This window comes from Kitasatospora sp. NPDC088779 (assembly GCF_040685395.1).
Classification (GTDB): domain Bacteria; phylum Actinomycetota; class Actinomycetes; order Streptomycetales; family Streptomycetaceae; genus Kitasatospora.
On the sequence record NZ_JBFBHW010000010.1, the window covers coordinates 1 to 230,686 of the forward strand.

Sequence of the window (230,686 nt, forward strand, 5' to 3'; positions counted from 1 at the left end):
GGGTCGCGGGGGGCCGTCAGACCCCGGCGGGGATCGTTGCGGGTCCCGGGGGGGGGATCGAACTGGGGGGGGGGGGGCCCCGCGCCCCCCCCCCCCTCTTCGCGTTTCACCTCAGCTGGTCAGCCGGCGGGCCCGTGCCACCAGGTCCCGCACCGAGTGGTCGGTCAACTCCGGCAGCCAGTCGTAGTCGAACCAGCGCAGGTCCAGCGACTCCTCGCTGATCAGCGCCTGCGCACCGGCCGGTGCCACCGCGATGTACTGGACGTCCAGGTGGGTGTTCTCCGGCCGGTCCTTGCCGGTGCAGCGGACCCGGTGCCGGTCCAGCTTGGCCGGCACCGGGACGCCGTCCAGCTCCAGCAGGGCCAGGTCGGGGATGCCGGACTCCTCGACGGCCTCCCGCAGCGCCGCCGACGCGAGGTCCCGGTCGTCGGGCTCGCAGTGCCCGCCCATCTGCAGCCAGATGCCGACCTTGGGGTGCAGGGTGAGCAGCACCCGCCCGGCCGCCGGGTCGACGACCGCCGCGCTCGCGGTGATGTGCGCGGGCAGGCAGGACCGGTACAGGCCCTCGGGCTGCTCGGCCAGGTGCGCCAGGTAGTCGAGCCGCAGCCGGTCCTGCTCCTCGTCGGCGGGGCGCCACCCGGTCAGGGTGCGCACGGCGTCCGCGTGCAGGGACATCGCCCCGGTGTCGGTGGCCGTCATGCGGTGGGCTCGCCCTTTCCGTCGGTGCCGTCGCCGTCGCCGTCGCCGTCGCCGTCCCGCTTCGGCTCCTCGCTCTTCGCCGGCCCGTCGTTCTTGGTGAGGTCCGGCTTGGCGGCGGTGCCGCCCGCGGCGGCCTCGCCGAGCAGCTTGTCGATCGCGTCGAAGTCGAGGCCGCCCTCCAGGTCGCCGGTGCCCCGGTGCACGAAGGCGTCCGGGTCGTCCAGGTCGGCGGCGGTGGGCAGCATGTCCGGGTGCTGCCAGAGCGCGTCGCGGCCCTCGATGCCGCGCGCGTCGGCGAGCAGCGCCCACAGCCGGGCGGCGTCGCGCAGCCGGCGCGGGCGCAGCTCCAGGCCGACCAGGGTGGCGAAGGTCTGCTCGGCGGGCCCGCCGGCGGCGCGGCGGCGGCGGACGGTCTCGCGCAGCGCGCCGGCCTGCGGCAGGTGCGGTTCGGCGGCGGCGTGCACGACCGCGTCGACCCAGCCTTCGAGCAGCGCGAGCGCGGTCTCCAGGCGGGCGAGCGCGGCCTTCTGCTCGGGGGTGTCCTCGGGCTGGAGCAGCCCGCCGGCCAGCGCCTCCTGGAGCGCCTCCGGGTTGTTCGGGTCGAGCTGGCCGACGAGCTCCTCCATCCGGGAGGTGTCGACCTTGATGCCGCGGGCGTAGGCCTCGACGGCGCCGAGCAGGTGGGCCCGCAGCCACGGCACGTGGGCGAAGAGCCGCTGGTGGGCGGCCTCGCGCAGGGCGAGGTAGAGCCGGACTTCGTCGGCGGGCACGTTGAGGCCCTCGCCGAACTCGGCGACGTTCTGCGGCAGCAGTGCGGCCTTGCCGGCCGGGGCGAGCGGCAGGCCGACGTCGGCGGAGCCGACCACCTCGGCGGCGAGGGCGCCGAGCGCCTGGCCGATCTGGGTGCCGAACATGGCACCGCCCATGGAGCGCATCATGCCCATCAGCGGGCCGGCCATGGCCTGCATCTCCTCGGGCAGGACGCCGCCCATGGCGTTGCCGACCCGCTCGGCGACCGGGTCGACGAGGTCCTTCCAGACCGGGAGGGTGGCCTCGATCCACTCGGCGCGGCTCCAGGCGACGGCGGTGCCGGCGCCGGAGGGGAACTCGGTGGCGCCGTCGAGCCACAGGTCGGCGAGCCGGACGGCCTCGGCGACGGCGGAGTGCTCGGCGGCGCTGACCGAGCGGTCCTTGCTCTTGCCCTCGGCGGGTTCGGCGACGACGCTCTGGCGGGCGATGTTCTTGGCGAGGTCCCAGTTCACCGGGCCGCCCTCGAACGAGAGCATCTGCCCGAGCTGCTGGAACGCGCTGCCGAGGTCGTTGGGGTTGAGGCCGCCGAACATCGCGGCGAACGGGTTGTCGGCCCCGCCGGGGCCGCCCGGGGCTCCGCCGCCGGGCATGCCGAACAGCGCGCCGAACGGGTTGCCGGCGCCGAAGCCGAACGGCTGCGCGCCGCTCTGGTCGGAGCCTGCGGAGCCCTGGTCCTTCTTCTGCTGCTCGTTGTCGGGCTTGGCCTTGCCGTCCTCGGGCTCCTCGGGCGGAACGCCGAATCCGAAGGGAAGGTCGCTCACGGGGTCCTCGATCCGGTCGGCCGTCATACGGGTGTGGCGGGAAGTGCTGCCCGCCCGGGGCACCAGCGGAGTGGGGGACTCGTGGGCGGCTCCAGTGCGGCAGGCCCGCGCCGGGTGCACCGCCGGGCCTTCGCCTCGGGCAGGATGGACGTACGTGACACACGTCCGTACGCACATAAGCTAACCGTGGAGGATGGTCGGTGAGTTCCCCGCCTTCGGACGTTCGCTCTGGGCTGACCGGAGACGAGGACGCCCCGGACATCACGGCGTCGCCGCCTCCAGCCTACGGCGGACGGCCGCTGACCGTGGCCGTCACCGGTGCCGCCGGCGTGATCGGCGAACGGGTCGCGGCCCGTCTGGTCGCCTCGCCGCACGTGCGCAGGGTGCTGGCGGTGGACGACCGGCGCGGTGAGGTGCCGGGTGTGCAGTGGCGGGTGCTGGACGTGCGCGACCCCGCGGTGGCCGAGCGGCTGTCCGGGGTGGACGTGGTGGTGCACCTGGCGATGGACTTCGGCATGGAGTCGGATCCGCGCGCCCGCAGCGCCTACAACGTGCGCGGCGCGCAGACCGTGCTGACGGCGGCCGCGGCCGCCGGGGTGCACCGGGTGGTGCTCTGCACCTCCGCGATGGTCTACGGCGCGCTGGCCGACAACGAGGTGCCGCTGGCCGAGGACTCCGAGCTGCGGGCGACCGAGGAGGCCTCGCTGGTCGGGGACCTGCTGGAGATCGAGCGCCTGGCCCGCAGGGCGCCGCGCGCCCACCCGGGGCTGCAGGTGACGGTGCTGCGTCCGGCGGTGGTGGTCGGCCCCGGCGTGGACACCGTGCTGACCCGGCACTTCGAGGCGCCGAGGCTGCTGGTGGTGGCCGGTTCCCGCCCGTGCTGGCAGTTCTGCCACGTGGACGACCTGGCGGCGGCGCTGGAGTACGCGGCGCTGGGCCTGGTGGAGGGCGAGGTGACGGTCGGCTGTGACGGCTGGCTGGAGCAGGAGGACGTGGAGCGGCTGTCGGGGATCCGGCGGATGGAGTTGCCGGCCTCGCTGGCGCTGGGCACCGCGGCCCGGCTGCATCGGCTGGGCCTGACCCCGGCCCCGGCGGGGGACCTGGCCTACACGATGTACCCGTGGGTGGTGTCCGGCAGCCGGCTGCACGAGGCGGGCTGGCGTCCGGAGCACAGCAACGAGCAGGTGCTGGCCGAGCTGCTGGGCCAGGTCGCCGGGAAGCACGCGGTGGCCGGGCGCCGGCTGGGCGGCAAGGAGGCCGCGACCAGCCTGGGGGCGGCCGGGGCGACGGTGGCGCTGGTCGGTACGGCCGCGCTGGTGCGCCGGGCCCGAAAGCGGCGCCGCTTCTGAGACCGGCGGCCCCGAGGGACGGGCAGGTTTTCTCACGATGCGGAATCCCGCCATCGTGATGCGGAACCTGCTTGCCTCGAACCACCCGGGATGGGGAATCATGGGGGCATGTCCGAGAACCACGACCCCATCCGCCTGCTCGCCATCCGCGACACCCCGCTCTCGCTGGACGAGGTGTACGAGGCGGTCGGCGACGACGCGGCCGGCGGGACGACCGTCTTCGTCGGGACGGTCCGCGACCACGACGGCGGCAAGTCGGTCACCGCGCTGGAATACAGCTGCCACCCCACCGCCGAGCAGGAGATGCGCCGGATCGCCGAGAAGGTCGTCGCCGACTTCCCGGTGCGGGCGCTGGCCGCGGTGCACCGGGTCGGCCGGCTGGAGATCACCGACAAGGCGGTGATCGTCGCCGTGTCCTGCGCCCACCGGGGCGAGGCCTTCGCGGCCGCCCGGCGGCTGATCGACGACCTCAAGCACGAGGTGCCGATCTGGAAGCACCAGGTCTTCACCGACGGCGAGGAGGAGTGGGTCGGCGCCGGCAGTTGCTGACCCGGGTGCCCCTGTGGATCGGACCGGATCGGACCGGGGCGGACCCGAAAAGGGCGATTGGCTGCGGAGAGTGGCCACCTGCGCACGGAATGCGACGAACATGCCGGGCGGGCCGGGCTCTCACTCGAACGGGTCTGGGTCAGTGGGCCGAATACTCCCTGGCAGTGAGCCGATCGGCCGTCCCGTAACCCGGACGGCGCCGGCCGCGTTGTCCGCCGGAGTGGTTAATCTGCTCATAGACACGACGAGCTGGGAGTACTGATATGGGTGCGCTCGCCTGGTTGATCATTCCGGTCATCGCCGTCCTGCTCGCCGCCCTGTGGGCGGGCTGGGCCCAGCGTGCCCCGAGAGCCACGGGGGACCCGGCCTCGCTCGCCGAGCACCGGCGCTTCATGGCCGCGATGGAACGCACCACCGCCGGAAGCGCCGCCTCCGAGGACGGTTCCGGCCGCTAGCCCGGGGGGCGCCCGCTCATCCGCGTCCCGTACTGTCGAGGCATGCCACGCCGCTCCGCGACGATGCTCGCTGCCACCCTGCTGCTCATAGCGCTGCTCTGCGTCTCGGTGCTGATGAAGGTGCCGTACACGGAGATGAGTCCGGGGCCGACGTACAACACGCTCGGCAACCAGGGGGGCAAGTCGGTGATCACCATCACCGGGCGCGACTCGTACCCGACCACCGGGCACCTCAACATGACCACCGTCCAGGTCACCGGGGCCAAGTACGAGCCCAGCCTGGTCAACGCGGTGGTCGGGTGGCTGCGCGACGACGTGATGGTCGTGCCGCACGACAACGTCTACCCGAAGGGGCAGACGGACGCCGACGCCAAGAAGCAGAACGCCGAGGAGTTCGCCTCCTCCGAGGACAGCGCCCGCACCGCCGCGCTCAACCAGATGGGCATCCCGGTCGGCACCGAGCTGATCATCAAATCGGTCACGGCGGGGGCTCCGGCGGAGGGCCGGCTGCACGCGGGCGACCAGATCGTGGCCGTCGACGGCACGCCGGTCAGCACGGCCGAGCAGGTGGTGGCCGCGGTCACCAGGCACAAGCCGGGTGAGTCGGTGGTCTTCACCGTGGTCCCGCGGGTCAAGGACGCGACCGGCAACGGCGGCGCCAACCCGGGGGACCGGACCGACGTCACCGTCCCCACCGTGCGGGCCAAGGACCTCGACCCGAAGGCCCCGGCCGAGCGGGCGGAACTCGCGGTGGTCGGCATCGGCACCACGATCCGGCACACCTACCCGTTCCAGATCGACATCGGCCTCCAGGACGTCGGCGGGCCGAGCGCCGGACTGATGTTCTCGCTCGGCATCATCGACAAGCTCACCCCCGGCGGCGACCTCACCGGCGGCCGGTTCGTGGCGGGTACCGGCACCATCGACGACGACGGCAAGGTCGGCCCGATCGGCGGGATATCGATGAAGCTGATCGCCGCCCGGGACGCCGGCGCCGAGTACTTCTTCACCCCGTCCTCGAACTGCGCCGAGGCGACCAAGAACGTCCCGTCCGGGCTGAACCTGATCAAGACGGACACGCTGGACGGCGCGCTGAAGTCGCTGGAGCAGATCCGCTCCGGGCAGACCTCCGCGCTGCCGTCCTGCGCCGTGAAGTAATGCCGTGACGTAGTGCGGTGAACGTGAAGGGGTGCCGCCGGGGCGGCCGGGGGCTACGAGAAGGTCGCCAGCAGCGCCGCGGTCAGGCCGGGCACCAGGTCCGGGCCGGTCAGCACCTCGCGGGCGACGTCCTTGGAGCGCAGCCGCAGCGCGATCTCCTTCTTGCCGTTGCGCAGCACGGCGGCGGTGATCCGCACCTCCTCGCGCTTGGGGTGGTTGGCCACCCACTCGGCGAGCTGGGCGTCGCTGGCGTTGCGCGGGCGGGTCTGCTCGGAGCCCGGAGGCAGCATCAGGCGCTCGACGACCAGGGCGCAGCCGACCACCGCGTCGGGCCAGGCGATGGTGCCGAGGAACTTGTCCAGCTCCATGCCGGCCGGCAGCTCGTCCTGCTCGACCGGGGTGAGGCCGGCCGTGTCGTCGTCGCCGAGGCCGAGCTGGGCGGCGATCTTCGGGTCGGCCTTGCGCAGGGCGGTGCTGTCCACCAGGGCGAACAGCCGGGCCGGGAGGTCCCAGCCGAGCGTGGCGGCGTACTCGTCGATCTCCAGCGCGGCCCGGGTGAGCGGGGTGGCGGCGGGGAGCTTGGAGACGTCGTCGGGGGAGCCGGGGGTGTTGAGTGCATTGGACGCGTCGGACATGCCTCAATCCTCACACGCCGGGCGGGGGCCCGGGCGCCGGGCGCCGCCGGTGGGCCGGGGAGCGGCCGGGACGGGGAACGGCGTCGTAACCGTCTGCTAACGGTGGGAACTCGGCCAAAGCCTGGTTAAGTTTCCCTGAAGACCGACTGACTCCAGACGACACAGCTGAGGTGCCACCGTGGTATTCCAGATGCCGGAACGCTCAGGGCCGGGTTTCCGGCGCAGGGTAGGGCCGCCCTCCCGGCGGGCGCGGGTGGCCCTGCTGACCCTGGGCGTGCTCGCGGTGCTGTTCCTGCTGTTCGTCATGTTCGCCGGGTTCTGGACGGACTGGCTGTGGTTCAGATCCGTCCGTTACTCCTCGGTGTTCACCACGCAGCTGTGGACGAAGATCGGCCTGTTCGCGGTGTTCGGCCTGCTGATGGCGGTGATCGTCGGCTTCAACGTCTGGCTGGCGCACCGGCTGAGGCCGCCGCTGTCGGCGATGTCGGTCGAGCAGCAGAGCCTGGACCGCTACAGGTCGGGCCTGGCGCCGTTCAAGCGCTGGGCGCTGATCGGGGTCTCGCTGGTGATCGGCCTGGTGGCGGGCGCCGCGGCGTCCGGCCAGTGGCGGACCTGGCTGATGTGGACGAACGCGACGCCCTTCGGCGAGAAGGACGCCCAGTTCGGCATGGACGTCTCGTTCTACGCCTTCGACCTCCCGTTCTACGAGTTCGTGCTGGGCTTCGCGTTCAGCGCGGTGATCGTCTCGCTGCTGACCTCGGCGCTGGTGCACTACCTGTACGGGGGGCTGCGGCTGCAGGGCCCGGGCCGTCGGGCGAGCGCGGGCGCGCAGGGGCACCTGGCGGTGCTGCTGGGCGTGTTCGTGCTGCTGAAGGCGGTGGCGTACTGGCTGGACCGGTACGCGCTGGCGGTGAAGACCGGCTCCTACAAGGGGGTCTCCGGCTGGACCGGCCTGCGCTACGTGGACGCCAACGCGTTCCTGCCGGCCAAGACGATCCTGTTCTTCGTGGCGATCATCTGCGCGCTGCTGTTCTTCCTGACGCCGGTGCGCCGCACCTGGGCGCCGGCCCTGATCGGGCTGGGGCTGATGGTGCTGTCGGCGGTGCTGATCGGCGGGCTGTACCCGGCGATCGTGCAGCAGTTCCAGGTCAAGCCGAACGAGCAGGCCAAGGAAACGCCGTACATCCAGAAGAACATCGACGCGACGCGGCAGGCGTACGGGATCGCGGACGCGCAGACCACCCAGTACAGCCCGCAGGGGTCGACGACGGCCGAGGCGCTCAAGCCGGACGCGCAGACCATCTCCGACATCCGGCTGCTGGACCCGAACGTCGTCTCGCCGACCTTCCAGTCGATCGAGCAGCAGCGCAACTACTACGCCTTCCCGAACACCCTGGACGTGGACCGCTACGGCTCCGGCACGGACAAGCAGGACACCGTGATCGGCCTGCGCGAGCTGGACCTCAACGGCGTGCAGCGCAACTGGATCAACGACCACTTCAAGTACACCCACGGCTACGGCGCGGTCGTCGCCAAGGGCAACCAGGTCAGCGACAAGGGCGAGCCGGTGTTCACCGAGTCCGGCCTGCCGGCCACCGGCGCGCTGGGCGACTACCAGCAGCGGATCTACTACGGCGAGAAGACGACGTCGTACTCGATCGTCGGCGGCTCGAACAAGGAGATCGACTACACCACCAAGACCGGCGAGAACAAGGAGTACACCTACACCGGCAACAGCGGTGTCTCGCTGGACAACCCGATCACCCGGGCCGCGTACGCGGTGCGCTTCGCCGAGCCGCAGATCCTGTACGCGGGGGCGATCACCGACGGCGCGAAGGTGATCTACAACCGGACGCCGAAGGAGCGGGTGGAGAAGGTCGCCCCGTGGCTGTCGATCGACGCCGACGCGTACCCGGTGGTGCAGGACGGCCGGGTGGTCTGGGTGCTGGACGGCTACACCACCTCGGACGGCTACCCGTTCTCGTCGAAGACGACGCTGGGCACCGCGACCAAGGACTCGCTGACCAACCAGCGCGGTGAGCTGCTGACCGTCGCCAACCAGGTCAACTACATCCGCAACTCGGTCAAGGCCACGGTGGACGCCTACACCGGCGAGGTGAAGCTCTACCAGTGGGACGACCAGGACCCGGTGCTGAAGACCTGGATGAAGGCGTTCCCCGGCACCGTCGAGCCGAAGGCGGACATCCCGGGCACGCTGCTGCCGCACCTGCGCTACCCGCAGGACATGTTCAAGGTGCAGCGCGACCTGCTCGGCCAGTACCACGTGACCGACGCCAACTCCTTCTTCAACGGCAGCGACATCTGGCAGATCCCGGTCGACCCGACCAGCGACACCAAGCAGGTCCAGCCGCCGTACTACGTGACGGTGCGGATGCCGGACCCGCAGGTCACCTCGGCGAGCTTCTCGCTGACCACGACCTTCGTGCCCAACGGCCGCCCGAACCTGGCCGCGTTCATGGCCGTCAACGCCGATCCGGGGCCGGACTACGGGAAGATCCGCATCCTGAAGATCTCGGGGGACAACAGCGCCCCCGGCCCGGGCCTGGTGCAGTCGACGTTCAACTCCCGGCAGGAGGTGGCCTCGCAGATCTTCGCGCTGAAGAGCGGCGGTGACACCGAGCTGGAGTACGGCAACCTGCTGACCCTGCCGGTCGGCGGCGGGCTGCTCAACGTCGAGCCGGTGTACGTGCGCGGACGCGGCGCCAAGTACCCGACGCTGCAGAAGGTGCTGGCGGTGTACGGGAACGACAACGTGGCGTTCGAGAACACCCTGGAGGACGCGCTGAAGAAGGTGTTCGCCGGGGCGGCCCCGGGGACCACGCCGACCGCGCCGTCCACGCCGAACAACCCGGGGACGCCCACCAATCCGGGGACGTCGACCGGTCCGGGGACGGCGACGCCGGGCGGGACGATCTCGCCGGAGCTGCAGAAGGCGCTCGGGGACGCGGAGAAGGCGTACAACGACAGCCAGACCGCGTTCAAGAACGGCGACTGGGTGGCCTACGGCAACGCCCAGAAGGCGCTGGGCGATGCGCTGAAGGCGGCCGAGGCGGCCCGAGGCGGGAGCCCGGTGCAGGCCCCGACGCCGGGTGCGACCCCGGGTGCGACGCCGACCGGATCGCCGTCCGGGCAGCCGCAGCCGTAGCCCGCTGAGCTGCGGCAACCGATTCCTGTTCCACCCCGCACCCGTGCTATGGTTCAACTACCGACGCGGGGTGGAGCAGCTCGGTAGCTCGCTGGGCTCATAACCCAGAGGTCGCAGGTTCAAATCCTGTCCCCGCTACTCAGTGGCCAGAGGCCCGGAGGATTCTTCCTCCGGGCCTCTGGCGTTTTTCCCCCGAAGCGGCGGGAACCGCTCCGGTACCATCAACCGTCGCCAACGACGACGGCACGGGGTTTGTGGGGCCCGAGTGTCGGGAAATCGACAAAGCGCCGAAGCAATTTCGTCGGCTTCGGGTCGGCCCCGCCCGAATTCGGCCGGGGCAGGTGTACGCGGGTTGCGGGTGGTGCGACGATGGGACACATGGGGGACGGTGCGCGGCTGCTGACCGGCCGTCGGTTCCGGTACCTCCCCTGGGGGTCCCCCCGGCCGCGGGCCGGGGCACGATGCCGCGACACTCTGGGGGAGCGGGAGTCGGCATGAGGCTGATCGGCAAGAACGGGTCAGGCACCAAGTCCGCGGCGGCCACCGAGGCGGACACCGACGCCTGGGCGGAGAGCCCCGAGAGCCGCCCCGGAGCCCTGCCCGCCCAGCGCACCAGCGGCCTGTCCGAGCGCCCCCCGGTCGCCGGCTACGGCCCCGACAGCCTGGTCCGCGTGCCCACCCGTCAGTTCGCCGACGCCGTCCGCCCGTACGGGCCCGACGGCGCCGCCGCCGACGGCCCGAACGCCGCCGCACTCGACCCGGCCGGCCTGGACACCACCAGCTTCGAGACCGCGCTGGCCGCCCGCGAGAGCGCCGCGCTGGAGGCCCGCCACCGGCAGGCCGCCGACGACGGCGACCCGGACGCCGCCAGCCGGCTCGGCACCCTGCTGCTGCGCCGCGGCGACCTGGAGGACGCCGAGCCCTACCTGCGCGCCGCCGCGGCCGCCGGGACGCGCGCCGCCGCCAACAACCTCGGCGTGCTGCTGCACCAGCAGGGCCACCGCGCCGAGGCCGCCCAGTGGTGGCGCCAGGCCGCGGTGGCCGGCAGCGCCCCCGCCGCGCACGCGCTCGGGCTCCAACTGCGCGACCAGGGCGAGGAGGAGGCCGCCGAGTACTGGCTGCACTTCGCCGCCGACCACGGCCACCCGCTCGGCGCCTACGCGCTGGGCGACCTGATGGAGCACCGGCGCGACGTGCGCGCCGAGCGCTGGTTCAAGGTCTCCGCCGACGCCGGGCACCGGGAGGCCGCCTACCGGCTGGCCCGGATGCGCGAGGCCGCCGGGGACAAGGAGATCGCCGAGGCCTGGTACCGCACCGCCGGCGCCCGCGGCCACGCCCGCGCCGCGCTGCGCCTGGGCGTGCTGCTGGAGGAGCGTGCCGCCACCGACCAGCCGCTGCTGGAGGAGGCCGCCCGCTGGTACCGGCAGTCCGCACAGAACGGCGAGCCGCGGGCCGCCTGCGCGCTGGGCTTCCTGCTGCGCGACTCCGGGGACCTGGCCGCCGCCGCCGAGTGGTGGCGGGAGGCCGCCGAGGCCGGCGACGGCAACGCCGCCAACGCGCTGGGCGCCCTGCACGCCGGCCGCGGCGAGTCCAAGGAGGCCGAGCACTGGTACCGCACCGCCCTGGACGCGGGCGACCAGAACGGCGCCTTCAACCTCGGCCTGCTCTGCGTCGCCACCGGCCGCGACCAGCAGGCCGAGCAGTGGTACCGCCGGGCCGCGTACGCCGGGCACCGGGAGGCCTGCAACGCGCTGGCCGTGGTGCTGTTGCAGCGCGGCGAAGAGACCGGCGCCGAGCCGTGGTTCTCCAAGGCGGCCGAGGCCGGCAGCGTGGACGGCGCGTTCAACCTGGGCGTGCTGCACGCCGGGCGCGGCGAGCAGCGGCAGGCCCAGGAGTGGTACGCGCGGGCCGCCGCCGAGGGCCACGGCGAGGCCGCGCTGCAACTGGCCGTCGCCCAGGAGCAGCGGGGCAACCTGGCCGGCGCGCTGGAGCGCTACCGGCAGGCGGCGTCCGGCGGGTCGGCGGAGGGCGCGTTCCGGCTGGCCTCGGTGCTGGACCGGCGCGGTGACGCGGACACCGAAGCCGAGCACTGGTACGCGCTGGCGGCCGATGCCGGGCACCGGCGGGCGCAGGTGCGGATGGGGGTGCGGGCGGCCGAGCGCGGCGCGCTGGAGATCGCCGAGAGCTGGTACCGGCGGGCGGCCGAGGCCGGCAGCCGCAGTGCCGCCTTCAACCTGGGGCTGCTGCTGGCCCGGCAGGACCGCGAGGCGCAGGCGATGCTCTGGTACACCCGGGCGGCCGACGCCGGGCACGGGCGGGCGGCGCTGCGCCTGGCACTGCTGGCGCTGCGCCGGGGGGAGCCGGTGCAGGCGGAGAACTGGTGCCGCCGGGCGGCCGACTACGGGCCGGCCGAGGTGGCGGAGCGGGCCGGGCGCCTGCTGGGCGCGCTGCACGCGGAGCTGAGCGCGTAGGGCGTGTCCGGAGGTCCCCCGGGGCGGCGGTTTCTGGGGGCCGTGTTACGGCGTGCCCGTGCAGTCCGGGCAGAGGCCGCGGTAGGTGACCTCGGCGGTGGTGACGGTGAAGCCGAAGCGTTCGCCGGCCGGGAGGGCGGCGAGCGGGTCGCCGTGCGGGTGGACGTCGCGGATGGCGCCGCAGCCGGAGCAGACCAGGTGCTGGTGGGCGCGGTGGGCGTTGGGGTCGTAGCGCTTGGCGCGTCCGTTGGTGGCGACCTCCAGGACCTCGCCGAGGCCGACCAGTTCGCCGAGGGTGTTGTAGACGGTCGCGCGGCTGATCTCGGGCAGGCGGGCGACGGCGCGGGCGTGCACCTCGTCCGCGGTGAGGTGCACGTGGTCGCCGTCGAGGACCTCGGCCACGACCCGGCGCTGTGAGGTCAGCCGCCAGCCGCGTCCGCGAAGTCGTTCCAGCAGGTCGCTCATGGGAACAGGATAAGTCACGCTCCGAGATTGGTTCCAGTGTTGACTTGGACAAAGTCCAAGTTAGGATCGAGTCGTCACGACCGGATAACGCGGAGGCCCTCTTATGACGACCCAGGACGAGCTGCGCCCCACCCTCACCACGGAGGCGGGTGCCCCCGTCGCCGACAACCAGAACACCGAGACCGCGGGCCCCGGCGGCCCAGCGCTCATCCAGGACCAGCAGCTCTTCGAGAAGCTCGCGCACTTCAACCGCGAGCGGATCCCGGAGCGCGTGGTGCACGCCCGCGGCGCGGCGGCCTACGGCACCTTCACGGTGACCGCCGACCTGACGCCCTACACCCGGGCCTCGTTCCTGTCCGAGGTCGGCAAGCAGACCGAGGTCTTCCTGCGGTTCTCCACCGTGGCCGGCAACCTCGGCTCGGCCGACGCGGTGCGCGACCCGCGCGGCTTCGCGCTGAAGTTCTACACCGAGGAGGGCAACTACGACCTCGTCGGCAACAACACCCCGGTGTTCTTCATCAAGGACGCCGTGAAGTTCCCCGACTTCATCCACACCCAGAAGCGCGACCCGTACACCGGCTCCCAGGAGGCGGACAACGTCTGGGACTTCTGGGGCCTGTCGCCCGAGGCCACCCACCAGGTGACCTGGCTGTTCGGCGACCGCGGCATCCCGGCCAGCTACCGCCACCTCAACGGCTACGGCTCGCACACCTTCCAGTGGCAGAACGAGGCCGGCGAGCACTTCTGGGTCAAGTACCACTTCAAGACCGACCAGGGCATCAGGAACCTCACCCAGGACGAGGCCAACCGGCTGGCCGGCGAGGACCCGGACAGCCACCAGCGCGACCTGCGCGAGTCGATCGAGCGCGGCGAGTTCCCCAGCTGGACCGTGCAGGTCCAGATCATGCCGGCGGCCGACGCGGCGAACTACCGCTTCAACCCCTTCGACCTCACCAAGGTCTGGCCGCACGCCGACTACCCGCCGGTCGAGATCGGCCGGCTGGAGCTCAACCGCAACCCCGACAACGTCTTCGCCGAGGTCGAGCAGTCGATCTTCTCCCCGTCGCACTTCGTGCCCGGCATCGGCCCGTCCCCCGACAAGATGCTGCAGGGCCGCCTGTTCGCGTACGCGGACGCCCACCGCTACCGCGTCGGCATCAACGCCGACCACCTGCCGGTGAACCGCCCGCACGCCACCGAGGCGCGCACCAACAGCCGCGACGGCCACCTGTACGACGGCCGCCACGGCCGACAGAAGAACTACGAGCCGAACAGCTTCGGCGGCCCGGTGCAGACCGGCCGCCCGCTGTGGGCCGCCACCGCGGTCACCGGCGCCACCGGCAACCACGAGGCGCCCTCGCACGCCGAGGACGACGACTTCGTGCAGGCCGGCAACCTGTACCGGCTGTTCTCGGAGGACGAGAAGCAGCGGCTGATCGCCAACCTGGCCGGCTTCATCGCCAAGGTCTCCGCCGACCGCGAGGACATCGTCGAGCGGGCGGTCGACAACTTCCGCAAGGCCGACGCCGACTACGGGCAGCGGCTGGAGGCGGCCGTCCGGGAGCTGCGCAAGCAGTAGCCGGGACGCGCCCCGATGAGCGGCGGGCCCGGTCGACCGGAGGACCGGTCGACCGGGCCCGCACCATGTTCGGCCGGGGAGGACCTAGACGCTCAGGCGGCGCAGGGTCTCCTCGTGGAGGATGCCGTTGCTGGCGACGGCGTCGGCGCCGCCGGGGCCGGACACGCCGTCCAGACCGGTGAAGCGGCCGCCGGCCTCCTCGACGATGACGCAGTTGGCGGCCATGTCCCAGAGCGACAGCTCGGGCTCGGCGGCGATGTCGACCGCGCCCTCGGCCACCATCATGTAGGACCAGAAGTCGCCGTAGGCGCGGGTGCGCCAGCAGGCGCGGGTGAGGTCCAGGAAGGGGTCGAGGCGGCCGCGCTCCTCCCAGCCGGAGAGCGAGGAGTAGGAGAAGGAGGCGTCCTCGATCCGGGAGACGCCGGAGACGTGGATCCGGGAGGCCTTGGTGAGGCTGCGGCCGGCGTAGGCGCCGAGGTCCTTGGCCGCCCACCAGCGGCGCTGCAGCGCGGGGGCGGAGACGATGCCGACCACCGGGCGCTCGACGCCGTCCGGGCCGTCCTCCAGCAGCGCGATCAGGGTGGCCCAGACCGGGACGCCGCGGATGTAGTTCTTGGTGCCGTCGATCGGGTCGATCACCCAGCGGCGCGGGCCGGAGCCCTGGAGGCCGAACTCCTCGCCGAGCACCGCGTCGCGCGGGCGGGCGCGCTGCAGCACGCTGCGGACGAGTTCCTCGGCGGCCTTGTCGGCGTCGCTCACGGGGGTGAGGTCGGGCTTGGTCTCGACCTTCAGGTCGAGGGCGCGGAAGCGCTCCAGGGTGACCGAGTCGGCCGAGTCGGCGAGGACGTGGGCGAGTCGGAGATCGTCGTGGTAATCGGCCATGTCCGAAACCCTAGCGATCCCGCCCGGATCGGGACAGCCGGGCTCGCGGACCGGGACGGGCCCGCCGGAGGCGATTGGGCTCGCGGACCGGGACGGGCCTGCTCAGTGCGCTGAACCGCTGAGCTGGAGGCCGATCACGCCGGCGATCACCAGGGAGATGGACACCAGCTTCAACACCGAGGTGGTCTCGTCCAGGAAGACCATGCCGTAGATGGCGGTGCCGGCCGCGCCGATGCCGGTCCACACCGCGTAGGCGGGGCCGACCGGCAGGCTCTTCAGGGACAGTGTGAGCAGGCCGAAGCTGCCCAGGGCGAACACGCAGAAGCTGATGGTGGGCCAGAGCTTGGTGAAACCCTCGCTGAGCTTGAGGTTGATCGCGAAGCCGGTCTCCAGCAGGCCGGCCAGGACCACCAAGGCCCATGCCATCGCGTGCCCTCCCTGTCGATCGACGGGTCGGACCGCGCTGTGGCCCGACCTTCCTATGATCGCCAGGCCGGCGCGGTCCGACACCTCGAACGGTCGGGAAACCCATGGGACGGTAAAACCGCCGCCCGGGTCAGTCGCCCTCGCGGGCCTCCTTGCTGGCCAGCAGGCGGCGCAGCGAGTAGAGCCGGGCGCCCTCGGCGTGGCCGCCGGCGACCCAGGCGTCCAGCGCGCAGTCCGGCTCGTCGTGGCTGCAGGCGCGCGGGCAGTCGACGGTGCCGGGCTCCAGGTCGGGGAAGGCCTGGATGACCCGGGACGGGTCGATGTGCGAGAGGCCGAAGGAGCGGAAGCCCGGGGTGTCGATCACCCAGCCCGGGTCCAGCGCCTTCTTGGAGCCCGGCTTGGCGCCCGGCGGCGGGGGCAGCCGCAGCGCCAGGGCGGACACGGTGGTGTGCCGGCCGCGCCCGGTGACCGCGTTGACCCGGCCGGTCTGCCGCTGGTGGTCCGGGACGAGGGCGTTGACCAGGGTGGTCTTGCCGACGCCGGAGTGGCCGATGAACACCGTGGAGAGGCCGCGCAGGTGCGCGCGGACGGCCTCGGCGCCGGCCGTCTCCAGTTCGTCCCGACGGGTGACCACGTAGTCGATGCCGAGCGGCGCGTACGACTCCAGCAGCGGCCCGGCCGGGGCGAGGTCGGCCTTGGTGAGCACCAGCAGCGGCTCCATGCCCGCGTCGTACGCGGCCACCAGGCAGCGGTCGATCAGCCGGGGCCGGGGCTCCGGGTCGGCCAGCGCCGTGACGATGGCCAGCTGCTGGGCGTTGGCGACGACGATCCGCTCGTACGGGTCGTCGTCGTCCGCGGTGCGCCGCAGCACCGAGCTGCGCTCCTCGACCCGGACGATCCGGGCGAGCGTGTCGGTGTCCCCGGAGAGGTCGCCGACGATGTTGACCACGTCGCCCACGACGACGCCCTTGCGGCCCAGCTCGCGGGCCTTCATGGCGACGATCTCGCGTTCCTGCTTGGTGCCCGGGTCGATCAGGCAGGTCAGCCGGCCGCGGTCGATGGTCAGCACCATCGCCTCGGCGGCGTCCTCGTGTTTGGGCCGGATCCGGGTCCGCGGCCGGGAGCCCCGGCGGGCGGGGCGGTTGCGGATGTCGTCCTCGTCGGCGTCCTTGCCGTAGCGGCGCATGTGCTCAGTCTCCGCTCAGGCGTCCGCCACCGCTTCGCCGAGCAGTTCCGCCCACATCTTCGGGAAGTCCGGCAGGGTCTTGGCGGTGGTGGCCACGTTCTCCACCTCGACGCCGGGCACGGCCAGGCCGACCACGGCGGCGGCGGTGGCCAGGCGGTGGTCCTCGTAGGTGTGGAAGACGCCGCCGTGCAGCGGGCGCGGGCGGATCCGCAGGCCGTCCTCGGTCTCGGTGACGTCGCCGCCGAGGTCGTTGATCTCCTTGGCGAGCGCGGCGAGCCGGTCGGTCTCGTGCAGCCGCAGGTGGGCGATGCCGTACAGGTGGGACTCGGAGTCGGCCAGTGCGGCGACGGCGGCGATCACCGGGGTGAGCTCGCCGACGTCGTGCAGGTCCGCCTCGATGCCGTGGATCCGGCCGGTGCCGGTGAACTGCAGGCCCTCGTCGGTGAACTCGCAGGCGCCGCCCATCCGGGTGTAGATCTCGCGCAGCTGGTCGCCGGGCTGGCTGGTGTGCTTGGGCCAGTCGCGCACGGTGACCCGGCCGCCGGTGACCAGGGCGGCGGCGAAGAACGGCGCGGCGTTGGAGAGGTCCGGCTCGACCACCAGGTCGCGGCCGATCAGGGCGCCGGGGGTGACCCGCCAGACGTCCTTCTCGCCGCCGTCCTCGGGGGCGTCGACCTGGACGCCGGCCAGGCGCAGCATCTCGACGGTCATCCGGATGTGCGGCAGCGACGGCACCGGGCCGCCGACGTGCCGGACCTCGACGCCCTGGTTGTAGCGGGCGCCGGAGAGCAGCAGGGCGGAGACGAACTGGGACGAGGAGGAGGCGTCGAGCTCGACCGGGCCGCCGTCGAGCGCGCCGGTGCCGTGCACGGTCAGCGGGAAGGCCCCGCGGCCGCCGTCGTCGATCCGGGCGCCGAGCGCGCGCAGGGCGTTGATCACGCCGTGCTGGGGGCGCTCGTAGCTGCGCGGGTCGCCGTCGAAGTGCACCGGGCCGTCGGCGAGGACGGCGAGCGGGGGCAGGAAGCGCATCACGGTGCCGGCGTTGCCGACGTCGATCGAGGCGGGGCCGCGCAGCGCGGGGGTCGGGATGACCCGCCAGGCCTCGCCGCCACCGGTGCCGCCGGAGTCGTTGTTGACCTTCTCCTCGATGCCGACGCCGAGGGCGCGCAGGCCGTCGGCCATCAGCTGGGAGTCGCGGCTGCGCAGCGGCCGGCGCACCCAGCCGGGCTCGTCGGCGAGCGCCGCCAGCACCAGGGCTCGGTTGGTGACCGACTTGGAGCCGGGGATGGTGACGGTGGCGTCAACGGGGGTGGTCGCGACGGGGGCGGGCCACAGGGTCTCGGTCATGGGGCCAAGTTTAGGGGCCGTACCGGAACGGCCCCTGCGCCAACCGCATGGCGGGACGGGGGAGGCCCGGTGCAGGGGTTGTGGCAGCCGGCCCGTGCCGAGGGGGCGGCCCGGTGCGGGGCCCGGAGCAGCCGGCCCGTGCCGTGGGCGAGGTTCAGTACAGGGGCTGGAGCAGCCAGCTCGCGCTCAGGGCGAGGCAGGCGAGGGCGGTGAGCAGGAAGACGGTGATCCAGGCGAGGCCGGGGATGTGGGTGAGGCGGGCCAGTTGGTCGGCGTCGGAGTCGCGGGCCCAGCCGATGCGGCGCTGGTGCTGGAGTTCGAGGACCGGGCGGACGGCGCCGAACAGCAGGAACCAGCAGCCGAGGTAGGCGAAGCCGGCCTGGACCTCGGCGCTGCCGAACCAGGAGACCAGGAAGAAGGCGCCGCCGGCGACCAGCACGGTGAACAGGCCGAAGGCGTTGCGGATGCGCACCAGGAGGGCGAGCAGCAGGACGACGGCCAGCCAGAGCAGCAGGGTGATCCGGCCGGTGGAGAGCAGTGCGGCGCAGCCGAGGCCGAGCAGGGCGGGGGCGGTGTAGCCGGCGGCGGCGGTGAGGATCATGCCGGGGCCGGTGGGGCGGCCGTAGGAGAGGGTGAGGCCGGAGGTGTCGGAGTGCAGCCGGATGCCGGCGAGCCGGCGGCCGGTGACGAGGGCGATCAGGCCGTGGCCGCCTTCGTGGGCGATGGTCACGGCGTTGCGGGTGACGTGCCAGAGCGGGCGGGCGAGGACGGCGAGCAGGGCGGCGCCGGCGGTGGCCAGCACCAGCCAGCCGGGCGGCGCGGGCTGGGTGCCGGTGACCTGGTTCCACAGTTCGCCGAGGTTCTGGTCGGTGGGTTGTGCGCTCATCGTCTCGTCTCCGCCTCCGTCCGCTGCGTTGGGCCGTTCGGGGCAGCCTCCCATGCGGGGACGGGCGGGCGGGAGCGGACGGTTCTCCTGGCGGGATGAAGAAGTGGTGAGCGGGGCCGGCATGGCAAGCTGGCCCGCATGTGCGGTCGCTTCGCAGCCAGTGGCAAGCCCGAGGACATCGTCGAGCTGTTCGGCGTCGAGCAGTGGGATCCGGCGGAGACGCTGGCCCCCAACTGGAACGTCGCCCCGACCACCAGCGCCTTCGTGGTGCTGGAGCGGGTGCCGAAGGGCCGGGCGCGGCCGGTGCGCCAGCTGAGGGTGCTGCGCTGGGGTCTGGTGCCGCAGTGGTCGCGGTCGGCCGAGACGGCGGTGAAGATGATCAACGCCCGTTCGGACACGGTGCACGAGAAGCCCTCGTACCGGCAGGCGTTCGCCTCGCGCCGGTGCATCCTGCCGGTGGACGGCTACTACGAGTGGCAGACGGTGCCGGGCGAGCGCGGCAAGGCGCGTAAGAAGCCGTTCTTCGTCTCCCGGGCGGACGGCACCCCGCTGGCGCTGGCCGGGCTGTACGAGTTCTGGCGCGACCGGACGGTGCCGGCCGACCATCCGGCGGCCTGGCTGGTGACCTTCACCATCGTCACCACCGACGCCGAGGAGTCGCTGGCGCCGATCCACGAGCGGATGCCGCTGTTCCTCGACCCGGCCTCCTACGACGAGTGGCTGGACCCGGGGCTGGACGACCCGGACGAGCTGCGCCGGCTGCTGATACCGCCGCCGCCCGGTGCGCTGCTGGCCACCCCGGTCTCGCCGGCGGTCGGCAGCATCCGCAACAACGGGCCGGAGCTCAAGGAGCCGTGGGCCGAGGCGGAGTACGAGACCACCCTGTTCTGACGTCTGACGTCTGACGTCTTCTGACGTCCGATGTTTGAAGTTCGACGATCGAGTCCTGACAGCTGAGGGAGCCTGAGCCGGTTGGAGCGACCGACGATGACCACCGAACTCGTCCCCACCGAGGTGGGGGACGCCCGGATCAGCTACCACCGGGCCGGTGCGCCGAAGGCGCTGCTGGCGCTCGGTCACGGCGCGGGCGGCGGGATCGAGGCCCGGGACCTGGTGGCGCTGGCCGCGGCGCTGCCGGCGCGCGGGATCACCGTGGCGCTGGTGGAGCAGCCCTGGCGGGTGGCGGGCAAGCGGCTCGCCCCGGCGCCGCGCACGCTGGACCGCGGCTGGACCCCGGTCGCCGGGCGGCTGGCCGGTCAGGGGCTGCCGCTGGTGGTCGGCGGGCGCAGCGCCGGGGCGCGGGTGGCCTGCCGGACCGGGGCGGCGAGCGGGGCGGTGGGGGTGGTGGCGCTGGCGTTCCCGCTGCACCCGCCGGGCCGGCCGGAGAAGAGCCGGGCGCAGGAGCTGCTGGAGTCGGGGACGGCGACGCTGGTGGTGCAGGGTACGGCGGATCCGTTCGGCGGGCCGCAGGAGTTCCCGGAGCTGCCGCCCGGGCATGAGCTGGTGGCGGTGCCGTACGGCGGGCACGGTTTCGACGTGCCCAAGCGGACGCCGGTGGGGCAGGACGAGGTGCTGGAGGCGATCTGCCGGGCGGTCGGGGACTGGGTGCTGCGGGTCGTCTGAGGCGGCGGGGGCGGTGGGGGCGGCCGTGAGCGGGGGGTTTCCACTCGATCACCCGTACGAGCGATTTCGGGGCGGGCGCGGGAATGCGGGCGGGGCCGGGGTGGTTGGCACTCTCGTCAGCACGATTCCCGGTTGAGAGGCAGGGCAGATGGGTTCGATCGCGTGCCCCGAGCGGTCAGAGCAGCGCGAGGCCGCCGCGGCGTTCGGCCCCGCCTGGTCCGACTGGATTGTCGCGGGCGAGAAGCCCGTCAGCCCGATATCCTCCATTTCGGGGCGGCCCGCCGTGGGTCGTGCCCGCCATGCCGAGGAGGTGGGTCCGGTCGTCGGGACCGAGCACGAGGCCGAGCCGGGCCGGGGCCCGGAGGAGGGCCAGCCCACGGGCGAGGCGCTCACCGGTGAGGAGCTGGCCGAGGCGATCGGTGAGGACACCTTCCGGGTGTCGGCACAGGAGAGCGAGGAGGCCCGGCGGGAGCGCTTCGAGCGCGACGCCCTGGGCTACCTGGATCCGATGTACTCGGCGGCGCTGCGCATGACGCGCAACCCCGCGGACGCGGAGGACCTGCTCCAGGAGGCGTTCGCCAAGGCGTACGCGTCCTTCCACCAGTTCCGCGAGGGCACGAACCTCAAGGCCTGGCTGTACCGCATCCTCACCAACACGTTCATCAACTCGTACCGCAAGAAGCAGCGCGAGCCCCAGCGCACGGCGGCGGAGGAGATCGAGGACTGGCAGCTGGCCCGCGCCGAGTCGCACATGTCGACCGGTCTGCGCTCGGCCGAGACCCAGGCGCTCGACCACCTCCCCGACAGCGATGTGAAGGACGCGCTCCAGGCCATTCCGGAGGAATTCCGGATCGCCGTGTACCTCGCGGACGTAGAAGGCTTTGCGTACAAGGAGATCGCGGACATCATGGGTACTCCCATCGGTACGGTGATGTCCCGGCTGCACCGCGGCCGCCGTCAGCTGCGCGGCATGCTGGAGGATTACGCCCGTGAGCGCGGGCTCGTCCCGGCCGGCAGCGGGGCAGGGCAGGAAGCGAAGGGCTCGGGCTCATGAGCTGCGGCGATCCGCACGACACGGAGTGTGGCGAGGTCCTCGACCACCTCTACGAATTCCTCGACAACGAGATGGCCGAGGGCGACTGCGCCAAGCTGCGGGTGCACTTCGAGGAGTGCTCGCCCTGCCTGAAGCAGTACGGGCTGGAGCAGGCGATCAAGGCGCTGATCAAGCGCTCCTGCGGCTGCGACGACACCCCGGCTGACCTGCGCAGCAAGGTGCTGGCCAGGATCGACTCGATCCGGGCGGGGCAGCGTTCGGGCGAGCAGGTGGTGGTCGCCGTCGACACCACGGTCGAGTTGCACGTCGAGGCGGACCGGACGGCGCCGGGCGCCGGCGAGGCCCCGGAGGAGTCGACGGTCCGGCCCGGTGCCACCGTCGAGGCGGGCGCCCCGGCGGAGTAGCCGCCCGGCCGTTCAACGGCCGGGCGGAGCAAGCGGACGGGCCTGCCGGCGAGGGCGGGCCGAGCGGTCCGGACACGGAGTCAGACGGCCCCGGGAGCGTGCGCTCCCGGGGCCGCTCCCTTTGTGCTTGCATGCGCCCCTCACTCGTTCGAGTGAGTTGGCGGTGCGCCAGCAGCGTCGTCGCGCCATCATGCGTCCTTACGCCCGGGTGGCGGCCTATCCTCCTGACGGACGCTCACCGCCGGTCCGCCCGGCGAGCTGAGGCAACGCGGGCCCGGACGTCGGGGAGGTCGAGATCGCTATCGACGGCGAAGACGCGGCCCTGCCGGAGGGGGCGATGCGCTACCTGGTGGCCGTCCCGGTGGCGGCGCTGTGCTGCCTGCTGCCGCTGCTGCCGACCGGCGTGCCGCCCGGGGTCCCGCGCTGGCTCGGCGCCCCGGTGGACTGGCCCAAGGTCGGGCTGCTGGCCTTCCTGCACGGCTGCTGGGAGTCACTGGCCCAGGGCCTGCCGACACCCTGCCTGCGATTGGTCCGCCGACTGCTGCGCCGCCCGCCGCCGCCCGAGCGGGCGCTCTCCCGCCCCGGGGTCAACGCCTTCTTCCCGGTGCTGTTCGCCGGCGTGCTGATGCTGCCGCCGGCCGCCGCGGCGCTGGTCGCGGTGCCCACCGCGGTGCTCGGCGGCCCGGCCGGGCACGGCTGCCGGACCCGCCAGCTGTGGAACGGCTCCCAGCTCGCGCTGTGCGCCTTCGCCTCCGCGGCCGCCTTCCACCTGCTGCACGGGCCGCAACTGCTGCTCGGCTCCCGCTTCCCGGCCGCGTTGCTGCCCGGCTTCGCCGCCGTCGTCACGTTCTGCCTGGTCAACGGGGTGCTGGTGGGCGCGATGCTGATGCTCGCGGAGGACCGCCGGCCCGTCGTGCTGCTGCGCGGGGCGGTCGCGGTGTGCGGGCTGCCGGTGCTGGTGCACGCGGCCGGCGGCCTGATGGTGGCCGTGCTCTGGCAGGGCCCGTACGGGGCGTTCGCGGCGCTGCTGGCGCTGCTGCCGCTGTCGATCTCGGCCTGGGTGTTCGCCCAGGGGCAGCGCGAGCGGGACGCCCACCAGGCCACCGTGCAGTCGCTGGTGCAGGCCGTGGAGATCAAGGACTCGTACACCCGCGGGCACAGCGAACGGGTCGGCCGGGCCTCGGTGCTGATCGCCGGTCAGCTCGGCATGGAGGCCGAGCGGCTGCGCACCCTGCGCTTCGCGGGGATCCTGCACGACGTCGGCAAGCTGGGCGTGGCCACCGAGTTGCTGCGCAGAAACGGTCCCCTCAGCGAGGCGGAGCGGCGGGCCGTCGAGGTCCACCCCGTGTACGGGTACGAGCTGGTGCGCGGGATCGCCTTCCTCGGCGAGGCGCACGCCGGGATCCTGCACCACCACGAGCGGATGGACGGCCGGGGTTACCCGAGCGGGCTGGTCGGCGAGCAGATCCCCGAGTTCGCCCGGATCATCTCGGTCGCCGACGCCTTCGACTCGATGACCTCCACCCGCTCCTACCGGCGCGGCCGCCCGGTCGCCGAGGCCGTGGCGGAGCTGGAGCGCTGCTCGGGCAGCCAGTTCGACCCGGTGATGGTCCGGGCGCTGATCGACGCGCTGGCCGGGCACGACTGGCAGCCGGTGCTGCCGCCGCCCGGGGACGGCATCCGGGCCGTCCCCGACATTCCGCTCGGAGTGCCCGAGCCGGCCCGGGCGGCGCCGGGCCGGGTGCCCGCGCAGGGCGGGAGCGTCCCCACGGCCGGGCAGCCGTGACCGCGGCCGGCCGGGAGGCCCGCGTGGTGCACGCGGCGGCGGCCGCGCTGCTGGTGTTCGCGGTGGGCGCGGTCGCGCTGCGCGGGGTGGCCGGGGCGCGGGTCGCGCTGGCGTTCACGGCGCTGATCGCGCTCGGCGAGTGCGTCCGGATCACTCTTCCGGGCGACCGCGAGCAGGCGCCGATCGGCGCGGCCGGCGCGCTGGCGTACGCCCTGCTCGGGCCGCTGCGCGGGGTGCCCACCGCGCCCGGGATGCTCCAGGTCGTCGCGGTGACCGGCGTCGGCCTGCTGCTGTCCTGGCTGCCCGGCCTTGCGTTGCCCCGGCTCAGGGCGTGCCGCCCGGGCCGGGGCCGACCGGGCCTGATCCAGCGGGCCCGCCCCGGCCGCCCGCACCGGCGCCCGCCCTGGGCCGATCCGGCCCGGCGGGACAGCGCCGCCCGCCGGCTGCTCGGGGTCGGCTTCGCCGCCGCCGTCTTCCAGCCGCTCTACAACGGCGGACTGGTCGACCGCTTCTCGCCCGAGGGCCCGGCGTACGGGGCGTTCCTGACCGCCGTCGCCGCGCTGGCCGCGCTCTGCGACGCGACCCTGGCGGCGCTGCTGCGCCGGTCGGCGGCGGGTCTGGAGGGCGGGCTGCGGTTCCCGGCGGCGCTGGAGGACGAACTGCGCTCGCTGTTCGGGATCGGCTCGGCGATCGTCGCCACCGGGATGCTGGTCAGCCTGGCGGCCGGCGAGGTCGGGCTGTGGGCGCTGCCGCTGTTCTGCACCCCGCTGCTGCTCGCCCAGGTGTCCTTCCGGCGGGCCGCGGCCGTGCGGGCCACCACCGGGCAGACCATCGCCAGCCTGGCCCGGGCCACCGAGGTGGCCGGCTACACCCCGCACGGGCACGCCCGCCGGGTCGCGGACACGGCGTGCGCGCTGGGGCGCGAGCTGGGGCTGGGCACCCGGGAACTCGCCCTGCTGGAGTACGCGGCGCTGATGCACGACGTGGGCCAGCTGTCGCTGGTCGAGCCGGTGCCGGACGGCGCGACCGCGCTGCTGCCCTGCGCCGAGCAGCAGCGGATCGCCCGGCTGGGCAGCGAGGTGATCCGCCGCACCGGGGTGCCCCGGCAGGTCGCCGAGCAGGTCGCCCGGCTGGCCGATCCGGTGCTCGGCACGGCCGGCGGGGACGGCGCGGTGCCGCTGGCGGCCCGGATCATCCGGGTGGCCAACGCCCACGACGACCTGCTGACGGCGGCCCGCGGCCGCGGGGTCGGCGAGGCGGTGGGCCGGCTGGAGGCGCTGGAGGTGCTGCGGCTGGGGCGCGGCCGGGTGTACGACGCCCGGGTGGTGGACGCACTGGCCCGGGTGGGCGGCTAGGCCCTGTCCGGTGGATCAGGCCCGGGCTCGGGCGGGCTCGGGCGCGGGCCTGAGTTCGGAGGCTGACCCGGGCTCCGGCGGAGCGCCGCGGACCGGCGGGCCTCCGTCGGGGTTGAGGCGGGGCGGCCGGGCGGGCAGGCTGGGTAGGGGCGGCCCCAACCTCGGCGGTGGGGAGCGCGGGCGGGGGCGGGCGTGGTTGGATGCGGTCGTAGCGTGGAACACCGACCCGGGGCACCGTGCCCCGGACCCCCGCGGAAGTGGATCCGGACGCGGCGGTACGGGACTTGAGCGGACGACGACGGCAGGGACGAACGTGAGGATCTTCCACCGGGCACGGCACCGGCCGTCCGCCACCTGGCGGCAGACGACCGACCGGGCCTTCACGCTGATCGGCGACGGCCGCTACGAGGACGCCGGCGCGCTGCTGGTGATGGCCGCCGACCTGGAGCCCTGGCTGTCCGACTCCTGGTTCAACCTCGCCCTGCTGCACAAGTTCCGCCGGGACTGGGAGCAGGCCCGCTCGGCCGGGCTGCGGGCCGTCGCCCTGCTGGACCGCGAGCACGGCGCCCCCGACTGGTGGAACCTCGGCATCACCGCGACCGCCTTGCAGGACTGGCCGCTGGCCCGCCGCGCCTGGCAGGCGTACGGGCTGAAGCTGCCCGGCGGCCCGGGCGGGCAGCAGGACGGCCCGGTCAGCCTGGACCTCGGCACCACCCCGGTGCGGCTCTCCCCGGACGGCGAGTCCGAGGTGGTGTGGGGCCGCCGGCTGGACCCGGCCCGGATCGAGGTGCTGTCCATCCCGCTGCCGTCCTCCGGCCGCCGCTGGGGCGAGGTGGTGCTGCACGACGGCGCCCCGCACGGTGAGCGGGTCACGGACGGGGTCGCCTACCCGGTGTTCGACGAGATCGAGCTGTGGGCGCCGTCCCCGGTGCCGACCTACGTGGTGCTGCTCCAGGCCGCCACGGCGGGGGACCGGGACGCGCTGGAGCGGGTGGTCGCGGACGCCGGCTACGCGGCGGAGGACTGGACGTCCTCGGTGCGGCTGCTCTGCCGGGCCTGTTCGGAGAGCCGGATGGCCGCGGACGACGGGAACACCGCCCACCACGACCCGCACGACGACGGCGACGCCGCGCACCCCGGACACCTCAGCCACCTCAGCCAGGGCGGGGAGGCCGGAATGTCCTGGCTGGTGGAGCGCGAGTGCGGGATCGCCGCGCCCGCCCTGCTGGTCCGCTCGCTGCTGGACCGCTGGGCCGCGTCCTCGCCCGGCACGCGGGCGTACCGCGATCTGGAAGAAGTCTGTTGAGCGCGCCGCTTACCCTTGAGCGGTGTACCCGGCGAGAGCCGAATACCTGGACCATTCTCGGAAGCGGAAGCGGATAAGCAGCGATGGCGGAGCAGCAGGACCACCAGCACGACCACGACCATGACCAGGAGTCGGCGGCCGACGAGGCCCCGCTGAAGGTGGTCGGCGAGCAGCCGGACCTCTCCAAGGGCACCGCGCGCCCGATCACCGTGGTGGGCAACCCGGTCCTGCACCGCGAGGTCAAGGACGTCACCGCGTTCGACGGTGAGCTGTCCGCGTTGATCGACGACATGTTCCAGTCGATGTACGCGGCCGAGGGCGTGGGCCTGGCGGCCAATCAGATCGGCGTGGACCTGAAGGTCTTCGTCTACGACTGCCCGGACGACGAGGGCGTGCGCCACGTCGGCCACGTGATCAACCCGACGCTGGAGGAGTACCCGGCGGACCGCCGGCGGGTGCTGGACGACAGCAACGAGGGCTGCCTGTCGGTGCCGGGCGCGTACGCCGAGCTGCCCCGCCCGGAGTACGCGGCGGTGACCGGCGTGGACAAGGACGGCCGGCCGATCCGGGTCGAGGGCACCGGCTTCTTCGCCCGCTGCCTGCAGCACGAGACCGACCACCTGTTCGGCACCCTCTACATCGACAAGCTGTCGAAGCGGGACCGCAAGGACGCGCTGAAGCAGATGGCCGAGGGCACCCCGCGGTACGCGACCGTGGCGAACGACTGACGAACCGCCGAGGGCCGGGGCGCGACGGGCGTCCCGGCCCTCGGCGTTCCCGCACGTGACGCTCCCGCTCCTGACGCCGCCGGTCGCGCTCTGCCGGTCGCGTCCCGTCAGCCGGGTGCCCGGCCGGTGGACTCGCGGGCGACCAGCTCCGGCGTGAACAGGTAGTCCCGGGCCTGCCCGCCGTGTCCCTCCAGCTGGCGCCACAGGGTCGCTCCAACCACCGCTACGACGCCGTCTCCTTCGACCGCGTCGACCCCGCGCTCGGCGGCGACGAGGCGCTCATCGCGCTCACCGCCGAGGCCCACCGGCGCGGCATCAAGGTCATCGGCGACATCACGCTCAACCACTCCGGCAGCGACCACGACTGGTTCCGCGCCGCGCAGCAGGACCCGCACAGCCCCGAGGCCGGCTTCTACTTCTTCGGCGAAGGCGGCCCGGACGACTACGCCACCTTCCTCGGCGTGCGCACCCTGCCGACCTTCGACCACCGCTCGCCCGAACTGCGCCGCCGCCTCTACGAGGGCCCCGACTCGGTGATCGCCAAGTACCTCAAGGCGCCGTTCCACCTGGACGGCCGGCGGGTCGACGTGGCGCAGATGGCCGGCCGGCGCGGCGAGGTGGAGCTCAACCAGCGGGTCGCCACCACCACCGCGGCCACCGTCCGGGCCGCCAACCCCGACGCCGTCCTGCTCGCCGAGCACCAGCACGACGCCTCGCTCACCCTCAAGGGCGACGGCTGGCAGGGCACCATGAGCTACGCGGGCTTCACCCGCCCGGTGTGGTCCTGGCTCGCCGAGCGGCACGACCAGAAGGACTTCTGGGCGGTGCCCGGGCCGATCCCCGACTACGGCGGCGCCCAGGTGCGGGCCGTGATGACGGCGTTCGGCGCCGCCCTGCCCTGGCGCAGCCGGGTGCACAACCTCACCCTGCTGGACTCGCACGACACCGCCAGGTTCCGCAGCTTCGCCGGCCCCGAGCGCCAACTGCTGGGCGCGGCCCTGCTGTTCACCCTGCCCGGCACCCCGATGGTGTTCTCCGGCGACGAGGTCGGCGTCGAGGGCGAGGGCCTGGAGGAGGGCCGCAAGCCGTTCCCCTGGGACGAATCCGCCTGGGGCCAGCACACCTACCGCACCTACCGCGAGCTGATCCGGCTGCGCCGCAGCCACAGCGCGCTCAGCGGCGGCGGGCTGCGCTGGCTGCTCGCCGAGCGCGACGTCCTGCTGTTCGAGCGCGAGGACGAGCGGGAGCGGATCCTGGTGCAGATCAGCCGGGCCGACCACCCGCCGGTGGCCGGCGAGTGGCACGCCACCCACCTGCTCGGCGGGCCCCAGCTCGTCCCCGGCCGCGACCTGCCCGCCGAGGGCCCGGCCGTGCACGTCTGGTCGGTGGCCCGATGAGCGCCGTGCGCACCACGGGGACTGCCGGGGCCGGCACGCGCCGCGGCCGGATCGAGCGCATCCCCGGCTTCCGCTCCGAACTGCTCGGCAACGAGCGCGAGTTGCTCGTCCACCTGCCGCCCGGCTACGACGACGACCCGGGCGCCGACTACCCCGTGCTCTACCTCCAGGACGGCCAGCAGGTCTTCGACCAGGGCCAGCGGCCCACCTGGGCGCTGGACCGGACGCTGGAGCAGCTGTACGCCGAGGGCCTGATCCCCGAGCTGATCGCGGTCGGCGTGCCCAACGCCGTCCTCTCGCCGTTCCTCACCCACGTCGACCCGGCCGACCTCGGCGAGAAGGTGGTCCACGAGCGCTACCGGCGACGCGGCCCGCGCCGACTCTGGCTGGACATCGGCGGCCGGGAGGGCCTGATCATGGCCAGGCCCGCCCGCGAACTGGCCGTCCAACTGCTCGACGAGGCCGGCTACACCTCCGGCGCGGACCTCCTCTACTACGAGGACCCGGCCGCGCCGCACCACGAGGACGCCTGGCGACCCCGCTCCCGGCACGCGCTGCTGCACCTCTTCGGCGCCCCCTCGCCGGTCGTCTCGCTCAGCGCCGCCGAGCGGCTGCGGCTCGCCCCCGGCGAGACCTGGAGCGCCGTCAACCCGGTCGCCGTCCGGGCCGACGGCGTGCGGTACACCGCCCTGGAGGCCGAATACCGGGTGGAGCGGCCCGAGGTCGCGGCCGTCTCGCCGCACGGGCTGCTGCGCCCGCTGGCCACCGGGCGCACCGCGCTGACCGTCGGCTTCGCCAACTTCACCGCCGTGCTCACCAGCCCCGCCATCCGCGGGCCCTTCCTCGGCGTCCTCGCCTGGACCTTCGGCTTCGCCCTGCTCTCCACCGGCGCGTCCTTCGCCCTCGGCCTCGGCCTGGCGCTCACCCTGCACCACCCGCGGCTGCGCGGGCAGCGGGTCTACCGCTCGCTGATGCTGCTGCCGTACGCGATGCCCGCGTTCATCGGCATCCTGATCTGGCAGAGCATGTACTACCGGGACTTCGGGCTGCTCAACCAACTGCTGCACGCCAGGGTCGACTGGCTGGGCGACGCCTGGAACGCCCGGTTCGCGGTGGTGCTCACCAGCCTCTGGCTCGGGTTCCCCAACATGCTGCTGATCTGTACGGGCGTGCTGCAGGCGATGCCCGCCGAACTCGACGAGGCCGCCCGGATCGACGGCGCCGGGCCGTGGACGGCGTTCCGGGCGGTCACCTGCCCGCTGCTGCTGGTCGCCGCCGCGCCGGTGCTGATCTCGTCCTTCGCCTTCAACTTCAACAACTTCAACGCGATCCAACTGCTCACCGGCGGCGGGCCGTTCGACGGCGCGGGCGGCACGGCCGGATCCACCGACATCCTGATCAGCTACACCTACCGGCTGGCCTTCGGCGGGCAGGGCGCGCAGTACGGCTTCGCCGCCGCGCTGTCCATCGTCATCTTCCTGCTGGTCGGGCTGATCACGCTGGTGGGCTTCCGCCGCACCCGCGCCCTGGAGGAGCTGAACGCATGACCGCCACCCCTGCCCCTGCCCCCGCCCCTGCCGTCTCCACTGCCGCCCGCTGGCTGCGCCGCTTCGGCTGGCGGCACCTGATCGCCGTGCTCGCCGTCTGCTTCGCGCTGTTCCCGCTGCTGTTCGTGCTGTCCGCGGCGCTGAACCCGCTGGGCACGCTCCAGTCGTCCACGCTGCTGCCCCGGCACGCCTCGCTCGCCAACTTCACCGCGCTGTTCACCAGCGGGCAGTACCCCTTCGCCCGGCGGCTGGGGAACACGGCGCTGGTCTGCGGCACCTTCGCGGTGCTGAACGTGCTGCTCGGCGTGCTGGCCGCGTACGCCTTCTCGCGGTTCCGCTTCCGGGGCCGGCGGATCGGGCTGATGGCGGTCTTCCTGGTGCAGATGTTCCCGCAGTTCCTCACGGTGATCTCGCTCTACCTGATGTTCGCCAAGATCGGGGACGTCCTGCCGGCGATCGGCCTGGACACCCCGTGGGGCCTGGTGCTGGTCTACCTCGGCGGCGCGATGGGAGTGAACACCTGGCTGATGAAGGGCTACCTGGACACCATCCCGCGCGAGATCGACGAGGCCGCCAAGGTGGACGGCGCCGGGCACGCGCAGATCTTCTTCCGGCTGATCCTGCCGCTCGCCGCGCCGATGCTGGTGGTCATCTCGATCCTGTCGCTGACCGCCGCGCTCAACGACGTGATCCTGGCGAACATCTTCCTGACCTCGAACGACTCCAAGACCGTCGCGGTCGGCCTCTACGGGATCATCTCCGGCCAACAGGACCAGAACTACGGGCTGTTCGCGGCCGGGGCGTTGGTGACCTCGCTGCCGGTGATCGTCGTCTACCAGTTCCTCCAGCGCTACCTGGCCCAGGGCCTGACCGCCGGGTCGGTCAAGGGGTGACCGGTGGCGGGTGCGGCGGGGGGTTCGTCGGCGGGTTCGTCGGCGGGTTTGTATCCGCCGGGTATCAGGGAGCGCGCGGCCTGACGTCGATGTGGGCGAGGAGGCCGATGCGTCCGGTATCTGTCGTATCGTGCCCTTGTCCGCCGCCGCCGTTTGCCACCGCCCACCGTGCGTCGCCGCCCACCGCCCACCGCCCGCCGCCCGCAGCCGTCCGAGCAGGAGCCGTCCGCCCGTGTCCTCGCCCGCGCCGCCCCCGCACCCCGTCCGCGTGCTGCTGGTCGAGGACGACGAGCTGATGCGCCGCTCCTTCACCGTCGCGTTGGAACGCTACGGCTACGGGATGTCCGCCGCGGCGGACGGCCTCACGGCGCTGGAACTGTTCCGGGACGAGCAGTTCGACCTGCTGATCCTGGACGTGATGCTGCCCGGCCTGGACGGGATCGGCCTGTGCCGCAAGGTCCGGGAGACCAGCCTGGTGCCCGTCCTGATGATGTCCGCGCGCGGCGACGGCCTCGACGTCGTCGCCGGCCTGGAGGCCGGGGCGGACGACTACGTGGTCAAGCCCGTGGACACGTACGTGCTGGTGGCGCGCATCCGCTCGCTGCTGCGGCGGGCGACGTACGCGCCACCCGCCCCGGCGCCCTCGCCCGGAGCCGCCGACGGGGACGTCCTGGTGTTCGGGGACCTCACCGTCGACACCGCCGGAATGGAGGTGTCCGTCGGCGGGGCGCCGGTGGCGCTGACCCCGACCGAGCTGAAGCTGCTGCTGGAGTTCGCCGCCCACCCCGGCGTCGTGCTGGAGCGGCACACCCTGCTGCGCAACGTCTGGGAGTACGGCTGGGACGGCGACAGCCGGGTCGTGGACCTGTGCGTGCAGCGGCTGCGCCGCAAGCTCGGCCGGGAGCGGATCGAGACGGTCCGCGGCTTCGGCTACAAGCTCAGGCGCTGAGAGCGGTGCACACGATTCCCCGGCCGGCCCGCGCCCCCCTGCGCTGGAAGATCGCCGCGCTGGCCGCCGCCACCGCCTGCCTCGTCGCGGCGGCGGTCGGAGTGCTGGTGCACCTGTGGACGGCGCAGGACATCCGCAGCCGGGCCGAGGCGCAGGCCTTCAACGCCGTCTACTCGGCCATGGACGTCTACCGGCGCACCGGATCGCTGGCGGACGGCGCCGAACTCGACCCCGTCGACCTGCCCGCCGCCCTGCGCCACCCGGTCGACGGCGAACGGCACACGGCCTACGACGGGCACGCCGAAGGGAACTCGGGCCCGAGCTACTGGGCCGCCCAGCGCACCGGCGGGCCCGGCAGCCCCGTCCTCGCCATCCGGGTCAACCTGGGACCGCAGCTCTCCGACCTGCCCCGGCTGGACGTGGCGATGGCGGTGGCCTCGCTGGTCGCGCTCGCGGCGGCCACACCGGCCGCGGTCTACGGGGCCGGGCTGCTCGCCCGCCGGCTGCGGCGGGTCGCCGAGACGGCCGGCCGGATCTCCGCCGGGGACCTCGACGCCCGGACCGGGCCCACCAAGGGCGGCGACGAAGTCGCCGACATCGCGGCGACGGTGGACCTGATGGCCGACAGCCTCGGCCGACGACTGCGCTCCGAACGGCAGTTCACCGCGGACGTGGCACACGAGCTGCGCACGCCGGTCGGCGGATTGCTGGCCGCCGTCGACCTGCTGCCGGCGGGCGAGACCGAGGACCTGATCCGGGCGCGGGTGCGGGACCTGCGCGCTCTGGTCGAGGACCTGCTGGAGATCTCGCGGCTGGACGCCGGGGCGGAGGAGGTGGTGCGGGCCCGGGTGCCGCTCGCGGCCGTCGTCCGGGAGGCCGTGCTGCGCACCGGGTACGAGGCCGAGATCGCCGTGGCGGCGGAGCTGACGGTGGAGACCGATCCGCGGCGGCTGGAGCGGATCGTCGGCAACCTCGTCGTCAACGCGCACCGGCACGGGGCCGCCCCCGTCCTGGTCACCGTCCAGGACCGTACGGTCGTCGTGCGCGACCACGGCCCCGGCTTCCCGCCGGACCTGCTGCGCCACGGCCCGCGGCGCTTCCACACCGGCGCCGCCGAGCGCGGCACGGGCCACGGACTGGGGCTGACCATCGCGTTGGGGCAGGCCCGGCTGCTCGGCGCGGAGCTGCGCCTCGACAACGCGGAGGACGGCGGCGCGGTGGCGACTCTGCGGCTGCCGGGCTGACCGCCTCGGTTGCTACCGGACTGCTGCCGAGCGGAGCGGTCGTCGATACACGGCGGCGCAGGGGCCTGATACGTGCTCCGGACACCCTTCGAAGTGCACCGACTCGCACCTCGGACAGGAGCCCCTCCCGTGATCGCCAACCCCCTTGCCCTGCACGCGACCCCCGGGGTCGCGGCCGCCGTCGCCGACCTGACGAAGACCTACGGCGGCGGCGACACCCGGGTGACCGCCCTGGACCGGGTCAGCGTGGCCTTCCGGGAGGGCGAGTTCACCGCGATCATGGGCCCGTCCGGTTGCGGCAAGTCCACCCTGATGCACTGCGCGGCCGGGCTCGACACCCCCACGTCGGGGTCGGTGCGGATCGGCACGACGGAGCTGGGCGGCCTGGGCGACCGGCAGCTCACCCGGCTGCGGCGGGACCGGGTCGGCTTCATCTTCCAGGCGTTCAACCTGCTGCCCACCCTGACCGCGCTGGAGAACATCACGCTCCCGCTGTCGTTGGCCGGGCGGACGCCGGACCGGCAGTGGCTGGACCGCGTGGTGTCGATGGTCGGGCTCTCCCGGCGCCTCGACCACCGGCCGGCCGAGCTGTCCGGCGGGCAGCAGCAGCGCGTCGCGGTCGCCCGGGCGCTGGTCGCGCGGCCCTCGATCGTGTTCGGCGACGAGCCGACCGGCAACCTCGACTCGCAGTCCGGGGCCGAGGTGCTCGGCTTCCTGCGGGACTCCGTCAGGGAGCTGGGGCAGACGGTGGTCATGGTGACCCACGACCCGGTGGCCGCCGGGTACGCGGACCGGGTGGTGTTCCTGGCCGACGGGCGGCTGGTCGACGAGATGGCGCACCCGACGCCGGACCGGGTGCTGGACGTCATGAAGTCCTTCGCGGGCTGACCCGCACCCCCCGACTCTCGAAAGCTGATCATGCTGACCACAGCCCTGCGCAACGTCCTGGCGCACAAGGCCCGGCTGCTCATGACCGTCCTCGCGGTCTGCCTCGGCGTCGCCTTCGCCTCCGGCACCCTCGTCTTCGCGGACTCGACCGCCGCCGCCCACCGGGCGGCCGCGTCCCGCACCTTCGCCGACATCGCGGTCAGCGTCACCGCGAAGGAGTCCCCTGCCGCCCCCGACCAGCCGAACGTGTTGACGGACGAGTTGGCGCGCCGGATCGCGGACGTGCCCGGCGTCGCGGCGGTACGGTCGTCGGTCGACGGGAGCGCCACGTTGAACGCGGCCGACGGCAGGCCGCTGCGGGTCAAGCGGGGGACGAACCTCGCGGACGCCTACGTCCCGGGGCGCGACGGCGAGGACGCCCGCTACCCCGTGGTCGAGGGGCGTGCCCCGGCCGGTGCCGACGAGATCGCCGTCGACCGGGGCACCGCGGCGGCGGGCCGGTACCGGGTGGGCGACCCGGTCACGCTCGCCACGGACGGCCCGGCCCTCACCGCGCGGCTGGTCGGCATCGTGACCACCACGGACACCCGGGTCACGGCCGGCGGTACGCTCACCCTGTTCGACCGGGCCACCGCGCAGCGGCTGTTCGCAACTCCCGGGCACTACACCAGCCTTGAGGTCTCCGCCGGGCCGGGCGCCGGCCAGTACGAGCTGGCGGAGCGGATCGCCGCCGTCCTGCCGCCCGGCCGGGCCGAAGTCACCACCGGACAGGCGCAGGCGAACCAACAAGCCATCTACGTCGGCACGTTGACCCGGGGCTACCAGAAGCTGCCGATGGTCTTCGCCGGGGTGTCGCTGTTCATCGGCTCGTTCCTCGTGGTCAACACCTTCACCATGCTCGTCGCCCGGCGCACCCGGGAGATCGCCCTGCTGCGGGCGGTCGGCGCGACCCGGCGCCAGGTGGTGTGCTCGCTGCTGGCCGAGGCGGTGCTGGTCGGGGTCGTCGCGTCGGTGGTGGGGTTCGTCCTCGGGCTCGGCATCGCGGCCGTGCTGCCCGGGCTGTTGAGTGGCGAGGGCGGTCGGCTGCCGGAGGGGCCCTTGGTCATCGGGCCCCGGCCGGTGGCGGCAGCCCTGTTCGTCGGGGTCGGCGTGACGGTGTCGGCCGCCTGGCTGCCCGCGCGCAGGGCGGCGCGGATCGCGCCGATCGAGGCGCTGCGGGCGGCGGCCGCGCAGCCGGGCGGGCGCTCGCGGCTGCGTCCGATCGTGGGGGTGGGGCTGCTCGTCCTCGGCGTCGGCTGGCTGGTCGCGCTCGCGGGTGCGGCGAAGGACGCCTCCGAGGCGAATCTGCGGAGTGCGATGGCGGGTTGCGGGCTCCTGGTCGTCGCCCTGATCGTGCTGGCACCGACGCTCGCCGTCCCGGTGATCCGGCTGACGGGCCGCCTCACCCGGCGGTTCGGCGTCGTCGGCCTGCTGGCCCGGCAGAACGCGCTGCGCGACCCCCGGCGCACGGCGGCGACCGCCGCCACGCTGCTGATCAGCACGGCGCTGGTCAGCGGGCTCGCCACCATCGGCAGCTCCACCGGACAGGCCCTCGACCGGCAGGCGGCGGACGGCCTCGCCGCCGACTACGTGATCAGCACCGGCGACACCATGACCGGCATCGACCCGGCGGCCGTGCAGCGGGTGGCCGGTCTTGCGGGGGTGCGCGGCGCGAGCGCGGTCGCGGACTCCACGGTGGTCATCGGCGGCAAGGTCCGTGAGATCTCCGGCATCGACCCCGTCTTTGTTGAACAGGCCGTGAAGCTCGACTTCGTGAGCGGTTCCGTGCAGGACCTCGGGCCCGGCCGGATCGCCGTCTCCAGCAGCGTCGCCCGGGAGACCGGGGTGAGCACGGGAGGCCAGGTCAACGTGCGGATGGGCCGGAGCAAGGAGTTCACGCGGTACACCGTCGTGGGCGTCTACCAGGACAACCCCACCGCCCACGACGCGGTCGGCGCCCGGGGCGAGGTGCAGCAGCACGGCTTCAAGCCCGGCTCCGTCCAGCGGATCCTCGTCCGGGGCGACGGCTTGTCCGGGCGCGACCTGCGGACCGCTGTCGGCAACAACCCGCTGCTGAAGGTGCAGGACCGGGCCGAGCTGGTGCGGGAGGCGGCGGGGACGATGGGCGACCTGCTGACGCTGATGTACGGGCTCCTCGGCATCGGCGTCGTGATCGCCGCGCTCGGCATCGTCAACACCCTGGCCATGTCCGTCACCGAACGGACGCGTGAGATCGGCGCCCTGCGCGCCATCGGCATGGATCGCGCGGGCATCCGTCGGATGATCCGCCTGGAGGCCGTGACGGTCGCGGCGTTCGGCACCCTGCTCGGCCTGGCCGGCGGCCTGTTCGGCGCCTGGGCCGTCGGCGCGCTGGCGGGCGGCGCGGTCAAGCAGTACGCGCTGGTGCTGCCCTGGGGCACGATCGCGCTCGTCTGCCTGGCGTCCCTCACGATCGGCGCCCTCGCCGCCGCCGTCCCCGCCCGCCGGGCCGCCGCCCTCAGCCCGCTGGTGGCGGTCGCGGAGGTGTGACCCGTCGATCCCCTTGTCCCCGCCCGGCACGAACGCCGGGCGGGGACTGTCAGCGTCGCGGCCGGGACAGGGCGATCGGGTCGTCCGGGTCCTCGATGTGGTCGCTCACTGGGCCCCGAGACGGCGAAGGAACGTTGAGGCCTGGGTCCGCGGGATCGGCTGCTGGTCGTCGTGGTGGCCGTGCAGGGACGCTGTGCTCACCATTCCTCCGGAAGTCTCGTGCAGGCGGGACCGGTCAGTGTCTTCCCCCGCAGGCCTGGCCGGTACCGGAGCCGTCACGAGAGTCCTGAGCGGCGCGTCCTGTCCCGGCGAAGATTGACCGGCTTGTCCGTCTCGGCAAAGGTTGACCAGGCGTTGCTATGGCCCTGCAACCTACACAGCCCTCACAAGAGAGCCCAATGCCTGAACTTCCCGCCACACGCCGCATCACCCTCCACCTACCCGCCGACCTCGTCGACTGGCTCCACGAGTTCGCCGAGATCTCTCACCGATCCGTTGACGAGGTGGTCCGGCCACTGGTCGAGGCGGAGAAAGCCCGCTTCGATGCAAACTGGGATCGGACGTCACCAGGGCCTGGTTAGAGTCGAGGAGCGCCACGACCAGCAGCTCAACACCCACACGCGACCGGTTGGCAGCAACTCCTTCGTCGTGTGCGGGTCGGGCACCATGTACCAGACGATGGAAGGCCGTTGGGGCTGCGCCTCTTGTGGCTCCACCTGGGCCTGAGACAGCGAGAAGGGCCAAGGAGCATGCCGATCTGTGCGGAGTGCCGCACCGCTGAGGCGGTCATCAAGGACCTGGACGTCGGGTGACTGGCCTGGCCGGCGATCGCACATCAGGCTGACGGCCGGGCAGCGGGTCGGATCGGGCACGGGATGTCCGGCCAGATCCGGTTGGGGCACGCGATCACGTAGTGGCCCGACCAGCGGCTGTCGGACACCCAGCGGGACCAGGCGACGTCCGAGGCGCCCTCCAACTGCTCAACCGCGCGGAGTCGCCGTGCCTCGAAGGGAAGTTGGGGGTCGCCGCCAGGAGTGTGTTCCTCGTACCGTTCCGCAAGCCAGTCCACTGCGTTGCTCACCGCCACCCAGGTGCCCCGCACCTGGGCGGCCGGGCGCAGGAGCCACCAGCCGGTCATCATCGGCGGGAGTTCCGAGAGGCCGAACCGTGCGGCCTCGATCGGGCGACGCTCCGGTTCCTTCGCCAACAGCCGGCCGTCACCGGTCCACTCGTAGCCGTGGAAGTGCAACTGTGCTTCTCCTCGGAGACGTTGAAGCCCCGGCCGCCCGCACGGGACTGCGGGCGGCCGGGGCTGTCAGGGGACTTCAGACGGACAGGCCGAACCGCGCCGGGTCGATTCCGGCCTCGGTCAACTCCTCGGCGGTGAACAGCAACGGTTCGCGGTCGGGACGCTTGCTGTCGCCGAGGGCGAAGACGCCGTGCTCGACCAGGCCGAGGGTCACGCACGACTCGCCGTCGTCGCCCCCGCCCTGGTTGCCGCCGCACGCACGGTTGAACTCGACCTGGGAGAGGTCGAGTTCGTACAGGTTGCGCTCAGTCATCGCCTGCACCTTCCGGTATCGCTTCGGGGCAGCACGGAACGGCCCCGCCCCGCCCAGGACTTGGGCGGGAGAATGAGGGGGAGTTCAGCCCCACAGGCTGATGCGGGTGGTGAGCTGGTCGGCCGGCACCTGGCGCGGCTTGGCGTCCGGCTCGAACAGCGGCCGGACCAGCGCCCGGCCGTCCTGGGCGCCCACGATTTCGACCAGACACCCGGTCGTCAGGTCCTTCCGGACCGGATTGTTGTCGATCCGCTCCATGAGTTCCGCGTGCGTACGGCGGCGTGTGGTGCCGGTCGGCTGTGCGAAACCGTCAGTGGGCATGGAGCGCTCCTGTGGCTCTCGAATCATTTCGGCGAGTCACCAAATTACCGGGGCGTTGGGGTTATTCCCGCACACTTTCCTGATCCCGCAAGAACTCGTCCCGGACGGTCCCAGCCAGATCTCGCATGGCGTCTCCAGCAAGAGCTTTCAGTTCGAATCGGCCAAACCGCTCCAGGTATAGCTCCACATCTTTCGGCTCGCTGGTGGTGATCTCCGCATGAGGGATCTCCACGATCACCATCCGGTTGTCGTAGATGGCGAATGATGAGGATGGTGCTTCCGTCATGTGAGCTGAGAGCGGTACTACGCCGATCCAGACGTTCGGGAGGCGAGAAAGAGCGATAAGTCGGTCCAGCTGGACGGCCATTTCGGGTGGGGAGATAAGTCGCCAGCGCAGTACCGATTCGGTGATCAGGTAGCGAAATGACTTGGCGGACTCGAAAAGTACGGCTTGGCGCTGGATTCGGGCACCGATGGTCCGGGAAAGCACTTCCTCGGTCAGGCCCTTTGTGCTGAGGATTGCCCGGACGTACTCCGGCGTTTGGCACAGGCCAGGGATGCAGGACGGCTGGAAGATCCGTTGAACGACCGTTTCGGCTTCTACGGCGCGGATGGCGTCCTGGTGCAAGTGGAAGCCGCTGCGGCGGTACAGGCGCCATGCTGTAGCCTCTGTGGCTTCTCTCCGGGCCGTCTCGACCAGTCCGGCTCGGACTTCATCGGATACCCCGATCGCCGTGAGGATGCGGTCAACATCCATGGCCGTCGGAGCGATCTTCCCCGTCTCGATACGGCTCAGCTTGGACGCGGACATGGCAGCGCTGCGGGCTACTGCTTTGGCCTCTTTCCCGCTGGCCTTTCGCAGCTCCCGCAGCGTGCTACCGATACTGCCTTTCACCTGCTTCCGTACCGCTCCCACCAGTCCGTGAACGGTTCGGCGTGACTCAGCGCCGCATCTCGCCAGTGAATCCACTTCTTCACGTTGGGCTCATCCTCTGCACCGAGGAAACCGCCCTCGTTGTCGTAGGTCATCGAAACGGTCGTGGACTCGTCGAACAACCAGAAGTCGGGAACGCCTTCGATGGGGTTTGGCTTCTCCGTGATGTCGAGGATGAAGAACTCTTCACCAGCGGTGGTGTTCGTCCGGTAGCCCCAGCCCAGTTCGAATTGGAGATACGGGGTGAGCGGCCGGGTCAGGATGTGAACGCGGTACATCCTGCGGCCGGCAGTGGTGTTCCGCCGGACCTGCGTCAGCCAGGCGGCGTTGTAGTCGGCGGGCTGAGGCTCCCCGGCCAAGAAGGCCTGATAGGCGTCGACGCTGCCGGACTTGCTGTAGTCGTCCAGCGTCTCCAGCCGGAACGCTTCCCGCTGGAAGCCGTCGAAGAGTGCGCCGAAGGCGTCAGGAGAGATGGTCACGGGCAACCCTCACCAGGAGGTCGATCGGGATACGTACGGCTGTTTCGGTGTCCGGCAACTGCATCGTGGCCAGGGCTTCCGGGTCGTCCACCCGGAAGCCCTGGACGACCAGTTCCCCGGTGTCGGTGGAGTAGATCGTCGGGCAGGGCCCGTTGTCGCAGGAGCTGTCCAGTTCGGTCAGCTTCATGGCTGTTCCTCCCCTTGGCGTCTCGTTCGATGTTCCCGACTCCCGGGGTGCAGGGTCAAGGACTCGATCTTTCGAGAACGGGAAATCGGTCGGGTGGGTTGTGGCCGCCCCCGATCGGTGCGAACGCCGGTCGGGGGCGAGGGAGTTCAGGGTTGGTGGGTGGTGATGGTGATGGGGTGGGCGGTCCAGTCGGTCATCTCGCCGATGTAGAGGGTGGTGCTCCAGTTGCTGCCCCGGGTGAGGCGGCGGGCGACGCCGTTGCCGCCGCCGGGGCCGATGCAGAGGCGGATGAAATCCCGGTGGGCCGCGCGGATCGGGAGCGTTCGGACGTGTTCCCAGAGGACGGGGAGCGCGTGGTCGAGGCTGGGGAACGGGGCGGGGAACATGATGCCCGTGATCTCGGGACGTACGGCGGTCATGCGGCGGTCGCGGCGGCGGAGACGTGGCACCAGATGAGCTTGCCGATGCCGCCGGCGCGGGGGCAGCAGCCCCACTGGGTGGCGAACTCCTGGACGAGGAGCAGGCCTCGGCCGGTCTCGGAGGAGGTGGAAGCGGGGCGGAATGCGGGCTTCTCGCTGTCGGCGTCGTGCACCTCGATGCGGAGGGTGTCGTCCGGGGCGAGGTGGTAGCGGACGAAGATCAGCCGGTCGCGCGGGGCTCGGGCGTGCTGGATGGCGTTGGTGACGAGTTCGCTGACCAGCAACCCGCCGATGGGGGAAACACCAGAGGTGCCCCGCGCGGCGGTGAGCCGGGCGGGGCACCTCTGGTGTGTCTGCGGGTTTAGAAGTCGTCGTCGAAGGCGACGGAGCCCTCGACGGCGACCTGGTACGCGGAGACGCGGCGCTCGAAGAAGTTGGTCAGCTCCTGGACGTTCTGGAGTTCCATGAACCCGAACGGGTTCGTCGACCCGTAGCGGATCGGCAGGCCGAGGCGGGCGAGGCGCTGGTCGGCCACGGCCTCCAGGTACTGGCGCATGGAGTCGGTGTTCATGCCGGCGAGGCCGTCGCCGCACAGGTCCTGGGCGAACTGGAGCTCGGCCTCGACGGCCTCCTCCAGCATCTCCGTGACCTGCTTGGCCATCTCGTCGTCGAAGAGGTCGGGCTCCTCCTCGCGGACGGTGTCGACGACTGACATCGCGAAGTCCATGTGCATGGACTCGTCGCGGAACACCCAGTTGGTGCCGGTGGCCAGGCCGTGCAGCAGACCGCGGGACCGGAACCAGTACACGTACGCGAACGCGCCGTAGAAGAACAGGCCCTCGACGCACGCCGCGAAGCAGATCAGGTTCAGGAGGAACGCGCGGCGGTCCTCCTTGGTCTGGAGCGAGTCGATGTGGTCGACGGCGTTCATGTACTTGAAGCAGAACTGCGCCTTCTGGCGGATGGAGGGGATGTTCTCCACCGCGGCGAAGGCCGCGTTGCGGTCCTCGGGGTCGGGCAGGTAGGTGTCGAGCAGCGTCAGGTAGAACTGGACGTGCACGGCCTCCTCGAACAGCTGGCGCGACAGGTACAGCCGCGCCTCCGGGGAGTTGATGTGCTTGTAGAGGCTCAGCACCACGTTGTTGGAGACGATCGAGTCCCCGGTGGCGAAGAAGGCGACCAGGCGGCCGATGAGGTGGCGCTCGCCCTCGCTGAGCTTGGCCAGGTCGGCGACGTCGGAGTGCAGGTCCACCTCCTCGACGGTCCAGGTGTTCTTGATCGCGTCCCGGTACCGGTCGTAGAACGACGGGTAGCGCATCGGGCGCAGGGTCAGCTCGAAGCCGGGGTCGAGCAGCATCTTCTCGCGGTCGGGGGTGCTCACTGGCAGGCCTCGCAGGACTCGGGGTTCTCCAGGGAGCAGGCCAGCGCGGCCTCCTCCTCCGGGGTGAGGGTCGGGGTGTTCACGGGCACGGGCGCGGACGAGGACGCGGGCGCGGGCACGGCGGCGCGGGCGGTACCGGAGGCGGCCTGGGCGATCCGGGTCGCCGGGCGCGAGCGCAGGTAGTAGGTGGTCTTGAGACCGACCTTCCACGCGTAGGCGTACATCGAGCTGAGCTTGCCGATGGTCGGCGCCGCCATGAACAGGTTCAGCGACTGGCTCTGGTCGAGGTACGGCATGCGGGCCGCGGCCAGGTCGATCAGCGCGCGCTGGGGCAGCTCCCAGGCGGTGCGGTACAGCGAGCGGACCTCGGCGGGCAGCCAGCCCAGCTCCTGGACGGAGCCGTTGGCCTCGCGCAGGGCGTCGCGGGTCTGCTGGTCCCAGACGCCGAGCTCCTTGAGCTCGCGCACCAGGTACGGGTTGACCTGGAGGAACTCGCCGGACAGCGTCTCGCGCTTGAACAGGTTGGAGACCTGCGGCTCGATGCACTCGTAGACGCCGGCGATGGACGCGATGGTCGCGGTCGGCGCGATGGCCAGCAGCAGCGAGTTGCGCAGGCCGGTCTCGGCGATGCGGGCGCGCAGCGCGGTCCAGCGGTCGGCCCACTGCGGGGCGGCCGTCGGGAAGTGGTCGATGTGCAGCTCGCCGCGGGCGGCGCGGGTCTCGCCGTAGGCCTCGTGGCGGCCCAGCTGCTCGGCCAGGTCGGCGGAGCGCTCGTACGCGGTGAGCATGATGCGCTCGGCGATGAGGGTGGACAGTCGCGCGGCCTCGGCGGAGTCGAAGTCGATCCGCAGCTTGAAGAAGACGTCCTGGAGGCCCATCACGCCGAGGCCGACCGGGCGCCAGCGGGAGTTGGAGGTGCCGGCCTCGGTGGTCGGGTAGAAGTTGATGTCCACCACGCGGTCGAGGAACGTCACGGCGGTGCGGACGGTGGCGTCGAGGCGCTCCCAGTCCATGGCGCCGAGCAGGTCGTCGACGGAGGCCCCCGGGGCGACGTGGGCGCCGAGGTTGACCGAGCCGAGGTTGCAGACGGCGGTCTCGGAGTCGTCCGTGACCTCCAGGATCTCGGTGCACAGGTTCGAGGAGTGCACCGTGCGGCCGGGCAGCGCGGTCTGGTTGGCGGCGCGGTTGGAGGCGTCCTTGAAGGTCATCCAGCCGTTGCCGGTCTGCGCCAGGGTGCGCATCATCCGGGCGTACAGGGTCTGCGCGGGGATGGTGCGCACGGCCTTGCCGGCCAGCTCGGCCTTGCGGTAGGCCTCGTCGAAGTCGGAGCCCCACAGGTCGACGAGCTCGGGCACGTCGGCGGGGGAGAACAGCGACCAGTCCTCGTTGGCGTTGACCCGGCGCATGAACTCGTCCGGGATCCAGTGCGCCAGGTTGAGGTTGTGGGTGCGCCGCGCCTCCTCGCCGGTGTTGTCGCGGAGCTCCAGGAACTCCTCGATGTCGGCGTGCCAGGTCTCCAGGTAGACGCAGGCCGCGCCCTTGCGGCGGCCGCCCTGGTTGACGGCGGCGACCGAGGAGTCGAGGGTGCGCAGGAACGGGACGATGCCGTTGGACTTGCCGTTGGTGCCGCGGATCAGGCTGCCGCGCGAGCGGATGCGCGAGTAGGACAGGCCGATGCCGCCGGCGTGCTTGGACAGCCGGGCGATCTGCGCGTAGCGGTTGTAGATCGAGTCCAGGTTGTCCAGCGGGGAGTCGAGCAGGTAGCAGCTCGACATCTGCGGGTGCCGGGTGCCGGAGTTGAACAGGGTCGGCGAGGAGGTCAGGTACTCCAGCCGGCTCATCAGGCCGTACAGCTCGGCGACCTCGCGCACCGACTGCTCGCTGTCGCCGACCGCCAGGCCGCAGGCGACGCGGAGCAGGAAGTGCTGCGGGGTCTCGATGACCTTGCGGGTGATCGGGTGGCGCAGCAGGTAGCGGGACTGCACGGTGCGCAGGCCGAAGTACTCGAAGCGGTCGTCGCCGTGCGCGTCGATCAGCGCGTCCAGGGCGGCGGCGTGCTTGGTGACGAAGGCGGCGGTGGTGTCGCCGATCAGGCCCTCGGCGTGGCCGACGGCGATCGAGGCGGCGAAGGAGCGCGAGCCCTGGCTGTTCGCCTCGTCGACGATCTCCAGGGCGAGCAGCCGGGCGGCCAGCTTCGAGTACTGGGGGTCCTCGGCGATCATCGACGCGGCGGCGTCCACGGCCAGCCCGCGCAGCTCGGCGAAGTCCGAGCCGGCGTGGCGGCCGCGCAGCGCGGCGGCGGCGACATGGCCGGGGTCCACCTGGGGGAGATCGACGCTGCGGTCGGTGAGCAGCCGAAGGAGCGCGCCGCCGGGGTCGGAGACCGTCGGGTCGGTGGGGGCGGGGCCGGTGCCCTGGGCGGGCAGGGTGGCTGAGGCAGCGGTGGTCAAGGCGCTCTCTCCTGGCGGCGATCGGCGGCGGTGATCGGGGGGTACCGGGCCGTTCGGGGCAGGGGAGCACGGCACGTACGCAGGAAGCGTCGCGCGACAGTGGCGTCCCCGGCCCGCCCGCGAGGCCCGGAAGGTAGTTCTCGTGCTGGCGCGGCCTCTGCGGGAGGGCCCGTGCGCACACCGTCGGCAGGTACTCGGACTCGCGGGGCGGCTACTGGTAGCCGCCCGCTCACCGCTGCGGGGCAGTCCCGGATTCGCACCGGGTTCCCCTGCATCGACAGCAGGATTGAGCATACATCTAGTGGTGTCTCTCTGATGCGACCCCACATGTAGTACGGCGCGGTGTGTCGGAGCGATAACCGGTGGTGCCGGGAGGGGGCGGGTCGTGGCCTTGGGGCGCCTCGGATCCGGGCTTCCGGCGCCCTGATTCCGGGCTCCCGGCGCCCTGATTCCGGGCCCCGGCGTCCTGGTTTCGATACGGAACGGTCACCGGGCGGACCGGTTGCCGCGGGCATGCCCTACGATCTGGGCGCATGAGCGAGCGAAGCGCCGAGGGGCGCGTTTCGCGAAGCGATCATCGAGCGAAGCGAGGGGGCGCGTGAGCGACGGAACTGGCGCACCCGGGCAGGGTCCGCAGGGAACGCCTCCCCCCGGGCCGGGGGACGCGCACGGTCAGCAGCCGCCGGTGGTGCCCGGTCCGGTGTTGCCGCCGAGCGGGGGCTTCGGGCCGCCGCCGGCCTCGTACGGGCCTCCGGTGCCGCCCGCGCAGCCGGTGGCGCAGCCCGGTCCGCCGGGGCAGCCTCCGCTGCCGCAGCCGGGACCGCCAGGGCAGCAGCTGCCGCCGCAGTGGCAGCCGAACCCCCAGCCGCATCCCCAGCCGAACCCCCAGGCGCATCACCAGGCACACCCCCAGCTGCATCCGCAGTCGTACCCGCAGCCCCAGGCGCCGCAGCGCGCCGAGCCGAACTGGGAGGCGCTGGCGGACCGCAACGCGGCGGACGGCAAGCGCCGCCGCCGACTGCGGGCCCTCGGCGTGGCGGTCGCGGTCGTCCTGGTCGGCGGCCTGATCGCGGGCGGGGCGGTGCTGCTGACGAAGGGCGGCGGCGACAAGCCGGTCGCCGGGCCGATCGCCTCGGCCTCCAACCGGCCGTCCTCCGCCGCATCGGGTGCCGCCCGGAGTGCCGCGCCGAGTGCCGCCGCAACCCCGGGCGGGAACCCGTCCGGCACCCCGGGCGGAGCGCCGGACGACCCGTCGAAGCCGATCTGGGAGGCCGCCACCGACCCGGCGCCGCAGGACGCGGGGGCACTGTTCTCCGCGCTCCAGGTGACGGTCAACGGTGCCACCTGGAACCGGACCTTCGTCTCGCTGGACTCGCCCTGCTGGGACGGGAACTCGACGACCGGCGGGCTCGGCAAGGTCCTCGGTGACCAGGGCTGCCAGAAGGTGCTCCGGGCGACCTACGTCTCCGGCGACAGCGCGGTGACCGTCGGCGTCGCGGTCTTCGACCACAAGATCCAGGCCGAGACTTCGATGAAGAGCTACACCGGCCACCTCAAGGGCGCCGTCGCGCCGGGCGCGCCGGCCTTCTGCGCCACTCCGGGCTGCACCAACACGCACAACACCCTGGGCCGGTACGCCTACTTCACGGTCGAGGGCTCGGCGAAGGGCGGCGACACCGCCGACGCCACCGCCACCGCGGCGGCCGTCGGCTTCGGCGAGCACGTGAAGGGCCAGCTGCTCCAGCGCGCCAAGGCCGCGTCCGCGGCCGCGCCGGGTGCGCCGGGGGCCGCCGCGGCCGGCTGATCCGCCGTGGCACCCCGGCCCCGGCGGGTTCGCTCGCCGGTGCCGGGGGAGTGTGGCAGGCTCTCGGGGCAGTCATTCGCACGAGTGTTCCGGTTGTGTCCGCCTGGGCCGGTGCCGGCGAGCAACCGGAGGAGCGGTCCGTGGCCCTGCCCAGAGCCCTGCGCGGCAGGCCCGCCGTCCTGGCCGCGGCCGGGGTCGTGGTCGCCGCGGGCGCCGTGGCGCTGTTGCAGCGTGACGGCCGGGCCGACGGCGAACGGCCCGCCCGCGTCCCGGTGACGGTCGGCCTCCCCGGCCGCACCCTGCCGCCGGAGGTCGGCCGGGACCTGCTCGCCCGGGATCCGCAGGCCTCGCCGAACGCCCGGGCCGTCCAGCAGCTGCTCGCCGACCTGGAGGACCGGGCCCGCACCGGGCAGAGCGGCGGGACGGTGATCGGCCAGCACGTCGAGGCGCACAACGAGCGCAACAACCCCGAGTACGGCGACTACCGCGGCACCAAGCAGGTCGGCTACTACTACAAGAAGGCCGCCGACCTCACCGGCAAGCTGCCCGGCTTCGTCGAGACCGACCTCGGCCCCGGCTACGGCCAGACCGGCTGGGGCGTCGGCGACCCGCGCTCCTACTCGGCCGGCCGGTGGCCCACCTGCCGGGCCGGCTGGCAGTACACCGACGACGCCGTCGACCTGCTCTCCGCCGTCTGGTCCGGTCACCCGCGCGCCGACGACGGCAGCTACGGCACGGCCGGCGTCCAGCACAACTGCGACGGCACCACCACCGAACTGCCCGACAACGGCGGGGGGCCGGCCGGGATCGTCGGCATGTCCTTCCACCAGCCCTACCCGGGTTCGGACGTCAAGTCCTTCGAGCAGGTGCTCTGTTCGAACTCTCCGGCCGCCAAGGACAAGGGCTGGTTCGGCCGGGTCGTCGACAGCGCACACGACACCCCCGAGTACCGCGCGCTGATGACCGACCTGTCCTACCTGGCCGACCACCTGGAGTACCTGGCCGCCCACGACGTGCCGGTGCTGCTGCGCCCGTACCACGAGATGAACGTGCAGGACTGCTCCCGCAGGTTCTGGTGGTCGGGCCAGAAGCCGGCCGACTACCAGGCGCTGTGGCGGATCACCTACCGCTACCTGGTGGAGACCAGGGGCCTGCACAACCTGCTGTTCGTCTGGACGCCGGTGTCCTGGGACGGAGCCCCCGGCGCGGACCCGTGGGACTACTACCCGGGCTCGCAGTACGTCGACGTGGTCGGGGTGGACGACTACAGCGGCAGCCCCGCGCACCCGATCGGCACCGGCGAGGTGTGGACCAAGCGGTACTACGACGGACTCGCCGGCTACGGCAAGCCGCGGATCCTGGCCGAGTCCTTCGCCGTCCCGGTCAACTCCCGCCAGCCGGACACGCTGCGGCGCACGCCCTGGACGATCTGGACGGTCTGGGGGCAGTCGCTCACCTCGGACAACCTGACGCCGGACCAGCCGCGCAACTCCAGCGCGGACGTCAACGCCACCTACCACAGCCCGCTGGCGCTCACCGGCGGCGCCGGCCCGTTCGGCGCGAACGTCGACTGGGGCGGCCTGCACGTTCGTTGAGCCGGTCCGCACGTTCGTCGAGCCGCCCCGCACGTCCGCCGAGCAGGTCACCGTGAGGTGCGCTACACCACCGAATTCCGTTGAACGGCCGGAATACCGTGTCCGTTGTGCCGTGTGGCATCCTGTGGCGGCGAAGCCGAGGGGCTGACGCCGGGACGGGCCCGGCGGGGCGGGGGTGCGGGATGGGACAGGCGCGTGCGATGCGCGCGGCCGGCGGCATCGCCGTCGGCTGGGGCGTGGTGCTGCTCGCTTGGGCGGCGTACAACTGCTTCGGCCAGGTCGGGTTCGCGACCTACGTCAAAGGCATCTTCTACTACGGCGGCACCTCGGTGGACGCCGAGACCGGCAGCCTCAACTACGGCCTGATCTACCTGCTTTCGGGAATCCTGCTGCTGCGCGGGCGCAGCTGGGCGCTCGGGGTGGCGGCCGGCGTCGCACTGGTCGAGGGGTACAACCGGGTGCGCAGCCTGACCGGCGCGCTCCTGGACAAGCCGCAGCGGGAGTGGTTCACCAGCACCACCGAGGGCGGGCTCAAGCTCGCGACCTTCGCGCTCGGCGTGGCCGTCACCGCGGCGCTGATCCTGCTGCTGGCCCGGCTGAAGTGGCGGGAGCCGCGGGCGCCGGAGGCCGCCGCGGCGTCGGGCGGCCAGGTGCACTGGTCGCTGCTGCAGACGATCCCGGCCGAGCCGGCCCCGGGCCCGCAGCCGTACCAGCAGCCGCCGTTCCAGCACCAGCACCAGTCCGCCTGGCCGCAGCCGCAGCCGCAGGCCGCCTGGCCACCGCAGCCGCCCTTCCAACAGCAGCCGCAGCCCGCGTGGCCGCAGCAGCCCCCGGCCTCGCAGCCGCAGTCGCAGCCCGCTGCCTGGCCGCAGTCGGCGCCGGCCCAGCCGGCCCAGCCGGCCCAGCCTTCGCAGCCGTCACAGCCGGTGCCGTACGCGCAGCAGGCCGCCCAGCCGGCCCCGCACCCGTCGACGTTTGCCCAGCAGCCGTGGCCCGCCGCGCCGCCGGTGACGCCCGGTCCGGTCGCCCCCGGTCCGGTCGTCTCCCCGGCCGACCGTCCGCCGGCCGACCGTCCGCCGACGGACCGCCCGCCGCAGGCCTGAACCTCCGCAGCCCCGGACCGCTCGCGAACGACCCGGCTCCCGCACGGGATCGGCCCGACACCAGACGAGGAGCGACTTTCGCCATGCCATCGACATCCCCCGCACGGACGGTGCTCACCACGTCCCGCGAGGCCGCCCGGCTCGCCGAGCGACAGATGTCGTGGAAGCCCCGGGTCCTCCCGTTCTACTTCTCCTTCACGGTCATCTTCGCCTTCTCGGTCTGGGCCTACGTGCCCAACCCCACCCCGCTCGGCTGGACGATCACCATCCTGTGGGGGATGCCGGTGTTCGGCGTCCTGATCGGCTTCCAGGGCGTGCTGATGGTCCGCCGCCGGCTGCGCCAGGTGAGCCGGATGACGCCGGCCGTGCCGGTCGAGGACGACTTCCTGATCGTGCTGGTGCCGACCATCGGCCGCCACGACACCTATCCGGCGCTGGAGCGCTCGGTGCTCTCGTACGTCGAGCACCTGCCGGCCTACTTCCCGTGGATGCGGGTGGACGTCCTCACCGAGGAGGGCTGCGCGGCCGCCGAGAAGATCGACGGTCTGGCCGCCCGCAACCCGCTGATCCGGGTGGTGACCGTGCCGAAGGCCTACGAGACGGCCAACGGCACCAAGTTCAAGGCCCGCGCCAACCACTACTCGCACGAGCTGCGGATCGAGGAGGGCGAGGCCGAGGACGACGTCTGGGTGCTGCACATGGACGACGACACCGGCGTCGGCCCGGACACCGCCGCCGCCGTCGCGCAGTTCGTCAACCGGCAGCGCCGGGCCGGGGACGACGCCAAGCACATGGCGCAGGGCATCCTGACGTACCCGCGGGAGAACGCCGTCTCCACCTTCACCTGGCTCGCCGACGCGATCCGCCCGGCCGACGACATCGCCCGCTTCCGCGCGATGACCGGCACCGGCACCCCGATCGCCGGCGTGCACGGCGAACTGCTCCTGATGCGCTCCTCGGTGGAGGCCACCATCGGCTGGGACTTCGGCCCGAAGACCATCGTGGAGGACGCCCAGATGGCGCTGAACTTCTGCCAGCGCTACCCGGGCCGCAGCGACTGGTTCAACGGGCGCTGCTACGGAGCCTCGCCGGCCGGGGTCAAGGACTTCCTCAAGCAGCGCGAGCGCTGGGCCTGGGGCCTGGTCGCGCTCTGCTTCAACAGGACGATCCCGCTGCGGTACCGGCTGTTCATCGGGATGGGCATGGTCAGTTGGGTGCTCGGTCCGCTCCAGCACGTCGGCCTGGTGCTGCTGGTCGCCTGGTTCACCGGCACCTGGAACACCTCTCCGGTCACCCAGTCCGTGGTGCTGGTCTGGTCGATCAACTTCGCCTACGTCATCTGGACGTACTGGGAGGGCCTGCGCCTGAACGTCGTCGCCTCGGCGAACCACCGGCGCAAGTGGTGGGAGCCGATCGTCGTGGTGGCGGCCATCCCGCTGTTCTCCTTCCTGGAGGGCTGGGGCGGCCTGCGCGGGCTGGTCAAGTTCCTCAAGGGCGAGGAGAACAAGTTCGTCGTCATCGCCAAGCCGGCCTGATCGGAGGTCACCGCTGTGAAGCGCCCCGCCATCTTCATCCTGCCGACCGTGGTGGTCGCCATCACCGTCGCCGTCCCGGTGGTCTGGGGGGACCACCCGCTCAAGTTCGTCCACCAGCGCCCGACCGCCGTGCACTGGGCCGGCTCCGCGACCGAGCAGGGACGGGTCTGGGGCTTCGGCAAGGACGCGCCGCCGGTCGAGGACACCGGCCCCAGGGTGGCCCGCCCGTGGGCCGAGGGCAGCCCCGAGTGGGGCGTGCAGGTGTACTGGCTGGACGATCCGGCGGACCCGGACAACTTCGTCCAGGGCAAGGTCGACCGCATCGTCAAGTACGTCGTCGGGCTGAACGCCAACTCCCTGTCGGTGACCTTCCCGTACTACACGACGGGCACCAGGTCGAACGCCGTCGCCGCCCGGCCGACCACCCCCACCCCGGAGCGGCTGGCCCTGCTGCTGGACGCCGCCCACCGGGCGGGCCTGCGCACCACCATCCGTCCGATCATGGACGAGGACGTCTTCGACTACCTCAACACCCTCAAGTGGCGCGGCAACATCGCACCGACCGACCGGGACGCCTGGTTCGCCAGCTACGCCGCCTTCCTGACGCCCTACCTGAAGACCGCCCAGGAGCACTCCGCGGCCGAGGTCACCATCGGCACCGAGTTCAACTCGCTGGAGGGCGACCCGCGGTGGCCCGGTCTCATCGACCAGGCGCGGAAGACCTTCCACGGCGAGCTGGTGTACGACGCGAACTTCGACAACTGGTCCAAGGGCCCGATAGCGGTGCCGGCGGACGGCACGGGCGTGGACGCCTACCCGCCGGCCAAGTCGGCCGGTGACGACGCCCCGGTCGCCGACCTGAGGGCCAGCTGGAACGCCTGGCTCGACAAGCGCGGCAGCGGTCCGCAGCCGACCACCAAGCTCACCGAGGTGGGCATCCCGGCGCAGAAGGGCGCCTACAAGACGCCCGGCGAGTACTACAAGAAGACCGAGCTGAACGAGGCCGTCCAGGCGACCTGGTTCACCGCGGTCTGCCAGGTGGCGCAGGAGCGCAAGCTGCGCGGGCTGTACTTCTGGTCGCTGTACTTCGGCATCGACCCGAACCTGCCGACCAACCAGGACACCCCGCGGATGGACTACGCCGGGCGCCCGGCCTCCGAGCAGGCGATCCGCGACTGCTTCGCGCAGACCTACGAACTGCCGCCGTCCTAGGCTCCGGTCAGGGCGCGGTCCGGCCGGGCTTGGCCGAACTCGGCCGGCCCGTGGGCTTGGTGGTGGTCGGCGTCGTGGCCGTCGGAGTCGGCGTGGGTGTGGGCGTCGGTGTCGAGGTCGGCGTCGGGGCGGCCGTGGGCGGCCCCGTCGGCGGTCCGGTCAGTCCGTCCGCGATCTGCTGCTCCAGCCACGGCGTCACGAACCGCATGCCGGCCGGAGTGAGGTGCACCCCGTCGTTGGCGGGGGTGACCCAGTGGCCGTCGCGGTCCTTCCACGCGCAGGTCTCGTACGGGCAGAAGAAGGTGTTGAGGTCGACCAGCCGGACGGCGCCGGCGGTGGCCTTCACGTAGGCGGCGACCTGCTGGTCGTAACAGGTGCCCCAGCCCTTGTCGATGGCGCCGTTCTCGACCCGTTCGTTCATCAGCAGCACCCGGGCGCCGGGCGCGCGGCGACGGACCTGGTCCACGGCCTGGGTGAGCTGGGTGGTGTAGCGGCTCCTGTAGTCCTCCTCGCAGGGGCTGAGCCAGCTGCCGTCGAGGTACTGCTCGGCGGCGTCCCAGCCGAGGTGGATCACGACGGCCTGCGGGGCGGCGCCGGTGAGTTGCCGGTCCCACGCGGCGGCCCGGTCGCGGCACTCCCGGCTGGTGTCGAACTCCTCGCCGGAGGTGGTGCGCACCTTGTCCGGGTCGAACACGCCGCAGCCGCTGATCCCGCCGTCGACCACCCGGTAGCGGTCGCCGTGCCGGTAGAGGCCGGTGGCGAGGTCCTGGGCGAAGGAGTCGCCGAGGACGAGGACCGCGGGCTTGCCGCTCGGCCCGGACCGCATGTCGTACTGGACCCAGGCGGGCAGGTACCAGGCGCCGGTGGTGGCCACCGCCGTGGCGACGGCCAGCAGCGGGACGGCCGGGAAGGCCCGCCAGCGCAGCACCCGCAGCTTCTCGGTGCCGGTGTGCATCAGCCAGGCCAGCACCCAGGAGAGCGGTGCGCCGATGGCGAGCAGCAGTTGCGGCGAGATGTCGTCGACGTAGTGCTGGAGCAGCCAGTACACCGGCAGGTGGAGCAGGTAGAGGCTGTAGGAGATGGTGCCGGTGAGCCGCAGCGGGGGCAGTGACAGCAGCCGGACCAGCGGGCCCCGGTCGTGGCAGAGCGAGGCGGCCAGGACGGCGGCCAGCGCCGCGACCGCGGCCAGCCCGCCCTGGTAGAGCAGCGGCTCGTGGTAGCCGCTGACGGACAGGCTGGCCCAGACCAGGCCGCCGAGGGCCGCGGTCCCGAGCAGGGCGGGCGCCAGGGTGCCGGCCGCTCCGGAGCGGTCGAGCAGGCGCCGCCGGGAGCGGGTGGCGCCGTCGCCGCCGGGGGCCGCCGCGCGGACCTGGCGGCGCAGCCGCAGGTGGACGGCGAAGGCGGCGGTGGCGCCGGCCGCGAAGCCGACCGCGCGGGTCTCGGTGCCGAGGTAGAGGCGGTCGCTGTTGTCGCCGTTCCACATCAGCGGGGCGACGAGCGCGGCGACGACGAACAGCCCGGCGGTGACGACGCCGGTCGCGCGCAGCGAGCGGCGGCAGAGACCGAAGACCGCGAGCAGCAGCAGCGGCCAGAGCGCGTAGAACTGCTCGGTGATGCTGAGCGACCACATGGCCGCGAGCGGGTCGATGGAGGCGAAGTGCTGCCAGTAGGCGTCGCCGCGGGCCAGTTGGGCCCAGTTGGCGACCTGGCCGAGCGCGGCGAGCGCCTGCGGGCGGAGGTCCCTGACGTCCCGTAGCGGGCTGACCAGTGCGGACAGCGCGACGACGAGGAGGACGGTGGCGAGCAGTCCGGGCAGCAGCCGCTTGGCCCGGCGGCGGTAGAAGACGCCGAGCCGGATGCCGTCGGTGCGGTCCAGTTCGCGGATCAGCACCAGGGTCACCAGGAAGCCGGAGAGGACGAAGAAGACGTCCACGCCGAACAGGCCGTTCTGGAACCAGTTGGTGTGGTAGAGCAGGACGGAGGCGATGGCGAGGCCGCGCAGCCCGTCGACCGCCGGGAAGCGGACGGAGGGCGGCAGCGGCCCGCGCGGCCGGGGCGCCGGTGCGGGGATCGCGTAGCGGCTGGTGGCCGGGGGCTCGATGCCCCGGGACGTGCGCATGTCCTGGAGCGTGGGGCCGCTCGCGGGCGTGCCGAGGCCGGGCCCGTCGTCCATGTGGTGCGTCCCCCCGGGATCGGTCGGCTGCCGCGACGTGGCATCAGACGTGATCTGTGGTTTATATCAAAAGACGTCCGTTGATCGTCTGTCGGTCACCGGGGAGGAGGAGGGCCGACGGCGCCCCGTCCGGGCTCAGAACGCCAGGCTGTAGACCATCAGGTCCATGCCCGGGTACGGGGACCAGTCGCGCTCGGGGGTGCGGCGGAAGCCGGTCCGCTCGTAGACGCGGTGGGCGGCGGTCATCTGCGGGCGGGTGGAGAACGCCATGCCGTCCAGGGCGAGTTCGCGGCTGCGGGCGATGGTGGCGCGGACCAGGGCCTCGCCGACGCCCCGGCCGCGGGCGGCCGCGGCGGTGGCGAGCATCCGGATCTCGCCCTCGCGCGGGCCGGCGATGTCGGCCCACTCGGTGCCGCCGACGGCGTAGGTCACGCAGCCGAGGACCCGTCCTTCGGCCTGGTCGACCGCGACCAGGAGCTCGGCCTCCCGGGCCCGGCGGGCGGCGTCGCGCAGGAGCTCGACGTAGCTGCTCTCGGGCGAGGTGTGGCCGTCGCCGACGAAGGCCTCGACGGTGATGCGGCCGGCGTCGTCGAGGTCCTCCGGAAGGGCCTGGCGGATGAGGATGTCCATCCCGTCAGTGTGCCGGAACCGTCCGGGGTGGTGATCTCCGGGGTGGCCCGGACCGGGAGGGTGGCCGGGTCGGCGGAGGGGCGCAGCGAGGCGGCGGGCATGGTGCCGTACAGCCGGTCCAGGCGTTCCGGGCCGGCCGGGTAGCCGCCCGGGCGGTGCCAGTTGTCGCGGCCGGTGGCGGCGCCGCGGGCGACCTCCCGGCCGATCAGGGTGCCGAGCAGGCCGAAACCGCCGACGGCCCCGACCAGGGCGATTGCGCTTGCGAGAGTGCCGCTGTCCATGGCTCCACTCTGGTCGGGCGGGGCGGCGGCCACGAGTGGCAGGAATGACTGATCTCGTCGAAAAACTGCCATCCGGCCCTTCCGTCGCCGGTGCCGGCCGGGGCATCCTGGGCGGCATGCTGAAGAACGTGGTCGCGGTGGTGCTGGAGGAGATCCACCCCTTCGAGCTCGGTGTCGCCTGCGAGGTCTTCGGCCTCGACCGCACGGCCGACGGCCTGCCCGGGTACGACTTCGCGATCGCCGGCGCCCGCCCCGGGCCGCACACGACGCACGCCGGGTTCGCGGTGGACGTCCCGCACGGCCCCGAGCGGCTGGCCGGGGCCGACCTGGTGGTGGTCACCGCGACGGCGATCCGCCCGGAGTACCCGGAGCCGCTGCTGGCGGCGCTGCGCTCGGTGGTGGCGGACGGCGGCAGGGTGCTGTCCATCTGTAGCGGCGCCTTCGTGCTCGGCGCCGCCGGGCTGCTGGACGACCGCCGCTCCACCACCCACTGGCGGCACAGCGAGGACCTGGCCCGGCGCTTCCCGCGGACCGCCGTCGAGCCGGACGTGCTGTACGTGGACGACGACCCGGTGATCACCTCGGCCGGGACGGCCGCCGGCATCGACGCCTGCCTGCACCTGGTGCGCAAGGTGCAGGGCGCCGAGGTGGCCCGGGGGATCGCCCGCCGGATGGTGGTGGCGCCGCACCGGGAGGGCGGGCAGGCCCAGTTCGTGAGCCGCCCGCTGCCCGGCGGCGACGGCGACTCGCTGGCGCCGCTGCTCGACTGGATGCGCCACCACCTGGACCGGGACTGCACCGTCGAGCAGTTGGCCGCCAGGGTCCACATGTCCCCGCGCACCTTCGCCCGCCGCTTCCAGCAGGAGACCGGCACCACGCCGCACCGCTGGCTGACCGGGCAGCGGGTGCTGCTCGCCCAGCGGCTGCTGGAGTCCACCGCCGAACCGGTGGACGCGATCGCCGCCCGCTGCGGCTTCGGCAACGCGGCCGCGCTGCGGCACCACTTCGGGCGCCGGCTGGGGACCACGCCGCTGGCCTACCGGCGCTGCTTCGCCTGCCCGGACGACGAGACGTGACCGGACGACGAGGTGTGACCGGACGACGAGGCATGACCGGACGACGGGGAGTGACCGGGCGACGAGGCGCGACCGGACGAGGGCGCGTGACGGCTCGTCAATTCTCCAGGGCGAGGTGGTCGACGGTGTTCCAGCGCTCCGGGTGCAGCCGCCCGTCCTGGGCGCGCCACAGGCTGGTGGAACAGTTGCGCACCGGCGCGAGCGCGGTGAGCCGTTCCTCGGTGAGCCGCTCCAGCACGTAGCGCAGCATCAGCACCGTGCAGTCGTGCGCGACCAGCAGGACGGGCCGCCCGGCCTCCTCCTCGCAGACGTCCCGCAGCAGGCTGCGCACCCGCAGCGCGACGTCGGCCCAGGACTCGCCGCCGGGCGGCCGGTAGTACAGCTCGCCCATCTTGCGCCGCCGGGCGGACTCCTCCGGGTGCTTGGCCTCGATCGCGGCCCGCGTCAGCATCTCCAGGACGCCCAGCTCGCGGTCGCGCAGCCGCTCGTCGTGGCGCACGGCGAGGGTGACCGGGACGGCGCCGAGCCCGGCGGCCTGGGCGAGCGCGATCCGGGCGGTCTCGGTGGTGCGCACGTACGGCGAGCACCAGACGCTGCGCGGGCGGTCGGTGCTGGGCAGGGCGGCCCACCAGCGGCCGAGCGCCTGGGCCTGCTGCTGGCCGTGCAGCGACAGCGGGATGTCGGCGTCCCGGCAGCTGATCGGGACGCTGAGCGCGCCGGTGGCCTCGGCCAGCTGGAACTCGACGTTGGCGGTGGACTCGCCGTGTCGGGTGGCGATCAGCAGGGACGGCAGCCGGGTGGCCGACGCCGGGCGGTGGGTGGTGAGGTGGTGCGGGCTCTGGGTGGACTGGTGCTGGCCGTTGAGGGTGGTGCCGAGTTCTGCCATGGCCGCGTGCTCCCCGTGGGTCGATCAGTTGCCGGCCGGTCGCCGGTCCGGTCTGGTGGTGCCCTGCGAAGGCGGCTGTTCATACATATGATCGCGCCGCCTTCTCCAGTGTTCACGGAGAGGGCGGCGCGATCACAGGGCGCGTGCGGCGCGAATCAGTGCGCCGCTACGGGCTCCGGCGCGTTCTTCGGCTCCTCGTCGCCGGCCTCGGCGCTGTAGTCGGCGGGCCTGGTCTCGTCCGGGCCCTCGGGTGCCTTGACGGCGCGCAGCACCAGGGTGAGCGCCACCGCGACGATCAGGTTGAGCGCGAAGGCGGTCAGGCCGATGTAGCCGATCTCGCCGATGCCGGGGATCGCGGCCGCGTTGCCGCCGAAGTGCTTGGTGGCGGGGCTCGCGATGCCGTAGGCCTTCCAGGTGCCGTAGGCCATGCCGGCCGCCCAGCCGGCGAACAGCGCCCAGTGGTGGAACCAGCGGGTGAACAGGCCGCCGACGATCGCCACGAAGGTCTGGAGGATCCACAGGCCGCCGAGCAGCTGGAGGTTGATCGCGGCCTGCTTGTCCATGCCGAGCACGAAGACCAGCGCGCCGACCTTCACCAGCAGCGAGACCAGCTTGGCGATCCGGGTCTCGTCCGCCGGGGTGGCGGCGGGCTTCAGCCACTCCTTGTAGACGTTGCGGGTGAACAGGTTGGCCGCCGCGATCGACATGATGGCGGCCGGCACCAGCGCGCCGATCCCGATCGCCGCGAAGGCCACGCCGGTGAACCAGTCCGGGAACATGTCGGCGAACAGCTGCGGCACGGACAACTGGGCGTTGAACTTCTTGTCGCCCTTGCCGACGCCCGCCGCGATGGCCATGAAGCCGAGCAGCGCCAGCAGGCCCAGCATCAGCGAGTACGCGGGCATGATCGCCATGTTGCGGCGCACCGTGCCGCGGGACTTGGAGGCCAGCACACCGGTCACCGAGTGCGGGTACATGAACAGCGCCATCGCCGAGCCCAGCGCCAGCGTCGCGTACGTCCACTGCTTGTCGCCCGGGAGGGTCAGCGAGCCGGCGGACTTGGGGGCGCTGAACTTGTGCGCGGCCGCGTCGAAGATGTGCCCGTAGCCGCCGAGCCGGATCGGGATGTAGATCACCGCGACGATGATCACGATGTAGATCAGGGCGTCCTTGACGAAGGCGATCAGCGCCGGGGCGCGCAGCCCGGAGGAGTAGGTGTACGCGGCCAGCACGCCGAAGGCGAGGAACAGCGGCAGGTCCTTGACGAACCAGTTGGCGTTCTCGCCGCCGCCGACGCCCAGCACGTCCAGCACCGCCTGGATGCCGACGAGTTGGAGCGCGATGTACGGCATGGTGGCCAGGATCCCGGTCAGCGCGACGACCAGGGAGAGCGGCCGCGAGCCGTACCGGCCGCGGACGAAGTCGGCCGGGGTGACGTACCCGTGCACCCGGGAGACCGACCAGAGCCGGGGCAGGAAGAGGAAGACCAGCGGATAGGCGACGATCGTGTACGGCACCGCGAAGAAGCCCGCCGCGCCGGTCGCGTAGACCGCCGCCGGGACGGCGACGAAGGTGTACGCGGTGTAGAGGTCGCCGCCGAGCAGGAACCAGGTGACCCAGGTCCCGAAGCTGCGGCCGCCCAGGCCCCACTCGTCCAGGTGCGCCGCGTCGTCCGCGCGCCGCCAGCGGGCGGCGAGGAAGCCCATCACGGTGACCAGGACGAAGAACAGCACGAAGACCGTGAGGGCCGGCACGTTGACGTGGCTCATCGCGCGCCACCCGCCTTCCGCGCCGCCTTGCGGGCCTTCTCGTCCCGGTTGATCAGCAGGTACGCGGCCACGGTGAACACCGCCGACACCGGCACCCAGAGCAGCTGGTACCAGTAGAAGAACGGCACCCCGCCGACGCCCGGGTCGGTCTTGTCGTACGAGGACACCCACAGCGTCGCGACGATCGGCACGAGCAGGGCGAGCCCGGCCAGCACCCGTTCGGGGGTCACTGCGGGCACCCGCTCCCCGGGTGGCTCGGGCATGACAGGTTCGACGGTATCGGGATCAGACGGCATCTTCGGCTCCGCTCCGGAGGGTTCTCCCCGTCGGCGCCGCAGCCCGCGGGGCACCGCACGCCCCCGCGAACCCGCCGAGCAGCACCATCGGTGATCGACAGTCAGTACGGCTGCGCAATCTAGGGCATGGGGTGATCCATGTCACCGGGGTCGGCGCAACTTCCCGCCATCCGGACGGCATCCGGTCGTATTCGACCGGTACTGCCCCTTCCGTGACGCGAACGGGCACCGGCGCGCGCGGGTCGCGCGCGCCGGTGCCCGTGGTGGCGGGGGGAGTGCCCCGCCCGGACTGCTTCGCCCCGGACTGCTTCGCCCGGACTACTCCGGGCGCTTGAGCCGGGTGATGAACTTGTAGCGGTCGCCGCGGTAGATCGAGCGGACCCACTCCACCGGGTCGCCGTCGGCGTCGAAGGAGTGCCGGGAGAGCTGGAGCATCGGCAGTCCGAGGTCGGAGCCGAGCAGGCCGGCCTCGCGCGGGTTGGCGAGGGTGGTCTCGATGGTCTCCTCGGCCTCGGCCACGGTGACCCCGTACACCTCGCGCAGCGCCGCGTACAGCGAGTTGTGCTTGGCGAGGTTGCGCCGCAGCGCGGGGAAGCGCTTGGCGGACAGGTGGGCGACCTCGATGGCCATCGGGTCGCCGTTGGCCAGGCGCAGGCGCTCGATCCGCAGCACCCGGCCGCCGGGCTTGATGTCGAGCAGCGGGGCGAGCCGGTCGTCGGCGGTGATGTAGCCGATCTCGATCAGCCGCGAGGCGGGCTCCAGGCCCTGGGCCCGCATGTCCTCGGTGTAGGAGGTGAGCTGGAGGGCCTGGGCGACCTTGGGCTTGGCGACGAAGGTGCCCTTGCCCTGGATGCGCTCCAGCCGGCCCTCGACGACCAGTTCCTGCAGCGCCTGGCGCACGGTGGTGCGGGAGGTGTCGAACTGGGCGGCCAGCGCGCGCTCGGGCGGGACGGGGGTGCCGGCGGGCTGGGTCTCGGTGAGCTGGAGCAGGTGGCGCTTGAGACCGTAGTACTTGGGGACGCGCGCGGTCGGGTCGGCGCCGGCCTGCGTCGGGAGGTTTTTCACCTCGGGGTCGTTGACCTGGGCGGTGGTTCCCCCGTCGCTGCTCATCGGACCTGTTCTCCCGCTTCTCGCGGGGCCTTTACGGGCCCCGCCACATAGTTAACGGGTGACATCGTTGCATGTATGGCTACGGAACGAATACCTCATCACGCGATGAACGATGTGCGGTGTCGGCTTGATAACGGGTGGTCCGGATCGGTCGAACAGCCGTTGACAGGCCCATTGGTCTAGGCCAAGCTCCAGGCATCTGGTCTACACCACTAGGCCGGTCACTATGAATCCCCCCACCCGCTCGAAGGGGTCCGCGGCACCTTTCCCCCCGCTTTACGTGGGTCTGCCGCTGCCGCCCGACGGGGGTAACCCAGGCATCCCTCAGGAGGATGGCGTGAAGCGTCAGCTCATCGCGGCGGTCGGCGTCGCAGCAATGGTCGTCGGCCTGGCGGCCTGTGGCTCGGACGGCAAGAGCAAGGACAACGCCGGTTCGAACTCGTCGTCCGCGGCGGGCGCCAAGAACTACAGCGGCAAGACGCTGAAGGTGTGGCTGATGACCGGCTCCGCCCCGAAGGGCTGGACCGACGCGGTCAAGAGCGAGTTCGAGACCACCTACCCGGGCTCCAAGGTCGACTTCCAGATCCAGGAGTGGGACGGCATCGGCCAGAAGGTGACCGCCGCGCTGTCCGAGGGCTCGGTCGACGTCGTCGAGCTCGGCAACACCCAGACCTCCGGCTACGCCGCCTCGGGCGGCCTGCTCGACATCACCAAGGACAAGTCCGCCCTGGGCGGCGACGGTTGGAACGCCAACCAGAACGAGGCCGCCCAGCTGGACGGCAAGCAGTTCGCCGCCCCGTGGTGGGTCTCCAACCGCGTCGTCGCCTACAACAAGGACCTCTGGGCCAAGGCCCAGCTGACCGACGCGCCGAAGACCCTGGACGAGTTCTACGCCGACCTGGACAAGCTGAAGGCCACCGAGGGCGTCGTCGACCCGATCTACCTGCCGGGTCAGGAGTGGTACACCTACTTCGGCCTGCTCGCCGGTGAGGGCGGCAAGATCGCCAAGAAGGACGGCGACAAGTGGGTCGGCGGCCTGTCCTCGCCCGAGGCGCAGAAGGCCTTCGAGACCTACAAGAAGCTGCAGGGCTACTCGGCCACCGGTCCGAAGGACAAGGACGAGGCCACCCCGCAGCAGAAGGACGTCTTCGGCAAGGGCAACGTCGGCACCATGATCGCCCTCGGCTGGGAGCTCCCGGCGGAGAAGGACATGCCGAAGGACAAGATCGGCTTCTTCCCGCTCCCGGGCAAGACCGCTGACAAGCCCTCCGGCGTCTTCCTCGGCGGCTCGAACCTGGCGATCGGTGCGCAGAGCAAGAACACCGACATGGCCAAGGACTTCCTGAAGATCGCCCTCAACGACAAGAACGAGGGTGCGGTCGCCGCCGCCGGCAACATCCCGAACAAGGCCGCGCTGAACAGCCAGCTCACCGGCGACTTCGCGAAGGCCGCCCAGTCCGCCTCGGCGGTCGGCGCGGTCACCCCGATCACCCCGAACTGGGCGAGCGTCGAGGACAAGCCGAACCCGATCAAGGAGTTCCTGACCGCCGCCCTCCAGGGCGGCGACTACGCGGCCACCGCGAAGAAGTACGACGACGAGATCGCGAAGCGGCTCAACCAGAAGCAGTAGGCACCGAGCGGCGTCGCTCACCGACCCCCGGCGGGGGGTCGGTGAGCGACGCCTGTCCGTCGTGGTTCGGGTTGTGAGGAAGTGAGAACGATGGCTGTGCATTCGGAGCGGGTGCAGACGCAGTCCCCGGATTCAGGGAAGGCTGCCGTGGCCGGAATTGAGACGAGTGCCGCCGGTGGTGGCGCCAACGGCACCCCCCGCAAGGGCGCCAGACCCACGGGCGGGCCGGGCCTCGGCGCACGCCTGGCACCGTACCTGCTGCTGCTGCCCGCCACCGTGGCGACCGTCGCCCTGCTCGGCTGGCCGCTGGTGAAGACGGTCCTGCTGTCGTTCCAGAACCTCAACAAGCGCCAGTTCGTCCAGCACCTGACCGAGTGGAACGGCTTCGACAACTACAAGGAGCAGCTGACCGACCCGGACTTCTGGGCGGTCACCGGGCGCACCGTCGCCTTCACCCTGGTCAACGTCGTGCTGATCATGGCCGGCGGCACCCTGATCGGCCTGCTGCTCAACCGCCTCGGCAAGCGGATGCGGCTGCTCCTCTCGGTCGGCCTGCTGATGGCCTGGGCGATGCCCGTGGTCGCCGCGACCACCGTCTACACCTGGCTGTTCGACCAGCAGTGGGGCGTCGTCAACTGGTTCCTGGACAAGCTGGGTTGGCACGCGATGGCCGACTACAACTGGATGAGCGACCAGTACTCGACCTTCTTCGTGGTGATCCTGCTGATCGTCTGGCAGTCGGTCCCCTTCGTGGCGTTCAACATGTACGCCGGACTGACCACCATCCCCAAGGAGCTCTACGAGGCCGCCCGGATGGACGGCGCCGGCGCGTCCAAGATCTTCGGCTCGGTGATCTTCCCGAACCTGAAGCCGTTCTTCCTGGCCACGACGTTCCTGGAGATCATCTGGGTCTTCAAGGCCTTCACCCAGGTGTACGCGATCAACGGCGGCGGCCCCGAGAACCTGACCCGGACCCTGCCCGTGCACGCCTTCCTGGAGGGTTCGTCCGGGCAGCACTACGGCATCGGCTCCGCGATCGCGGTGCTCACCATCCTGATGCTGGGCGCGATGATGGCGTACTACTTCCGCATCATGATCAAGCAGGAGGACGAGCTGTGAGGCGCTCGCTCATCGGACGTACCTGGCCGAACGTGATCGCGGTCGTCCTCTTCGTCTTCTTCATCTTCCCCGTCTACTGGATGATCGCGACTGCCTTCAAGCAGGACAACGACATCATCAGCAAGACGCCGGTCTTCATCCCGTTCAACGGGACCCTGGACCACTTCACCACCGCGATCAACGCGCCCAACTTCTGGACGTACGTCACCAACAGCCTCATCGCCACCATCGGCGCGGTGCTGATCTCGCTGGTGATCGCGACCCTCGCGGCCTTCGCCATCGCCCGGATGAAGTTCCGCGGCCGCAAGGCCTTCGTCCTGGTCGTCATGGTCGCGCAGATGGCGCCGTGGGAGGTCATGACCATCGCGGTCTACATGATCTCGCGCGACAACGAGATGCTGAACAGCCTCGTGCCGCTGACCTTCTTCTACATGATGATGGTGCTGCCCTTCACCATCTGGACGCTGCGCAGCTTCATCGCGGCGGTGCCGAAGGAGCTGGAGGAGTCGGCCATGGTGGACGGCTGCACCCGCTCCCAGGCCTTCGTGAAGGTGATCTTCCCGCTGCTGGCCCCCGGCCTGATGTCGACCTCGCTGTTCGGCTTCATCACCGCGTGGAACGAGTTCCCGCTCGTCCTGATCCTCAACAAGGAGGAGGGCAAGACCCTCCCGCTGTGGCTGTCGTCCTTCAAGACCGCCTTCGGCAACGACTGGGGCGCCACCATGGCCGCGTCCACGATGTTCGCCATCCCCGTGCTGATCCTGTTCGTCTTCCTGCAGCGCAAGGCGGTCGGTGGACTGACCGACGGCGCCGTGAAGGGCTGAGAAACGTGAGCATCCTCGTCCCCACCGCTCCGGTCAGCGACCAGCTGCACCGCGACGCCCTGACCGTCCTGCAGCCCGGCTTCGTCGGCACCGAGCCGCCGCAGTGGCTGCGCCGCCACCTCGCCGCCGGGCTCGGCTCGGTCGCGCTGTTCGACCGCAACGTGGTCGACCTCGACCAGCTCGCCACGCTCACCAAGGCGCTGCGCGAGGAGAACCCCGACCTCCTGATCGCCATCGACGAGGAGAGCGGCGACGTCACCCGGCTGGAGGCGGGCTCCGGCTCGTCCTGGCCCGGCAACCTCGCGCTCGGCGCGATCGACGACCCGGCGCTGACCCGGGACGTCGCCCGCGAGCTGGGCCGGGCGCTGGCCGCGGCCGGCGTCAACTACAACTGGGCGCCCACCGCGGACGTCAACTCCAACCCGCGCAACCCGGTCATCGGCGTCCGCTCCTTCGGCGCCGACCCGGAGCTGTGCGCCCGGCACACCGCCGCCTGGGTGGAGGGCCTCCAGTCGGCCGGCGTGGCCGCCTGCTCCAAGCACTTCCCCGGCCACGGCGACACCGCCGTCGACTCGCACCACGGGCTGCCGGTCATCGACGTGGACCTGGACGTGCTGCGCTCCCGCGACCTGATCCCGTTCCAGGCGGCGATCGCGGCCGGCACCAAGGCCGTGATGACGGCCCACATCATGATCCCGGCGCTCGACCCGAAGCTGCCGGCCACCCTCAGCCCGCTCGTGCTGCGCGACCTGCTGCGCGCGGCCCCGGCCGACGGCGGCCTCGGCTACCAGGGCCTGATCGTCAGCGACGCGATCGAGATGGGCGCCATCGCCGACACCTTCGGGATGGGCGACGGCACCGTGCTGGCCCTGGCGGCCGGCGCGGACGCGATCTGCGTCGGCGGCGGGCTGGCCGACGAGGACACCGTGCTGATGCTGCGCGACGCCATCGTGGCGGGCGTGCGGGCCGGCGTGCTCTCCGAGGAGCGGCTGGCGGACGCCGCCGACCGGGTCCGCTCGCTCGGCAGCTGGGGCCGGATCTCGGCCCAGGGCGAGCGGCCGGAGCCGGACCTCGCGGTCGGCCTGCGGGCCGCCCGCCGGGCGCTGAAGGTGGTCCGGGCGCCGGGCCGCGAGCCGCAGCCGGTGTCCGAGCGCCCGTTCGTGGCCTCGTTCTCGGACGAGCCGAACATCGCCGTCGGCGACGTCACCCCGTGGGGCGTGGCCGGCATGCTGGCCGACCGCTTCCCCGGCACCCGCACCCGCGCGGTCTCGGCGGCCGAGGCCGCCCCCGAGCTGCTGGACGCCCTGGTCGCCGAGCTGGTGGCCGGCGCCGAGGGCCGCCGCCTGGTGCTGGTGGTCCGGGACGCCCACCGGCACGCCTGGATGTCCGCCGCGCTGGGCCGCCTGGTGGCGGCCCGGCCGGACGCCGCGGTGGTCGAGATGGGGCTGCCGCAGTCCGAGCCGGTCGGCGCGCTCTACATCGCCACCCACGGCGCCGCCCGGGTCTGCGGGCTGGCGGCCGTGGAGGTGCTCACCGGGCAGCCGGGAGCCATCGGCTGAGACCGAGGGGGGCGTCACCGGGAGTGTCCGGGAGGCGTCGGCCGACGGGCCCGTCATGCGCATGTCGCATGGCGGGCCCGTTCTGTTTCCCCGCCGTTGACCTGCGGATTCGTCAGGTGACCGTGCTCCCTCAAGTGGGCCTTAAATCCACCTTAAGTTCCACTTAGGGTGACGATACGGCGACTGATCGCCACGGGGTACAACAGCTCTGCAACGGCCGTGGCGACGAGGCCATTTGGCCGTTGACACCACCTATGGTCTAGGCCAGAGTCCAGTCATCCGGTTCGAAATTCAACCTCACCGGATGTGGTATCGGCCCTCCCCGAAGCTCTTCGCCCCTGCCCGGACCCTCCGTTGCGGGCGCCATCACGCTGCCGGCGGGCAACACGGCTCTAGCACCCTCGGAGGATGGCGTGAAGAAGCGTCAGCTCATGTCGACGTTCGGAATCACTGCCCTGGCGATCGGGCTGACGGCCTGTTCATCGGCCGGCACGGCGTCGAAGGACGGCAAGAGCCCCGGCGCCGACCCGAAGGCCGCGAGCGGCACCGTCACCGTCTGGCTGATGGACGACGCCCAGAAGAACTGGCCCGACCTGGTGCAGCAGGTCAACGACCAGTTCGCGGCGAAGTACCCGAACGTCACCCTCAAGCTCGCCTACCAGGGTTGGGCCGACAAGGTGACCAAGCTCGACAAGGCGATCGCCGACGGCTCCGCGCCCGACGTGGTCGAGCTGGGCAACACCGAGACCATGAAGTACGTGCTCTCCGGCGCGCTGGCCCCGGTCGACCGGACCACCTTCGACAACTCCGACAGCTGGATCAAGGCGCTCGCCAACACCTGTACGTACCAGGACAAGCTCTGGTGCGTGCCCTACTACGCCGGCGCCCGGGTCGCCATCTACAACGCCGCCACCTTCCAGCAGGCCACCGGCAGCGCCGAGTTCCCCAAGACCGAGGCCGACCTGACGGCGGCCCTGGACAAGGTCGCCGACAAGAACAAGGCCGACAAGAGCTACTCCTCGCTCTACCTGCCCGGCCCGTACTGGTACGCCGCGATGAGCTACGTGGCCGCGTACGGCGGCAGCATCGCCAAGTTCGACAGCTCCGGCAACTGGCACGGCACCCTGCACGACGCCAAGTCCCAGCAGGGCATCAGCCACTTCGTCGACCTGGTCCGCAAGTACACCAAGGGCGACCTGACGGTGAACGAGCAGAACCAGTTCGAGTCGATGGCCCGCGGGCGCGCCGGGTCCTTCTACGGCAACGGCTACGAGGCGGCCAGCGTCGTCGCGCCGGGCACCGGCGACCCGAGCCTCAAGGACACCGTCAAGATGGCCACCATGCCCGGCCCGGACGGCAAGCCGCTGCCCACCTTCATCGGCGGCTCCGACCTCGCGGTCACCGCCAAGTCCACGCAGGTCGAGCTGGCCACCGACTGGGTGCGGATGTTCACCAGCACCAAGTCCCAGCAGACGCTGGCCGACAAGGACATCCTGCCGAACAACCTCACCCAGCTGAACCCGCTGAAGAACAAGCCGACCACCGCGGCGGCGGCCAACGCCGTGCCGGATGCCTGGTTCACCCCGCTGGCCCCCGGCTGGGGCGCGATCGAGAAGCAGAAGATCCTGCCCGACATGCTGACCGGCATCCTCAAGGGCAAGTCGGTGGACCAGGCCACCAAGGACGCCGACGCCGCGATCGACCAGCTGATCAACAAGGCGTCCTGACCCCGCGCCGCCGTCCAGGTCCTAGGGCCCGTCCCGTCCGGGGCGGGCCTTCGGGTGTGCCCGCCGGGGGCGGCCCCCGTAGGATTGCGGCAGGAAACCACCGCAGCGAGTGTGCGGACTCGCCGCCGTAGAGGTCCCCGTCGGGCAACCTGCCCGGAGGGGTCGAACCATCTCATCGGAGGCACATCCTGATGTCCGACCCGCAGACTGTTTCCGTTCCCGGCCGGATCATGGCGGCGGAGATGGCCGAGCAGCCGGCCGTCCTCCAGCGCATCCTCGACGAGGGTGCCCCGAAGATCCGCCAGATCGCGGCCGAGATCGCCGCCCGCAACCCTCGCTTCGTCCTGCTGACCGCGCGCGGCACGTCCGACAACGCGGCGCTGTACGCCAAGTACCTGATCGAGATCCTGCTCGGCAAGCCGGCCGGCCTGACCTCGATGTCCACCACCACCGCGTACGGCGCCAAGCCGGACCTCACCGACGTCCTGGTCGTCACCGTCAGCCAGTCCGGCGGCTCGCCCGACCTGGTGGCCTCCACCAAGGCCGCCCGCGAGGCCGGCGCCATCACCCTCGCCGTCACCAACAACGCGTCCTCGCCGCTGGCCGAGGTCTCCGAGTTCCACATCGACGTGCTGGCCGGCCCGGAGAAGGCGCTGCCCGCCACCAAGACCTACACCGCCGAGCTGCTGGCGCTCTACCTGCTGGTCGAGGGCCTGCGCGGCGGCGACGGTGCGGCGGCCAAGGAGCTGCCCGGCCTGGCCGCCGGCGTCCTGGCCCGCCACGCCGAGGTGAAGGCGCTGGCCGAGCGGTACCGCTTCGCCCAGCGCCTGGTCATCACCTCGCGCGGCTACGGCTACCCGACCGCCCGCGAGGCGGCGCTGAAGCTGATGGAGACCACCTACATCCCGGCCTCCCCGTTCTCCGGCGCCGACCTGCTGCACGGCCCGCTGGCCATGGTGGACAACGTCTCGCCGGTCATCGCGATCGTCCCGGACGGCAAGGGCGGCGAGGCCCTGCAGCCGGTGCTGGACCGCCTGCGCGGTCGCGGCGCGGACCTGGTCGTGGTCGGCCAGCAGGCGCAGGTGGACGCCGCCTCGGCCGGCTTCGCCCTGCCGGCCGGCGTGCCGGAGGAGGTCCAGCCGATCCTGGAGATCCTCCCGCTGCAGCTGCTGGCCTACGAGGTCACCATCGCCCGCGGCCAGGACCCGGACGCCCCGCGCGCCCTGGCCAAGGTCACCGAGACGCACTGAGGCACGGCGCCACGCGATCGGGCCCCCGTCCACAGGCTGTGGACGGGGGCCCGACTCGTTGAGCGGCGGAACATGGCTTCGGCGGGGGAGCGCCCGGGGAACGCGTCGCACCCCCGGGGCCCGGCGCACCCGGAAAGCACTACGGGCCACGGCGCCGACACGGGACCCTCAACCCATGCGGCACCGCAGCCCGGAGCTGTCGTCGGTCGCCGGAGTCGATCGAGAACTGTGCGGGGTCCTCGTTCGGTGGCGTCCGACCGAGGAAAGGCCTCGCGCGGTCAGGGCAGTTGCGCGGTGGGCCTCTCCTTGGTGCCCTTTCATTGTGGACTAGACCAATCTGGGTTGTCCAGGCCGCTCCGGAAATTGGTCTGGACAACTTCGGGCAGTGGGCTCCGCCGCAGGCCCGGCGCGTGATCCGTTCCCCGGTCCGCCGCGCCCCGCCCCGACCGGCGGCGCTACCCTCGCCATGTGCCCTCGCTGAACGAACTCGTCCGCCGCCACACCACCCTGACCGGGGCCGATGTGGAATGGCTCCACATGCTGGTCTCGGAGTGGCAGCTCCTCTCCGACCTCTCCTTCGCCGACCTGGTCCTGTGGATCCCCACCTGGGACGGCATCCGCTACGTCTCGGTGGCGCAGATGCGGCCCAACACCGGCCCCACCTCCTACCAGGACGACATGGTCGGCCACCTCGTCCCGCGCGGGCGCCGCCCGCTGCTGGACGCCGCCTTCGACGAGGGCCGGATCGTGCGCGAGGGCGACCCGGAGTGGCGCGAGGAGGTGCCGGTCCGGGTCGAGTCCATCCCGGTCCGGCGCGAGGGCAAGGTGCTCGGGGTGATCGCCCGCAACACCAACCTGTTGACCGTCCGCACCCCCAGCCGGCTGGAGCTCACCTACCTGCAGAGCGCCTCCGACCTGGCCCAGATGATCGCCGCCGGCAGCTTCCCCTTCCACGGCGTCGAGCAGATCGACATGGACGCCGCCCCCCGGGTCGGCGACGGCCTGATCCGGCTCGACGCGGACGGCATCGTCACCTACGCCAGCCCCAACGCCCTCTCCGCCTACCACCGCCTCGGCCTCACCACCGACCTGGTCGGCAGCCACCTGGGCCGGGCCACCGCCGAACTGGTCCCGCCCTCCCGGGCGGCCGTGCACGAGGCGCTGGTGAAGCTGGCGAGCGGCTGGGCGCCGCGGCAGACCGAGGTCGAGGTGCAGGGCGGGGTGGTGACCCTGCGGGCCATCCCGCTCAAGCCCAAGGGCACGCTGACCGGTTCGCTGGTGCTGTGCCGGGACGTCACCGAACTGCGCCGCCGCGACCGCGAGCTGATGACCAAGGACGCCACCATCCGGGAGATCCACCACCGGGTGAAGAACAACCTGCAGACCGTCGCCGCCCTGCTGCGGCTGCAGTCCCGCCGGATGGAGTCGGAGGCCGGCCGGGCCGCGCTGGACGAGGCGGTGCGCCGGGTCGGCTCGATCGCGATCGTGCACGAGACGCTGTCCCAGGCGCTGGACGAGCAGGTGGCCTTCGACGAGATCGCCGACCGGGTGCTGGCGATGGTGATGGAGCTGTCCCAGGACGGCCGGGTGGCGACCCGCCGCAGCGGCAGCTTCGGCATCCTGTCCGCCGAGGTGGCCACCCCGCTGTCGATGGTGCTGACCGAACTGCTGCAGAACGCTCTGGAGCACGCCTTCGGCCCGTCCGCCTCCGGGAACCTGGAGGTCAGCGCGCTGCGCGGGCGGGCCCCGGCGACCGGGGCGGGCTGGTCGGACAGCTGGAACGGCGGCGCCCGGCCGGAGGAGTTCCTGCTGATCACGGTGCAGGACGACGGTCGCGGCATGCCCGAGGGGTTCGACCCGCAGACGGCCGGCAACCTCGGCCTGCAGATCGTCCGCACGCTGGCCACCGGTGAGTTGGGCGGCACCTTCGACATGGTGGCCGGTCCGGACGGCGGCACCAAGGTGATCCTGGAGATCCCGGTCCGCTGATCCGCCGGCCGGCCTGGCCCGCCGGGCTGCGGTGCGGCGCGGCGCGGTGCGCGGAAAGGTGCATCGAGGCGCGCGGTGGGGGCGTGCACTCGGCGAAAGGCGCCGGGTGCCCACCCCGCGAGCCCGGCGCGGGTCGGCCCGCGCGAGGGCGTGTCAGGGTGCGGGCGCGCCGGGGCGCGCACACGAACCGGGGCGTGAAAACAGAAACGAGGCCCTGTCGACCGGGGGGGGGTGGGTCGACAGGGCCTCTCAACCCGTTCCGGCCGTCGGGGGGAGTCGGCCGGAACGGGGGCTCTGGGTGGTGCGACACCTCGCCCGTGCGTTGCACACGGTGAGCGCCACAGCTCCACGATATTGCTCTAAGTGAACAGTATCAAGTGGCTGGACGGTCCGGTGTCGCGGGACCTCGCCAGGCAAGGCCCTTTGTGCGGAAGGCTTCACCAGGAGGTGCAGGGAAGCCTTTGATCATGTGTTGATCGGTGTTTCGGTTACTGCTGGTGTTACGGCGTGTGATCAGGCGGTGCGGGCGCGGTTGCGGGCGGCACGGCGCTTCATCGCGCGACGCTCGTCCTCGCTCATACCGCCCCAGACGCCGGCGTCCTGGCCGGTCTCAAGAGCCCACTGCAGGCACTGCTCCATGACCGGACAGCGGCGGCACACGGCCTTGGCTTCCTCGATCTGCAGCAGAGCAGGACCGGTGTTCCCGATCGGGAAGAACAGCTCCGGGTCCTCTTCGCGGCAGACAGCGCGGTGGCGCCAGTCCATGGTCGTCCAACTCCTCCTGCCGGCGGGGGGCACCCGGTCGGCATAATCGATGGCTTGTGAATGTGGCTTGTGAATGTGAACGCTTTCACGAATCCCGCAACAGCAAAAGAGACCAAAGGCCCGCCGGGGCCCGGGTGGTCTGTGCTGGGGAGGGATTCGGCGATTCGAGGGACGCCCCGCGGTCGACACCCGCCAGGTTCTGAGGTTGCCGTCGCTGCGATGCGTCCCGATCGCCATGTAGAGGTTCGCAAACCTCGGGCCCGGATACAACCCCCTTCAGGGAGGAATTTTTGATTCTTCGGTGTCGCCTAGCTCACAGCCAGTACTTCTATGGAGTGAAGGGGGCTTGTGCGTTCGAGAAGAAGGGTGAAACCCCCTTCCGGTCACACAATCACACGCAGTGCCCGCCGTACGCCTGTGAAACTGACGCGACTCCTGTCTCCAAGGTGGTCCCCGTCAACCTGGAACGGGGCCGGTTCCTCTGAAACCAAGGTGAAGTGTCTGACGTCGTGATAGGAGACGACGTGCTTGCCGGACGGGCCGGCCGGCGGGGCGCCTTCGCTCGAAGAGGCGTACGACCGCAGGATCTGACGGATCGTTCGGACGGTGCCGAACGCCGTCATCCGGGTGATCCCGAAGACGTCGAGATCGGTGTCGAAGGAGGCGAGCGGTGAGGGATACACCGGGCGGTTGCCGAGGAACGTCCACGGCGAGGTGTTGCTGACTATGGCCAGGGCCAGGCCCGGCACGCCCTCGCGGCCCGGTAGTTCCAGGGCCACCGGGCCGGAACGACGCTGCTCACGCTGGGTGACGTAGTGCCGCAGCGCCTGCCCCACGTAGAGCGCGTGGGTGGACTTGCGCCCCAACCGGCGCTGCTCCTCGACCCGGCCGACCACCCCGGCGTCGAAGCCCAGGCCGGCGGTGAAGGTGAACCAGCGGTCCGGCAGTCCGTCGGTCATCGCCTTGCCCAGGCCGACCGGCCGCTCGCTCCCGTGCTCCAGCGCGTACAGCAGGGCGCCGGTGGCCTCCACCGGGTCGTTGGGCAGGCCCAGCGCGCGGGCGAACACATTGGTCGAACCGCCCGGCACCACGGCCAGTCGCGGGACCTTCTCGCCCGGGCCGTGCGCGAGCAGCCCGTTCACCACCTCGTTCACGGTGCCGTCACCGCCGAGCGCCACCACCAGGTCGACCGTGCCGTCCTCCGAGGCCTCGCGGGCCAGGTCGCGGGCGTGGCCCCGGTACTGCGTCTCGGCCACCTCCAGCTTGAGGTCGCTGCGCAGCGCGTGGATCAGTACGTCCCTGGTGCGGCCACTGGTGGTGGTGGCCTTGTGGTTCACGACCAGGAGAGCGCGCATGGGGAAAGCCTACGGGTCGGTACGGACCAACCGGCGGCTACCCTGCTGGAGTGACCGCAGAATCCTCCGCACCCGTACCCACGGCGGGCCCGGCCCGTCCCCTGCCGCTGACCGTGGGCGCCGCCATCACCGCCCTGGAGGGCGCCGCGCTGGCCGTCGTCGGCGTCTGGGACATGGTGTCCGCGCTGTCCGGCCAGTCCAAGCAGCTCGCCCTGAACGAGTTCGGCGGCCTGGTCATCGTGCTGCTCGGCGTGCTGCCGGTGCTGGCCGCCCGCGCACTGCTCAAGGAGCGCCGCTGGGGCCGCAGCCCGGCCGTGCTCACCAACTCGATCTGCCTGCCGATCGGGTACTACATGCTGGAGAGCGGCGGCGCGATGATCGGCGTCGGCGTGCTGGTCGGCCTGCTCGGGCTGGTCGGCATCGGCGCGCTGCTGAACCCGAAGTCGACGGCGGCCCTGTACGCCTCGCACGAGGGCTGAGCGCACAGGGCCGCCGGGGGTCGGCCGCCGGCTGGGCGGCCGTCAGTCCTACTCCTCCACCAGGAGCTTCTCCCGCAGCTGGGCCAAGGTCCGGGCCAGCAGGCGGGACACGTGCATCTGGGAGATCCCCACCTCGGCGGCGATCTGCGACTGGGTCATGTTCCGGAAGAACCGCAGCACCAGGATCTTCTGCTCCCGGGGCGGCAGTTGGGCCAGCAGCGGCTTGAGCGACTCGCGGTACTCGACGCCCTCCAGCGCCTCGTCGGTGGCGCCGAGGGTGTCCGCCACGGCCGGCGACTCGTCGTCGCTGTCCGGGACGTCCAGGGACAGCGTGGAGTACGCGTTGGCGGACTCCAGGCCCTCCAGGACGTCCTCCTCGGAGATCCCCAGGTGCTCGGCGAGCTCGTGCACCGTGGGGGAGCGCCCGTGCCGCTGGGAGAGCTCGCTGGTCGCCGTGGTGAGCGACAGCCGCAGCTCCTGGAGGCGGCGCGGCACCCGGACCGCCCAGCCCTTGTCACGGAAGTGCCGTTTGATCTCGCCGACGATGGTCGGCGTGGCGTAGGTGGAGAACTCGACCCCGCGCTCGTGGTCGAAGCGGTCCACCGACTTGATCAGGCCGATGGTGGCGACCTGGGTCAGGTCGTCCAGCGGCTCGCCCCGGTTGCGGAACCGCCGGGCCAGGTGCTCGACCAGCGGGATGTGCATCCGCACCAGCTGGTTGCGCAGCTCGACGCGCTCCGGGGAGCCGTCGGGCAGCGCGGACAGCCGGACGAACAGCGCGCGGGCCGCCTCCCGGTCCGGTGCGCCCGAGCGGTGCGGGGCCGGGGCCGGCGCCTGGGTGGGCACCGCGGTGCGCAGGTCCGCGGCCTCGTCCGCCGGATCGGACGGGGGCGGGGATGCGGGCGACGGTTCAGACGTCGGCTCGGTCGGGTGGCTCATCCGGTGGGCGTCCTTCGGGTGCGCATCGTCGTTGGCGGCGAGGCCAGGAACGCTCGCCTGGGTCGGTACGGCAGGTCCCGCCGTCGCGAGGCCGGTACGGTCCAGATCACTCACGGCCATTCCCCCGTTCCGTTCCGGGAGCACCGGGGCCCTCGGGCCCCGGCATCGTCTCGTTGGTCGTACCGCGTGGGGGGCGGTACCGGGCGCCGCCCGCGCGGCCCCTGATCGGGGACCGGGCGGACGGCCCTTGTGCGGTGCTGGTCGACGCCCCGGCTAGTGGGCGACGGGGCCGCCGCGCTTCTTGTGCAGGCTGATCGACACGGTCTTGTCCTCGCCGACCGAGGAGTCGACCTCGCCGGCCAGGGCGGAGAGCACCGTCCAGGCGAAGGTGTCCCGTTCGGGTGCCTTCCCGTCGGTGGTGGGGGCGGCGACGGTCACCTTCAGCGAGTCGCCGACCAGCCGGAACTCGCAGGTCAGGACGGAGCCGGGCACCGCCTGCTGGAGCAGGATGGCGCAGGCCTCGTCGACCGCGATCCGCAGGTCCTCGATCTCGTCGAGGGTGAAGTCGAGCCGCGCCGCCAGGCCGGCCGTCGCTGTTCGCAGGACCGAGAGGTAGGCACCCGCCGCGGGCAGCCGGACCTCCACGAAGTCCTGCACTCCGGGCTCGCCGTCGATCTGGGACACCCTCACCTCCTGGGTGACGCGCTGTGCTTCCGGGCCGGTGGCCGCGGCACTGTCTGTTGCTTGGCTCAACTGCTTCGCCCCAACTGTCCAGAGGGGTGGTGCGGTACGTACCGGTCATACCCTTCGCGGGGCGACCGGACGCCGCGTATCCGCCTGAGACCTTACCGCCTTCCGCACGCCGGCCGGGGCTCGGGAGTCACTCATGGTAAGCCATCGCGACGCAGGGTGGCAGGGGTTCGGGCGGTCCGTTCAGTGACCGCCGGCGGCGGCGGCGAGCGCCTCGCCGGTGAGCCGGTAGACGGTCCAGTCGTCCATCGGCACCGCGCCGAGGGACTTGTAGAAGTCGATCGAGGGCGTGTTCCAGTCGAGCACCGACCACTCCACCCGCGCGTAGCCGCGCTCGACGGCGATCCGCGCCAGTTCCAGCAGCAGCGCCTTGCCGTGGCCGCCACCGCGGGACAGCGGGCGGACGTACAGGTCCTCCAGGTAGATCCCGTGGGTGCCGCGCCAGGTCGAGAAGTTGAGGAACCAGACCGCGAAGCCGACCGGCTCGCCGGTGGCGTCGTCCTCGGCGATCAGGGCGAACAGCGCGGGGTTGGCGCCGAAGAGGGCGTCACGCAGCTGCTCCTCGGTGGCCACGGCCTCCTGCGGGGCCTTCTCGTACTCCGCGAGCTCGCGGATCAGGGCGAGGATGACGGGAACGTCGGTCACGACGGCGGTGCGGATCATGCCGCGAGCCTACTGCGCGTCCCCGCCCCCGGCCCAGGCCCGGATCGGGGCCCGGGCCGGGGGCGGGCGGGTCAGCGGGCGGGGACGCTGCGCAGGTAGTCGGCCAGCGCGGTGATCGCGGCCGGGTTGCGCGGGCTCTCCACCAGGTCGACGTAGTCCAGGACGAAGATCCGGTCGCTCCTGACCGCCGAGACGCCGGCCAGCGGCGGGAAGGACTTCAGGAAGGCGCGCTTGGCGTCGGCGCCGGTCTCGCCGTAGTTGTTGATCAGGATCACCTCGGGGTCGCGCTGGACCACGCTCTCCCAGCCGACGGTGACCCAGGTGTCCGCGAGGTCGCCCATCACGTTGGTCCCGCCGGCCTTGGCGATGATCTCGTCGGCCGCGGCGAACTTCCCGGCGGTGTACGGCTTGTCCTGCCCGCTGTCGTACAGGAACACGGACGGCCGGCGCTCGGGCTGCGGGGCGGCGGCGACCTTCGCCTTGAAATCGGCGACCAGCTTGTCCGCCCGGTCGCGGACGTCGAAGATCTCGCCGAGGTTGGCCAGGTCGGTGTAGAGCGCGTCCAGCGGGGACATCACGCCGCGCTCGGTGCCCTTGCCGCTGCGGCAGGACTCGCTGAGCACGTACGAGGGGATGCCGAGGTCCTTGAGCGCCTGCGGGGTGAAGCCGCGGCCCTCGTCGAAGCCGTAGTGCCAGCCGGCGAAGACCAGGTCGGCCTTGGCGCCCAGCACGATCTCCTTGGTGATCTCCTTCTTGGAGAGCCACACGGTCTGCTGGTAGCCGTCCTTCCAGGCGACCTGGTCGACCCGGCCCTTGTCGTCGGGCATCACGTAGCCGGCCATCCGGTCGGCCAGGCCGAGGGCGAGCATCAGCTCGGTGATGCCGACGTCGTTGGTCACCGTCCGGGCGGGCTTCTGCGGGAAGGTGAGCTTGGTGCCGCAGTTCTCCACGGTCACCGGGTAGTGGGCGGAGGCGGCGGTGGCGTCGCCGCTCGGGGCGATCTCGGCGCCGCAGGCGGTGAGCCCGAGGGTGAGCAGGGCGGTGATGGCAACGGCCTTGGTGCGCACGGGGGTTCCTTCGGGGGGTGGGTCAGATCCGGTCGAAGAGCAGTTGGACGGCGCCGGTCACCGGGTGCCGGACGGGGGTGGCCCGGACGCCGAACACCTCGGCCAGCAGGGCGGGTCGGAGCACCTCGGCGGGCGGCCCCGAGGCGACGATCCGGCCGGCCCGCAGCACGTACAGCAGGTCGCAGTGGCCGGCCGCCAGGTTGAGGTCGTGCAGCGCGGTGAGCACCGTCGGGCCGGCCTCCCGGACCAGCGCCAGCACGTCCAACTGGTGGCCGATGTCCAGGTGGTTGGTGGGCTCGTCCAGCACCAGCAGCCGGGGCTCCTGGACCAGCGCGCGGGCGATCAGCACCCGCTGCTTCTCGCCGCCGGACAGGCTCAGGAAGCCCCGCCCGGCCAACTGTTCGGCGCCGACCTTGCGCAGCGCCTCCGTGCAGCGCGCGTGGTCGTCCGCACCCGGGCCGCCCAGCCCGCGCCGGTGCGGCAACCGGCCCATGGCGACCACCTCGGCCACCGTGAAGTCGAACTCGGCGGAGTGCTCCTGGGGGAGTGCGGCCACCCGCCGGGCGGCCTCGCGCGCGGTCAGCGCGTGCAGGTCCGCGCCGTCCAGCCGGACGGCCCCGGCGGCCGGCCGCAGCGCCCGGTAGACGCAGCGCAGCAGCGTCGACTTGCCGCTGCCGTTGGGCCCGACCAGTCCGACCACCTGCCCGGCGGCGGCGTCCAGGGCGACGTCGTGGACCAGCCGGGCGCCGGCCAGCTCGACCGAGACGGAGTCCAGGGCGAGATCCATCAGCGGCCTCCGAAGGAATAGCCGCGACGGCGCATCAGCAGCAGGAAACAGGGCACCCCGAGCACCGCGGTGACCACCCCGACCGGCAGTTCGGCGGGCGCCAGCAGGGTGCGCGAGACGATGTCCACCCAGACCAGCAGCAGCGCCCCGGCGAGCGGCGCGACCAGCAGCACCCGGCGGTGCCCGGCGCCGACCAGCATCCGGGCCAGGTGCGGCACCATCAGCCCGACGAAGCCGATCGCCCCGCTGACGGCCACCACCGTGCCGGTGACGGCGGCGGTCACCACGAACAGCTCGCGGCGCAGCCGGTCCGGGTCCACGCCCAGCGAGGCGGCCGTCTCGTCGCCCATGGCGAGCGCGTCCAGCCGGCCGGCGGCGCAGGCCAGGTACGCCAGGCCGGCCAGCACGGTGGCGGCGGCGATCGGCACCGAGCCCCAGGTGGCGCCGCCGAGGCTGCCGAGCAGCCACATCATGGCGTCCCGGGCGGCCTCGCCTCGGGCGGCCGCGAAGACCATCAGCGCGGTGACGGCGGAGAAGCCGTAGGAGAGCGCGGTGCCGGTGAGCACCAGCCGCAGCGGGGTGAGCCCGTAGGCCGTGCGCGCCGCGAGGTAGACCAGCACCATGGCGACCAGCGCGGAGCCGAACGCGGAGGCCGAGATCGCCCACACCCCGAGCGAGGCGAAGGCGCCGAGCAGCAGCACGGCGTTGGCGCCGACGGCCGCGCCGGAGGAGATGCCGAGCACGAACGGGTCGGCCAGCGCGTTGCGCACCAGGGCCTGGACGGCGACCCCGGTGGCGGCCAGCCCGGCGCCGACCACCGAGGCCAGCACGGCGCGCGGCAGCCGGATCTCCCAGACGATCGCGTAGGCGGCGGCCTCGTCCGCCTCCAGCCGTCCGCCCGTCAGCCCGGCGGCCAGCAGCCGCATGGCGCGGGGCAGGCCGATCCCGGAGGCGCCCAGCGCCACGCCGCAGAGCAGCGAGAGCAGCAGGGCGGCGGCCAGGCCGACGGCGAGCGGGAGGGCGGGTATTCGGCGGGCGGGCGGGCTCGTTGCGCCACTGCCCGCGGCTGCGGTGCTGCTCACGGTGCGCCTTGCCTCGGGCCGCGGGTGCGCGGGGGCGGCACCGGTCGGGCGCGGGCCCGGGCGCCATCCCCTCGCAGTCCACGGCGAGTTGTCGGGAGTTCAGCGGCCGGGGGCGATCGGGCTGGCGCGGCCCCGGGGCCGTGCTCACCGTTGCGGGTCAGCGCCGGATTCACACCGGACTTCCCCCTCGGACGCCCTGGCAGCATAACAGCCACTCAGGCTAGGCAACCCTTACCGGGCTCGGATGGGGCGTGAACGCACGACCGCCCCCGTCCGGGCTCGCGGACGGGGGCGGTCGGGTGGCGACGCGTCAGGCTCAGGCCTGCTTGGTCTCCCAGAAGATCTTGTCGACCTCGGCGATCAGGTCCAGCAGGGCCTGGCCGGTGGCGGGGTCGGTGGACGCCTTGGCGGCCGAGGCGGCCTTCAGGGTGTCGTTGATCAGCTGGTGCAGCTGCGGGTACTTCTCGAAGTGCGGGGCCTTGAAGTAGTCGCTCCACAGCACCGAGATGTGGTGCTTGACGGCCTCGGCACGCTGCTCCTTGATGATCAGGGCGCGGGTGCGGAAAGCCGGGTCCTCGTTGGCCTGGTACTTCTCCTGGGTGCCCTTGACCGACTCGGCCTCGATCCGGGCCTGCGCCGGGTCGTACACGCCGCAGGGCAGGTCACAGTGGGCGTGGGCGGTGGCGCGCGGTGCAAACAGACGAGAGAACATGGGAGTCCTTCCTTAGATCGTCTTCCCGCGCCCGAGATTACCCTTCCGCACCCGGGGTTTCGCGATCGGGCGGTGGGCCTAGGGCAAAAGGCGGACCCGGAACCGGGGTAATCCGGACATCGAACGGATCGAACGGGGTGACGGTCCGTACGGCAGACTGGGACCGGGCGGTCCGGGAGGAGGAGTCGTGGCGCGGAGCACGGAACCGGCGGACGCGGAACCGATGGGCACGGAACCCCGGGGCCGGGGCCGGGGCGGCGGCGCGGTGCCGTTCGGGCTGGTCGACGTGGCGGGCCCGTCGATGGTCCCGACCCTGCGCGAGGGCGACCAGTTGCTGGTGCGCTACGGCGCGCCGATCCGGCCCGGCGCGGTGGTGCTCTTCCGGCACCCCTTCCAGCAGGACCTGCTGGTGGTGAAGCGGGCCGCCGAGCGGCGTCCGAGGGGCTGGTGGCTGCTGTCCGACAACCGGCCGGTGGACAGCGACAGCCGCAGCTACGGCCCGGTCCCGGACGAGCTGGTGCTCGGCCGGGTGCTGCTGCGGCTGCGCCCGCGCCCGGCCTGGCTGGCGCCGGGGCGGCGGCTGGAGCGGCTGCTGCTGGGCACCCGGCTGGCCCGGGTGCCGGGTCTGGCCCGCCGCCTGGGCGTCTGGGCGGACGAGCTCTGACCCCCTGGGCCCGGCCCGGACAGGACCTAGCCGGCGGCGCCGAGTGCCGCGGCCTCGGCCTCCTGGCGCTTGCGGGCCCGGTACGCGGCGACGTTGGCGCGGGTCGCGCAGCGGTCCGAGCAGTAGCGGCGGGAGCGGTTGGTCGAGGTGTCCAGGTAGGCGTTGCGGCAGGGCGCGGCCTGGCAGATGCCGAGCCGGTCGGCGCCCAGCTCGGTCAGGTGGACGGCCAGGCCCATGCAGGCGACCGCGCTGAAGTGCGCGGTGGCGGTGGGCGAGTTGTCGGCCAGGTGCAGGTGCCAGCGCGGCCGGCCGGCGTCGTCCAGGTAGTCGTGCCCGGAGACCAGCGGGCTGACCGGGTACTCCATCAGCAGGCTGTTCAGCAGGTCGACGCCCCGGATCTCGTCGCCCTCGGCGGCGGCCTCGAAGACCCCGCGCAGCCTGGTCCGCACCGCCCGCAGCCGGGGCAGGTCGGACTCGTCGGCCTGTGCGGCGGCCCGTGAGGAGTCGGAGAACAGGCCGCGCACCGCGTCCACGGACGTCAGCGTGTCGGTGCCGCGCCCGGGCTCCTCGGTGTTCACCAGCCGAACGGCGAGATCGGCGTACGAGGCGAGCTCCACGGAGGTCCTTCCAGAAGGTCGGTAACGGGCTGATTGCGTCCAGCCTATTACCTGGGTGGGGAAAACGTCGGCGCCCGGCAGGAGCAGCCTGCCGGGCGCCGGTCGGTACGGTTCTACAGCACCTTGGAGAGGAAGGCGCGGGTGCGCTCGTGCCGGGGGTCGGTGAGCACCTCGCGGGGGTTGCCGGACTCGACCACCACGCCGCCGTCCATGAACACCAGCGCGTCGCCGACCTCGCGGGCGAAGCCCATCTCGTGGGTGACGACCACCATGGTCATGCCCTCCTCGGCGAGGCCGCGCATGACGTCGAGGACGTCGCCGACCAGTTCGGGGTCGAGCGCCGAGGTGGGCTCGTCGAACAGCATCAGCTTGGGCTTCATGGCCAGCGCGCGGGCGATCGCGACGCGCTGCTGCTGGCCGCCGGAGAGCTGGGAGGGGTAGTTCTTCGCCTTGTCGGCGAGGCCGACCCGCTCCAGCAGGACCATCGCCCGCTCCCGGGCGGCGGCCTTGCTCTCGCCCTTGACCTGGACCGGGGCCTCCATGACGTTCTCGACGGCCGTCATGTGCGGGAACAGGTTGAAGCGCTGGAAGACCATGCCGATGTCGCGCCGCTTGACGGCGACCTCGCGGTCCTTGAGCTCGTAGAGCTTGTCGCCCTTCTGCTGGTAGCCGACCAGTTCGCCGTCCACCCAGAGGCGTCCGCCGTTGATCTTCTCCAGGTGGTTGATGCACCGCAGGAAGGTCGACTTGCCGGAGCCGGAGGGGCCGATCAGGCAGAACACCTCGCCCTGCTTGACCTCCAGGTCGATGCCCTTGAGCACGTGCACGGAGCCGTAGGACTTGTGGACGCCCTCGGCGCGCACCATCGGCTGTCCGGTGGCGGCGGCCGGGGTCTTGCTCAGGTCGGTCATACGTGACCACCTCCCTCGAGCCCCGGGACGACGTCGGCGCCGGTCTTCGGGGCGGGCTTCCCGGCGAACAGGCCCCGCAGCCGCTGCAACGGGGTGGGCGGGAGGGTCCGGTTGGAGCCGCGGGCGTAGTAGCGCTCGATGTAGTACTGGCCGATGGTCAGCAGCGAGGTGAAGAACAGGTACCAGAGGCTGACCACGATCAGCAGCGGGATGTTCTGGTAGTTCCGGGAGTAGATGACCTGACCGGCCCGGAAGATCTCCTCCAGGGAGATCACGCTGACCAGCGAGGTGGTCTTGAGCATCGAGATGGTCTCGTTGCCGGTCGGCGGGATGATCACCCGCATGGCCTGGGGCAGGACGATCCGGCGCATGGTCTGGAACCGGCTCATGCCGAGCGCGTGGGCGGCCTCGGTCTGGCCCTCGTCCACCGACTGGATGCCGCCGCGGACGATCTCCGCCATGTAGGCGGCCTCGTTGAGGCCGAGGCCCAGCAGGGCGGCGACGAAGGTCGGGATCAGGACGTTGGTGTCCGCGGACCAGAACTCCGGCCCCCACGGGACGCCGATCGACAGCTTGGCCCAGATCAGGCCGAGGAAGTTCCAGAACACCAGCTGCACCAGCACCGGGGTGCCGCGGAAGACCCAGATGTACATCCAGGCGGTGCCGGAGAGCAGGGGGTTCGGGGACAGGCGCATCACGGCGAGGACGATGCCGCCGATCACGCCCATCAGCATGGAGAGGACGGTCAGTTCCAGCGTGACGACCATGCCGTGCACGATGCTGTCGTGGAACAGGTACTGCCCGACGATGTCCCACTTGAAAGCGGGGTTGGTGAAGAGGGCGCTCAGCAGCATCGCCGCGAGCAGGGCGATGACGACGGCGCCCACCCAGCGTCCGGGGTGGCGGACCGGGACGGCCTTGATGGTCTCAGGCCGTCCCTCCTCCGCCTTCCCCTTGTCCAGAGAGTTCACGGTGTGGCCTCGGGGGAGAGATGGAGCAGGCGGACGGTCAGTTCACGGCGCCGTTGACGGTCGACTTGTCGAGGGCGCCGGACTCGACGCCCCACTTGGTGAGGATCTGCTTGTAGGTGCCGTCGTCGATCAGCGACTGGACGGCGCCCTGGATCGCGGGGGTGAGCTTGGAGCCCTTGGCGACGGCGACGCCGTAGGGGGCCACGCCGTAGGTGGAGCCGAGCTTCTCCAGCTGGCCGCCGGCCTGCTTGATCGCGTAGTCGACGACCTGGGAGTCGGCCATCATCGCCTGGTCGCGGCCGGAGACGACGGCGTTGGTGACGTCCGTCTGGAGGTCGAACTTGTCGCCGTCGTTCTGGATGCCCGGCTTCCCGTTCTTGGCGCAGTCCGGGTTGCGGGTGTCCTTGATCTCGTCGGCCTGGGTGGTGCCGGTCTGGACGGCGACCTTCTTGCCGCACAGGTCGGCGGGGTCGACCTTGTCGGGGTTGCCCTTCTTGACCGCGATGGCGCTGCCGGAGTTGAAGTAGGTCACCATGTCGACGATCTGCTCGCGCTCCTTGTTGTCCGTGAAGGACGACATGCCGAGCTGGAACTTGTTCGACTGGATGCCGGGGATGATCGCGGTGAAGCCGGAGTCCTGGACGTCGGCCTTCAGTCCGAGCTTGGCCGCGATGGCGTTGGCCAGGTCCACGTCCATGCCGATGACCTTGCCGCTGTCGTCCTTGAACTCGTCCGGCGCGTACGAGGCGTCCGCGCCGACCACGAGCTTGCCGGAGGACTTGACGTCGGCGGGGACGAGGGCGGCGAGCTTGTCGTCGGCCTTGACCGCGTTGACGGTCGCGGAGGCGTTGGGCGCGCCGCTGCCACCGTCGCTCTTGCTGCTGCTGCAGCCGGTCAGGACGAGGGTGACGGAGGCGGCAACCGCGCCGGCCGCGAGAAGCCGGGTGCGCTGGGTACGGGCGGTCATGAGGGGGATCTCCTCCTGAGGGAGAGGGGCGGGCGGAGCGCGCCGCGGGGGCGGCACACCGGGGTGGCAGGGCCGTGCGGCGCTGTACGGGTGTATTTCGCTGTACGTCGTCGTACGTGCAGGGCCGGGTGGTGCGATGCCTGCGCGGCAGGGCCGCCCAGGTTGCTACGGGGTACTGCTTCCGCCACCCTCCGCCGAGGTGGACGTCGAGCGAACCGCCTCGACCAGTGGCCGGCTCGATCCGAGATGGGGGGAATCCTGCCATCTGTGGACGGTCGGATGGCCCTCATCCAGATCAAAATCGGATAACGAGGGCCCGGGCTGTCCGCTATTCGGACTTATTCCGTGTTCCTGTCACTCCGTGCATAAGTATGCAGATCCCCCCGCCCGGTGCCCGGAGGCCCGCCGCCCCGGCTCGGATGCCGCCGTCGACCACGGCGCAGGGGTGTGCGGCCGCCACGGTGACGCGCGGGTGTACGCGAAATGGCGGACACGCGATCCGGCCATCCCGCCCTGCCGGGCCCGGCGGCGGGTGTGTCAGAATTCGGTACCGGGTGACCCCCGAACGCTCGAACCAGACCGACGAGTCCCGACAGGCTCGGGGTGTCCGGGAACGGAAGTCATCACGTGGCTCCGTATCCGGGACGCCGACTCCCCAGCGCGTCTGCGTTCACTCCTGCGGGTGCGCGTGCCGCCATCACCGTTGCCGCCGCCGGAGCCCGGCGCTTCCGACGCCGGGCCCCAGTGACGCGACAGCTCGGCGATGAACTGCACGTGACGAGGACGAAAAGGCATAGGTGCGATGCCTTGGTCCGTCCTACGCTCGGCCCGGAAGCACTACGCGGACCAACAAGACCCATAAAACCCTCATCCGAGGGCGCCGCCCGACGGCAGCGCCCCGACCCAGCCCCCGGGTCCGCTTCGGCGTACCCGGTTTCCGGTTTCCGGACGGGTCGTCCTGTCCGTCGGTCGCGCACCCTCGCCAGATCAATGACGAAGAGGTCATCGTGGCAGCGGAGATCATCAGCAGCACCCAGGACACCGTCGATCCGGTCGACGCCGTTTTCGCGCTCCACCGCGGCGGCAAGATGGAGATCCGGGCGACCGTCCCGGTGCGCGACGCGGACGACCTGTCCCTCGCCTACACGCCCGGTGTCGCCCGCGTCTGCACGGCCATCGCCGAGCAGCCGGAGCTGGTCAACGACTACACCTGGAAGTCCAACACCGTCGCCGTGGTCACCGACGGCACCGCCGTGCTGGGCCTCGGCGACATCGGCCCGGAGGCCTCCCTGCCCGTGATGGAGGGCAAGGCCATCCTGTTCAAGCAGTTCGGCGGCGTGGACGCGGTGCCGATCGCGCTCGCCTGCACCGAGGTCGACGAGATCGTCGAGACCGTGGTGCGGCTGGCGCCCTCCTTCGGCGGCGTCAACCTGGAGGACATCTCCGCCCCCCGCTGCTTCGAGATCGAGCGCCGGCTCCAGGAGGCCGTGGACATCCCGGTCTTCCACGACGACCAGCACGGCACCGCGATCGTCACCACCGCCGCCCTGTGGAACGCGGCCAAGGTGACCGGCCGTGAGATCGGCTCGCTGCGGGCCGTCATCTCCGGCGCCGGCGCGGCCGGCATCGCCATCGCCAAGATGCTGGTGGCGGCGGGCATCGGCGACGTCGCGGTCTGCGACCGCAAGGGCGTGGTGTACGACGGCCGCGGCGACCTCACCGACGTCAAGGCCGAGATCGCCGAACTGACCAACCGCACCGGGCTCAGGGGCACCCTGGCCGACGCGCTGGCCGGCGCCGACGTGTTCATCGGCGTCTCCGGCGGCACCGTGCCGGAGGAGGTCGTCGCGACCATGGCCGCGGGCGCGTTCATCTTCGCGATGGCCAACCCCACCCCGGAGATCCACCCCGAGGTCGCGCACAAGTACGCGGCGGTCGTCGCCACCGGGCGCAGCGACTTCCCGAACCAGATCAACAACGTGCTGGCCTTCCCCGGCATCTTCGCCGGCGCCCTCCAGGTGCGGGCCAGCCGGATCACCGAGGGCATGAAGCTGGCCGCCGCCAAGGCACTGGCCGGTGTCGTCGCCGACGAGCTGACGCCGCAGAAGGTCATCCCCTCGCCGTTCGACGAGCGGGTCGCCCCGGCGGTCACCAAGGCCGTCGCCGAGGCCGCCCGGGCCGAGGGCGTGGCCCGGATCTGACGATCCGGTCGCCGCTGCCGGGCAGGACCCGGCGGGAGCGGCGCCGCCGACACGGCCGGGGCCGGGACACGCGTCACACCCGCGCGTGGTTCCCGGCCCCGGCCGGCGCGGCTATCGTCCGCAGCATGTTTGCTGCCTACGCCGCACGTATCGACGCCGATGACCCGCTCAGCGGACTGGAGTTGGGTGAACTCCCCGAGCCGCAGGCCCGCCCCGGATGGAGCGTGGTCACGGTCAGGGCCGCCAGCCTCAACCACCACGACCTGTGGTCGCTGCGCGGGGTCGGCCTGCCCGCCGGACGGCTGCCGATGATCCTCGGCTGCGACGCCGCCGGTGTCGACGAGCACGGCAACGAGGTCGTCCTCCACTCGGTGATCGGCCAGAGCGGCCACGGGGTGGGCCCGGACGAACCCCGGTCCATCCTGACCGAGCGCTACCAGGGCACCTTCGCCCAGCAGGTGGCCGTGCCCACCTGGAACCTGCTGCCCAAGCCCGCCGAACTCAGCTTCGAAGAGGCCGCCTGCCTGCCCACGGCCTGGCTGACGGCCTACCGGATGCTGTTCACCAACGCCGGGGTCAAGCCCGGTGACACCGTCCTGGTGCAGGGCGCGGGCGGCGGCGTGGCGACCGCGCTGATCGTCCTCGGCAAGGCCGCCGGGCTGCGGGTCTGGGTCACCGGCCGGGACGAGGCCAAGCGCCGCCGGGCGGTCGAACTCGGCGCCGACGCCGCCTTCGAGAGCGGCGCCCGGCTGCCCGCCCGGGTGGACGCGGTGATGGAGACGGTCGGCGCCGCGACCTGGGCGCACTCGGTGAAGGCGCTGCGCCCGGGTGGCACCGTCGTCATCTCCGGTGCCACCTCCGGCCCCAACCCGAGCGCCACCGAGCTGAACCGGATCTTCTTCCTGGAGCTCAAGGTGGTCGGCTCGACGATGGGCACCAAGGAGGAACTGGCCGGGCTGCTCTCGCTGTGCGCGACCAGCGGCGTCCGGCCGGTGATCGACTCGGTGCTGCCGCTGGCAGAGGCCCGGGACGGCTTCGCGCGGCTCGCCAAGGGCGACGTCTTCGGCAAGATCGTGCTGACGCCGTGACGCCGTGACGCCGTGACGCCGTGACGCCGTGACGCCGTGACGCCGTGACGCCGTGACGTCTTGCGGCCCTGGCGCCGTCCGGCTCTGACGCCGGTGCGGCCCTGACGCGGACCGGCCCGGCACGCTCCGTGGAGCGTGCCGGGCCGGTGGTGGTCCGGCGGCCTGCCGGTCAGCCGAGCAGGCGCTTCAGCCGCTCGCCGGCCGAGCCCAGCACCGAGCGGGCCTCGGCCAGCTTGTCGCTGCTCACGCCGCCGTCCCGGGCCGCGTCGCGGACCTGGTCGCGGAAGCGGTCGAGCAGCCGCTCCAGTTCGCGGGCCGGGTCGCCGGCCGGGTCGGTCCGCGCCCACGGCGGCAGGTCGGCCGCGGCGGTCGGCGTGGTCGGCTCGTCCTTGTCCAGGTCGATCCGGGTGACGGTGACCTCCTCGGCCGGCCCGTCGGCCGACTGGCCCCAGCGGGCCGCGTCGGCCAGCCCGGACAGGCCCTTGGTCAGCTCGGCCAGGCCCTCGGCCAGGCCGGTCGGCCAGTCGCCCTTCGCGGCGTGCTCGCGCACCTGCTGCTCGACCCGGCGCTTGATCCGCAGCGCCTCCTGCTGAGCGGCCGTCCGCGAGGCCTTGGCCTGCTCGCGCAGCCTGCGGGCCTCCTCCTCGGCGGCCTTCGCCTTGGCCTTGGCGGCCTTCTCCTGCTCCCGGGCGCGCTTGGCCTGGTCCTTGGCCTGCCGCTTGAACTGGGCGAACTCCTCCTTGGCGCGCTGCCAGGACTCGTTGTCGCCCCACGGTCCGGACCACGGGTCCCCGCCCTCGGCGCGGTCCGGCCGGGGGGCCTGCCGGGCGGCCTGCCACAGTTCCTCGCGCAGGTCCTTGGCGCTGTCCCGGACGTCCTCGCGGATCGCCCCGGCCAACTGCGCCACGGAGTCGTGGATCTCCACTTCCAGGTCGTCCAACTCGCCCTGTCGGGCTTCCAGTTCGGCGCGCCCGGCGTCGGTCAGCCGGTAGACCTTGCGGCCGCCCTCGGTGCTGTGGGTGACCAGGCCCTCCTGCTCCAGCTTGGCGAGCCGGGGGTAGACCGTCCCGGCGGAGGGCGCGTACAGGCCCTGGAAGCGCTCCTCCAGCAGGCGGATCACCTCGTAGCCGTGCCGCGGGGCCTCGTCGAGCAGCTTCAGCAGGTAGAGCCGGAGCCGGCCGTGGCCGAACACGGGCGTCATCTCACGCCTCCTTGGTGAGGTCGGGCTTGCCGAGTCCGGCCGGGAGCTCCTTGACGACCACCGGCGCCTCGTCCTCGGGGTCGGGGCGGCGCAGCACGGTGACGCCGCCGGAGACGGTGGTCACGGCGAGGCTGCCCCGGCCGTCGCCGAGCTGGCCGGACAGGCGCTTGGCGCCCCAGCTGCCGCTGAGCTTGAGGCCGTCGAAGGTGCTGGAGATGTCGCCGCTGGTGGAACCGGCCTCGACCTTGGCGTCGGCCAGCGACGGGATCCGGATGACGACCGGGCCGCTGACGGTGGTGACCTTGACGTCGGCCGGGTTGGCGACGTCGAGGTCCAGGGTGACGGCGCCGGTGACGGCGTTGGCCTGGACCCGGTCGGCGGTGCCGGCGACGACGGTGAGCTGGCCGGAGACGGTGTTGACCTTGAGCTGGCCGGCCACCGACTGGGCGTCGACGTCGCCGGTGACGGTGTTGGCCTCGGTGCGGCCGGTCAGGCCGACCAGGGTGGCGTCGCCGCTGGCGCTCTGCACCGAGACGTGGCCGGTGATCCCGGAGACGGTGGCGTCGGCCGAGACGGTGCCGACCTTGACCTCGGCGTCGGCCGGGACGGTCAGGGTGACGCCGGCGACGCGCTTGCGCTTGAAGGAGCTGAAGAAGCCCTTGACCGCGTCGACCGACTTGAGCCGGTCGCCGAACTCGCCCCAGCTGTTGATGTCCTTGTAGGTGACCGTCAGGACGCCGTCCACCAGGGTCACGTGCAGCGGCTCGCCCTGGAGCTCGGTGACCTCCAGGCGGGCCGGGCCCTCGGCCGCCACCACGTTCACCGTGCCCTCGATGATCCGCACGTGCAGCGCCCGGACCGCCTCGTCGATGGTGATCCTCTCGGGTCCCTCGACCGTCCACTGGCTCATCTCTGCCGCCTCCCGTTGCCGATCGCGATGTATCGCGTTCTCTTCCAAAGACGATATATCGCGTGACGCGCAAGTCAAGCGCGCCGTCCCGGATCCCATCCCTGAGCCGTCCCGGAGCCGCCCCCGAGGCGCCCCCTACGGGCGGGCGCGGATACGTGAGGGGCCCGGCAGGCGATCGCCTCCCGGGCCCCTCATCAGCGGTTCAGTGCGACGGCACCGCACCGGTCACTCGTCGTCCTCGTCGTCGAGCCGGGCCAGCCAGGTGGCCAGCCGCTCGACGGGGATCTCGAAGTCCGGGTTGAGGTCGACGAACTCGCGCAGTCGCTCGGCCAGCCACTCGAAGGTGACCTCCTCGTCGCCGCGCCGGTTCTGCAGCTCCTCGATGCCGCGGTCGGTGAAGTACACGGGTTCACTCCGGTCCGATGGGGATTGACCTGGTCAGGATAGTCGGGGACGCCCGCGGCCCCCGTCTCCCAGGGGAGGACGGGGGCCGCGGGCGTCGGTGCTCCAGCGCCTCGGGGCGTCAGGGCCTCAGAGCGAGTAGACCTCTTCGATCAGCGCCTGCTGCTCGGCGGCGTGCCGCTTGGCCGAGCCGACCGCCGGGGACGAGGCCGTCGTGCGGGCGACGCGGCGCAGCCGCGAGCCGTTGGCGCTGCGGCCGACGACGACCTGGAGGTGGTCGACCAGGTTCATCGCGATGAACGGCCAGGCGCCCTGGTTGTCCGGCTCCTCCTGCGCCCAGACGAACTGGACGTCGTCGCCGTAGCGGGCGAGCTCCTCCTGGAGCTCGGCCACCGGCAGCGGGTAGAGCCGCTCGACCCGGACGATCGCGGTGTCGGTGACGCCGCGCTCGGTGCGGGCCGCCGCCAGGTCGTAGTAGAACTTGCCGGCGGTGATGACGACCTTGCGCACCTGCGCCGGGTCGACGGTGTTGTCACCGATGACCGGGCGGAAGGAGCCGGACAGGAACTCCTCGGTCGCACTCGCCGCGGCCTTGAGACGCAGCATCGACTTCGGGGTGAAGACGACCAGCGGCTTGTGGTGCGGGTTGTGCGCCTGCCAGCGCAGCAGGTGGAAGTAGTTCGACGGCAGGGTCGGCATGGCGACCGTCATGTTGTTCTGCGCGCACAGCTGCAGGAAGCGCTCCGGGCGGGCGGACGAGTGGTCCGGGCCCTGGCCCTCGTAGCCGTGCGGCAGCAGCAGGGTGACGCCCGAGTGCTGGCCCCACTTCTGCTCGGCGGAGGCGATGTACTCGTCCACCACGGTCTGCGCGCCGTTGACGAAGTCGCCGAACTGCGCCTCCCACATGACCAGCGAGTTCGGGCGGGTCAGCGAGTAGCCGTACTCGAAGCCCATCGCCGCGTACTCCGACAGCAGGCTGTCGTAGACGGTGTAGCGGGCCTGGTCCTCGGTGAGGTACTGCAGCGGGGTGTAGTCCTCGCCGGTGTTGCGGTCGATCAGGACGGCGTGCCGCTGGCCGAAGGTGCCGCGGCGGCTGTCCTGGCCGGCCAGGCGGACCGGGTGGCCCTCCATGAGCAGCGAGCCGATGGCGAGGGTCTCGCCCGTCGCCCAGTCGATGGTGTTGTCCTCGACGGAGGCGGCGCGGCGCTGGAGCTGCGGCAGCAGGCGCGGGTGGACGGTCAGCCAGTCCGGCAGGTTGACCTGCGAGGCGGCGATCCGCTTGACCATCTCCTGGGAGATGCCGGTCTGGATGTTGACCGGGAAGTCGGCGACCGGCTTGCCGGCGGTGGCCGGGGCCGGGGTCTGGGCGGCGTCGCGGACCTCGGCGAAGACCTTCTCCAGCTGGCCCTGGAAGTCCTGGAGCGCCTGCTCCGCCTCTTCCATGGTGATGTCGCCGCGACCGATCAGGCCCTCGGTGTACAACTTGCGCACCGAGCGCTTCTTGTCGATCAGGTCGTACATCAGCGGCTGGGTGAACGACGGGTTGTCGGCCTCGTTGTGACCGCGGCGGCGGTAGCAGATGAGGTCGATCACGACGTCCTTGTGGAACGTCTGGCGGAACTCGAAGGCGAGCCGCGCGACGCGGACCACGGCCTCCGGGTCGTCGCCGTTCACGTGGAAGATCGGGGCCTCGATCATCCGGGCCACGTCGGTGCAGTACATCGAGGAGCGCGAGGACGCCGGGGCGGCGGTGAAGCCGACCTGGTTGTTGACCACCAGGTGGATCGTGCCGCCGGTGCGGTAGCCGCGCAGCTGCGACATGTTCAGGGTCTCCGCGACGACGCCCTGGCCGGCGAAGGCCGCGTCGCCGTGGATCTGGATCGGCAGCACCGGGAAGGTGGTGCCGCCCTGGTCCAGGATGTCCTGCTTGGCGCGGGCGATGCCCTCGACGACCGGGTCGACCGTCTCCAGGTGGGAGGGGTTCGCGGCGAGCGAGACCTTGATGGTCTCGCCGTCCAGGCCGGTGAAGGTGCCCTCGGAACCGAGGTGGTACTTCACGTCGCCGGAGCCGTGCATCGACTTCGGGTCGAGGTTGCCCTCGAACTCGCCGAAGATCTTGCCGTACGGCTTGCCGACGATGTTGGCCAGCACGTTCAGGCGGCCGCGGTGGGCCATGCCGATGACGGCCTCGTCGAGGCGGTGCTCGGCGGCGGCGTCGATGGTGGCGTCCAGCAGCGGGATGAGCGACTCGCCGCCCTCCAGCGAGAAGCGCTTCTGCCCGACGTACTTGGTCTGCAGGAAGGTCTCGAAGGCCTCGGCCGAGTTCAGCCGGCGCAGGATGCGCAGCTGCTCCTCGCGCTCGGGCTTGGAGTAGGGCTTCTCCAGGCGCTCCTGCAGCCACTTGCGCTGCTTCGGGTCCTGGATGTGCATGTACTCGACGCCGACGGTGCGGCAGTACGTGTTGCGCAGCAGGCCGAGGATGTCGCGGAGCTTCATCATCTTCTGGCCGCCGAAACCGCCGACCGCGAACTCGCGCTCCAGGTCCCACAGGGTGAGGCCGTGGGTGGTGACGTCCAGGTCGGGGTGCTTGCGCTGCTTGTACTCCAGCGGGTCCGTGTCGGCCATCAGGTGGCCGCGCACGCGGTACGCGTGGATCAGCTCCATGACGCGGGCGGTCTTGTTGACCTCGTCGTCGTGGGTGGTGGCGACGTCGGTGGCCCAGCGGACCGGCTCGTACGGGATCCGCAGCGACTCGAAGATCTCGTCGTAGAAGCCCTTCTCACCGAGGAGGAGGCGGTGGATCTCGCGCAGGAACTCGCCGGACGCCGCGCCCTGGATGACGCGGTGGTCGTAGGTCGAGGTCAGCGTCATGATCTTGGAGACGCCCAGGCGGGACAGGGTCTCCGGGGCGGAGCCCTGGAACTCGGCCGGGTACTCCATGGCGCCGACGCCGACGATGGTGCCCTGGTTCTGCATCAGGCGCGGCACGGAGTGCACGGTGCCGATGCCGCCGGGGTTGGTCAGCGAGACCGTGACGCCGGTGAAGTCGTCCATGGTCAGCTTGTTGGCGCGGGCCCGGCGGACGATGTCCTCGTAGGCCTGCCAGAAGCCGAAGAAGTCGAGGGTCTCGGCCTTCTTGATGGCCGCGACGACGAGCTGGCGGTCGCCGTTCGGCTTGACCAGGTCGATGGCCAGGCCGAGGTTGACGTGCTCGGGCTTGACCAGGAAGGCCTTGCCGTTCTCCACCTTGTAGCTGTAGTTCATGCCCGGGGCGGCCTTGATGGCCTGGACCAGGGCGTAGCCGATCAGGTGGGTGAAGGAGACCTTGCCGCCGCGGGCGCGCTGCAGGTGGTTGTTGATGACGATGCGGTTGTCGATCAACAGCTTCGCGGGTACCGCGCGGACCGAGGTCGCGGTCGGCACCTCCAGCGAGGCGTCCATGTTGGTGGCGACGGCCTTGGCCGGGCCGCGCAGCTGGATCAGCTCGGGGCCGGCGGGCGCGTCCGCCGCGGCGGCGGCCGGAGCGGCCGGAGCGGTCGGGGCGGCGGCCTTGGGGGCCGGGGCCGGGGGCGCGACGGGAGCTGCGGCGAGCGGCGCGGGGGCCGGCGCCGGAGCGGCCGGGGCGGCCGGTGCGGCGGGGGCGGTCGCGGCCGGAGCAGCAGCAGCGGGCGCGGGGGCAGCGGCAGGGGTCGGCGTGGGGCCGGCCTGGGTCGCGGCCTGGGTCACTGGGGTCACCTCGGTACCGGGCTTGTAGTCGGCGAAAAAGTCCCACCAGGCTCGGTCGACCGAGTTCGGGTCCTGGAGGTACTGCTGGTAGATCTCATCGACGAGCCACTCATTGGGACCGAAGCCAGTGGAGCTAGCCGAGCTATTGGGGGTTTCAGGGGACTGTGGCGACACGGCGGCAACCGCCCTCTTCCGCTTCCTTTTGGGATGTTTGGACAGCGGGGATTAAGGCTACGCCCCTGACCAGTGATCGCGCAGTCCCCGGGCCCCAGGCGTCGCCCAGATCACAGTCCTGACCTGCAGTTTGGCTGAAAATGTGCGTTAGAAAGCCGTATCTGAGGGGAAGCGATCGCCTCCACCCATAGGGCATATCCGAGCAAAACCGGACAAAGCCCCATGCGGATCATCCAATGATCTTCGTGTACGTCTGTGTCGCTTCTGTGACACATCCGACCCTCAGCGCTGCCCCGGCAGCCGGACCTCGATCCGGCAGCCGCGCGGCGACTCGGCGACCGCGATCCGACCGCCGTGCAGGTCCACCGCCCAGCGGGCGATGGCCAGGCCGAGGCCGGTGCCGCCGTCCGAGCCGGGCCCCTGGGCGGTCGCGGTGCCGCTGCGGCTGAACCGCTCGAACACCCGGCCGCGGTCGGCCGGCGGGATGCCCGGGCCCTCGTCCTCGACCTCCAGCAGCAGGCCGCCGGGCCCGCCGTCGGGCCGCGCGCGCACCGTCACGGTCCCGCCGGGCGGGGAGTGCTTGCAGGCGTTGTCGACCAGGTTGGCGACCACCTGGTGGAGCCGTTCCGGGTCCGCCACGCCGGTCAGGCCGGTCGGGCTGACCTCCAGCGCCAGCCGGACGTCGCCGCGCCGGGAGAACGCCCCGCCGGCCGTCGCGCCGTCCACGGTGACCCCGCGCAGCACGCCGTCCAGGAACTCGCGCACCTCGAAGGGGCGGGCGTCCAGGTCGACAACGCCGTCGTCGATCTTGGAGAGGTCCAGCAGGTGGGTGACCAGGCGGCCGAGCCGCTCGGTCTGCTCCAGGGCGGCCCCCAGGGTCGCCGGATTGGGCTGGACGACGCCGTCCACCACGTTCTCCAGCACGGCGCGCAGCGCGGCGATGGGCGTGCGCAGCTCGTGCGAGACGTTGGCGACCAGCTCGCGGCGGTGCCGGTCGGCGGCCCCCAGATCGGCGGCCATCTGGTTGAAGGTGGTCGCCAGTTCGCCGATCTCGTCGCGCGAGTTCACCTCGACCCGGCGGCTGTAGTCGCCGGAGGCCATCGCGCGGGCGGCGGCCGTCATCTCGCGCAGGGGGGCGGTCAGCCCGTGCGCGAGGAACTGCATGAAGAGCAGCGAGGCGATCATGGAGAAGACCATGATGATCCGGATCTGGGTCTCGGACCGGATCGCCACGACCACCATGCCGGTGGCCAGGAAGACGGAGACGATCACCAGCAGGGCGAGCTTGCCCTTGATCGAGCGGACCGGGTCGAGCGGCCGGATGTCGGCCCAGACCCGGCGGGCGGCGCGGGCGGCCAGCGTCTGCGACCGCGTGCCGCCGGTGTCCCCGTTGCGTTGCTGTGGAAAGGTCATTGGTCCCCTGTGATCCCCGCGTACGTCCCCCGCGTGGTGCGCGGCAGTTCGGGACACGGGCCCCCCGGAGGCCCGTCGCCCGAGGCTCGCCGCTAGGAGAGCGGGGCCTCCAGCGCGTACCCGACGCCGTGGACGGTACGGATCCAGCTCGCGCCGATCTTGCGGCGCAGCGCCTTGACGTGGCTGTCCACGGTGCGGGTGCCGGACGCGTCCGTCCAGTCCCAGACCTCGGCCAGCAGCTGCTCGCGGGTCAGCACGGCGCGCGGCTGCGCGGCCAGGCAGGCGAGCAGGTCGAACTCGGTGGGCGTCAGGTGGACGTCGCCCGAGGCGAGCCGGACCCGGCGCTGCACGTGGTCGATCTCCAGCTCGCCGAAGCGCAGCGAGCCGAGCGCGGGCGTGCGGGCCGCCTGCTGGGCGCGCTCGACGCGGCGCAGCAGCACGTTGACCCGGGCGGCCAGTTCGCGCATCGAGAACGGTTTGGTCATGTAGTCGTCGGCGCCCACGCCGAGGCCGACCAGCAGGTCCGTCTCGTCGTCGCGCGCGGTCAGCATCAGCACCGGCACCGGGCGCTGCGCCTGGATCCGGCGGCACACCTCAAGGCCGTCGAAGCCGGGCAGCATGATGTCGAGGACCACCAGGTCCGGCTGCCAGGTGTGGAAGCCGTCGACCGCGCCCGGCCCGTCGTGGGCCACGGCGACCTTGAAGCCCTCCGCGCCCAGCCGGGCCGCGATCGACTCCGCGATCGTCGGCTCGTCCTCCACCACCAGCACTCTGCGTTGGCTGCTCACCGTGCCGCCGCTGTGGTTGTTGTCCTGCTGAAGTTCTGTCACGGTCACGCCACCGCCCCCAGGGCTGCGGGCCGGCCACCTGTGGGGATGGCGGGACTCCGCTCGTAGTCTTGTTCCGTCGTGGACTGTGCCGGGTCCGCCGTCCCGTCGTGCGTGCGGGTCGGCGGGCGGATTGTCGCCCGCCCACTTCTCCCGCGCACTTCGCAGCGTACGGACAGCGGATGCCTCCCGGCAGGTGGACCGGACGTTTCCGGCCCGTGGGCCGGCTGTCGGGCCGCCCTCGGAGCCCACTGCACGAGTGGGCACGGGCCGATACCTTACCCGGCGATTTTTCTCTGCGTAACGGTACGTATGCAGTCGAGTTGACGCCAAGTCGCCGGTCAGAGCCCCTGTCGGCGCGCTCGCCGAAAGAAGGTCTGGACCAATATCAGGAATCCGGTCGACCGGTTTCCTGGCGGTCTTCACCGGCTTTTCTCAGATGCCTCTCAGAACCTCGACGTAACGTGGCCACGACAACGCCCCCGCAGGGCGGGATCCGCGGCGCGCGCCGGTACGTTGGGCACCTGGGTGAGGGGCCGGTGGCTGCCGGCGTGGAGCGGAGGGCGGCATGGCTGGACTGCGGCGAGGTGCCGGACGGGTCGGGGCGCCGCCCGCCGGCCCGCCGTACGGGATGCTCCGGCACGGTCTGCGCACCGGCGTCGTCGAGTGGCTGCTGGCGCGGGTGCCGACACCCCGGCGAAACCCCTTCACCCTCGGCTATCTCGCCGTGGTGGGCGCCACCACGACCTTTGCCAAACTCGCCGATCCGGAACTCGTGCAGCGGCTGCAGGAGGCCTCCAGTTCCGACGGCCACAACCTCCTGCAGCACCCCCTGCGCGCGCTGGTGCTCAGCGGCTTCTGGGTGGCCGGCGAGGTGTGGATGCCGTACCTGTGGGGATTCGCCGTCACCCTCGCGCCGCTGGAGCGCCGGATCGGCCCCGCCCGGGCGGCGGCGGTCTTCGCGATCGGGCACGTCACGGCCACGCTGCTGTCCCAGGGCGTGGTGATCACCGCGGTGGAGACCGGGCGGATGGAGGCCGGGGCACTGGACTACCTGGACATCGGCGTCAGCTACGGCGTGCTCACCTGTCTGGGCGCGGTGGCCGGGCTGCTGCCGTGGCGCGGGCGGCTGGTCGCGCTCGGCGGCGCCGGGCTGCTGATCGCCGAGCAGATCCTCACCGAGCGGGACCTGGTCACCGCCGTGGGGCACCCGGCCGCGGTGCTCACCGGGGTGGCGCTGTGGCGCTGGCTGCGCCGGGCCCAGGCCCGCCGGCCGCGGCCGAAGCCGCGGACGCGCCGGGTCGAGGCGCCGGCCGCGGGCTCCTCGCCCGCGCCGGGCGGCGCTCCGGTCCTGGACGTGCGCTGACCCTTCCGGGTGTCGCCCCCGGGCGCTTTTGACGGCACTTCCCTCGCCCTCCCCCTGCTCGCTCCACACCCGCTCCTGTTCGCTCACGGCGAACGCCGCCCCGGGAACATCCGGCGCGCGCCAGGCCTTAGTCAGGTCGACTCAACTTCACTGACTGGGGAGAGATCATGGCATCGACGTCCACACCGCTCACCCTGCCCGTGCTGCCGCTCGACGACGAGGTCGTCCTGCCGGGCATGGTCGTCCCGCTGGACCTCAAGGACACCGAGGTGCGCGCCGCGGTCGAGGCCGCCCGCGCGGCGGCCACCGGCACCGGCAAGCCGCAGGTCCTGCTGGTCCCGCGGGTGGACGGCTCGTACGCGGCGGTCGGCACCCTGGCCACCGTCGAACAGGTCGGCCGACTGGCCGACGGGGAGCCGGCCGCGCTGGTGCGCGCCGTGCGCCGGGTCCGCATCGGGGCCGGCACCACCGGCCCCGGCGCCGCCCTCTGGGTGGAGACCACGCCCTTCCGGGAGTCCTCGGTGGACACCCCGGTGGCCGGCCGGGCCGCCGAGCTGGTCAAGGAGTACAAGGCGCTGTCCACCCAGTGGCTGCGCAGGCGCGGCGCCTGGCAGATCGTCGACCGGGTGGCCCAGATCGAGGGCGTCGGCGAGCTCGCCGACAACATCGGCTACGCGCCCTTCGCCACCGCCGAGCAGAAGCTCAAGGTGCTGCTGGAGGCCGACCAGGTCGCCCGCCTGGAGTACGCGCTGACCCTGCTGCGCGACCACCTCGCCGAGGAGGAGGTCAACGACACCATCCGCAAGGACGTCGAGGAGGGCGTGGCCAAGCAGCAGAAGGAGTTCCTGCTCCGCCGCCAGCTGGAGGCCGTCCGCAAGGAACTGGCCGAGCTCAACGGCGACCCGGCCGACGAGGAGGGCGACTACCGCGCCCGGGTCGAGGCCGCCGACCTGCCCGAGAAGGTCCGCGACGCGGCCCTCAAGGAGGTCGACAAGCTGGAGCGGGCCTCCGAGCAGTCTCCCGAGGGCCCCTGGATCCGCACCTGGCTGGACACCGTCCTGGAGCTGCCCTGGAACGAGCGCACCGAGGACGCGTACGACATCGCCGGCGCCCGCGCCGTGCTGGACGCCGACCACGCCGGCCTGGCCGACGTGAAGGACCGCATCGTCGAGTACCTCGCGGTGCGCAAGCGCCGGGCCGACCAGGGGCTCGGGCTGGTCGGCGGCCGGCGCGGAGGGGCGGTGCTGGCGCTGGTCGGCCCGCCCGGCGTCGGCAAGACCTCGCTCGGCGAGTCGGTGGCCCGCGCCATGGGCCGCACCTTCGTCCGGGTCGCGCTCGGCGGCGTCCGGGACGAGGCCGAGATCCGCGGCCACCGGCGCACCTACGTCGGCGCGCAGCCCGGCCGGCTCGTGCGGGCGATCAAGGAGGCCGGCTCGATGAACCCGGTCGTCCTGCTCGACGAGATCGACAAGGTCGGCTCCGACTACCGGGGCGACCCGGCCGCCGCCCTGCTGGAGGTGCTGGACCCGGCGCAGAACCACACCTTCCGGGACCACTACCTGGAGGTCGAGCTCGACCTCTCGGACGTCGTCTTCCTCGCCACCGCCAACGTGCTGGAGGCCATCCCCGAGCCGCTGCTCGACCGGATGGAGCTCGTCCGCCTCGACGGCTACACCGAGGACGAGAAGGTCGTCATCGCCCGCGACCACCTGCTCCCGCGCCAGCGCGAGAAGGCCGGACTGGGCGGCGACCAGGTCAGCGTCGACGAGGCGGCGCTGCGCCGACTGGCCGGGGAGTACACCCGGGAGGCCGGCGTGCGGAACCTGGAGCGCTCGATCGCCCGGGTGCTGCGCAGGATCGCCGCCCAGGCCGAACTCGGCGAGCGCGAACTGCCCGCCGCGATCGGCCCGGACGAGCTGCGCGCCCTGATCGGCCGGCCCCACCACGTGCCGGAGGCCGCCCAGGCGCCGGCCGAGCGGCGCACCGCCGTCCCCGGCGTGGCCACCGGCCTCGCCGTGACCGGCGCCGGCGGCGACGTCCTCTACATCGAGGCCTCGCTCGCCGACGCCGAGACCGGCGGCACCGGACTCACCCTCACCGGGCAACTGGGCGACGTGATGAAGGAGTCCGCGCACATCGCGCTCTCCTACCTGCGCTCGCGCGGCGCCGAACTGGAGCTGCCGGTCACCTCGCTGCGCGACCGCGGCGTGCACCTGCACGTCCCCGCCGGGGCCGTCCCCAAGGACGGGCCGAGCGCCGGCATCACCATGACCACGGCGCTCGCCTCGCTGCTGTCCGGCCGCAAGGTGCGCACCGACCTGGCGATGACCGGCGAGGTGTCGCTGACCGGGCGGGTGCTGCCGATCGGCGGGGTGAAGCAGAAGCTGCTCGCCGCCGACCGGGCCGGCGTCACCACGGTGATCATCCCCAAGCGCAACGAGGCCGACCTGGACGACGTCCCGGCCGAGGTGCTGGAGCGGCTCACCGTCCACCCGGTGGCGGACGTGCGGGAGGTGCTGGAGCTGGCCCTGGAACCGGCCAAGGTCCTGGCCGCGGCGGCCTGACCCGGCCGCGCCGGGTCGACGGGCGGACCGACGGGAGGACCGACGGGAGGACGGCGTCTGCGCGTGCCACACTGCGGAGATGCCGTCCCCCACGCAGCGCGCCCTGGCCCGGGTGCCGGCCCGGCTGCGTCCGTACCTGGTGCGGCACCGCAGGCTGGTGAAGTTCCTGCTGGTCGGCGGCGCCTGCTTCACCCTCACCCTGGTGATCGACTTCGAGCTGAAGTTCACCGTGCTGGAGCACAAACCGGTGGTCGCGCTGACGATCGCGACCGTGATCTCGACCGTCGTCTCCTACGTGCTCAACCGTCGCTGGGCCTTCCGGACGGCCGGGCACCCGCGCGAGGCACTGCTGTTCTTCCTGGTCAGCGCCATGGCGATCGCCGTCAACGACCTGCCGCTGGCACTCTCCCGCTACGCCCTGGACCTGCGCGAGCCGTACGTCGGCCCGTTCGCCCAGGAGACCGCGGACTTCCTCAGCGGGATGGTCGTCGGCACCTTCGCCGCGATGCTGTTCCGCTTCTGGGCGATGCAGCGGTGGGTCTTCACCCGGCCCGCCGAACGGGCGCACCCTAGGTACGAACCCGGTTACGCTGCACCCGAGATGCCACGGGATGCGCCATAAGGCCGTGAGGTGAGGGTTATGCGCGGGGAACCGGACGCGGTTCGGAGCGGGCCCGCCAGCCAGCAGGGGATGCGCCGGGCCAACCTGGCCCTGGTGCTCGGGGTGATCGCGCGCGCCCCGCGATCCCGGGCCGAGGTGGCCGCCGAGACCGGCCTGACCAGGGCCGCCGTCTCCTCGCTCGCCGAGCAGCTGATCGCCGGCGGCCTGGTCGTCGAGGAGGGCCCGGCCGCGCCCAGCGGCAAGGTCGGCCGCCCCGGCACCGCGCTCGGGCTCAACCCGCTCGGGCCCGGCGGCCTCGGCGCCGAGATCGGCGTGGAGCACCTCGGCGCCTGCGTGGTCGACCTGAGCGGCGAGGTCCGGACCTGGCGCCGCCGCGAGGTCCGCAACCGGGGCCGCCGGCCCGCCGCGGTCATGGCCGACCTCGCCGAACTGCTGCACGCGGCCGTCGCCGAGTCGGGCCTGCGCCCGGCCGGGCTGACCCTGGCCGTCCCCGGGCTGGTCGGCACCTCCGGCGGGGTGCTCCAGCGGGCCGCCAACCTGGGCTGGCGGGACGTCCCGCTGGCGGCCGAACTGCGCCCCGCGCTGCGCGCGGCCGGCGCGGCCGAACTGGCCGAGCTGCCGGTCGAGGCGGACAACGAGGCCAACCTGGGCGGGCTGGCCGAACGGTGGCTGGGCGGCGGCCCGGAGGACTTCCTGTACGTCTCGGCCGAGGCCGGCGTCGGCGCGGCGATCGTGGTCGGCGGGCGGCTGCTGCGCGGGGCGCGCGGCTACGCGGGCGAGTTCGGCCACGTACCGGTCCACCCGGACGGCCACCGCTGTGCCTGCGGCGCGCACGGCTGCCTGGAGCAGTACGCGGGGGAGGCGGCCGTGCTGCGGGCGGCCGGGCCGGCGGGCGCGCGGGGCGACTGGGTGACGCTGCTCGCCGGGCGGGCCGGGGCCGGGGACGAGCCGGCCCTCGCGGTGCTGGCCGGGGCCGGTTCGGCGCTGGGCATCGCGGCCGCCGGGGCGGTCAACCTGCTGGACCCGGCCGAGGTGGTGCTGGGCGGCGGCTACGCCCGGCTGGCGCCCTGGCTGCTGCCGGCGATGCGGGCCGAGCTGGCCGCCCGGGTGACGGTGCGGCCCTGGTCGGACGAGCGGCTGACGGTGTCCCGGCTGGGCCGGCGCGGGCCGCTGCTGGGCGCCGCGGTGGGCGTGGTGCGGGCGGTCGTCGCGGACCCGGGCCGGTTCGCCGGCGGCTGACTCCCGGCCCGGGACGCACCGGAGCCCCCGGCCGGGCGGCAGGGGGCTCCGGGTGAGGAACGCGGGGGATCAGGCCTCGGAGGACGCCTCGGCGGCGACGATCTCGCGGCCGCCGGAGCGCGGGCCGCGCAGCACGGCCAGGTAGGCGACGCCGATGCCGATCAGCGCCCAGACCACCAGGACCACGATCGGCATGCCCAGGTTGGTGGAGCCGAAGTAGGCGATCGACTTGGTGGCACTGGTCCCGGCGCCGTTCGGGATCAGCGAGCCGATGGCCCGCCAGAACGGCGGCATCATCGGTGCCGGGTAGACGCCGCCGGCGCTCGGGTTGCCCAGCACCACGAAGATCAGCACCGCGACGCCGATGCCGATGACGTCGAACAGGCACTGCAGCGCCATGGTGAACGCGCCGACCGTGAACACCACCAGGGCGCCGATGCCGGTCAGGGCCAGGATCGAGCCGGGCAGCGCGTCCAGCACCGGTCCGGCGATGATCGTGCCGCCGAGGCCGGCGCCGACCGAGTACAGCGCCAGCACGCCGAGGCGGATCAGCAGGCGGTGGACGTTGGCGGGCTTGGAGCCGGCGCTGATGCCGAGGATCGAGGCGACCAGGTAGCCGCCGACGCACCAGCCGATGACCAGGTAGAACGCGGAGAGGCCGTTGGTGTCGCCCTTGGCGAGCGGCACGACGTCCTCGACCTTGACGGTGCGGCCCTGGGACTTGTCCAGCGCGGTGGTGATGGACTCGGCGGCCTTGGCGGCGGAGGTGCCGCGGGCGCCGCCGACCAGCAGGGTGTCCTCGGTGCCGGTCGGGTTCACGACCAGCGCGGCGTAGATCTTCTGGTCCTTGATCTGCTGGGTGGCCGTCTCGGCGTCCGGGGCGGTGACGGCCTTGACGGCGTCGTCCGGCACGGATTCCAGCCCCTGGACCAGCTTGGGGGTGACCTGCGGCGGGGCGACCACCGCGATCGACAGCTCGTGCGGGGCCGGGTGGTGCAGCGCCCCGACGTACGAGGTGATGAAGCCGAGCTGCAGCAGCAGCACGCCGATCACGAGCAGTGCCGCACGCGGTGTGACCGCGCCCTTCAGTTCAGCGACGAAACCCTGCCCCGGGGCGGCCATCCACATCTCCTTGTGTATTGGGGGAAAACGGATACTTCATACCATGAACTAGTTGGCTTGTCGCACCCCGCGCGCCGCGTTCCGGCCAACGCGGCTGCGGGATACTGGCGCGGTGAGTGACGAGGAATCCCTGCTGGCGGTGGAGCGCGAGGTCGCGCTGATGTTCCGGCGGGGCCGGGCCCGAGTGGCGGAGCTCTCACGCCGGGTGCACCCCGAGCTGGAGGGGATGGCCTACAGCATGCTCGGCTACATCGAGCAGGCCGGGCGGGTGCGGGTGACGGACGTCGGCGTGCACTTCGCGGTCGGCAAGGCCACGGTGAGCCGGCAGATCCGGGCGCTGGAGGAGCTGGGCCTGGTGGCCCGGGAGACGGATCCGCTGGACCGCCGGGCCGCGCTGGTCTCGCTGACCGAGGACGGGCGGCGGCGCTACCTGGCGGCCCGGGACGTCCGGATGCGGCGGGTGCGGGAGCTGCTGGGCAGCTGGTCGCCGGAGGACGTGGACCGCTTCGCGGTGCTGCTGCACCGCTTCAACGACGTGATCGGGGATCCGCCGGCGGAGTGACCGGTGGCCGGGCCCCGGGGCGGGGCCGGTCCGCGGCGGTTGGGGCCGGGCCCGGGGCGGCGGCCGGGGCGGCGGCCGGGGCGGCGGCTGGGGCGAGGCCTTTACTTGGGCTTGAAGAAAGTTGCCTTAGTCAACCATCGGGCCTATGGTTGCGTAAGGCAACGATTTTCCCTGCCCGTGCACCCCCGCCCCCCGCTCACTCCTCCCGCCGAAGGACCCAGATGACCGTCACAGCCGAGGCGACCGTCGGAGCCGCCGTCGACGATCAACCGATGACCCACCGGCAGGTGATGGAGGCGCTGTCCGGCCTGCTGCTCGGCCTCTTCGTGGCCGTGCTCTCGTCGACCGTCGTCTCCAACGCCCTGCCGCACATCCTCACCGACCTGCACGGCGGCCAGTCCGCCTACACCTGGGTGATCACCGCGGCCCTGCTGACCCTGACCGCCTCCACCCCGATCTGGGGCAAGCTCTCCGACCTCGTCAGCAAGAAGCTGCTGCTCCAGATAGCCCTGCTGATCTACATCGCCACCTCCGCCCTGGCCGGCCTCTCCCAGAACACCGCCGAGCTGATCGCCTGCCGCGCCCTCCAGGGCATCGGTGCCGGCGGTGTGGTCGCACTGGGCCAGATCTGTCTGGCCGCGATGGTCCCGCCGCGCGAACGCGGCCGTTACAGCGGCTACTTCGGCGCGGTCTTCGCGCTGGCCACCATCGGCGGACCGCTGATCGGCGGCGTCATCGTGGACACCTCGTGGCTGGGCTGGCGCTGGTGCTTCTACGTCGGCATCCCGTTCGCGCTGGCCGCGATCCTGGTGGTGCAGCGCACCCTCAAGCTGCCGGTGGTCAAGCGCAAGGCGAAGATCGACTACCTGGGCGCGCTGGTCATCACCGGCGCCGTCAGCCTGCTGATGATCTGGATCACGCTGGCCGGCACGAACTACGACTGGCTGTCCTGGCAGACCGCCGCGATGGTCGGCGGCGGCCTGCTGCTGGGCGCCCTGGCCGTGGTGATCGAGCGCCGCGCCGCCGAGCCGATCATCCCGCCGGACCTCTTCAAGTACCGCACCGTCACCCTGGCCGCGGTGGCCAGCGTGCTGGTCGGCGTCGGGATGTACGGCGCGACCACCTTCCTCAGCCAGTACTTCCAGCTGGCCCGCGCCAAGTCCCCGACCATGGCCGGCCTGATGACCCTGCCGATGATCCTCGGCCTGGCGCTCGCCTCCACCGTCGCCGGCCGGCTGATCACCAAGTACGGCAAGTGGAAGGCCTACCTGGTCGCCGGCACGGCGCTGCTCGCGATCGGTTTCGGCCTGCTCGCCACCGCCCGCGCCGACACCGACTACAAGCTGCTCTGCGTCTACATGGCGATCACCGGCATCGGCCTCGGCCTGACCAGCCAGAACCTGGTGCTCGCGGTGCAGAACACGGTGCCGCGCCACGAGCTCGGCGCGGCCAGCTCCGTGGTGACCTTCTTCCGCACCATGGGCGGCGCGATGGGCGTCTCCGCGCTCGGCGCGCTGATGAACAGCAAGGTGACCCACTACCTCGCGGAGAACCTGGCCGCCGCGCACATCCCGGCCGCGAGCGCGGCCGGCGGCGGGGGCATCCCGGACCTGCACAAGCTGCCCGCCCCGATCGTCCCGCTGGTGACGGACGCGTTCGGGCACGGCGTCGGCACCGTCTTCCTGTGGGCCGCGCCGTTCGCGGCGCTGGCCTTCGTCACGGTGCTGTTCATCCGGGAGACCGCGCTGAAGACCAGCCAGCAGGGCTGACTCCGGGCGGGGACGCGCGAACGGGCCGGGGAGTGTGGATCACACTCCCCGGCCCGTTCGGTTCGTCCCGCGCGCGGACGGCGGGAACCGTCGGACCGCGCCCTACGGCGCGGCGATCAGGACCAGGCCGTAGACGACGGCCGCGGCGCAGAGGCCGAAGCAGGCGTAGGCGCCGGCCAGGGCCAGCCGGCCGCCGCCCGGCTCCTGGGCGGCCTCGCCCTCGCGGGCGCTCAGCGCGGCCTCGCGGCGGGACAGGGCCAGGATGCCGAGCGCGAAGACGGAGACCACGGCGACGGTGATGCCGAAGCTGGCACCGGCGGTCTGGGCCAGGGCGTTCCACTTGATGTGCATGGCGGGTGCTCCTCAGCCTGCGGCGCTCAGGCCGCGACCGTGGTCGAGGCGGGGGTGGGGGTGTTCGCGGGGGCGGCGGTGGCGGGGATCTCCACCGGGGTGACGTCGTTGACGTCGTTGACGTTGTCCGCGCTGATCGGCTGGCGGCGGGAGATCAGCCACATCGCGCCGGAGCCGGCCACCAGCACGGCGCCCACCAGGACGATGCCCCAGGTGCCCTGGCGGACCAGCAGCGCGGCACCGCCCGAGACCAGCGCGGCGGCCGGCAGGGTCAGCGCCCAGGTGTAGACCATGCGGCGCACCAGGCTCCAGCGCAGCTCGGCCTTCGGGCCGCCGAGGCCGGCGCCCATGATGCCGCCGGAGCAGACCTGGGTGGTGGAGAGGCCGAAGCCCATGTGCGAGGAGGTCAGGATGACGGTCGCGGCGGCCGACTCGGAGGCGAAGCCCTGCGGCGCCTTGATGTCGGCGAGACCCTTGCCCATCGAGCGGATGATCCGCCAGCCGCCCATGTAGGTGCCGAGCGCGATCGCGGCGCCCGCGGAGATGATCACCCAGGTGGGCGGCAGCGCGCCGTGCGGCAGGGCGCCGACCGACACCAGGGTCAGGGTGATGATGCCCATCGTCTTCTGGGCGTCGTTGGTGCCGTGCGCGAGCGAGATCAGCGAGGACGAGAAGATCTGGCCGGTCTTGAAGCCCTTGGTGGCGGTGGCCTCGTTGCCCTTGCGGGTGATCGCGTAGGCCAGCTTGGTGGCGCCCCAGGAGGCCAGGCCGGCGACCAGCGGGGAGGCGATCGCCGGGATCAGGATCTTGGAGAGGACGGTGTCGAAGTTGACGCCGTTCATGCCGACGCCGACCACGGTGGCGCCGATCAGGCCGCCGTACAGCGCGTGCGAGGAACTGGACGGCAGGCCGCGCAGCCAGGTCAGCAGGTTCCAGAGGATCGCGCCCGCCAGTGCGGCGAAGATGATCTCGGGGTGGATGCCGCTCTTCTCGTTGACGATGCCGCCGGAGATGGTGGTGGCGACCTTCACGGACAGGAACGCGCCCGCGAAGTTGAGGACGGCCGCGATGGTGACCGCGACCTTCGGCCTGAGGGCTCCCGTCGCGATGGAGGTGGCCATCGCGTTGGCGGTGTCGTGGAACCCGTTGGTGAAGTCGAAGGCGAGCGCCGTGATGATCACAACGGCTACCAGGAACGAGATGTGTTCCATACCCAAACAATCGTCGTAGTTGTCGCACGGACGTTGGTGTCGTCGCGACCGTAGGTCTGTTTGGTAAACGGAAGGTGAACTGAGCCGGGAATCGTGGTTCCGCTGGTGTCCCAGTGGTGTCCGGAAGCTTTCGGAGGGGTGTCGGCGGTCGCGCTGAGCTGGACATTAGCGAAGTTCGCCCCGGTTCGCTCCGGTTTGCTGAGAGCTGTCTCACAGATCAACCGAGAATTAACCTCCCAGTCCGGATGCGCCCTGTTTCCGGTGAGTAACCCGTGGGAGGATCTGCGGGATCCGGGGACGCCGGTGACAGGCTGGGGCGGGGAGGACCAACCCATGGGCGGGGCTGCACAGCGCACTGAATCGGCAGTCGTACGGCCCTGGCTGAGGGCGGCACTGCGTTGCGGAGCCGCCCTCGCGGCCGCCGCGCTCGCCCTCCCGCTCGCCGCGCAGGCCGCGTACGCCGCCCCCGATCCGGGCGCCTCGATCACCGCGGCCAGCCCGGGCGACGACCCGCTCGCCGCCGCCAAGGCCACCCTCGGCCCGCTGCTCGACCAGCTGCACACGCTCTACCAGAGCGCCGAGACCGCCACCGAGCAGTACAACGGCGCCGTCGCCAAGGTCGCCGAGCAGCAGGCCGCGCTCACCGACCTCCAGGGCCGGCTGGACCGCCAGCAGAAGCAGGTCGACGCCGGCACCGACATCGCCTCCCAGCTCGCCGCCGCCCAGTACCGCAACGGCGCCGCCTCCGCCTACGCCGAACTGCTGCTCTCCAAGGACCCGTACGAGGCCGTCACCATCGCGGAACTGCTCACCGCCGCCAGCCGCTCGCAGTCCGAGTTCCTGGACCGGCTGAAGACCGACCGCGAGGCCCTCGCCGGCCTGACGAAGCAGACCGAGGACGCGCTCAGGACCTCCCAGACGCTGGTCACCCAGCAGGACGCCGCCAAGGCCAAGGTCGCCACCGACCTCGCCTCCGTCGAGCAGCTGGTCTCCTCGCTCACCGGCGCCCAGCGCACCGAACTGGAGAAGCTGGAGAAGGCCAAGGCCGACGAGGCCCAGCTCGCCTTCCTCGCCTCCGGCGCCCTCGGCAAGGGCGAGCGCACCCCGTCGGCGGCCGGCCGCACCGCCGTCGCCTTCGCGCTCGCCCAGCTCAACAAGCCGTACCTGTGGGGCGGCGCGGGGCCGGACTCCTACGACTGCTCGGGCCTCACCTCGCAGGCCTGGCTGCACGCCGGGCTGCCGATCCCGCGCACCAGCCAGGAGCAGTGGGCCCAGCTCCCGCACATCGCGCTGAACCAGCTCCGCCCCGGCGACCTGGTCATCTACTTCGAGGGCGCCACGCACGTCGCGATGTACATCGGCGGCGGGCTGGTCGTCCAGGCACCTCGGCCGGGCGCCGTCATCAAGGTGTCGCCGATCGGCTCGATGCCGATCCTCGGGGCGGTGCGGCCCGACCCGTCCGGCGCGGCGGACGAGGCCGGCGGCAGCTGGAAGGTGCCCGACCTGCCCGCCGGCTGGGACACCGTCACCCCGATCGCGCCCAGCCCGGCCAACCAGGTCCCGACCGCCCCGGCCCCCGGCACGCCCGCCGACCCGCCGGCCACCCCGGGCACGCCGTCCACCACCCCGGGCACGCCCGCGGACACCGGCACCGGCACGCCGTCCGGCACCGGAACGCCCACCGACCCGGGGACGCCGTCCGGCACCGGCACCACCGCCCCCGGCACGCCCACCCCGACGCCGACCGGGACCGGCACCGGGACCGGCACGCCCGCCCCGACCGGGACGGGCACCCCGGCGCCGACCGGCACGGGCCCGGCGACGCCCACCCCGACCGGCGCCGGCACCCCGGGTTCCACCGGCACCGCCGCCTCCACCACCACCGGCTCGGCGAGCGCCGGGGCCCCGGGCAGCGCCACCGCGACACTGCCGCTCGGCACCAACTGAGTCATGAGGAAGGCCGCCCGGCGTCCGCGGACGCCGGGCGGCCTTCGCGTGCGTCACGCCGGGGCGCCGGTGTCCGGCTCGAAGCGGACGACCACGGCCTTGGAGGTCGGCGTGTTGCTGATGTCGGCGGTGGAGTCCAGCGGGACGAGCACGTTGGTCTCCGGGTAGTAGGCCGCCGCGCCGCCGCGGGCCACCGGGTAGTGGACCACCCGGAAGTGCGGGGCGCGCCGCTCGACGCCGTCCCGCCACTCGCTCACCAGGTCGACGAAGTCGCCCTCGGCCAGGCCGAGTTCGGCGGCGTCGGCCGGGTTGACCAGGACCACCCGGCGGCCGCCCTTGATGCCCCGGTAGCGGTCGTCCAGGCCGTAGACGGTGGTGTTGTACTGGTCGTGCGAGCGCAGCGTCTGCAACAGCAGGCGGCCCGGCGGGACCTCGGGGGCGGTGAGCGGGTTGACGGTGAAGTTGGCCTTCCCGGTCGCGGTGGGGAAGGTCCGGGAGTCGCGCGGGCCGTGCGGCAGGGTGAAGCCGCCGGGGCGGCGGACCTTCTCGTTGTAGTCCTCGAAGCCGGGGACGACCCGGGCGATCCGGTCCCGCAGGGTGTCGTAGTCGGTGGCGAAGTCCTCCCACGGCACGGTGTCCCCGGGGCCGAGGACGGCGCGGGCCAGCCGGCAGACGATCGCGGTCTCGGAGAGCAGGCCGGGGGCGGGCGGGCGCAGGCCGCCGCGCGAGGAGTGCACCTGGCCCATCGAGTCCTCGACGCTGACGAACTGGGCGCCGGCGCCGGTGACGTCCCGGTCGGTGCGGCCCAGGGTGGGCAGGATCAGTGCGCGGGCGCCGGTGACCACGTGCGAGCGGTTGAGCTTGGTGGAGACGTGCACGGTCAGCCGGCAGCGGCGCATCGCCGCCTCGGTGACGTCGGTGTCCGGGGTGGCCGCGACGAAGTTGCCGCCCATCGCGAAGAACACCCCGACCCGGCCGTCGCGCATCGCCCGGATGGTGTCCACCGAGTCGAGGCCGTGCGCGCGCGGCGGCTCGAAGCCGAACTCCTCGCCGAGCGCGTCCAGGAAGGCCGTCGAGGGCCGCTCGAAGATGCCCATCGTCCGGTCGCCCTGGACGTTGCTGTGCCCGCGCACCGGGCAGACCCCGGCGCCCGGGCGGCCGACGTTGCCGCGCAGCAGCAGGAAGTTGACCACCTCGCGGATGGTCGGGACGGCGTGCTTGTGCTGGGTGAGGCCCATCGCCCAGCAGACGATGATCTTCCGGGAGCCCAGCACCAGCCGGCCGAGCTCCTCGATCTGCTCCCACGGCAGGCCGGTCGCGGCGAGCACCTCGGCGCGGTCGGTCGTTTCCGCCTGCGCCTCGAACTCCTCGAAGCCGTGGCAGTGTTCGGTGACGAAGGCGCGGTCGACGCCGTCCTGCTCCAGGATCATCCGGTTGAGCGCGCGGAACAGCGCCAGGTCCCCGCCGAGGCGGATCTGTAGGAACAGGTCGGTCAGCTTGGTGCCGTGGCCGACCAGGCCGCGCGCGTGCTGCGGGTTCTTGAAGCGCTCCAGGCCGGCCTCCGGCAGCGGGTTCACGCTCACGATGGTGGCGCCGGCCCGCTTGGCGCGCTCCAGCGCGGAGAGCATCCGGGGGTGGTTGGTGCCCGGGTTCTGGCCGGCCACGATGATCAGGTCGGCCTGGTAGAGGTCCTTGAGGCTGACGCTGCCCTTGCCGACGCCGAGCGTCTCGGTGAGCGCCGAACCGGACGACTCGTGGCACATGTTGGAGCAGTCCGGCAGGTTGTTGGTGCCCAGCCGGCGGGCGAACAGCTGGTACGCGAAGGCGGCCTCGTTGCTGGTCCGCCCGGAGGTGTAGAAGGCGGCGCCGTCCGGGGTGTCCAGGGCGCGCAGTTCCTCGGCGATCAGCGCGAAGGCGTCGTCCCAGGAGACCGGCGTGTAGTGGGTGGCGCCCTCGTCGAGCAGCATCGGCTGGGTGAGGCGGCCCTGCTGGCCCAGCCAGTAGCCGGAGCGCCCGGCCAGCTCGGCGACCGGGTGGGCGGCGAAGAACTCGGCGCGGATCCGGCGCTCGGTGGCCTCCTCGGCGACGGCCTTGGCGCCGTTCTCGCAGAACTCCGCCGTGTGCGTCTTCCCCGGCTCCGGCCAGGCGCAGCCGGGGCAGTCGAAGCCGTCCGGCTGGTTGACCTTGCGCAGCGTGGCGAGGGTGCGGAGGGGGCCCATCTGCTCGGCGGCCATCCGCAGGCTGTGGCCGACCGCGGGCAGCCCGGCCGCCGCGTGCTGGGGCGCGGACACCTCGGGGGCGTCCTGCGCCGGGTCGCTCTGCGGGGCCTGCTTGGCCATGACCGCTTCTCCTCGGCTCTGCTCGTCCGGCGGCCGCGACACCGGGGCCGTCGGGCCCGCCGCTTCGTCGCGGGGGCTCAGGGCCCATCCTTCCATCCGGGTGAAGGCGGGGGGAGGGGGGCCGAACGGGCGTCGGTGGAGTCGGAGAGGCCGGGGTGGGCCCTGGAACCCGCTGCCGGGCCCACCCCGGGGCCCGCCCTCAGGCCCCCCTCGTCCGGCCGGAGGGCGGGCGCGGCGGTGGCGGGGTGCGCTGACCGCACGGCGGAGCAGGGGCGGCGACCGCCGACAGCGCGGCGAGGCGGGTGCCCTGGCGGCGGCGGGCGGGCGGGGGATCGTCGACGGGCCCCGGGGCGGCGGCCGGGAGCGCGGCCAGCGCCCGCAGCAGCGCGCGGGCGGCGGCGTCGTTCTGCCGGAATCCCGGGGAGTTGGTGCGGGGCCGGGCGAAGGCGGCGGCGGCGCGCAGGCTGGTGTGCGGGCCGAGTGCGGTGCGCCGGGGGTGCGGGGCGCCGCCCAGGGCCGGGTCGAGCAGCCGGCTGTCGCCGGGGGCGATGGTGACCAGGCCGGAGCGGTGGGTGTACTCCTCGTCGGCGACCACCTCCTCCACGAGCCGCCCGGCGCGGTGCAGTTCGCGTAGCACCGGGTCGAGGGTGCGGGTCAGCTGGTGCTTGGGCAGGTACGCCTCGACCAGGGCGGTGGCGGCGACGGTGTGGCCCGGCACGGTGTCGCCGCCGGCCCGCCAGGTGCCGGTGGCCTCGTCCCGTTCGACCCGGACGCCCGCGCCCAGGAAGCGCACGATCCCGGCCTCGGAGAGGGCGAGCAGCTGGCGCAGCCGGAAGCCGGGCGGGCCGGAGGCGAGGTAGCTGAAGTAGCCGAAGAACCACCCGTCCACCTCCTCGGCGACCGAGCGGGCGGTGAGCCGGCCGGTCGCGAGGATGCGCGGGAGCTGGCCGAACAGCGAGAGCAGGGCGAGGAAGGCGCCGAGGTCGGCGCTGTGCGCGGGGTCGGCGCGGCGGTCGGCGTCGGCGGTGACGTAGGCGCGCAGGTGCTGCTGGAGCTCCTCGGCGGAGCCGAGTTCGAGGCCGGCCAGCGGGTGGTCGAGCCGTTCGAAGTCGATCCGGTCGGCCGGGTCGGGTACGGCCTCGGCGGCCAGGGCGGCCAGGGCGGGGGAGTACCAGTCGTGCCGGTCGAACCGGGCCAGGAACTCCGGCCAGGGCAGCGCGGTGCGCTCGGGGTGGGCGTGGAACAGCTCGTGGTAGTGCCCGAAGGCGGTCTCCTTGGCCATCAACGGCCAGAAGTCGCGCCGGAGTTCGAGCGGACCGCCGGTGGCGAGGACGGCGTCCACGGCGGCCGCGTCGAAGTACCGGGGGAGCGGGGCGGGCGGCCCCTGGAGGCGGTAGCCGGTCTTGGAGTGGTACGGGACTCCGCGCCGGGAGCCGAGGTGCAGCACCGGTTCGCGGCCGGACGGGCGGTAGCGCAGCCCGTCCCCGGTGGGCTCGAAGCGGCCGCCGCGCCCTTCGGTGAGCAGGGCGACCAGGTCGACGGAGGCCAGGCCGAGGCCGCGCAGCACGACGTGCTCGCCGGGGGCGATGCCGTCCAGGTCGGCGTCGGCGGAGTAGGCGGGCGGGAGGTGGAAGCGGCCGTGCCGGGCGGCGAAGTCGGCGTCGGCGGCGTACCGGGGGTGCGGGGTGGAGTCGAGGTGGCCGAGGGTGAGGGCGACGTGGTCGGCGGTGAGCGTGCGGCCGGTGAGGTGGACGGTCTGCGGGCCGTCGGGCGGGCCGTCGATCCGCCGGACGGTGTCCCGGTGCACGGTGACCGTGACGTGCGGGGGCAGGTCGGCGACGGCGCGGCGGAACGCCCAGTCCAGGTAGGCGCTCTGGGCCCGGCGGGTGGGGAAGTCGGTGGGCGCGAGGGCGTCCAGTTCGGCCCGGACGGCCGGGTCGGCGACCTCCCGGTAGGGCGCGAACTCCCGCCGCCGGAGCGCCCATTCGGCCAGCGAGGGGCCCGGGCGGACCGGCCCGTCGATGGTCGAGCGCTCGTCGGTGAACATGGTGACGTCCTCGGCCATCGAGTTCATCCGCAGCAGCGGGGACTGTTCGTGGCGCCAGATCCGGCCCGCGCCGGGCGGGTGCGGGTCGACCAGGTGGACGTGCAACGGCCTTTCGGCGGGCAGGAGTTCGGCCGCGTTGGCGGCGATCCGCTCCAGCAGCCCGGTGCCCCGCGGGCCCGCGCCGACGATCACCAGAAGACTCATGCCGCCACCTCCCGCAGCCGCCGTAGGGCGGCCCGGGCCCGCTGGAGCGGGGTGGGCGGCAGGCCGTCCCGGGTGGCGCCCTTGGCGTAGTGGCGCTCGACGTAGTACTGGCCGACGGACAGCAGGGTGGTGACCACCAGGTACCAGATGGTGGCGACCACCAGCATCGGGATGACCCGGTACGACTGCAGGTAGACCAGCTGCACCGAGTAGAGCAGGTCGGAGACGGCCAGCACGCTGACGATGCTGGTGCCCTTGAGCGCGCTGATCAGCATGTTCCCGGCGGTCGGCACGATCGAGCGCATCGCCTGGGGGACGACGATCCGGCGCAGCACCCGCCACCGGCCGAGGCCGAGCGCCGAGGCGGCCTCCAGCTGGCCGCGGTCGACGGACAGGATGCCGCCGCGGATCACCTCGGCGGCGTACGCGGTCTCCAGCAGGGTGAGGCCGATGACGGCGGTGAGGGTGGGGCCGATCAGGTTGACGGTCTTGACGGTGACGAACTCGGGGCCGAACGGGATGCCCAGGCCGAGGGTCGGGTAGAGCGCGCCGATGTTGAAGAAGAACAGCAGCTGCACCAGCGGCGGGGTGGAGCGGAAGATCCAGATGTAGCCCCAACCCAGGGTGCGCAGCACCGGGTTGCCGGACATCCGCATGACGGCGAGGCCGGTGCCGAGGACGAAGCCGAGGGCGAGGGTGACGGCGGTGAGCCAGAGGGTCAGGGTGAGGCCGTTGAGCACCGACCCGGCGGTGAACCAGTCGGCGACCACGTCCCACTGGAAGGCCTTGTTGCGCACCACGGAGTTGACGGCCATCGCGGCCAGCAGCAGCGCGATCCCGGCGCAGACCCACTGCCCGGGCCGGCGGCGGGCGACGATCCGGGCGGCGGGGTCGGGCGGCGGGCCGGGGCGGTCGGGGCGGTCGGGGGCGGTGGCGCCCGCGGGGGTGGGGGTGGAGCGGGCGGGGAGGAGGTCCTGCGGGGTGGCCATGGCGGCGGCTCCTGGCGGAGGTGCGGGCGGGCGGGAGGTACGGGTGTGGTCACGTACGGCCGTCGCACCGGCCCGCGTCCCTCAACACGGCCGGCGCTGTGCACTGCACTCCGCCGTGATCGTACGCATGCGCGATCGACGGCTGTCAAGGGTGGTCCGGGCTCCGACCGGGGCCCGGCGCGGACCGGTCGCAGGACGACAGGAGATCGCAACAGAGCGGCAATGATGGGTGGTTGACGGACCACTTGGCAGGCTGTTCAACTTGAGGCCATGTACGCCGAGCAGCCCCTGGTCACCCGCGACCACATCGACTTCGGTCGGGTGTGGTCCGCGGCGTGTCGCGGCTGACCCGGCAGCGGGCCGCCCGTCCGGCCCCGATCTCCCGCGGGGAGCCCTCCCTCGGTCTGCCCCGCCGCGGGCCGGGACCAGCCGTCCCCAGCTGACGGCGTCCCAGGCGCACGCTGCCGTCCGACGACCTCGCACTGAACTCCGGCAGTACTCCCTCGTCCACGTCTGCCTCCCACCTCCTCCCGCCGCGCGCGCCGACCCCACCGTCGGCGCGGCCGCCGCGCACCCGTGTCCACGGCCGCCCCGCCCCGGCCGGCTCCGGCCTGCCCACCCGCAGTCCACCGGACTCCGCTCACCCCGAAAGGTTCCGCCATGCCCGTCGAATTCCTCGGTATCGCCGCCACCGGCGACGGCTCGGAGACCACCCCCCGCTCCACCGCGGCCTTCGACCGCGACTACACCCTGCGGCTGGCCCGGGCCCACGAGGACCACGGCTGGGACCGGGTGCTCTTCGCGTACGGCGCCGGCTCCCCGGAACCCGCGGCCGCGGCGGCCTTCCTCGCCTCGCACCTGGACCGGCTGCAGATCCTGCTGGCGCACCGGCCGAACGTCTCCTACCCGACCTTCGCCGCCAAGACCTTCGCGACCCTGGACCAGATCAGCGACGGGCGGCTGACCGTCCACTTCATCACCGGCGGCAGCGACCACGAGCAGCAGCGCGAGGGCGACTTCCTGTCCAAGGACGAGCGCTACGAGCGCACCCGCGAGTACATCGGCATCGTCAAGAAGGCGTGGACCAGCCGGGAGCCCTTCGACCACGAGGGCGCCCACTACCGCTTCAACGACTTCGTCTCCGACGTCTTCCCCGTCCAGCAGCCGCGCCCCGGGGTCTCCTTCGGCGGCTCCTCGGACGCCGCCTACGCGGCCGGCGGCGCCGAGGCGGACGTCTACTGCCTGTGGGGCGAGCCGCTGGCCCGCACCGCCGAGCAGATCGAGCGGGTGAAGGAGGCGGCCCGGGCCGCCGGGCGCACCGACGTGCCGCGGATCCAGGTGGCGTTCCGGCCGATCATCGCGCCGACCGAGGAACTGGCCTGGGAGAAGGCGCACCGGACGGTGGCCGCGATCAAGGCCCGCCGGGAGTCCGGGGAACTCGTCCGCCGGGGCCGCCCGTTCGGCGCCGCAGCGCCCGAGAACACCGGCTCCCAGCGGTTGATCGAGATCGCCGAGGCCGGCGAGCGCTACGACCGCGCGCTGTGGACCCCGACCGCCGCGGCCACCGGCGGGGCCGGCAACTCCAACGCCTTGGTCGGCACCCCGGAGACGGTCGCGGAGGCGCTGCTCGACTACTACGACCTCGGAGTGGACATCCTCTCCGCCCGCGGCTACCACCTGCTCGACGACGCGATCGACTTCGGCCGCCACGTCATCCCGATCGTCCGCGAGGAGGTCGCCAAGCGGGACGCCGCCAAGGCCGCGGCGGCGGCCGAGCGCGCCGAGCGGACCGAGCGGGACCGGCACCAGCTGATCGCGGTGCAGGCGTGAGCGCTCCGGACCGGTGGGCCGGCCCGGCGGCCGGGTTCCGCCGGGTCACCATCGACGACCCGCTGGTCGAACCGCTGCTGCGCGAGCTCACCCACGAGTACGTCAGCCGCTACGGCCCCGAGGCGCACCAGGAGATGACCCGCTACCCCCGGGACGCCTTCGCCGAGCCGCACGGCGTCCTGCTGCTCCTGCTGGAGGACGGCGAGCCGGTCGCCGGCGGCGCGTACAAGCGGTACGACGAGCGCACCGCCGAGCTGAAGCGGATGTGGACGCACTCCGCGCACCGCCGCCGCGGCCTGGCCCGTCGGGTGCTGGCCGAGCTGGAGCGGACGGCGGCCGCCGTCGGCTACGCCCGGATCTACCTCACCACCGGTCCGCGCCAGCCCGAGGCCAGGGGCCTCTACCTGGCGTCCGGCTACACCCCGCTGTTCGACGTCGCCGCCGATCCCCTGACGATCGGCCCGCTCCCCTTCGAGAAGCACCTGCCGGTGCTGGCTCCGACCCCCTGAAAGGCCCCCCGTGAGAAGCACCACCGTCCGCCGCCGCCTGCTCGCGGCCACCGCCCTGCTGCCGGTGCTGGCGCTGGCCGCGTGCGGCTCGGACCCGAAGATCGCGGGCCCGGCGGGGGCGAGCGGGCCCGCCGCCACCGCCGTCTCCCAGGACGTCGTCTCCGGTCTCGCGAAGTCGGACGCCGCCGCCGCGCTGCTGCCCGAGGAGGTCCGCAAGGCCGGCACGCTGACCTTCGGCGCGTCCTTCGGCTCGCCGCCCACCGCCTTCTACGCCGACCAGGCCACCAAGAAGCCGGCCGGGATCGACGTGGACTTCACCGATGCGGTGGCCAGGCTGCTCGGGCTGACCGTGCAGCGCCAGGAGGCCGCCTTCGAGACCATCCTGCCCGCCCTGGACAGCGGCAAGTTCGACGTCGGCACCGGCAACTTCGGGGTCACCACGGCCCGGTTGAAGACCATCGACTTCGTCACCTACATCGACGACGGCCAGGGCTTCGCCGTCCGCAAGGACAACCAGGCCGTCCAGCCGGTCACCGACCTGCTCCAGCTCTGCGGGCTGACCATCGGCACCGGCGCCGGCACCACCTTCGAGACCACGCTGAACGCGAAGCGCAACGCCTGCACCGACGCCGGGAAGAAGCCGTACGAGGTCAGGGCGTTCAGCGACCCCGGGGCCGTGCTCACCGGCCTCCAGCAGGGCCGGGTCGACGTCCTGATGTCCACCATCAACGGCCTGCGCTACCAGGCCGCGCAGGAGGTCTCCGGGACGCGCTTCCTCGGCGAGTTCCACCGGCTGGACGTCGGCTTCGCGTTCAAGAAGGGCTCGAAGCTCACCCCGGCCTTCCAGGCGGCGGTCAACCAGCTGATCAAGGACGGGACGTACGAGCGGATCCTCAAGAAGTGGGGGGTCGCCGAATCGGCGATCAAGGAGTCCCTGATCAGCCCGCCCGAACACCAGTGATCCCCGGGTCTGCCGAAGGAGCCCCCCGATGACCGCCAGCACCACCGCGACGTCCCAGGCCCAAGCCGAGGCTCAAGCCGAGGCCCAGGCCCAGGCCCGGGTCGAGCGGGCACCGGCGTCCGGACCCGATCCCGGTCCGGGCACCGGCGCCCGTCTGGACCTCGACGAACTGGCCGCTCTGCGGGCCGTCCCCGCCCGGCACCCCTGGCGCTGGGGGATCGGGGTCGCCGCCCTCGTCGTGCTCGCCCAGTTCGCCCACGGCCTGGCCACCAATCCCGGCTGGGACTGGGCCACCTTCCGGGTCTACTTCACCGCCGACACGATCGTCCAGGCGGTCGGCCGCACCCTCGAACTCACCGTCTACGGCACCGGGCTGGGCTTCCTGCTGGGCGCCGTGGTGGCCGCGATGCGGCTGTCCCGCAGCGCGATCCTCCAGTCCATCGCCTGGGCGTACGTGTGGGTGTTCCGCTCGATCCCGCTGATCGTCCAGCTGGTGTTCTGGTTCAACCTGTCGTACCTCTACAAGCGGTTCGGGATCGGCATCCCGTTCGGCCCGACCTTCGGGGACTTCGAGACGGTCGGCGTGCTGAGCGCGCTCGGCGCCGCCGTGCTCGGCCTCGGGCTGCACCAGGCCGCGTTCGCCGCCGAGATCATCCGCGGCGGCGTCATCGCGGTGGACGCCGGCCAACGGGAGGCCGCCACCGCGCTCGGCATCCCGCGCTGGCGCCAGGGCTGGCGGATCGTGCTGCCGCAGGCGATGCGCGGCATCCTGCCGGCCGCCGCCAACGAGGTGATCTCATTGCTCAAGGGCACCTCGGTGGTCTACGTGATGGCCATCGGCGAGCTCTTCTACCAGGCCCAGGTGGTCTACGGCCGGACCGGCCGGGTGGTGCCGCTGCTGATGGTCGCCACCGTCTGGTACGTGCTGCTGACCACGGTGCTGTCCATCGGCCAGTACTACGTCGAGCGCTACTTCGCCCGCGGCGCGCAGCGCACCCCGCCGCCCACCCCGCTCCAGCGCGCCCGGGCCTTCGTCCGGAGCCTGCCCGCCCGCACGCCGACCGCCCGCACGCCGACCACTCGCGCAGCGACCGCGCGCACCACCGGAGGACGTCGATGACCACGCTCACCAAGACCGAACCGGCGGCCGCACCGATGGTGCAGGTCCGCGGCCTGCACAAGAGCTTCGGGCCACTGGAGGTGCTGCGCGGCGTCGACCTGGACGTCCCGGTCGGCTCGGTCACCGTGGTGCTCGGCCCGTCCGGCTCCGGCAAGTCCACGCTGCTGCGCGCGATCAACCACCTGGAGAAGCTCGACGGCGGCTACGTCGCCATCGACGGCGAGCTGATCGGCTACCGGCGCTCCGGCGACCGGCTGTACGAGCTCAAGGAGCGCGAGGTGCTGCGCCAGCGCACCCACATCGGCTTCGTGTTCCAGAACTTCAACCTGTTCCCGCACCTCACCGTGCTGGAGAACCTGGTCGAGGCGCCGATCGCCGCGCTGCGCCGCCCCAGGGCCGAGGCCAGGGCGACGGCGCTGGCGTTGCTGGAGCGGGTCGGGCTGGCCGACAAGGCCGCCGCGTACCCCCGGCAGCTCTCCGGCGGCCAGCAGCAGCGGGTGGCGATCGCCCGGGCGCTGGCCCTGGAGCCGAAGGTGCTGCTGTTCGACGAGCCCACTTCGGCGCTCGACCCGGAGCTGGTCGGCGAGGTGCTGGACGTCATCAAGGACCTCGCCCGGACCGGCACCACCATGATCGTGGTCACCCACGAGATCGGCTTCGCCCGCGAGGTCGCCGACACCGTCGTCTTCATGGACGGCGGCGTGGTGGTCGAGCAGGGCCCGCCGGCCGAAGTCCTGGACCGCCCCCGGCACGAACGCACCCGGGCCTTCCTCGCCAAGGTGCTCTGAACCGAGGTGCCCTGAGCCGAGGTGCTCCAGCCCTCCCCGCCGCACCGAAACCCCCTTCACCGAGCAGGAGTTCCGCCATGCCCCTACCCCGTCGCGCCCTGGTGACCGCCGCCGCCGCCCTCGCCGCCGCCCTCGCCCTGACCGCCTGCGGCGGCGCGTCCTCGGGAGCCACGGCGGAACTCGCCCCGGCCAAGGGCAGCACCGCGCCGAACGGCGCCGTGGTGAACCTGACGGCCGAGCAGAACCGGGTGACCACGGCCAAGGTCGACGCGATCGCGGCGCTCGTCCCGGAGGAGATCAGGCGGAGGGGGACGCTGGCCGTCGTCGACTCCCTCGGCACCACCCCGCCGCTGGACTTCTACGCCAACGACGACAGGACCATCATCGGCGTCGAGCCGGACATCGCCGCCCTGGTCGGCAACGTGCTCGGCCTCAAGGTCGAGTTCAACCCGGTCTCCTGGGAGAACATCTTCGTCGGCCTGGACAGCGGCAAGTACGACGTCGGCCTCTCCAACATCACCGTCACCGAGGCGCGCAAGGAGAAGTACGACTTCGCCACCTACCGGCTGGACGTCCTCGGCTTCGAGGCCAGGAAGGGCAGCGGCCTCAAGGTCGCCGGCGCCAAGGACCTGGCGGGCAGGTCGGTCGGCGTCTCCTCCGGCACCAACCAGGAGAAGCTGCTGATCTCCTGGAGCGAGGAGAACACCAGGAACGGCCTCAAGCCGATCGACATCAAGTACTTCCAGGGCACCGAGTTCTACCTGGCGCTCTCCTCCGGCCGGATCGACGCCTACGTCGGCCCCAATCCCAGCCTGGCCTTCCACGTCGCGCAGACCGGCGAGACCGAGATCGTCGGCACCTACTCGGGCGGCGGCGCGGACGTCCTCGGCAAGATCGCCGCGACCACCCGCAAGGGCAACGGGCTGGTCCGGGCGCTCAACGAGGCGCTGAACGAGGTGATCAGGAACGGCAGCTACGGCCAGGTGCTCAAGCGCTGGGGCCTGGACAACGAGGCCGTGCCGACCTCCGAGGTCAACCCGCCCGGGTTGCCCAAGCAGTAGGGCCCGTCCGTTCACCCGTTCGCCGCCCCCCGCCGCTATGGTGACCCCTCCGGCGGCGAACACCGCCCGGACACGGCGGACTTGGGGGAGGACATGCAGCAGGGGGAGGTGCTCGACGGCCGGTACCGGCTGGACGAGTGGCTGGGCAGGGGCGGCTTCGGTGTGGTCTGGAAGGCGACCGACCGGCGGCTCGACCGCGAGGTCGCGGTCAAGCTGCTGCTGGCGGAGCACGCCGCCGACCGGGAGGCCGTCGGGCGGTTCGTCCGCGAGGCCCGCACGGCCGGCGGTCTCTCCAATCCGCACATCGTGACCGTGTACGACTACGGCCTGGTCGCGACCGCCGCCGGGGGGACCCACTACCTGGTGCTGGAACTCGTCCGCGGCCGGGCCCTGTCCGACATCCTCAAGGACGGCGCCCCGGACCAGGAGGCCGCGCTGAAGTGGATGCGCCAGGTCTGCAAGGCACTGGACGCCGCGCACCGCTCGGGCGTCGTCCACCGCGACATCAAGCCCGAGAACGTGATGGTCGACGCGGGCGGCAAGGCCAAGGTGCTGGACTTCGGCATCGCCCGGCTGCTCACCCAGTCCGCGGTGCTCACCTCCACCGGCAGCGTGGTCGGCACCGTCCCGTACCTGGCGCCCGAGTGCTGGTCCGGCGCCGCCGTGGACGGCCGGGCCGACCTCTACGCGCTCGGCGTCATGCTGTACGAACTCTGCACCGGGCGGCGCCCGTTCCGCGCCTCCTCGGCCGCCGAGTACATGTACAAGCACCTGGAGGAGACCCCGCCCCGGGTGCGCAGCACCGATCCGGCGCTGGCCGACCTGGTCGCCGGGCTGCTCGCCAAACGGCCCGCGGACCGGCCGGCCACCGCCGCCGAGGTGCTGGAACGGCTGCGCCGGATCCGGCCGGGGGTGCTCCGCCCGGACGACCCCAGCCCGGAGCAGCTGCGCCGCCGGGCCGACCAGGCCTGGCGGCGCGGCGCGCAGGGCGCCCCCGGGGAGGCCGTCGAGATGCTCACCGCGCTCATCCCCGACCTCGCCCGGATCTGCGGCCCGGCCGACCCGCGCACCCTGCGCACCTGCCACGACCTGGCCCTCTGGCTGGCCCAGGACGGCAGCCCGGGCGCCGCCGTCGCGCTGCTGCGCGAGCTGGCCGCGGAGCCGGCCGCCGAACCGGACGTCCGGGCCGACGCGCTGCGCGACCTGGACCGCTGGCACCGGGAGGCCGCCCGGAGCGGGCCGGGCCGGCCGCGGGCGCTGAGCCTGGCCGGCCTGCTCGGCGGCGGCCCGCAGGGCGGCTGAGGGCCCTCGGCGCCGCACGGACGGGAGGCTGTCAACCGTGCGGGCCGCTGATTCGCCGCCTGCGGCGACTGTGGGAATTGATAGGAATCCGCCCATCGGGACTGTCTGGTCCACCGACCGGTGGCGTTGATATACCTCGTTGCCGGAGTCGGGCGCGGTGTCTTCGGCCGCCCCGGCGAGCTACGACGAAAAGGCTGGTGACGGATCGATGAAGCTCCTCCGCGTCGGACCCCCGGGCGCCGAGCGCCCGGTCGTGCTGGGCCAGGACGGCATCGGGTACGACCTCTCCGGGCGTGCCCGGGACATTGACGGGGCCTTCCTGGCCGGGCTGGACGCCGCCGCCCTGGCGCGGGACGTGGCCGCCGGGGCGCTGCCCCGGGTGGACCTCGCCGGGCAGCGGGTGGGCGCGCCGGTCGCCCGTCCGGGCAAGGTGGTCGGCATCGGGCTCAACTACCGCGACCACGCCGCCGAGGCCGGGGTCGCGGCCCCGGACGAGCCGGTGATCTTCCTCAAGCCGAGCTGTACCGTGGTCGGCCCGTACGACGAGGTGCTGGTGCCGCGCGGCGGCGAGAAGACCGACTACGAGGCCGAGCTGGCCCTCGTGATCGGCCGCACCGCCCGCTACCTGGCCGGGCACGAGGAGGCCGCGGCGGTGATCGCCGGCTACACGATCGCCAACGACGTCACCGAACGGGCCTTCCAGTTCGAGCGCGGCGGCCAGTGGGACAAGGGCAAGTCGGCGGAGACCTTCACCCCGCTGGGGCCCTGGCTGGTCACCGCGGACGAGGTGGCCGACCCGCAGCAGCTGCCGCTGCGGCTGTGGGTCAACGGCGAGCTGCGGCAGGACGGCAACACCGGCGAGATGATCTTCCCGGTGCTCGAACTGGTCCGCTACGTCAGCCAGTTCATGGTCCTGGAGCCGGGCGACGTGATCGTCACCGGAACCCCGGCCGGCGTCACCCTGGGCCACCCCGGTACGCCGTTCCTGGCCCCGGGCGACATCGTCGAGATCGAGATCGAGGGCCTCGGCCGCCAGCGGCAGGTCCTCGGCACGGCGTAACGCCCCGCCGGCGCGGCACCGGCCGCCCCGACCCCGGGCACGGGGGTCGGGTCACCGGGCCGCCAGCACCTCGCGCAGCCGCTCGGCCCGCGACGCCTGCGGCCCCTCCAGCGCGAGCAGCAGGGCCAGCACCTGCGCGGTCTGCGGGTCGTGCAGCGCGGTCGCCGCCGCCATCGCCGTGAACTGGTCCACCAGCCAGTCGCGCAGCTCGCCCACCGGCAGCGTGCGCCCCTCGTCCAGCCAGGTCAGCGACGCGCCCTCGACCACCGCGATCCACGAGCGCACCAGCAGCGTCAGCCGGGGCCCGGCCTCCCGCACGCCGAGGTGCCGCAGGGTCCGCTTGAGCGCCGCCCGCCGGACGTCGTCGACGATCGCCGAGGTGCGGGCCGTCTCCACCACCGAACCGCCGCGCAGCAGCGCCGAGTAGCCGGCGTCGTGCTCGGCCACGAAGGCGAAGTAGCCGTCCAGGACGGCCGCCAGCTGCTCGGACGGGGTCCCGGCCAGCGGGACGGCGAAGCGGCTGGTCAGCTCGTCGGCCGCGCTGCGCAGCGCGGCCTCGTACAACTGCTGCTTGCCGCCCGCGAAGTAGCGGTAGACCAGCGGGCGGGAGGCTCCGGCGGCCTCGGCGACGTCGTCCAGGCCCACCTCCTCGGGCGGCCGGGCGGCGAACAGTTCCAGAGCGACCGCGATCAGCTGTTCACGACGCTGCTGCACCGGCAGTCGCCGGTAGCCGGTGCGGCGCGGGCGGGGGCCGGGTGCGGCCGGGGCGGGCACCTGGTCGGTTGCCGTGGTGGGGCGGGCTTCCATGGCGGTCAGCGTAATGGGCGTGGGCCCGATCGGATCCTGTCGCGCGCGGCGGTTTCCCGAACGTGTGTTTGTCCGGGCCCGCCCGGCGGCGGTCGGCCGGTGCATGTCACCGATCGCCCGGTAAAGGCTTGCAATCGGCCCTCGCCACGCCATGATGTCCGAATGGTTGAAGAACTGATCACCTCCGACGCCACCACCCCGCGTCGCATCGCCGACGGTTACGTCCGGGCCCTGGCCGAACTCGACCCGCTGACCGCGGTCTACCTGGGGTTCAGCCCCGAGGACGACCGGCTGCCCGACCTCTCGCCGGCCGGTGCCGAGGCGATCGCCGACCTCGGCCGCCGCACCCTGGCGGCCCTTGCCGAGGCCGAACGCTCCGACGCCGCGCAGGACGAGGCGGAGCGCCGCTGCGCCCGGCTGCTGCGCGAGCGGCTGACCGCCTCCCTCGCCGTCCACGAGGCCGGGGAGAACTTCCGCGCGGTGCGCAACCTGGGCTCCCCGGTGCACGAGGTCCGGGACGTCTTCACCCTGATGGGGACCGACACCGAGGCCGAGTGGCAGGTGGTCGGCCGCCGGCTGGCCCGCGTCCCGCTCGCGCTGGCGCAGTACCGGGAGACGCTGGCCGCCGGCATCGAGCGCGGCCTGCTGTCCGGCCCGCGCCAGGTGGCCACCGTGGTCGGGCAGCTCGGCGAGTGGCTGGAGGGGGACGTACCCGGCGGCTGGTTCGGCGAGTTCGTCCAGGGCGCGCCGGAGGGCCTGCGCGCCGAGCTGTCCGGGCCCGCGCTGGCCGCCGGGGAGGCGCTGGCCGCCCTGCGCGACTGGCTGCGCGACGTCTACGGCCCGGCCGCCGCCGACACCCCCGACACCACCGGCCGCGAGCGCTACCGCCGCTTCGTCCGCTTCTGGACCGGCTCCGACCTGGACCTGGACGAGGCCTACACGTGGGCCTGGGGCGAGTTCCACGACCTGCTCGCGCAGATGGAGGCCGAGGCCGAGAAGGTACGCCCGGGCGCCGGCCCGATGGCGGCGATGAAGTGGCTGGAGGCGGACGGCCCGGCCGTGGAGGGCGCCGAGGCCACCCGCGTGTACCTCCAGGAGCTGATGGACCAGGCCGTCCGGGACCTCCAGGGCACCCACTTCGACCTGGCCGAGCCGATCACCCGGGTCGAGTCGAGGATCGCCCCGCCCGGCAGCGCGGCCGCGCCGTACTACAGCGCGCCCTCGCTGGACTTCAGCCGCCCCGGGCGGACCTGGCTGCCGGCGCTCGGCCGGGAGCGCTTCCCGGTCTGGGACCTGGTCTCCACCTGGTACCACGAGGGCGTCCCGGGCCACCACCTGCAGCTCGCGCAGTGGAACTACGTCGCGGACCGGCTCTCCACCTACCAGGTCAGCCTGGGCGGGGTGAGCGCCAACCTGGAGGGCTGGGCGCTGTACGCCGAGCGCCTGATGGACGAGCTCGGCTACCTCACCGACCCGGGACACCGCCTCGGCTACCTCAACGCGCAGATGATGCGCGCGCTGCGGGTGATCGTCGACATCGGCATGCACGCGGGCCTGGACTTCCCGGCCGACTCCCCGTACCTGCCGGGCGAGCCGGTCAGCCCGGAGGCGGCCCGGGAGTTCTTCGGCCGGTACTGCGGCCTGACCCCCGACTACCTGGACAGCGAACTGGTCCGCTACCTGGGCATGCCCGGCCAGGCGATCGGCTACAAGCTGGGCGAGCGCGCCTGGCTGCGCGGCCGGGCGGCGGCGCGGGCGGCGCACGAGGCGCGCGGCGAGGAGTTCGACCTCAAGGCCTGGCACATGGCGGCGCTCTCGCAGGGCTCGCTGGGGCTGGACGACCTGGTCGAGGAGCTGTCCGCGCTGTAGGGCGGCCGTCGGCCCCGGGCCTCGTCCGCGAGTCCCGGGGCCGCTGGTCCTTTGGCCCGAAAAGGTCGATTTGGCGAGGTTTTTCCTTGCCATCCGCCCGTGCGGGAGCTTCGCTTGAAGGCGACTGCGTGACATCCCCGACTGCGTGACCCCTCCGTACCCCTCCGGAAGGCTGACCAGTGTCTGCGCAAACCGCCACCGGTCATGAGAACGCGGACAGCCGCCGCTGGTGGGTGCTGGTGGTCATCGCCATCGCCCAGCTCATGATCGTCCTCGACGTCACCATCGTGAACATCGCGCTGCCGTCGGCGCAGCGGGACCTGGGCATCTCCGACGCCGACCGGCAGTGGGTGATCACCGCCTACACGCTCGCCTTCGGCGGCCTGCTGCTGCTCGGCGGACGGCTGGGCGACCTCTTCGGCCGCAAACGCGTCTTCACCGTCGGCCTGCTGGGCTTCGCCGCCGCCTCCGCCCTCGGCGGCTCGGCGGACGGCTCCGCCATGCTCTTCGGCGCCCGCGCCCTCCAGGGCGGGTTCAGCGCCCTGCTCGCCCCCTCGGCCCTGGGGCTGCTCTCCACCACCTTCACGGACCCCAGGGAGCGCAGTACGGCCTTCGGCGTCTTCGGCGCGATCGCCGCCGGCGGCTCCGCACTCGGCCTGATCCTGGGCGGGCTGCTGACCGAGTACCTGGACTGGCGCTGGTGCCTGTTCGTCAACGTCCCGATCGCCGCCGCCGCGGCCCTCGCGGCCACCGGCCTCCTGGAGCGCGACAACGCCGCCGGGGGGCGCCGGGTCCGGCTCGACCTGCCCGGCGCGCTGCTCGGCTGCGGCGGCCTGCTGGCGATCGTCTTCGGCACCTCCGAGGCCGTCACCCGGACCTGGGGCGACGGGCTGGTGCTCGGTTCGCTGGCCGTCGGTCTGGCGCTGCTCGCGGTGTTCGTCCTGGTCGAGAGGCGCACCGCGCACCCGCTGCTGCCGCTGCACATCGTCGCCGACCGCAACCGCGGCGGCGCCGCCCTCTCGGTCGGCCTGGCCATGATCGGCATGTTCGGCCTGTTCCTCTTCCTCACCTACTACCTCCAGGTCATCAAGCACTTCTCACCGGTGCTGTCGGGCGTCTCCTTCCTGCCCATGACGGCCGCCATCGTGCTCAGTTCGACCGGCTTCGCGGCCCGGCTGATGACCAGGGTGCCGACCCGGAACCTGGTCTGCCCAGGGCTGCTGCTCGCCGCGGCCGGCATGGCCTGGCTGACCCGGATGACGGTCGACAGCCCGTGGGCCGGCACGGTGCTGCCCGCCGAGCTGCTGCTCGGCTCCGGCATGGGCCTGGTCTTCATGCCGTCGATGAACCTGGCCACCCTCGGGGTCTCGCCGCGCGAGGCGGGCGCGGCTTCGGCCACCATCAACTCGGCCCAGCAGGTGGGCGGTTCGTTCGGCACGGCGCTGCTGAACACGGTCGCGGCCAGTGCCACCGCGTCGTTCCTGGCCACCCGGATCGCCTCGTCGCCGGCGGTACGGGCCCAGGGCACGGTGCACGGCTACGTGGTCGCCACCTGGGTGTCGACTGGCGTCCTGCTGCTGGCCGCGCTGATCGCCTTCCGGGTGATCGACCACCGGCCGGCGCCCGCTGTGACGACCGTCGTCCCGGGCGGGGCGCAGGCCCACACGGCCGTCCCGGCGGAGCCCCGACGAGAACCCTGAAATTTTCAGCAAGACCTTGCAGTCAACCTCCGGCGCCTGCTTGACTCCTGGCCACCGTCCAGGAACCGAGGAGGCGCCGTCGTGCTGCCCGAGTTCGACCTGCTCGTCGTCGGCGGCTCCGGCGTCGACACCATCGTCCGGGTGGACCGGCTGGAGGTCCCGCCCGGCGACTCGCTGTTCGTCGGACCCGTCCGCGACTACGTCGGCCACACCGGCAACGGCGTCGCCCTCGGCGCCCACCACCTCGGCCTGCGCACCGCCTTCCTCGACTTCCTCGGCGACGACCCGCAGGGCGCCCTGGTCCGCGCCTCCTACGAGCGCCACGGCCTGCACTTCGCGCACCTGGTGAGCCCGCACGGCACCCCGCGCGGGGTCAACCTGGTGGACGCCGCCGGGCGCCGGTTCTCCTTCTTCGACGGCCGCCACCCCGCCGACCTGCGGCTGCCGCCCGAGTTCTACCTGCCGTACGCGCGGCGCAGCCGGCACGTCCACCTCTCCATCACCGGCGTCAACCGGGACATGTACGCCGACCTCCACCGGCTCGGCCGCACCACCTCCACCGACCTGCACGACTGGGACGGCACCAACCCGCACCACCGCGACTACGCGCTCGGCTCGGACCTGGTGTTCCTCTCGGTGGCCGGCTGCCGCGGCCGGCACGAACAGGTGATGCGCGCGATCCTCGCCGAGGGCCGCGCCGGTGTCGTCACCGCCACCGCGGGCGCCGACGGCTGCTACCTGCTCACCCGGGACGACGACGAGGTGCACCACCTCCCGGCCGTCGACCCGGGCCACCCGGTGGTGGACACCAACGGCGCCGGGGACGCCTTCGTCGCGGGCTTCCTCGCCGCCTGGTTCCGGGGCCGCCCGCCGCTGGAGTGCGCCCGGGCCGGCTCGGTCGCGGGTGCCTTCACCTGCACCGTCGCCGGGACGCACACCGCCTTCGTCGGGGCCGAGGAGTTGGGGAGCGCGCTGGACCGCTTACTCGCCGACGGGTGAGGTTTTTCTCATGGATATCCCAGCCACCGGTAACGACCTTTCCAGGCTGAAACGGCATAGTCGTTGATCGCACGCAGCCCCCGGGAAACCGTCGATCACTGGCAGGAGAGACAGACATGGGTCAGCACCGCCGCCCGACGTCGCGCCGCCGCCGCAGCCTTCTGGGGCCGACCCTGTTCACCGCGCTCTCGGCGGTGGTGGTGGCCGCCGTGGTCACCGGCACGCACGGGCTGAGCCTGTCCGACGCGACGGCCGCCGGGAAGGCGGCCCGCAGCTCCCGGGCCGCCGTCGCGCCGGCCGCGACCGGGCCCGCGTCCGAGGCGCCCGCCGCACCCGCACCGGTCGACGCCCCCGCTCCGACCGACAGCCCCTCCGCCGCCCCGGCCGACAGCCCGACCGACAGCCCGACCGACAGTGCGAGCGCCGACCCCGGCAGCGCCCCGGCGGCCACCCCGACGCCCTCCGCGCCGGCCACCCCCGACACCCGCGGCGCCGTCCTCGGCACCACCGCCACCGCCGCCGCCACCCCCGAAGCGGCCACCGTGGGCGCGCTGTTCAGCGGCACCGTGGCGGCCGGAAACCACTTCTGCACCGCCAGCGTGCTGCACAGCCCCGGCGGCAACCTGCTGCTGACCGCCGCGCACTGCCTCAGCAGCGCCGGCGGCGTCACCTTCGTCCCCGGCTACCGCGACGGCTCCGCCCCGTACGGCAGCTGGCAGGTCACCGCGGTCCACACCACCACCGGCTGGTCCCAGAAGGGCGACCAGGACGAGGACTTCGCCGTCCTGGAGACGGCCCCGAGCAACGGCCGCAACGTCGAGGACGTGGTCGGCGGCAACCGGCTCGGCGCCGACGAGCCCTTCGGCGCGACCGTCCGCCTCTACGGCTACCCCGGCGACGCCGAGGAGCCCATCCTGTGCACCAACACCACCGGCCGGCAGAGCACCTACCAGCGCGTCATCGACTGCCCCGCCTACCCGTCCGGCACCAGCGGCGGCCCCTGGATCAACGTCGCCACCGGCGACGTGGTCGGCGCCATCGGCGGCTACCAGCAGGGCGGCGACACCGACGACGTGTCCTACAGCGCCTACTTCGACCACACCATCGCCGGGCTGGTCTCCCAGGTCGAGGGCGCCTCGTCCTGAGCCCGGCCGGGCCCGCGCCGCGCGCCGCCAACCGGGCCCGGACATGACGAAGGCCCAGATCCGTGGATCAACTCCATTGATCTGGGCCTCAGTTGCACTCCTTGCGAAGTGCCCCCGGTAGGATTCGAACCTACGCACCCGCCTCCGGAGGGCGGTGCTCTATCCCCTGAGCTACGGGGGCCTGCTCGGTGTCGTCGGCGTTTCGGCCTCCGACGTGAAGAACACTACCAGGCTCCGGGCGTGGTCCGTGCACGGGTTTCCGGCGGGGGCGGCCGAGCAGCTGTGGGGTGCGCCGGCGGCGGGCGGCGGGGGTCGGCGGAAGTGCCCAAAGGCCGGACGGGGCGGCGGGGGCGCCGATACCCTCGGTGAGGTGTCGGGAGTGTCCGGGCGGGTCCTCGTGGTGGACGACAGCGAGGTGATCCGCCAGCTGATCAGGGTCAACCTGGAGCTCGAGGGCTTCGAGGTGGTGACCGCCGCCGACGGCGCCGAGTGCCTGGAGGTGGTCCGCCGGGTGAAGCCGGACGTGGTGACGCTGGACGTGATGATGCCGCGCCTGGACGGCCTGCGGACGGCGGCCCGGCTGCGCGCGACCCCGGGGACCAGCCGGTTGCCGATCGCGATCGTGAGTGCCTGCACCCCGGCCGATCTGGACCTGGGGGAGGCCGTCGGGGTGGACGGCTACCTCGGCAAGCCCTTCGACCCGGCCGATCTGGTGGCGCTGGTGCGGCGGCTGATGGCTCTGGGGGGACAGCCGGGCGGGTTTCGCCCTGAGCGAACAGAGCGGACCGATCGAGGCTGACACCGCTGACGGGAGGGCTCGCGGGCGTCCCGACCGGCAAACCGGGTGGCGGGCGGGCACCCCGTCTCGCCTACGCTTGGCGTCGTGACACCCGCAGAGCTTTCCCAGGCAGTCCAGGCCGCAGTGAGCGCCGCCGTCGAGGCGGGCGAGCTGACCGTCGCCGTGCCCGAGCACGTGACGGTCGAGCGACCCAAGAACAGGGACCACGGCGACTACGCGATCAACGTGGCCCTCCAGCTCGCCAAGGCGGCCGGCCGCCCGCCGCGAGCCGTGGCGGAACTGCTGGCCGACCGCCTGCGAGGGATCACCGGCGTCGCCAAGGTCGACATCGCCGGGCCGGGCTTCCTGAACATCACCATGGACGCCGCGACCCAGGGCGCGCTGGCGCGCACCATCGTCGAGACGGGCGAGGCCTACGGGCGCAACGAGGCGCTCAAGGGCCTGAAGATCAACCTGGAGTTCGTCTCCGCCAACCCGACCGGCCCGATCCACATCGGCGGCGTCCGCTGGGCCGCCGTCGGCGACTCGCTGGCGCGCGTGCTGCGGGCCAGCGGCGCCGACGTCACCACCGAGTACTACCTGAACGACGCCGGCGTGCAGATCTCCAAGTTCGCCGGCTCGCTGAAGGCCGCCGCGAACGGTCAGCCCGTCCCCGCCGACGGCTACGTGGGCGAGTACATCGGCGACATCGCCAAGGCGATCACCGACGGCGTCCCGGGCGTGCTCGACCTGCCCGACGCCGAGCAGCTGGAGGCCTTCCGCACCGAGGGCCTCAAGCTCATGGTGGCCGAGATCCAGCGCTCGATGCAGGAGTTCGGCACCCACTTCGACGTCTGGTTCTCCGAGAAGACGCTGCACGAATCCGGCGCGGTCGAGAAGGCCATGGACCGGCTGCGCGAGCAGGGCCACGTCTTCGAGCAGGACGGCGCGGTCTTCCTGCGCACCACCGACTTCGGCGACGACAAGGACCGCGTCCTGGTCAAGGCCGACGGCGAGACTACCTACTTCGCCGCCGACGCCGCGTACTACCTGTCGAAGCGGGACCGCGGTGCCGAGGTCTCCGTCTACATGCTGGGCGCCGACCACCACGGCTACGTCAACCGGCTGAAGGCCATCGTGGCCTGCGCGGGCGACGACATGAACCGCAACATCGAGGTCAAGATCGGCCAGTTCGTGAAGATGCTTCGCGACGGCGAAGAGGTCCGCATGTCCAAGCGGGCCGGCAACATCATCACGATCGACGACGTGATCGAGTGGATCGGCGTGGACGCCGCCCGCTACACCCTGACGCGGTCCCCCACGGACTCCACCATCACGCTCGACATCAACGTGCTGACCAGCCAGTCCAACGAGAACCCGGTCTACTACGTCCAGTACGCGCACACCCGGATGTGCGGCGTGGCCCGCAAGGCCGCGCAGCTCGGCGTCGACAAGGGCGCGGCGGAGGACTTCAAGCCCGAGCTGCTCGCCACCGTGTGGGAGAACGACATCCTCGGTGCCCTCGGCGAGTTCCCGCGGATCCTGGCCACGGCCGGCGAGCTGCGCGAGCCGCACCGGGTCGCCCGCTACCTGGAGGACCTGGCGGGCAAGTACCACCGCCTGTACGAGAACTGCATGTTCCTGCCCAAGGGCGACGAGGAGCTCACGGACACGCACCGCGCCCGGCTCTGGCTGGTCGAGGCCACGCGAACGGTGATGGCCAACGGCCTGACGCTCCTGGGCGTCACGGCGCCCGAGCGGATGTAGGCACCACCCCCAAGTGCGCAGCGGGGGCGGCTGACGGTCAACGGAGACCGTCGCCGCCCCTCGCCATAGGTCAAGGAAGCAGGACATGTCTCGCTCCGCACACCCCGCAGGCCCCCGTCACGGTGACGTGCTGCCCGAGGGCCACTACGCCGCCCCGCCGGCCGACCTGAACGCGCTCGACCCCAAGGTCTGGTCGCGCACCGTCGCCCGCGACGCCGAGGGCGTGGCCACCGTCGGCGGGATCGACGTCAAGTCCCTGGCGGCCGAGTTCGGCACGCCGGCCTACGTGCTCGACGAGGACGACTTCCGGGCCCGGGCGCGGGCCTGGCGCGACGCCTTCGGCACCGAGGCGGACGTCTTCTACGCCGGCAAGGCGTTCCTCTCCAAGGCGATCGTGCGCTGGCTGCACGAGGAGGGCCTGAACCTCGACGTGTGCAGCTCCGGCGAGCTGACGGTGGCGCTGGCCGCCGGGATGCCGCCGCAGCGGATCGCGCTGCACGGCAACAACAAGACGGCGGACGAGCTCGAACACGCGGTGAAGACCGGCGTCGGGCGCATCGTGGTCGACTCCTACGAGGAGATCGAGCGGCTGGCCGCGATCACGGCCCGCCAGGGCGTCCGCCAGCAGGTGCTGATCCGGATCACCGTCGGCGTCGAGGCGCACACCCACGAGTTCATCGCCACGGCGCACGAGGACCAGAAGTTCGGGCTGTCCCTGAGTCTGGCCGCGCCGCGAAGCGGCTCGGTCGAGGGTGGTGGTGGGCGACGGGAGGGCGGCTCGGCCGCCGAGGCGGTGCGCCGGGTGCTCGGGCACGAGGGCCTGGAGCTGCGCGGCATCCACTCGCACATCGGCTCGCAGATCTTCGACACCGCCGGTTTCGAGGTGGCCGCCCGCCGGGTGGTCGGCCTGCTGGCCGAGATCCGCGACGAGCACGGCGTCGAGCTGCCCGAGATCGACCTGGGCGGCGGCCTGGGCATCGCGTACACCAGCGAGGACGACCCGCGCGAGCCGGCCGAGATCGCGGCCGCGCTGGCCGACATCGTGCGCCGCGAGTGCGCCGCCGCGAACCTGAACACCCCCCGGCTGAGCGTGGAGCCGGGCCGGGCGATCGTCGGCCCGACGGCGTTCACGCTGTACGAGGTCGGCACCGTCAAGCCGCTGGAGGGCCTGCGCACCTACGTCAGCGTGGACGGCGGGATGTCCGACAACATCCGGACCGCGCTGTACGACGCCGAGTACTCGGTGGCCCTGGTGTCGCGCCGCAGCGACGCCGAGCCGATGCTGGTGCGGGTGGTCGGCAAGCACTGCGAGTCAGGCGACATCGTGGTCCGGGACGCCTTCCTGCCGGCCGACCTGGCCCCGGGCGACCTGATCGCGGTGCCCGCAACCGGCGCGTACTGCCGCTCGATGGCGAGCAATTACAACCACGCCCTGAAGCCTCCCGTGCTGGCCGTCAAGGATGGCGCCGCGCGGGTGATCGTCCGGCGCGAGACGGAGGAGGATCTCCTGCGTCTCGATATCGGATGACGAAATCCTTGTCTCAGATCATGGAACGACCGTAGATCCGTGCGGGAAGTCCCCGAGACTGGTACGGACCGAAGTTCCCGGCGGCCCCCAGAATCCCGCCGGAATTACCGAAGCACGAAGAATGCAGAGCGGAGTCGGATGATGCGTACGCGCCCGCTGAAGGTGGCGTTGCTGGGTTGTGGTGTGGTGGGCTCCGAGGTGGCGCGCATCATGACGACGACGGCCGACGACCTCGCCGCGCGCATCGGTGCCCCGGTCGAGCTCGCGGGGATCGCGGTCCGCCGGGCCGGCCGGGTGCGCCCGGGCGTGCCTGAGCACCTGATCACCACCGACGCCGAGGCCCTGGTCAACCGGGGCGACATCGACGTGGTGGTCGAGGTCGTGGGCGGCATCGAGCCGTCCAAACACCTCATCCTGTCGGCGTTCCAGCGGGGCGCCTCGGTGGTCAGCGCCAACAAGGCGCTGCTCGCCAAGGACGGCACCGAACTGCACGCCGCGGCCGCCGCGGCCGGGGTGGACCTGTACTACGAGGCCGCGGTGGCGGGCGCGATCCCGCTGCTGCGCCCGCTGCGCGAGTCCCTCGCGGGGGACAAGGTCAACCGGGTGCTGGGCATCGTCAACGGCACCACCAACTTCATCCTCGACAAGATGGACACCACCGGCGCCGGCTACTCGGAGGCGCTGGAGGAGGCCACCGCGCTGGGCTACGCCGAGGCCGACCCGACGGCCGACGTCGAGGGCTTCGACGCCGCCGCCAAGGCCGCGATCCTGGCCGGCATCGCCTTCCACACCAAGGTCACCGCGGCGGACGTCTACCGCGAGGGCATCACCGAGGTGACGGCCGCCGACATCGCCTCCGCCAAGGAGATGGGCTGCGTGGTCAAGCTGCTCGCGATCTGCGAGCGGGCGGCGGACGGCGAGTCCGTCACCGCGCGGGTCCACCCGGCGATGATCCCGCTGTCGCACCCGCTGGCCTCCGTCCGCGAGGCGTACAACGCGGTGTTCGTCGAGGCCGAGGCGGCCGGCCGGCTGATGTTCTACGGCCCGGGCGCGGGCGGCTCGCCGACCGCCTCCGCGGTGCTCGGCGACCTGGTCGCGGTCTGTCGCAACAAGCTGGCCGGTGCCACCGGTCCCGGTGACTCGGTGTACACGCAGCTGCCCGCCAAGCCGATGGACGAAGTGGTCACCCGCTACCACGTCAGCCTGGACGTGGACGACCGTGCGGGTGTCCTCGCCCAGGTCGCGTCCGTCTTCGCGGAGCACGGCGTCTCCATCGACACCGTGCGCCAGCAGGGCCGCGACGGCGACGCCTCGCTCGTCGTGGTCACTCACCGTGCCACCGACGCCGCGCTGTCGGCGACGGTCGACAAGCTCCGCGCGCTGGACAGCGTGCGGGACGTGGCCAGCATCATGCGGGTCGAAGGGGAGTAAGGAACAGCCATGAACGCCGTTGCCGAGAACGTCGTCCGAGGCGCGCACACCCACCAGTGGCGCGGCCTGATCGAGGAGTACCGGGACCGCCTGCCGGTCACCGCGGCCACCCCGGTGGTCACCCTGCTGGAGGGCGGCACGCCGCTGGTCCCCGCCCAGGTGCTGTCCGAGCGCACCGGCTGCGAGGTCTACCTCAAGGTCGAGGGTGCCAACCCGACCGGCTCCTTCAAGGACCGCGGGATGACGATGGCCATCTCCAAGGCCAAGGAGGAGGGGGCGCAGGCCGTCATCTGCGCCTCCACCGGCAACACCTCGGCCTCCGCCGCCGCGTACGCGGTGCGGGCCGGGATGGTCTGCGCGGTGCTCGTCCCGCAGGGCAAGATCGCCCTCGGCAAGATGGGCCAGGCGCTGGTGCACGGCGCCAAGATCCTCCAGGTGGACGGGAACTTCGACGACTGCCTCACCCTCGCGCGTGAGCTGTCCGAGAAGTACCCGGTGGCGCTGGTCAACTCGGTGAACCCGGTGCGGATCGAGGGCCAGAAGACCGCGGCCTTCGAGATCGTCGACATGCTCGGCGACGCCCCGGACATCCACGTCCTGCCGGTCGGCAACGCGGGCAACATCACCGCGTACTGGAAGGGCTACCGCGAGTACTCCGCCGACGGCCTGGCCACGCGCACCCCGCGGATGTGGGGCTTCCAGGCCTCCGGCTCGGCCCCGATCGTGGACGGCGCGCCGGTGCTCAAGCCGCAGACCATCGCCACCGCGATCCGGATCGGCAACCCGGCCTCCTGGGACTTCGCGCTCGCCGCGCGGGACGAGTCGGGCGGCCTCATCGACAAGGTGACGGACCGTCAGATCCTTTCCGCCTACCGGCTGTTGGCCGCGCAGGAGGGCGTCTTCGTGGAGCCCGCCTCGGCCGCCTCGGTGGCCGGCCTGCTGGCCAAGGCGGAGGCCGGCCTGGTCGACCCGGGCCAGCGCATCGTCTGCACCGTGACCGGCAACGGCCTCAAGGACCCGGACTGGGCGGTGGCCGGCGCGCCGCAGCCGCAGATCGTCCCGATCGACCCGGAGGCGGCGGCGCAGCGCCTGGGCCTGCTCGACTGACCTGCCGTCGGGCTCCACGGGCGCCCGACGCCTCGACGGGCCGACCCTTTCGGGGGGCGGCCCGTCGATGTTCTCCGGTGACACTTTTGTGTCAATTACGCCGCGCATTCCGATCCGATTCCGGTACGCATTCCGGCCAGAAGCGGCAACACACCAGATCGGAGGACCACGGGGTGTACCACTGGGGAACCTCTCTTCGATACTCTGGGTTCGGCCGTGTGGCACATGCCCCGGGTCCGGCCTTCTCCAGGCCGCGCCAACGACCGTGACCGCCCGCCCCGCCGGGGCCTGTGGTCCATTCCCCGCCTTCGCACCGACGACGCGATCCGCGCCGCCCGATTTCCCCAGGAGAGTCCACCGCATGGCCGGTCCCGCGTTCCGTGCCGCCGCCGTCCGGGTCCGGGTTCCCGCGACCAGTGCCAACCTCGGCCCGGGCTTCGACGCCTTCGGCCTCGCGCTGGGCCTGTACGACGACGTGGTCGTCCGGGTCGCCGACTCCGGGCTCTCCATCGACATCGCCGGCGAGGGTGCCGACACGCTGCCCCGCGACGAGCGCCACCTGCTGGTCCGCTCGATGCGCGCCGCCTTCGACCGCCTCGGCGGCCAGCCGCGCGGCCTCGAAGTGGTCTGTGCCAACCGGATACCGCACGGCCGCGGCCTCGGCTCCTCCTCGGCCGCGATCTGCGCCGGCATCGTGGCCGCCCGCGCGGTCACCATCGGCGGCCCGTCCGCGCTGGACGACGACGCGCTGCTGGCCCTCGCCTCCGAGCTGGAGGGCCACCCCGACAACGTCGCGGCCTGCCTGCGCGGCAACTTCACCATCGCCTGGACGGACGAGGAGTCGGCCAAGGCGGTCAGCCTGGAGCCCTCCGACCAGGTCGTCCCGGTGGTGTTCGTCCCCGCTGACGAGGTGCTCACCGAGACCGCCCGCGGCCTGCTGCCGAAGACCGTGCCGCTGACCGACGCCGCCGTCAACGCCGGCCGCGCCGCGCTGCTGGTCGAGGCGCTGACCAGGCGGCCCGAGCTGCTGCTCGCCGCCACCGAGGACCGCCTGCACCAGGACTACCGCTCCTCCGCCATGCCCGACAGCGCCGCCCTGGTGGGCGCGCTGCGCGCGGAGGGCGTCCCCGCGGTGATCTCCGGGGCCGGCCCGACCGTCCTCGCGCTCACCGACGAGGCGGGCGCCGACAAGGTGCTCTCCTTCGCCGGGCACCACGGCCACGGCGGCGACCCGGCGTTCGCCGCGCACCGCCTGGAGCTCGACCGGATCGGGGCCACCGTGCTCCCGCTGGACGGCTGAACGGCCCGTCCGGGCTGCTCGTCCGGCCCGGCCCGGCCACCTGAGAGCCGGGCCGTCCGGACACGATTGGCAAGCGCAAGGCTGGGGAATGTCTGAGGGGGTCGGTAGTGTTAACCTCATTGCTGCACCAGGTGCCCTCCGGGGATCGGTGCGCCGCGTCCCGATCCCAGCACTCCACTGCCGTGGAGTCGCGGCGATGCACGGGGCGACGATTCTCCGGGAGCCCACCGCAGCGCGTACGCAGCCTGCCTGCGCGACACGCGGCCGCATCCCGAAGCCGTGACGGCACCTGACTCCCACCCGCGGCCTCCCACCTTGAGGCCAGGACGGGCGGAGCGCGGTCCACCGTCACGCGACGGGGGCCCGGGATTCGCAGGCAAGCGTGGGGGTACGCCCGGTCGGCACACGACCGACCGGCCCGCCGCGCCACTCAGCACCACCGTGCTTCACGCACCGCACCTCGCAGCTCTCCCTCGACCGGCTTCCGCCTTTCGGGGGATCACCGCCTCGGACCGACGCAGTCGAGCGTCGGTCAGGACAGCACAACCGGTCGCCGAGCCAGACAGGCCGACGTCCGCTCCAGGGAAGGACCCTTAGTGAGCGACTCCACCGATCTGATGGGCGCGCGCCCGGACGCCGAGGCGTCGGACGCAGCCGCCGCCCCCGCGGCCCCGGCGCGGCGCCGCCGTACCGCCGCCGCCGGCCTGGACGGCATGGTCCTGGCCGAGCTGCAGAAGCTCGCCGGGGACCTGGGCATCACCGGTACCGGACGCATGCGCAAGAGCCAGCTGATCGAGACCATCAAGGAGAAGAGCGGCGGAGACCCGCTGCTCGCCGCCGGTGGTGCTCCGGCCGCCGCCAAGCGCACCGCCTCCAAGGCGGACGCCGCCGAGGCGCCGGCCGAGAAGCCGGCCCGCCGCACCAAGGCCGCCGCCGCCGCCGCTACCGCCGCCGCGGCCCCGGCCGCCGCCGAGTCGCAGGCCCAGATCGAGATCCCGGTCCAGGCCGCCGCCGAGACCGCCGCGCCCGCCCGTGCCGAGCGCACCCGCCGCCGCGCCACCTCGGCCGCCGGTGCCCCGACCGCCGACGCCACGGCCGACGCCGCCGTTGCGGTGGCCGAGCCCAAGCAGGCCGAGACCCGCCAGGCCGAGACCCGCGCCTTCGAGGGCCGCGAGGAGGGCCGCACCGAGACCCGTCGCGACCGCCGGGACCGCCGGGACCGCGGCGACCGCCCGGAGCGGGCCGACCGCCCCGAGCGCGCCGAGCGCCAGGACGGCGGCGAGGCCCAGGACGGCGACTCCCGCGAGTCGCGCCGCGACCGCCGCAACCGCCGCGAGCGCACCGACCGCCAGCCCCAGCAGGGCGGCGGCCAGCAGCAGGCCGGTCAGGGCGACGGCCAGCAGGCCCGCCAGGGCGGCCAGCAGACCCAGCAGCCGCAGGTCCAGCAGGGCGGCTACGACGACGACGAGTTCGGTGACGGCCGCCGTGGCCGCCGTGGCCGCTACCGCGACCGCCGGGGCCGTGGCGCCCGCCGCGAGGGCTTCGAGGCCGGCCCCGCCGAGCCGCAGGTCGGCGAGGACGACGTCCTGATCCCGGTCGCGGGCATCCTCGACATCCTCGACAACTACGCGTTCGTGCGCACCTCCGGCTACCTGCCGGGCCAGAACGACGTCTACGTCTCGCTCGCCCAGGTCCGCAAGAACGGCCTGCGCAAGGGCGACGCCATCACCGGCGCGGTGCGCCAGCCCAAGGACGGCGAGCGCCGCGAGAAGTTCAACGCCATGGTGCGGCTGGACTCCGTCAACGGCATGGACCCGGAGAGCGGCCGCGGCCGCCCCGAGTTCAACAAGCTCACCCCGCTCTACCCGCAGGACCGGCTGCGTCTGGAGACCGACGCGGGCATCCTGACCACCCGGATCATCGACCTGGTGTCGCCGATCGGCAAGGGCCAGCGCGGTCTGATCGTCGCGCCGCCGAAGACCGGCAAGACGATGGTGCTGCAGGCGGTCGCCAACGCGATCACCCACAACAACCCCGAGTGCCACCTGATGGTCGTCCTGGTCGACGAGCGTCCGGAAGAGGTCACCGACATGCAGCGGTCGGTGAAGGGCGAGGTCATCTCCTCGACCTTCGACCGCCCGGCCGAGGACCACACCACCGTCGCCGAGCTGGCCATCGAGCGCGCCAAGCGCCTGGTGGAGCTGGGCCACGACGTGGTCATCCTGCTGGACTCGATCACCCGCCTCGGCCGCGCCTACAACCTGGCGGCGCCGGCCTCCGGCCGCATCCTGTCCGGTGGTGTCGACTCGACCGCGCTGTACCCGCCGAAGAAGTTCTTCGGCGCCGCGCGCAACATCGAGAACGGCGGCTCGCTGACCATCCTGGCCACCGCGCTGGTCGAGACCGGCTCGCGCATGGACGAGGTGATCTTCGAGGAGTTCAAGGGCACCGGCAACATGGAGCTCAAGCTCGACCGGAAGCTCTCGGACAAGCGCATCTTCCCGGCCGTCGACGTGGACGCCTCCAGCACCCGCAAGGAGGAGATCCTGCTCGGCAGCGAGGAGTTGGCCATCGTCTGGAAGCTGCGCCGGGTGCTGCACGCGCTCGACTCGCAGCAGGCGATCGAGCTGCTCCTGGACAAGATGAAGCAGACCAAGAGCAACGCCGAGTTCCTGATGCAGATCGCCAAGACCACCCCCGGCTCCAACGACTGACCGTAGCCGGACGGTTGTCGCCCACCGAACCCCGGACCGCGCGAGCGGTCCGGGGTTCGGTGCGTCCACTCGGCTTTGTTCCAGAGTTGGGACATCATGAGGCTTTTTGATCATCTTGTCCGTTTTACTCTGGACCGTATGGCCGAGCACAAGAGGGTCCTGACCCGCCGCCGCAAGATCCTGCGGGCGGCCGCCTGCACGTTCGCCGCGCTCGTCGTCCTCGGCGCCGGAGCGGCCGGGTACGCGTACGTCGAACTCAACGGCAACATCAAGAGCGTCGACATCAACGCCCGCCTCGGCGACGCCCGCCCGCCGGCCGCCACCGACGGCTCGTTCAACGTCCTGGTGCTGGGCTCCGACTCGCGCAACGGCGAGAACGGCGACCTGGCCGGCGGCGACACCGGCGACACCGCCCGCTCGGACACCGCGATGGTGCTGCACGTCAACCAGGACCACTCGCACGCCGAGGTCGTCTCGATCCCGCGCGACACCCTGGTCACCCGGCCCGACTGCACCGACGCCGCCGGCAAGGCGGTGGCCGGCGCCAAGCGCGCGATGTACAACAGCGCCTTCGAGGCCGGCGGCGCGGCCTGCGCGGTCAAGACCACCGAGCAGCTCACCGGGCTGCGGATGGACCACTACGTGCAGATCGACTTCGCCGGCTTCGCCCGCGTCGTGGACGCGATAGGCGGGGCCACCGTGAGCACCGCGGTGGCCATCCACGACAAGGACAGCGGGCTCGACCTGCCGCCGGGAGAGCACCACCTCGACGGGCAGCAGTCGCTGGCCTTCGTCCGCACCCGGCACGGCGTCGGCGACGGCAGCGACCTCGGCCGGATCGAACTCCAGAAGCAGATGGTGAAGTCGCTGCTCCAGCAGGCCGGCGGGATCGGGCTGTTCTCCAACCCGGTCAAGCTCTGGTCGATCGGCGACACCATGACCCGCAGCATCACCACCGACTCCGCGCTGGGTTCGGTGAACGCCCTGGTGGGGCTCGTCCAGGAGCTCAAGGGGATCGGGCCGGACCAGCTCGGCATGGTGACCCTGCCGGTGATGACCGCCCCCGGTGACCCCAACCGGGTGGTCGAGCAGCAGCCGCAGGCGGACCAGCTCTGGGCGGCCCTCAAGGCCGACCAGCCGGTCCCGCAGGCGATCGTCTCGGCGCAGCCCGAGAACCCCGCCCAGGCCGCCCCCACGGCCGCCCCCACGGCCGCCCCCACGGCCCCGGCGAAGGCTCCCGCCAGGCGCTGAGCGGTGCCCGGAATATCCCGGAACACGACCCGGTTTGGGAAGATGCGGCCGGTCCTGGCAGACTGGTCCGTCGGTCCCGGTTCACGTGCGGCGCTCCAGCCGCCGACCCGGTGCCCTCCCGAAACCTAGGAGAACCCCTTGAAGCCCAACGTTCACCCCGAGTACGTGGTCACCCGTGTGACCTGCACCTGCGGCGCCGAGTTCACGACCCGCTCGACCGAGACCAGTGGCGAGATCCGCGCCGAGGTCTGCTCGCAGTGCCACCCGTTCTACACCGGCAAGCAGAAGATCCTCGACACCGGTGGCCGCGTGGCCCGCTTCGAGGCCCGCTTCGGCAAGCAGCACAGCGCGAAGGCCTAGCGCTCCCACGGCGCCGGTTCCCGGTGCCCCCGTACTCGTTCCGGGGGCGCTGGGGGCCGGCGCCGTTCGCATCCCCCAGCACCCCCTCCAGCGGTTCGCACGACCGGCCGGTCCTCACCGGCTTCCAACGGTTCTCACGGGAAGAAGGCCCACTCCATGTTCGAGGCAGTCGAAGAGCTCCTCGTCGAGCACGCCGACCTCGAGAAGAGGCTGGCCGACCCGTCCGTCCACGCCGACCAGGCCAACGCTCGCAAGCTGGCCAAGCGGTACGCCGAGCTGACCCCGATCACCCGGGTCTACCGGCAGTGGCGACAGGCCGGCGAGGACATCGAGGCCGCGCGCGAACTCGCCGCCGAGGAACCGGAGTTCCTCGCCGAGGTGAAGGAGGGCGAGCAGCGCCGCGAGGGGCTGACCGAGGAGCTGCGGCTGCTGCTCGTGCCGCGCGACCCGAGCGACGACAAGGACGTCATCCTGGAGATCAAGGCGGGTGAGGGCGGCGAGGAGTCCGCGCTGTTCGCCGGCGACCTGCTCCGGATGTACCTGCGCTTCGCCGAGCGGATCGGCTGGAAGACCGAGATCATCGACGCCAACGAGTCCGACCTCGGCGGCTACAAGGACGTCTCGGTGGCCGTGAAGACCAAGGGCAACGCCGAGCCCGGGCAGGGCGTCTGGGCCCGGCTGAAGTACGAGGGCGGCGTGCACCGCGTGCAGCGCGTCCCCGCCACCGAGTCCCAGGGCCGCATCCACACCTCCGCGGCGGGCGTGCTGGTCACCCCCGAGGCGGAGGAGGTCGAGGTCGAGATCGTCGCCAACGACCTGCGGATCGACGTCTACCGCTCGTCCGGCCCCGGCGGCCAGTCGGTCAACACCACCGACTCCGCGGTCCGGATCACCCACCTGCCGACCGGTATCGTGGCGTCCTGCCAGAACGAGAAGAGCCAGCTGCAGAACAAGGAGCAGGCGATGCGCATCCTGCGGTCGCGCCTGTTGGCCGCCGCGCAGGAGGAGGCCGAGCGCGAGGCCTCGGACGCGCGTCGCAGCCAGGTCCGTACGGTGGACCGCTCCGAGCGGATCCGGACGTACAACTACCCGGAGAACCGCATCTCGGACCACCGCACGGGGTTCAAGTCGTACAACCTGGACCAGGTCCTGGACGGCGAACTGAACGCGGTGATCCAGTCCTGCGTCGACGCGGACGCGGCGGCCAAGCTCGCCTCGGCCCAACAGAACTGAGACCGGCGCGCCCAGCCCGAGCGACGGCGCGAGCCGGAGCGCAGAAACAAGAGGTCGTACGGATGAACCTGCTGCTCGCCGAGGTGGCCCAGGCCACCCAGCGGTTGGCCGCGGCCGGCGTGCCGTCGCCGCGCTTCGACGCGGAGGAACTCGCCGCCTACGTCCACAACGTCAAGCGCAGCCAGCTGCACTCGGTGAAGGACGCCGACTTCGACGCCCGCTACTGGGAGGCCGTCTCCCGCCGCGAGGCGCGCGAACCGCTCCAGCACATCACCGGGCGGGCGTTCTTCCGCTACCTCGAACTGGAGGTCGGCCCCGGGGTGTTCGTACCCCGGCCGGAGACCGAGACGGTCGTCGAGTGGGCCATAGACGCCGTCCGCGACATGGACGTGGCCGAGCCGCTGGTCGTCGACCTGTGCTCCGGCTCCGGCGCCATCGCGCTCGCCCTGGCCCAGGAGCTGCCGCGCTCGACCGTGCACGCCTTCGAACTCGACGAGGGCGCGCTGCAGTACACCCGGCGCAACATCGAGGCCAGCCCCGACCGCGCCCGGGTCACCCTGCACGCCGGTGACGCCACCCGGGCCTTCGCCGACGACCGCTCCTGGGACGGCCGCTTCGACCTGGTGATCTCCAACCCGCCGTACATCCCGCTCACCGAGTGGGAGTACGTCGCCCCGGAGGCCCGCGACCACGACCCGCAGATGTCGTTGTTCTCCGGCGAGGACGGCCTGGACACCATCCGCGGCATCGAGCGGGTGGCCGCCCGGCTGCTGCGCCCCGGCGGCGCGGTGGTGATCGAGCACGCCGACCAGCAGGGCGGGCAGGTCCCGTGGATCTTCAACGAGGAACGCGGCTGGACGGACACCGCCGACCACCGCGACCTGAACAACCGACCGCGCTTCACAACAGCCCGCAGGGCGTCGTTGTGAAGGGTCGAGCACAGTACGACAGCCCGCAGGGCGTCGTTGTGAACGATCGAGCACAGTACGACAGCCCGCAGGGCGTCGTTGTGAGCGGTCGAGTGCCGTACGCCCACCCGAGGGGCGTCGTCGTGACCGGCCGGGCCGCGGTACCGCCGCTCGCCCGGCCGCGCCGTGAAGACCGTGCTGTGAACGCTGTGATGAGCCATTCCGGAAGGGGACCGCACCGATGAGCCGCCGTTACGACTGTGCCGACGCCGGGGACCGCGCCACCGGCCTGCGCGAGGCCGCCTCGGCCATTCGCCGGGGCGAACTCGTCGTGCTGCCCACCGACACCCTGTACGGGGTCGGAGCGGACGCCTTCTCGCCGGAGGCCGTCGGCGACCTGCTGGCCGCCAAGGGCCGCGGCCGCAACATGCCCTCGCCCGTGCTGGTCGGCTCGCCGACCACCCTGCACGGCCTGGTCACCGACTTCTCCGAGCAGGCCTGGGAGCTGGTCGACGCGTTCTGGCCGGGCGGGCTCACCCTGGTCGCCAAGCACCAGCCCTCGCTGCGCTGGGACCTCGGCGAGACCCGCGGCACCGTCGCCGTCCGGATGCCGCTGCACCCGGTCGCCATCGAGCTGCTGAACGCCACCGGCCCGCTCGCCGTCTCCAGCGCCAACAAGACCGGCGGCCCGTCCCCGGCCACCTGCGACGAGGCGCAGGCGCAGCTCGGCGACGCCATCTCGGTCTACCTGGACGGCGGACAGGCGGACCACGCGACCGCCTCGTCCATCGTCGACGTCACGGGCAAGGTCCCGGTCCTGCTGCGGGCGGGCGCGATCAGCGTCGAGCAGCTGAGGGAGGTCGTCCCCGACCTGGAGGCCGGCAGTTGACGCCCATCGCCTCGCTCCATGCCGGGCCCGGCATAGCGCCGTACCTGAGCGTGGGTCCCAGGCCGCTGGACCACTTCCGGATCCTGTTCGTCTGCACCGGCAACATCTGCCGCTCGCCGATCGCCGAGCGGCTCACCCGGCGTGAGCTGGACACCCGGCTCAGCCCCCGGGTGGCCGGCCGGATCCTGGTGGAGAGCGCCGGCACCTGGGGCCACGTGGGCGCGCCGATGGAGGACCACGCCGCGACCGTCCTGGACGAGTACGGCGCCGACAGCGGCGGCTTCACCGGCCGCGAGCTGCTGGACGAGCACGTGGTCGAGGCCGACCTGGTGCTCACCGCGACCCTGGACCACCGCGCCCAGGTCATCTCGATGGGCCACGAGGCGGGACTGCGCACCTTCACCCTGAAGGAGTTCACCCGCCTGGTGCGGACGATAGACCCGGGCACCCTGCCCGACCCGCGCCGCGGCGCCGACGTCACCGAGCGCGCCCGCGCCCTGGTCCGGGCGGCCGCCGCGCTGCGCGGCTGGCTGCTCGCCGCCACCCCGGAGTCCGACGAACTGGACGACCCGTACGGGGCCCCGATCGGCATGTTCCGCAACTGCGGCGAGGAGATATTCCACGCGGTCGACCCGGTGGTCACCGCGCTCACCGGCGTGCCCGCGCTGCGCTGACCGCCCGCGCCGCGAGCGGCCCGGAGGCCCCCCCGGAGGCCCGGGGACGGCCCGTGGCGGCCGAGCGCCGAATGGCCCCGCGCCGACGAGCCGCCCGGCCCGGCCGGTCCTACGCTGGAGGAACCCACCCTTCCCGGCCCCCATGCCGGGAGGCGCCCCCACGCCGCCCCGGAGCCCCGCCATGACCGTCACCGACGCCCCGACCGGCCCGACCGCGACCAGAGGGCGCCCGTGGGCCTCCGAGGCACTGCACCGGGCCGATCCGCAGGTGGCCGACCTGCTGGCGGCCGAGGCCGAGCGGCGGGCCGAGACGGTCCAGCTGCTGGCGGGGGAGAACCTGACCTCCCCGGCCGTCCTGGCGGCGCTGACCGGGCCGCTGATCGACAAGTACGCCGAGGGCTACCCGGGCCGCCGGCACCACACCGGCTGCGCCCTCGCGGACGCCGCCGAGCTGCTGGCGATCGACCGGGCCCGTGAGCTGTTCGCCGCCCCGCACGCCAACGTCCAGCCCCGGTCGGCGACTTCGGCGATGCTGGCGGCGTACGCGGCGCTGCTGCGGCCCGGCGACGGGGTGCTGGCGATGTCGCTGGAGCACGGCGGCCACCTCAGCTGCGGCTCGCGGGCGAACTTCTCCGGCCGCTGGTTCGCCTTCACCGGGTACGGGGTGCGCGAGGCCGACGGCCTGATCGACCTCGACCAGGTGCGCGACCTGGCCCGCGAACACCGCCCGAAGGCGATCGTGGCGGGCTCGATCTCGCACCCCCGGCACCCGGACTGGGCCGCCTTCCGGGAGATCGCCGACGAGGTGGACGCCTACCTGATCGCCTCGGTCGCCCAGACCGCCGGCCTGGTCGCCGCCGGGGTGGCGCCCTCCCCGGTGCCGTACGCGGACGTCACCGTGGCGGCCACCCACAAGCTGCTGCGCGGCCCGCGCGGGGGCCTGCTGCTGTCCACCGCGGAGCTGGCCGAGCGGATCGACCGGGCGGTGTTCCCGTTCAGCCAGGGCGGGGCGGCGATGAACGAGGTGGCCGGCAAGGCGGTGGCGCTGGCCGAGGCGGCGACGCCCGGCTACCGGGCGTACGCGCAGCGGACGGTGGACGGGGCGCGGGTGCTGGCGACAGGGCTCGCGGCGGCCGGGATGCGCCCGCTGACCGGCGGCACCGACACCCACCTGGTGACGGCGGACGTGAGCCCGCTGGGCGTCACCGGCGCGGAGGCCGAGCGGCGCTGCGCCGTGGCCGGACTGCTGCTCGGCAAGTGCGCGCTGCCCTACGACCCGGCGCCGGCGGCCGAGGCCTCCGGGATCAGGCTGGGCACCGGCACGGTGACCAGCCAGGGGATGGGCGAGGCGGAACTCGCCGAGCTCGCCGGGCTGATCGCCCAGGTGCTCGCCGGGGGCACGGGCGCGCGGGTGGCGAACCGGGTCCGGGAGCTGGCCCTGTCCTTCGCCGACCGGCGGTGACAAGAGCGTCGTCGACGGATATTCGGATCTCCTACCCGGGAGAGCGAACCGCGATGCGTGCCTTGAGCGTCCGACTCAATAAGGTGTGGGGCGTGGCGACGCACCTCGAACCCCGGGAACGCAGGGGAGTACCTTCGGTACCTCCCCGTTGGACAGTGACGCAGGAGGCCGGTGGTGCGTGAGTATCTGCTGGTGCTGTTCTGCACCGCCGCCGTCACCTACCTGTTGACCGGCCCGGTCCGGAAGTTCGCCATCGCGGCGGGCGCCATGCCGCCGGTCCGCGCCCGGGACGTGCACCGCGAGCCGACACCGCGGCTCGGCGGGATCGCCATGTTCGGCGGGCTGTGCGCGGGCATCCTGGTCGCCTCCCAGCTGGACAACCTGAGCAAGGTGTTCTCCCAGGGCACCGACATCCGCGCGCTGCTGTCCGGCGCCGGGATCATGTGGCTGCTCGGGGTGCTCGACGACAAGTGGGGCGTGGACGCGCTGGTGAAGCTCGGCGGCCAGATGATCGCCGCCGGTGTGATGGTCTGGCAGGGCGTCACGGTGATCACCCTCCCGGTGCCCGGTGTCGGCGCGGTCGCGGTGAGCCCCACCCAGGGCATGGTCATCTCGGTCACCCTGGTCGTCGTCATGGTCAACGCGGTGAACTTCATCGACGGCCTGGACGGCCTGGCGGGCGGCATGGTCTGCATCGCCGCGATGGCGTTCTTCCTGTACAGCTACCGGCTCTGGTACGGCTACACGATCACCGACGCGGCGCCCGCGGTGCTGTTCAGCGTGCTGCTGATCGGCATGTGCCTGGGCTTCCTGGCGCACAACATGCACCCCGCGCGGATCTTCATGGGCGACTCCGGCTCGATGATGCTGGGCCTGATGCTGGCCGTGGCCGCGATCTCCATCACCGGCCGCGTCGACCCGGACCTGATCAGCAGCGAGACCGGTTCGCAGACCGCGACCGTGCACGCCCTGGTGCCGATCTACATCCCGCTGCTGCTGCCGCTGACGGTCATCGCGCTGCCGCTGGCGGACCTGCTGCTCGCGGTGGTGCGCCGCACCTGGGCCGGCCAGTCGCCGTTCGCCGCGGACAAGCGCCACCTGCACCACCGGCTGCTCCAGGTCGGGCACTCGCACAGCCGCGCGGTGCTGATCATGTACTTCTGGGCCGCGCTGATCGCCTTCGGCACGGTGGCCTTCTCGGTCACCAACACCGGCCGCACGGTGGTGCTGACGCTCGCCGGGCTCTGCCTGGTCGGCCTGGTGGTGCTGCTGACGCCGCAGTTCCGGCCGCGCGCGCCGAAGGCGGTGCAGGCCTTCGTCCCGCCGCGCTACCGGCGCCGTCCGTCCGCCCCCATGGCTGAACTGTCGGCAAAGGACAAGCAACTTCTTGGTGAAGCCGACCGGGGAGCCTCCGCGCTCGACGACCACGGCCGGGCCACCGGCCGCCGCTAGCAAGGCAGTTGATGTTCCGTCAAATGGCCTCACCCGTTCGGCTGCACCGTTGCGCCGTCGGTGTGACAGGTGCCACACATTCATGGTAAAGCTCTCATCAAATAGTTTGTGATACCGTTCACGAGTACCGAGAACACGCCGAAAGACCTGACAGGTGGAGGACTTCCGTCCCTGGTCGGTCTCCCTCGACGGGCCCGCCGCTCCAGCGGGCGGCCCGGGCGGCGGCCTCTCGGTCCGGTGTCACCCACCACCTTCTGTGCCCCGTCCCCCGTCACATCGACATGCCGCCGGAGCTGCCGACATGCCGTCCACCGACGCCCGGATCCTCCGAGGCGCCGCGATTCCCACTGCGGCCGCCGGGATCATCGCCATGGCGATCTCGTTCGCCGTCGCCGGTGGGAAGGGGCTGCTCGGCGCCCTCTTCGGCGCACTCCTGGTGATGGCCTTCTTCAGCTTCGGCCAGGTCGCGCTCGACCGGCTGACCAGGTCGAACCCGCACATCATGATGGCCGCGGCGCTGCTCGTGTACACCACGCAGATCCTGCTGGTCGGCATCGTGCTGGCGGTCTTCAAGAACACCGGGCTCTTCAACCGGCAGGCCTTCGCCTTCACCCTGCTCGGCTGCGCGCTGATCTGGACGGGGTTCCAGGTGCGCGGTGCGCTGAAGGCCAAGACCTTCTACGTCGACCCCGACGCCTCCGAAAACAAGGGCGACAAGCCCTCCGACTCGGGGCGTCAACAGTGACGAGCCCTGGCTGTCCCCCCAACGAGGGGGGCGGTGTTTATGCCGCACTGACGGACTGCTATCGTCCGTCGCAACAACGGAGTACGGGAAGCGGCCAGGTCTGTCCGAACAGCGGACGGATCGCCCCCCGGATCCGCGCAGTCTTCGATGATCCCGCTGTGGTGCGGCGCACCGGCGCGCGGGATCCGCGAGAAACCCATCAAGTTCCAGTGCCGCTCCGTGGCCGCAGGCCACGCCGACACACCGAGGTTGCCGTAACCATGCGTCACGACGAAGGAGTCCGTGGTGAGTGCTGATCAGCTCACGTTCCTCGCCTCAGGCAGTTGCCACTTCGGGGACGCTGGCTGCGGCTTCCCGGCCCCGGGTCTGAACGAGTTCCAGTTCAAGCCGATCTTCTCGATCGGCAGTATCGAGTTCAACAAGCCGATGCTGCTGTCGGTCATCGTTGCGCTGCTGGTCGTCGTCTTCTTCTGGGCCGCCTTCGCCAAGCCGCGCCTGGTCCCCGGCAAGCTGCAGCTCGTCGGCGAGATCGGCTACGACTTCGTCAAGCGCTCCATCGTGCTGGAGACGATCGGCAAGAAGGGCGAGAAGTACGTCCCGATGCTCGTCTCGATGTTCTTCTTCATCTGGCTGATGAACATCATGTCGATCATCCCCTTCGCGCAGTTCCCCGTCTCGGCGGCGATCGCGTTCCCGGCCGGCCTCGCTGCGGTCGTGTGGATCACCTACATGACGCTGACCTTCAAGAAGCACGGCTTCGTCGGCGGTCTGAAGAACCTCTGCTGGCCCTCGGGCATCCCCGGCTGGGTCATGTTCATCCTGGTGCCGATCGAGTTCTTCTCGAACATCTTCGTGCGCCCCTTCACGCTCGCGGTCCGAGCCTTCGCGAACATGTTCGCCGGCCACCTGCTGATCGTGATGTTCTCCATCGCCTCCTGGTACCTGCTCAGCCCGACCCTGGGTGCGCTCTACGGCTCGGCCTCGTTCATCGTCGCCGTCGCGCTGACCGCCTTCGAGCTGCTGGTCCAGTTCCTGCAGGCCTACATCTTCGTGATGCTGGCCAGCAGCTACATCGCCGGTGCCCTCGAAGAGGCGCACTGAGCCAGGGGGCTTCGGCCCTCCCTGAACCAACCTCTCCGGATTGCCCGGTGGCCAATCACCACCGGTTCACCACCCCTGCAAAGGACAACGTCAATGAGCATCCTCGCTGAGGGCAACGTCTACGGTTCCGTCGCCTCCATCGGCTACGGCCTCGCCGCGATCGGCCCCGGCATCGGCGTCGGTCTGATCTTCGGCAACGGTGTCCAGGCCATGGCCCGTCAGCCCGAGGCTGCCGGCCTGATCCGCTCCAACATGTTCATCGGCTTCGCGCTGACCGAGGCGCTCGCCCTCATCGGCATCGTCATGCCGTTCGTCTTCGGCAACAAGTAATCCTGCCGCAGACCCATTCGAGGAAGGTCCAGATATGAGCATCGCGGTTACGCTCGCGGCCGAGGAGAAGATGAACCCTCTCCTCCCCGCGTGGCCCGAGATCATCATCGGCCTGCTCTGCTTCTTCATCGTCTTCGGTCTCCTCGGCAAGAAGCTCCTCCCCAGCATCGAGAAGGTGCTGTCGGAGCGTCGGGACGCCATCGAGGGCGGCATGGAGCGCGCCGAGGCCGCTCAGGCGGAGGCCCAGGCCCTGCTTGAGCAGTACCGCGCCGAGCTCGCCGAGGCGCGTCACGAGGCTGCCCGCATCGTCGAGCAGGCTCGCGAGCAGGGCGCTGCCCAGCTCACCGAGATGCGCGAGGAGGGCCAGCGTCAGCGCGAGGCCATCGTCGCCGCCGGCCACGCGCAGATCGAGGCCGACAAGAAGCAGGCGACTGCCGTCCTGCGCCAGGACGTGGGTTCGCTGGCCTCCCAGCTGGCTTCCCGCATCGTGGGCGAGTCCCTCGAGGACAGCGCTCGGCAGAGCGGCGTGATCGACCGTTTCCTGGACGAGCTGGAGGCCAAGGCCGCCGTTGCTCAGGGTGCGGCCAAGTGATCGGCGCCAGCCGCGAGGCCCTCGCCGCCGGCCGGCAGAACCTGGAGAGCCTGACCGACTCCACCTCGGTGGACGCGGCCAAGCTCGCCGAGGAGCTCACCGCCGTCACGGCCGTGCTGGACCGTGAGGTGTCGCTGCGCCGTGTCCTGACCGACCCGTCCCGGTCGGGTCAGGACAAGGCCCAGCTGGTCTCCTCGCTGCTGACCGGTCAGGTCTCCGGCGAGACCGTCGACCTCGTCTCCGGTCTGGTCCGCTCCCGCTGGTCGGGCTCGCGCGACCTGGTGGACGGGACCGAGGAGCTGGCCGCGTACGCCGAGGTCATCGCGGCGGACAGGGCAGGCGCCCTGGACGACGTCGAGGACGAGCTGTTCCGGTTCAGCCGGGTGGTGGGCGGCTCGCACGAGCTGCGCGCCGCGCTGACCGAGCCGAAGGCCGGCACCGCCGCGAAGGCCGCGCTGATCAAGAAGCTGCTCGGTGGCCGCGCCCACGCGGGCACCGTCCGGCTGGTCACGGCCATCGTCAACGCGCCGCGTGGCCGTAGCCTGGAGCAGGGCCTGGAGTCCTACTCGAAGCTCGCCGCCGCGCGCCGCGGCCGCGTGGTGGCCCTGGTCACCACCGCGGTGCCGCTGTCGGACACCCAGAAGGAGCGCCTGTCCGGTGCTCTGGGCCGGATGTACGGCCGCCAGGTCCACCTGAACATCGACGTCGACCCCGAGGTCGTCGGCGGTGTCCGGGTGCAGGTCGGCGACGAGATCATCGACGGCACCGTGTCGAGCCGCCTCGAAGGCGCTCGCCAGTCGCTCGAAGGCTGAGCACACCGAAGCAGCAGCACATCCGACCCTCGGTCGGGAAACCGGCTCCCCAAGGAGCCGGCACATCGGACGGCCGGTTCGGCAGACCCGGCCGAGAGTCGAATACTTGCGGCCCTCAATGGCGGGCCGAGGATCGCAAACTAGGAGAGCAGGGAAGCCTGATGGCGGAGCTTACGATCCGTCCGGAGGAGATCCGGGACGCGCTGGCCGACTTTGTCCAGTCGTACCAGCCGGACGCCGCTTCTGTGGAAGAGGTCGGCACGGTCACTGACGCGGCGGACGGCATCGCGCATGTCGAGGGCCTGCCCTCGGTCATGGCGAACGAGCTGCTGAGGTTCGAGGACGGCACGCTCGGCCTCGCGCTGAACCTCGACACCCGCGAGATCGGTGTCGTCATCCTCGGTGAGTTCGGTGGCATCGAAGAGGGCCAGACCGTGCGCCGCACCGGCGAGGTCCTCTCGGTTCCGGTCGGCGACGGCTACCTCGGCCGCGTCGTGGACCCGCTGGGCAACCCGATCGACGGTCTGGGCGACATCGCCTCCAGCGGCCGCCGCGCCCTGGAGCTGCAGGCCCCCGGCGTCATGGCCCGCAAGTCGGTCAAGCAGCCGCTGCAGACCGGCATCAAGGCCATCGACTCGATGACCCCGATCGGCCGTGGCCAGCGTCAGCTGATCATCGGTGACCGTCAGACCGGCAAGACCGCGGTGGCCGTCGACACGATCATCAACCAGCGCGACAACTGGCGCTCGGGCGACCCGGAGAAGCAGGTCCGCTGCATCTACGTCGCCGTGGGCCAGAAGGGCTCCACCATCGCGTCCGTCCGCGGCGCCCTGGAGGAGGCCGGCGCGCTGGAGTACACCACCATCGTGGCTGCTCCCGCCTCCGACCCGGCCGGCTTCAAGTACCTCGCCCCGTACACCGGTTCGGCCATCGGCCAGGAGTGGATGTACGACGGCAAGCACGTCCTGATCATCTTCGACGACCTGTCGAAGCAGGCCGAGGCCTACCGCTCCGTGTCGCTGCTGCTGCGCCGTCCGCCGGGCCGCGAGGCCTACCCGGGCGACGTCTTCTACCTGCACTCCCGCCTGCTGGAGCGTTGCGCCAAGCTGAACGACGCCCTGGGCGGCGGCTCGATGACCGGTCTGCCGATCATCGAGACCAAGGCCAACGACGTCTCGGCGTACATCCCGACCAACGTCATCTCCATCACCGACGGCCAGTGCTTCCTGGAGTCCGACCTGTTCAACGCCGGCATCCGCCCGGCCGTGAACGTCGGTATCTCGGTCTCCCGCGTCGGTGGCTCCGCCCAGATCAAGGCCATGCGTTCGGTCGCCGGCCGTCTGCGTCTGGACCTCGCCCAGTACCGCGAGCTGGAGGCCTTCGCCGCCTTCGGTTCCGACCTGGACGCGGCCTCCAAGGCCCAGCTGGAGCGCGGTGCGCGCATGGTCGAGCTGCTGAAGCAGGGCCAGTACCAGCCGTTCCCGGTCGAGGAGCAGGTCGTCTCCATCTGGGCCGGCACCACCGGCAAGCTGGACGACGTCCCGGTCGCCGAGATCCGCCGCTTCGAGCGCGAGTTCCTGGACCACGTGCGCCTCCAGCACAAGGACCTGCTCGCGGGCATCGTCGAGACCGGTCTGCTCGCCGAGGGCACCGTCGACGCGCTGACCAGCGCCATCGACGCGTTCAAGCAGGGCTACCAGACCGCTGACGGCAAGCTGCTCTCCGAGCAGGCCTGAGTCCGGTAGCGAGGGAAAGGACGTAACGACCCATGGGAGCACAGCTTCGGGTCTACAAGCGCCGGATCCGCTCTGTCACCGCGACGAAGAAGATCACCAAGGCGATGGAGATGATCTCCGCGTCGCGCATCGTCAAGGCGCAGCGCGCGGTGGCCGCCTCCACTCCGTACGCCGATGAGCTCACCCGTGCGGTGACGGCGGTGGCCACCCGGTCCAACGCCAAGCACCCGCTCACCACCGAGAACCCGAGCGCCTCGCGCGCCGCCGTCCTGCTGATCACGGCGGACCGCGGCCTGGCGGGCGGTTACTCGACCAACGCCATCAAGGCCGCGCAGTCGCTCAGCGAGCGTCTGCGGGCCGAGGGCAAGGACGTGGTGACGTACATCGTCGGTCGCAAGGGCGTCTCGTACTACACGTTCCGCGGCTTCGAGATCGCGGAGTCGTGGACGGGCTTCTCGGACAAGCCGACCTACGGGGACGCGAAGACCGTGGCGGCCGACCTGATCGAGGCCTTCACGGCCGAGACGGGCGGCGTGGACGAGCTCCACCTGATCTCGACCAAGTTCGTGTCGATGCTGACGCAGAACGCGGTCGGGGCCCGGCTGCTGCCGCTGAAGCTGGACGAGGTCCAGCTCAGCGACGACCAGCCGGCCAAGGCGGAGATCTTCCCGCTGTACGACTTCGAGCCGTCGGCGGAGGGCGTGCTGGACGCGCTGCTGCCGCGGTACGTCGAGAGCCGGATCTACAACGCGCTGCTGCAGTCGGCCGCCTCCGAGCACGCCGCCCGCCGACGCGCGATGAAGAGCGCGACGGACAACGCCGGCGAGCTCATCAAGTCGCTCACGCGGCTTGCCAACTCGGCCCGTCAGGCCGAGATCACCCAGGAAATCAGCGAGATCGTCGGCGGTGCCAACGCCCTCGCCGACGCTAGCCGCGGGAGCGAATGAGAATGACCACCACTGTTGAGCCGACCACGGCGACGGGCCGCGTCGCGCGGGTCATCGGCCCGGTCGTCGACGTGGAGTTCCCCGTCGACGCTATTCCGAACATGTTCAACGCCCTGCACGTCGAGGCGGAGAACCCCGACGGCTCGGGCAAGAAGACCCTGACCCTCGAGGTCGCCCAGCACCTGGGCGACGGCATGGTCCGCGGCATCTCGATGCAGCCGACCGACGGTCTGGTCCGTGGCACCCAGGTCACCGACACCGGTGCCGCCATCTCGGTGCCCGTCGGCCAGATCACCAAGGGCAAGGTCTTCAACGCCCTCGGCGACGTGCTGAACGTGGACCAGAAGGAGTTCGACCAGCAGGTCGAGGTCCGCTGGCCGATCCACCGCAAGGCGCCGGAGTTCAAGGACCTCGAGTCCAAGACCGAGATGTTCGAGACCGGCATCAAGGTCATCGACCTCCTCACCCCGTACGTCCAGGGTGGCAAGATCGGTCTGTTCGGTGGTGCCGGTGTCGGCAAGACCGTTCTGATCCAGGAGATGATCTACCGCGTCGCCGAGAACTTCGGTGGTGTGTCGGTGTTCGCCGGCGTCGGCGAGCGCACCCGTGAGGGCAACGACCTCATCGACGAGATGGTCGACTCGGGCGTTCTGGACAAGACCGCGCTGGTCTTCGGCCAGATGGACGAGCCGCCGGGCACCCGTCTGCGCGTCGCGCTCTCCGCGCTGACCATGGCGGAGTACTTCCGTGACGTCGAGAAGCAGGACGTGCTCCTCTTCATCGACAACATCTTCCGGTTCACCCAGGCCGGTTCCGAGGTGTCGACCCTGCTCGGCCGCATGCCCTCCGCGGTGGGCTACCAGCCGAACCTGGCCGACGAGATGGGCCTCCTCCAGGAGCGCATCACCTCGACCCGCGGTCACTCGATCACCTCGATGCAGGCGATCTACGTCCCCGCGGACGACCTGACCGACCCGGCCCCGGCCACCACCTTCGCCCACCTGGACGCGACGACCGTTCTGTCGCGCCCGATCTCGGAGAAGGGCATCTACCCGGCCGTCGACCCGCTGGACTCCACGTCCCGCATCCTCGACCCGCGGTACATCGCGCAGACCCACTACGACACGGCCCTCCGTATCAAGGGGATCCTGCAGAAGTACAAGGACCTCCAGGACATCATCGCGATCCTCGGTATCGACGAGCTGTCCGAGGAGGACAAGGTCACGGTCCACCGTGCCCGTCGCATCGAGCGCTTCCTCTCGCAGAACACCTACGTGGCGAAGCAGTTCACCGGTGTCGAGGGTTCGACCGTGCCGCTGTCGGAGACCATCGAGGCCTTCAACGCGATCGCGGACGGCAAGTACGACTCCATCCCGGAGCAGGCCTTCTTCATGTGCGGTGGCATCGAGGACCTCGAGAAGAACGCCGCCGAGCTGGCGAAGAAGTAGTCGCGGCCGGTAGCAGCTGAGTGACCGTGAGGGGTGGCCCCGAGCCCGGGACCACCCCTCGCGTCGCATCGGCTGTGATTCCGGTCAAATCCGTGCCGCCGGTTTCATGCCGGAGGCGCGCGGCCGTTATTCTTACCGAAACTCCCGAGTAATCGGGGGTTGCATGAGCCTAGGAGCCCACGTTGGCTGAGCTGCACGTCGAGCTGGTCGCAGCCGACCGCAAGGTGTGGTCCGGTGCGGCCACCATCGTCGTCGCCCGTACGGCCTCCGGCGACACCGGCATCATGCCGGGTCACACCCCGGTGCTGAGCGTGCTGGAGACCGGTCCGGTCACCATTCGCACGGCGGACGGCGGCACCGTGATCGCCGCGGTGCACGGAGGCTTCATCTCCTTCGCCGACAACAAGCTGTCTCTGCTCGCGGAGATCGCCGAGCTGGCGGACGAGATCGACGTCGCCCGTGCCGAGCGCGCGCTGGAGAAGGCCAAGTCGGGCCTGGACGAGCACGCCGAGCGGCGCGCCGAGGTCCGCCTGTTCGCGGCGCGCGGCCTCAAGGCCCACGTCTGAGTGCGCCAAGACCCTGGTTCAGCGGGGTCGACCGACGGTCCCGGGGACGCGTGAGCGTGACCCCGGGACTGTCGTCGTAGTTGGTAGGTCAACGCGGTCGCTTGATACGACCGATACGGGGAACGCGGGTAGCGAGGAGGTAGGTGAGCATGGTCCTCGCGCTTGTGGTGTGTGCGGCGGTCGTGGCGCTGGGTGTGATCGGCCTGGTGGCGTTCGCGGTACGACGCCGCCTGATCCAGCGGGTCGGCGGCACGTTCGACTGCAGTTACCGACTCAAAATGCCCGCCGACGCCTCGACGCAGCCCGACCTCGACGAGAACGGCAAACCCACCTCGGCCCCGGTCCCCCAGACCGACGGCAAGGGGTGGGTTTTTGGTATCGGCCGCTACAGCGGTGACTCGATCGAGTGGTTCCGGGTCTTCTCGTACGCCCCGCGCCCGCGCAGGGTGCTGCCGCGCCGGGAGATCGAGGTGCTCGGCCGGCGCTACCCGGAGGGCCAGGAGGAGCTCGCCCTGCTCTCCGGCTCGGTGGTGCTGCGCTGCCTGCACAACGGGGAGCCGCTGGAGCTGGCGATGAGCGAGGACGCGCTCACCGGCTTCCTCGCCTGGCTGGAGGCCGCCCCGCCCGGGCAGAGGGTCAACGTCGCGTAGCGGCGGGACCCTCGGGGTGGGGGTACCCCCGGCCGGAGGCTGGGGGAGGTCAACGTCGCGTAGCGGCGGGACCCTCGGGGTGGGGGTACCCCCGGCCGGAGGCTGGGGGAGGTCAACGTCGCGTAGCGGCGATCGCCGGGTTCGGGGTTAACGCCGCCTAACCCGTCCGGCTACGCTGGCCGCATGGTGAATCTGACGCGCATCTACACCCGCACCGGCGACGACGGCACCACCGCGCTAGGCGACATGAGCCGGACCACCAAGACCGATCCCCGCCTGGTCGCGTACGCCGACACCAACGAGGCGAACGCGGCGATCGGCGTGGCCGTCGCCGCCGGATCGCTGCCCGAGGACATCGTCACGGTGCTCGTCCGGATCCAGAACGACCTGTTCGACGTCGGCGCGGACCTGTCCACGCCGGTGGTCGAGGACCCGAAGTACCCGCCGCTGCGGGTGCTGCCGTCGTACGTCGACCGGCTGGAGGGGGACTGCGACCACTACCTGGAGCAGTTGGAGAAGCTGCGCAGCTTCATCCTGCCCGGCGGTACGCCCGGCGCGGCCTACCTGCACCTGGCCTGCACGGTGGTGCGGCGGGCCGAGCGGGCCACCTGGGCGGCGATCGCGGAGTACGGGGACAGCGTCAACCCGCTGACCGCGAAGTACCTCAACCGGCTCTCCGACCTGCTGTTCATCCTGGCCCGGGCGGCCAACAAGGAGCGCGGCGACGTGCTCTGGGTTCCGGGCGAGAACCGCTAGCGGTCCCTCAGAACCGCCGGCAAGCCCCTCAGAGCCGCTTCTCCGGGACGCCGGCGACGGGCTGCTCGGCGATCGGGTCGTCCGCGTCCTGCTCGCCGGCCGGCGGCTGCTTCGGCCAGAGCGTGTAGCTGACGGCGATGACCACGTTGACCACGGCGGCGATGCCCAGCTTGAGGTACCACTGGAGGAAGGTGCCGAAGTGTGCGGAGCCTCCCGACAGCGGCACCAGCAGGGTGATCAGGCTCAGTGTGATCGCGGCCGAGACCACCGTGCGGCGGCAGATCTGCCACTCGTACCGGGACCGCGCCAGGCCGTACTTCGGTGAGCGCGGCGGCTTGGGGCCGCCGGCGAAGCGGTACATGAAGTGCCGGTCGGCCCAGCGGACCAGGGAGGGCCCGTACCCGATCGAGAAGCCCGCGTAGCTCGCCGCGAGGGCGTGCGTCCAGCTCGCGGCGGCGCCGCCGCGCAGGTCGAGCACGGTGAGCACGTACAGGGTGAGGTCCACCACCGGCAGGCCGACCAGCAGGGCGGTGCTGGTGCGGCGCCACCGCAGCAGGTAGCGGGCGGTGAGACCGAGGCCGAGCAGGATCCAGAAGGAGATCTCGGCCGCGACGATGAGGGTGACGATCACGTTGTGCTCCCGGGCGGTCGGCGGTGCCTCCAGCCTGGCGCGCGGGCGTGGCCGCGTCGTCGTCGCCGGGTGCCGTCCCGGCCTGCACCTTTCGATGTACGGCGGCTCCTCCGGGGACCGGAGCCGGGCGGCGCCCGGGGATGGTGAGATGGAGGTGTGCTGAGACCGACCCTCACCCCGCGCCAGGAGGACCGGGGGATCGCCCTGCTCGGTCTGTTCGGCGGAGCGCTGCTGATCGCGCTCCAGGTCTACGACAACTCCTCGCGGATCCCGCGCGGGGCGGTGGTGCCGGCGCTGCTGGTCATGGCGGTGCTGGAGCTGTTCCGCCGGACCAGGCCGGTGCTCACCACGACGCTGGGCGGGCTCGCCTTCGGGTACAGCATCTTCACCGGCGCCCTGCTGGCGACCAGCCTGATGTACACCGACCTGCTCTACGCGGCGGTGCTCTACGGGACCCCGAGGATGTCCCGGATCCTGCACCTGACCGGCACGGGTTCGGTGCTGGTGCTGTCCACCCTGGTGCTGATCTACAGCGACGCCTCGAACGCGGTGGCGGTGGTGGTGCTCACCGTGCTGATCTACCTGGCGCCGGTCTGGACCGGGGACGTGGTCCGCAAGCACCGCGACCGGGCGGTGAGCGAGCGGCTGCGGGCCGAACAGACCGCGCTGCTCTCGGAGATGGACCGGCGTGAGGCCGTCGTCGCCGAACGCGCGAGGATGGCACGGGAGTTGCACGACGTGGTGGCCAACCACCTGTCGGCGATCGCGATCCACGCGACCGGCGCGCAGTCCGTCGCCCGGCGCCGTCGGCTGGCCGGGGACGACCCGCTGGTGGAGGTGCTGGCGGTGATCCGGGAGAGCAGCGTCCAGGGTTTGGCTGAAATGCGCCGCATGATCGGACTGCTGCGCGACAGCGGCGGGGGAGAGGCGGACGAGTCGTACGCGGCGCCCGACCTGGCCGCCGTGGACGCCCTGCTGGCCAAGGCCCGGGCGGCCGGCCAGGACGTCGGGCTGGACTTCGAACTCGCCGAGCGGGGCGAGCGCGGGGAGGTCCCGGTGCCGGTCCGGCTGGCCGCGTACCGGATCGTCCAGGAGTCGCTGACCAACGCGCTCAAGCACGCCGGGCCCGGACTGGTCAGCGTGCGGATGGAGTTCGGCCCCGAGGAACTGCGGATCGCCGTCGACAGCCCGTACCGGCACGGACCGGGCCGCGAACTGCCCGGCGCCCGGGCCGGGCTGGTCGGCATGGCGGAGCGGGCCGGGCTGCTCGGCGGCAGCTTCGAGGCGGGGCCGCGGAACGACTACTGGAGCGTGCGCGCGGTACTGCCGCGCGGGCGGGAGAGCGGGGCAGGGGCATGACGATCCGGGTGCTGGTGGCCGAGGACCAGGCGGCGGTACGGGCGGCGCTGGTGATGATCCTGCGGGCCGAGCCGGACATCGAGGTGGTCGGGCAGGCCGCCGACGGCGAGGAGGCCGTCCGGCTGGCGCTGGAGCTGCGGCCCGACGTGGTGCTGATGGACGTGCAGATGCCCCGGCTGGACGGCGTCTCGGCGACCCGGCAGGTGGTCGCCGCCGGGGCCGGCCAGGTGCTGGTGCTGACCACCTTCGACCTGGACGAGTACGTCTACGGCGCGCTGCGGGCCGGCGCGGCCGGGTTCCTGCTCAAGGACCTGGAGGCGGACACCCTGGTCGAGGGCGTCCGGACGGTGGCGCGCGGGGACGGCATGCTGGCGCCCTCGGTGACCAGGCGGCTGATCGGCGCCTTCGCCCGGCCGGACCGGGCGGTCGGGCCGGAAGCCAGGGAGGCGGTGGCCGGACTGACCCCGCGTGAGCGGGAGGTGCTGGCCTGCATCGGGGCCGGGCTGTCCAACGGGGAGATCGCGGCCCGGCTGGAGATGGCGGAGGCGACCACCAAGACGCACGTCAGCCGGATCCTGGCGAAGCTGCGGCTGCGCAACCGGGTGCAGGCGGCGATCCTGGCGCAGGACCTCGGGCTGACCGTCTGACCGTCTGATGGTCCGGTCGGCCGGTCCGGTCAGATGGTCCGATCGGCCGGTCTGATCGGCTGGTCACGGTGGGTCTGGGTCGCCCGACCAGGTCGGGCGCAGATCACACTCCCGATTGACACCACGGGGCCGGATTGGGCATTAGAGTCCCGGCAACGAGCGACGCGGCTCTCCGGCGGTGACCCCTGCCCTGAGCCGCCTTCAGGGCCCGCCCCAGGGCGGCGACGGCATCGGGAGACCCAGCCATGAGCAATGCGTCCAGCAAGCAGATCGCCGTGATCGGTGCCGGCCTGATGGGCGCCGGCATCGCCCAGGTGTCCGCGCAGGCCGGCCACCCGGTGGTGCTGCGGGACGTCACCGAGGAGGCCCTGCAGCGCGGTCTCGCGGGCATCCGTGCCTCCTACGCGAAGTTCGTCGCCAAGGGCCGGCTGAGCGCCGAGGACGCCGAGGCCGCGCTGGGCCGGATCACCACCACCACCGACCTGGGCGCCGTCGCCGAGGCCGACATCGTGGTCGAGGCCGTGTTCGAGCAGTTCGAGGTCAAGGAGGGCGTCTTCCGGGAGCTCGACAAGCTCGCCAAGGACGGCGCGGTGCTGGCCTCCAACACCTCCGCCATCCCGATCACCCGGATCGCCGCCGCCACCCGGCGCCCCGAGTCGGTCGTCGGCGTGCACTTCTTCTCGCCGGTGCCGCTGATGAAGCTCGTCGAGCTGGTCCGCGGCTACAAGACCAGCGACGAGACCCTGGCCGCCGCCCGCGCCTTCGCCGAGGGCGTCGGCAAGGACGTCGTGGTGGTCAACCGGGACGTGGCCGGCTTCGTCACCACCCGCCTGATCACCGCGCTGGTCGTCGAGGCCGCCAAGCTGTACGAGTCGGGCGTCGCCACCGCCGAGGACATCGACACCGCCTGCCGCCTCGGCTTCGGCCACCCGATGGGCCCGCTGGAGACCGCCGACCTGACCGGCGTGGACATCCTGCTGCACGCCGCCCGCAACATCTACGACGAGACCCAGGACGAGAAGTTCGCCGCCCCGGAGATCATGGCGCGCATGGTCACCGCCGGCGACCTCGGCCGCAAGAGCGGCCGCGGCTTCTACCCGTACGAGGGCAAGTGAGCCCCCGCCGGAACGGGTGAACGACGACGCCCGGCGACCGGGCGGGCCGTGCGGCGGAACACCGTACGGCCCGCCCGCTCGGGGGCGGGTGAGTTTCCTCACGCCAGGTGCCGCAGACGGGTGATTTGGGCGGTAATCGAGCGTAGGTGTGGAGACTGACTGCGTATATTCCCTCGGACGAGTGAAGTTGCTTCAGATCTGGCCGGAACCAGCAACCTGCGCTGCTGGTTCGCCGTCAGAAGAGGGAGACCCGGCCCAGCACGACGAGGCTGCGACCGGACCCGGGCGAGGGGCCACGGCCCGCCCGGATGGACACCCCCACCCCCCGCCCCGGCACGGCCGGGTCGGACCACCCCCGTACCGGACCGGTCAGGCGAAGGAGGAGAGCATGCGCATCACCGGCGACCACAGGGCGCTGGCCATCGAAGGCCGCCTCGACGTGCGCACCGCCGCCGATGCGCGCGCCCGGCTGCACCAGGCCGTGGACGGCGGCCTCGGCGACCTCGTGCTCGACCTCGCCCGGCTGGAGTTCTGGGACGCCACCGGCCTCGGCGTGATCATGGGCACCCACCGCAGGGCCGGCCGGATCGGCCGGCGGCTGGTGCTGCGCTCCGTCCCGGCCCAGCTCCAGCGACTGCTGGTGGCCACCAAGCTGCACCGCATCCTGGCCGTGGACGGCGTCACCGAGGCCCACGGGATCGCCCTCTAGGGCCTGGCCGCTCCTGCCCCCGTCCGGCCCCGGTGCTCGTTCGTTCCCTGCCTTCGTTCGTTCCCCGCCCGCTCTTCGTCCGGCCCCCGACCTGGCTCTGATCAGCCGTCGTCCGGGCCCCGACCTGGCTCTGATCGGCCGTCGCCCGGCCCCCGACCGGGCCGCCCCTGCGCGGGCGGGCCCGGATGTGCAAGAGTCTGCCCGTCAGATGACGGCCGCCCCAGCCAGCTGCCCCCAGCCCGCGCGCGGCCGCGACCGAGACGTCAGCCGGCCGGCGCGGGACGCCGGCGGCCGAGCAGGATGCGGAGCAGAACGTGGCACAGCCAACCGGGGAGTTCCGGCAGGAGGCCGCCCGCACCCGAGGCGGCGAACTCGTCTCCGGCGCCCTGCTGGTCGGCGTCGGCGCCCCGGACGGCTCCGAGGTCAGGCCCTGCCCCGAGGAGTGGCGGCCCCGCCCGCGCCGGATCGAGCGCAGCGAGCCCGCCCGGGGCCCGGTCGGCGGCGTCGGCCGCGCGGTCGGCCCGCTCGCCCTCGGTGCCGGGCCCGCCGACCTGCCGCTGCTCGACCGCGAGGCCGACGTCGCCGAACTCCTCGGCCTGCTCGCCGAGGGCCGCTCGATACGCCTGGTCGGCCAGGCCGGCTCGGGCCGCAGCGCGCTGCTGTCGGCCGTCGCCGAGGCCGCCGCCGACCTCGCCCCCGGCGGCGTCGTCCAGCTCTGCGGGCACCGCCGCACCGCCGCCGACCTGCTCCAGGACCTCTTCGCGGCCACCCACCACGCCCCCGGCTACCGGCCCGACCCTGGCCAGCTGGCCGTGCACCTCGCCGAGGTCGGCGCGATCGTGGTCGTCGACGGCGCGGAGCAGTCCGGCGCCGAGCTGGAGGACCTGCTCGCCCTCGCCCCCGGCTGCGCCTTCCTGATCTCCGCCGCCCCCGGGAGCCCGGCGCCGTCACCCGGCTCCCGCTTGCAGGACCACCTGGTCGCCGGGCTCTCCCGCTCCGCCTGCCTCGCCCTCGCCGCCCGCCAGGCCGGGCGGCCGCTGGACGTCGAGGAGAAGGCCTGGGCGGTCGACCTCTGGTTCGAGTCCGAGGGGCTGCCGCTGCGCTTCGTCCAGGCCGCCGCGCTGCTGCGCCAGCGGGACGTGGCGGTGGACGCGCTGGTCGCCGCCGAGGAGGACCGGATGGGGGTCTTCGGCGCGGTCGAGGAGCCCGTCCACGACCCCGATCCGGCCGTCCGTGAGAACGCGCTGCGCCGCACCGTCCCGCTGCCGTCCGTCGCCGAGACCGCCTCACCCGCCGTCCGGCTCGCGGAGGGGCTGAGTGAGCCCGCCCAGGCCGTCCTGAGGCTCGCCGTCGCGCTCGGCGGCGAGTGTCCCACCGCGCCGCACCTGCCCGCGCTGATCGACGTCGGCCAGGGCGAGAGCGCCCTCGCCGAACTCGCCGACGCCGGGCTGGCGGTGTCCATCGGCGGGCACCACCGGCTGACCGCCGGGGTGCTGGACCTGCTCGCCCCGCACTGGCCGGCCCGCGGCTGCCTGGACGGCGCCGCCCAGCACTTCGCCTGGTGGGTCGGGCACAGCTCGGTGTCGCTGGAACAGGTCGCGGCCGAGGCGGAGGTCGTGGTCGGCGTGCTGGTCGCGGACCGGGCGGCCGGCCGGCACGACGCCGTCGTGCGCCTGGCCCGGGCGGCCGCGCCCGCGCTGGCGCTGGCGCTGCGCTGGGGCGCCTGGGAGAGGGTCCTGGAGCTGGGGCTGGAGGCGGCCCGCCGGACGGGCTCCGGCACCGACCAGGCCTGGTTCCACCACGAGGCGGGCGTGCACGCGTTCTGCGTCCGGGAGCCGTCCCGGGCGATGGCCGAGCTGGAGACGGCGCTCACCCTGCGGTCCGCCGCCGGCGAGCAGCGCGGCGTCGCGGCAGCCGGCCGGATGCTGGACCTGCTGCGTGCCGACGGGCGGCAGCTGCCGCCCGCGGCGTCCCCCGGGCCGGCGCCCGTGCGGCGGCCCGTCATCCGCGCGATAGCCAAGGTGCCGTCCAGCCTGCGCTCCGGGACCAGGCGTCGGGTGATCGCCGCGTCGGCGGCCGTCCTCGCGCTCGGGGCGCTCGGGACGGCGGTGGCGATGAGCGCCACCGGTCCGGAGCAGCACCCGGGCAACGACCCGCACACCCGGCTCGACGACCCCGACGGCGGGCAGGGCGGGCCGCTCCCGTCCCCGCACGTCGGTGGCCCGACCGCCGGGGCCGGTGCCACCGGTACGGGGGTGTCAGGGACGGGAGCGCCGGGGACGGACGCGGGGGGCGGTGCGGCGGCGGGCGGGACCAGCCCGGAGCCGTCGGCGAGCGGCGCCTCGCACTCGCCGAGCGCGTCGAAGAAGCCGAGCCGTGGGCCGAGCGAGACCGCGGGGACCACCGAGCAGGCGCAGCAGCCGCAGCCGCCCGCACCGGGACAGTCGCAGCCGCCGGCCCAGCAGTCCGGCCCGCCGCAGGGTGGCAGCGGCGGCGGCACCGGCGGCGGCAGCGGTGGCAACTCCGGGGGCACTCAGCCCGGCGGAGGCGCCAGCACGCCGCCCCCGCCGAAGCCGTCGACCACGTCGCCCTCGGCGACCGCGACCACACCGCCGCCCGCCACGACGGGCCCCACGACCGGGACGTCCAGTCCTCCGCCGACGACGCCCTCGCCGTCCGCGAGCTGACCGGTCAGAACAGCTTGAGCTTGTCGTCGTCGATGCCGCGCAGCTCGTCGTAGTCCAGCACCACGCAGCCGATGCCCCGGTCGGTGGCCAGCACGCGGGCCTGGGGCTTGATCTCCTGGGCGGCGAAGATGCCCTTGACCGGGGCCAACAGTGGGTCCCGGTTGAGGAGTTCGAGGTAGCGGGTGAGCTGCTCGACGCCGTCGATCTCACCGCGGCGCTTGATCTCGACGGCCACCGTGGCACCGTCCGAGTCGCGGCAGAGGATGTCGACCGGGCCGATCGCGGTGGGGTACTCGCGGCGGATCAGGGACCAGCCGGCGCCGAGCACCTCCATCCGGTCCGCGAGCAGCTCTTGGAGGTGTGCCTCGACGCCGTCCTTGATCAGGCCCGGGTCCACCCCGAGTTCGTGGGAGGAGTCGTGCAGCACCTCCTCCAGCGTGATGATGAGCTTCTCGCCGGCCTTGTTCTCCACCGTCCAGACCCCGTCCGCCTCCTTGAGCGCGCACGGCGGGGACATCCAGTTGAGCGGCTTGTAGGCGCGGTCGTCGGCGTGGATGCTGACGCTGCCGTCGGCCTTGACCAGGATGAGCCTGGTGGCGGAGGGCAGATGGGCGGAGAGCCGACCGGCATAGTCGACTGAGCAGCGGGCAATTACGAGACGCACGGTCGACCACGCTAGCCCACCGGGGCCAGTTGATGCGATTCCACGACGACCGGGTGAAGAAACCGGGAACCCCGCGAACATGGAGGCTCGGCAATTCCGCTCACCTCCCGTCGCGGTCTGGCGCCCACGTCCTGGGGTCGCTACCGTACGTGACGGCACGCGTGCGGGATCGCTGTCAACGGGGACGGAGACTTCAGATGAACGATCCGACGGGATCCGGCCAATGTGGTGCACCGCCGCGTATTTCCGAAGCAATCCACAGGAATGACCGGCCCGTCCCGCCGTTGACTGCCACGCTGTTCCGAGCGCGGTCGGTGTCCGGGACGTCACGTCCCGTGGTGCCGCCGCCTTCGCGGGGTGTCAAAAACGCCCGTTCCACGGCGTTCCGGACACCACGCGCGATCCGCCCACCCTCACTGTGAGCTTGGACTACGCACGACCACCCGGGCGCCGCGCGGGTGGACCGCGAGAGGAGAATCCATGTCGCTCGACGTCTCACCGGCCCTGCTGGAAAAGGCCGAGCGGGGCGAGGTCGACGAGCGGGAATTCGTCGACTGCGTCCGCGTCTCGCTGCCGTACGCCTGGGACCTGATCAGCTCGCTGGTCGCCCAGGCGAAGGTCGACGGTACCGACTTCGCCGACAACCAGGTACCGCCGCCCAGCGAGCAGGCCCGCGGCCAGCTCCTGCGGGCCCTCGCCAGCGACGCCATCCGGGGGGCCCTGCAGCGGCACTTCGGGGTGCGGCTGGCCTTCCAGAACTGTCACCGGGTGGCGGTCTTCCTGCCGTCGGACGCCAACGAGGCACGGCACGCACGCTTCACCTCGGTCCGGGAGCAGCTGCTCAACCAGTCCGAGGAACTGCGGGACTGCTGACCCGGCAGCACCGCCGATGCCGGGCCCTAGGTCCTGTCCGGCCGACCTTGCCGGGCCCGATCGACCGGATAGGACCTAGCGGCCCGGAAGGTCGTCGGGCCGCCCCCGTCCCCCGGTGCGGGGGGAGGGGCGGCGGCCCGGACCGGGCCCGGCCGCTCCACCCCCGGGCTCACCCCAGCTGCGGCAGCACCTCGGAGCCGAGCCGGGCGATGTTGTGCAGGGTCGCCTCGCGGTCGCCGCTGCCCTCCGCGAGCAGCGCGAAGCGGCGGATGCCGGTCCGCTCGGCGGTGGCCAGCAGCCGGTCGGCGCACTGCCGCGGCGTGCCCACCGCGTGCAGGTCGCAGAGGAGTTCGGTGTACTCGCGCGGGTCGCGCATCTTGCGCTCCCGGCCGTCCACGGTGCGGTGGGCGCCGAGCCCGTACTCGAACCAGCCCGGCATGGCGTTCAGCAGGGTGGCGCGGGCCGCTGAGGTGCGGTCGTCGACCTGGGCCACCCCGGCCGCGACGTGCCGGCGGTTCACCCGGCGCAGCTGCTCCTCGCCGCGCCCGGCGGCCAGCCAGGCGCTGCGGTACAGCTCCAGCATGCGCAGCTTGTCGTCGTCGCCGGAGTGCATGCCGAGCAGCATCGGCAGGCCGCGTTCGGCGGCCAGCCGCACCCCGCTCGGAGAGGTGCACGCGACCACCATCGGCGGGCCGGCCACCGGCCGCCCGGACGGGTCGAGTTCCTCACCGACGCCCTCGCCGAGGCCCTCGACGTCCTGGCGCTGGCGCGGGAAGCGCACCGGGCCGGACCGCTCGCCGAGACCGAGCCAGCTGCCCAGTCCGGACCGGCGCACCGGTTCGGTGGCGCGCGGCACCACCGCCACCTCGGGGAAGGCGAACTGCGGGCCGTCCGCGCCGACCCGGGAGCCGCGCAGCCAGCGCAGCAGCAGGTCCAGCCGCTCAGGGAAGCCGTTCTCGAAGGCGTCCACGCCGCCGCCGAACACGTCCAGGTCGATCCAGGGGCCGCCGCGGCCCACCCCGAGCGTGAAGCGCCCGTCCGAGGTGAGGTGCAGCAGCGCGGCCTGCTCGCCGAGCGCCACCGGGTGGGCGGTGGAGAGCACGCTGACCGCCGTGCCGACGCCGATCCGGCGGGTGCGGCCGAGCAGCAGCGCGGCCAGCGTGGCGGCGTTGGGGCAGACCCCGTACGGGACGAAGTGGTGCTCGGCCAGCCAGACGCTGTCCAGGCCCGCGCGTTCGGCCTCGACGGCGGCCCGGACGGTGCGGTCCAGCGCCTCGCGGTGGCTCTGCCCGGGGAACTGCGCGGACAGCAGGAACGCGCCGACCCGCACCGGCGCGGTGTCCGGCGGGAGCGCGCCCGCCCGCTGCGGAACGGGCAGCGGCTCGCCCGCCGCGGCCGTGACCGGGGCGGGCGAGGTCAGCACCGGCCCGGGGGCGGGCGGCCGGACTCCGACGGGCCGACGGGTCTCGGCGCGGGCGCTGGTCTTGGTCATGGTGGGGCCTCCTCGGGTGCGCGCAGGGTCTGCGGGCCCCGCCTGTTCCCCTTGTGGGTATCCGATGTCATGTGCCAATGGCACGCGGAAACCCGGATTTCGTCGAAGATCGGGTGGATCTCGGCAAAAACGCGGGAGCGTCGGACGATGCCGTGATAGTGGCCTGCCGGAGGGGCGGCCGGCCGTAGGCTGGAACGACCCGAAATCCCGGAAGAGAGGTAGTCCGACGTGTCGCCGCGCCGCAACCGGATCAAGAGCGCCGACCCGGGCGGGAGCGCCGAGCAGGCCTCCCCGCTCGGCGGATCGCTGCGCCGCACCGAGAGCCACCAGGGCGACGACTGGGTGGTCCAGACGGTCGCCGGGACGGCCGGGCGGCACTACCGGTGCCCGGGCTGCGACCAGGAGATCCCGCCCGGGATGGGCCACGTGGTGGCCTGGCCGATGTACGGCGCGGGCGTGGACGACCGGCGGCACTGGCACCGCGCCTGCTGGGGCGCGCGGGAGCGCCGGGCCTCCAACGTCCTGCGGGGCCGCGGCGCTCCGCGGTACTGAGCCGGTCAGGCGTCCCGGTTCTTGAGCACCAGCGCGCCGCCGAGCAGGGCGGCGAGCGTCCAGGCCAGGCAGATCACGAAGCCCTCCCACGGCCCGTACGGCTGGCCGTGCTGCTCGTACACCAGCAGCATCCGCGACCCCGCGTAGTCCGGGAAGTAGTGGGCCAGGGTCTTGACCTTCGGCACCGCCGAGAGGATCGGCGAGAGCAGGAAGAAGAACGGGACCAGTACGCCCAGTGCCAGCGTCTGGCTGTGCAGCATCGTGGTGACGCCGGCCGAGAACAGGCAGAGCATCGTCAGGTACAGCGCGGCGCCGAACACCGCGCGCAGCACGTGCGGTTGGTCGAGGCTGGTGGAGTGCGAGCCGAGCAGCGCCTGGCCGGTGAAGAAGGTGACGAAGGCCGTCACCACCGAGACCGCCAGGGCCATCGTGCCGAGCACCACCGCCTTGCCGGTGAGCAGGGTGCCGCGCTGCGGGACGGCGGCCAGGGTGACCCGGATCATGCCGGTGCTGTACTCGTTGCCGATGGCCAGCACGCCGAACACGATGATGGCGAGCTCGCCGAGCATGATGCCGGAGAAGGCCGTGCCGGTGGCGTCGAAGACGGACTGGTCGCCCCGCCGGAACTCGCCGAAGTTGCTGTTGGTGAGCAGGGACAGCAGCGCGCCGATGCCGACGGTGACGACGAAGGTCAGCGCGAGCGTCCAGATCGTCGAGCGGACGCTGCGGATCTTCGTCCACTCGGAGCGCAGGATCGCCGGGAAGGACGTCATCTCAGTTCTCCTCCTGCCGGGCCGCCGCGGTCTGCGGGGCGCCGTCCGCCTTCCAGCCGGCGCCCCAGACGCCGGGTGCGCCGGCCGCGTCCCGGCCCGGGCCGTCGCCCGCGTGGTACTCCACCGAGTCGGCCGTCATCTGCATGAACGCCTCCTCCAACGAGGCCTGCTGCGGGCTGAGTTCGTGCAGGACGACGCCGTGGGCCGCGGCCAGGTCGCCGAGCCGGGCGAGATCGCCGTCGACCACTTCGTAGGAGCCGCCGGGCCCGGGTTCGGACCGGAGCCCGGCGCCGGACAGTGCGTCGAGCAGGCGCTCGGGGTGCGGGGTGCGCAGCCGGACGGCGGAGCGGGAGTTGCGCCGGATGAACTCCGGCATCGGCAGGTCGGCGAGCAGCCGGCCCTTGCCGATGACCACCAGGTGGTCGGCGGTGACGGCCATCTCGCTCATCAGGTGGGAGGAGACGAAGACGGTCCGGCCCTCGGTGGCGAGCCGCTTCATCAGGTTGCGGATCCAGAGGATGCCCTCCGGGTCCAGTCCGTTGACCGGCTCGTCGAACATGACGATCTCCGGGTCGCCGAGCAGTGCGGAGGCGATGCCCAGGCGCTGGCCCATGCCGAGCGAGAAGCCGCGGGCCCGCTTGCGGGCGACCGGGGTGAGGCCCACCAGGTTGAGCACCTCGTCCACCCGGCGGGTCGGGATGCGGTTGCTCTGGGCGAGCCAGAGCAGGTGGTCGCGGGCGGTGCGGCCGGGGTGGACGGCCTTGGCCTCCAGCAGCGCGCCGATGTACTTGAGCGGTTCGCTGAGCTGCCCGTAGCGCTTGCCGTCGATGGTGACCCGGCCGCTGGTGGGGCGGTCGAGGTCGAGGATCATGCGCATGGTGGTGGACTTGCCTGCGCCGTTGGGGCCGAGGAAGCCGGTGACCACGCCCTGGGGGACCTGGAAGCTGAGCCGGTCCACCGCGAGGGTCCTGCCGTAACGTTTTGTCAGGTCGTGCAACTCGATCATTCGCGCTCCCTTACTCCTGGTAAGGCTAGGACAAAGCGGATATCACGGCCCGCTGAGTGGGCCCGCCGGGCGTGCCGGAATACGGTGGGCCCATGACCCAGCCCCCCTCCGCAGTGTCGGTCCGCGAGAGCGGCACCGGAACACCCCTCGTGCTGCTGCACGCCTTTCCGTTGAACGCCTCGATGTGGTCCGCCCAACTGGACGCGCTGCCCGGTCTGACCGGCGACGAGGCCCGGGTGCTCGCCCCGGACCAGCGCGGCTTCGGCGGCACCGAGCTGGGGGCCGACGAACCCTCGCTGGACCTGGTCGCCGACGACCTCGCCCTGCTGCTGGACGCGGCCGGGATCGAGCGCGCGGTGGTCGGCGGGCTCTCCATGGGCGGCTACGTGGCGCTGGCCTTCGCCCGCCGCCACCCGGACCGGCTGGCCGGACTGCTGCTGGCCAGCACCCGCGCCACCGCCGACACCGACGCCGTCCGGGCCAACCGGGAGCGGATCGCGGCCGCCGTCACCGCCCGGGGCAGCGTCCAACTGCTGCTCGACGAGGAGGTCGCCGCCGGGCAGCTCGGGCCGGACTCGCTGCACCTGGTGGAGCGGGTGCGGTCGCTGGTCGCGGCCGCGTCGCCGGCCGCCGTCGCCTGGGCCCAGCGGGCCATGGCGGCCCGGCCGGACGCGCTGGACGTGCTGGCCGGGCTGCGGGTGCCCACCGCCGTCGTCGCGGGCGCGCAGGACGGCCTGGTGGCGCCGGAGGAGGCCGAACCGATGCTCCGGGCCCGGCCGGGCGCCGAACTGACCGTCATTCCCGGGGCGGGCCATCTGAGCGCCCTGGAGGCACCGGAGGCGTTCAACACCGCCGTCCGCGACCTGCTGGCCCGGGTGACGGCGGGATGAGGGAGGAAGCGACCGGCTGGGACTTCTCGGCGCTGGAGGTGACCGGCCGGATGCCCGTGACCAACCGCGGCGAGGGCCTGGTCGAACTGACCCTGGAACCGCTCGGCGAGGACTACTGGCTGCGCCCCGGCGAGACCTTCATCGTCACCTCGTACGGCGACCACGGCTCCGGCCACCCGTTCGAGGTGCAGTACTGGCCGGACTCGGTGTCGGTCTGGTGCACCTCGTGGTTCGGCACCGTCTCCGACGACGAGGGCAACCAGCTCAGCAGCGGGCACCAGCGGCCCGACGGGGCCTACCCCAGGTGACGCCCGCTCACCCAGGTCACCCGAGATGATGACGGTGGAAAGACGGCAGGCCCTCACCCTGGTGGGTGAGGGCCTGTCCGCTGTTCCGCACGTGCCGCACGTGCCGTCCGTTCCGCACGTACCGCACGTACCGCCGGGCGCCGGCGCCCGGCGGCGGCGTCAGCGCGACTGCTGGGCGGGCACGCCCATGGTGTCGTCGCCCGGCAGCGAGGCGGCGGCCACGGCCGCGCCGGTCAGCGTCGCCAGCATCTCGCGGACGTTGGTCAGCTGGGCGTTGATGCTGTCGCGGCGGTTGGTGAGCGCCGCCAGCTCGCGCTCGGACTCGCTGCGGATCCGGTCGGCCTTGGCGTTGGCGTCCGCCACGATGTCCTCGGACTGGCGCTGTGCCGTCTCGACGGTCTGGCGGGCGCGGCGCTCGGCGTCGGTGCGCAGCTTCTCGGCCTCCAGGCGCAGCTGCTCGGCCCGGTGCTCGATCTCGGCCAGGCGCTTCTCGGCCTTGGCCTGACGGGCGGCCAGGTCACGCTCGGACTGCTCGCGGCGCTTGGCCAGGTTGGTCTCGAACTCCAGCGCGGCCTGGGCGGCCTTGGTGCGGGTCTCCTCGAAGAGGGCGTCCGCCTCCTCGCGCTTGTTCTGGGCGTCCTTGTTGGCCTCGGCGCGCAGCTGGGCGCTGTCGCTCTTGGCCTTGTCGACGATCCGCAGACCCTCGTCCTCCGCCTTGGCCTTGCGGTCCTTGGCGTAGTTCTCGGCCTCGGTGCGGACCTGCTGGGCAGCGGCCTCGGCGAGCTCGCGGTGCTGCTCGGAGGCGCGGTGCGCCTCGTCGCGCAGGTCCTTGGCCTCCTCCTCGGCCAGTCGCAGGATCTTCTCGACCCGGGCGCCGAGACCGGCGTACGAGGGCTCCGCCTCGGTGACCGCCGCCTGCGCGGTCTGGGTCTCCAGGTGGAGTTCCTCGATGCGCTTCTCGAGCGCGCTGATCCGGGTCAGGGCACTGTCACGGTCGGCCACCAGCTTGGTGATCCGCTCGTCGACCTGGGCGCGCTCGTACCCACGGCGCACCAGGTCGAAGCCGTGAGGGGAGTGACTGTCGCTCATGGGGTTCTGGGCTTCCTGTCGTCAAACCGCTGAGGTGGTTGAGGGAATCCTGACACGGTACCGGAGTGTCGACGGCGAGATGCCGTCGTCCCGCGGACAATGTCCGCTCAATCGGGTGGTGCGTTCTTGGAACGATTGCCGCCCGACCGGGGGGAACCAATTCCGGCACCCGCCTTGGCACCCCCGTCCTTCTTGGTGCTGCTTCCCCCGTTGGTCTGGGCGACCGGTGCCGGTGCCTCGAACGCCTCCAGCGCGGACAGCACGTCCTGCACCCTGGAGATCTCGGTGTTGATGTCCTTGCGCCGCCGCACCAGTTCGTCCAGCTCGCGACGGCCCTCGTCGGTGACCCGCTTCGCCTCGGCCTGCGCTTCGGCGAGCAGCCGTTCGGCCTCCGCCTTCGCCAGTTCGACCTGCTCGTCCGCGCTGCGGTCGGCGTCCCGCAGCCGCTTCTCCGCCTCGGTGGCGGCGGTCTCCAGCCGCTCCTCGGCCTCGGCCTCGGCCGACTGGAGCTTGGCCTCGGCCTTGACGATCAGCGCCTCGGCGCGGCTGGTGGAGTCGGCGAGCTTGGTCTCCGCCTCCTTCAGCAGCCCCTCGGCCTTGCGGACGGCCGAGATCCGGACCTTGCTGGCCTCCGCGGACGCCTCCGAGGTGAGCTCGCCCGCGCGGTCCTCGGCGGCCGCGACCAGCGCCGCCGCCCGGTCCTCGGCCTCGGCGACGGTGGCCACCGCCTGCTCCTCGGCCTCGGTCAGCTGCTCCTGAGCGGCCGTCACCAGGGCGTCGACCCGCTCGCCGGCCGACTTCATGGCCGCCGCGTTCTCCTTGCGGGCGCGCTCGTGCAGCGCCTCCACCTCGGCGTCGGTGCGCTCGCGCAACTCCTCGGCGCGCTCGCGGATCGCGGTGGAGTCCCGGCGGGCCTCGGCGAGCAGCGTGTCGGCGTCGGACCGGCCCTTCTCCACCTCGGCCTGGCCGGCCGCCTCGCCGGCGGCGACCAGCCGGTCGGCCTCCTTGCGGGCGGCGGCGACCATCGCGTCCGCCTGCTCCTCGGCGGCGGCGGTGGTGGCCAGTGCGGTGGTCTGGGCGTCCTCGCCGAGCGACTCGGCGTCCGCGAAGGCCTTCTCCAGGACGGAGTTGGCCTGCTCGCGGGTGGCCTTGTCGAACTGCTCGGCGGCCTCCCGGGTCTCCGCGTCGTACGCGTCGGCGCGGCCGTGGGCGGCGGCGTCGTACTCGTCGGCGAGGGTCCGGGTGGCGAACGCGTACTCCTCGGCCTCGGCGCGCAGGGCGGCGGCCAGCTCCTCGGCGTCGGCGACCAGGCCGGCCGAGCGCTCGTCGGCGGCGGCCATCGTCCGGGCGGCCTGGGCCTCGGCGTCCGCGCGCAACTGCCCGGCGGCCTCCCGGGCCGCGTGCAGTACGGCGTCGGCCTCCGCCCGCAGGTGCTCGTCGTAGGCCTGGGCCTCGGCGCGCTGACGGCCCAACTCGGCCTCGTGGGCCTCGCGTTCGGCGGCCAGCTCGCGGTCGGTCAGGTCGCGCAGGGCGGTGGTCTCGGCGTCGGTACGGGCGCGCAGTTCGGCGGTCTCGTGGTCGGCGAGGGCCCGCTGCTCGGCGGTCTCGGCGTCGGCGAGTTCGCGCAGGGCGGTGGTCTCGGCGACGGCGAGGGCCCGCTGCTCGGCGGTCTCGCGCTCGGCCAGCTCGCGCAGTTCGGCGGCGGCCTGTTCGGCCCGGTCGCGGACCTCGGCGGCCTCCCGCTCGGCGGCGGCCTTCCGCTCGGCGATCTGCTCGGCGGCGGCCTCGTGCATGCCGGCCACCGACTGGCGGACCTCGGCGGCCTCCTCCTCGGCGGCCTCGACCAGGGCGGCGCCCTCGACACCGGCGGCGGCGACCAGCTCCTCGCCGTCGACCCGGGCCTGCTCCAGGACGGCGGTGGCCTCGGCCCGGATGCTGTCGGCGGTGGCGCGGGCCTCGGACAGCTCGCGGCCGGCCTCGGCGCGGACCGTCTCGGCCTGCTCGGCGGCGAACGCCAGCTCGGCGGCGGCCTTCTCCCGGACGGCCTTGGCGTCCCGGGCGGCCTCGGCCTGGCGCTGCTCGGCGGCGCTCCGGGCGCCCTCCAGCAGTTCCTCGGCTTCGGCGCGCTGGGCGGCGACGTGCTGTTCGGTCGCCTCGCGCTGTTCGGTGGTCTCGGCGGTGGTGCGTTCGGTGAGTTCGGTGGCGGCCTGTTCGGCCTTGGCTCGGACGTCGGCGGCGTACGCCTCGGCGGCGGTGCGCTGCTCGGTGGTCTCGCGCTCGGCGAGCTCGCGCAGTTCGGCGCTCTCCCGCTCGGCCAGCTCGCGCAGTTCGGTGGTCTCGCGCTCGGCGAGGGCGCGCAGTTCGGCGACGTGCTGTTCGGTCGCCTCGCGCTGTTCGGTGGTCTCGGCGGTGGTGCGTTCGGTGAGTTCGGTGGCGGCCTGTTCGGCCTTGGCTCGGACGTCGGCGGCGTACGCCTCGGCGGCGGTGCGCTGCTCGGTGCTCTCGCGCTCGGCGAGTTCGCGCTGCTCGGTGGTCTCGCGCTCGGCGAGCTCGCGCAGTTCGGCGCTCTCCCGCTCGGCGAGGGCCCGCAGCTCGGTCGCCGTCTGTTCGGCCTGCTCGTGGGCGGCCTGGGCGGCGGCCAGCTGCTCGGCGGTCTCCTCGCGTTCGCGGTGCAGCCCGGCGGCGGCCTCCTCGTGCTCGCGCCGGCTCTCCTCGCGCAGCGCGTTCGCGGCGGCCTCGGCCTCGCTGCGGGCACGGGCGGCCTCGGCGTCGGCCTCGGTGCGGACGCGCTCGGCGTCGGCCACCGCGGCGTCCCGGACGGCGTTCGCCTCGGCCTGCGCCTCGGCGCTGAGGGCGGTCGCGGCGGCGTTCGCCTCGGCCCGGACCCGCTGGTCGAACTCGGTCGCGTCCCGGCGGAGTTCGGCGGTCTCGCGCTCGGCGGCGGCGCGGTTCTCGGCGGCTGCGGCCTTGGCGGCGGCGAGGGCGTCCTGGCCCTGCTGCTCGGCGGCGGTGGTGGTCTTCTCGGCCTCGGTGCGGGCCCGGGCGAGGGTCTGCTCGGCCCGGCCCTGGGTCTCGGCGGCCTGTTCCTGGGCCTGCGCGCGCAGCCGCTCGATCTCCCCGGCGGCGCCCGCGCGCAGCTCGTCGGCGTCGGCCTTGGCCCTGGTGAGCAGTTCCTCGGCGTTCTTCGCCGACTCCTCGATCTGCACGACGGCCTGGCGGCGGGCCTCGCCGCGCACCCGGTCGGCCTCGGCGGCGGCCTGGGCGCGCAGCTCCTCGGCCTCGGCCCGCAGGCGGGCCGCCTCGTCCTGCATCTGCTCGATCCGCTCGCGGATCGCGGCGGCGTCGTCGAGCGCGGCGTTCTGGGCCTGCTCGACGGCGGCCTGGGCCTGCTCGCGCAGGCGCTGTGCCTCGGCGGCGGCCTCGGTGCGGATCCGCTCGGCCTCGGTGGCGGCCTCGGTGCGGGCGGTCTCGGCGTCCTGGTCGGCCTGGCCGAGCACCTCCTCGGCGGTCTTGGCGGCCTTGGCGAGGTGGACGGTGGCTTCCTTGGCGCCGGCCGCCCGGCCCTCCTCCTCGGCCGCGTGGCGCAGCCGCTGGGCCTCGGCCTCGGCGTGGGCGCGGAGTTCGGCGACCTCCCGGTCGGCCTGGGCGCGCAGTTCGGCGATCGCGGCCTCGGCCTCGGCGCGCAGCTCGCCGGCCACCGATTCGGCGGTGGCCCGCAGCCGTTCGCTCTCCTCGGCGGCGGCGGCCTTGGCGGCCTCCGCCTCGGCCTGCTTGGTGGTGGCCTCGGCGCGGATCGCCTCGGCCTCCTTGGTGGCGTGGGCGACCATCCGGGCGACCTCGGCACGGGCGGTCTGCGAGCGCTGCTCGTTGGCGGCCTCGCCGTCGGCGGCCTTGCGTTCGGCGGCGGCCTCGGCGTCGGCCTGGAGCTGTTCGGCGGCCTGTTCGGCCTGGGCCCGCAGCTCGGCGGACTCGCGGCGGGTGCGTTCGGCCTCGGCGATCGCCTCGGCACGCAGCCGCTCTATCTCGGCCTGGGCGTGGGCGAGCTGCTGCTCGGCCCGGATCTGCTCGGCGGAGGCCTGCTCCTTGAGCCGGCCGATCTCGGCCTTCGCGACGGCGAGCTGCTGCTCGGCGGCGGCGTGCGCGGCGGCCAGCTGCTGCTGGGCCTCGCCGCGGGCGGCGTCCACGTCGGCGGCGGCCTGGGCGCCGGCCTGCTGGGCGTGCTCGGAGGCGGCGCGCAGCAGGCGCTCGGCGTCGCTCTGGGCCCGCTGGAGGGCGGCCTCGGCGGCGGCCTGGGCCTCGCCGCGGGCGGCGTCGATGTCGGCGGCGGTCTGGGCGCGGGCCTGGTCGGAGAGCGCGACGGCCTCCGCGCGGGCGGCGGCGACCATGCGCTCGGCCTCGGCGCGGGCGTCCTGGAGCAGGCGCTGGGCCTCCTGCTCGGAGCCGGTCCTGGTCTGCTCGGCCCAGCCGTTGACGTGCTGCTCGGCGGTGCGGCGCAGCTCGGTGAGCTCGTCCTCCAGCTGGCGGCGGCGGGCGGTGAGCTCGGCCTCCAGTCGGGCGGTGCGCTCGGCGGCCTCGGCCATGATCCGCTGGGTGGCGGCCTGGGAGTCGCGCAGCTGGCGCTCGGCGTCGGCGCGCAGCTGCTGGGCCTGCATCTCGGCAGTGCGGAGCATCTGCTCGGCCTGGCCGGAGACGGCGTCGAAGGCGCGCGGCTGGGCGAGCATGCGGCGGGACTCGTGCAGCTTGGCCCGGAGCACCTCCACCTGGTAGGCGAGGTCCTCGGCATGCTCGACTGCCTTGTCCCGCTCCTTTCGAGTCCGACCCATCTCGGCCTCGAACTGGGAGAGGTGATCGTCAACCTCGTAGCGGTCGTTGCCCCGCACTCCGCGGTCCCATCCATCTCCTGGTCGCGTCCTCGACCCGGCCGGTCCAGGGCACCCGTTGTCCGGGTACTGGTCCGACTGGCTCCTTGCATCCGCAGCCGGTGGACGGCCCGCCGGTCAATCCGGGGCCGCCCGCCGCGGTCGTCGGAGCCCTGGGCGTGGAAGCGCGGTGATGCCGCGTTCCCCCGTCCGGGTGGACTCCTGGGCGAACTCTTGCCTTGTGGAGAATGGTGACAGATCAGTGTTGCGACTGTTCAGCCGTGCCCGCGTTGTGGACTCCCCTGCGACGGGCCGGCCACCGCTGGGCGGACGGGCCTGTCATCGGCCGTGCCCGTCGCCTCCGTCCCCCGGAGCCTTCGCGCACCTGGGCATTGTAGTGGGAGCGCACCGCGGGGGAATGGCCGCGTGGTGGTTTTCCGGCTGTCGGACGAGGTTACTGACGGGTCATGACCGGCGATTCGGGGGTGCCGCCCGGTCGTGGGCGGCACCTGGCGGGGGTCAGTGGGCGTCGTGGACGCCCGGTTCGGCGGAGGTGACCAGCTCGGTCAGGACGCCGCCGCAGTCCTTGGGGTGCAGGAAGGTGATCCGCGAACCCATCGAGCCGATCCGGGGCTCGTCGTAGAGGACCCGCACGCCCTTGGCCCGGACGGCCTCGGCGTCGCCGTCCACGTCGGCGGTGCCGAAGGCGATGTGGTGCACGCCCTCGCCGTTCTTCTCCAGCCACTTGGCGACGGTCGAGTCGGGCCGGGTGGGCTCCAGCAGCTGGAGGTAGGAGGCGCCGCCGTCGCCGGTGTCGTTGATCTTGAGCATGGCCTCGCGGACGCCCTGCTCCTCGTTGACCTCGGTGTGGAACACCTCGAAGCCGTAGGTGGCGCGGTAGAACTCGACCGTCTTGTCGAGGTCGCGGCAGGCGATGCCGATGTGGTCGATACGGGTCAGCACGGCGACCTCCGGGGGCGGGTTGGGTACCTCGGGAACCAGGTGGCACCAGTGCAGCGCATCGCCGCTGACCGGCGCCAGCGCCGGACGTGCGAGTCTGCTCACACGCCGGGGGTCCACCCGGGCCGCACACCGGGGGCTCACCCGGGGCGGACGCCGGGGTTCACCCGGGCCGCGTTGACACGGTGTTGACTGGAAGGTGCCAGTGCGCTCGATCACACCGTCGCTCCGGTGACGGGCGGGTAACGGGTCAGTACATTGAGCGCATCCTCACCTGGCCACGACGTGCGAAGGGGCTCGTCCCATGACCAACACCACCTCTGTGATCGTTGCCGGTGCGCGGACCCCGATGGGTCGCCTGCTCGGTTCCCTCAAGGGCTTCTCCGGTGCCGACCTCGGCGGCTTCGCGATCAAGGCCGCGCTGGAGCGGGCCGGCATCACGGGTGAGCAGGTCCAGTACGTGATCATGGGCCAGGTGCTGCAGGCCGGCGCCGGCCAGATCCCGGCCCGCCAGGCCGCCGTCCGGGCCGGCATCCCGATGAGCGTCCCGGCGCTCACCATCAACAAGGTCTGCCTCTCCGGCCTGGACGCCATCGCGCTGGCCGACCAGCTGATCCGGGCCGGCGAGTTCGACGTCGTGGTGGCCGGCGGCCAGGAGTCGATGACCAACGCCCCGCACCTGCTGCCGAAGTCCCGCGAGGGCTACAAGTACGGCGCGATCGGGATGCTCGACTCGATGGCCCACGACGGCCTCACCGACGCCTACGAGAACATCCCGATGGGCGAGTCGACCGAGAAGCACAACACCCGGCTGGGCATCGCCCGCGAGGTGCAGGACGAGATCGCCGCGGCCTCCCACCAGCGGGCCGCCAAGGCGCAGGCCGACGGCGTCTTCGACGCCGAGATCACCCCGGTCGCGATCCCGCAGCGCAAGGGCGAGCCGGTGCTGTTCGGCCAGGACGAGGGCATCCGCGCGGACACCACCGTCGAGGGCCTGGCCAAGCTGCGTCCGGCGTTCGCCAAGGACGGCACGATCACGGCCGGCACCTCCTCGCAGATCTCCGACGGCGCCGCCGCGGTGGTCGTGATGAGCAAGGCCAAGGCCGAGGAGCTGGGTCTGACCTGGATCGCCGAGATCGGCGCGCACGGCAACGTGGCGGGCCCGGACAACTCGCTGCAGTCGCAGCCGTCCAACGCGATCAAGCACGCGCTGGCCAAGGAGGGCCTGGAGGTCTCCGACCTCGACCTGATCGAGATCAACGAGGCGTTCGCGGCCGTCGCCCACCAGTCGACCAAGGACCTGGGCGTCTCCTCGGACATCGTCAACGTCAACGGCGGCGCGATCGCGCTCGGCCACCCGATCGGGATGTCCGGCGCCCGCGTGGTGCTGCACCTGGCGCTGGAGCTCCAGCGGCGCGGCGGCGGGGTCGGCGCGGCCGCGCTGTGCGGCGGCGGCGGCCAGGGCGACGCCCTGATCGTGCGCGTCCCCAAGGACGCCAGCCCGAAGGCCTGATCAGCTGACATGCCTTCGGGGCTGCGGACCGCCACGAGCGGCGCCGCAGCCCCGAAGGCATCCGCGCGAGGAGCTCCCGATGATCGATGTCGCCACGCTGGTCGAACAGGCCCGGGCGGGCCGGCCGCGGGCGGTCGCCCGGCTGATCACGCTGGTCGAGAACGCCGCCCCGCAACTGCGCGAGGCGATGGCCGCGCTCGCGCCGTACACCGGTCAGGCCTACACGGTGGGCCTGACCGGCTCGCCCGGGGTCGGCAAGTCCACCTCCACCTCGGCGCTGGTCTCCGCCTACCGGCGGCTCGGCAAGCGGGTCGGGGTGCTGGCCGTCGATCCGTCCTCGCCGTTCTCCGGCGGGGCGCTGCTCGGCGACCGGGTCCGGATGCAGGACCACGCCACCGACCCCGAGGTGTTCATCCGCTCGATGGCCACCCGCGGCCACCTCGGCGGGCTGTCCTGGACGGCGCCGCAGGCCCTGCGGGTGCTGGACGCGGCCGGCTGCGACGTGATCCTGGTCGAGACCGTCGGGGTGGGCCAGTCCGAGGTGGAGATCGCCGCCCAGGCCGACACCACCGTGGTGCTGCTCGCCCCCGGCATGGGCGACGGCATCCAGGCCGCCAAGGCCGGGATCCTGGAGATCGGCGACGTCTTCGTGGTCAACAAGGCCGACCGGGACGGCGCCGACGCCACCGCGCGCGAGCTCAACCACATGCTCGGCCTCGGCGAGGCCCGCGGGGCGGGGGACTGGCGCCCGCCGATCGTCAAGACCGTCGCCGCCCGCGGCGAGGGCGTCGACGAGCTGGTCGAGGCGCTGGAGAAGCACCGCGCATGGCTGGAGGAGCACGGCGAACTGGCGGCGCGCCGCCGCCGTCGGGCCTCCGACGAGATCGAGGCGATCGCGTTGGCCGAACTGCGCACCCGGATCGGCGACCTGCGCGGGGACCGCCACCTGGCCGGCCTGGCCGAGCGGGTGGTGGCGGGCGAACTGGACCCGTACGGCGCGGCCGACGAACTCGTGGCCGGCCTCACCCGGGGCTGAGGACGGCGCGGGGCCGGCCCCCGGTGGGGGGTCGGCCCCGGTGTGCTGGGGGGCGGCGCGTCAGGCGCGGCCGCGCAGGCCGCGGAGGTGTTCGGCGACCGGGGCGAGGGCCTCGTACATGGCGTCGAGCTGCTCCTGGGTGAAGCGGTCGATGAAGTGGGCCCGGACGCTGCGCACGTGGTCGGGGGCGACCCGCTGCATGGTCTCCCAGCCGTGCTCGGTGAGGTGGGCGTAGAGGCCGCGGCGGTCGCCGGGACACTCCTGGCGCAGCACCAGGCCGGCGTTCTCCATCCGGGTGATCTGGTGCGAGAGCCGGCTCTTGGACTGGAGGGTGGCGGTGGCGAGGTCGGTCATCCGCATCCGGCGGTCGGGGGCCTCGGAGAGCACCACCAGGATCTCGTAGTCGTTGATCGCCAGGTTGTGCGGCTGGAGTTCACGGCTGAGCTGGTACTCCAGCAGCTTGGCGACCTCCAGATGGGCGCGCCACATCCGCTGCTCCCTGGCGGTCAGCCAGGGAGTCTCCTCCTCGGGCTGCGACGGAGGGGTGTCCGCAGTGTTGATCGTGTGCGTATCCATGGGCTCAGCATACCCTATTTAGTTCAATCTTGTACAAGTTTACAGGCCGAAACGTCGCCCCAGATCGCCCAGATTACCGAGACCCGGCACGTTGAGGTTGCCCCCGCCGTGGCCCGACGCCGCCGGCTGCGACGGCACCCCGCCCACCGGCACGCCCGCCTCGGCGTCCACCTGGCCCACCGACCGCTCGGCCATCAGTTTCTCGCTGGACTGCAGCAGCACCTGGCCGGCGCCGATGAACTCGAACTGGTGCTCCTCGCCGGAGGCCCCGCCCAGCCCGGTCAGCCGCCGGATGCCGCCGATCAGCCCGTGCATGTAGTCGTGGTCGTAGTGGTGGCACGGCGCCGGGCAGTCCGCCCAGCCCACCAGCGCCTGCGGGTCCACCCGGATCGGCGGCTCGACGAAGTGCACCGGCCCGTTGGAGGCGGCGACGAACTTCCCGGTGCCGATCAGGGTCAGGAAGCCCGGGATGATCGACTGCTTGAGCCGCAGCGACGGGTCGAAGGCCAGCAGGTTGCCCGAGCGGACGGTCAGGTTGCCGTCGTCCAGGTCGTAGGAGTTGAGGTCGAAGGCCCGGTCGGCCAGCAGCAGCTTGCCGCGGCCCTGGGCGACCACCCAGTCCGCCGCGTGCATCGGCGAGTTGAAGTGCTGGCCGATCACCCGGTCCAGCATGCCGGCGCCGACGCCCTTGAAGGTGATGTCGCCGTAGTAGGCGACCATCTTGCCCTTCTGCAGGAAGTACGAGCCGTTCAGGTCGACCGAGAAGGCGTACGGGTTGACGTTGTCGTTCACCGGCAGGCTGTACGCGTCGTGCACCACCGGGCCGGAGCCGCCGTGCGCGCTCGGCAGCGGGGCCTGCTGGCCGCCGAACTGCTCCTGGGCGTAGGCCTGTTGGGGCTGCTGCGGGGGAGGCGGCGGCGGGTACCCGCCCTGCTGGGGGTAGCCCTGCGCGGGCGGCGGCGCGTAGCCCGGCGGGGGAGGGGCGGCGAAGCCGGGCTGGGTCGGCTGGTCGTACGGCGACTGCCCGTACGGCGGCTGCGGCGGGTAGGACATCAGAGCTTCTCCTCGCTCGCCTGGACGTACACCGCGCCCTGTCCGGACAGCTCCAGCTGGAAGGCCTCGCCGGAGCCGCGGCCGATCATGTCGCGCCAGCCCAGCGCCGTGGACAGCTTGTTCTGCACCTGGCCGCGGTGCGCCACGTACGCCTGCGGGTCGACGTGCACCGGTTGGCCCGGGACGATCGGCAGCTCGAAGACGCCGCCGTGCGCCATCACCGCGACCGAGCCCTTGCCGTCCAGCTGGGTGGTGAACAGGCCCTGGCCGGTGACCTGGCCGCGGACCATGCCCATCACCCCGCCCTGCGAGCCCATGAACATGGTGGACTGGCGCAGCGTGCCCTCGAAGGCCAGCAGCCGGTCCGCCTCGACGTACAGGGTGTCGCCGGCCAGGTCGATCACGTGCACGTGGTGGCCGCCGTGGCCGAACATCACCCGGCCCTGGCCCTCGACGGTCATCAGCGGGGTGTCCTCGTTGGCCACCCGGCGGCCGATCATCGACATCACGCCGCCCTGCCCGCCGGTGATGTTCGGCGTGAAGCGGACGTCCCCGGTGTACGCGAGCATCGCGCCGCGCTGGCTGAACAGCCGCTGCCCGGGCAGCACCACGGCCTCGACCATCTTGCCGTTGATCTTCGTGAAGCCCATCAGACGTCGCCCCCGATGGTGACCTTCTCCGACGGCTGCACGTACACCAGGCCCTCTCCGGTGAACTCCACCTGGACGGCCTCGCCGCCGCCCTCGCCGATCACCGTGGTCCAGCCCGCGCCCGACTTCAGGCTGCGGTGCAGGCTGCCGGTGTGCGCCACGTAGGCGCCCGGGTCCACCCGCAGCGGCTGGCCCTGGCCGACCCGCAGGATGATCGCGGGCCCGTTCGAGGTGACGGCGGCCCAGCCGTGGCCCTCCACCTTGGTGGTGAAGAGGCCGTTGCCGGAGGACATGCCGTTGAGTCCGGTGAAGGTGGTGCCGGTGCGCAGCGAGCCCTCCGTGCAGAGCAGGTTGTCCGCCTCGACGAACAGCGTCTCGCCGTTCAGCCGGACCAGGTTGATCTCGGTGGCCTTGTCGGCGAAGTAGCAGGTGCCCTGGCCCTTCACCTCCATGACGGTCATCTGCTCGCCGGTGAGCCGGCGGGCGACCATGCCGCGCAGGCCGTCCCCGCCGCCGGTCAGCTTCTTGAAGCTCATCTGGCCGGTGTAGGCGACCATCGAGCCGTGTCTGGCCTTGACGGCCTCGCCGGCCAACTCGACCGCGAGTACCCGGGATCCCTGAAGTCTGAACTGTGCCACGGCCGCAATCTAGCGGGCGCGGCCGGTGCGGGGGGAGGGGCGGGGGCGGAACTGGTACCGGTCTGCGACAAACGCGCCGGTCACGCCCGCGCGTGCGCCCCCCGAGCGGCGTGCGGGACGGCGCCGGCCGCCTCCTCGACCTCCAGCAGCGAGGCCGAGTGGCGCTCTGCCTCGAAGGCCACCACGCCGCCGCGCAGCCCGAACAGCCGCTTGGACAGCATGATCCAGAGCACCGCGGCGATGTTCAGCACCAGCGTGCCGATCTTCACGGCGCTGACGTGCTCGCTCAGCTCGTAGCCCTCCAGCGGCAGGAAGGCGGCGGTGGCCACGACGGTGAGGTACTCGGCCCAGCGCCTGCCCAGCCAGAGGCCGACCGCCTCGACGATCTCGATCAGCGCGTAGGCCAGCAGCGCGCCCGCGACGATCAGCAGGGTGCTCTTCCTGTAGTCGAAGGTCTTGCGGATGGTGTCGACGATCGGGGAGTGTTCGAGGTCCCAGTGGAAGTGGTCGGTGACCGGCCGGAAGACCGACAGGTTCTCGTCGAAGACCCGGTGCACGGCGTCCTGGCTGTTGGAGAACTTCCAGACGGCCCAGGCCACGATGATGATCAGCAGGCCGCGCAGCACCCGCTCGACGGCGAGGAAGCGCAGGATGAAGAGGTCCCGCAGCGCCTTGCCGCGCGGCACCAGCGGGGCGTCCTGCGCCGGGCCGGAGCCGTGCGGGGCGCCGAGCGCGAAGTCGCCGCAGCGCAGGCAGCGCCAGGCGTCGCCGAGGGCGGTGGCGGCGTGCAGCCGGGCGGCCAGCTCGGGCTCGGTCGGCGCGTAGGTGGTGTGGCCGCGCTTGGCGCAGGTCCTTCGGTCCCAGTCCCGCTTGAACATGTGGTCGCTACCCCCGGTCGTCCGATGTCTACGGCGCCCGGTGCGTCGGGCGCGGGCAGCAGGATAGGGGCAGCGGGTGACGGGCCGGCGCGACGAGCCGGGTTCTGGCGCACAGCTGTGACACGGACACGACGGCCGTGGCGCCGGGGCGGGACACGGTGGTTGTGACGTCGGGCACGGTGACCACCCCGGCCGGGGCTTCGGACAGGTGCTCGGTGATAATGGCCGGAAGGCTTGTGAGTCGCTTCACAAGCAGGTACGCCTCCGACCCCCGTATTGAGGTACCCATCGTGAACAGCAGCGCCGTCCACCGCCTGCGCCTGGTCTCCGGCCCCGAAGGGGTCTCGTTCATCCTGCTGCTGATCTGCTCCGTGCTGAAGCGGACCACGTCCTTCGACGGCGTCCCGGTGATGGGCATGGTCCACGGGATCCTGTTCATCCTGTACGTCGTCTTCTGGATCCAGGCCTGGCAGGCGCAGAAGTGGGACGCCAAGCGCGGCGTGCTGCTGTTCGTCCTCTCGGTGCTGCCCACCGGCGGCTTCTTCGCCGAGCGGATGCTCGCCAAGGAGGAGCGCGGCGAGCTGAAGCCGGCCACCGCGTAGGGACGCGCCCCCGCCACGCGACGGTCGACAGGCTGCCGCGGCCTCCTCTCCCAAAGGGCCGCGGCAGCCTGTCGCCGTTTCTTACCGGGGGTGGCTGGGGGGTGCTGGGGCGCGCACTAGTTGACGTTGACGCCGCTCCACGCGGCCGCCACGGTCTTGTACTCGGTGCTGGTGGCGCCGTACAGGTCGGTCGCGGCCTTCAGGGTCGCCGTGCGGGCGGCCTTGTAGTTGGTGGTGGAGGTCATGTAGACGGTCAGCGCGCGGTACCAGATCGCGGCCGCCTTGGTCCGGCCGATGCCGGTGACCGTCGAGCCGTTGGAGGTCGGGCTGTTGTAGCTGACCCCGTTGACCACCTTGGCGCCGCTGCCCTCGGACAGCAGGTAGAAGAAGTGGTTGGCGATGCCCGAGGAGTAGTGGACGTCGAGGTTGCCGACGCCCGAGTACCAGGAGTCCGCGGAGCTGCCGTCCTTGGAGGGCTTGTCCATGTAGCGCAGCGGCTTGCCGTTGCCGAAGATGTTGAGCTTCTCGCCGATCAGGTAGTCCGGCGGGTCCGCGGGCAGGTTGGCCGACCACTCGACCATGGTGCCGAAGATGTCGGAGGTGGCCTCGTTGAGGCCGCCGGACTCGCCGGAGTAGTTGAGGTTCGCCGTGGCGGAGGTGACGCCGTGGGTCATCTCGTGGCCGGAGACGTCGATCGCGGTCAGCGGGTTGGTGTTGCCGGAGCCGTCCCCGTACGTCATGCAGAAGCAGGAGTCGTCCCAGAACGCGTTGACGTAGTTGGAGCCGTAGTGGACGCGGCTGGCGGCGCCGACGCCGTTGTTCTTGATGCCGTTGCGGCCGAAGGTGTTCTTGTAGTAGTCCCAGGTGGCCGCGGCGCCGTACTGGGCGTCCACGGCGGCGGACTCGCGGTTGGAGGCCAGGCCGTTGCCCCAGGAGTTGCTGGTCTTGGCGAACAGCGTGCCGTTGCCCGAGGTGGCGCCCTTGAGGTCGGTGGTGGACTGGCCGCCGCGGGTGGCGTCCTTCAGCGAGTAGGTCGAGCCGCTCTGGGTGGTGGTCAGCGTGACGGTGCCGACGTTGACGCCCTTGCCGGTGCCGGAGGCGGTCTGCACCTGCTCGCGGGTGGACAGCACCTCGCCGGTGGCGGCGTCGGTGACGACCTGCTGGCTGCTCGGGGTGCCGTCGGCCCGCTCGCCGCGGACCACCGTGCGGTGGGCCAGCCGCGGCGCGCCGTCGGCCGCCCACACCACCAGCTCGGCCGCGCCCGCGCCGTCGACCCGGCTGAGCGCCGCCTCGTCCTCGTCGGCGGCCGTCCCGACGGTCGCCCGCACCGCGGCGGTGGCCCGCTCGGCCGCCTGCCCGGCGGCGAGGCCCGGGGCCAGGCTCGGCAGCGACAGGCTGCCGTCGAAGGCCCGGTCGACCGAGTCCACCGAGCCGTCGGCGCGCTGGTGGACGACCAGGTCGCCGCCGAGCACCGGCAGGCCGGCGTAGGTCCGCTCGTAGCGCAGGTGGCGTTCGCCGTTGGCGTCCGCGACGACGTCCTTGACCACCAGCCGCTCCTGGCCGCCGAGGGCCAGGGCCTGGGCGACCGGGCTGCTCTGCCCGGCGGCCACCGCGAGCAGCGCGGCGCGCTGCTGCTCCGGCGACGGGGCGGCGGCCTGGGCGGCGGGGACGATGGCGATCTGGATCACGCCGGCGAGCAGGGCGGTGGCGGAGAGTATGGCGCCGGCTGTCAGCTTTCGCTTCACGTGCGGGGGTTCCTTCCACGAAACCGCGTGTGCGCGCGGTTGCGCCGCGTACCGGGGCGCCGGGGTTGGCGCCGTGGGGCGGTAGGGCGCGGACGTGCTGCTCCCGTGCGGTACCTGACGATCCGTCGACGGGTGGGGGTGACGGGCGTCGGACGGGGCTTGGGCAGAAGCATGACAATCGATGGCAGGAAATGACAGACCACGGACAGGGATTGGCCGGGATCCGCCAGTGTCGGTGCGGATGGTTCGGCTGCCGCCCAGTGCCCGCTACGGGCGGTTCGTCCGGCTGGCGGGACTTCGCCACCCCGGGAGCGGAGCGGAGCGGTCGGGCACGCGCGGGGGAGGGCGGGCGTGCAGGGGCGGGCGTGCGAGGGGGTGTGCGGACGCCCGGGGCCGCCCTCCACGGGGGCCCCGGACGTCCTGTCACCGTGCGCCGTGCGTCAGTTGACGTTGACGCCGCTCCACGCGGCCGCGACCGCCTTGTACTCGGCGCTGGTGGCGCCGTACAGGTCGGAGGCGGCCTTCAGGGTGCCGGTGCGGGCACTCGCGTAGTTGGTGGTGGAGGTGAAGTAGACGGTCAGCGCGCGGTACCAGATCTGCGCGGCCTTGTCCCGGCCGATGCCGGTGACGGCCGAGCCGTTGGAGGTCGGGCTGTTGTAGCTGAAGCCGTTGATGCTCTTCGCGCCGCTGCCCTCGGACAGCAGGTAGAAGAAGTGGTTGGCGATGCCCGAGGAGTAGTGGACGTCGAGGTTGCCGACGCCCGAGTACCAGGAGTCCGCCGAGGCGCCGTCCTTGCTGGGCTTGTCCATGTAGCGCAGCGGGGTGCCGTCGCCGTTCAGGTTGATCAACTCGCCGATCCAGTAGTTCGGCGGGTTGGAGGGCAGGTTGGCGTAGAACTCGACCATCGTGCCGAAGATGTCGGAGGTGGCCTCGTTGAGGCCGCCGGACTCGCCGGAGTAGTTGAGGTTCGCCGTGGCGGAGGTGACGCCGTGGCTCATCTCGTGGCCGGCCACGTCGATCTCGGTGAGCGGGTGGGTGTTGCCGCTGCCGTCGCCGTAGGACATGCAGAAGCAGGCGTCGCTCCAGAACGCGTTCACGTAGTTGGAGCCGTAGTGCACCCGGCTGGTCGCGCCGACACCGTTGTTCTTGATGCCGTTGCGGCCGAAGGTGTTCTTGTAGAAGTCCCAGGTGGCCGCGGCGCCGTACTGGGCGTCCACGGCGGCGGACTCGCTGTTGGAGGCCAGGCCGTTGCCGAAGGCGTTGGTCGAGTTGGCGACCAGCGTGCCGGTGCCGGAGGTCTTGTTCTTCAGGTTGACGGTCGACTGGCCGCCGCGCGTGGCGTCCTTCAGCTGGTACGAGGTGCCGCTCTGGGTGGTGGTCAGCGGGACGTTGCCGACGAAGACGCCCTTGCCGGTGCCGGAGGCGGTCTGCACCTGCTCGTGGGTGGACAGCACCTGGCCGGTGGCGGCGTCGGTGACCAGCAGCTGGCTGCTGGGGGTGCCGTCGGCGCGCACGCCCTCGACGGTGGTCCGGTACGCCAGGCGCGGGTTGCCGTCGCTCGCCCAGACCACCAGCTCGGCCTTGCCGGTCTGGTGCACGGCCGCCAGCGGGGACTCGTCCTTGTCCGCGGCGACGCCGACGGTGGCCTGGACGGCGCCGGTGGCCTGCGCGGCGGCCTTGTCGGCCGGGATCTGCGGGGCCAGGCTCGGCAGGCTCAGCTGCGCGGAGACCGCCTTGTCGACCGACTCCACCGCGCCGCGGGCGCTCTGGTGGACGACCAGGTCGCCGCCGAGCACCGGCAGGCCGGCGTAGGTGCGCTCGAAGCGCAGGTGCCGGGTGCCGTCCTGGTCCACCACGGCATCCTTCGCCACCAGCTGCTCCTGGCCGCCGAGGGCGAGGGCCTTCGCCAGCGGGCCGGACTGGCCGCCCGCCAGGGCGAGCGCCGCCGCGTGCTGCTCGGCGGCCTGCGCCTGCGCCGCGGGGATCGGGCTGGCCTGGGCGGCGGTGCTCACCTGGACGACGCCGGTGAGCAGGGCGGTGGCGGAGAGTACGGCGACTGCTGCGAGCTTTCGCTTCACGGACGAGTCCTTCCGGGTAACCGCGTGTGGGCGGTCGCGCCGCGTCCCGGGGGCCGGGGTCGGCACCTGAGGGGCGGGACGGGCGCTGACGTGCGGACCCCGTGCGGTCGAGCGGCGCGCCACCGGTGGGTGGGGGTGGTGGCTACCGGACGGGGTTGGCGGAAAGCATGACAATCGAGCAAATCAAATGACAGGTCTTGCTCATGAATTGGCCAAGTCCCGCCAGCCAGAGGGATTGTGAACGGGCGGACAAAGGGTGCGAATCACCCGGCCTTTCAGCGGGTTACCATCCGAACCGAGGCCTGATAGTGCGGCTGCGGACCGATCGGCCGTCAACTCCGCCGCGCCCCGGTCCCGTTGCCCCGCATTCACACCGGTGCAATGTCCTGGTATGGACCTGGCCGCCCTTTTGGCGGGTTCCCGCCACGCGTCGCGCTTGTCCACCATCAGGACGGCTGGTAGCGCCCGCCCCCTCCGCCGGTACGGTAAGGAGGTGCCCAAGCCCCTAGCCCTCGACTTCGACCCGATCGCCCGCGCCGACGAGCTCTGGACCCGCCGCTGGGGCGGGGTCCCCTCGATGGCGGCGATCACCTCGATCATGCGAGCCCACCAGATCCTGCTCTCCCGGGTAGACGCGGTGCTCAAGCCGTACGGGCTGACCTTCGCCCGGTACGAGGCGCTGGTGCTGCTGACCTTCAGCCGGACCGGCGAGCTCTCGCTGTCCAAGATCGGCGAGCGGCTCATGGTCCACCCGACCAGCGTCACCAACACCGTCGACCGGCTGGAGCGGGCGGGCCTGGTCGCCCGCCGCCCCAACCCGCTGGACGGCCGCGGCGTGCTCGCCGCGATCACCGGCCGCGGCCGCGAGACGGTCGAGGAGGCCACCCGGGAACTCATGGCGATGGAGTTCGGGCTGGAGGAGTACGACACCGAGCAGTGTCGGCAGGTGTTCGAACTGCTCAGGCCGCTGCGGATCGCCGCCGGCGACTTCACCGACGACCGCGGCGAGGGGGCTGCGCGGGAGCGGCCGTGAGGACGGTTACCCTCGTGGGAGCGGTGCGCGGATCCGGGCGTACCGGTCGATCCCTGCCGAACGAGGCGATGAAGAGTATGAAGGCGACCCCCCTGCTGGGCTGGTACCGGGCCCTGGCCATTGCGACCGGTGTGGCCCTGCTGGTGTTCTGCGGCTTCATGGTCGCGAAGTACGGCTTCGACGCGGCCGAGGACCTGACCACGTACGTCGCGATGCTGCACGGCTACCTGTACATCGGGTACTTCGTGGTGACCTTCCTGCTCGGGCAGAAGCTGAAGTGGCCGCTCGGCCGGATGATCCTGACCCTGGCCGCCGGCTGCATCCCGTTCGCGTCCTTCGTCTTCGAGCGCAAGGTGGTCCGCGAGGCCGCCGAGCGGCTCTCGACCGGCACGGACGCCCGCCAGCCCGCCGGCGTCTGATCCGACGCCCCGGCGAGTGCCCCTTCCCCCGCGGGGGAAGGGGCACTCGCGTGTTTCCGGGCCCCGGGAGGGCGGCCCGCGGCGTTTCGACCCGGGCATCCATCGACAGCTGCTAGGACGTCCGAGTAAATTAGTAGGACGTCCTAATAGCTGTGCCGCCCCGGTGCCGTGGCGGCCGTACGGAGCGGAGTTCGGGGTCATGGACGCCGAGGAGATCGAGCGCGGACGGCAGCGCTGGCAGCAGCGGTACGACAGCGCCCGCAAGCGGGACGCGGACTTCACCACCCTGTCCGGCGACGAGGTCGAGCCGGCGTACGGTCCCGCCCCCGGGCAGGCCGTCGAGGGCTTCGAGCGGATCGGCTGGCCGGGCGAGTACCCCTTCACCCGCGGGCTGCACCCCACCGGCTACCGGGGCCGCACCTGGACCATCCGCCAGTTCGCCGGCTTCGGCAACGCGCAGCAGACCAACGAGCGCTACCGGATGATCCTGGAGGCGGGCGGCGGGGGCCTCTCGGTCGCCTTCGACATGCCCACCCTGATGGGCTACGACTCCGACGACGCCAAGTCGCTCGGTGAGGTGGGCCACTGCGGCGTCGCCATCGACTCGGCCGCCGACATGGAGGTGCTGTTCAACGGCATCCCGCTCGGCGAGGTCACCACCTCGATGACGATCAGCGGCCCGGCCGTCCCGATCTTCTGCATGTACCTGGTCGCCGCCGAGCGCCAGGGCGTCGACCCGGCGGTGCTCAACGGCACCCTGCAGACGGACATCTTCAAGGAGTACATCGCCCAGAAGGAGTGGCTCTTCGCCCCCGAGCCGCACCTGCGGCTGATCGGCGACCTGATGGCGTACTGCGCCCAGGGCATTCCCGCGTACAAGCCGCTGTCCGTCTCCGGCTACCACATCCGCGAGGCCGGGGCGACGGCCGCGCAGGAGCTCGCGTACACCCTCGCCGACGGCTTCGCCTACGTCGAGCTGGGCCTGTCCCGGGGCCTGGACGTGGACGTCTTCGCGCCCGGCCTGTCCTTCTTCTTCGACGCGCACCTGGACTTCTTCGAGGAGATCGCCAAGTTCCGCGCCGCGCGCCGGATCTGGGCCCGCTGGATGCGCGACCGCTTCGGCGCCAAGACCGACAAGGCGCAGTGGCTGCGCTTCCACACCCAGACCGCTGGCGTCTCGCTGACCGCGCAGCAGCCGTACAACAACGTGGTCCGCACCGCCGTGGAGGCGCTGTCCGCGGTGCTCGGCGGCACCAACTCGCTGCACACCAACGCCCTGGACGAGACCCTGGCGCTGCCGTCCGAGCAGGCCGCCGAGATCGCCCTGCGCACCCAGCAGGTGCTGATGGAGGAGACCGGCGTCGCCAACGTGGCCGACCCGCTGGGCGGTTCCTGGTACGTCGAGGCGCTCACCGACCGGATCGAGCAGCAGGCCGAGGCGATCTTCCAGCAGATCTTGAACAAGAGCCGTCTCGACAAGGGCCGCGAGGACCACGGGATCGGCCCGATCACCTCCGGCATCCTGCGCGGGATCGAGGAGGGCTGGTTCACCGGCGAGATCGCCGAGGCGGCCTTCCAGTACCAGCAGTCGGTGGAGAAGGGGGACAAGCGCGTGGTCGGCGTCAACTGCCACCCGCGCAGCGTCACCCCCGAACTGGAGATCCTGCGGGTCAGCCACGAGGTCGAACGCGAGCAGGTGCGGGTGCTGCGCGAGCGCAAGGAGGCCCGGGACGAGGCGGCGGTGCGGGCCGGGCTGGACGCCATGCTGGCGGCCGCGCGCTCGGGCGAGTCGATGATCCCGCCGATGCTGGACGCGGTGCGCGCCGAGGCGACCCTGGGCGAGATCTGCAACGCGCTGCGCGAGGAGTGGGGGACGTACCGGGAGAACGCGTCCTTCTAGGACGTGCCGGTGGGCCGCCCCCTACGGAGCTTCTCCGTGCGGGGCGGCTTCGCCGTGCGTTCGGCCGGACAGGGCCTAGTCGGCCAGCAGGCTGGGGAAGGGGCCGAGCAGCAGGTTGGTGAAGCGGCGGGTCCAGTCGGCGGTGATCGGCTCGCCGCTGACCAGGACGCGGTGCTCGACCGTCCCGGCGATGGTGTCGAAGATGATGTCGATCTCCTCGTCGGCCGTCCGCGGGTCGGCGTCCGGGGCGAGTTCGCCGCGCGCCTGGGCGGCCGCCCGGCCCTGCCGGACCAGGCGCTTCTGCGGGTCGACGATGGCCTCCCGGATGCGGCGGTGCAGGTGCGGGTCACGGGTGCCCTCGGCGAACAGCGCGAGCAGCGCGGCCTGGGTCTCGGGGCGGGCCAGCAGGTCGGCGAACTGGGCGACCACCGCCTCGATGTCGGCCCGCAGGCTGCCGAGGTCGGGCATCACCAGGTCGTCGAAGAGGCTGGCGACGGCGTCCACCACGAGTTCGTTCTTGGACGGCCAGCGGCGGTAGAGGGTGGTCTTGGCGACCTTGGCGCGGGTCGCGACGTGGCCCATGGTCAGCCCGCCCCAGCCGAGTTCGGCGAGGGCCTCGCGGGTGGCGTCGAGGATGGCGCGGTCGGCGGCGGCACTGCGCGGGCGCCCCTTGGCCCTGGTCGTGGCACCCGCCGAGGGGGCGGGGCCGTCCGCGGTCTCCGGGCCCGTGACGTCCGGGTTCGCGGGGGGCTGGGGGGCCGGCAACCGGGCCTCCTTGCGCTCTACTGGTGAGTAACATGGGTGGGGCTGGTAACGGTAGCGGCTGTTCGCCCGTTCGGGCAGCCGGGCCGCCCCGGAAAGTGGGGCAGGTCACGTCGCGGAACCGCCGATGGGGCTTGCGGCCGGGACCCCGGCTCCAGTTACGCTACGACTCGTAGCGAAAGCAGTGACAACCAGGCGCCGCACCCGTGGGACGGGGCGGCGCGGGCGCGGGTGGGGATCCGCGCCGAACGGTTCAGGCTACCGGGGGAGGGCCACCGCGCCCGGGAATCCGCGCCGCGCGGCCCGTGCGGGGCGACTTTCCCGAGGTTGGTTGCCCGCAGGCGGCGCGGACGGGGGAGGATGGTGCCATGCAGCCACGGAATTCGCGTCTCAACAGCTCCGCCCTGCGCGGTGCGGTCGACCTCGCCGCAGTGAAGGCAGCCGGCGAGGCTGCCCAGAAGGCCGAGCAGGCCCGGGTCGAGCGGGCCCGCCAGGCGGCCGCCGACGAAGCGGCCGGGGTCGCCCCCGCGCAGTCCGCCTACGCGCTCGTCATCGACGTCACCGAGGACACCTTCGAGGCCGAGGTCGTCCAGCGCTCCACCGAAGTGCCGGTCGTCATCGACTTCTGGGCCGAGTGGTGCGGCCCCTGCAAGCAGCTCAGCCCGATCCTGGAGGGCCTGGCCGAGGAGTACGCCGGCCGGTTCGTGCTCGCCAAGATCGACGTGGACGCCAACCCGCTGATCTCCCAGCAGTTCGGCATCCAGGGCATCCCGGCCGTGATGGCCGTGGTGGCCGGCCAGTTGGTACCGCTGTTCCAGGGCGCCGAGAGCGCGGCCAACGTCCGCAAGGTGCTGGACCAGCTGATCCTGGTCGCCGAGCAGCGCTTCGGCGTGGTCGGCGGCGCCGGGGCCCCGGGCGAGGCGTCGGACGCCGCCCCGCAGCGGCCGGAGGACCCGGCCCTGGCCGCCGCGCACGACGCGCTGGACAGCGGCGACCTGGGCGGCGCCGTCCAGGCCTACCGGAACGTGCTGGCCGACCAGCCGGGCAACACCGAGGCCAGGCTGGGCCTCGCCCAGGCCGAACTGCTGCAGCGGATCGAGAGCGTGGACCCGCAGGCCGTCCGCGCCGCGGCCGCGGCCGACCCGAAGGACGTCGAGGCCCAGCTGCGGGCGGCCGACCTGGACCTGGTGGGCGGTCACGTCGAGGACGCCTTCGGCCGGCTGGTGGACACCGTCGGCCGGACCGCCGGTGAGGACCGGGACGCCGCCCGGCTGCGCCTGCTGGAGCTGTTCGAGGTGATCGGCCCGGACGACCCGCGGGTCACCGCGGCCCGCACCGCGCTGGCGCGCGTGCTGTTCTGACGCCGCCTCCGGTTCGGGCCCGGTCGGTCCCGGGCGGGTCCTGGCACGGCGGATGACCTGCGGTGTCGCCGGGTGATTTGGCGACAATCCGGTCAACCGGACAGAGGTTTACCAAATCTTGACAACACCCGTGGACAGTCACACCTGGTGACTGTCCACGGGTGTTTCGTTCGTGTTTCCGGCGGATTTCTTCGTCACGTTTCCTTCAAGACGTCACACACGGTGCATGTCGCGTCGATTTCATGATCAACGCTGTCGGGTGTTGCATTACCCGTCAGTAAGGAACCTCTTGTGCTTCGCCCGGGATTCGAGCACGATCGGCGACGCCCGGTCCCTGACTCCACACCCTCCGATCCGGTCGGCCACGTGGAGCACGGGATCCCCACCGGGTGATCCGTCGGCCCCGGTCGGCGGTAGGGAGGGCAGGGGGGTATCCGCGGTCCCACGGCGGTTCCTGTCCTTCGACCGGCCGCGCGGCCCTGCGCGGTCGCTGGTTGTCGCTCGGGGGTGATCGCCGATGTCGTCGGTCCTGCCCGCCGCCCCGCAAGGGCGGCCGGTGGAGGGACGGGAGTGCCGCTGTGTGCCGGCCGCTCCCGCGTCCGACGACGCCCAAGGCGCTCTCCGCTACCGAGGACGTAGCTCTCTCCCATCCCAGTCCCCCACCGGCGCGGGCGCGCCGCCGGGGAGCCGGAGATGTACGTCCTAGAAGGAGGACTCGCATGTCCCAGACCTACGGCAAGACCCGCTGGAAGCGCTTCGCCCTGGTGATGGTGCCGAGCATCGCGGCCACCGCGATGGTCGGCGCCGCCATGGCCAACAACGCGCTGGCGGCTTCGTTCAGCGTCTCCGGCCAGAGCTTCAAGGTCACCACGCCGGAGCTGCACGGCAAGAACTTCGCCCAGTTCGGCTCGATCGACGCCGAGGTGAACGGCACTCCGCACCCGGTCGCGGTCTCGGCCTTCGACGAGGCGACCATCAAGGGCCTCTGCCAGTCGGTGGTGACCGACCCCAACGTCATCCCCGGCCTGCCGTGGAAGCTGCCCAAGATCGTCCTTCGCCTGGAGGCGGGCAACAGCGACGACGTCAAGAAGCAGGTCTACGCCAAGAACCTGCTGATCGACCTCGACCAGCTGAACGCGGACGCCGAGTTCACCAACATCAACATCGGCCAGGACGCCTCGACCCTCAAGGGCGAGGCCACCCAGGGCTGGAAGTCCAAGCTCGGCGGCCTGCCGTCCGGCGCGACCGGCTTCGCCCAGGCCGCCGACAAGGCCGACCTGTACAACGTGCAGCAGACCGCCTGGGCCACCTCGGCCGGCACCTTCAAGCTCCCCGGCCTGAAGCTCGCGCTGCACACCGACGGCACCGGCGAGTGCTACTAGGCCGTTGACGGGCGGCGGACCGGGCCCGGTCCGCCGCCCCGACGGCACCTGTGGGACCGGTGGTGGCGCGTGCGCCGTCGCCGGATCCCGTGTCTCGTCCATCCCTCGTTCACACCATCGAGGAGCTGCACCGTGTCCAGCGCCCTTGCCTCATTCCGGCCCGCCGAGCACGAGAACCCCGTCCAGTGGCTGCGCCGGGTGTTCCGTACCTTCCGTCGGACGCGGCCGTACTACGGCGGCCTGCTGGCCATGATCGCCGGCGTCCCGATCATGTACTTCCCGTACGCCAAGCTCTCGTTGGGCGGCATGACGGTGGCCATGGCCACCACGGCGGGCGCCGGATCGCTGATCATCGGCGTGCTGCTGATCGTGCTCGGGCTGACCGCGTGGTTCCAGCCGACCGTGCGGGTCTTCGCGGGAGTCGCCACCACGCTGCTGACGCTGGTCTCGATCCCGGTCTCCAACCTGGCCGGGTTCGGCCTGGCGCTGCTGCCGGGGCTGATCGGCGGCGGCCTGATGGCGTCCTGGGCGCCGCTGCCGGAGCCGAAGGCGGCCAAGACCGCCGTCGCCGCGAGCGTCGCCGCCGAGGCCCCTGCTGCTGAGGCCCCCGCACTTGGGACACCGGCCTCCGAGGCCGCCGTCGGCGAGAGCGCGGTCGTCGTCGAGAACGTCGCCACCGAGCCCGCGGCGGCCGGAGCGCCCACCGCGAAGCTGCCCGCACAGGCCGCGTCGAACGAGCAGGCCGCCGCCGTGGACCCGAAGGAGGCGCGGTGAGCGCGTCGGAGGACCAACCGCAGCGCGCCGGTCGACACGCGGCGCCGCGCACGCCCGTCCGGGTCCGGCTGAGAGGCCGCGCGCTGGCGATGGCCGCGGTGCCGACGGCGCTGCTGATGGCCGCCGCGTACACCCCCAACCCGGCCGTCGCCGAGTCCACGGCGGGCAAGCCCTGCGGGACCGCGCCCGCCACCGTGCCGGACGTCGCACCGCTGGAGACGCCCGTCCCCAAGAGCGAGCTGCCCGAGCCGCCGCCCGGTCCGTCCACGGCGCCCCCCACCGTGCCCTCGACGGCGCCCTCGACGGGGCCGAGCGCGATCCCCACCCAGACGCCGACCACCGCGCCCGCCCAGCAGCCCTCCGCGCCGGCCGGTACGCCGAGCGCCGGCGCGACGCCGACCGATGCCCCGACCGGCGCGGCCACCACCCCGGCGACCACGCCGCCGGTCGCCCGCTCCGCCGCCCCCGGCGGTTCGGACACGGCCCACCGGGCCGGGCTGATCGACGACGTCCTGGGCGGCGTCAACCACCTGCTGGACCCGGGTGGTTCACCGAGCCCGACGCCGAGCGCCAAGTCGACCGGCACCCCCGCTCCGGCCACCACCCAGGCCCCCGCGCCGGCCGTCCCGGCCCCGCGCGCCGGGACGCCGGCCCAGCCGCAGGCCCCGACGACCGGGGCCCCGGCCGACGCGCAGCCCGGCACCCCGCCGCCGCCCGCCGCCGGCAGCGGCGAGCAGGCCCCGGCGGGCGACCAGGCCTCGCCCGCCGCGACGGCCTCCGCCGCCGGTGGCCCGGCCGGCGGCACGACGGGGAAGCCGAGCGGCAAGGCGAGCCCGAGTACGGCCCCCGCCACCCCGTCCGGGGCCGCCGGCGACACCCCGGCGTCCTCGCCGAGCGCGAACCCCAACTGCGCGGTGGACACCAGCGGCCTGACCGCCGGCGCGCCCGCCACCGGGGACGTCGTCCCGCAGCAGAACTGGACGCTGGCGACCAGCCGGCTGGCGCTGCACGGCGCGGCCTTCCACGGCGTCTACGACGTGCGGACCCCGACCGGCACCAAGCGGGTGCTGAAGTTCGTGGTGGACAGCGTCGACATCGACAACCTCGACATGTCGACGTTGCAGGGCAACGGCAAGACCTTCCACGTGAAGGGCGCCCCCGGCTCGACCTCGACCATGCGCAAGGGCCCGGTCACGATGTACGTGGAGCGACTGTCCGGCCACCTCTCCAAGGTGCTCGGCCTGCCGATCCCGATCGACCTGGGCGAGATCACCCTCACCCCGGACACCCTGCCGCGCTGGCTGTACGACCTGATCGGCTCGATCCCGATCCCGCTGGACCTGGAGCTGACCGGGGTCACCGCCAAGCAGGCCGGCCAGTTCGGCGGCACGCTGACCATTCCCGGCATGCGCCTGTTCAACGACGACGCGCCCTACAGCGACAAGTAGGCGACCGGTAGCCGCGCCACGGCGGCGGCGACGTCGCGAGAACGCCCGTGGGGCGGCCCTCCACCGGAGGACCGCCCCGCGGGCGTCGGAACCACGGGGTGTTACTCGCCCCGGGTGCCCAGGTGGTGCACCTGGACCATGTTGGTGTTGCCGGGGATGCCGGGGGGCGAGCCGGCGGTGACGATGACGGTCGCGCCCTCGGCGAGCTGGCCCATGCTGAGCAGCTCGCGGTCGACCTGGGCGACCATCGCGTCGGTGGACCCGACCTGCTCGGTGACGTGCGCCTCGACGCCCCAGCTCAGCGAGAGCTGGTTGCGGGTGGCGACGTCCGGGGTGAACGCGATCACCGGGATCGGCGAACGGTAGCGGGACAGGCGGCGGGCGGTGTCACCGGACTTGGTGAACGCGACCAGCGCCTGGCCGTTCAGGAAGTCGCCCAGCTCGCACGCGGCGCGGGCGATCGAGCCGCCCTGGGTGCGCGGCTTGCGACCCGGGTTGAGCGGCTGGAGGCCCTGGGAAAGCAGCTCCTCCTCGGCCCTCTCGGCGATCCGGCTCATGGTGCGGACGGTCTCGATCGGGTACTTGCCGACGCTCGACTCGGCGGACAGCATGACCGCGTCGGTGCCGTCCAGGATGGCGTTGGCGACGTCGGAGACCTCGGCGCGGGTGGGGCGCGAGGCGTGGATCATCGACTCCATCATCTGGGTGGCGACGATGACGGGCTTGGCGTTGCGGCGGGCCAGCGTGATCAGCTGCTTCTGGACCAGCGGCACCCGCTCCAGCGGGTACTCGACGGCCAGGTCGCCGCGGGCGACCATGATGGCGTCGAAGGCGAGGACGATCTCCTCCATGGCCTCGACGGCCTGCGGCTTCTCGATCTTGGCGATGACCGGCACGCGGATGCCGACCTCGTCCATGACCTCGTGGACGTCCTTGACGTCGTCCGCGTTGCGGACGAAGGACAGGGCGACCATGTCGACGCCCAGGCGCAGCGAGAAGCGCAGGTCGTCCTTGTCCTTCTCGGACAGGGCGGGCACGTTCACGGCCGCGCCGGGCAGGTTGATGCCCTTGTTGTTCGAGAGCACGCCGCCCTCGATCACCACGGTCTTCACCCGCGGGCCGTCGACGCTGACGACCTCCAGGGCGATGACGCCGTCGTTGATCAGGATCGGGTCGCCGGGCTTGACGTCGCCGGGCAGGCCCTTGTAGGTGGTGCCGCAGATGTGCTGGTCACCGGGGACGTCCTCGGTGGTGATGGTGAACTCGTCGCCGTTGTCGACGGTCACCGGGCCGTTGGCGAAGGTCGCCAGACGGATCTTGGGACCCTGGAGGTCGGCCAGGACGCCGATGGCCTTGCCGGTGTCCTCCGAGACCTGGCGGACCTTGCGGTACCGCTCCTCGTGGTCCGCGTGGTTGCCGTGGCTCATGTTCAGTCGGGCGACGTTCATGCCCGCCTCGACGATGGCCTTCAGCTGTTCGTAGGAGTCCGTCGCCGGACCCAGGGTGCAGACAATTTTCGCTCGGCGCATATGGATCAGTCTATCCGTTCGTGTTATAGGTGCATTCGGCACGAATCGTGAGGAATCGCCAACGAAGGATCCCGAGGGGCGAGACGGCGTCCGGTCAGTCCCCGGACCGCCGGTGGACCAGGGCGAAGGCCTGTCGGGCGATCTCCAGTTCCTCGTCGGTGGGCACCACGGCGACCGCCACCCGGGCGTACGCGGGCGAGATGATCCGGGCCTCGCCGGAGCGCACCGAGTTCAGCTCGGGGTCGACCGCGATGCCCAGTTCGTCCAGCCCGGCGGTGGCCGCCGCGCGCACCGGCGCCGCGTTCTCCCCGACGCCCGCGGTGAACGCGATCGCGTCCACCCGGCCGAGCACGGCGTAGTAGCCGCCGATGTACTTGCGCAGCCGGTGGATGTACGCGTCGAAGGCGAGCTTCGCGTCGGCGTCCCCGGCCCCGGCCCGGCGCATGATCTCGCGCATGTCGTTGTCGCCGCACAGGCCGCGCAGACCGCTGCGGCGGTTGAGCAGGTCGTCGATCTCGTCGATCGACAGCCCGCCCACCCGGTGCAGGTGGAACACCACACCGGCGTCGATGTCGCCCGAGCGGGTGCCCATGACCAGGCCCTCCAGCGGGGTCAGGCCCATCGAGGTGTCCAGGCAGCGACCGCCGGCGACCGCCGAGGCGGAGGCGCCGTTGCCCAGGTGCAGCACGATCACGTTCACCTCGGCCGGGTCCTTGCCGAGCAGCCGGGCGGTGGCCCGCGAGACGTACTGGTGCGAGGTGCCGTGGAAGCCGTAGCGGCGCACCCGGTGCTCGTCGGCCACGGCCTTGTCGATCGCGTACCGGGCCGAGAACTCGGGCATCGAGGCGTGGAAGGCGGTGTCGAAGACGGCCACCTGGGGGAGGTCCGGGCGCAGCGCGCGGGCCACCTCGATGCCGGTGATGTTGGCCGGGTTGTGCAGCGGCGCGACCGGGATCAGCCGGCGGATCTCCTTGAGCACGTCGTCGGTGACCACGGTCGGCTCGGTGAACCGCTTGCCGCCGTGCACCACCCGGTGGCCGATCGCGGCCAGCTCGGGGGAGTCCAGCCCGAGGCCGTCGGCGGCCAGCTCCTCGGCGACGGCCTTCAGGGCGGCGGAGTGGTCCGGGAAGAGCTGCGGCAGCTCGCGCGGCCCGCCCGAGTGCGGGGTGTGCACCAGCCGCCCGCCGGGCTCGCCGATCCGCTCCACCAGGCCGGAGGCCAGCCGGGCACCGTCCAGCATGTCGATCAGCTGGTACTTCACCGACGAGGAGCCGGCGTTCAGGACGAGAACGCGCGTTCCTTCGCTCATGCCTTCGGCTCCTTCTCGTCCTGGGCCTGGATGGCGGTGATCGCGACGGTGTTGACGATGTCCTGGACCAGCGCGCCGCGCGAGAGGTCGTTGACGGGCTTGCGCAGGCCCTGGAGGACGGGGCCGACCGCCACCGCGCCCGCCGAGCGCTGGACCGCCTTGTAGGTGTTGTTGCCGGTGTTGAGGTCCGGGAAGATCAGCACGGTCGCCCGGCCCGCCACCGCGGAGCCCGGCAGCTTGGTGGCCGCGACGTGGGCGTCCACCGCCGCGTCGTACTGGATCGGGCCCTCGACCAGGATGTCCGGCCGCAGCTCGCGGACCAGCTCGGTGGCCTTGCGGACCTTGTCGACGTCCGCGCCGGACCCGGAGGTGCCGGTCGAGTACGAGAGCATCGCGACCCGCGGCTCCACCCCGAACTGGGCGGCGGTGGCGGCGGACTGGATCGCGATGTCGGCCAGCTGCTGGGCGTCCGGGTCGGGGTTGACCGCGCAGTCGCCGTACACCAGCACCTTGTCGGCCAGGCACATGAAGAAGACGCTCGACACGATGGCCGCGCCCGGCGAGGTCTTGATCACCTCGAAGGCGGGCCGGATGGTCGCGGCGGTGGAGTGCACCGCGCCGGAGACCATGCCGTCGGCGATGCCCTCCTGGACCATCAGGGTGCCGAAGTACGAGACGTCGGTGACCACGTCCAGCGCCAGCTCGACGGTCATCCCCTTGTGGGCGCGCAGCCGGGCGTACAGCTCGGCGAACTGGCGGCGCAGCGGGCTGGTGGTCGGGTCGACGATCCGGACCTGGGCGCGGTCGGTGCCCGACTGCTCCTGCGGGAGGTCGATGCCGAGGCTCGCGGCCTTGCGGCGCACCGCGTCGGCCTCGCCGAGCAGGGTGAGGTCGCAGATGTTGCGGCGCAGCAGGATCTCGGCCGCGCGCAGCACCCGTTCCTCGGTGCCCTCCGGCAGGACGACGTGCCGCCGGCTCGCCCGGGCCCGCTCCAGCAGCTCGTGCTCGAACATCATCGGGGTGACGCGCTCGGACCGGCCGACCTCGATCAGGTTGGTCAACTCGGCCGTGTCGACGTGCAGTTCGAACAGCCCGAGGGCGATCTCGGCCTTCCGCGGACTGGCCGCGGTGAGCTTGCCCTCCAGGTGGGTGAGGGCCGCGGCGGTCGGCCAGCTGCCCTCCGGGACGACCGCGACCGGGGTGCCGGGGGCGAGTCGGGCGGCCAGCGCCATCACGTTCGGGCCGGGGTGCTGGCCGAGCGTCAGCAGCACGCCGGCGATCGGCGGGGCGCCGGCGGCGTGCGCGGCCAGCGAGCCGATCACCAGGTCGGCGCGGTCCCCGGGGGTGACGACCAGGGCGCCCTCGGTCAGGGCGTCCAGGAAGGTGGGCAGCATGGCGCCGCCGAAGACGAAGCCGCGGACGTCCCGGGCCAGGCCGGCGGCGTCCCCGAGCAGGACCTCGGCGCCGGTCGTCTCGACCAGCTGGGCGACGGTCGGCGCGGCCAGCGCCGGCTCCTCCGGGATGACGTAGGCGGGGATCGGCAGCTTCTCGGTGAGCTTGCGCTGGATCCGCTGCTTGGCGCCCGGGGCGACCCGGTTGGCGATCATCGCCAGGGTCTCGCAGCCCAGGTCGGTGAACGCCCGGTGGGCGTTGCGGACCTCGGCGATGACGGCCTCCGGGTCCTCGGCGTGCCCGCCGACGACCGGCAGCACGGCGGCGCCGAACTCGTTGGCCAGCCGGGCGTTGAAGGCCAGCTCGTCCGGGATGTTGGTGTCGGCGAAGTCGGTGCCGAGCACCAGCACCGCCTGGCAGCGCCGCTCCAGCGCGCGGAAGCGGTCGACCAGGGCGGAGACCAGCTCGTCCTGCCCCCGGGCGGCCTGCAGCGCGGCGGCCTCCTCGTAGCTGAGCCCGTACAGCTCGGAACTCGGCAGGTCGATCCGGTACCGGCCGCGCAGCAGCTCCACCACGTGGTCCGAGCCCGGCTCGGACCCGGCCCGGTGGCCGGCAGACGCCCCCGCGTGCGCGTGCACCAGCGGCCGGAACACCCCGACCCGGTCCACCTGGCGGGTGAGCAGTTCCATGACCCCGAGTTCGACCGCCTGCCGGCCGTCCCCCCGGTCGATACCGGTCACGTACACGCTGCGCGCCACGTGGGTGTCTCCGTCCCGTCGTCTCGGAATATGGCCATATCGACCATACCTTCGCACCACGAACGGGCGTCCGCGAGCAGAGCGGCCGAGTCGGGGCAAGGGCTGAACGTCCTGGGCGTGGGGTTTGCGCCGCCGCCCGCCCTTGATGTACCTACATGACGTAGTTACATTGGAGGGCATGGAGACCATGGGACTGCGTGAGCTGAACCAGAACCCGTCCAAGGCGGTCGCGCGGGTCCGGGCCGGCGCGACGATCGTCGTCACCGACCGCGGGCGGCCCGTGCTGAGACTCGTGCCGGAGGAACCCCCGGCGACGGTCCTCGAACGCATGGTCGCGGCCGGCGAGGTCACCCCGCCCGCCGAGGAGGGCATGCCCGAGCTGGCCCTCGACCTGTTGCCGGAGATCGGCAGCCTCTCGGACCTCCTGGTGGAGGACCGCGAACGGGAGCGGAACCGTTGATCTACCTCGACTCCTGCGCGCTGCTGAAGTTCATCAAGCCGGAGCCGGAGACGGCCGCAGTGCGGGCGTGGCGGCAGGCGCTGCCCGCCGGGACCGAGCTGATCACCAGCGCGCTGGCCCGGCTGGAGATCACCCGCACCCTGCTCCGCGCGGGCCTGGCCCACCAGCAGGTCCCCTACTACGTGGACCAGGCGCTCCGGGGCAGCCACCAGGTCGACCTCAGCAGCGCGGTGCTCGCCCGGGCGCTCTCCTACCGCACTCCGCGCCTCGGCTCGCTGGACGCGTTGCACCTGGCCAGCGCGGACCCGTTCCGCACGGAGCTGACCGAGTTCATCACCTACGACCGCGAGCTGGGCAGGGCCGCGGAGGACCTCGGCTTCCCGGTGTCGGCGCCGAGCTGAGCGCCTGCCCGGCCGGGCAGGCGCTCAGACACTCTGGTGCTCAGGCCCTCAGCGGGCCGGGCGGAGCCAGAGGGTGGCGAGCGGGGGGAGGACCAGTTCGGCGGAGCGGGGCTGGTCGTGCCAGGGGGTCGGTTCGGCCTTGACCGGGTGGGAGTTGCCGATGCCGCCGCCGCCGTAGGCCTCGGCGTCGGTGTTGAGCAGTTCCTCCCACAGCTGGTCGCGGCCGTCCAGGTCGGGCAGACCGACCCGGTGGCCGTGCCGGACGACGGGGGAGAAGTTGCAGACCGCGACCAGCGGCGAGCCGTCGGCCCCGTACCGGACGAAGGAGAGCAGGTTGTCCTCGGCGGCGCCGCCGTCGAGCCAGCGGAAGCCGTCCGGGGTGGTGTCCCGCTCCCAGAGGGCGGGGGTGTCCAGGTAGTGCCGGTTGAGGTCGCGGACCAGCCGGCGGACGCCGCGGTGGTCCTGGTGGGCGGGCCACTGCTCGTCGAGCACCCACCACTGCGGGCCCTGCTCGTGGTCCCATTCAGCTCCCTGGGCGAACTCCTGTCCCATGAAGAGCAGTTGCTTGCCCGGGTGGGACCACATGAAGCCCAGGTAGGCGCGGTGGTTGGCGCGCTGCTGCCACCAGTCGCCGGGCATCTTGGAGACCAGCGCCTGCTTGCCGTGCACCACCTCGTCGTGCGAGATCGGCAGGACGTAGTTCTCCGAGTAGGCGTACACCATCGAGAAGGTGATCTCGTTGTGGTGGAACTTGCGGTGCACCGGCTCCTTGGACATGTAGACCAGCGAGTCGTGCATCCAGCCCATGTTCCACTTGAGCCCGAAGCCGAGGCCGCCGGCGTCGGTCGGGCGGGTGACGCCGTCCCAGGCGGTGGACTCCTCGGCGATGGTGACCACGCCGGGGCAGCGCCGGTAGACGGTGGCGTTCATCTCCTGGAGGAACGCGGCCGCGTCCGGGTTCTCCCGGCCGCCGTGCTGGTTGGGCGTCCAGGCGCCGCCCTCGCGGGAGTAGTCGAGGTAGAGCATCGAGGCGACGGCGTCCACCCGCAGGCCGTCGATGTGGAACTCCTCGCACCAGTAGACCGCGTTGGCGACGAGGAAGTTGCGCACCTCCGTGCGGCCGTAGTCGAACTCCAGGGTTCCCCAGTCGGGGTGCTCGGCGCGCAGCGGGTCGGCCGGCTCGTACAGCGGCTCGCCGTCGAAGCGGGCGAGCGCGAAGGCGTCCTTGGGGAAGTGGGCGGGCACCCAGTCGACGATCACGCCGATGCCGTGCCGGTGCAGGGTGTCGACCAGGTGGCGGAAGTCGTCGGGGCTGCCGAGCCGGGCGGTGGGGGCGTAGTAGCCGGACACCTGGTAGCCCCAGGAGCCGCCGAAGGGGTGCTCCATGACCGGCATGAACTCCACGTGGGTGAAGTTCAACTCCTTGAGGTAGCGCGGCAGTTCCTCGGCGATGGCGCGGTAGCTGGTGAGGTCGGGCCGCCAGGAGGCCAGGTGCAGCTCGTAGACGGACATCGGCGCCCGGTGGTGCGCGGCGCGGGCCCGGCGGGCCATCCAGTCGCCGTCCTGCCAGCGGTAGTCGGAGGAGGTGACCACCGAGGCGGTGGCGGGCGGGCACTGGGCGGCCCGGGCGAGCGGGTCGGCCTTGTCGAGCACCCAGCCCTGCCGGGTGTGGATCTCGTACTTGTACGCGGCGCCCTCGGCGAGGCCCGGGACGAAGAGCTCCCAGATGCCGGACGAGCCGAGCGAGCGCATCGGGTGCCCGGTGCCGTCCCAGTGGTTGAAGTCGCCGATCAGCCGGACGCCGACGGCGTTCGGCGCCCAGACCGCGAAGGCGGTGCCGGCGACGCCGTCAACGGTGCGCACGTGCGAGCCGAGGGCCTGCCACAGCTGCTCGTGCCGGCCTTCGGAGATCAGGTGCAGGTCGAGTTCGCCGAGGGTGGGCGGGGTGCGGTAGCCGTCGTGCTGGGCCAGCGGCTCGCCGCCGGGGTAGGTCACCAGCAGCCGGTAGTCCACGGTGTCGGCGCCGGCCACCAGCCCCGTGAACAACCCGCCCTGCTGATGGGTGAGTTCGGCCGGGCCCTGGGTGGTCTCGACGACCACCCGCTCGGCGAACGGGCGCAGCACCCGGATCGCGGTGCCGCCGTGCACCGGGTGCGCGCCGAGCAGGGCGTGCGGGTCGTGGTGCTGCCCGCCGACCAGCCGGTCCACCTCGGACGGCGGCAGCGGCGCCTCGGGCAGGCGCAGCGAGGCCGTGGGCGGGGCCGTGACCGGTGCGGACGCCGAGACCGGCGCGGACGCCGCGACTGGTACGGACTCCTCCGTCGGGGCGGGTTCGCCGGCTGGCACGGACTCCTCGGCCGGGACGGGCTCGGGCCGGGGCGAGTCCGGGCCGGCCAGGAAGGTGGCCGGGACGGGGCGGGTGGTGCGGCCGGGCGGGTCGAGCGGCGTCACGGCTGGGTCCTCCTGCGACGGGGGGTGGGCTAACTCCAGGGCGGCGGAACCGGGGGTGCGGGTGGGGCAGGGGGCGGGCAGGGCAGGGGGTGCGGGCGGGCCGGAGCGGTCAGACGGTGAGGGCGAGCCGGTTGATCGCGGCGAGCGGGATCGGCAGCCAGCTCGGCCGGTGCCGGGCCTCGTACACGACCTCGTACACCGCCTTGTCGATCTCCAGGGCCCGCATCAGCTCCGGTGAGGCCGCCGGGTCGGCGCCGCCGCCGGCGGTGTAGCCGGCGCAGAAGGCGGTGCGGTTGCGCTGGGCCCAGGCGGCGGCGAGGTGGGCGAGTTCCGGATCGACCGGGCCGCCGGCGAGCAGGTGGGCGGCCGCGTAGTCGAAGGAGCGGAGCATGGCGGCGACGTCGCGCAGCGCGGGCTGGGGTTCGCGGCGTTCGTTGACGGACTTGGCGGGTTCGCCCTCGAAGTCCAGCAGCACCCAGCCGTGCGGGGTGCGCATGGCCTGTCCGAGGTGCAGGTCGCCGTGGATGCGCTGGACGGGCAGGCCGTCGGGGTGGGCGTCGGCGAGTTGCTGGAAGGCGGTGCGCAGTGCGGCCCGGTAGCGCAGCAGGCCGGGGACGGCGGCGACGGCGCTGTCCAGCCGGTCGGCCATGGTGGTGGCGAGCCGGCTGGTCTGGGCGCGGTCGAGCCGGGCGACCGGCATCGAGCGGGCCAGGACCCGGTGGACTTCGGCGGTGGCCCGGCCGAGCCGGTGGGCCTCGATGGCGAAGTTGCCGGGGGAGGGGTCGCCCTTGAGCCGGCCGACCTGGTCGAGGGCGAGCTCCCAGCCGTCCTCGGCGTCCGGCAGGTAGCGCTGGAGCAGCCCGAGGGTGGCGGGTTCGGCGCGTTCCAGCCGGCTCTCGAACCAGGCGGCGACCCGGGGGATCCGGGTGGAGCCGGCCCGGGAGAGGGCGAGGGAGAGTTCGAGGTCGGGGTTGGTGCCGGGGTGGATGCGGCGGAACAGCTTGAGGATGTACGAGGTGCCGTAGATGACCGAGCTGTTGGACTGCTCGGCGGTGGAGGCGCGGCCTGGGAGGTTGGCGGGGAGCCCGGAGCCGGGGGTCCGGCGGAAGGACAGCGAGCCGAACCGGTCGCCGGTGGCGAGGTGTTCCAGCAGCCGCCCGGTGAGTTCGGGGTCGTGGACGGCGTCGTAGAGCGCCGCGCCGTCGTACGGGCCCTGGTTGAGCCGGCCGAGCACGGCGCTGGGCTCGATGTCCGCGGGCCCCTCCGAGCGGATGCCGAGCAGGAGTTGGTAGATGTCGCCGTGCGGGGCGCCGGCCGTGGTGGCGTGCTCGACCCGCAGCAGCAGGTGCAGCAGGGCGGGGTCGCCGACCTGGAGCGGGGTTCCGACCATCGGGGTGAGGCCGGTGATGGGCCGTCCCTTTCCGGCGTACCACCGCTGGGTGGGGAGCCACTCGGCGATCAGCGGCAGCGCGGCCTGGACGAGTTCGCTGACCCCCAGGGCGGTTCTCCGGGCCCCGGTGCTCCGCGCGCCCGCCGGCGCGGCGGTGTCGGCGGGGGCGTCCTGCTGCACATGGGCTTGAGAACGGGAGGTTTCGGACATGACTCCCTTTCCCCGGAAGCGGGCGGACTGCCCGACGGGTCTGGCCGGGTCCGTCAGTCTTCCGGATTTCGGCGGCGCGGCGGCGGCGGCACGCGAGCGGGGCTCAGGTGTCACGCCTTCGTGTGGGTGGCCGTTGGGCTGTTCTCCGTACGCGGCGGTGCAGAGAACTCCGGGGGCGCAGGGGTTCAACTCGCGCCCCCGGAGGGTCTGGTGGTGCTGTGGGGCAGGGTGTGGCGGATCGTTACTTCGAGCGCCTGGTCCCGCTCAGCCGCGGCGGCTGCCGGAGCTGGAACCAGTAGAAGCCGTGGCCGGCCAGCGTGAGCAGGTAGGGCCACTCGCCGATGGAGGGGAAGCGCACCCCGCCGATCAGCTCGACCGGGTACCGTCCGCCGTACTGCCGCAGATCCAGCTCGGTCGGCTGCGCGAACCGCGAGAAGTTGTTCACGCACATGACCAGGTCCCCCTCGTGTTCGCGCACGAAGGCCAGCACGGCGGGGTTGCTGGAGGGCAGTTCGGTGTACGTACCGAGGCCGAACGCCGGATTGAGCTTGCGGATCTCGATCATGCGACGCGTCCAGTGCAGCAGCGAACTCGAACTGCTCTGCTGTGCCTCGACGTTGGTCACCTGGTAGCCGTACACCGGGTCCATGATGGGCGGCAGACTGAGCCTGCCCGGGTCGGCGGAGGAGAAACCCGCGTTGCGGTCCGGGGTCCACTGCATCGGTGTGCGCACGCCGTCCCGGTCGCCCAGCCAGATGTTGTCGCCCATGCCGATCTCGTCCCCGTAGTAGAGGACCGGCGAGCCGGGCAGCGAGAACAGCAGGGCGGTGAACAGCTCGATCTGGTTGCGGTCGTTCTCCAGCAGCGGGGCGAGCCGGCGGCGGATGCCCACGTTGGCGCGCATCCGGGGGTCCTTGGCGTACTCCGCGTACATGTAGTCGCGCTCCTCGTCGGTGACCATCTCCAGGGTCAGCTCGTCGTGGTTGCGCAGGAAGATGCCCCACTGGCAGCCGCCGGGGATCTGCGGGGTCTTGCTGAGGATCTCCGACACCGGGTAGCGGGACTCCCGCCGCACGGCCATGAAGATCCGGGGCATCACCGGGAAGTGGAACGCCATGTGGCACTCGTCGCCGCCCGCGGTGAAGTCGCCGAAGTAGTCGACGACGTCCTCGGGCCACTGGTTGGCCTCGGCCAGCAGGACGGTGTCGGGGTAGTCGGCGTCGATCTCCTTGCGGACCCGCTGGAGGAACTCGTGGGTCTCCGGCAGGTTCTCGCAGTTGGTGCCCTCGCGGGCGAACAGGTACGGCACCGCGTCCAGCCGGAAGCCGTCGATGCCGAGGTCGAGCCAGAACCGCAGTCCGGCGATCATCTCCTGCTGGACGCGGGGGTTGTCGTAGTTGAGGTCCGGCTGGTGGGAGAAGAACCGGTGCCAGAAGTACTGCTTGCGGACCGGGTCGTAGGTCCAGTTGGAGGTCTCGGTGTCGACGAAGATGATCCGGGCGTCCGGGTACTGCTTGTCGTCGTCGGCCCACATGTAGAAGTCGCCGTACGGGCCGTCCGGGTCCGTCCGGGAGGCCTGGAACCACGGGTGCTGGTCGCTGGTGTGGTTCATGACGAAGTCGATGATCACGCGCATGCCGCGGGCGTGCGCGGCGTCGACGAACTCCATGAAGTCGGCGAGGTCGCCGAACTCCGGCAGCACCGACTTGTAGTCGGCCACGTCGTACCCGCCGTCGCGCAGCGGCGAGGCGAAGAACGGCGGGAGCCAGAGGCAGTCGACCCCGAGCCACTGCAGGTAGTCGAGTTTGGTGGTGAGCCCCTTCAGGTCCCCGACCCCGTCGCCGTTGCTGTCCTGGAAGGACCGCACCAGCACCTCGTAGAAGACCGCACGCTTGAACCACTCCGGGTCCAGGTTCTTCTTTGAGGTCTCCGGGAAGGTGTCGGGGACGGGCTCGTTCACAGTCACGCTGGGTTCCTCCGAACCGTGAGGAGGTGAGCCGGCTCGGCTGAGGGATCGAGCCGGACGTAGTTGTGCCGGCCCCAGGTGTAGACGGCGCCGGTGAGCTCGTCGTGCACCGCGTACGGGCCGTCGCCGTCGAGGGTGACGGTGGCCTCCTGGACGTGGTGCGGGTCGAGGTTGACCACGGTGACGACCTGGTCGGTGAGGCCCTCGGGGGTGGTCGCGGTCTTGGAGTAGGCGAGCACCTGGTCGTTGTCGGTGGGGTGGAAGCGCAGGTTGCGCAGCTGCTGGAGGGCGGGGTGGCGCCGGCGCAGCCGGTTCAGCACGGTGAGCAGCGGGGCGAGGGAGTCGGTGCGGGTCCAGTCGCGCGGGCGCAGCTCGTACTTCTCCGAGTGCAGGTACTCCTCGGAGCCGGGGTGGGCCGGCTCGTCCTCGTACAGCTCGAAGCCGGCGTAGACGCCGTAGCTGGGGGCGAGGGTGGCGGCGAGCACGGCGCGGATCGCGAACGCGGCGCGGCCGCCGTGCTGGAGGTAGCCGTGCAGGATGTCCGGGGTGTTGGCGAAGAAGTTGGGCCGCATGTAGGCGGCGGCGTCACCGGTGAGTTCGGTGAGGTACTCGGTGAGTTCCGGCTTGGTGGTGCGCCAGGTGAAGTACGTGTACGACTGGTGGAAACCGATCTTCCCCAGGGTGTGCATCATCGCGGGCCGGGTGAAGGCCTCCGCCAGGAACACGACGTCCGGGTCGGTGCGGGCGATGTCGGCGAGCACCTTCTCCCAGAACGCCACCGGTTTGGTGTGCGGGTTGTCGACCCGGAAGATCCGAACGCCGTGGGACATCCAGAACCGGAGGATCCGGATGGTTTCCTTGACGATTCCGTCCATGTCCTGGTCGAAGTTGATCGGATAGATGTCCTGGTACTTCTTCGGAGGGTTCTCGGCGTACGCGATGGTGCCGTCCGCGCGGTGGCTGAACCATTCCGGGTGCTTGTTCACCCACGGGTGGTCGGGGGAGCACTGGAGGGCGAAGTCCAGCGCCACCTCCAGGCGCAGGGCCTCGGCCTCGGCGACGAAGTGGTCGAAGTCCTCGATCGTGCCGAGGTCGGGGTGGACGGCGTCGTGGCCGCCCTCGGGGGAGCCGATCGCCCAGGGCGAGCCGACGTCGTGCGGACCGGCCGTCAGGGCGTTGTCCGGCCCCTTGCGGAAGGCTCGCCCGATCGGGTGCACCGGCGGCAGGTAGACCACGTCGAAGCCCATCGCGGCGACGGCCGGCAGCCGCTCGGCGGCGGTGCGCAGGGTGCCCGAACGCGGCGGCTCGACGCCGCTCGGATCCACCACCGCGCCCTCCGAGCGGGGGAAGAACTCGTACCAGGAGCCGTACAGCGCGCGCTCGCGGTCCACCTGGAGCGGCAGCGGGCGGGAGGCGCTGAGCAGTTCGCGCAGCGGGTACCGGGCCAGCAGGTCCAGCACCTCGGGGGCGAGCGCGGCGGCCAGCCGGGACAGCGGCGGCAGGCCGGGGTCGCGCAGCGCGTCGGCGGCCGCCAGCACGTGCGCGCGGCCCTCCTTCTTCGGCACGCCGACCGCGGCCTGCTCCAGCAGCCGGGCGCCGTCCTCCAGGACCAGCGCGGTGTCGATCCCGGCGGGCAGCTTCACGGCGGCGGTCCGGCGCCAGGTGGCGACCGGGTCGCTCCACGCCTCGACCAGGTACGACCAGCGGCCGGGCGCGGTCGGGGTGACGTGCGCGCCCCAGCGGTCGGTGCCCTCGGCCAGCTCGCGCATCGGCGTCCACGGGCCGCCGCGGCCGCGCGGGTCGCGCAGCACCACGTTGGCGTTGACGGCGTCGTGGCCCTCGCGGAACACGGTCGCGGTGACCAGGAAGGTCTCGCCGACGACGGCCTTGGCCGGGCGGCGGCCGGAGTCGACGAGGGGGCTGACGTCCAGGACGGGGATGCGGCCGATCACGGTGTCGCTCTCTGTCGTCTTGCGGGCGGCGGGCTTGCGGGCGGAGGCCTTGCGCGGCGCGGCGCCGGAGGCGCCCTCGGCGGTGGTCCCGGCGGTCCCGGCGGCGTCGGCGGGGGCCTTCGCGGTGGCGGCGGCGCGGCGCGTGGTGGTGGTGCGCCTGCGCGGTGCCGCGGTCCGGCCCTCCTCGGCCCCGGGTTGTCGGGCCGCTTCGGCCGGCTCGGTGCGGACCGCCCCGGCGGCCCGCGGTGCCGGCATCGCCGGATCCGTCCGAGTGTCAGAATCCATCCGTCCGGCGGATTCCGCGACCGCTGCGTCGTGGCTGTCGGCCACCGGTGTGGACTGGTCCCGCGTGTCGCCGTGCATGTCAAACTCCTGCCCGAGATCGGCGGCAGCTCCCGCGGGCCGGGGATGGGCCAGGGGAGTACCGGGAGGACTGCTGGGTGGGGAGGACGTGCGACCGGAAGCCTGCCCGCGCCGCCGTCCCCGGCAACCTGCCCGGCGCCCGCCGAGTCCTCGACGGGAGGCCCTGGAGCCGCGCGCGTCCCGGCGCGCGCCTCCAGGGGCACGCCCCTGGGCGACCCGGTCGACCCGTGAACGAGCAGGCCGAGTACGAGGACACGCGTCGGTGCGAGGTGAGCGCCGAATGGGCTAAGAAGAAGGGGAACGATCAACGCGAAAAGGATTCGGACGTGCTGCTTCAAGGCGGACGCCACCCGCCGCCGCACTCCCCGCAGCATCAACGACCTTGAGTCATCCTCGCACCGGGGACAAGACTTTTGCAGCGGTACGACAGTAGTTTCGGGCTTTGTCCTGAGCGGATGAGCCATCGGAAATGGACCTGTTCCGCAGTGTTCATGCATTGGTAGCGCAGGACCCCGGAAATGTGCGCCGCGCGCGCCCCCCGTGCAGACCAATGCGCCGAATGCGATCTCATCAATAGGCCGAACGGATGCCCAATAGCCCACTTGACGCACTGTCATGACGGACATCGCGGCTACGCTTCACGCCGTGAAGGCAATCCGCAGATTCACCGTCCGCACCGTCCTGCCCGAACAACTCCAGCCGCTGCACGAGCTGGCCCTCAACCTGCGCTGGTCCTGGCACCCCGAGACCAGGGACCTCTTCCGGTCCGTGGACCCGGAGGTCTGGGCCGCGACCGGCGAGGACCCGGTGCGGCTGCTCGGGGAGGTCCCGGCCGCCCGGCTCGCCGCCCTCGCCGCCGACCGGCGGTTCCTGCGCAGACTCGGCGACCTCGCCGACGACCTGCGCGAGTACCTCAGCGGCCCGCGCTGGTACCAGGCCCAGCAGGAGGCCGGCGCCACCCCGCTGCCCGCCGCCATCGCCTACTTCTCGCCCGAGTACGGCATCGCCGCCGCGCTGCCCCAGTACTCCGGCGGGCTCGGCATCCTGGCCGGCGACCACCTCAAGGCCGCCAGCGACCTCGGCGTCCCGATCATCGGCGTCGGCCTGTTCTACCGGCACGGCTACTTCCGGCAGTCCCTCAACCGGGACGGCTGGCAGCAGGAGCGCTACCCGCTGCTCGACCCGGACGAACTCGCGGTCAGCCTGCTCCGGGAGGACGACGGCACCCCCGGCCGGGTCGACCTCGCCCTGCCCGGCGGCCGCACCCTGGCCGCGCACATCTGGAAGGCCCAGGTCGGACGGGTCCCGCTGCTGCTCCTCGACTCCGACATCGAGGCCAACTCGCCCGCCGAGCGCGACGTCACCGACCGGCTCTACGGCGGCGGCAGCGAGCACCGGCTGCTCCAGGAGATGCTGCTCGGCATCGGCGGCGTCCGCGCCGTCCGCGCCTACTGCCGGCTCACCGGGCACCCCGCCCCCGAGGTGTTCCACACCAACGAGGGCCACGCGGGCTTCCTCGGCGTCGAACGGATCCGCGAGCTGGTCTCCACCGGCTCACCCGGCCCCGACAGCGTCGGCCTGGACTTCGCCGCCGCCCTGGAGTCCGTCCGGGCCGGCACCCTGTTCACCACCCACACACCCGTCCCGGCCGGCATCGACCGCTTCGACCGCGAGCTGGTCGCCCGCCACTTCAGCGGCGACGCCGCGCTGCCGGGCGTCCCGGTCGAGCCGGTGCTCGCGCTCGGCGCCGAGACCTGGCCCGGCGGGGACCCGAAGCTCTTCAACATGGCCGCCATGGGCCTGCGGCTCGCCCAGCGCGCCAACGGGGTCTCCACCCTGCACGGCGAGGTCAGCCGCTCCATGTTCAACGGCCTCTGGCCCGGCTTCGACGCCACCGAGGTGCCGATCACCTCCGTCACCAACGGCGTCCACGCCGCCACCTGGATCGACCCGGCGGTCGTGCGGCTCGGCGCCGCCGAGATCGGCGCCGACCGCGCCGAGGACGCCATGACCACCGGCGACGCCAAGCGCTGGACCGGCCTGGAGCGGATCGGCAACACCGAGATCTGGGACCTGCGCCGCAGCCTGCGCGCCCAACTGGTCGACGAGGCCCGCCGCCGACTGCGCGACTCCTGGCGCCAGCGCGGCGCCGGCGAGGCCGAACTCGGCTGGGTCTCCTCGGTGCTCGACCCCGACGTGCTCACCATCGGCTTCGCCCGCCGGGTGCCCTCGTACAAGCGGCTCACCCTGATGCTGCGCGACCCGGACCGGCTGCGCGCCCTGCTGCTGCACCCCGTCCGGCCGGTGCAGATCGTGGTCGCCGGCAAGGCCCACCCGGCCGACGACGGCGGCAAGCGGCTGATCCAGCAGATGGTCGCCTTCGCCGACGACCCGGCCGTCCGGCACCGGATCGTCTTCCTGCCGGACTACGACATGGCGATGGCCCGGCACCTCTACCCGGGCTGCGACGTCTGGCTGAACAACCCGCTGCGCCCGCTGGAGGCCTGCGGTACCTCCGGGATGAAGGCCGCGCTCAACGGCTGCCTCAACCTGTCCGTCCTGGACGGCTGGTGGGACGAGTGGTACGACGGCCAGAACGGCTGGGCGATCCCCACCGCCGACGAGACCGACGGCGTGCTCGACCCGGAGAGCAGCGAGGCCGAGCGCCGCGACGACATCGAGGCCGCCGCGCTGTACGACCTGATCGAGGACCAGGTCGCCGGCCGGTTCTACGACCGGGGCACGGACGGGCTGCCGCACCGCTGGATCGCCATGGTCCGGCACACCCTGGTCACCCTCGGCCCCAAGGTGCTGGCCGGGCGGATGGTCCGCGAGTACGTCGAACGGCTGTACACCCCGGCGGCGCTGGCCCAGCGGGAGCTGGCGGCGGCGGAGCACCACGGCGCCCTGGAGCTGGCGGCCTGGAAGGCGAAGGTCCGGGAGGCCTGGCCGGCCGTCCGGGTCGAGCACGTCGAGGCGGACTGTCCGGACGAGGCGCAGGAGCTGGGCAGCTCGCTGGCGCTGCGGGTGCAGGTCACGCTCGGGGCGCTGGAGCCGGGCGACGTCGAGGTGCAGGCGGTGTCCGGCCGGGTGGACGAGACGGACGGCATCTCGGACGGCTGCGTGCTCGCCCTCAAGCCGGTCGGCGGGTCCGACCTGGACGGCCGGACCCGCTACGAGGGCTCGCTGGAGCTGTGCCGGACCGGCCCGTTCGGCTACACCGTCCGGGTGCTGCCGGCCCACCCCCGGCTGGCCTCCCCGGCGGAGCTGGGGCTGGTGGCCCTGCCCGCCGAGTCGTCGGGGATGGACGCGGGGGTGCTGCGCTGAGGCCCTGCCGGGGGGAGCGCCGGCCCTAGACCAGGCTGTCCCGCCAGGCCTGGTGGAGGGCGGCGAAGCGGCCGGATCCGTCGATCAGCTCCTGCGGGGAGCCGTCCTCGACGATCCGGCCCTGGTCCATCACCAGGACGCGGTCGGCGATCTCCACGGTGGAGAGCCGGTGCGCGATGATCACCGCCGTCCGGCCGGCCAGCACCGTGCGCATGGCCCGCTGGACGGCCTGCTCGCCGGGGACGTCCAGCGAGCTGGTCGCCTCGTCGAGGATCAGCACCGCCGGGTCGGCGAGCAGGGCGCGGGCGAAGGCGACCAACTGGCGCTGCCCGGCGGAGATCCGGCCGCCGCGCTTGCGCACGTCGGTGTCGAAGCCGTCCGGGAGCGCCGCGATGAACTCGTACGCGCCGATGTCCCGGGCGGCCTGCTCGACCTCCTCGCGGCCGGCGCCGGGGCGGCCGATCGCGATGTTCTCGGCGACGGTGCCGGAGAACAGGAAGGACTCCTGGGTCACCATCACCACGCCGCGCCGCAGCTCGGGGGTGGCGAGGTCGCGCAGGTCCACGCCGTCCAGCCGGATCCGGCCGTCGGTCGGGTCGTAGAAGCGGGCCAGCAGCTTGGCGACCGTCGACTTGCCGGCGCCGGTCGCGCCGACCACCGCCACCGTCTGCCCGGCCGGGATCACCAGGTCGAACGGCGGCAGCACCTGCTTGCCGGTGCGGTAGGCGAAACGGGTCTCCTCGAAGCGGACCTCGCGCCCCTTGCCGGCGGCCTGCGGCAGTTCGGCGGGCGCGGCCGGTTCGGCGACGGTCGGCTCGTGGGCGAGCAGGCCGGCGATCTTCTCCAGCGCGGCGGCGGCCGACTGGTAGCTGTTCAGGAACATCGCCAGCTGGTCGATCGGGTCGTAGAGCCGGCGCAGGTAGAGCACGAAGGCGGTGAGCACGCCCAGCTCGACCGTGCCGTCGGCGACCAGGTAGGCGCCGAGCAGCACCACGCCGGTGGTCCACAGGTTGGCGGTGACGCGGGAGAGGCCGACGTAGCGGGCGATCTCCAGCAGGCCGTCCGCCGTCGCGGTGGCGGACTGCCGGTTGACCACGGCGAAGGCCTCGTCGTTGGCCTTCTCGCGGCGGAAGGCCTGCACCGGGCGGATGCCGTTCATGGTCTCGGTGAAACGGACGATCAGTGAGGCGGCCGAGGTGCGGGAGCGGCGGTAGACCCGGCGCGAGCGGCTGCGGAAGGACCGGGCGATCAGCGCCAGCGGCAGGATCGACGCCAGCGAGACCAGGCCGAGCCGCCAGTCCAGCACCAGCAGCAGCACCGAGATGTAGCAGACCGACAGGAGGACGGTCAGCAGCTCCTGGAGGCCCTCGGAGAGCAGCTCGCGCAGCGCGTCCACGTCGCTGGTGGCGCGGGAGATGATCCGGCCCGAGGTGTAGCGCTCGTGGAAGTCCAGGCTCAGCCGCTGGGCGTGCCGGAAGATCCGGCCGCGCAGCTCCAGCAGGATGTCCTGGTTGACCCGGGCGCTGATCTTGATGAACGCCCACTGCAGCAGCAGGCTGAGCAGCGCGCAGCCCAGGTAGGCGCAGACCACCGCGATCAGCGGGCCGCTGTCGCTCTCGCGCAGTGCCGGGATGCCGCGGTCCATCGCGATGGCGACCAGCAGCGGGCCGGACTGCAGGGCCGCCTGCTGGATGAGGATCACCAGCATCGCGACGGCGATCCGGGCCCGGTGCGGGCCGAGCAGCGAGCGCAGCAGCGCCCGGGGCGCGCCGGGCGGGACGGGGATGTCCTCCTCGTCGGCCGGGGGCGGCGGCAGCTGTTCCTCGACCGGCTCGGCGGTCTCCCGTTCGGCGGGGCCGACGGGCGAGATGGTGGTGGTCATCGGGTGGTGCCCCCCTCGGAGACCAGGACGGCCTCGGGCATCGGGGCGGACTCGCCCGACATCAGTTCGCGGTAGTGCGCGCAGTCGCGCAGCAGGTCCTGGTGGGTGCCGACGGCCTCGATCCGGCCGTCGGAGAGCACCGCGACCCGGTCGGCGAGCAGCACGGTGCTCGGGCGGTGGGCGACCACCAGGGCGGTGGTGGCGCCGAGGACCTGGCGCAGCGCCCGTTCGACCAGGGCCTCGGTGTGCACGTCGAGGGCGGAGAGCGGGTCGTCCAGCACCAGGAAGGCCGGGTCGCCGACCACCGCACGGGCCAGGGCGAGGCGCTGGCGCTGGCCGCCGGACAGGCTCAGGCCCTGCTCGCCGACCTCGGTGTCCACGCCGTCCGGGAGCTTGTCCACGAAGGAGGCCTGGGCGGTGGCCAGGGCGGCGCGCAGCTGCTGGTCGTTCGCGCCCGGGGCGCCCATCAGGACGTTCTCCCGGACGGTGGCGGAGAACAGGGTGGGCTCCTCGAAGGCGACCGCGACCAGCTCGCGCAGCCGCTCCCGGGGGAGGTCGCGGATGTCCCGGCCGTCCAGGGTGATGGTGCCGGCGGTGGCCTCGTACAGGCGGGGGAGCAGCGCGGTGAGCGTGGTCTTGCCGCTGCCGGTGGCGCCGACCAGGGCCATCGTCTCGCCGCTGCGGATGTGCAGGTCGATGCCGGCCAGCAGGTCGGGGGTGTCGTCGGGGGCGTCGGGGTAGCGGAAGCGGACGCCGGTGAAGCGGATGCCGTCGGGGGCACCGCCGAGGCCGTCGGCGGTGCCCGGGTCGGCGGTCTCGGGCTCGTCCAGCACCTCGAAGAAGCGGTCGGTGGCGGTGGCGGCCTCGTTGGCGTAGGCGAGCAGCCAGCCCAGGGACTCGACCGGCCAGCGCAGCGCCAGCGCGGTGGAGAGGAAGGCGACCAGGGTGCCGGCGCTCAGCTCGTCGTGGGCGACCAGGTAGGCGCCGGCGGCGAGGGCGCAGCCGAGGGCGATCTCGGGCAGGCCGACGATGACCGCCCAGAGGTTGGCGAGCAGCCCGGCCTTGCGCAGTTCGGTGCGGCGCAGGTCGTGGGCCTGGGCGCGGAAGCGCTCGGCCATCGAGCGGTGGCGGCCGAAGGCCTTGAGGATGCGGATGCCGAGGACGGACTCCTCGATGACGGTGGCGAGGTCGCCGTTCTGGTCCTGGGCGCGGCGGGAGGCGCCGGAGTAGCCGGCCTCGAACCGCCGGGTGAGCACGAACAGCGGGACGGCGGGCAGCAGGATGATCAGGGCGAGCCGCCAGTCCTGGGTGAACATCACCGCCGTGCCGGCGAGGAACATCACCGAGTTGACGACCAGGAAGACCAGCGGGAAGGCCAGAAACAGCCGCATGGTGTACATGTCGGCGGTGGCCCGGGAGAGCAGCTGGCCGGATCCCCAGCGCTCGTGGAAGGAGATCGGCAGCCGCTGGAGCTTGGCGAAGAGGTCGCCGCGCATGGCCGTCTCCAGCCCGGCCAGCGGGCGGGCCAGGACCACCCGGCGGGTGTAGAACAGCGCGGCCTCGACCAGCCCGAGGACCAGCAGCAGGCCGATCAGCGGCCAGAGTCCGCTCAGGTCGTGTTCGGCGAGCGGACCGTCGACGATCCGGCCGAGGACCAGCGGGACGCCGAGGACGCTCAGCATGGCGACCAGGGCGGCGGCCACCGAGGTGGCCAACCGGCGGCGGACGGCTCGGGCGTAGGGCCACAGGCGCAGGAGGGAGCGGACCGTGGAGCGGTGCCCGGTCGCGGTGTCGTCGTGTTGTCGGTTCTCGGCCATCGTCGTGAGGGTAGGACGAGGTCGCGTCATTTCTCATCAGGTTTTTCACCCCTGACAGAACCCTTCGGCGAGAACCGGCCACCCGTACGGGTGGGGCGCGGGTGAACGGCGGGGCGCGTGGGGCCGGCCGCACGGGCCGGAGTGCGCCGCACGCGCGGCCGATGCCGCTCAGGCCGTGGCGGCGGGCGCGCGCAGCAGCCGCAGCGAGCGCCCGGCCAGCAGCGTCGCGCCCTGCGGACAGGGCTCGCCGCCGCCCTCGACGGCGGTGTCGACCACCGTCTCGTACGCCTCCTCCGGCGCGGCCCAGGGCTCGCCGGGGAGGGTGAACAGCACCGGTTCGTGACCGGCGTTGAGCAGCAGCAGGAAGCTGTCGTCCAGCGTCGGCCGCCCGGCCTCGTCCCGTTCGGACATCGCGGTGCCGGACAGCAGCATGCCCAGGCAGGCGGTCGGGGCGAACCAGTCGGCCTCGGTCATCTCCTTGCCCAGCGGCGTGAACCAGGCGAGGTCCGGCTGGCCGCCCGGAGCGGCGGCCCGGCCGGAGAAGAACGCCCGCTGCCGCAGCACCGGGTGGGCCCGGCGCAGCCGGATCAGCCGGGCGGTCAGCTCGCACAGCCCGCGCCAGCGGGGATCCGCCAGGAGCGACCAGTCCAGCCAGCCGAGCTCGTTGTCCTGGCAGTAGGCGTTGTTGTTGCCGCCCTGGGTGCGGCCCAGCTCGTCCCCGGCGGTGAGCATGGGGACGCCGGTGGAGAGCAGCAGCGTGGCCAGCAGGTTGCGCAGTTGGCGCAGCCGCAGGGCGTTCACCTCCGGGTCGGTGGTCTCGCCCTCGACGCCGTGGTTCCAGGACCGGTTGTCGTCGGTGCCGTCCCGGTTGGCCTCGCCGTTGGCCTCGTTGTGCTTGCGGTCGTAGCTGACCAGGTCGCGCAGCGTGAAACCGTCGTGCGCGGTCACGTAGTTGACGGAGGCGTACGGGCGGCGGCCGCCGCGCTGGTAGAGGTCGGAGGAGCCGGACAGCCGGTAGCCCAGCTCGCGCACGTCCGGGCGGGCGCCGCGCCAGAAGTCCCGCACGGTGTCCCGGTACTTGTCGTTCCACTCGGCCCACAGCGGGGGGAAGCCGCCGACCTGGTAGCCGCCCGGGCCGACGTCCCAGGGCTCGGCGATCAGCTTCACCCGGCTGAGCAGCGGGTCCTGGGAGACGGCGGCGAGGAAGGGGTGGTCCATGTCGACCCCGTCGGTGCCGCGGGCGAGGGCGGCGGCGAGGTCGAAGCGGAAGCCGTCCACGCCCATCTCGGTGACCCAGTACCGCAGCGAGTCGGTGACCAGCCGGACCACCTGCGGGCGGCGGGTGTCCAGGGTGTTGCCGCAGCCGGTGAAGTCGGCGTAGCCGCGCGGGCGGTGCGGGGCCGGGCGGTAGTAGGCGGTGTTGTCGATGCCGCGCAGCGAGAGCATCGGGCCGAGTTCGGCGCCCTCCGCGGTGTGGTTGAACACCACGTCGAGGATCACCTCGATCCCGGCGGCGTGCAGGGCGCGGACCATCCGCTTGAACTCGCCGACCTGGCCGCCGCGCGAGCCGGCCGCCGAGTAGCCGGCGTGCGGGGCGAAGTAGCCGATCGTGTTGTAGCCCCAGTAGTTGACCAGGCCGCGCGACTGGAGGTGGTCCTCGCTGGCGTACTGGTGCACCGGCAGCAGCTCGACGGCGGTCACGCCGAGGCGGGTCAGGTGGGCGACGGCGGCCGGGTGGGCCAGGCCCGCGTAGGTGCCGCGGAGCTCCGGCGGGATGTCGGGGTGGCGCATGGTGAAGCCGCGCACGTGCAGTTCGTAGAGCACCGTCTCGGCCCACGGGGTCTTCGGGCGGTGGTCGTCGTACCAGTCGTCGTCATCGTGGACGACCACGGATCTGGGCACGTAGCGGGCGGAGTCGCGGTTGTCCCGGACGGTGTCGGCGACGTCCGCCTCCGGCCAGTTGCGGACGGCGGCGCAGACCGCGTCGTGGCTGGTGTAACAGCCGTCCACGGCACGGGCGTACGGGTCGAGCAGCAGCTTCGCCGGGTTCCAGCGGGCGCCGGTCCACGGGTCCCACCGGCCGTGCACGCGGAAGCCGTACCGGCTGCCGGGGCGGACGCCGGGCAGGAAGCCGTGCCAGGTCTGGAAGTCCTGCTCGGTGAGGCGGTGCCGGGCCTCCCGGCCGTCCTCGTCGAACAGGCAGAGATCGACCGCCTCGGCGCCGGCCGCCCAGAGCGCGAAGTTGGTTCCCTGGCGGCCCTGTTGGTCGGTCCGGAAACGGGCGCCGAGCGGCTGCCAGCTGCCGGGCCACGGTGGCTCGGCGGTGTCCCCGCCGGGCGGCCGCACTCCGGCTTCCAGCTCCTGCCCTGACGCCATGGCCGCACCCTCCCTGGACGGGGTGTCCCGGACCCCGTTCACTTCCTCTTTCCCGGATTGCGCAGATCGGAAGCGGCTGAACGGGGGCTTACCGGCGGATGGCGGCCGATGGATGGGGGGATTTCGCGCGGCTGCGCGTGTCCCCGCCGCGATTGCCCTCGTTGTTCCCGGTATCGGGCGTTCCCGCCACCGGACGTTCCTGGCATCGGGCGTCCCCGGTGGCGGAGGCTCCCGGTACCGGACCTTCCCGGTACCGGACGTGGACAGTGGGAGGCCCCGGAATGCGGCGCCGAGGACGGGTGTGGGCGCGGCGGGCGGCGGCGGTGGCCTGGGGCCTCGCCGTCCTGACGGGGTGCGGCGGCTCCCCGGCGGCCCCCGCGCAGGACGCCGCCGGGCCCGGGGCGCACACCCCGCCCCCGCCGCCGTCCCGGGCGGTCGTCACGGCGCTGCCCGCCGACGGCGCCCAGGACGTGCCGCCGGAGGGCCCGGTCCGGGTGACGGCGGCGCAGGGCCGGCTGGTCACCGTCCGGCTGGCCGACACCAAGGGCACCGAGGTCCCCGGCACGATCGCCCCGGACGGCGCCGCCTGGACGCCCGACGGCCCGCTGCCGCTGGGCACCGCGTACACCCTGGACGCCGTCGCCGAGGACGACCAGGGCCAACGGGCGGCCCAGCACTCGGCGTTCTCCACGATGGCCCGGGCGCACACCTTCGTCGCCTTCTTCACCCCGGAGGACGGCTCCACCGTCGGTGTCGGCATGCCGGTGTCGTTGCGCTTCAGCCGGCCGATCACGGACCGGGCGGCGGTGGAGAAGGCCGTCCAGGTGAGCGCCGACCCGCCCGTCCCGGTGGCCGCGCACTGGTTCGGCAACCAGCGGCTGGACGTCCGCCCGCAGCAGTACTGGGCGGCGGGCACCAAGGTGACGGTGGCGCTGCGGCTGAAGGACGTGCAGGGCGCGCCGGGCGAGTTCGGGACCCAGACCAAGGACCTGCACTTCACCGTCGGCCGGGCCCAGGTCTCCACCGTCGACCTGGACGCGCACACCCTGACCGTCCGGGCCGGGCAGGGCGGCAAGGTGGTGCGGGTGCTCAAGGTGTCCGGCGGCAGCCGTGACCACTCCACCTACCGGGGCGTCATGGTGGTTTCGGAGAAGTACAAGGTGACCCGGATGAACTCGCAGACCGTCGGGATGGGCGACGAGTACGACATCAAGGACGTGCCGCACGCGATGCGGCTGACCGACTCCGGCACCTTCGTGCACGGCAACTACTGGGCGGACCCCGGGGTGTTCGGCGCCGCCAACACCAGCCACGGCTGCATCGGCCTGGCCGACGCCAAGGGCGGAGCGAGCAAGGACTCCCCGGCGGGCTGGCTGTTCGAGCACACCGTCCCGGGGGACGTGCTGGAGGTGAAGGCCTCCGCGGGGGACTTCGTGCCACCACAGAACGGCCTCAACGGCTGGAACATGCCGTGGGAGCAGTGGGTGGCGGGCAGCGCCCTCGGGCCGGTCGCCGGGCCCGCGGCCGGGCCCGCCTCCAGCCCCGTCGCGCAGTAGTCGATCTTCGCCGCCGATTCACCCCCGATCCACCCACCTCCCCCCCGGGATCCGCTCAGACGGCCCGGCTATCCTGCTCCGGCGCGCGCCCTGGTCCGGCGCGAAAGATCGGCGTCCGGTGCAACTCATGGGGGCACTCAACGCGTCGAGAGAGTGAATACCGGGAGGGGAGAAACCGTGAAGACGGGGAAGACGGCCGACGCCGCGATACGTACCACCAGCCGTTACGGGCGCAGGGGTGCGATGGCGTTGGTCATGGGCGGGGTGCTGCTGCTCACCGCGGCCTGCGGCGACGACAAGGGCGGAACGGGCGGCGGGGGCGACAACGCGGCGCCCGCGGCGACGGCGGGTGCGGGCGGGACGGCGGCCCCGGCGGGCGCGTCGGGCGAGCCGAAGGCCTCCGCCGCGGTGCTGGCCGTCGAGCCGAAGGACGGCGCCCAGGACGTCGCACCGAGCAACGCGTTGCAGGTGTCCGTCTCGAACGGCAAGCTCACCACGGTCGAGGTGACCGACAAGAACGGCAAGCCGGTCGACGGGGCGATCACTCCGGACGGCATCGGCTGGAAGCCCGCCGCCGCGCTCACCGTCGGCATGGCGTACAAGGTGAACGCGCAGGCCAAGGACGCCGACGGCCTGGTGACCGCGTCCACCACGACGTTCACCACGCTGACGCCGGACAAGAAGGTCTCCACCAACGACAACATCAGCGACGGCGCCACCTACGGCGTCGGCATGATCGTCTCGGTGAACTTCAGCAAGACCGTCAAGAACAAGGACGCCGTCCTCAAGGGCATCACCTTCGAGACGAACAACGGCACCGAGGTGAAGGGCCACTGGTTCGGCGACAACCGGCTGGACTTCCGCCCGGCCGAGTACTGGAAGCCGGACACCAAGGTCACCATCAAGTACCGGCTGAAGAGCGTCGAGGTCGCCCCGGGCGTCTACGGCGACGTGGACAAGGACGAGCCGTTCACCATCGGCCGCTCCCAGATCGCCACCGCCGACGCCAAGGCGCACCAGATGACGATCGAGCGGGGCGGCAAGAGCACCACCGTGCCGGTCACCATGGGCGCGGAGGCGACGCCGTCCTGGAGCGGGACGATGGTGATCATGTCCAAGGAGAAGGTCACCCGGATGAACTCGCAGACCGTCGGCCTCGGCGGCGAGTACGACATCCAGGACGTGCCGCACGCGATGCGGCTGACCACCTCCGGCACCTTCGTGCACGGCAACTACTGGTCCAACGCGACCAATCCGTTCGGCAGGACCAACGCCAGCCACGGCTGCGTCGCGATGGTGGACGAGAAGGGCGGCAGCGACACCTCCGTCGCGGGCAAGTTCTTCAACGACTCGATGATCGGCGACGTGGTCAAGGTCGTGAACAGCAAGGAGAAGACCGTCGCGCCCTCCAACGGGCTGGGCGGCTGGAACATCGCCTGGGCGAACTGGTAGATCCTGCCCGCCGACTGACCGGATAGTCCCGGTTCGTCGGCGCGGTGCGGACGAGCGGCCCGATCCTCACCCGTTGGGGTCGGGCCGTTCGCGTTCTCGGAGCGCACCGGGCCCCGAATGGCGCAACCTTTCCGGAGGCCGGCGCGTGTAGTGGTCGAGCCCGTCGTGTGCGCGGGGTTCTGTGCGGGGTTCCGGGTCGTGGGGTTCCGGGTCGTGGGGTTTCGGCCCGCGGGTTTCGGTCTGCGGGTTTCGGTTCGTGGGGTTCGGTTCGTGGGGTTTCTGAGGGAGAGGGATCGACGTTGAGGTCGATACGCAGAGTGGTGGCCGTCGGTCTGGTGGGCGGCGCGATGGCGCTGACGGCCGCGTGCGGCGGCGGGAGTGGCGGGAGCGGTAGCGGGGGCGGGAGTGCGGCCAAGGCGGACCTGGGGGCCGGAGCGGCCGCCGGAACGGCCTCCCCGGGCGCCGCGGCGGCGAGCAGCGCGGCGCCGAAGGTGTCGCAGGCCGTGGTGAACATCGAGCCCAAGCCCGGCACGGTGGACGTCGCGCCCGACGCGCTCAAGGTCGGCGCGACCGGCGGCAAGCTCACCACCGTCAAGGTCAGTGACAAGACCGGCGCGGAGGTGCCCGGCACCATCGCCGCCGACGGCTCCAGCTGGACCCCGTCGGCCGGCCTCGCCGTGGGCAGCACCTACCAGGTCAGCGCGATGGCCGCGGACGCCAACGGCGTGGTCGCCAGCGCGGACAGCAACTTCTCCACGCTGACGCCGACGGCCCTCGCCAAGGCCGCCGACAACGTGGACAACAACGCGACGTACGGCGTCGGCATGATCGTCTCGGTGAACTTCAGCAAGGACGTCAAGAACAAGGACGTCGTCGCGAAGGGCATCACCTTCGAGACCGACAACGGCACCGTGGTCAAGGGCCACTGGTTCGGCAACCGCCGGCTGGACTTCCGCCCCGAGCAGTACTGGAAGTCCGGCACCAAGGTGACCGTGCACTACCGCCTCAAGAGCGTCGAGATCGCCCCTGGGGTGTACGGCACCGACCGGGACGAGCCCTTCACGATCGGGCGATCTCAGATTTCGACGGTTGACGCCGCCGCGCACAGGATGACCGTCGAACTCGACGGCAAACCGTCGGACATCGACATCACCTCCGGCTCGCCCGAACACCCGACCTGGAACGGCACGATGGTCGTCATGTCCAAGGAGGGCGTGGTGCGGATGCAGTCCAGCACCCTCCCCGGCATGAGCGGCTCCCCGTACGACCTCCAGGTGCCGCACTCGATGCGGCTCACCGACAGCGGCACCTACCTGCACGGCAATTACTGGAGCAAGCTCATCGGTGAGGACAACGTCAGCCACGGCTGCGTCGCCCTCAAGGACGTCGAGGGCGGCGGCGAATCCACCTCGATGGGCAAGTTCTACGCCGGCTCGCTCGTCGGCGACGTGGTGGTCGTGAAGAACTCCACCAAGAAGGAGACCCTCGACCCGGCGAACGGCCTGAGTGGCTGGAACGTGCCCTGGAGCGCCTGGTAGGCCGACCGGTAGCCGCCCTGGTCGGGGCAGTTCCGTGGCAACCCGGGATTGACGGCGGACGCGCCCCGGGTTGCCTGCTCCCCACCCTCTCCCGACCCCTTCCGGGCCCCCTCCAGGCCCCCGCCTGGCACTCTCCGCGGGGTCTCCTTGCACGCGGCATATGCCGACTCGGAGGAGATCGTTTGCTCATTGTCCGTACGCGGCCGCTTGCGTTCCGCAATGATGGACCGCATGGCGGGTTGGGGCGAAACAGATCAGTCATCAGTTCCCGGGGCCGGATTGGTCGCCGAGGCGTCGTGGATCGATGTCCAGGGCGCGCTGGCGGCGCTGGAGCGGCTCAGCTCGGAGGAACTGGAGGAGATGTATTGCGGCAGGCTGAGCGATCAGTCCGTGCCGAACGAGGTGCGACTGCCGTCCCGGCCGGAGACCGGCCCGGTGGCCCGCCGACTGGTGCTGTCGGTCCTGGAATCCTGGGACCTCCACCAGCACCTGGAGGCCGGTGAGTTACTCACCAGCGAGCTGGTCTCCAACGCCGTCCGGCACGCCGCCGGACGCACCATCGGACTCCAGGTGATCCGCAAGCCGGGCTGGCTCCGCGTCGAGGTCCGCGACTCCTCCCGGGCGCTGCCCTGCATGATCCTCGCCGAGCCGAAGCCGGTGACCGAGCGGGGGCGGGGCCTGCGGGTCATCGACGACCTGGCCGACCGCTGGGGCGCCGACCTGCTGCCGCGCGGCAAGGGCGTCTGGTTCGAGCTGAAGGTCCGCGAGCGGCACTGACCGTTTCGGGCTTTCCCGGGTCTTTCTCGGCCTTCCGGGCCGTCCGGAGTCTTTTCCGGCTGTCCGGGTCTTCCGGGTCTTCCCGGGAAAACGCGCAGGGCCCCCGAAGTCGCCGTGGTCCGGCGGATGGGGGCCCCTGCAAGTCATCGCGCCGGCCAAGGGGGTGCGTGCCGCGCGATGGGCGTCGGCCGTGCCAGGTCGGGCCAGCCGAAGTCTCCACGCCCAGGCCGGCGTGCTGTGCCGCCCGCCGTTGGGCTGCTTCGACTATCGCACGGATCTCAGCATGTGGGCAAACCAGGTGACTTGGATTGAAAGGTTTGTAACCTAGTTCACCTTTGGATTTTGCATAGGTTCACGCTGTTGCCTGTGAATATTCACCATCCTTGCCGTCGGGCCTCCGGTGCTTCGTCGCCCGGCCGCCAATTCCTCCGTGCACCCCACCACGCCGGAACTGCCGGGTAGCATCAGGCCCGTGGACCTGTACTGGCACGTCGTACTGCCACCGCTCAGCGCCTGATCGGGCGCACACGCCGGTGGCTCGAGCCCCGCGCTCCCTGCTGCGGCCCCTTCGGCCGTCAGGGGGCCGCCGTGTGCGCCCGGTGCGAAACCAACTCCCCTGACGGTCTTCGACGACGGAAGTTCACGACTGTGCCGAACCGCACCTCCACGCCCGCGCCCACCCGGCCCACCACCACCCCCACCGCCCGCCGCACCAGCCCGCTCGGCGGGCCGGTCCCGATCCTGGTCGCCGCACTGCTGTGGGGCACCACCGGGACGGCCAGCTCCCTCGCACCCGACGGCGCCCCTTCGGCGGGCATCGGCGCCGCCGCGCTGGTCCTCGGCGGACTCCTCCTCTTCCTCTCCACCCGCAGCGCCCGCGCGCTGCCCCGGGCCTGCGGCCGCCGGGAGCGGTGGCAACTCGCCGTCGGCGCCGTCGCGGTGGTCGGCTACCCGGTCACCTTCTACCCGGCGGTGACCCGCGCCGGGGTGGCGGTGGCCACCGTGATCGCACTGGGCAGTGCCCCCGTCTTCGCCGGCCTGCTCGGCTGGCTCACCCGGCAGGGGCGGCCGAGCGGCCGGTGGGCCGGTGCCACGGTGACGGCGGTCGTCGGCTGCGCCGTCCTGGTGCTGGGCCCCGAACTCACCGGCGACGGCGCGGCGGTGGACGCCGTGGGGGTGGCGCTGGCCGCGCTCTCCGGCCTCTCGTACGCCGTGTACTCGCTCGTCGGCGGGAGGCTCATCTCGCGCGGGCACCCGTCCGCCGGGGTGATGGGGGCGATGTTCGGCGCGGCCGCGCTGCTCGTCCTGCCGGTGCTGTTCCTCGGCGACCTGCGGTGGCTCGCCTCGCCGCGCGGCGCGGCGGTGGTGCTCCACCTCGCGGTGATCACCACCTTCCTCGCCTACCGCCTCTTCGGCCACGGGCTGCGCCGCACCTCCGCCCAGACCGCCACCACCCTCACCCTCGCCGAACCCGCCGTCGCCGCCCTCCTCGGCGTCGCCGTCCTCGGCGAACGCCTCCCCGCCGCCTCCTGGTGCGGCCTCGCCATCCTCGCCGCGGGCCTCGCCGTCCTCACCGTGCCCATGGGTGCCCGCCGTCGCTGACCTGCGGGTGGCCCCACGCGCAGGAAGTCGGACGGGCCGACTTCCTGCGCGGGTGCCGCTGGTCGGCGGTGCCTCGCGACCGGCCACCCGGCCCTCCGGTGCCGCCCTCCGGCGCCGTCCTCCGATCGCCGATGCCGTTCGGCGGTCGGCGGGCCAGCACGCCGTGCTTCACCCGTTCTTGCGTCGAACCGCTTGCCGCCGGGCGCCCCGCTTGGTGGGCTTGACCGCGTGGAGGAGACCACGGACGGCCGACCGCAGGCGACGTACGACCGCATCGGGGTCGGCTACCGCGCCATCCGCCGGCCCGATCCCCGACTGCACGCCCCGATCGGTGCCGCCCTCCAGAGGGCCCGGTCGGTGGTGAACGTCGGTGCGGGCGCCGGATCCTACGAGCCCGAGGGCGCCACCGTCACCGCAGTCGACCCCTCCCAGGTCATGCTCGACCAGCACCCGGGGCACCGGAAGGTCAAGGCCGGAGCCGAGCGACTGCCCTTCCCGGACGGCTCCTTCGATGCGGCGATGGCCGTCATGACCGTCCACCACTGGCCGGATCCCGAACGGGGCCTCGCGGAGCCGCGGCGGGTCGCCCGGCGGCAGGTCGTCTTCACCTGGGACCCGGCCCACCGTCCGCAACTATGGCTGCTGGAGGAGTACCTGCCCGAGATCCGGGAGCTGGAGGAGAGCCGCTTCACGCCGCTGGCCCAGGTCGTCGACGCGCTGGACGCGCACACGGTGCTGCCCTTCCCCGTCCCGCACGATTTCACGGACGGTTACCAGATCGCCTACTGGCGGCGGCCCGAGTTCTACCTCGACCCGGTCGTCCGGCCGGCTCGACCTTCGCCCAGTTGCCGCTCGCAGTGGTGCGGCCGGCGATCGCCCGCTTGCGCGCCGACCTCGAATCCGGCGCCTGGCACCGCCGCCATGCCGAACTCCTCGACCAGGAGCACATGGACTACGGGTACCGGCTGCTCATCGCGGGGGTGCTCTCCTCGGAGTAGGAAGTCGGACGGGCCGACTTTCTGCGCGCGAGGCTGGATAGCGCGTTCGCGCGGGGCCGGAGAAAATATATCGACCGGTCTACATAGGGTGCGTTCGTGGAGGGTTGGGGTGCGCAGGAAGTCGGCGGGGCCGACTTCCTGCGCAGGAGGTGCGTGGGGGTGCACTGAAGAGGTAGACCGGTCTACATATTCCACACCTGGAATGTAGACCGGTCTACATAATTTCCTCCACCTGGGGGCCGGGTCGCGCTCGGATGTCCAGGCGCGCTCAGATGTCGAGGTGGGTGGCGATGCCGGTGAGGACGCAGTCGAGGCCGGTCTCGAACTGCCAGGTGGGGTCGTCCTTGCGGGTGGCCTCGTGGAGGTAGCGCTGGTAGGTGGGGTAGCGGCCGGTGTCCATCAGGAAGGACATCCGGGGGGCGAGGCCGGCGCGGGTCTCGTCACCGTCGGACCAGCCGTGCTCGCGCTGGAGGATGCGCAGGGCGAGCTCGGCGGCGACGGAGCCGTGGACGTAGCCGGTGACGGTGCGGAAGACCGCCATGGTGGTGTCGGCGTCCAGGCCGTGGTCGGCGAGGGCGGCGAAGGCGCGTTCGGGGATGGCGAGCTGGTTGGGGGTGAGGGGGACGGCGCCGGCGCGGACGACCCACGGGTGGGCCAGGTTCATGGCGCGCAGGTGGAGCGCCAGGGTGCGCATGGTGTCGCGCCAGCCGCTGGAGGGAGTGTCCAGGGAGAGTTCGCCGTAGACGAAGTCGACCATCAGGTCGATGAGTTCGTCCTTGCCGGAGACGTACCGGTAGGCGGCCATCGGGGCGACGCCGAGGGTGGTGGCGAGTCGGCGCATGGTGACGGCGTCGAGGCCTTCGGCGTCGGCGATCGCGATCGCGGCCTCGGCGATCCGCTGCGGGGTGAGGGTGGTGCGCGGCGCGGGGGTCGGGCGGGCGAGGCGCTCCCAGAGCGAGGCCTGGGGCTTGGTCTGGTCGTCGTCCCCGGTGGGGGCCTGCTGGGCGGGCATGACGGCGGGCTCCTTCCGGCTGGGGTTCCCACCGTACCACCGGCGTGTACGGCGTATCGGGAGTAGACGGCGTACGCGCCGATGTGTACGTTGCATCCGGAAGATACGTTGTACACATCGTCCCGGAGGGGGATGTTCATGGCCAAGGACGTTTCGGAGAAGAGCCTGAAGGTCGCGGTCGTCGTCGGCAGCACTCGGAGCGGCCGGTTCGCGCCCGTCGTCGCCGACTGGCTGCTCGGCCACCTCGGCGCGCGCGGCGACATGACCGCCGACCTGATCGATCTGGTCGAGACCCCGCTGCCGACCACCTTCCCGTCCTTCGGTGGTGAACTGGAGCCGGGCGCAGCCGAGTTGCTCGCTGCCGTCACGCCCCGGCTGGAGGCTGCCGACGCCTTCGTGGTCGTCACGCCCGAGTACAACCACAGCTTCCCGGCCCCGCTGAAGAACGCCATCGACTGGCACAACAGCCAGTGGCACGGCAAGCCGGTCGGCTTCGTCTCCTACGGCGGCCTCTCCGGCGGTCTGCGCGCCGTCGAGCAACTGCGAGTGGTGCTCGCCGAGTTGAACGCCATGACGATTCGCAACACGGTCAGCTTCCACGGCGCCGCCCAGTGCTTCGGCGCCGACGGCAGGCCGCTCGACCCGGCCGCCGACGCCGCCGCCAAGACCATGCTCGACCAACTCGCCTGGTGGGCGGAGGCGTTGCGGGACGCCCGGCGCGTCCGCCCGTTCGCGGCCTGAGCAGGCGCCTCGGGGCGCCTCGGGACGCCTCGGGGCGCTCGGGGCGAATCGGGACGCCCTGGAACGCCGAGAGCCCCCGGACGGGTCCGGGGGCTCAGACGACAGCGGGTGTGATCAGCACTCGATGACGTTGACGGCGAGGCCGCCGCGCGAGGTCTCCTTGTACTTGATCTTCATGTCGGCGCCGGTCTCCTTCATCGTCTTGATCGCCTTGTCGAGCGAGACGTGGTGCCGGCCATCGCCGCGCAGGGCCATCCGGGCGGCGGTGACGGCCTTGACGGAGGCCATGCCGTTGCGCTCGATGCAGGGGATCTGGACGAGCCCGCCGACCGGGTCGCAGGTGAGGCCGAGGTTGTGCTCGATGCCGATCTCGGCGGCGTTCTCGACCTGTTCGGGGGTGCCGCCGA

At 72.5% G+C, this 230,686-nt stretch carries 191 protein-coding genes, 2 tRNA genes, 1 pseudogene and 2 riboswitches (1 of these 196 cut by a window edge); of the genes and pseudogenes, 114 read left to right on the forward strand and 80 right to left on the reverse strand.

What is annotated here, in order from left to right; all coding sequences use genetic code 11:
* Positions 1–111 precede the first annotated feature (111 nt).
* Positions 112–675, reverse strand: a complete 564-nt coding sequence (locus AB0P03_RS11495) for an NUDIX domain-containing protein (RefSeq protein ID WP_363628732.1) — start codon at positions 673–675, stop codon at positions 112–114.
* Positions 676–695: 20 nt separating this feature from the next.
* A complete protein-coding gene (locus AB0P03_RS11500; RefSeq protein WP_363628640.1) occupies positions 696–2,270 on the reverse strand; it encodes a zinc-dependent metalloprotease in 1,575 nt (524 codons plus the stop codon).
* A 260-nt stretch (positions 2,271–2,530) separates the two neighbouring features.
* Between AB0P03_RS11500 and AB0P03_RS11505 the strand changes: the two genes are divergently transcribed.
* The 4 genes from AB0P03_RS11505 (at position 2,531) to AB0P03_RS11520 (ending at position 5,781) form a co-directional block, all read left to right on the forward strand.
* Positions 2,531–3,619 carry an NAD-dependent epimerase/dehydratase family protein gene (locus tag AB0P03_RS11505; RefSeq protein ID WP_063351152.1) on the forward strand — a complete coding sequence of 363 codons (1,089 nt, stop codon included), beginning with the start codon at positions 2,531–2,533 and terminating at the stop codon, positions 3,617–3,619.
* Positions 3,620–3,727: 108 nt separating this feature from the next.
* Positions 3,728–4,168 (forward strand): molybdenum cofactor biosynthesis protein MoaE, encoded by a 441-nt coding sequence (locus AB0P03_RS11510; RefSeq protein ID WP_350879704.1) that lies wholly within the window; start codon positions 3,728–3,730, stop codon positions 4,166–4,168.
* A gap of 263 nt (positions 4,169–4,431) precedes the next feature.
* Positions 4,432–4,623: a hypothetical protein gene (locus tag AB0P03_RS11515; protein ID WP_350879703.1), complete on the forward strand. Its 192-nt coding sequence runs from the start codon at positions 4,432–4,434 to the stop codon at positions 4,621–4,623.
* Between the two features lie 42 nt (positions 4,624–4,665).
* Complete coding sequence (locus AB0P03_RS11520) at positions 4,666–5,781, forward strand: PDZ domain-containing protein (protein ID WP_363586987.1); 1,116 nt, start codon at positions 4,666–4,668, stop codon at positions 5,779–5,781.
* Between the two features lie 53 nt (positions 5,782–5,834).
* Here the strand turns inward: AB0P03_RS11520 and AB0P03_RS11525 are convergent, their stop codons facing one another.
* Positions 5,835–6,416: a PPA1309 family protein gene (locus AB0P03_RS11525; protein WP_363586986.1), complete on the reverse strand. Its 582-nt coding sequence runs from the start codon at positions 6,414–6,416 to the stop codon at positions 5,835–5,837.
* Between the two features lie 190 nt (positions 6,417–6,606).
* Here AB0P03_RS11525 and AB0P03_RS11530 point away from each other — a divergent pair, with 190 nt between their 5' ends.
* From AB0P03_RS11530 to AB0P03_RS11540, 3 genes are all read left to right on the forward strand, one after another.
* On the forward strand, positions 6,607–9,582 hold the full coding sequence (locus AB0P03_RS11530; RefSeq protein WP_363628641.1) for a UPF0182 family protein: 2,976 nt from the start codon (positions 6,607–6,609) through the stop codon (positions 9,580–9,582).
* Between the two features lie 64 nt (positions 9,583–9,646).
* Positions 9,647–9,720 (forward strand) — tRNA-Met (locus AB0P03_RS11535).
* A 356-nt stretch (positions 9,721–10,076) separates the two neighbouring features.
* Positions 10,077–12,053 (forward strand): tetratricopeptide repeat protein, encoded by a 1,977-nt coding sequence (locus tag AB0P03_RS11540; RefSeq protein WP_363586984.1) that lies wholly within the window; start codon positions 10,077–10,079, stop codon positions 12,051–12,053.
* Between the two features lie 45 nt (positions 12,054–12,098).
* Here AB0P03_RS11540 and AB0P03_RS11545 read toward each other — a convergent pair whose 3' ends face one another.
* Positions 12,099–12,518 (reverse strand): Fur family transcriptional regulator, encoded by a 420-nt coding sequence (locus AB0P03_RS11545; RefSeq protein ID WP_063347892.1) that lies wholly within the window; start codon positions 12,516–12,518, stop codon positions 12,099–12,101.
* A 103-nt stretch (positions 12,519–12,621) separates the two neighbouring features.
* On the opposite strand from AB0P03_RS11545, the gene AB0P03_RS11550 reads away from it, so the two are divergent.
* Positions 12,622–14,097: a catalase gene (locus tag AB0P03_RS11550; protein WP_363586983.1), complete on the forward strand. Its 1,476-nt coding sequence runs from the start codon at positions 12,622–12,624 to the stop codon at positions 14,095–14,097.
* Between the two features lie 84 nt (positions 14,098–14,181).
* Here AB0P03_RS11550 and hisN read toward each other — a convergent pair whose 3' ends face one another.
* The 5 genes from hisN to AB0P03_RS11575 form a co-directional block, all read right to left on the reverse strand.
* On the reverse strand, positions 14,182–14,979 hold the full coding sequence (hisN, locus tag AB0P03_RS11555) for a histidinol-phosphatase (RefSeq protein ID WP_363586982.1): 798 nt from the start codon (positions 14,977–14,979) through the stop codon (positions 14,182–14,184).
* A gap of 102 nt (positions 14,980–15,081) precedes the next feature.
* On the reverse strand, positions 15,082–15,405 hold the full coding sequence (locus AB0P03_RS11560; RefSeq protein ID WP_063347889.1) for a multidrug efflux SMR transporter: 324 nt from the start codon (positions 15,403–15,405) through the stop codon (positions 15,082–15,084).
* A 130-nt stretch (positions 15,406–15,535) separates the two neighbouring features.
* Positions 15,536–16,591 (reverse strand): ribosome small subunit-dependent GTPase A, encoded by a 1,056-nt coding sequence (gene rsgA / locus AB0P03_RS11565; RefSeq protein WP_363628642.1) that lies wholly within the window; start codon positions 16,589–16,591, stop codon positions 15,536–15,538.
* A gap of 15 nt (positions 16,592–16,606) precedes the next feature.
* Entirely contained in the window at positions 16,607–17,938 is a 1,332-nt protein-coding gene (gene aroA, locus AB0P03_RS11570) for a 3-phosphoshikimate 1-carboxyvinyltransferase (protein WP_063347887.1), read from the reverse strand.
* A 154-nt stretch (positions 17,939–18,092) separates the two neighbouring features.
* Positions 18,093–18,824, reverse strand: a complete 732-nt coding sequence (locus AB0P03_RS11575) for a M50 family metallopeptidase (RefSeq protein ID WP_350879695.1) — start codon at positions 18,822–18,824, stop codon at positions 18,093–18,095.
* Between the two features lie 138 nt (positions 18,825–18,962).
* On the opposite strand from AB0P03_RS11575, the gene AB0P03_RS11580 reads away from it, so the two are divergent.
* The 15 genes from AB0P03_RS11580 (at position 18,963) to AB0P03_RS11650 (ending at position 36,566) form a co-directional block, all read left to right on the forward strand.
* Complete coding sequence (locus AB0P03_RS11580; RefSeq protein WP_363586980.1) at positions 18,963–19,715, forward strand: SOS response-associated peptidase; 753 nt, start codon at positions 18,963–18,965, stop codon at positions 19,713–19,715.
* Between the two features lie 96 nt (positions 19,716–19,811).
* Positions 19,812–20,447 (forward strand): alpha/beta family hydrolase, encoded by a 636-nt coding sequence (locus tag AB0P03_RS11585; RefSeq protein WP_363628644.1) that lies wholly within the window; start codon positions 19,812–19,814, stop codon positions 20,445–20,447.
* Positions 20,448–20,757: 310 nt separating this feature from the next.
* A complete protein-coding gene (locus tag AB0P03_RS11590) occupies positions 20,758–21,501 on the forward strand; it encodes a sigma-70 family RNA polymerase sigma factor (RefSeq protein WP_063351149.1) in 744 nt (247 codons plus the stop codon).
* A complete protein-coding gene (gene rsrA, locus AB0P03_RS11595; protein WP_363628645.1) occupies positions 21,498–21,905 on the forward strand; it encodes a mycothiol system anti-sigma-R factor in 408 nt (135 codons plus the stop codon). Before AB0P03_RS11590 ends, rsrA begins: the two co-directional genes overlap by 4 nt.
* Positions 21,906–22,242: 337 nt before the next feature.
* Positions 22,243–23,691: an HD-GYP domain-containing protein gene (locus AB0P03_RS11600; RefSeq protein ID WP_363586977.1), complete on the forward strand. Its 1,449-nt coding sequence runs from the start codon at positions 22,243–22,245 to the stop codon at positions 23,689–23,691.
* A gap of 23 nt (positions 23,692–23,714) precedes the next feature.
* Positions 23,715–25,046, forward strand: a complete 1,332-nt coding sequence (locus AB0P03_RS11605; protein WP_363586976.1) for an HD domain-containing protein — start codon at positions 23,715–23,717, stop codon at positions 25,044–25,046.
* A 313-nt stretch (positions 25,047–25,359) separates the two neighbouring features.
* Positions 25,360–26,352 carry a hypothetical protein gene (locus tag AB0P03_RS11610; protein WP_363586975.1) on the forward strand — a complete coding sequence of 331 codons (993 nt, stop codon included), beginning with the start codon at positions 25,360–25,362 and terminating at the stop codon, positions 26,350–26,352.
* A gap of 83 nt (positions 26,353–26,435) precedes the next feature.
* Positions 26,436–27,080 carry a peptide deformylase gene (gene def / locus AB0P03_RS11615; RefSeq protein ID WP_363628646.1) on the forward strand — a complete coding sequence of 215 codons (645 nt, stop codon included), beginning with the start codon at positions 26,436–26,438 and terminating at the stop codon, positions 27,078–27,080.
* 182 nt (positions 27,081–27,262) lie between these two features.
* Positions 27,263–28,477 carry an alpha-amylase family glycosyl hydrolase gene (locus AB0P03_RS11620; RefSeq protein WP_363628648.1) on the forward strand — a complete coding sequence of 405 codons (1,215 nt, stop codon included), beginning with the start codon at positions 27,263–27,265 and terminating at the stop codon, positions 28,475–28,477.
* Positions 28,474–30,024: an ABC transporter permease subunit gene (locus AB0P03_RS11625; protein ID WP_363628650.1), complete on the forward strand. Its 1,551-nt coding sequence runs from the start codon at positions 28,474–28,476 to the stop codon at positions 30,022–30,024. The genes AB0P03_RS11620 and AB0P03_RS11625 overlap by 4 nt, the downstream gene beginning before the upstream one ends.
* Complete coding sequence (locus AB0P03_RS11630; RefSeq protein WP_363628652.1) at positions 30,021–30,917, forward strand: sugar ABC transporter permease; 897 nt, start codon at positions 30,021–30,023, stop codon at positions 30,915–30,917. The genes AB0P03_RS11625 and AB0P03_RS11630 overlap by 4 nt, the downstream gene beginning before the upstream one ends.
* A gap of 232 nt (positions 30,918–31,149) precedes the next feature.
* Positions 31,150–31,866 (forward strand): two-component system response regulator CseB, encoded by a 717-nt coding sequence (cseB, locus tag AB0P03_RS11635; protein WP_363619353.1) that lies wholly within the window; start codon positions 31,150–31,152, stop codon positions 31,864–31,866.
* Between the two features lie 5 nt (positions 31,867–31,871).
* Positions 31,872–33,110 carry a HAMP domain-containing sensor histidine kinase gene (locus tag AB0P03_RS11640; protein WP_363586969.1) on the forward strand — a complete coding sequence of 413 codons (1,239 nt, stop codon included), beginning with the start codon at positions 31,872–31,874 and terminating at the stop codon, positions 33,108–33,110.
* A 132-nt stretch (positions 33,111–33,242) separates the two neighbouring features.
* Positions 33,243–33,998, forward strand: coding sequence for an ABC transporter ATP-binding protein (locus tag AB0P03_RS11645; RefSeq protein WP_363586991.1), 756 nt, complete (start codon positions 33,243–33,245; stop codon positions 33,996–33,998).
* A gap of 30 nt (positions 33,999–34,028) precedes the next feature.
* Positions 34,029–36,566, forward strand: a complete 2,538-nt coding sequence (locus AB0P03_RS11650; RefSeq protein ID WP_363628654.1) for an FtsX-like permease family protein — start codon at positions 34,029–34,031, stop codon at positions 36,564–36,566.
* A gap of 835 nt (positions 36,567–37,401) precedes the next feature.
* Here AB0P03_RS11650 and AB0P03_RS11655 read toward each other — a convergent pair.
* The 10 genes from AB0P03_RS11655 to AB0P03_RS11700 all read right to left on the reverse strand — a co-directional run bounded on the left by AB0P03_RS11655 (position 37,402) and on the right by AB0P03_RS11700 (position 44,275).
* Positions 37,402–37,815: a hypothetical protein gene (locus tag AB0P03_RS11655; RefSeq protein ID WP_363628656.1), complete on the reverse strand. Its 414-nt coding sequence runs from the start codon at positions 37,813–37,815 to the stop codon at positions 37,402–37,404.
* Between the two features lie 76 nt (positions 37,816–37,891).
* Positions 37,892–38,128 carry a DUF397 domain-containing protein gene (locus tag AB0P03_RS11660; RefSeq protein ID WP_363628658.1) on the reverse strand — a complete coding sequence of 79 codons (237 nt, stop codon included), beginning with the start codon at positions 38,126–38,128 and terminating at the stop codon, positions 37,892–37,894.
* A gap of 84 nt (positions 38,129–38,212) precedes the next feature.
* A complete protein-coding gene (locus AB0P03_RS11665) occupies positions 38,213–38,449 on the reverse strand; it encodes a hypothetical protein (RefSeq protein ID WP_363628659.1) in 237 nt (78 codons plus the stop codon).
* 61 nt (positions 38,450–38,510) lie between these two features.
* Complete coding sequence (locus AB0P03_RS11670) at positions 38,511–39,344, reverse strand: helix-turn-helix transcriptional regulator (RefSeq protein WP_363628661.1); 834 nt, start codon at positions 39,342–39,344, stop codon at positions 38,511–38,513.
* On the reverse strand, positions 39,341–39,862 hold the full coding sequence (locus AB0P03_RS11675; protein WP_363628663.1) for a DUF6879 family protein: 522 nt from the start codon (positions 39,860–39,862) through the stop codon (positions 39,341–39,343). Before AB0P03_RS11675 ends, AB0P03_RS11670 begins: the two co-directional genes overlap by 4 nt.
* Positions 39,846–40,049 carry a hypothetical protein gene (locus AB0P03_RS11680; RefSeq protein ID WP_363628665.1) on the reverse strand — a complete coding sequence of 68 codons (204 nt, stop codon included), beginning with the start codon at positions 40,047–40,049 and terminating at the stop codon, positions 39,846–39,848. The genes AB0P03_RS11675 and AB0P03_RS11680 overlap by 17 nt, the downstream gene beginning before the upstream one ends.
* 146 nt (positions 40,050–40,195) lie before the next feature.
* Positions 40,196–40,468, reverse strand: a complete 273-nt coding sequence (locus AB0P03_RS11685; RefSeq protein WP_363628667.1) for a hypothetical protein — start codon at positions 40,466–40,468, stop codon at positions 40,196–40,198.
* Complete coding sequence (locus AB0P03_RS11690; RefSeq protein WP_363628669.1) at positions 40,465–40,752, reverse strand: ATP-binding protein; 288 nt, start codon at positions 40,750–40,752, stop codon at positions 40,465–40,467. Before AB0P03_RS11690 ends, AB0P03_RS11685 begins: the two co-directional genes overlap by 4 nt.
* A gap of 77 nt (positions 40,753–40,829) precedes the next feature.
* A complete protein-coding gene (locus AB0P03_RS11695; RefSeq protein ID WP_079136257.1) occupies positions 40,830–41,825 on the reverse strand; it encodes a ribonucleotide-diphosphate reductase subunit beta in 996 nt (331 codons plus the stop codon).
* Positions 41,826–41,845: 20 nt separating this feature from the next.
* Positions 41,846–44,275, reverse strand: coding sequence for a ribonucleoside-diphosphate reductase subunit alpha (locus tag AB0P03_RS11700; RefSeq protein WP_363628734.1), 2,430 nt, complete (start codon positions 44,273–44,275; stop codon positions 41,846–41,848).
* Between the two features lie 191 nt (positions 44,276–44,466).
* Positions 44,467–44,610, reverse strand: a riboswitch (cobalamin riboswitch).
* Positions 44,611–45,053: 443 nt separating this feature from the next.
* Here AB0P03_RS11700 and AB0P03_RS11705 point away from each other — a divergent pair.
* From AB0P03_RS11705 to AB0P03_RS11725, 5 genes are all read left to right on the forward strand, one after another.
* Positions 45,054–46,103: a hypothetical protein gene (locus AB0P03_RS11705; RefSeq protein ID WP_363628671.1), complete on the forward strand. Its 1,050-nt coding sequence runs from the start codon at positions 45,054–45,056 to the stop codon at positions 46,101–46,103.
* 140 nt (positions 46,104–46,243) lie between these two features.
* Positions 46,244–47,698, forward strand: a complete 1,455-nt coding sequence (locus AB0P03_RS11710; RefSeq protein ID WP_363628672.1) for a glycosyl hydrolase — start codon at positions 46,244–46,246, stop codon at positions 47,696–47,698.
* 182 nt (positions 47,699–47,880) lie between these two features.
* Entirely contained in the window at positions 47,881–48,801 is a 921-nt protein-coding gene (locus AB0P03_RS11715; RefSeq protein WP_363628673.1) for a hypothetical protein, read from the forward strand.
* An 83-nt stretch (positions 48,802–48,884) separates the two neighbouring features.
* Positions 48,885–50,336 (forward strand): glycosyltransferase family 2 protein, encoded by a 1,452-nt coding sequence (locus AB0P03_RS11720; protein WP_363586958.1) that lies wholly within the window; start codon positions 48,885–48,887, stop codon positions 50,334–50,336.
* A 15-nt stretch (positions 50,337–50,351) separates the two neighbouring features.
* Positions 50,352–51,548 carry a hypothetical protein gene (locus AB0P03_RS11725; protein WP_363628675.1) on the forward strand — a complete coding sequence of 399 codons (1,197 nt, stop codon included), beginning with the start codon at positions 50,352–50,354 and terminating at the stop codon, positions 51,546–51,548.
* Between the two features lie 7 nt (positions 51,549–51,555).
* On the opposite strand, the gene AB0P03_RS11730 is transcribed toward AB0P03_RS11725, so the two are convergent.
* Together AB0P03_RS11730 and AB0P03_RS11735 are read right to left on the reverse strand one after the other, a co-directional pair.
* Positions 51,556–53,721 (reverse strand): acyltransferase family protein, encoded by a 2,166-nt coding sequence (locus AB0P03_RS11730; RefSeq protein WP_363628678.1) that lies wholly within the window; start codon positions 53,719–53,721, stop codon positions 51,556–51,558.
* Between the two features lie 135 nt (positions 53,722–53,856).
* Positions 53,857–54,351: a GNAT family N-acetyltransferase gene (locus AB0P03_RS11735; RefSeq protein ID WP_363586955.1), complete on the reverse strand. Its 495-nt coding sequence runs from the start codon at positions 54,349–54,351 to the stop codon at positions 53,857–53,859.
* Between the two features lie 397 nt (positions 54,352–54,748).
* Here AB0P03_RS11735 and AB0P03_RS11740 point away from each other — a divergent pair, with 397 nt between their 5' ends.
* Entirely contained in the window at positions 54,749–55,708 is a 960-nt protein-coding gene (locus AB0P03_RS11740) for a helix-turn-helix domain-containing protein (RefSeq protein ID WP_363628680.1), read from the forward strand.
* A gap of 97 nt (positions 55,709–55,805) precedes the next feature.
* Here AB0P03_RS11740 and AB0P03_RS11745 read toward each other — a convergent pair whose 3' ends face one another.
* The 4 genes from AB0P03_RS11745 to AB0P03_RS11760 all read right to left on the reverse strand — a co-directional run bounded on the left by AB0P03_RS11745 (position 55,806) and on the right by AB0P03_RS11760 (position 59,769).
* On the reverse strand, positions 55,806–56,594 hold the full coding sequence (locus AB0P03_RS11745; RefSeq protein WP_363628682.1) for a histidine phosphatase family protein: 789 nt from the start codon (positions 56,592–56,594) through the stop codon (positions 55,806–55,808).
* A gap of 155 nt (positions 56,595–56,749) precedes the next feature.
* The gene (gene mctP, locus AB0P03_RS11750; protein WP_350879664.1) at positions 56,750–58,363 is read right to left on the reverse strand and encodes a monocarboxylate uptake permease MctP; all 1,614 of its coding nucleotides are present in this window, start codon (positions 58,361–58,363) and stop codon (positions 56,750–56,752) included.
* Complete coding sequence (locus AB0P03_RS11755) at positions 58,360–58,626, reverse strand: DUF3311 domain-containing protein (protein WP_363586951.1); 267 nt, start codon at positions 58,624–58,626, stop codon at positions 58,360–58,362. Before AB0P03_RS11755 ends, mctP begins: the two co-directional genes overlap by 4 nt.
* 351 nt (positions 58,627–58,977) lie before the next feature.
* The gene (locus tag AB0P03_RS11760; RefSeq protein ID WP_244293370.1) at positions 58,978–59,769 is read right to left on the reverse strand and encodes a GntR family transcriptional regulator; all 792 of its coding nucleotides are present in this window, start codon (positions 59,767–59,769) and stop codon (positions 58,978–58,980) included.
* Positions 59,770–60,106: 337 nt separating this feature from the next.
* Between AB0P03_RS11760 and AB0P03_RS11765 the strand changes: the two genes are divergently transcribed.
* The 7 genes from AB0P03_RS11765 to AB0P03_RS11795 all read left to right on the forward strand — a co-directional run bounded on the left by AB0P03_RS11765 (position 60,107) and on the right by AB0P03_RS11795 (position 69,867).
* Entirely contained in the window at positions 60,107–61,399 is a 1,293-nt protein-coding gene (locus AB0P03_RS11765; protein WP_363586950.1) for an extracellular solute-binding protein, read from the forward strand.
* A gap of 90 nt (positions 61,400–61,489) precedes the next feature.
* A complete protein-coding gene (locus tag AB0P03_RS11770; RefSeq protein ID WP_363588826.1) occupies positions 61,490–62,518 on the forward strand; it encodes a sugar ABC transporter permease in 1,029 nt (342 codons plus the stop codon).
* Positions 62,515–63,342 (forward strand): carbohydrate ABC transporter permease, encoded by an 828-nt coding sequence (locus AB0P03_RS11775; protein WP_350879660.1) that lies wholly within the window; start codon positions 62,515–62,517, stop codon positions 63,340–63,342. Before AB0P03_RS11770 ends, AB0P03_RS11775 begins: the two co-directional genes overlap by 4 nt.
* A 5-nt stretch (positions 63,343–63,347) precedes the next feature.
* On the forward strand, positions 63,348–64,901 hold the full coding sequence (locus AB0P03_RS11780; protein WP_363628684.1) for a glycoside hydrolase family 3 protein: 1,554 nt from the start codon (positions 63,348–63,350) through the stop codon (positions 64,899–64,901).
* 431 nt (positions 64,902–65,332) lie between these two features.
* Positions 65,333–66,628, forward strand: a complete 1,296-nt coding sequence (locus AB0P03_RS11785; protein ID WP_363588830.1) for an extracellular solute-binding protein — start codon at positions 65,333–65,335, stop codon at positions 66,626–66,628.
* Between the two features lie 191 nt (positions 66,629–66,819).
* On the forward strand, positions 66,820–67,878 hold the full coding sequence (locus AB0P03_RS11790; protein ID WP_063347859.1) for an SIS domain-containing protein: 1,059 nt from the start codon (positions 66,820–66,822) through the stop codon (positions 67,876–67,878).
* A gap of 468 nt (positions 67,879–68,346) precedes the next feature.
* Positions 68,347–69,867: a PAS domain-containing sensor histidine kinase gene (locus AB0P03_RS11795; protein ID WP_363588832.1), complete on the forward strand. Its 1,521-nt coding sequence runs from the start codon at positions 68,347–68,349 to the stop codon at positions 69,865–69,867.
* Between the two features lie 513 nt (positions 69,868–70,380).
* On the opposite strand, the gene AB0P03_RS11800 is transcribed toward AB0P03_RS11795, so the two are convergent.
* Both AB0P03_RS11800 and AB0P03_RS11805 read right to left on the reverse strand, forming a co-directional pair.
* Positions 70,381–70,632, reverse strand: coding sequence for a WhiB family transcriptional regulator (locus tag AB0P03_RS11800; protein WP_014138019.1), 252 nt, complete (start codon positions 70,630–70,632; stop codon positions 70,381–70,383).
* A 383-nt stretch (positions 70,633–71,015) separates the two neighbouring features.
* Positions 71,016–71,987 carry a diacylglycerol kinase family protein gene (locus tag AB0P03_RS11805; RefSeq protein ID WP_363588834.1) on the reverse strand — a complete coding sequence of 324 codons (972 nt, stop codon included), beginning with the start codon at positions 71,985–71,987 and terminating at the stop codon, positions 71,016–71,018.
* A gap of 50 nt (positions 71,988–72,037) precedes the next feature.
* On the opposite strand from AB0P03_RS11805, the gene AB0P03_RS11810 reads away from it, so the two are divergent.
* A complete protein-coding gene (locus AB0P03_RS11810) occupies positions 72,038–72,466 on the forward strand; it encodes a hypothetical protein (RefSeq protein WP_363588836.1) in 429 nt (142 codons plus the stop codon).
* Positions 72,467–72,514: 48 nt separating this feature from the next.
* Here AB0P03_RS11810 and AB0P03_RS11815 read toward each other — a convergent pair whose 3' ends face one another.
* From AB0P03_RS11815 to sodN, 7 genes are all read right to left on the reverse strand, one after another.
* The gene (locus AB0P03_RS11815) at positions 72,515–73,519 is read right to left on the reverse strand and encodes an RNA polymerase sigma factor SigF (RefSeq protein ID WP_363588838.1); all 1,005 of its coding nucleotides are present in this window, start codon (positions 73,517–73,519) and stop codon (positions 72,515–72,517) included.
* Between the two features lie 159 nt (positions 73,520–73,678).
* A complete protein-coding gene (locus AB0P03_RS11820) occupies positions 73,679–74,089 on the reverse strand; it encodes an anti-sigma regulatory factor (protein WP_350879653.1) in 411 nt (136 codons plus the stop codon).
* 249 nt (positions 74,090–74,338) lie between these two features.
* Positions 74,339–74,818, reverse strand: a complete 480-nt coding sequence (locus AB0P03_RS11825; protein ID WP_363628686.1) for a GNAT family N-acetyltransferase — start codon at positions 74,816–74,818, stop codon at positions 74,339–74,341.
* 71 nt (positions 74,819–74,889) lie between these two features.
* Positions 74,890–75,885, reverse strand: a complete 996-nt coding sequence (locus AB0P03_RS11830) for an ABC transporter substrate-binding protein (protein WP_363628688.1) — start codon at positions 75,883–75,885, stop codon at positions 74,890–74,892.
* 22 nt (positions 75,886–75,907) lie between these two features.
* Positions 75,908–76,672: an ABC transporter ATP-binding protein gene (locus tag AB0P03_RS11835; protein ID WP_363588844.1), complete on the reverse strand. Its 765-nt coding sequence runs from the start codon at positions 76,670–76,672 to the stop codon at positions 75,908–75,910.
* On the reverse strand, positions 76,672–77,754 hold the full coding sequence (locus tag AB0P03_RS11840) for an iron ABC transporter permease (RefSeq protein WP_363628690.1): 1,083 nt from the start codon (positions 77,752–77,754) through the stop codon (positions 76,672–76,674). The genes AB0P03_RS11835 and AB0P03_RS11840 overlap by 1 nt, the downstream gene beginning before the upstream one ends.
* Before the next feature lie 89 nt (positions 77,755–77,843).
* Positions 77,844–77,982, reverse strand: a riboswitch (cobalamin riboswitch).
* An 88-nt stretch (positions 77,983–78,070) separates the two neighbouring features.
* Complete coding sequence (gene sodN, locus AB0P03_RS11845; RefSeq protein ID WP_063347853.1) at positions 78,071–78,466, reverse strand: superoxide dismutase, Ni; 396 nt, start codon at positions 78,464–78,466, stop codon at positions 78,071–78,073.
* 223 nt (positions 78,467–78,689) lie between these two features.
* On the opposite strand from sodN, the gene sodX reads away from it, so the two are divergent.
* Entirely contained in the window at positions 78,690–79,130 is a 441-nt protein-coding gene (gene sodX, locus AB0P03_RS11850) for a nickel-type superoxide dismutase maturation protease (protein WP_363628736.1), read from the forward strand.
* Positions 79,131–79,156: 26 nt separating this feature from the next.
* Here sodX and AB0P03_RS11855 read toward each other — a convergent pair whose 3' ends face one another.
* The 4 genes from AB0P03_RS11855 to AB0P03_RS11870 all read right to left on the reverse strand — a co-directional run bounded on the left by AB0P03_RS11855 (position 79,157) and on the right by AB0P03_RS11870 (position 82,596).
* Positions 79,157–79,747, reverse strand: coding sequence for a CGNR zinc finger domain-containing protein (locus AB0P03_RS11855; protein ID WP_363588848.1), 591 nt, complete (start codon positions 79,745–79,747; stop codon positions 79,157–79,159).
* A gap of 113 nt (positions 79,748–79,860) precedes the next feature.
* Positions 79,861–80,658, reverse strand: a complete 798-nt coding sequence (locus AB0P03_RS11860) for an amino acid ABC transporter ATP-binding protein (RefSeq protein ID WP_363588850.1) — start codon at positions 80,656–80,658, stop codon at positions 79,861–79,863.
* Entirely contained in the window at positions 80,655–81,629 is a 975-nt protein-coding gene (locus AB0P03_RS11865) for an amino acid ABC transporter permease (RefSeq protein ID WP_350879646.1), read from the reverse strand. Before AB0P03_RS11865 ends, AB0P03_RS11860 begins: the two co-directional genes overlap by 4 nt.
* 37 nt (positions 81,630–81,666) lie before the next feature.
* Positions 81,667–82,596 carry an ABC transporter substrate-binding protein gene (locus tag AB0P03_RS11870; RefSeq protein ID WP_363619331.1) on the reverse strand — a complete coding sequence of 310 codons (930 nt, stop codon included), beginning with the start codon at positions 82,594–82,596 and terminating at the stop codon, positions 81,667–81,669.
* 1,007 nt (positions 82,597–83,603) lie between these two features.
* Between AB0P03_RS11870 and AB0P03_RS11875 the strand changes: the two genes are divergently transcribed.
* Entirely contained in the window at positions 83,604–84,797 is a 1,194-nt protein-coding gene (locus AB0P03_RS11875) for an NADP-dependent malic enzyme (protein ID WP_363588855.1), read from the forward strand.
* Positions 84,798–84,922: 125 nt separating this feature from the next.
* A complete protein-coding gene (locus tag AB0P03_RS11880; protein ID WP_363588857.1) occupies positions 84,923–85,885 on the forward strand; it encodes a zinc-binding dehydrogenase in 963 nt (320 codons plus the stop codon).
* Positions 85,886–86,054: 169 nt separating this feature from the next.
* Here AB0P03_RS11880 and AB0P03_RS11885 read toward each other — a convergent pair whose 3' ends face one another.
* The 6 genes from AB0P03_RS11885 to AB0P03_RS11910 form a co-directional block, all read right to left on the reverse strand.
* Positions 86,055–87,086: a PadR family transcriptional regulator gene (locus tag AB0P03_RS11885; protein WP_363628692.1), complete on the reverse strand. Its 1,032-nt coding sequence runs from the start codon at positions 87,084–87,086 to the stop codon at positions 86,055–86,057.
* Position 87,087: 1 nt separating this feature from the next.
* Entirely contained in the window at positions 87,088–87,996 is a 909-nt protein-coding gene (locus AB0P03_RS11890) for a DUF4097 family beta strand repeat-containing protein (protein WP_363581924.1), read from the reverse strand.
* 225 nt (positions 87,997–88,221) lie between these two features.
* Positions 88,222–88,401 carry a DUF6104 family protein gene (locus AB0P03_RS11895; RefSeq protein ID WP_063347844.1) on the reverse strand — a complete coding sequence of 60 codons (180 nt, stop codon included), beginning with the start codon at positions 88,399–88,401 and terminating at the stop codon, positions 88,222–88,224.
* 126 nt (positions 88,402–88,527) lie between these two features.
* Positions 88,528–92,298 carry a multifunctional oxoglutarate decarboxylase/oxoglutarate dehydrogenase thiamine pyrophosphate-binding subunit/dihydrolipoyllysine-residue succinyltransferase subunit gene (locus AB0P03_RS11900; RefSeq protein WP_363581926.1) on the reverse strand — a complete coding sequence of 1,257 codons (3,771 nt, stop codon included), beginning with the start codon at positions 92,296–92,298 and terminating at the stop codon, positions 88,528–88,530.
* A 282-nt stretch (positions 92,299–92,580) separates the two neighbouring features.
* Positions 92,581–93,711: a HAMP domain-containing sensor histidine kinase gene (locus AB0P03_RS11905; RefSeq protein ID WP_063347842.1), complete on the reverse strand. Its 1,131-nt coding sequence runs from the start codon at positions 93,709–93,711 to the stop codon at positions 92,581–92,583.
* A gap of 92 nt (positions 93,712–93,803) precedes the next feature.
* Positions 93,804–94,541 carry a response regulator transcription factor gene (locus AB0P03_RS11910; protein ID WP_063351140.1) on the reverse strand — a complete coding sequence of 246 codons (738 nt, stop codon included), beginning with the start codon at positions 94,539–94,541 and terminating at the stop codon, positions 93,804–93,806.
* A 565-nt stretch (positions 94,542–95,106) separates the two neighbouring features.
* Between AB0P03_RS11910 and AB0P03_RS11915 the strand changes: the two genes are divergently transcribed.
* The 4 genes from AB0P03_RS11915 to AB0P03_RS11930 all read left to right on the forward strand — a co-directional run bounded on the left by AB0P03_RS11915 (position 95,107) and on the right by AB0P03_RS11930 (position 100,329).
* Positions 95,107–95,904: a rhomboid-like protein gene (locus tag AB0P03_RS11915; RefSeq protein ID WP_363581928.1), complete on the forward strand. Its 798-nt coding sequence runs from the start codon at positions 95,107–95,109 to the stop codon at positions 95,902–95,904.
* A 167-nt stretch (positions 95,905–96,071) separates the two neighbouring features.
* The gene (gene lon, locus AB0P03_RS11920; RefSeq protein WP_363581929.1) at positions 96,072–98,468 is read left to right on the forward strand and encodes an endopeptidase La; all 2,397 of its coding nucleotides are present in this window, start codon (positions 96,072–96,074) and stop codon (positions 98,466–98,468) included.
* Between the two features lie 79 nt (positions 98,469–98,547).
* Entirely contained in the window at positions 98,548–99,090 is a 543-nt protein-coding gene (locus AB0P03_RS11925; RefSeq protein WP_363628694.1) for a GtrA family protein, read from the forward strand.
* 18 nt (positions 99,091–99,108) lie between these two features.
* Positions 99,109–100,329: an ROK family transcriptional regulator gene (locus tag AB0P03_RS11930; RefSeq protein ID WP_363628696.1), complete on the forward strand. Its 1,221-nt coding sequence runs from the start codon at positions 99,109–99,111 to the stop codon at positions 100,327–100,329.
* 69 nt (positions 100,330–100,398) lie between these two features.
* On the opposite strand, the gene AB0P03_RS11935 is transcribed toward AB0P03_RS11930, so the two are convergent.
* The gene (locus AB0P03_RS11935; protein ID WP_363581935.1) at positions 100,399–101,451 is read right to left on the reverse strand and encodes an ABC transporter permease; all 1,053 of its coding nucleotides are present in this window, start codon (positions 101,449–101,451) and stop codon (positions 100,399–100,401) included.
* Between the two features lie 112 nt (positions 101,452–101,563).
* Between AB0P03_RS11935 and AB0P03_RS11940 the strand changes: the two genes are divergently transcribed.
* Together AB0P03_RS11940 and AB0P03_RS11945 are read left to right on the forward strand one after the other, a co-directional pair.
* The gene (locus AB0P03_RS11940) at positions 101,564–102,013 is read left to right on the forward strand and encodes a MarR family transcriptional regulator (protein ID WP_363581937.1); all 450 of its coding nucleotides are present in this window, start codon (positions 101,564–101,566) and stop codon (positions 102,011–102,013) included.
* A 221-nt stretch (positions 102,014–102,234) separates the two neighbouring features.
* The gene (locus tag AB0P03_RS11945) at positions 102,235–103,782 is read left to right on the forward strand and encodes an MDR family MFS transporter (protein ID WP_063347836.1); all 1,548 of its coding nucleotides are present in this window, start codon (positions 102,235–102,237) and stop codon (positions 103,780–103,782) included.
* 102 nt (positions 103,783–103,884) lie between these two features.
* Here AB0P03_RS11945 and AB0P03_RS11950 read toward each other — a convergent pair whose 3' ends face one another.
* Both AB0P03_RS11950 and AB0P03_RS11955 read right to left on the reverse strand, forming a co-directional pair.
* The gene (locus AB0P03_RS11950) at positions 103,885–104,133 is read right to left on the reverse strand and encodes a hypothetical protein (RefSeq protein ID WP_063347835.1); all 249 of its coding nucleotides are present in this window, start codon (positions 104,131–104,133) and stop codon (positions 103,885–103,887) included.
* A 26-nt stretch (positions 104,134–104,159) separates the two neighbouring features.
* Positions 104,160–105,344: an inorganic phosphate transporter gene (locus AB0P03_RS11955; RefSeq protein ID WP_363581939.1), complete on the reverse strand. Its 1,185-nt coding sequence runs from the start codon at positions 105,342–105,344 to the stop codon at positions 104,160–104,162.
* Positions 105,345–105,677: 333 nt separating this feature from the next.
* On the opposite strand from AB0P03_RS11955, the gene AB0P03_RS11960 reads away from it, so the two are divergent.
* Complete coding sequence (locus tag AB0P03_RS11960) at positions 105,678–107,291, forward strand: NlpC/P60 family protein (protein WP_363628698.1); 1,614 nt, start codon at positions 105,678–105,680, stop codon at positions 107,289–107,291.
* A 53-nt stretch (positions 107,292–107,344) separates the two neighbouring features.
* Here the strand turns inward: AB0P03_RS11960 and AB0P03_RS11965 are convergent, their stop codons facing one another.
* The 3 genes from AB0P03_RS11965 to AB0P03_RS11975 form a co-directional block, all read right to left on the reverse strand.
* Positions 107,345–109,630: an FdhF/YdeP family oxidoreductase gene (locus AB0P03_RS11965; protein WP_363581943.1), complete on the reverse strand. Its 2,286-nt coding sequence runs from the start codon at positions 109,628–109,630 to the stop codon at positions 107,345–107,347.
* Between the two features lie 199 nt (positions 109,631–109,829).
* The gene (locus AB0P03_RS11970) at positions 109,830–111,881 is read right to left on the reverse strand and encodes an FAD/NAD(P)-binding protein (protein WP_363628699.1); all 2,052 of its coding nucleotides are present in this window, start codon (positions 111,879–111,881) and stop codon (positions 109,830–109,832) included.
* Positions 111,878–112,870 (reverse strand): amino acid ABC transporter permease, encoded by a 993-nt coding sequence (locus tag AB0P03_RS11975; protein ID WP_363581947.1) that lies wholly within the window; start codon positions 112,868–112,870, stop codon positions 111,878–111,880. Before AB0P03_RS11975 ends, AB0P03_RS11970 begins: the two co-directional genes overlap by 4 nt.
* A 660-nt stretch (positions 112,871–113,530) precedes the next feature.
* On the opposite strand from AB0P03_RS11975, the gene AB0P03_RS11980 reads away from it, so the two are divergent.
* The 8 genes from AB0P03_RS11980 to AB0P03_RS12015 all read left to right on the forward strand — a co-directional run bounded on the left by AB0P03_RS11980 (position 113,531) and on the right by AB0P03_RS12015 (position 121,501).
* Positions 113,531–114,700 carry an LLM class flavin-dependent oxidoreductase gene (locus tag AB0P03_RS11980; RefSeq protein WP_363581949.1) on the forward strand — a complete coding sequence of 390 codons (1,170 nt, stop codon included), beginning with the start codon at positions 113,531–113,533 and terminating at the stop codon, positions 114,698–114,700.
* A complete protein-coding gene (locus AB0P03_RS11985) occupies positions 114,697–115,209 on the forward strand; it encodes a GNAT family N-acetyltransferase (protein WP_363628700.1) in 513 nt (170 codons plus the stop codon). Before AB0P03_RS11980 ends, AB0P03_RS11985 begins: the two co-directional genes overlap by 4 nt.
* A 10-nt stretch (positions 115,210–115,219) precedes the next feature.
* The gene (locus AB0P03_RS11990) at positions 115,220–116,170 is read left to right on the forward strand and encodes an ABC transporter substrate-binding protein (protein ID WP_363628702.1); all 951 of its coding nucleotides are present in this window, start codon (positions 115,220–115,222) and stop codon (positions 116,168–116,170) included.
* Between the two features lie 28 nt (positions 116,171–116,198).
* Positions 116,199–117,290 (forward strand): amino acid ABC transporter permease, encoded by a 1,092-nt coding sequence (locus AB0P03_RS11995; RefSeq protein ID WP_363581954.1) that lies wholly within the window; start codon positions 116,199–116,201, stop codon positions 117,288–117,290.
* Entirely contained in the window at positions 117,287–118,078 is a 792-nt protein-coding gene (locus AB0P03_RS12000) for an amino acid ABC transporter ATP-binding protein (RefSeq protein WP_363581956.1), read from the forward strand. Before AB0P03_RS11995 ends, AB0P03_RS12000 begins: the two co-directional genes overlap by 4 nt.
* Before the next feature lie 77 nt (positions 118,079–118,155).
* Positions 118,156–119,139 (forward strand): ABC transporter substrate-binding protein, encoded by a 984-nt coding sequence (locus AB0P03_RS12005; protein ID WP_363581958.1) that lies wholly within the window; start codon positions 118,156–118,158, stop codon positions 119,137–119,139.
* Positions 119,140–119,232: 93 nt separating this feature from the next.
* Positions 119,233–120,441, forward strand: coding sequence for a serine/threonine-protein kinase (locus tag AB0P03_RS12010; RefSeq protein WP_363628703.1), 1,209 nt, complete (start codon positions 119,233–119,235; stop codon positions 120,439–120,441).
* A gap of 208 nt (positions 120,442–120,649) precedes the next feature.
* On the forward strand, positions 120,650–121,501 hold the full coding sequence (locus AB0P03_RS12015) for a fumarylacetoacetate hydrolase family protein (protein ID WP_363628704.1): 852 nt from the start codon (positions 120,650–120,652) through the stop codon (positions 121,499–121,501).
* A 51-nt stretch (positions 121,502–121,552) separates the two neighbouring features.
* Here AB0P03_RS12015 and AB0P03_RS12020 read toward each other — a convergent pair whose 3' ends face one another.
* On the reverse strand, positions 121,553–122,308 hold the full coding sequence (locus AB0P03_RS12020) for a TetR/AcrR family transcriptional regulator (protein WP_363581964.1): 756 nt from the start codon (positions 122,306–122,308) through the stop codon (positions 121,553–121,555).
* Positions 122,309–122,470: 162 nt separating this feature from the next.
* On the opposite strand from AB0P03_RS12020, the gene AB0P03_RS12025 reads away from it, so the two are divergent.
* The 4 genes from AB0P03_RS12025 to AB0P03_RS12040 all read left to right on the forward strand — a co-directional run bounded on the left by AB0P03_RS12025 (position 122,471) and on the right by AB0P03_RS12040 (position 128,021).
* Positions 122,471–124,177: a DUF885 domain-containing protein gene (locus AB0P03_RS12025; protein ID WP_363581966.1), complete on the forward strand. Its 1,707-nt coding sequence runs from the start codon at positions 122,471–122,473 to the stop codon at positions 124,175–124,177.
* A 179-nt stretch (positions 124,178–124,356) separates the two neighbouring features.
* A complete protein-coding gene (locus AB0P03_RS12030) occupies positions 124,357–125,877 on the forward strand; it encodes an MFS transporter (RefSeq protein WP_363628705.1) in 1,521 nt (506 codons plus the stop codon).
* An 84-nt stretch (positions 125,878–125,961) separates the two neighbouring features.
* Entirely contained in the window at positions 125,962–126,876 is a 915-nt protein-coding gene (locus AB0P03_RS12035) for a carbohydrate kinase family protein (protein ID WP_363628737.1), read from the forward strand.
* A 116-nt stretch (positions 126,877–126,992) separates the two neighbouring features.
* On the forward strand, positions 126,993–128,021 hold the full coding sequence (locus AB0P03_RS12040; protein WP_363628707.1) for a serine protease: 1,029 nt from the start codon (positions 126,993–126,995) through the stop codon (positions 128,019–128,021).
* A 109-nt stretch (positions 128,022–128,130) separates the two neighbouring features.
* On the opposite strand, the gene AB0P03_RS12045 is transcribed toward AB0P03_RS12040, so the two are convergent.
* Positions 128,131–128,202 (reverse strand) — tRNA-Arg (locus AB0P03_RS12045).
* 198 nt (positions 128,203–128,400) lie between these two features.
* On the opposite strand from AB0P03_RS12045, the gene AB0P03_RS12050 reads away from it, so the two are divergent.
* From AB0P03_RS12050 to AB0P03_RS12175, 26 genes are all read left to right on the forward strand, one after another.
* Complete coding sequence (locus tag AB0P03_RS12050; protein ID WP_363582150.1) at positions 128,401–128,820, forward strand: response regulator; 420 nt, start codon at positions 128,401–128,403, stop codon at positions 128,818–128,820.
* An 84-nt stretch (positions 128,821–128,904) separates the two neighbouring features.
* A complete protein-coding gene (argS, locus tag AB0P03_RS12055) occupies positions 128,905–130,566 on the forward strand; it encodes an arginine--tRNA ligase (RefSeq protein ID WP_363581970.1) in 1,662 nt (553 codons plus the stop codon).
* 85 nt (positions 130,567–130,651) lie between these two features.
* The gene (gene lysA, locus AB0P03_RS12060) at positions 130,652–132,094 is read left to right on the forward strand and encodes a diaminopimelate decarboxylase (protein WP_363581972.1); all 1,443 of its coding nucleotides are present in this window, start codon (positions 130,652–130,654) and stop codon (positions 132,092–132,094) included.
* Positions 132,095–132,232: 138 nt separating this feature from the next.
* The gene (locus AB0P03_RS12065; protein ID WP_363581974.1) at positions 132,233–133,525 is read left to right on the forward strand and encodes a homoserine dehydrogenase; all 1,293 of its coding nucleotides are present in this window, start codon (positions 132,233–132,235) and stop codon (positions 133,523–133,525) included.
* Positions 133,526–133,534: 9 nt separating this feature from the next.
* Positions 133,535–134,632 (forward strand): threonine synthase, encoded by a 1,098-nt coding sequence (gene thrC / locus AB0P03_RS12070; protein ID WP_063347816.1) that lies wholly within the window; start codon positions 133,535–133,537, stop codon positions 134,630–134,632.
* A gap of 361 nt (positions 134,633–134,993) precedes the next feature.
* Positions 134,994–135,932, forward strand: a complete 939-nt coding sequence (gene thrB / locus AB0P03_RS12075) for a homoserine kinase (protein WP_350879612.1) — start codon at positions 134,994–134,996, stop codon at positions 135,930–135,932.
* A 596-nt stretch (positions 135,933–136,528) separates the two neighbouring features.
* Positions 136,529–138,646 carry a transcription termination factor Rho gene (gene rho / locus AB0P03_RS12080; RefSeq protein WP_363628708.1) on the forward strand — a complete coding sequence of 706 codons (2,118 nt, stop codon included), beginning with the start codon at positions 136,529–136,531 and terminating at the stop codon, positions 138,644–138,646.
* A gap of 138 nt (positions 138,647–138,784) precedes the next feature.
* Complete coding sequence (locus tag AB0P03_RS12085) at positions 138,785–139,897, forward strand: LCP family protein (RefSeq protein ID WP_363581980.1); 1,113 nt, start codon at positions 138,785–138,787, stop codon at positions 139,895–139,897.
* Between the two features lie 138 nt (positions 139,898–140,035).
* Positions 140,036–140,257: a 50S ribosomal protein L31 gene (gene rpmE / locus AB0P03_RS12090; RefSeq protein ID WP_030057539.1), complete on the forward strand. Its 222-nt coding sequence runs from the start codon at positions 140,036–140,038 to the stop codon at positions 140,255–140,257.
* A 156-nt stretch (positions 140,258–140,413) separates the two neighbouring features.
* Positions 140,414–141,490, forward strand: coding sequence for a peptide chain release factor 1 (gene prfA, locus AB0P03_RS12095; RefSeq protein WP_363581982.1), 1,077 nt, complete (start codon positions 140,414–140,416; stop codon positions 141,488–141,490).
* 62 nt (positions 141,491–141,552) lie between these two features.
* Entirely contained in the window at positions 141,553–142,419 is an 867-nt protein-coding gene (gene prmC, locus AB0P03_RS12100) for a peptide chain release factor N(5)-glutamine methyltransferase (RefSeq protein WP_063347810.1), read from the forward strand.
* A 220-nt stretch (positions 142,420–142,639) separates the two neighbouring features.
* The gene (locus AB0P03_RS12105; RefSeq protein WP_063347809.1) at positions 142,640–143,287 is read left to right on the forward strand and encodes an L-threonylcarbamoyladenylate synthase; all 648 of its coding nucleotides are present in this window, start codon (positions 142,640–142,642) and stop codon (positions 143,285–143,287) included.
* Between the two features lie 32 nt (positions 143,288–143,319).
* Positions 143,320–143,961, forward strand: a complete 642-nt coding sequence (locus tag AB0P03_RS12110; protein WP_363372045.1) for a protein-tyrosine-phosphatase — start codon at positions 143,320–143,322, stop codon at positions 143,959–143,961.
* Positions 143,962–144,142: 181 nt separating this feature from the next.
* On the forward strand, positions 144,143–145,423 hold the full coding sequence (locus AB0P03_RS12115) for a serine hydroxymethyltransferase (protein ID WP_363581984.1): 1,281 nt from the start codon (positions 144,143–144,145) through the stop codon (positions 145,421–145,423).
* A 174-nt stretch (positions 145,424–145,597) separates the two neighbouring features.
* A complete protein-coding gene (locus tag AB0P03_RS12120) occupies positions 145,598–146,875 on the forward strand; it encodes an MraY family glycosyltransferase (protein ID WP_363581986.1) in 1,278 nt (425 codons plus the stop codon).
* A 301-nt stretch (positions 146,876–147,176) separates the two neighbouring features.
* Positions 147,177–147,620, forward strand: coding sequence for a hypothetical protein (locus AB0P03_RS12125; RefSeq protein ID WP_363581988.1), 444 nt, complete (start codon positions 147,177–147,179; stop codon positions 147,618–147,620).
* 285 nt (positions 147,621–147,905) lie between these two features.
* Complete coding sequence (gene atpB, locus AB0P03_RS12130; protein ID WP_350879603.1) at positions 147,906–148,721, forward strand: F0F1 ATP synthase subunit A; 816 nt, start codon at positions 147,906–147,908, stop codon at positions 148,719–148,721.
* Between the two features lie 93 nt (positions 148,722–148,814).
* Entirely contained in the window at positions 148,815–149,051 is a 237-nt protein-coding gene (gene atpE / locus AB0P03_RS12135) for an ATP synthase F0 subunit C (RefSeq protein WP_350879602.1), read from the forward strand.
* A 34-nt stretch (positions 149,052–149,085) separates the two neighbouring features.
* Positions 149,086–149,643 (forward strand): F0F1 ATP synthase subunit B, encoded by a 558-nt coding sequence (locus AB0P03_RS12140; RefSeq protein WP_363581990.1) that lies wholly within the window; start codon positions 149,086–149,088, stop codon positions 149,641–149,643.
* Positions 149,640–150,455 carry a F0F1 ATP synthase subunit delta gene (locus AB0P03_RS12145; protein ID WP_363581992.1) on the forward strand — a complete coding sequence of 272 codons (816 nt, stop codon included), beginning with the start codon at positions 149,640–149,642 and terminating at the stop codon, positions 150,453–150,455. The genes AB0P03_RS12140 and AB0P03_RS12145 overlap by 4 nt, the downstream gene beginning before the upstream one ends.
* Before the next feature lie 161 nt (positions 150,456–150,616).
* Positions 150,617–152,191, forward strand: coding sequence for a F0F1 ATP synthase subunit alpha (atpA, locus tag AB0P03_RS12150; RefSeq protein WP_363581994.1), 1,575 nt, complete (start codon positions 150,617–150,619; stop codon positions 152,189–152,191).
* A 32-nt stretch (positions 152,192–152,223) separates the two neighbouring features.
* Positions 152,224–153,138 carry a F0F1 ATP synthase subunit gamma gene (locus AB0P03_RS12155; protein WP_363581996.1) on the forward strand — a complete coding sequence of 305 codons (915 nt, stop codon included), beginning with the start codon at positions 152,224–152,226 and terminating at the stop codon, positions 153,136–153,138.
* Positions 153,139–153,140: 2 nt separating this feature from the next.
* Positions 153,141–154,586, forward strand: coding sequence for a F0F1 ATP synthase subunit beta (gene atpD / locus AB0P03_RS12160; RefSeq protein WP_363581998.1), 1,446 nt, complete (start codon positions 153,141–153,143; stop codon positions 154,584–154,586).
* Positions 154,587–154,768: 182 nt separating this feature from the next.
* Positions 154,769–155,152, forward strand: coding sequence for a F0F1 ATP synthase subunit epsilon (locus AB0P03_RS12165; RefSeq protein ID WP_363582000.1), 384 nt, complete (start codon positions 154,769–154,771; stop codon positions 155,150–155,152).
* A gap of 149 nt (positions 155,153–155,301) precedes the next feature.
* Positions 155,302–155,802, forward strand: coding sequence for a DUF2550 domain-containing protein (locus AB0P03_RS12170; protein ID WP_063347798.1), 501 nt, complete (start codon positions 155,302–155,304; stop codon positions 155,800–155,802).
* A gap of 183 nt (positions 155,803–155,985) precedes the next feature.
* Positions 155,986–156,558 (forward strand): cob(I)yrinic acid a,c-diamide adenosyltransferase, encoded by a 573-nt coding sequence (locus AB0P03_RS12175; protein ID WP_363582002.1) that lies wholly within the window; start codon positions 155,986–155,988, stop codon positions 156,556–156,558.
* Between the two features lie 28 nt (positions 156,559–156,586).
* Here the strand turns inward: AB0P03_RS12175 and AB0P03_RS12180 are convergent, their stop codons facing one another.
* Positions 156,587–157,189, reverse strand: a complete 603-nt coding sequence (locus tag AB0P03_RS12180; RefSeq protein WP_363619300.1) for a hypothetical protein — start codon at positions 157,187–157,189, stop codon at positions 156,587–156,589.
* 156 nt (positions 157,190–157,345) lie between these two features.
* Here AB0P03_RS12180 and AB0P03_RS12185 point away from each other — a divergent pair, with 156 nt between their 5' ends.
* The 5 genes from AB0P03_RS12185 (at position 157,346) to AB0P03_RS12205 (ending at position 163,706) form a co-directional block, all read left to right on the forward strand.
* Positions 157,346–158,548, forward strand: a complete 1,203-nt coding sequence (locus AB0P03_RS12185) for a histidine kinase (RefSeq protein ID WP_363628710.1) — start codon at positions 157,346–157,348, stop codon at positions 158,546–158,548.
* Positions 158,545–159,195: a response regulator transcription factor gene (locus tag AB0P03_RS12190; protein ID WP_350879592.1), complete on the forward strand. Its 651-nt coding sequence runs from the start codon at positions 158,545–158,547 to the stop codon at positions 159,193–159,195. Before AB0P03_RS12185 ends, AB0P03_RS12190 begins: the two co-directional genes overlap by 4 nt.
* A gap of 245 nt (positions 159,196–159,440) precedes the next feature.
* Positions 159,441–160,310 carry a 3-hydroxyacyl-CoA dehydrogenase family protein gene (locus AB0P03_RS12195; protein ID WP_350879591.1) on the forward strand — a complete coding sequence of 290 codons (870 nt, stop codon included), beginning with the start codon at positions 159,441–159,443 and terminating at the stop codon, positions 160,308–160,310.
* Positions 160,311–160,698: 388 nt separating this feature from the next.
* A complete protein-coding gene (locus AB0P03_RS12200) occupies positions 160,699–161,019 on the forward strand; it encodes an STAS domain-containing protein (RefSeq protein ID WP_363582008.1) in 321 nt (106 codons plus the stop codon).
* 314 nt (positions 161,020–161,333) lie between these two features.
* The gene (locus AB0P03_RS12205; protein ID WP_363628711.1) at positions 161,334–163,706 is read left to right on the forward strand and encodes an ATP-binding protein; all 2,373 of its coding nucleotides are present in this window, start codon (positions 161,334–161,336) and stop codon (positions 163,704–163,706) included.
* A gap of 4 nt (positions 163,707–163,710) precedes the next feature.
* Here the strand turns inward: AB0P03_RS12205 and nucS are convergent, their stop codons facing one another.
* Positions 163,711–164,370, reverse strand: coding sequence for an endonuclease NucS (gene nucS / locus AB0P03_RS12210; RefSeq protein WP_280676005.1), 660 nt, complete (start codon positions 164,368–164,370; stop codon positions 163,711–163,713).
* A 480-nt stretch (positions 164,371–164,850) separates the two neighbouring features.
* Between nucS and AB0P03_RS12215 the strand changes: the two genes are divergently transcribed.
* Complete coding sequence (locus tag AB0P03_RS12215; protein ID WP_063347790.1) at positions 164,851–165,243, forward strand: SCO5389 family protein; 393 nt, start codon at positions 164,851–164,853, stop codon at positions 165,241–165,243.
* A 169-nt stretch (positions 165,244–165,412) separates the two neighbouring features.
* Here AB0P03_RS12215 and AB0P03_RS12220 read toward each other — a convergent pair whose 3' ends face one another.
* The gene (locus tag AB0P03_RS12220) at positions 165,413–166,573 is read right to left on the reverse strand and encodes an LLM class flavin-dependent oxidoreductase (RefSeq protein ID WP_363619375.1); all 1,161 of its coding nucleotides are present in this window, start codon (positions 166,571–166,573) and stop codon (positions 165,413–165,415) included.
* A gap of 390 nt (positions 166,574–166,963) precedes the next feature.
* Here AB0P03_RS12220 and AB0P03_RS12225 point away from each other — a divergent pair, with 390 nt between their 5' ends.
* Entirely contained in the window at positions 166,964–167,287 is a 324-nt protein-coding gene (locus AB0P03_RS12225) for an ATP/GTP-binding protein (RefSeq protein ID WP_363582013.1), read from the forward strand.
* A gap of 5 nt (positions 167,288–167,292) precedes the next feature.
* Here AB0P03_RS12225 and AB0P03_RS12230 read toward each other — a convergent pair whose 3' ends face one another.
* Both AB0P03_RS12230 and AB0P03_RS12235 read right to left on the reverse strand, forming a co-directional pair.
* Positions 167,293–168,060 (reverse strand): ABC transporter permease subunit, encoded by a 768-nt coding sequence (locus AB0P03_RS12230; RefSeq protein ID WP_363628712.1) that lies wholly within the window; start codon positions 168,058–168,060, stop codon positions 167,293–167,295.
* 1 nt (position 168,061) lies between these two features.
* Entirely contained in the window at positions 168,062–169,066 is a 1,005-nt protein-coding gene (locus AB0P03_RS12235) for an ABC transporter ATP-binding protein (RefSeq protein ID WP_363582018.1), read from the reverse strand.
* A 92-nt stretch (positions 169,067–169,158) separates the two neighbouring features.
* Between AB0P03_RS12235 and AB0P03_RS12240 the strand changes: the two genes are divergently transcribed.
* On the forward strand, positions 169,159–169,956 hold the full coding sequence (locus AB0P03_RS12240; protein WP_363628713.1) for an alpha/beta hydrolase: 798 nt from the start codon (positions 169,159–169,161) through the stop codon (positions 169,954–169,956).
* Positions 169,953–170,264 (forward strand): hypothetical protein, encoded by a 312-nt coding sequence (locus AB0P03_RS12245; protein WP_363582022.1) that lies wholly within the window; start codon positions 169,953–169,955, stop codon positions 170,262–170,264. The genes AB0P03_RS12240 and AB0P03_RS12245 overlap by 4 nt, the downstream gene beginning before the upstream one ends.
* A gap of 159 nt (positions 170,265–170,423) precedes the next feature.
* Here AB0P03_RS12245 and AB0P03_RS12250 read toward each other — a convergent pair whose 3' ends face one another.
* The 3 genes from AB0P03_RS12250 to mce all read right to left on the reverse strand — a co-directional run bounded on the left by AB0P03_RS12250 (position 170,424) and on the right by mce (position 177,175).
* Positions 170,424–171,353, reverse strand: coding sequence for a hypothetical protein (locus AB0P03_RS12250; protein WP_063347784.1), 930 nt, complete (start codon positions 171,351–171,353; stop codon positions 170,424–170,426).
* 107 nt (positions 171,354–171,460) lie between these two features.
* The gene (locus tag AB0P03_RS12255) at positions 171,461–176,233 is read right to left on the reverse strand and encodes a hypothetical protein (protein WP_363628714.1); all 4,773 of its coding nucleotides are present in this window, start codon (positions 176,231–176,233) and stop codon (positions 171,461–171,463) included.
* Between the two features lie 498 nt (positions 176,234–176,731).
* Positions 176,732–177,175, reverse strand: coding sequence for a methylmalonyl-CoA epimerase (gene mce / locus AB0P03_RS12260; RefSeq protein ID WP_363582154.1), 444 nt, complete (start codon positions 177,173–177,175; stop codon positions 176,732–176,734).
* Positions 177,176–177,476: 301 nt separating this feature from the next.
* On the opposite strand from mce, the gene AB0P03_RS12265 reads away from it, so the two are divergent.
* Both AB0P03_RS12265 and meaB read left to right on the forward strand, forming a co-directional pair.
* A complete protein-coding gene (locus AB0P03_RS12265) occupies positions 177,477–178,685 on the forward strand; it encodes an acetyl-CoA C-acetyltransferase (protein WP_363628715.1) in 1,209 nt (402 codons plus the stop codon).
* Between the two features lie 79 nt (positions 178,686–178,764).
* Positions 178,765–179,721, forward strand: coding sequence for a methylmalonyl Co-A mutase-associated GTPase MeaB (gene meaB / locus AB0P03_RS12270; RefSeq protein ID WP_363371930.1), 957 nt, complete (start codon positions 178,765–178,767; stop codon positions 179,719–179,721).
* A 60-nt stretch (positions 179,722–179,781) separates the two neighbouring features.
* On the opposite strand, the gene AB0P03_RS12275 is transcribed toward meaB, so the two are convergent.
* The 5 genes from AB0P03_RS12275 to AB0P03_RS12295 all read right to left on the reverse strand — a co-directional run bounded on the left by AB0P03_RS12275 (position 179,782) and on the right by AB0P03_RS12295 (position 183,516).
* Positions 179,782–180,297, reverse strand: coding sequence for a MarR family transcriptional regulator (locus AB0P03_RS12275; protein WP_350879579.1), 516 nt, complete (start codon positions 180,295–180,297; stop codon positions 179,782–179,784).
* 39 nt (positions 180,298–180,336) lie between these two features.
* The gene (locus AB0P03_RS12280; protein ID WP_363628739.1) at positions 180,337–181,146 is read right to left on the reverse strand and encodes an AIM24 family protein; all 810 of its coding nucleotides are present in this window, start codon (positions 181,144–181,146) and stop codon (positions 180,337–180,339) included.
* 203 nt (positions 181,147–181,349) lie between these two features.
* Positions 181,350–182,000, reverse strand: a complete 651-nt coding sequence (locus tag AB0P03_RS12285) for an AIM24 family protein (RefSeq protein WP_063347778.1) — start codon at positions 181,998–182,000, stop codon at positions 181,350–181,352.
* On the reverse strand, positions 182,000–182,638 hold the full coding sequence (locus AB0P03_RS12290) for an AIM24 family protein (protein WP_079135621.1): 639 nt from the start codon (positions 182,636–182,638) through the stop codon (positions 182,000–182,002). The genes AB0P03_RS12285 and AB0P03_RS12290 overlap by 1 nt, the downstream gene beginning before the upstream one ends.
* Before the next feature lie 80 nt (positions 182,639–182,718).
* Entirely contained in the window at positions 182,719–183,516 is a 798-nt protein-coding gene (locus tag AB0P03_RS12295) for a DUF2127 domain-containing protein (protein ID WP_363582030.1), read from the reverse strand.
* A gap of 221 nt (positions 183,517–183,737) precedes the next feature.
* Between AB0P03_RS12295 and AB0P03_RS12300 the strand changes: the two genes are divergently transcribed.
* Complete coding sequence (locus AB0P03_RS12300; protein WP_350879576.1) at positions 183,738–184,118, forward strand: DUF3817 domain-containing protein; 381 nt, start codon at positions 183,738–183,740, stop codon at positions 184,116–184,118.
* 116 nt (positions 184,119–184,234) lie between these two features.
* On the opposite strand, the gene AB0P03_RS12305 is transcribed toward AB0P03_RS12300, so the two are convergent.
* Both AB0P03_RS12305 and AB0P03_RS12310 read right to left on the reverse strand, forming a co-directional pair.
* Positions 184,235–185,863: a M4 family metallopeptidase gene (locus AB0P03_RS12305; protein WP_363619292.1), complete on the reverse strand. Its 1,629-nt coding sequence runs from the start codon at positions 185,861–185,863 to the stop codon at positions 184,235–184,237.
* Positions 185,864–186,303: 440 nt separating this feature from the next.
* Entirely contained in the window at positions 186,304–187,941 is a 1,638-nt protein-coding gene (locus AB0P03_RS12310) for a M4 family metallopeptidase (RefSeq protein WP_363582034.1), read from the reverse strand.
* Between the two features lie 493 nt (positions 187,942–188,434).
* Here AB0P03_RS12310 and AB0P03_RS12315 point away from each other — a divergent pair, with 493 nt between their 5' ends.
* The 3 genes from AB0P03_RS12315 (at position 188,435) to AB0P03_RS12325 (ending at position 191,293) form a co-directional block, all read left to right on the forward strand.
* Complete coding sequence (locus AB0P03_RS12315; RefSeq protein ID WP_363619291.1) at positions 188,435–188,974, forward strand: MarR family transcriptional regulator; 540 nt, start codon at positions 188,435–188,437, stop codon at positions 188,972–188,974.
* Between the two features lie 77 nt (positions 188,975–189,051).
* A complete protein-coding gene (locus AB0P03_RS12320) occupies positions 189,052–189,393 on the forward strand; it encodes a DUF3817 domain-containing protein (RefSeq protein ID WP_363582038.1) in 342 nt (113 codons plus the stop codon).
* A gap of 199 nt (positions 189,394–189,592) precedes the next feature.
* On the forward strand, positions 189,593–191,293 hold the full coding sequence (locus AB0P03_RS12325; protein WP_363582040.1) for a methylmalonyl-CoA mutase family protein: 1,701 nt from the start codon (positions 189,593–189,595) through the stop codon (positions 191,291–191,293).
* Between the two features lie 75 nt (positions 191,294–191,368).
* On the opposite strand, the gene AB0P03_RS12330 is transcribed toward AB0P03_RS12325, so the two are convergent.
* Positions 191,369–192,058, reverse strand: a complete 690-nt coding sequence (locus AB0P03_RS12330; protein WP_363582042.1) for a TetR/AcrR family transcriptional regulator — start codon at positions 192,056–192,058, stop codon at positions 191,369–191,371.
* A gap of 365 nt (positions 192,059–192,423) precedes the next feature.
* Here AB0P03_RS12330 and AB0P03_RS12335 point away from each other — a divergent pair, with 365 nt between their 5' ends.
* The 4 genes from AB0P03_RS12335 to AB0P03_RS12350 all read left to right on the forward strand — a co-directional run bounded on the left by AB0P03_RS12335 (position 192,424) and on the right by AB0P03_RS12350 (position 197,020).
* Positions 192,424–193,416 carry a tetratricopeptide repeat protein gene (locus AB0P03_RS12335; RefSeq protein WP_363582044.1) on the forward strand — a complete coding sequence of 331 codons (993 nt, stop codon included), beginning with the start codon at positions 192,424–192,426 and terminating at the stop codon, positions 193,414–193,416.
* A 719-nt stretch (positions 193,417–194,135) separates the two neighbouring features.
* The gene (locus AB0P03_RS12340; protein ID WP_063347768.1) at positions 194,136–194,798 is read left to right on the forward strand and encodes a DUF6230 family protein; all 663 of its coding nucleotides are present in this window, start codon (positions 194,136–194,138) and stop codon (positions 194,796–194,798) included.
* Between the two features lie 132 nt (positions 194,799–194,930).
* Complete coding sequence (locus AB0P03_RS12345) at positions 194,931–195,572, forward strand: DUF6114 domain-containing protein (RefSeq protein WP_363628716.1); 642 nt, start codon at positions 194,931–194,933, stop codon at positions 195,570–195,572.
* The gene (locus AB0P03_RS12350) at positions 195,569–197,020 is read left to right on the forward strand and encodes a hypothetical protein (protein ID WP_363628717.1); all 1,452 of its coding nucleotides are present in this window, start codon (positions 195,569–195,571) and stop codon (positions 197,018–197,020) included. Before AB0P03_RS12345 ends, AB0P03_RS12350 begins: the two co-directional genes overlap by 4 nt.
* Before the next feature lie 101 nt (positions 197,021–197,121).
* Here AB0P03_RS12350 and pyk read toward each other — a convergent pair whose 3' ends face one another.
* The 3 genes from pyk to pta form a co-directional block, all read right to left on the reverse strand.
* On the reverse strand, positions 197,122–198,549 hold the full coding sequence (pyk, locus tag AB0P03_RS12355) for a pyruvate kinase (protein WP_063347766.1): 1,428 nt from the start codon (positions 198,547–198,549) through the stop codon (positions 197,122–197,124).
* A 94-nt stretch (positions 198,550–198,643) separates the two neighbouring features.
* Positions 198,644–199,858 carry an acetate kinase gene (locus AB0P03_RS12360; RefSeq protein WP_363582050.1) on the reverse strand — a complete coding sequence of 405 codons (1,215 nt, stop codon included), beginning with the start codon at positions 199,856–199,858 and terminating at the stop codon, positions 198,644–198,646.
* Positions 199,855–202,008 (reverse strand): phosphate acetyltransferase, encoded by a 2,154-nt coding sequence (gene pta, locus AB0P03_RS12365; RefSeq protein WP_363582052.1) that lies wholly within the window; start codon positions 202,006–202,008, stop codon positions 199,855–199,857. Before pta ends, AB0P03_RS12360 begins: the two co-directional genes overlap by 4 nt.
* A 178-nt stretch (positions 202,009–202,186) precedes the next feature.
* Between pta and AB0P03_RS12370 the strand changes: the two genes are divergently transcribed.
* Together AB0P03_RS12370 and AB0P03_RS12375 are read left to right on the forward strand one after the other, a co-directional pair.
* A complete protein-coding gene (locus AB0P03_RS12370; protein ID WP_363582054.1) occupies positions 202,187–202,468 on the forward strand; it encodes a type II toxin-antitoxin system prevent-host-death family antitoxin in 282 nt (93 codons plus the stop codon).
* Positions 202,465–202,869 (forward strand): type II toxin-antitoxin system VapC family toxin, encoded by a 405-nt coding sequence (locus tag AB0P03_RS12375; RefSeq protein WP_363628719.1) that lies wholly within the window; start codon positions 202,465–202,467, stop codon positions 202,867–202,869. The genes AB0P03_RS12370 and AB0P03_RS12375 overlap by 4 nt, the downstream gene beginning before the upstream one ends.
* A 48-nt stretch (positions 202,870–202,917) precedes the next feature.
* Here AB0P03_RS12375 and glgB read toward each other — a convergent pair whose 3' ends face one another.
* The 4 genes from glgB to AB0P03_RS12395 all read right to left on the reverse strand — a co-directional run bounded on the left by glgB (position 202,918) and on the right by AB0P03_RS12395 (position 210,838).
* The gene (gene glgB, locus AB0P03_RS12380; RefSeq protein ID WP_363628720.1) at positions 202,918–205,320 is read right to left on the reverse strand and encodes a 1,4-alpha-glucan branching enzyme; all 2,403 of its coding nucleotides are present in this window, start codon (positions 205,318–205,320) and stop codon (positions 202,918–202,920) included.
* 109 nt (positions 205,321–205,429) lie between these two features.
* The gene (locus AB0P03_RS12385; protein WP_363582060.1) at positions 205,430–206,920 is read right to left on the reverse strand and encodes a phosphotransferase; all 1,491 of its coding nucleotides are present in this window, start codon (positions 206,918–206,920) and stop codon (positions 205,430–205,432) included.
* 241 nt (positions 206,921–207,161) lie between these two features.
* Complete coding sequence (treS, locus tag AB0P03_RS12390; protein WP_063347760.1) at positions 207,162–208,886, reverse strand: maltose alpha-D-glucosyltransferase; 1,725 nt, start codon at positions 208,884–208,886, stop codon at positions 207,162–207,164.
* On the reverse strand, positions 208,883–210,838 hold the full coding sequence (locus AB0P03_RS12395; protein ID WP_363582158.1) for an alpha-1,4-glucan--maltose-1-phosphate maltosyltransferase: 1,956 nt from the start codon (positions 210,836–210,838) through the stop codon (positions 208,883–208,885). The genes treS and AB0P03_RS12395 overlap by 4 nt, the downstream gene beginning before the upstream one ends.
* A gap of 1,008 nt (positions 210,839–211,846) precedes the next feature.
* Between AB0P03_RS12395 and glgP the strand changes: the two genes are divergently transcribed.
* Complete coding sequence (gene glgP / locus AB0P03_RS12400; protein WP_363582063.1) at positions 211,847–214,528, forward strand: alpha-glucan family phosphorylase; 2,682 nt, start codon at positions 211,847–211,849, stop codon at positions 214,526–214,528.
* Between the two features lie 25 nt (positions 214,529–214,553).
* Here glgP and AB0P03_RS12405 read toward each other — a convergent pair whose 3' ends face one another.
* The 3 genes from AB0P03_RS12405 to glgX all read right to left on the reverse strand — a co-directional run bounded on the left by AB0P03_RS12405 (position 214,554) and on the right by glgX (position 220,603).
* Positions 214,554–216,410, reverse strand: a complete 1,857-nt coding sequence (locus tag AB0P03_RS12405; RefSeq protein ID WP_363582065.1) for an ABC transporter ATP-binding protein — start codon at positions 216,408–216,410, stop codon at positions 214,554–214,556.
* Positions 216,407–218,227, reverse strand: coding sequence for an ABC transporter ATP-binding protein (locus AB0P03_RS12410; protein WP_363582067.1), 1,821 nt, complete (start codon positions 218,225–218,227; stop codon positions 216,407–216,409). The genes AB0P03_RS12405 and AB0P03_RS12410 overlap by 4 nt, the downstream gene beginning before the upstream one ends.
* A gap of 168 nt (positions 218,228–218,395) precedes the next feature.
* Complete coding sequence (gene glgX, locus AB0P03_RS12415; RefSeq protein WP_363628722.1) at positions 218,396–220,603, reverse strand: glycogen debranching protein GlgX; 2,208 nt, start codon at positions 220,601–220,603, stop codon at positions 218,396–218,398.
* Between the two features lie 281 nt (positions 220,604–220,884).
* On the opposite strand from glgX, the gene AB0P03_RS12420 reads away from it, so the two are divergent.
* The 6 genes and pseudogenes from AB0P03_RS12420 to AB0P03_RS12445 all read left to right on the forward strand — a co-directional run bounded on the left by AB0P03_RS12420 (position 220,885) and on the right by AB0P03_RS12445 (position 228,526).
* Complete coding sequence (locus AB0P03_RS12420) at positions 220,885–222,159, forward strand: Ig-like domain-containing protein (protein ID WP_363628724.1); 1,275 nt, start codon at positions 220,885–220,887, stop codon at positions 222,157–222,159.
* A gap of 177 nt (positions 222,160–222,336) precedes the next feature.
* The gene (locus AB0P03_RS12425) at positions 222,337–223,611 is read left to right on the forward strand and encodes an Ig-like domain-containing protein (RefSeq protein WP_363582073.1); all 1,275 of its coding nucleotides are present in this window, start codon (positions 222,337–222,339) and stop codon (positions 223,609–223,611) included.
* A 317-nt stretch (positions 223,612–223,928) separates the two neighbouring features.
* Positions 223,929–225,149 carry an Ig-like domain-containing protein gene (locus tag AB0P03_RS12430; RefSeq protein ID WP_363628725.1) on the forward strand — a complete coding sequence of 407 codons (1,221 nt, stop codon included), beginning with the start codon at positions 223,929–223,931 and terminating at the stop codon, positions 225,147–225,149.
* A gap of 279 nt (positions 225,150–225,428) precedes the next feature.
* On the forward strand, positions 225,429–225,926 hold the full coding sequence (locus AB0P03_RS12435; RefSeq protein ID WP_244293363.1) for an ATP-binding protein: 498 nt from the start codon (positions 225,429–225,431) through the stop codon (positions 225,924–225,926).
* A gap of 648 nt (positions 225,927–226,574) precedes the next feature.
* Positions 226,575–227,528: an EamA family transporter gene (locus tag AB0P03_RS12440; protein ID WP_363628727.1), complete on the forward strand. Its 954-nt coding sequence runs from the start codon at positions 226,575–226,577 to the stop codon at positions 227,526–227,528.
* Between the two features lie 294 nt (positions 227,529–227,822).
* Positions 227,823–228,526, forward strand: a pseudogene (locus tag AB0P03_RS12445) (class I SAM-dependent methyltransferase).
* A 268-nt stretch (positions 228,527–228,794) separates the two neighbouring features.
* Here AB0P03_RS12445 and AB0P03_RS12450 read toward each other — a convergent pair.
* Positions 228,795–229,538 (reverse strand): TetR/AcrR family transcriptional regulator, encoded by a 744-nt coding sequence (locus AB0P03_RS12450; protein WP_363628729.1) that lies wholly within the window; start codon positions 229,536–229,538, stop codon positions 228,795–228,797.
* A 138-nt stretch (positions 229,539–229,676) separates the two neighbouring features.
* On the opposite strand from AB0P03_RS12450, the gene AB0P03_RS12455 reads away from it, so the two are divergent.
* Complete coding sequence (locus AB0P03_RS12455) at positions 229,677–230,279, forward strand: NAD(P)H-dependent oxidoreductase (protein ID WP_363628730.1); 603 nt, start codon at positions 229,677–229,679, stop codon at positions 230,277–230,279.
* Positions 230,280–230,393: 114 nt separating this feature from the next.
* Here AB0P03_RS12455 and AB0P03_RS12460 read toward each other — a convergent pair whose 3' ends face one another.
* Positions 230,394–230,686 carry the final stretch of an L-serine ammonia-lyase gene (locus AB0P03_RS12460; RefSeq protein WP_363582083.1) on the reverse strand. It continues 1,075 nt past the right edge of the window, so the window shows 293 of its 1,368 coding nt (coding positions 1,076–1,368); its start codon lies beyond the right edge, outside the window; its stop codon occupies positions 230,394–230,396.

Coding starts and splice junctions, on each gene's coding strand:
- AB0P03_RS11495 (WP_363628732.1), bottom strand. CDS start 675: ATGTCCCTGCACGCGGACGCCGTGCGCACCCTGACCGGGTGGCGCCCC.
- AB0P03_RS11510 (WP_350879704.1), top strand. CDS start 3,728: ATGTCCGAGAACCACGACCCCATCCGCCTGCTCGCCATCCGCGACACC.
- AB0P03_RS11515 (WP_350879703.1), top strand. CDS start 4,432: ATGGGTGCGCTCGCCTGGTTGATCATTCCGGTCATCGCCGTCCTGCTC.
- AB0P03_RS11520 (WP_363586987.1), top strand. CDS start 4,666: ATGCCACGCCGCTCCGCGACGATGCTCGCTGCCACCCTGCTGCTCATA.
- AB0P03_RS11525 (WP_363586986.1), bottom strand. CDS start 6,416: ATGTCCGACGCGTCCAATGCACTCAACACCCCCGGCTCCCCCGACGAC.
- AB0P03_RS11530 (WP_363628641.1), top strand. CDS start 6,607: ATGCCGGAACGCTCAGGGCCGGGTTTCCGGCGCAGGGTAGGGCCGCCC.
- AB0P03_RS11540 (WP_363586984.1), top strand. CDS start 10,077: ATGAGGCTGATCGGCAAGAACGGGTCAGGCACCAAGTCCGCGGCGGCC.
- AB0P03_RS11545 (WP_063347892.1), bottom strand. CDS start 12,518: ATGAGCGACCTGCTGGAACGACTTCGCGGACGCGGCTGGCGGCTGACC.
- AB0P03_RS11550 (WP_363586983.1), top strand. CDS start 12,622: ATGACGACCCAGGACGAGCTGCGCCCCACCCTCACCACGGAGGCGGGT.
- hisN (WP_363586982.1), bottom strand. CDS start 14,979: ATGGCCGATTACCACGACGATCTCCGACTCGCCCACGTCCTCGCCGAC.
- AB0P03_RS11560 (WP_063347889.1), bottom strand. CDS start 15,405: ATGGCATGGGCCTTGGTGGTCCTGGCCGGCCTGCTGGAGACCGGCTTC.
- rsgA (WP_363628642.1), bottom strand. CDS start 16,591: ATGCGCCGCTACGGCAAGGACGCCGACGAGGACGACATCCGCAACCGC.
- aroA (WP_063347887.1), bottom strand. CDS start 17,938: ATGACCGAGACCCTGTGGCCCGCCCCCGTCGCGACCACCCCCGTTGAC.
- AB0P03_RS11575 (WP_350879695.1), bottom strand. CDS start 18,824: ATGAGCGCACAACCCACCGACCAGAACCTCGGCGAACTGTGGAACCAG.
- AB0P03_RS11580 (WP_363586980.1), top strand. CDS start 18,963: ATGTGCGGTCGCTTCGCAGCCAGTGGCAAGCCCGAGGACATCGTCGAG.
- AB0P03_RS11585 (WP_363628644.1), top strand. CDS start 19,812: ATGACCACCGAACTCGTCCCCACCGAGGTGGGGGACGCCCGGATCAGC.
- rsrA (WP_363628645.1), top strand. CDS start 21,498: ATGAGCTGCGGCGATCCGCACGACACGGAGTGTGGCGAGGTCCTCGAC.
- AB0P03_RS11600 (WP_363586977.1), top strand. CDS start 22,243: ATGCGCTACCTGGTGGCCGTCCCGGTGGCGGCGCTGTGCTGCCTGCTG.
- def (WP_363628646.1), top strand. CDS start 26,436: ATGGCGGAGCAGCAGGACCACCAGCACGACCACGACCATGACCAGGAG.
- AB0P03_RS11625 (WP_363628650.1), top strand. CDS start 28,474: ATGAGCGCCGTGCGCACCACGGGGACTGCCGGGGCCGGCACGCGCCGC.
- AB0P03_RS11630 (WP_363628652.1), top strand. CDS start 30,021: ATGACCGCCACCCCTGCCCCTGCCCCCGCCCCTGCCGTCTCCACTGCC.
- AB0P03_RS11650 (WP_363628654.1), top strand. CDS start 34,029: ATGCTGACCACAGCCCTGCGCAACGTCCTGGCGCACAAGGCCCGGCTG.
- AB0P03_RS11660 (WP_363628658.1), bottom strand. CDS start 38,128: ATGACTGAGCGCAACCTGTACGAACTCGACCTCTCCCAGGTCGAGTTC.
- AB0P03_RS11665 (WP_363628659.1), bottom strand. CDS start 38,449: ATGCCCACTGACGGTTTCGCACAGCCGACCGGCACCACACGCCGCCGT.
- AB0P03_RS11680 (WP_363628665.1), bottom strand. CDS start 40,049: ATGAAGCTGACCGAACTGGACAGCTCCTGCGACAACGGGCCCTGCCCG.
- AB0P03_RS11685 (WP_363628667.1), bottom strand. CDS start 40,468: ATGACCGCCGTACGTCCCGAGATCACGGGCATCATGTTCCCCGCCCCG.
- AB0P03_RS11695 (WP_079136257.1), bottom strand. CDS start 41,825: ATGCTGCTCGACCCCGGCTTCGAGCTGACCCTGCGCCCGATGCGCTAC.
- AB0P03_RS11715 (WP_363628673.1), top strand. CDS start 47,881: ATGGGACAGGCGCGTGCGATGCGCGCGGCCGGCGGCATCGCCGTCGGC.
- AB0P03_RS11720 (WP_363586958.1), top strand. CDS start 48,885: ATGCCATCGACATCCCCCGCACGGACGGTGCTCACCACGTCCCGCGAG.
- AB0P03_RS11730 (WP_363628678.1), bottom strand. CDS start 53,721: ATGGACGACGGGCCCGGCCTCGGCACGCCCGCGAGCGGCCCCACGCTC.
- AB0P03_RS11735 (WP_363586955.1), bottom strand. CDS start 54,351: ATGGACATCCTCATCCGCCAGGCCCTTCCGGAGGACCTCGACGACGCC.
- AB0P03_RS11740 (WP_363628680.1), top strand. CDS start 54,749: ATGCTGAAGAACGTGGTCGCGGTGGTGCTGGAGGAGATCCACCCCTTC.
- AB0P03_RS11745 (WP_363628682.1), bottom strand. CDS start 56,594: ATGGCAGAACTCGGCACCACCCTCAACGGCCAGCACCAGTCCACCCAG.
- mctP (WP_350879664.1), bottom strand. CDS start 58,363: ATGAGCCACGTCAACGTGCCGGCCCTCACGGTCTTCGTGCTGTTCTTC.
- AB0P03_RS11755 (WP_363586951.1), bottom strand. CDS start 58,626: ATGCCCGAGCCACCCGGGGAGCGGGTGCCCGCAGTGACCCCCGAACGG.
- AB0P03_RS11760 (WP_244293370.1), bottom strand. CDS start 59,769: ATGAGCAGCGACGGGGGAACCACCGCCCAGGTCAACGACCCCGAGGTG.
- AB0P03_RS11770 (WP_363588826.1), top strand. CDS start 61,490: ATGGCTGTGCATTCGGAGCGGGTGCAGACGCAGTCCCCGGATTCAGGG.
- AB0P03_RS11785 (WP_363588830.1), top strand. CDS start 65,333: ATGTCGACGTTCGGAATCACTGCCCTGGCGATCGGGCTGACGGCCTGT.
- AB0P03_RS11790 (WP_063347859.1), top strand. CDS start 66,820: ATGTCCGACCCGCAGACTGTTTCCGTTCCCGGCCGGATCATGGCGGCG.
- AB0P03_RS11800 (WP_014138019.1), bottom strand. CDS start 70,632: ATGGACTGGCGCCACCGCGCTGTCTGCCGCGAAGAGGACCCGGAGCTG.
- AB0P03_RS11805 (WP_363588834.1), bottom strand. CDS start 71,987: ATGCGCGCTCTCCTGGTCGTGAACCACAAGGCCACCACCACCAGTGGC.
- AB0P03_RS11825 (WP_363628686.1), bottom strand. CDS start 74,818: ATGATCCGCACCGCCGTCGTGACCGACGTTCCCGTCATCCTCGCCCTG.
- AB0P03_RS11835 (WP_363588844.1), bottom strand. CDS start 76,672: ATGGATCTCGCCCTGGACTCCGTCTCGGTCGAGCTGGCCGGCGCCCGG.
- sodN (WP_063347853.1), bottom strand. CDS start 78,466: ATGTTCTCTCGTCTGTTTGCACCGCGCGCCACCGCCCACGCCCACTGT.
- sodX (WP_363628736.1), top strand. CDS start 78,690: ATGGGCACGGAACCCCGGGGCCGGGGCCGGGGCGGCGGCGCGGTGCCG.
- AB0P03_RS11860 (WP_363588850.1), bottom strand. CDS start 80,658: ATGACCGACCTGAGCAAGACCCCGGCCGCCGCCACCGGACAGCCGATG.
- AB0P03_RS11870 (WP_363619331.1), bottom strand. CDS start 82,596: ATGACCGCCCGTACCCAGCGCACCCGGCTTCTCGCGGCCGGCGCGGTT.
- AB0P03_RS11880 (WP_363588857.1), top strand. CDS start 84,923: ATGTTTGCTGCCTACGCCGCACGTATCGACGCCGATGACCCGCTCAGC.
- AB0P03_RS11885 (WP_363628692.1), bottom strand. CDS start 87,086: ATGACGCCCGTGTTCGGCCACGGCCGGCTCCGGCTCTACCTGCTGAAG.
- AB0P03_RS11890 (WP_363581924.1), bottom strand. CDS start 87,996: ATGAGCCAGTGGACGGTCGAGGGACCCGAGAGGATCACCATCGACGAG.
- AB0P03_RS11905 (WP_063347842.1), bottom strand. CDS start 93,711: ATGACCTTTCCACAGCAACGCAACGGGGACACCGGCGGCACGCGGTCG.
- AB0P03_RS11915 (WP_363581928.1), top strand. CDS start 95,107: ATGGCTGGACTGCGGCGAGGTGCCGGACGGGTCGGGGCGCCGCCCGCC.
- lon (WP_363581929.1), top strand. CDS start 96,072: ATGGCATCGACGTCCACACCGCTCACCCTGCCCGTGCTGCCGCTCGAC.
- AB0P03_RS11925 (WP_363628694.1), top strand. CDS start 98,548: ATGCCGTCCCCCACGCAGCGCGCCCTGGCCCGGGTGCCGGCCCGGCTG.
- AB0P03_RS11930 (WP_363628696.1), top strand. CDS start 99,109: ATGCGCGGGGAACCGGACGCGGTTCGGAGCGGGCCCGCCAGCCAGCAG.
- AB0P03_RS11935 (WP_363581935.1), bottom strand. CDS start 101,451: ATGGCCGCCCCGGGGCAGGGTTTCGTCGCTGAACTGAAGGGCGCGGTC.
- AB0P03_RS11945 (WP_063347836.1), top strand. CDS start 102,235: ATGACCGTCACAGCCGAGGCGACCGTCGGAGCCGCCGTCGACGATCAA.
- AB0P03_RS11950 (WP_063347835.1), bottom strand. CDS start 104,133: ATGCACATCAAGTGGAACGCCCTGGCCCAGACCGCCGGTGCCAGCTTC.
- AB0P03_RS11955 (WP_363581939.1), bottom strand. CDS start 105,344: ATGGAACACATCTCGTTCCTGGTAGCCGTTGTGATCATCACGGCGCTC.
- AB0P03_RS11960 (WP_363628698.1), top strand. CDS start 105,678: ATGGGCGGGGCTGCACAGCGCACTGAATCGGCAGTCGTACGGCCCTGG.
- AB0P03_RS11965 (WP_363581943.1), bottom strand. CDS start 109,630: ATGGCCAAGCAGGCCCCGCAGAGCGACCCGGCGCAGGACGCCCCCGAG.
- AB0P03_RS11970 (WP_363628699.1), bottom strand. CDS start 111,881: ATGAGTCTTCTGGTGATCGTCGGCGCGGGCCCGCGGGGCACCGGGCTG.
- AB0P03_RS11975 (WP_363581947.1), bottom strand. CDS start 112,870: ATGGCCACCCCGCAGGACCTCCTCCCCGCCCGCTCCACCCCCACCCCC.
- AB0P03_RS11980 (WP_363581949.1), top strand. CDS start 113,531: ATGCCCGTCGAATTCCTCGGTATCGCCGCCACCGGCGACGGCTCGGAG.
- AB0P03_RS11995 (WP_363581954.1), top strand. CDS start 116,199: ATGACCGCCAGCACCACCGCGACGTCCCAGGCCCAAGCCGAGGCTCAA.
- AB0P03_RS12000 (WP_363581956.1), top strand. CDS start 117,287: ATGACCACGCTCACCAAGACCGAACCGGCGGCCGCACCGATGGTGCAG.
- AB0P03_RS12005 (WP_363581958.1), top strand. CDS start 118,156: ATGCCCCTACCCCGTCGCGCCCTGGTGACCGCCGCCGCCGCCCTCGCC.
- AB0P03_RS12010 (WP_363628703.1), top strand. CDS start 119,233: ATGCAGCAGGGGGAGGTGCTCGACGGCCGGTACCGGCTGGACGAGTGG.
- AB0P03_RS12015 (WP_363628704.1), top strand. CDS start 120,650: ATGAAGCTCCTCCGCGTCGGACCCCCGGGCGCCGAGCGCCCGGTCGTG.
- AB0P03_RS12020 (WP_363581964.1), bottom strand. CDS start 122,308: ATGGAAGCCCGCCCCACCACGGCAACCGACCAGGTGCCCGCCCCGGCC.
- AB0P03_RS12025 (WP_363581966.1), top strand. CDS start 122,471: ATGGTTGAAGAACTGATCACCTCCGACGCCACCACCCCGCGTCGCATC.
- AB0P03_RS12040 (WP_363628707.1), top strand. CDS start 126,993: ATGGGTCAGCACCGCCGCCCGACGTCGCGCCGCCGCCGCAGCCTTCTG.
- lysA (WP_363581972.1), top strand. CDS start 130,652: ATGTCTCGCTCCGCACACCCCGCAGGCCCCCGTCACGGTGACGTGCTG.
- AB0P03_RS12065 (WP_363581974.1), top strand. CDS start 132,233: ATGATGCGTACGCGCCCGCTGAAGGTGGCGTTGCTGGGTTGTGGTGTG.
- thrC (WP_063347816.1), top strand. CDS start 133,535: ATGAACGCCGTTGCCGAGAACGTCGTCCGAGGCGCGCACACCCACCAG.
- thrB (WP_350879612.1), top strand. CDS start 134,994: ATGGCCGGTCCCGCGTTCCGTGCCGCCGCCGTCCGGGTCCGGGTTCCC.
- AB0P03_RS12085 (WP_363581980.1), top strand. CDS start 138,785: ATGGCCGAGCACAAGAGGGTCCTGACCCGCCGCCGCAAGATCCTGCGG.
- prfA (WP_363581982.1), top strand. CDS start 140,414: ATGTTCGAGGCAGTCGAAGAGCTCCTCGTCGAGCACGCCGACCTCGAG.
- prmC (WP_063347810.1), top strand. CDS start 141,553: ATGAACCTGCTGCTCGCCGAGGTGGCCCAGGCCACCCAGCGGTTGGCC.
- AB0P03_RS12105 (WP_063347809.1), top strand. CDS start 142,640: ATGAGCCGCCGTTACGACTGTGCCGACGCCGGGGACCGCGCCACCGGC.
- AB0P03_RS12115 (WP_363581984.1), top strand. CDS start 144,143: ATGACCGTCACCGACGCCCCGACCGGCCCGACCGCGACCAGAGGGCGC.
- AB0P03_RS12125 (WP_363581988.1), top strand. CDS start 147,177: ATGCCGTCCACCGACGCCCGGATCCTCCGAGGCGCCGCGATTCCCACT.
- atpE (WP_350879602.1), top strand. CDS start 148,815: ATGAGCATCCTCGCTGAGGGCAACGTCTACGGTTCCGTCGCCTCCATC.
- AB0P03_RS12140 (WP_363581990.1), top strand. CDS start 149,086: ATGAGCATCGCGGTTACGCTCGCGGCCGAGGAGAAGATGAACCCTCTC.
- atpA (WP_363581994.1), top strand. CDS start 150,617: ATGGCGGAGCTTACGATCCGTCCGGAGGAGATCCGGGACGCGCTGGCC.
- AB0P03_RS12155 (WP_363581996.1), top strand. CDS start 152,224: ATGGGAGCACAGCTTCGGGTCTACAAGCGCCGGATCCGCTCTGTCACC.
- atpD (WP_363581998.1), top strand. CDS start 153,141: ATGACCACCACTGTTGAGCCGACCACGGCGACGGGCCGCGTCGCGCGG.
- AB0P03_RS12170 (WP_063347798.1), top strand. CDS start 155,302: ATGGTCCTCGCGCTTGTGGTGTGTGCGGCGGTCGTGGCGCTGGGTGTG.
- AB0P03_RS12175 (WP_363582002.1), top strand. CDS start 155,986: ATGGTGAATCTGACGCGCATCTACACCCGCACCGGCGACGACGGCACC.
- AB0P03_RS12190 (WP_350879592.1), top strand. CDS start 158,545: ATGACGATCCGGGTGCTGGTGGCCGAGGACCAGGCGGCGGTACGGGCG.
- AB0P03_RS12195 (WP_350879591.1), top strand. CDS start 159,441: ATGAGCAATGCGTCCAGCAAGCAGATCGCCGTGATCGGTGCCGGCCTG.
- AB0P03_RS12200 (WP_363582008.1), top strand. CDS start 160,699: ATGCGCATCACCGGCGACCACAGGGCGCTGGCCATCGAAGGCCGCCTC.
- AB0P03_RS12215 (WP_063347790.1), top strand. CDS start 164,851: ATGTCGCTCGACGTCTCACCGGCCCTGCTGGAAAAGGCCGAGCGGGGC.
- AB0P03_RS12230 (WP_363628712.1), bottom strand. CDS start 168,060: ATGACGTCCTTCCCGGCGATCCTGCGCTCCGAGTGGACGAAGATCCGC.
- AB0P03_RS12235 (WP_363582018.1), bottom strand. CDS start 169,066: ATGATCGAGTTGCACGACCTGACAAAACGTTACGGCAGGACCCTCGCG.
- AB0P03_RS12240 (WP_363628713.1), top strand. CDS start 169,159: ATGACCCAGCCCCCCTCCGCAGTGTCGGTCCGCGAGAGCGGCACCGGA.
- AB0P03_RS12245 (WP_363582022.1), top strand. CDS start 169,953: ATGAGGGAGGAAGCGACCGGCTGGGACTTCTCGGCGCTGGAGGTGACC.
- AB0P03_RS12250 (WP_063347784.1), bottom strand. CDS start 171,353: ATGAGCGACAGTCACTCCCCTCACGGCTTCGACCTGGTGCGCCGTGGG.
- AB0P03_RS12265 (WP_363628715.1), top strand. CDS start 177,477: ATGACCAACACCACCTCTGTGATCGTTGCCGGTGCGCGGACCCCGATG.
- meaB (WP_363371930.1), top strand. CDS start 178,765: ATGATCGATGTCGCCACGCTGGTCGAACAGGCCCGGGCGGGCCGGCCG.
- AB0P03_RS12275 (WP_350879579.1), bottom strand. CDS start 180,297: ATGGATACGCACACGATCAACACTGCGGACACCCCTCCGTCGCAGCCC.
- AB0P03_RS12285 (WP_063347778.1), bottom strand. CDS start 182,000: ATGGGCTTCACGAAGATCAACGGCAAGATGGTCGAGGCCGTGGTGCTG.
- AB0P03_RS12295 (WP_363582030.1), bottom strand. CDS start 183,516: ATGTTCAAGCGGGACTGGGACCGAAGGACCTGCGCCAAGCGCGGCCAC.
- AB0P03_RS12300 (WP_350879576.1), top strand. CDS start 183,738: ATGGCCGGAAGGCTTGTGAGTCGCTTCACAAGCAGGTACGCCTCCGAC.
- AB0P03_RS12320 (WP_363582038.1), top strand. CDS start 189,052: ATGAAGGCGACCCCCCTGCTGGGCTGGTACCGGGCCCTGGCCATTGCG.
- AB0P03_RS12325 (WP_363582040.1), top strand. CDS start 189,593: ATGGACGCCGAGGAGATCGAGCGCGGACGGCAGCGCTGGCAGCAGCGG.
- AB0P03_RS12335 (WP_363582044.1), top strand. CDS start 192,424: ATGCAGCCACGGAATTCGCGTCTCAACAGCTCCGCCCTGCGCGGTGCG.
- AB0P03_RS12340 (WP_063347768.1), top strand. CDS start 194,136: ATGTCCCAGACCTACGGCAAGACCCGCTGGAAGCGCTTCGCCCTGGTG.
- pyk (WP_063347766.1), bottom strand. CDS start 198,549: ATGCGCCGAGCGAAAATTGTCTGCACCCTGGGTCCGGCGACGGACTCC.
- AB0P03_RS12360 (WP_363582050.1), bottom strand. CDS start 199,858: ATGAGCGAAGGAACGCGCGTTCTCGTCCTGAACGCCGGCTCCTCGTCG.
- AB0P03_RS12370 (WP_363582054.1), top strand. CDS start 202,187: ATGGAGACCATGGGACTGCGTGAGCTGAACCAGAACCCGTCCAAGGCG.
- AB0P03_RS12385 (WP_363582060.1), bottom strand. CDS start 206,920: ATGTCCGAAACCTCCCGTTCTCAAGCCCATGTGCAGCAGGACGCCCCC.
- AB0P03_RS12405 (WP_363582065.1), bottom strand. CDS start 216,410: ATGACCACCACCATCTCGCCCGTCGGCCCCGCCGAACGGGAGACCGCC.
- AB0P03_RS12410 (WP_363582067.1), bottom strand. CDS start 218,227: ATGGCCGAGAACCGACAACACGACGACACCGCGACCGGGCACCGCTCC.
- glgX (WP_363628722.1), bottom strand. CDS start 220,603: ATGGCGTCAGGGCAGGAGCTGGAAGCCGGAGTGCGGCCGCCCGGCGGG.
- AB0P03_RS12420 (WP_363628724.1), top strand. CDS start 220,885: ATGCGGCGCCGAGGACGGGTGTGGGCGCGGCGGGCGGCGGCGGTGGCC.
- AB0P03_RS12450 (WP_363628729.1), bottom strand. CDS start 229,538: ATGCCCGCCCAGCAGGCCCCCACCGGGGACGACGACCAGACCAAGCCC.
- AB0P03_RS12455 (WP_363628730.1), top strand. CDS start 229,677: ATGGCCAAGGACGTTTCGGAGAAGAGCCTGAAGGTCGCGGTCGTCGTC.